At 65.2% G+C, this 221,981-nt stretch carries 215 protein-coding genes and 2 tRNA genes; 97 read left to right on the top strand and 120 right to left on the bottom strand.

Going from position 1 to position 221,981, the window contains the following annotated elements; translation table 11 throughout:
- Positions 1-131: 131 nt before the first annotated feature.
- The 3 genes from ABD654_RS11055 (at position 132) to ABD654_RS11065 (ending at position 3,263) form a co-directional block, all read left to right on the top strand.
- Entirely contained in the window at positions 132-1,037 is a 906-nt protein-coding gene (locus ABD654_RS11055; RefSeq protein WP_344704943.1) for a glycine betaine ABC transporter substrate-binding protein, read from the top strand.
- 86 nt (positions 1,038-1,123) lie between these two features.
- A complete protein-coding gene (locus ABD654_RS11060) occupies positions 1,124-1,564 on the top strand; it encodes a universal stress protein (protein WP_344704944.1) in 441 nt (146 codons plus the stop codon).
- Positions 1,565-1,619: 55 nt separating this feature from the next.
- Positions 1,620-3,263, top strand: a complete 1,644-nt coding sequence (locus ABD654_RS11065) for a BCCT family transporter (protein ID WP_344704945.1) — start codon at positions 1,620-1,622, stop codon at positions 3,261-3,263.
- Between the two features lie 115 nt (positions 3,264-3,378).
- Here ABD654_RS11065 and ABD654_RS11070 read toward each other — a convergent pair whose 3' ends face one another.
- From ABD654_RS11070 to ABD654_RS11080, 3 genes are all read right to left on the bottom strand, one after another.
- Positions 3,379-4,104, bottom strand: coding sequence for a 3'-5' exonuclease (locus ABD654_RS11070; protein WP_344704946.1), 726 nt, complete (start codon positions 4,102-4,104; stop codon positions 3,379-3,381).
- Positions 4,104-6,014: a putative nucleotidyltransferase substrate binding domain-containing protein gene (locus ABD654_RS11075; protein ID WP_344704947.1), complete on the bottom strand. Its 1,911-nt coding sequence runs from the start codon at positions 6,012-6,014 to the stop codon at positions 4,104-4,106. Before ABD654_RS11075 ends, ABD654_RS11070 begins: the two co-directional genes overlap by 1 nt.
- 216 nt (positions 6,015-6,230) lie before the next feature.
- Positions 6,231-6,620, bottom strand: a complete 390-nt coding sequence (locus ABD654_RS11080; protein WP_344704948.1) for a DUF4168 domain-containing protein — start codon at positions 6,618-6,620, stop codon at positions 6,231-6,233.
- A gap of 161 nt (positions 6,621-6,781) precedes the next feature.
- Here ABD654_RS11080 and ABD654_RS11085 point away from each other — a divergent pair, with 161 nt between their 5' ends.
- The gene (locus ABD654_RS11085) at positions 6,782-7,708 is read left to right on the top strand and encodes a DMT family transporter (protein ID WP_344704949.1); all 927 of its coding nucleotides are present in this window, start codon (positions 6,782-6,784) and stop codon (positions 7,706-7,708) included.
- A 47-nt stretch (positions 7,709-7,755) separates the two neighbouring features.
- The gene (locus tag ABD654_RS11090) at positions 7,756-8,520 is read left to right on the top strand and encodes an EAL domain-containing protein (protein WP_344704950.1); all 765 of its coding nucleotides are present in this window, start codon (positions 7,756-7,758) and stop codon (positions 8,518-8,520) included.
- A gap of 18 nt (positions 8,521-8,538) precedes the next feature.
- Here the strand turns inward: ABD654_RS11090 and mtgA are convergent, their stop codons facing one another.
- The 4 genes from mtgA to ABD654_RS11110 all read right to left on the bottom strand — a co-directional run bounded on the left by mtgA (position 8,539) and on the right by ABD654_RS11110 (position 12,901).
- A complete protein-coding gene (mtgA, locus tag ABD654_RS11095; protein ID WP_344705151.1) occupies positions 8,539-9,249 on the bottom strand; it encodes a monofunctional biosynthetic peptidoglycan transglycosylase in 711 nt (236 codons plus the stop codon).
- Positions 9,250-9,364: 115 nt separating this feature from the next.
- Positions 9,365-10,216 (bottom strand): S-formylglutathione hydrolase, encoded by an 852-nt coding sequence (gene fghA, locus ABD654_RS11100; RefSeq protein WP_344704951.1) that lies wholly within the window; start codon positions 10,214-10,216, stop codon positions 9,365-9,367.
- Positions 10,217-10,330: 114 nt separating this feature from the next.
- Positions 10,331-11,440: an S-(hydroxymethyl)glutathione dehydrogenase/class III alcohol dehydrogenase gene (locus tag ABD654_RS11105; protein WP_344704952.1), complete on the bottom strand. Its 1,110-nt coding sequence runs from the start codon at positions 11,438-11,440 to the stop codon at positions 10,331-10,333.
- A gap of 96 nt (positions 11,441-11,536) precedes the next feature.
- A complete protein-coding gene (locus tag ABD654_RS11110) occupies positions 11,537-12,901 on the bottom strand; it encodes an L-serine ammonia-lyase (RefSeq protein ID WP_344704953.1) in 1,365 nt (454 codons plus the stop codon).
- 187 nt (positions 12,902-13,088) lie between these two features.
- Between ABD654_RS11110 and ABD654_RS11115 the strand changes: the two genes are divergently transcribed.
- Entirely contained in the window at positions 13,089-13,748 is a 660-nt protein-coding gene (locus tag ABD654_RS11115; RefSeq protein WP_344704954.1) for a hypothetical protein, read from the top strand.
- 206 nt (positions 13,749-13,954) lie between these two features.
- Here the strand turns inward: ABD654_RS11115 and rpoD are convergent, their stop codons facing one another.
- The 3 genes from rpoD to rpsU form a co-directional block, all read right to left on the bottom strand.
- Complete coding sequence (rpoD, locus tag ABD654_RS11120) at positions 13,955-15,778, bottom strand: RNA polymerase sigma factor RpoD (RefSeq protein ID WP_344704955.1); 1,824 nt, start codon at positions 15,776-15,778, stop codon at positions 13,955-13,957.
- A gap of 234 nt (positions 15,779-16,012) precedes the next feature.
- Positions 16,013-17,842 carry a DNA primase gene (dnaG, locus tag ABD654_RS11125; RefSeq protein ID WP_344704956.1) on the bottom strand — a complete coding sequence of 610 codons (1,830 nt, stop codon included), beginning with the start codon at positions 17,840-17,842 and terminating at the stop codon, positions 16,013-16,015.
- Positions 17,843-18,070: 228 nt separating this feature from the next.
- Positions 18,071-18,286, bottom strand: coding sequence for a 30S ribosomal protein S21 (rpsU, locus tag ABD654_RS11130; RefSeq protein WP_017430978.1), 216 nt, complete (start codon positions 18,284-18,286; stop codon positions 18,071-18,073).
- 224 nt (positions 18,287-18,510) lie between these two features.
- On the opposite strand from rpsU, the gene tsaD reads away from it, so the two are divergent.
- From tsaD to ABD654_RS11145, 3 genes are read left to right on the top strand one after another with little or no spacing between them, the layout of a single operon-like run.
- A complete protein-coding gene (tsaD, locus tag ABD654_RS11135; protein WP_344705153.1) occupies positions 18,511-19,578 on the top strand; it encodes a tRNA (adenosine(37)-N6)-threonylcarbamoyltransferase complex transferase subunit TsaD in 1,068 nt (355 codons plus the stop codon).
- Complete coding sequence (gene folB / locus ABD654_RS11140) at positions 19,578-19,955, top strand: dihydroneopterin aldolase (RefSeq protein ID WP_344704957.1); 378 nt, start codon at positions 19,578-19,580, stop codon at positions 19,953-19,955. The genes tsaD and folB overlap by 1 nt, the downstream gene beginning before the upstream one ends.
- Positions 19,952-20,506 (top strand): 2-amino-4-hydroxy-6-hydroxymethyldihydropteridine diphosphokinase, encoded by a 555-nt coding sequence (locus ABD654_RS11145; RefSeq protein WP_344704958.1) that lies wholly within the window; start codon positions 19,952-19,954, stop codon positions 20,504-20,506. The genes folB and ABD654_RS11145 overlap by 4 nt, the downstream gene beginning before the upstream one ends.
- Here the strand turns inward: ABD654_RS11145 and ABD654_RS11150 are convergent.
- From ABD654_RS11150 to ABD654_RS11180, 7 genes are read right to left on the bottom strand one after another with little or no spacing between them, the layout of a single operon-like run.
- The gene (locus tag ABD654_RS11150; RefSeq protein ID WP_344704959.1) at positions 20,422-21,567 is read right to left on the bottom strand and encodes a tRNA nucleotidyltransferase/poly(A) polymerase-related protein; all 1,146 of its coding nucleotides are present in this window, start codon (positions 21,565-21,567) and stop codon (positions 20,422-20,424) included. The genes ABD654_RS11145 and ABD654_RS11150 overlap by 85 nt on opposite strands.
- Positions 21,564-22,385, bottom strand: a complete 822-nt coding sequence (locus ABD654_RS11155; RefSeq protein ID WP_344704960.1) for a symmetrical bis(5'-nucleosyl)-tetraphosphatase — start codon at positions 22,383-22,385, stop codon at positions 21,564-21,566. Before ABD654_RS11155 ends, ABD654_RS11150 begins: the two co-directional genes overlap by 4 nt.
- A gap of 24 nt (positions 22,386-22,409) precedes the next feature.
- Positions 22,410-22,772 (bottom strand): Co2+/Mg2+ efflux protein ApaG, encoded by a 363-nt coding sequence (apaG, locus tag ABD654_RS11160; RefSeq protein WP_425552771.1) that lies wholly within the window; start codon positions 22,770-22,772, stop codon positions 22,410-22,412.
- A gap of 47 nt (positions 22,773-22,819) precedes the next feature.
- Positions 22,820-23,635 carry a 16S rRNA (adenine(1518)-N(6)/adenine(1519)-N(6))-dimethyltransferase RsmA gene (rsmA, locus tag ABD654_RS11165; RefSeq protein WP_344704962.1) on the bottom strand — a complete coding sequence of 272 codons (816 nt, stop codon included), beginning with the start codon at positions 23,633-23,635 and terminating at the stop codon, positions 22,820-22,822.
- 54 nt (positions 23,636-23,689) lie between these two features.
- Positions 23,690-24,736: a 4-hydroxythreonine-4-phosphate dehydrogenase PdxA gene (gene pdxA / locus ABD654_RS11170; protein WP_344704963.1), complete on the bottom strand. Its 1,047-nt coding sequence runs from the start codon at positions 24,734-24,736 to the stop codon at positions 23,690-23,692.
- A gap of 9 nt (positions 24,737-24,745) precedes the next feature.
- Positions 24,746-25,795, bottom strand: a complete 1,050-nt coding sequence (locus tag ABD654_RS11175; protein WP_344704964.1) for a peptidylprolyl isomerase — start codon at positions 25,793-25,795, stop codon at positions 24,746-24,748.
- Between the two features lie 34 nt (positions 25,796-25,829).
- Positions 25,830-28,277 (bottom strand): LPS-assembly protein LptD, encoded by a 2,448-nt coding sequence (locus ABD654_RS11180; RefSeq protein ID WP_344704965.1) that lies wholly within the window; start codon positions 28,275-28,277, stop codon positions 25,830-25,832.
- A 70-nt stretch (positions 28,278-28,347) separates the two neighbouring features.
- On the opposite strand from ABD654_RS11180, the gene ABD654_RS11185 reads away from it, so the two are divergent.
- The 3 genes from ABD654_RS11185 to ABD654_RS11195 are packed head-to-tail and all read left to right on the top strand — an operon-like array spanning position 28,348 to position 30,508.
- Positions 28,348-29,379: an aminoglycoside phosphotransferase family protein gene (locus tag ABD654_RS11185; RefSeq protein ID WP_344704966.1), complete on the top strand. Its 1,032-nt coding sequence runs from the start codon at positions 28,348-28,350 to the stop codon at positions 29,377-29,379.
- A complete protein-coding gene (gene murU / locus ABD654_RS11190) occupies positions 29,376-30,044 on the top strand; it encodes an N-acetylmuramate alpha-1-phosphate uridylyltransferase MurU (RefSeq protein WP_344704967.1) in 669 nt (222 codons plus the stop codon). The genes ABD654_RS11185 and murU overlap by 4 nt, the downstream gene beginning before the upstream one ends.
- Before the next feature lie 41 nt (positions 30,045-30,085).
- Positions 30,086-30,508, top strand: coding sequence for an OsmC family protein (locus tag ABD654_RS11195; RefSeq protein WP_344704968.1), 423 nt, complete (start codon positions 30,086-30,088; stop codon positions 30,506-30,508).
- A gap of 14 nt (positions 30,509-30,522) precedes the next feature.
- Here ABD654_RS11195 and lpxL read toward each other — a convergent pair whose 3' ends face one another.
- From lpxL to ftsB, 11 genes are all read right to left on the bottom strand, one after another.
- Entirely contained in the window at positions 30,523-31,437 is a 915-nt protein-coding gene (gene lpxL, locus ABD654_RS11200) for an LpxL/LpxP family Kdo(2)-lipid IV(A) lauroyl/palmitoleoyl acyltransferase (RefSeq protein WP_344704969.1), read from the bottom strand.
- A 26-nt stretch (positions 31,438-31,463) separates the two neighbouring features.
- Entirely contained in the window at positions 31,464-32,561 is a 1,098-nt protein-coding gene (gene alr, locus ABD654_RS11205) for an alanine racemase (RefSeq protein ID WP_344704970.1), read from the bottom strand.
- 68 nt (positions 32,562-32,629) lie between these two features.
- Positions 32,630-33,607: an RNA polymerase sigma factor RpoS gene (gene rpoS / locus ABD654_RS11210; protein ID WP_344704971.1), complete on the bottom strand. Its 978-nt coding sequence runs from the start codon at positions 33,605-33,607 to the stop codon at positions 32,630-32,632.
- 123 nt (positions 33,608-33,730) lie between these two features.
- Positions 33,731-34,771 (bottom strand): peptidoglycan DD-metalloendopeptidase family protein, encoded by a 1,041-nt coding sequence (locus ABD654_RS11215; protein WP_344704972.1) that lies wholly within the window; start codon positions 34,769-34,771, stop codon positions 33,731-33,733.
- A 4-nt stretch (positions 34,772-34,775) separates the two neighbouring features.
- Complete coding sequence (locus ABD654_RS11220; protein WP_344704973.1) at positions 34,776-35,762, bottom strand: DUF368 domain-containing protein; 987 nt, start codon at positions 35,760-35,762, stop codon at positions 34,776-34,778.
- Positions 35,759-36,436, bottom strand: a complete 678-nt coding sequence (locus ABD654_RS11225) for a protein-L-isoaspartate(D-aspartate) O-methyltransferase (protein WP_344704974.1) — start codon at positions 36,434-36,436, stop codon at positions 35,759-35,761. The genes ABD654_RS11220 and ABD654_RS11225 overlap by 4 nt, the downstream gene beginning before the upstream one ends.
- Positions 36,423-37,169 carry a 5'/3'-nucleotidase SurE gene (gene surE / locus ABD654_RS11230; protein ID WP_344704975.1) on the bottom strand — a complete coding sequence of 249 codons (747 nt, stop codon included), beginning with the start codon at positions 37,167-37,169 and terminating at the stop codon, positions 36,423-36,425. Before surE ends, ABD654_RS11225 begins: the two co-directional genes overlap by 14 nt.
- 38 nt (positions 37,170-37,207) lie before the next feature.
- Entirely contained in the window at positions 37,208-38,263 is a 1,056-nt protein-coding gene (gene truD / locus ABD654_RS11235; RefSeq protein WP_344704976.1) for a tRNA pseudouridine(13) synthase TruD, read from the bottom strand.
- Positions 38,260-38,742, bottom strand: a complete 483-nt coding sequence (ispF, locus tag ABD654_RS11240) for a 2-C-methyl-D-erythritol 2,4-cyclodiphosphate synthase (RefSeq protein ID WP_344704977.1) — start codon at positions 38,740-38,742, stop codon at positions 38,260-38,262. The genes truD and ispF overlap by 4 nt, the downstream gene beginning before the upstream one ends.
- Before the next feature lie 33 nt (positions 38,743-38,775).
- Positions 38,776-39,468 (bottom strand): 2-C-methyl-D-erythritol 4-phosphate cytidylyltransferase, encoded by a 693-nt coding sequence (ispD, locus tag ABD654_RS11245; protein ID WP_344704978.1) that lies wholly within the window; start codon positions 39,466-39,468, stop codon positions 38,776-38,778.
- On the bottom strand, positions 39,465-39,746 hold the full coding sequence (gene ftsB, locus ABD654_RS11250; protein WP_344705155.1) for a cell division protein FtsB: 282 nt from the start codon (positions 39,744-39,746) through the stop codon (positions 39,465-39,467). Before ftsB ends, ispD begins: the two co-directional genes overlap by 4 nt.
- Positions 39,747-40,047: 301 nt before the next feature.
- Here ftsB and ABD654_RS11255 point away from each other — a divergent pair, with 301 nt between their 5' ends.
- From ABD654_RS11255 to ABD654_RS11275, 4 genes are read left to right on the top strand one after another with little or no spacing between them, the layout of a single operon-like run.
- On the top strand, positions 40,048-40,251 hold the full coding sequence (locus ABD654_RS11255) for a hypothetical protein (protein ID WP_344704979.1): 204 nt from the start codon (positions 40,048-40,050) through the stop codon (positions 40,249-40,251).
- A 54-nt stretch (positions 40,252-40,305) separates the two neighbouring features.
- Complete coding sequence (locus ABD654_RS11265; RefSeq protein WP_425552768.1) at positions 40,306-42,645, top strand: ATP-binding protein; 2,340 nt, start codon at positions 40,306-40,308, stop codon at positions 42,643-42,645.
- A gap of 35 nt (positions 42,646-42,680) precedes the next feature.
- A complete protein-coding gene (locus ABD654_RS11270) occupies positions 42,681-44,423 on the top strand; it encodes a putative bifunctional diguanylate cyclase/phosphodiesterase (protein ID WP_344704980.1) in 1,743 nt (580 codons plus the stop codon).
- A gap of 16 nt (positions 44,424-44,439) precedes the next feature.
- Positions 44,440-45,297, top strand: a complete 858-nt coding sequence (locus ABD654_RS11275; protein WP_344704981.1) for a MurR/RpiR family transcriptional regulator — start codon at positions 44,440-44,442, stop codon at positions 45,295-45,297.
- Between the two features lie 138 nt (positions 45,298-45,435).
- Here ABD654_RS11275 and ABD654_RS11280 read toward each other — a convergent pair.
- Positions 45,436-45,520: transfer RNA gene (locus ABD654_RS11280), tRNA-Leu, on the bottom strand.
- A gap of 133 nt (positions 45,521-45,653) precedes the next feature.
- Between ABD654_RS11280 and queA the strand changes: the two genes are divergently transcribed.
- The 5 genes from queA (at position 45,654) to secF (ending at position 51,253) form a co-directional block, all read left to right on the top strand.
- Positions 45,654-46,694 (top strand): tRNA preQ1(34) S-adenosylmethionine ribosyltransferase-isomerase QueA, encoded by a 1,041-nt coding sequence (gene queA, locus ABD654_RS11285; protein WP_344704982.1) that lies wholly within the window; start codon positions 45,654-45,656, stop codon positions 46,692-46,694.
- A gap of 68 nt (positions 46,695-46,762) precedes the next feature.
- Entirely contained in the window at positions 46,763-47,881 is a 1,119-nt protein-coding gene (tgt, locus tag ABD654_RS11290; protein ID WP_344704983.1) for a tRNA guanosine(34) transglycosylase Tgt, read from the top strand.
- 98 nt (positions 47,882-47,979) lie between these two features.
- Positions 47,980-48,312 (top strand): preprotein translocase subunit YajC, encoded by a 333-nt coding sequence (yajC, locus tag ABD654_RS11295; protein WP_344704984.1) that lies wholly within the window; start codon positions 47,980-47,982, stop codon positions 48,310-48,312.
- Positions 48,313-48,438: 126 nt separating this feature from the next.
- Positions 48,439-50,292, top strand: a complete 1,854-nt coding sequence (gene secD / locus ABD654_RS11300; protein WP_344704985.1) for a protein translocase subunit SecD — start codon at positions 48,439-48,441, stop codon at positions 50,290-50,292.
- A 34-nt stretch (positions 50,293-50,326) separates the two neighbouring features.
- Positions 50,327-51,253, top strand: coding sequence for a protein translocase subunit SecF (gene secF, locus ABD654_RS11305; protein WP_344704986.1), 927 nt, complete (start codon positions 50,327-50,329; stop codon positions 51,251-51,253).
- 106 nt (positions 51,254-51,359) lie between these two features.
- On the opposite strand, the gene ABD654_RS11310 is transcribed toward secF, so the two are convergent.
- On the bottom strand, positions 51,360-52,154 hold the full coding sequence (locus tag ABD654_RS11310; protein ID WP_344704987.1) for an inositol monophosphatase family protein: 795 nt from the start codon (positions 52,152-52,154) through the stop codon (positions 51,360-51,362).
- Between the two features lie 229 nt (positions 52,155-52,383).
- Between ABD654_RS11310 and trmJ the strand changes: the two genes are divergently transcribed.
- The 14 genes from trmJ to der all read left to right on the top strand — a co-directional run bounded on the left by trmJ (position 52,384) and on the right by der (position 65,786).
- Positions 52,384-53,133 carry a tRNA (cytosine(32)/uridine(32)-2'-O)-methyltransferase TrmJ gene (gene trmJ / locus ABD654_RS11315; protein WP_344704988.1) on the top strand — a complete coding sequence of 250 codons (750 nt, stop codon included), beginning with the start codon at positions 52,384-52,386 and terminating at the stop codon, positions 53,131-53,133.
- Between the two features lie 77 nt (positions 53,134-53,210).
- Entirely contained in the window at positions 53,211-54,092 is an 882-nt protein-coding gene (gene cysE / locus ABD654_RS11320; protein ID WP_344704989.1) for a serine O-acetyltransferase, read from the top strand.
- Between the two features lie 91 nt (positions 54,093-54,183).
- Positions 54,184-54,651: an Rrf2 family transcriptional regulator gene (locus ABD654_RS11325; RefSeq protein WP_344704990.1), complete on the top strand. Its 468-nt coding sequence runs from the start codon at positions 54,184-54,186 to the stop codon at positions 54,649-54,651.
- A 38-nt stretch (positions 54,652-54,689) separates the two neighbouring features.
- Positions 54,690-55,853, top strand: coding sequence for an aminotransferase class V-fold PLP-dependent enzyme (locus ABD654_RS11330; protein WP_344704991.1), 1,164 nt, complete (start codon positions 54,690-54,692; stop codon positions 55,851-55,853).
- A gap of 67 nt (positions 55,854-55,920) precedes the next feature.
- Positions 55,921-56,247 (top strand): HesB/IscA family protein, encoded by a 327-nt coding sequence (locus tag ABD654_RS11335; RefSeq protein WP_344704992.1) that lies wholly within the window; start codon positions 55,921-55,923, stop codon positions 56,245-56,247.
- 173 nt (positions 56,248-56,420) lie between these two features.
- Complete coding sequence (gene ndk / locus ABD654_RS11340; protein WP_344704993.1) at positions 56,421-56,846, top strand: nucleoside-diphosphate kinase; 426 nt, start codon at positions 56,421-56,423, stop codon at positions 56,844-56,846.
- Positions 56,847-56,925: 79 nt separating this feature from the next.
- Entirely contained in the window at positions 56,926-58,110 is a 1,185-nt protein-coding gene (gene rlmN, locus ABD654_RS11345) for a dual-specificity RNA methyltransferase RlmN (RefSeq protein ID WP_344704994.1), read from the top strand.
- 108 nt (positions 58,111-58,218) lie between these two features.
- Positions 58,219-58,965, top strand: a complete 747-nt coding sequence (gene pilW / locus ABD654_RS11350) for a type IV pilus biogenesis/stability protein PilW (RefSeq protein WP_344704995.1) — start codon at positions 58,219-58,221, stop codon at positions 58,963-58,965.
- 28 nt (positions 58,966-58,993) lie between these two features.
- Entirely contained in the window at positions 58,994-59,947 is a 954-nt protein-coding gene (locus ABD654_RS11355; RefSeq protein ID WP_344704996.1) for a RodZ domain-containing protein, read from the top strand.
- Between the two features lie 8 nt (positions 59,948-59,955).
- Positions 59,956-61,071: a flavodoxin-dependent (E)-4-hydroxy-3-methylbut-2-enyl-diphosphate synthase gene (gene ispG, locus ABD654_RS11360; protein ID WP_344704997.1), complete on the top strand. Its 1,116-nt coding sequence runs from the start codon at positions 59,956-59,958 to the stop codon at positions 61,069-61,071.
- Between the two features lie 31 nt (positions 61,072-61,102).
- On the top strand, positions 61,103-62,422 hold the full coding sequence (hisS, locus tag ABD654_RS11365) for a histidine--tRNA ligase (protein WP_344704998.1): 1,320 nt from the start codon (positions 61,103-61,105) through the stop codon (positions 62,420-62,422).
- 72 nt (positions 62,423-62,494) lie between these two features.
- The gene (locus tag ABD654_RS11370; RefSeq protein WP_344704999.1) at positions 62,495-63,211 is read left to right on the top strand and encodes a YfgM family protein; all 717 of its coding nucleotides are present in this window, start codon (positions 62,495-62,497) and stop codon (positions 63,209-63,211) included.
- On the top strand, positions 63,208-64,386 hold the full coding sequence (gene bamB, locus ABD654_RS11375; protein ID WP_344705000.1) for an outer membrane protein assembly factor BamB: 1,179 nt from the start codon (positions 63,208-63,210) through the stop codon (positions 64,384-64,386). The genes ABD654_RS11370 and bamB overlap by 4 nt, the downstream gene beginning before the upstream one ends.
- On the top strand, positions 64,383-65,786 hold the full coding sequence (gene der, locus ABD654_RS11380) for a ribosome biogenesis GTPase Der (protein WP_344705001.1): 1,404 nt from the start codon (positions 64,383-64,385) through the stop codon (positions 65,784-65,786). The genes bamB and der overlap by 4 nt, the downstream gene beginning before the upstream one ends.
- On the opposite strand, the gene ABD654_RS11385 is transcribed toward der, so the two are convergent.
- From ABD654_RS11385 to ABD654_RS11395, 3 genes are all read right to left on the bottom strand, one after another.
- A complete protein-coding gene (locus ABD654_RS11385) occupies positions 65,783-66,484 on the bottom strand; it encodes a glutathione S-transferase N-terminal domain-containing protein (protein WP_344705003.1) in 702 nt (233 codons plus the stop codon). The genes der and ABD654_RS11385 overlap by 4 nt on opposite strands.
- A 61-nt stretch (positions 66,485-66,545) precedes the next feature.
- Positions 66,546-66,917 (bottom strand): MliC family protein, encoded by a 372-nt coding sequence (locus tag ABD654_RS11390; RefSeq protein WP_344705004.1) that lies wholly within the window; start codon positions 66,915-66,917, stop codon positions 66,546-66,548.
- A gap of 67 nt (positions 66,918-66,984) precedes the next feature.
- Complete coding sequence (locus ABD654_RS11395; protein WP_344705005.1) at positions 66,985-67,899, bottom strand: LysR family transcriptional regulator; 915 nt, start codon at positions 67,897-67,899, stop codon at positions 66,985-66,987.
- A 173-nt stretch (positions 67,900-68,072) separates the two neighbouring features.
- On the opposite strand from ABD654_RS11395, the gene ABD654_RS11400 reads away from it, so the two are divergent.
- The 5 genes from ABD654_RS11400 to ABD654_RS11420 all read left to right on the top strand — a co-directional run bounded on the left by ABD654_RS11400 (position 68,073) and on the right by ABD654_RS11420 (position 71,515).
- Entirely contained in the window at positions 68,073-68,519 is a 447-nt protein-coding gene (locus tag ABD654_RS11400) for a DoxX family protein (RefSeq protein ID WP_344705006.1), read from the top strand.
- Positions 68,520-68,624: 105 nt separating this feature from the next.
- Entirely contained in the window at positions 68,625-69,224 is a 600-nt protein-coding gene (gene wrbA, locus ABD654_RS11405) for an NAD(P)H:quinone oxidoreductase (protein ID WP_344705007.1), read from the top strand.
- A 126-nt stretch (positions 69,225-69,350) separates the two neighbouring features.
- A complete protein-coding gene (locus tag ABD654_RS11410; protein WP_344705008.1) occupies positions 69,351-70,355 on the top strand; it encodes a glutathione S-transferase family protein in 1,005 nt (334 codons plus the stop codon).
- A gap of 40 nt (positions 70,356-70,395) precedes the next feature.
- Positions 70,396-71,085, top strand: coding sequence for a pirin family protein (locus tag ABD654_RS11415; RefSeq protein ID WP_344705009.1), 690 nt, complete (start codon positions 70,396-70,398; stop codon positions 71,083-71,085).
- A gap of 16 nt (positions 71,086-71,101) precedes the next feature.
- The gene (locus ABD654_RS11420) at positions 71,102-71,515 is read left to right on the top strand and encodes a Rid family hydrolase (protein WP_344705010.1); all 414 of its coding nucleotides are present in this window, start codon (positions 71,102-71,104) and stop codon (positions 71,513-71,515) included.
- 85 nt (positions 71,516-71,600) lie between these two features.
- Here the strand turns inward: ABD654_RS11420 and ABD654_RS11425 are convergent, their stop codons facing one another.
- Complete coding sequence (locus tag ABD654_RS11425; protein WP_344705011.1) at positions 71,601-72,089, bottom strand: hypothetical protein; 489 nt, start codon at positions 72,087-72,089, stop codon at positions 71,601-71,603.
- Positions 72,090-72,359: 270 nt separating this feature from the next.
- Between ABD654_RS11425 and ABD654_RS11430 the strand changes: the two genes are divergently transcribed.
- The gene (locus ABD654_RS11430) at positions 72,360-72,845 is read left to right on the top strand and encodes a cytochrome c (RefSeq protein ID WP_344705012.1); all 486 of its coding nucleotides are present in this window, start codon (positions 72,360-72,362) and stop codon (positions 72,843-72,845) included.
- 21 nt (positions 72,846-72,866) lie between these two features.
- On the opposite strand, the gene ABD654_RS11435 is transcribed toward ABD654_RS11430, so the two are convergent.
- On the bottom strand, positions 72,867-73,739 hold the full coding sequence (locus ABD654_RS11435) for an ATP-binding protein (RefSeq protein ID WP_344705013.1): 873 nt from the start codon (positions 73,737-73,739) through the stop codon (positions 72,867-72,869).
- Between the two features lie 89 nt (positions 73,740-73,828).
- Between ABD654_RS11435 and ABD654_RS11440 the strand changes: the two genes are divergently transcribed.
- A complete protein-coding gene (locus tag ABD654_RS11440; RefSeq protein ID WP_344705014.1) occupies positions 73,829-74,641 on the top strand; it encodes a M48 family metallopeptidase in 813 nt (270 codons plus the stop codon).
- A gap of 34 nt (positions 74,642-74,675) precedes the next feature.
- The gene (locus ABD654_RS11445) at positions 74,676-74,936 is read left to right on the top strand and encodes a hypothetical protein (protein WP_344705015.1); all 261 of its coding nucleotides are present in this window, start codon (positions 74,676-74,678) and stop codon (positions 74,934-74,936) included.
- A 9-nt stretch (positions 74,937-74,945) separates the two neighbouring features.
- Here ABD654_RS11445 and aroE read toward each other — a convergent pair whose 3' ends face one another.
- From aroE to ABD654_RS11470, 5 genes are all read right to left on the bottom strand, one after another.
- Positions 74,946-75,767 carry a shikimate dehydrogenase gene (aroE, locus tag ABD654_RS11450; RefSeq protein WP_344705016.1) on the bottom strand — a complete coding sequence of 274 codons (822 nt, stop codon included), beginning with the start codon at positions 75,765-75,767 and terminating at the stop codon, positions 74,946-74,948.
- A 3-nt stretch (positions 75,768-75,770) separates the two neighbouring features.
- Positions 75,771-76,709 carry an oxygen-dependent coproporphyrinogen oxidase gene (hemF, locus tag ABD654_RS11455; protein ID WP_344705017.1) on the bottom strand — a complete coding sequence of 313 codons (939 nt, stop codon included), beginning with the start codon at positions 76,707-76,709 and terminating at the stop codon, positions 75,771-75,773.
- Positions 76,710-76,759: 50 nt separating this feature from the next.
- Positions 76,760-77,332: an L-threonylcarbamoyladenylate synthase type 1 TsaC gene (tsaC, locus tag ABD654_RS11460; protein WP_344705158.1), complete on the bottom strand. Its 573-nt coding sequence runs from the start codon at positions 77,330-77,332 to the stop codon at positions 76,760-76,762.
- Positions 77,333-77,426: 94 nt separating this feature from the next.
- The gene (gene dprA, locus ABD654_RS11465; RefSeq protein WP_344705018.1) at positions 77,427-78,533 is read right to left on the bottom strand and encodes a DNA-processing protein DprA; all 1,107 of its coding nucleotides are present in this window, start codon (positions 78,531-78,533) and stop codon (positions 77,427-77,429) included.
- 48 nt (positions 78,534-78,581) lie between these two features.
- Positions 78,582-79,658, bottom strand: coding sequence for a LysM peptidoglycan-binding domain-containing protein (locus ABD654_RS11470; protein WP_344705019.1), 1,077 nt, complete (start codon positions 79,656-79,658; stop codon positions 78,582-78,584).
- Between the two features lie 160 nt (positions 79,659-79,818).
- Between ABD654_RS11470 and def the strand changes: the two genes are divergently transcribed.
- The 6 genes from def (at position 79,819) to ABD654_RS11500 (ending at position 87,012) form a co-directional block, all read left to right on the top strand.
- Complete coding sequence (gene def / locus ABD654_RS11475; protein ID WP_344705020.1) at positions 79,819-80,331, top strand: peptide deformylase; 513 nt, start codon at positions 79,819-79,821, stop codon at positions 80,329-80,331.
- Positions 80,332-80,449: 118 nt separating this feature from the next.
- Positions 80,450-81,442: a methionyl-tRNA formyltransferase gene (gene fmt, locus ABD654_RS11480; protein WP_344705021.1), complete on the top strand. Its 993-nt coding sequence runs from the start codon at positions 80,450-80,452 to the stop codon at positions 81,440-81,442.
- Positions 81,443-81,479: 37 nt separating this feature from the next.
- Positions 81,480-82,856 (top strand): 16S rRNA (cytosine(967)-C(5))-methyltransferase RsmB, encoded by a 1,377-nt coding sequence (gene rsmB, locus ABD654_RS11485; RefSeq protein WP_344705022.1) that lies wholly within the window; start codon positions 81,480-81,482, stop codon positions 82,854-82,856.
- A 4-nt stretch (positions 82,857-82,860) separates the two neighbouring features.
- Positions 82,861-84,234: a Trk system potassium transporter TrkA gene (trkA, locus tag ABD654_RS11490; RefSeq protein ID WP_344705023.1), complete on the top strand. Its 1,374-nt coding sequence runs from the start codon at positions 82,861-82,863 to the stop codon at positions 84,232-84,234.
- Between the two features lie 57 nt (positions 84,235-84,291).
- Entirely contained in the window at positions 84,292-85,740 is a 1,449-nt protein-coding gene (locus ABD654_RS11495) for a TrkH family potassium uptake protein (RefSeq protein WP_344705024.1), read from the top strand.
- Positions 85,741-85,776: 36 nt separating this feature from the next.
- The gene (locus ABD654_RS11500) at positions 85,777-87,012 is read left to right on the top strand and encodes a TraB/GumN family protein (protein WP_344705025.1); all 1,236 of its coding nucleotides are present in this window, start codon (positions 85,777-85,779) and stop codon (positions 87,010-87,012) included.
- 15 nt (positions 87,013-87,027) lie between these two features.
- Here ABD654_RS11500 and ABD654_RS11505 read toward each other — a convergent pair whose 3' ends face one another.
- Together ABD654_RS11505 and ABD654_RS11510 are read right to left on the bottom strand one after the other, a co-directional pair.
- The gene (locus tag ABD654_RS11505; protein ID WP_344705026.1) at positions 87,028-87,972 is read right to left on the bottom strand and encodes a bile acid:sodium symporter family protein; all 945 of its coding nucleotides are present in this window, start codon (positions 87,970-87,972) and stop codon (positions 87,028-87,030) included.
- On the bottom strand, positions 87,959-88,714 hold the full coding sequence (locus ABD654_RS11510) for a tRNA-uridine aminocarboxypropyltransferase (RefSeq protein ID WP_344705027.1): 756 nt from the start codon (positions 88,712-88,714) through the stop codon (positions 87,959-87,961). The genes ABD654_RS11505 and ABD654_RS11510 overlap by 14 nt, the downstream gene beginning before the upstream one ends.
- A gap of 154 nt (positions 88,715-88,868) precedes the next feature.
- Here ABD654_RS11510 and bioB point away from each other — a divergent pair, with 154 nt between their 5' ends.
- The 6 genes from bioB to bioA all read left to right on the top strand — a co-directional run bounded on the left by bioB (position 88,869) and on the right by bioA (position 94,685).
- Complete coding sequence (gene bioB / locus ABD654_RS11515; protein WP_344705028.1) at positions 88,869-89,927, top strand: biotin synthase BioB; 1,059 nt, start codon at positions 88,869-88,871, stop codon at positions 89,925-89,927.
- Positions 89,928-90,033: 106 nt separating this feature from the next.
- Positions 90,034-91,116 (top strand): 8-amino-7-oxononanoate synthase, encoded by a 1,083-nt coding sequence (gene bioF, locus ABD654_RS11520; RefSeq protein WP_344705159.1) that lies wholly within the window; start codon positions 90,034-90,036, stop codon positions 91,114-91,116.
- The gene (locus ABD654_RS11525; RefSeq protein ID WP_344705029.1) at positions 91,113-91,865 is read left to right on the top strand and encodes an alpha/beta fold hydrolase; all 753 of its coding nucleotides are present in this window, start codon (positions 91,113-91,115) and stop codon (positions 91,863-91,865) included. Before bioF ends, ABD654_RS11525 begins: the two co-directional genes overlap by 4 nt.
- A complete protein-coding gene (locus ABD654_RS11530) occupies positions 91,862-92,680 on the top strand; it encodes a methyltransferase domain-containing protein (protein ID WP_344705030.1) in 819 nt (272 codons plus the stop codon). Before ABD654_RS11525 ends, ABD654_RS11530 begins: the two co-directional genes overlap by 4 nt.
- The gene (gene bioD / locus ABD654_RS11535) at positions 92,677-93,384 is read left to right on the top strand and encodes a dethiobiotin synthase (RefSeq protein ID WP_344705031.1); all 708 of its coding nucleotides are present in this window, start codon (positions 92,677-92,679) and stop codon (positions 93,382-93,384) included. The genes ABD654_RS11530 and bioD overlap by 4 nt, the downstream gene beginning before the upstream one ends.
- A complete protein-coding gene (gene bioA / locus ABD654_RS11540) occupies positions 93,381-94,685 on the top strand; it encodes an adenosylmethionine--8-amino-7-oxononanoate transaminase (RefSeq protein WP_344705032.1) in 1,305 nt (434 codons plus the stop codon). The genes bioD and bioA overlap by 4 nt, the downstream gene beginning before the upstream one ends.
- Here bioA and ABD654_RS11545 read toward each other — a convergent pair.
- From ABD654_RS11545 to ABD654_RS11555, 3 genes are all read right to left on the bottom strand, one after another.
- Entirely contained in the window at positions 94,627-95,391 is a 765-nt protein-coding gene (locus tag ABD654_RS11545) for an SIR2 family NAD-dependent protein deacylase (protein ID WP_344705033.1), read from the bottom strand. The two genes, bioA and ABD654_RS11545, sit on opposite strands and share 59 nt — an antisense overlap.
- A gap of 40 nt (positions 95,392-95,431) precedes the next feature.
- Positions 95,432-97,177, bottom strand: coding sequence for a bifunctional isocitrate dehydrogenase kinase/phosphatase (gene aceK, locus ABD654_RS11550; RefSeq protein WP_344705034.1), 1,746 nt, complete (start codon positions 97,175-97,177; stop codon positions 95,432-95,434).
- A 90-nt stretch (positions 97,178-97,267) separates the two neighbouring features.
- Positions 97,268-97,801 carry a CIA30 family protein gene (locus ABD654_RS11555; protein WP_344705035.1) on the bottom strand — a complete coding sequence of 178 codons (534 nt, stop codon included), beginning with the start codon at positions 97,799-97,801 and terminating at the stop codon, positions 97,268-97,270.
- A gap of 170 nt (positions 97,802-97,971) precedes the next feature.
- Between ABD654_RS11555 and ABD654_RS11560 the strand changes: the two genes are divergently transcribed.
- Positions 97,972-99,177: a DcaP family trimeric outer membrane transporter gene (locus ABD654_RS11560; RefSeq protein ID WP_344705036.1), complete on the top strand. Its 1,206-nt coding sequence runs from the start codon at positions 97,972-97,974 to the stop codon at positions 99,175-99,177.
- 66 nt (positions 99,178-99,243) lie between these two features.
- Here ABD654_RS11560 and ABD654_RS11565 read toward each other — a convergent pair whose 3' ends face one another.
- Both ABD654_RS11565 and tcdA read right to left on the bottom strand, forming a co-directional pair.
- The gene (locus tag ABD654_RS11565) at positions 99,244-99,459 is read right to left on the bottom strand and encodes a DUF1653 domain-containing protein (protein ID WP_344705037.1); all 216 of its coding nucleotides are present in this window, start codon (positions 99,457-99,459) and stop codon (positions 99,244-99,246) included.
- Complete coding sequence (tcdA, locus tag ABD654_RS11570) at positions 99,456-100,304, bottom strand: tRNA cyclic N6-threonylcarbamoyladenosine(37) synthase TcdA (RefSeq protein WP_344705038.1); 849 nt, start codon at positions 100,302-100,304, stop codon at positions 99,456-99,458. The genes ABD654_RS11565 and tcdA overlap by 4 nt, the downstream gene beginning before the upstream one ends.
- A 246-nt stretch (positions 100,305-100,550) precedes the next feature.
- Between tcdA and sodC the strand changes: the two genes are divergently transcribed.
- On the top strand, positions 100,551-101,084 hold the full coding sequence (gene sodC, locus ABD654_RS11575) for a superoxide dismutase [Cu-Zn] SodC (RefSeq protein ID WP_344705039.1): 534 nt from the start codon (positions 100,551-100,553) through the stop codon (positions 101,082-101,084).
- A gap of 138 nt (positions 101,085-101,222) precedes the next feature.
- Here the strand turns inward: sodC and bfr are convergent, their stop codons facing one another.
- The 5 genes from bfr to lptF all read right to left on the bottom strand — a co-directional run bounded on the left by bfr (position 101,223) and on the right by lptF (position 104,887).
- Positions 101,223-101,708 (bottom strand): bacterioferritin, encoded by a 486-nt coding sequence (gene bfr, locus ABD654_RS11580; protein ID WP_344705040.1) that lies wholly within the window; start codon positions 101,706-101,708, stop codon positions 101,223-101,225.
- A gap of 205 nt (positions 101,709-101,913) precedes the next feature.
- The gene (locus tag ABD654_RS11585; protein WP_344705041.1) at positions 101,914-102,120 is read right to left on the bottom strand and encodes a (2Fe-2S)-binding protein; all 207 of its coding nucleotides are present in this window, start codon (positions 102,118-102,120) and stop codon (positions 101,914-101,916) included.
- Between the two features lie 71 nt (positions 102,121-102,191).
- The gene (locus ABD654_RS11590; RefSeq protein ID WP_344705042.1) at positions 102,192-102,722 is read right to left on the bottom strand and encodes an RDD family protein; all 531 of its coding nucleotides are present in this window, start codon (positions 102,720-102,722) and stop codon (positions 102,192-102,194) included.
- Positions 102,723-102,746: 24 nt separating this feature from the next.
- Positions 102,747-103,811, bottom strand: coding sequence for an LPS export ABC transporter permease LptG (lptG, locus tag ABD654_RS11595; protein ID WP_344705043.1), 1,065 nt, complete (start codon positions 103,809-103,811; stop codon positions 102,747-102,749).
- A complete protein-coding gene (lptF, locus tag ABD654_RS11600; RefSeq protein WP_344705160.1) occupies positions 103,811-104,887 on the bottom strand; it encodes an LPS export ABC transporter permease LptF in 1,077 nt (358 codons plus the stop codon). The genes lptG and lptF overlap by 1 nt, the downstream gene beginning before the upstream one ends.
- 108 nt (positions 104,888-104,995) lie before the next feature.
- Between lptF and ABD654_RS11605 the strand changes: the two genes are divergently transcribed.
- The 11 genes from ABD654_RS11605 to ABD654_RS11655 all read left to right on the top strand — a co-directional run bounded on the left by ABD654_RS11605 (position 104,996) and on the right by ABD654_RS11655 (position 120,064).
- Positions 104,996-106,516, top strand: coding sequence for a leucyl aminopeptidase (locus ABD654_RS11605; RefSeq protein WP_344705044.1), 1,521 nt, complete (start codon positions 104,996-104,998; stop codon positions 106,514-106,516).
- Positions 106,517-106,629: 113 nt separating this feature from the next.
- Entirely contained in the window at positions 106,630-107,781 is a 1,152-nt protein-coding gene (locus ABD654_RS11610; RefSeq protein WP_344705045.1) for a branched-chain amino acid aminotransferase, read from the top strand.
- A gap of 13 nt (positions 107,782-107,794) precedes the next feature.
- Positions 107,795-108,235 (top strand): DNA polymerase III subunit chi, encoded by a 441-nt coding sequence (locus ABD654_RS11615; RefSeq protein ID WP_344705046.1) that lies wholly within the window; start codon positions 107,795-107,797, stop codon positions 108,233-108,235.
- A gap of 72 nt (positions 108,236-108,307) precedes the next feature.
- The gene (locus tag ABD654_RS11620) at positions 108,308-111,166 is read left to right on the top strand and encodes a valine--tRNA ligase (RefSeq protein WP_344705161.1); all 2,859 of its coding nucleotides are present in this window, start codon (positions 108,308-108,310) and stop codon (positions 111,164-111,166) included.
- Between the two features lie 217 nt (positions 111,167-111,383).
- Positions 111,384-112,421, top strand: a complete 1,038-nt coding sequence (locus ABD654_RS11625) for a phosphotransferase (protein WP_344705047.1) — start codon at positions 111,384-111,386, stop codon at positions 112,419-112,421.
- A gap of 27 nt (positions 112,422-112,448) precedes the next feature.
- The gene (locus tag ABD654_RS11630) at positions 112,449-113,693 is read left to right on the top strand and encodes an ABC transporter substrate-binding protein (RefSeq protein WP_425552769.1); all 1,245 of its coding nucleotides are present in this window, start codon (positions 112,449-112,451) and stop codon (positions 113,691-113,693) included.
- 2 nt (positions 113,694-113,695) lie between these two features.
- Positions 113,696-115,372, top strand: a complete 1,677-nt coding sequence (locus ABD654_RS11635; RefSeq protein WP_344705049.1) for an ABC transporter permease — start codon at positions 113,696-113,698, stop codon at positions 115,370-115,372.
- Entirely contained in the window at positions 115,359-116,078 is a 720-nt protein-coding gene (locus tag ABD654_RS11640; RefSeq protein WP_344705051.1) for a TIGR04283 family arsenosugar biosynthesis glycosyltransferase, read from the top strand. Before ABD654_RS11635 ends, ABD654_RS11640 begins: the two co-directional genes overlap by 14 nt.
- Positions 116,068-116,754, top strand: a complete 687-nt coding sequence (locus ABD654_RS11645; RefSeq protein WP_344705052.1) for a TIGR04282 family arsenosugar biosynthesis glycosyltransferase — start codon at positions 116,068-116,070, stop codon at positions 116,752-116,754. Before ABD654_RS11640 ends, ABD654_RS11645 begins: the two co-directional genes overlap by 11 nt.
- Positions 116,754-118,916, top strand: coding sequence for an FAD-dependent oxidoreductase (locus ABD654_RS11650; RefSeq protein WP_344705053.1), 2,163 nt, complete (start codon positions 116,754-116,756; stop codon positions 118,914-118,916). Before ABD654_RS11645 ends, ABD654_RS11650 begins: the two co-directional genes overlap by 1 nt.
- The gene (locus tag ABD654_RS11655) at positions 118,913-120,064 is read left to right on the top strand and encodes an FAD-dependent oxidoreductase (RefSeq protein ID WP_344705054.1); all 1,152 of its coding nucleotides are present in this window, start codon (positions 118,913-118,915) and stop codon (positions 120,062-120,064) included. The genes ABD654_RS11650 and ABD654_RS11655 overlap by 4 nt, the downstream gene beginning before the upstream one ends.
- A 3-nt stretch (positions 120,065-120,067) precedes the next feature.
- Here ABD654_RS11655 and ABD654_RS11660 read toward each other — a convergent pair whose 3' ends face one another.
- The 9 genes from ABD654_RS11660 to rho form a co-directional block, all read right to left on the bottom strand.
- Positions 120,068-120,550, bottom strand: a complete 483-nt coding sequence (locus ABD654_RS11660; RefSeq protein WP_344705055.1) for an META domain-containing protein — start codon at positions 120,548-120,550, stop codon at positions 120,068-120,070.
- 21 nt (positions 120,551-120,571) lie between these two features.
- Positions 120,572-121,012, bottom strand: a complete 441-nt coding sequence (gloA, locus tag ABD654_RS11665; RefSeq protein ID WP_344705056.1) for a lactoylglutathione lyase — start codon at positions 121,010-121,012, stop codon at positions 120,572-120,574.
- 65 nt (positions 121,013-121,077) lie between these two features.
- Positions 121,078-121,827, bottom strand: a complete 750-nt coding sequence (locus ABD654_RS11670; protein ID WP_344705057.1) for an MliC family protein — start codon at positions 121,825-121,827, stop codon at positions 121,078-121,080.
- Positions 121,828-121,933: 106 nt separating this feature from the next.
- Positions 121,934-122,449 (bottom strand): DUF3087 family protein, encoded by a 516-nt coding sequence (locus ABD654_RS11675; RefSeq protein ID WP_344705058.1) that lies wholly within the window; start codon positions 122,447-122,449, stop codon positions 121,934-121,936.
- Positions 122,450-122,536: 87 nt separating this feature from the next.
- The gene (locus ABD654_RS11680; protein WP_344705059.1) at positions 122,537-123,613 is read right to left on the bottom strand and encodes a 3-deoxy-7-phosphoheptulonate synthase; all 1,077 of its coding nucleotides are present in this window, start codon (positions 123,611-123,613) and stop codon (positions 122,537-122,539) included.
- Between the two features lie 515 nt (positions 123,614-124,128).
- Positions 124,129-124,254 (bottom strand): hypothetical protein, encoded by a 126-nt coding sequence (locus tag ABD654_RS11685; RefSeq protein WP_344705060.1) that lies wholly within the window; start codon positions 124,252-124,254, stop codon positions 124,129-124,131.
- Positions 124,255-124,429: 175 nt separating this feature from the next.
- Entirely contained in the window at positions 124,430-125,173 is a 744-nt protein-coding gene (locus ABD654_RS11690; RefSeq protein WP_344705061.1) for an NAD(P)H-flavin reductase, read from the bottom strand.
- A 49-nt stretch (positions 125,174-125,222) separates the two neighbouring features.
- Positions 125,223-126,725: a 4-hydroxy-3-polyprenylbenzoate decarboxylase gene (gene ubiD, locus ABD654_RS11695; RefSeq protein WP_344705062.1), complete on the bottom strand. Its 1,503-nt coding sequence runs from the start codon at positions 126,723-126,725 to the stop codon at positions 125,223-125,225.
- 42 nt (positions 126,726-126,767) lie between these two features.
- The gene (gene rho / locus ABD654_RS11700) at positions 126,768-128,027 is read right to left on the bottom strand and encodes a transcription termination factor Rho (RefSeq protein ID WP_344705063.1); all 1,260 of its coding nucleotides are present in this window, start codon (positions 128,025-128,027) and stop codon (positions 126,768-126,770) included.
- 657 nt (positions 128,028-128,684) lie between these two features.
- Here rho and ABD654_RS11705 point away from each other — a divergent pair.
- Positions 128,685-129,677 carry a Ppx/GppA phosphatase family protein gene (locus ABD654_RS11705; RefSeq protein ID WP_344705064.1) on the top strand — a complete coding sequence of 331 codons (993 nt, stop codon included), beginning with the start codon at positions 128,685-128,687 and terminating at the stop codon, positions 129,675-129,677.
- Here the strand turns inward: ABD654_RS11705 and tilS are convergent.
- From tilS to rpsB, 18 genes are all read right to left on the bottom strand, one after another.
- A complete protein-coding gene (gene tilS / locus ABD654_RS11710; RefSeq protein ID WP_344705065.1) occupies positions 129,650-130,987 on the bottom strand; it encodes a tRNA lysidine(34) synthetase TilS in 1,338 nt (445 codons plus the stop codon). The two genes, ABD654_RS11705 and tilS, sit on opposite strands and share 28 nt — an antisense overlap.
- On the bottom strand, positions 130,968-131,924 hold the full coding sequence (locus ABD654_RS11715) for an acetyl-CoA carboxylase carboxyltransferase subunit alpha (protein WP_344705066.1): 957 nt from the start codon (positions 131,922-131,924) through the stop codon (positions 130,968-130,970). Before ABD654_RS11715 ends, tilS begins: the two co-directional genes overlap by 20 nt.
- A 128-nt stretch (positions 131,925-132,052) precedes the next feature.
- On the bottom strand, positions 132,053-135,553 hold the full coding sequence (gene dnaE / locus ABD654_RS11720; protein WP_344705067.1) for a DNA polymerase III subunit alpha: 3,501 nt from the start codon (positions 135,551-135,553) through the stop codon (positions 132,053-132,055).
- A gap of 57 nt (positions 135,554-135,610) precedes the next feature.
- Positions 135,611-136,216: a ribonuclease HII gene (gene rnhB / locus ABD654_RS11725; protein ID WP_344705068.1), complete on the bottom strand. Its 606-nt coding sequence runs from the start codon at positions 136,214-136,216 to the stop codon at positions 135,611-135,613.
- Positions 136,209-137,399 (bottom strand): lipid-A-disaccharide synthase, encoded by a 1,191-nt coding sequence (gene lpxB, locus ABD654_RS11730; protein WP_344705069.1) that lies wholly within the window; start codon positions 137,397-137,399, stop codon positions 136,209-136,211. Before lpxB ends, rnhB begins: the two co-directional genes overlap by 8 nt.
- Before the next feature lie 39 nt (positions 137,400-137,438).
- Positions 137,439-138,206 carry an acyl-ACP--UDP-N-acetylglucosamine O-acyltransferase gene (gene lpxA / locus ABD654_RS11735; protein ID WP_344705070.1) on the bottom strand — a complete coding sequence of 256 codons (768 nt, stop codon included), beginning with the start codon at positions 138,204-138,206 and terminating at the stop codon, positions 137,439-137,441.
- Positions 138,203-138,646, bottom strand: a complete 444-nt coding sequence (gene fabZ / locus ABD654_RS11740; protein ID WP_344705071.1) for a 3-hydroxyacyl-ACP dehydratase FabZ — start codon at positions 138,644-138,646, stop codon at positions 138,203-138,205. The genes lpxA and fabZ overlap by 4 nt, the downstream gene beginning before the upstream one ends.
- Positions 138,647-138,788: 142 nt before the next feature.
- A complete protein-coding gene (gene lpxD, locus ABD654_RS11745) occupies positions 138,789-139,820 on the bottom strand; it encodes a UDP-3-O-(3-hydroxymyristoyl)glucosamine N-acyltransferase (RefSeq protein ID WP_344705072.1) in 1,032 nt (343 codons plus the stop codon).
- 47 nt (positions 139,821-139,867) lie between these two features.
- Complete coding sequence (locus ABD654_RS11750; protein WP_344705073.1) at positions 139,868-140,365, bottom strand: OmpH/Skp family outer membrane protein; 498 nt, start codon at positions 140,363-140,365, stop codon at positions 139,868-139,870.
- A 54-nt stretch (positions 140,366-140,419) separates the two neighbouring features.
- Positions 140,420-142,768 carry an outer membrane protein assembly factor BamA gene (bamA, locus tag ABD654_RS11755; protein WP_425552770.1) on the bottom strand — a complete coding sequence of 783 codons (2,349 nt, stop codon included), beginning with the start codon at positions 142,766-142,768 and terminating at the stop codon, positions 140,420-140,422.
- Between the two features lie 98 nt (positions 142,769-142,866).
- Positions 142,867-144,225, bottom strand: coding sequence for an RIP metalloprotease RseP (rseP, locus tag ABD654_RS11760; RefSeq protein WP_344705075.1), 1,359 nt, complete (start codon positions 144,223-144,225; stop codon positions 142,867-142,869).
- Positions 144,226-144,257: 32 nt separating this feature from the next.
- Entirely contained in the window at positions 144,258-145,463 is a 1,206-nt protein-coding gene (ispC, locus tag ABD654_RS11765; protein WP_344705076.1) for a 1-deoxy-D-xylulose-5-phosphate reductoisomerase, read from the bottom strand.
- Positions 145,460-146,272 carry a phosphatidate cytidylyltransferase gene (locus tag ABD654_RS11770; RefSeq protein WP_344705077.1) on the bottom strand — a complete coding sequence of 271 codons (813 nt, stop codon included), beginning with the start codon at positions 146,270-146,272 and terminating at the stop codon, positions 145,460-145,462. The genes ispC and ABD654_RS11770 overlap by 4 nt, the downstream gene beginning before the upstream one ends.
- The gene (gene uppS, locus ABD654_RS11775) at positions 146,265-147,059 is read right to left on the bottom strand and encodes a polyprenyl diphosphate synthase (protein WP_344705078.1); all 795 of its coding nucleotides are present in this window, start codon (positions 147,057-147,059) and stop codon (positions 146,265-146,267) included. The genes ABD654_RS11770 and uppS overlap by 8 nt, the downstream gene beginning before the upstream one ends.
- 84 nt (positions 147,060-147,143) lie before the next feature.
- Entirely contained in the window at positions 147,144-147,701 is a 558-nt protein-coding gene (frr, locus tag ABD654_RS11780) for a ribosome recycling factor (RefSeq protein ID WP_344705079.1), read from the bottom strand.
- Between the two features lie 13 nt (positions 147,702-147,714).
- A complete protein-coding gene (gene pyrH, locus ABD654_RS11785; protein WP_344705080.1) occupies positions 147,715-148,500 on the bottom strand; it encodes a UMP kinase in 786 nt (261 codons plus the stop codon).
- Positions 148,501-148,615: 115 nt separating this feature from the next.
- Positions 148,616-149,485 carry a translation elongation factor Ts gene (gene tsf, locus ABD654_RS11790; RefSeq protein WP_344705081.1) on the bottom strand — a complete coding sequence of 290 codons (870 nt, stop codon included), beginning with the start codon at positions 149,483-149,485 and terminating at the stop codon, positions 148,616-148,618.
- A gap of 88 nt (positions 149,486-149,573) precedes the next feature.
- Positions 149,574-150,326, bottom strand: coding sequence for a 30S ribosomal protein S2 (gene rpsB, locus ABD654_RS11795; RefSeq protein WP_344705082.1), 753 nt, complete (start codon positions 150,324-150,326; stop codon positions 149,574-149,576).
- Positions 150,327-150,723: 397 nt separating this feature from the next.
- On the opposite strand from rpsB, the gene map reads away from it, so the two are divergent.
- From map to dapE, 5 genes are all read left to right on the top strand, one after another.
- Positions 150,724-151,515, top strand: a complete 792-nt coding sequence (gene map, locus ABD654_RS11800) for a type I methionyl aminopeptidase (protein WP_344705083.1) — start codon at positions 150,724-150,726, stop codon at positions 151,513-151,515.
- Positions 151,515-154,190: a [protein-PII] uridylyltransferase gene (locus ABD654_RS11805; protein ID WP_344705084.1), complete on the top strand. Its 2,676-nt coding sequence runs from the start codon at positions 151,515-151,517 to the stop codon at positions 154,188-154,190. The genes map and ABD654_RS11805 overlap by 1 nt, the downstream gene beginning before the upstream one ends.
- A 25-nt stretch (positions 154,191-154,215) precedes the next feature.
- Complete coding sequence (locus tag ABD654_RS11810; RefSeq protein ID WP_344705085.1) at positions 154,216-154,584, top strand: ArsC/Spx/MgsR family protein; 369 nt, start codon at positions 154,216-154,218, stop codon at positions 154,582-154,584.
- A gap of 64 nt (positions 154,585-154,648) precedes the next feature.
- Positions 154,649-155,674, top strand: a complete 1,026-nt coding sequence (gene dapD / locus ABD654_RS11815; protein WP_344705086.1) for a 2,3,4,5-tetrahydropyridine-2,6-dicarboxylate N-succinyltransferase — start codon at positions 154,649-154,651, stop codon at positions 155,672-155,674.
- The gene (gene dapE, locus ABD654_RS11820) at positions 155,661-156,818 is read left to right on the top strand and encodes a succinyl-diaminopimelate desuccinylase (RefSeq protein WP_344705087.1); all 1,158 of its coding nucleotides are present in this window, start codon (positions 155,661-155,663) and stop codon (positions 156,816-156,818) included. Before dapD ends, dapE begins: the two co-directional genes overlap by 14 nt.
- Positions 156,819-156,917: 99 nt before the next feature.
- Here the strand turns inward: dapE and ABD654_RS11825 are convergent, their stop codons facing one another.
- Positions 156,918-157,472, bottom strand: a complete 555-nt coding sequence (locus ABD654_RS11825) for a cold-shock protein (RefSeq protein WP_344705088.1) — start codon at positions 157,470-157,472, stop codon at positions 156,918-156,920.
- Positions 157,473-157,555: 83 nt separating this feature from the next.
- On the opposite strand from ABD654_RS11825, the gene ABD654_RS11830 reads away from it, so the two are divergent.
- A complete protein-coding gene (locus tag ABD654_RS11830) occupies positions 157,556-157,801 on the top strand; it encodes a SlyX family protein (protein ID WP_344705089.1) in 246 nt (81 codons plus the stop codon).
- 68 nt (positions 157,802-157,869) lie between these two features.
- Here ABD654_RS11830 and ABD654_RS11835 read toward each other — a convergent pair whose 3' ends face one another.
- The 5 genes from ABD654_RS11835 to radC form a co-directional block, all read right to left on the bottom strand.
- Entirely contained in the window at positions 157,870-159,060 is a 1,191-nt protein-coding gene (locus ABD654_RS11835) for a class I SAM-dependent rRNA methyltransferase (RefSeq protein WP_344705090.1), read from the bottom strand.
- 31 nt (positions 159,061-159,091) lie between these two features.
- Entirely contained in the window at positions 159,092-159,913 is an 822-nt protein-coding gene (gene mutM, locus ABD654_RS11840) for a bifunctional DNA-formamidopyrimidine glycosylase/DNA-(apurinic or apyrimidinic site) lyase (RefSeq protein ID WP_344705091.1), read from the bottom strand.
- Positions 159,914-160,034: 121 nt separating this feature from the next.
- The gene (gene rpmG, locus ABD654_RS11845; RefSeq protein WP_189518268.1) at positions 160,035-160,190 is read right to left on the bottom strand and encodes a 50S ribosomal protein L33; all 156 of its coding nucleotides are present in this window, start codon (positions 160,188-160,190) and stop codon (positions 160,035-160,037) included.
- Between the two features lie 71 nt (positions 160,191-160,261).
- The gene (gene rpmB, locus ABD654_RS11850; RefSeq protein ID WP_344705092.1) at positions 160,262-160,498 is read right to left on the bottom strand and encodes a 50S ribosomal protein L28; all 237 of its coding nucleotides are present in this window, start codon (positions 160,496-160,498) and stop codon (positions 160,262-160,264) included.
- Positions 160,499-160,695: 197 nt separating this feature from the next.
- Positions 160,696-161,370: a RadC family protein gene (gene radC / locus ABD654_RS11855; protein WP_344705093.1), complete on the bottom strand. Its 675-nt coding sequence runs from the start codon at positions 161,368-161,370 to the stop codon at positions 160,696-160,698.
- Between the two features lie 134 nt (positions 161,371-161,504).
- Between radC and coaBC the strand changes: the two genes are divergently transcribed.
- From coaBC to argB, 4 genes are read left to right on the top strand one after another with little or no spacing between them, the layout of a single operon-like run.
- Positions 161,505-162,767, top strand: a complete 1,263-nt coding sequence (gene coaBC / locus ABD654_RS11860; protein ID WP_344705094.1) for a bifunctional phosphopantothenoylcysteine decarboxylase/phosphopantothenate--cysteine ligase CoaBC — start codon at positions 161,505-161,507, stop codon at positions 162,765-162,767.
- Positions 162,764-163,225 carry a dUTP diphosphatase gene (dut, locus tag ABD654_RS11865; protein WP_344705095.1) on the top strand — a complete coding sequence of 154 codons (462 nt, stop codon included), beginning with the start codon at positions 162,764-162,766 and terminating at the stop codon, positions 163,223-163,225. Before coaBC ends, dut begins: the two co-directional genes overlap by 4 nt.
- A 57-nt stretch (positions 163,226-163,282) precedes the next feature.
- Positions 163,283-164,677, top strand: coding sequence for a phosphomannomutase/phosphoglucomutase (locus ABD654_RS11870; protein WP_344705096.1), 1,395 nt, complete (start codon positions 163,283-163,285; stop codon positions 164,675-164,677).
- A 56-nt stretch (positions 164,678-164,733) separates the two neighbouring features.
- Positions 164,734-165,654 (top strand): acetylglutamate kinase, encoded by a 921-nt coding sequence (gene argB, locus ABD654_RS11875; protein WP_344705097.1) that lies wholly within the window; start codon positions 164,734-164,736, stop codon positions 165,652-165,654.
- Here the strand turns inward: argB and rpoH are convergent.
- From rpoH to ftsY, 4 genes are all read right to left on the bottom strand, one after another.
- A complete protein-coding gene (gene rpoH / locus ABD654_RS11880; RefSeq protein ID WP_344705098.1) occupies positions 165,651-166,523 on the bottom strand; it encodes an RNA polymerase sigma factor RpoH in 873 nt (290 codons plus the stop codon). The genes argB and rpoH overlap by 4 nt on opposite strands.
- A 290-nt stretch (positions 166,524-166,813) precedes the next feature.
- Positions 166,814-167,836, bottom strand: coding sequence for a permease-like cell division protein FtsX (ftsX, locus tag ABD654_RS11885; RefSeq protein WP_344705099.1), 1,023 nt, complete (start codon positions 167,834-167,836; stop codon positions 166,814-166,816).
- Complete coding sequence (gene ftsE / locus ABD654_RS11890) at positions 167,833-168,501, bottom strand: cell division ATP-binding protein FtsE (RefSeq protein ID WP_344705100.1); 669 nt, start codon at positions 168,499-168,501, stop codon at positions 167,833-167,835. Before ftsE ends, ftsX begins: the two co-directional genes overlap by 4 nt.
- Positions 168,498-169,718, bottom strand: coding sequence for a signal recognition particle-docking protein FtsY (ftsY, locus tag ABD654_RS11895; RefSeq protein WP_344705101.1), 1,221 nt, complete (start codon positions 169,716-169,718; stop codon positions 168,498-168,500). The genes ftsE and ftsY overlap by 4 nt, the downstream gene beginning before the upstream one ends.
- A 135-nt stretch (positions 169,719-169,853) precedes the next feature.
- Here ftsY and rsmD point away from each other — a divergent pair, with 135 nt between their 5' ends.
- Positions 169,854-170,528 (top strand): 16S rRNA (guanine(966)-N(2))-methyltransferase RsmD, encoded by a 675-nt coding sequence (gene rsmD / locus ABD654_RS11900; protein ID WP_344705102.1) that lies wholly within the window; start codon positions 169,854-169,856, stop codon positions 170,526-170,528.
- Positions 170,529-170,627: 99 nt separating this feature from the next.
- The gene (locus tag ABD654_RS11905) at positions 170,628-170,810 is read left to right on the top strand and encodes a cell division protein ZapB (RefSeq protein WP_344705103.1); all 183 of its coding nucleotides are present in this window, start codon (positions 170,628-170,630) and stop codon (positions 170,808-170,810) included.
- On the opposite strand, the gene ABD654_RS11910 is transcribed toward ABD654_RS11905, so the two are convergent.
- From ABD654_RS11910 to ABD654_RS11945, 8 genes are all read right to left on the bottom strand, one after another.
- Positions 170,807-171,316 carry a GNAT family N-acetyltransferase gene (locus ABD654_RS11910; protein WP_344705104.1) on the bottom strand — a complete coding sequence of 170 codons (510 nt, stop codon included), beginning with the start codon at positions 171,314-171,316 and terminating at the stop codon, positions 170,807-170,809. The two genes, ABD654_RS11905 and ABD654_RS11910, sit on opposite strands and share 4 nt — an antisense overlap.
- Positions 171,309-172,118, bottom strand: a complete 810-nt coding sequence (locus ABD654_RS11915; protein ID WP_344705105.1) for a hypothetical protein — start codon at positions 172,116-172,118, stop codon at positions 171,309-171,311. The genes ABD654_RS11910 and ABD654_RS11915 overlap by 8 nt, the downstream gene beginning before the upstream one ends.
- Positions 172,115-172,423, bottom strand: coding sequence for a BolA family protein (locus ABD654_RS11920; RefSeq protein ID WP_344705106.1), 309 nt, complete (start codon positions 172,421-172,423; stop codon positions 172,115-172,117). The genes ABD654_RS11915 and ABD654_RS11920 overlap by 4 nt, the downstream gene beginning before the upstream one ends.
- A 51-nt stretch (positions 172,424-172,474) precedes the next feature.
- On the bottom strand, positions 172,475-173,875 hold the full coding sequence (locus tag ABD654_RS11925; protein WP_344705107.1) for an MFS transporter: 1,401 nt from the start codon (positions 173,873-173,875) through the stop codon (positions 172,475-172,477).
- 96 nt (positions 173,876-173,971) lie between these two features.
- A complete protein-coding gene (locus ABD654_RS11930; RefSeq protein ID WP_344705108.1) occupies positions 173,972-174,358 on the bottom strand; it encodes a hypothetical protein in 387 nt (128 codons plus the stop codon).
- Positions 174,359-174,460: 102 nt separating this feature from the next.
- Positions 174,461-175,972 (bottom strand): lysine--tRNA ligase, encoded by a 1,512-nt coding sequence (lysS, locus tag ABD654_RS11935; RefSeq protein ID WP_344705109.1) that lies wholly within the window; start codon positions 175,970-175,972, stop codon positions 174,461-174,463.
- A 71-nt stretch (positions 175,973-176,043) separates the two neighbouring features.
- A protein-coding gene (gene prfB, locus ABD654_RS11940; RefSeq protein WP_344705110.1) for a peptide chain release factor 2 occupies positions 176,044-177,142 on the bottom strand; the annotation gives its coding sequence in 2 pieces (ribosomal slippage) (positions 176,044-177,066 and positions 177,068-177,142; 1,098 coding nt in all).
- A 223-nt stretch (positions 177,143-177,365) separates the two neighbouring features.
- Complete coding sequence (locus ABD654_RS11945; protein WP_344705111.1) at positions 177,366-178,739, bottom strand: OmpP1/FadL family transporter; 1,374 nt, start codon at positions 178,737-178,739, stop codon at positions 177,366-177,368.
- A gap of 309 nt (positions 178,740-179,048) precedes the next feature.
- On the opposite strand from ABD654_RS11945, the gene ABD654_RS11950 reads away from it, so the two are divergent.
- On the top strand, positions 179,049-179,462 hold the full coding sequence (locus ABD654_RS11950) for a MerR family transcriptional regulator (protein ID WP_344705112.1): 414 nt from the start codon (positions 179,049-179,051) through the stop codon (positions 179,460-179,462).
- A complete protein-coding gene (locus tag ABD654_RS11955) occupies positions 179,459-182,047 on the top strand; it encodes a heavy metal translocating P-type ATPase (protein ID WP_344705114.1) in 2,589 nt (862 codons plus the stop codon). Before ABD654_RS11950 ends, ABD654_RS11955 begins: the two co-directional genes overlap by 4 nt.
- 82 nt (positions 182,048-182,129) lie before the next feature.
- Here the strand turns inward: ABD654_RS11955 and ABD654_RS11960 are convergent, their stop codons facing one another.
- From ABD654_RS11960 to ffh, 11 genes are all read right to left on the bottom strand, one after another.
- Positions 182,130-183,323, bottom strand: coding sequence for an MFS transporter (locus ABD654_RS11960; RefSeq protein WP_344705115.1), 1,194 nt, complete (start codon positions 183,321-183,323; stop codon positions 182,130-182,132).
- A 45-nt stretch (positions 183,324-183,368) separates the two neighbouring features.
- Positions 183,369-185,165, bottom strand: a complete 1,797-nt coding sequence (locus ABD654_RS11965) for a single-stranded-DNA-specific exonuclease RecJ (protein ID WP_344705116.1) — start codon at positions 185,163-185,165, stop codon at positions 183,369-183,371.
- Positions 185,162-186,553, bottom strand: a complete 1,392-nt coding sequence (gene thrC / locus ABD654_RS11970) for a threonine synthase (RefSeq protein WP_344705118.1) — start codon at positions 186,551-186,553, stop codon at positions 185,162-185,164. Before thrC ends, ABD654_RS11965 begins: the two co-directional genes overlap by 4 nt.
- Positions 186,554-186,557: 4 nt before the next feature.
- The gene (locus ABD654_RS11975) at positions 186,558-187,874 is read right to left on the bottom strand and encodes a homoserine dehydrogenase (protein ID WP_344705119.1); all 1,317 of its coding nucleotides are present in this window, start codon (positions 187,872-187,874) and stop codon (positions 186,558-186,560) included.
- 106 nt (positions 187,875-187,980) lie between these two features.
- Positions 187,981-188,715, bottom strand: a complete 735-nt coding sequence (locus ABD654_RS11980) for a DsbC family protein (protein ID WP_344705120.1) — start codon at positions 188,713-188,715, stop codon at positions 187,981-187,983.
- A 6-nt stretch (positions 188,716-188,721) separates the two neighbouring features.
- Positions 188,722-189,603, bottom strand: a complete 882-nt coding sequence (gene xerD, locus ABD654_RS11985) for a site-specific tyrosine recombinase XerD (protein WP_344705121.1) — start codon at positions 189,601-189,603, stop codon at positions 188,722-188,724.
- Between the two features lie 120 nt (positions 189,604-189,723).
- On the bottom strand, positions 189,724-190,077 hold the full coding sequence (rplS, locus tag ABD654_RS11990; protein ID WP_344705122.1) for a 50S ribosomal protein L19: 354 nt from the start codon (positions 190,075-190,077) through the stop codon (positions 189,724-189,726).
- Between the two features lie 111 nt (positions 190,078-190,188).
- Entirely contained in the window at positions 190,189-191,010 is an 822-nt protein-coding gene (gene trmD, locus ABD654_RS11995; RefSeq protein ID WP_344705163.1) for a tRNA (guanosine(37)-N1)-methyltransferase TrmD, read from the bottom strand.
- Between the two features lie 29 nt (positions 191,011-191,039).
- On the bottom strand, positions 191,040-191,609 hold the full coding sequence (rimM, locus tag ABD654_RS12000) for a ribosome maturation factor RimM (protein ID WP_344705123.1): 570 nt from the start codon (positions 191,607-191,609) through the stop codon (positions 191,040-191,042).
- A gap of 31 nt (positions 191,610-191,640) precedes the next feature.
- Positions 191,641-191,889, bottom strand: a complete 249-nt coding sequence (rpsP, locus tag ABD654_RS12005; protein WP_344705124.1) for a 30S ribosomal protein S16 — start codon at positions 191,887-191,889, stop codon at positions 191,641-191,643.
- A gap of 203 nt (positions 191,890-192,092) precedes the next feature.
- The gene (ffh, locus tag ABD654_RS12010; RefSeq protein ID WP_344705125.1) at positions 192,093-193,493 is read right to left on the bottom strand and encodes a signal recognition particle protein; all 1,401 of its coding nucleotides are present in this window, start codon (positions 193,491-193,493) and stop codon (positions 192,093-192,095) included.
- A gap of 240 nt (positions 193,494-193,733) precedes the next feature.
- Between ffh and ABD654_RS12015 the strand changes: the two genes are divergently transcribed.
- Together ABD654_RS12015 and ABD654_RS12020 are read left to right on the top strand one after the other, a co-directional pair.
- Positions 193,734-194,531 carry a cytochrome C assembly family protein gene (locus ABD654_RS12015; RefSeq protein WP_344705126.1) on the top strand — a complete coding sequence of 266 codons (798 nt, stop codon included), beginning with the start codon at positions 193,734-193,736 and terminating at the stop codon, positions 194,529-194,531.
- A gap of 31 nt (positions 194,532-194,562) precedes the next feature.
- Complete coding sequence (locus ABD654_RS12020) at positions 194,563-195,828, top strand: HlyC/CorC family transporter (protein WP_344705127.1); 1,266 nt, start codon at positions 194,563-194,565, stop codon at positions 195,826-195,828.
- Here the strand turns inward: ABD654_RS12020 and ABD654_RS12025 are convergent.
- Positions 195,825-196,478, bottom strand: coding sequence for a 1-acyl-sn-glycerol-3-phosphate acyltransferase (locus tag ABD654_RS12025; protein ID WP_344705164.1), 654 nt, complete (start codon positions 196,476-196,478; stop codon positions 195,825-195,827). The genes ABD654_RS12020 and ABD654_RS12025 overlap by 4 nt on opposite strands.
- A gap of 17 nt (positions 196,479-196,495) precedes the next feature.
- A complete protein-coding gene (locus ABD654_RS12030) occupies positions 196,496-197,110 on the bottom strand; it encodes a TetR/AcrR family transcriptional regulator (protein WP_344705128.1) in 615 nt (204 codons plus the stop codon).
- A 217-nt stretch (positions 197,111-197,327) separates the two neighbouring features.
- Here ABD654_RS12030 and ABD654_RS12035 point away from each other — a divergent pair, with 217 nt between their 5' ends.
- Positions 197,328-198,002 carry an SOS response-associated peptidase gene (locus ABD654_RS12035; protein ID WP_344705129.1) on the top strand — a complete coding sequence of 225 codons (675 nt, stop codon included), beginning with the start codon at positions 197,328-197,330 and terminating at the stop codon, positions 198,000-198,002.
- Between the two features lie 14 nt (positions 198,003-198,016).
- Positions 198,017-200,878 (top strand): insulinase family protein, encoded by a 2,862-nt coding sequence (locus tag ABD654_RS12040; RefSeq protein WP_344705130.1) that lies wholly within the window; start codon positions 198,017-198,019, stop codon positions 200,876-200,878.
- A 77-nt stretch (positions 200,879-200,955) separates the two neighbouring features.
- On the opposite strand, the gene sbcB is transcribed toward ABD654_RS12040, so the two are convergent.
- The 4 genes from sbcB to minC all read right to left on the bottom strand — a co-directional run bounded on the left by sbcB (position 200,956) and on the right by minC (position 204,407).
- Positions 200,956-202,449: an exodeoxyribonuclease I gene (gene sbcB, locus ABD654_RS12045; protein ID WP_344705131.1), complete on the bottom strand. Its 1,494-nt coding sequence runs from the start codon at positions 202,447-202,449 to the stop codon at positions 200,956-200,958.
- Positions 202,450-202,466: 17 nt separating this feature from the next.
- Entirely contained in the window at positions 202,467-202,718 is a 252-nt protein-coding gene (gene minE, locus ABD654_RS12050; RefSeq protein ID WP_344705132.1) for a cell division topological specificity factor MinE, read from the bottom strand.
- Complete coding sequence (gene minD, locus ABD654_RS12055; protein WP_344705133.1) at positions 202,715-203,533, bottom strand: septum site-determining protein MinD; 819 nt, start codon at positions 203,531-203,533, stop codon at positions 202,715-202,717. Before minD ends, minE begins: the two co-directional genes overlap by 4 nt.
- A gap of 106 nt (positions 203,534-203,639) precedes the next feature.
- Complete coding sequence (gene minC / locus ABD654_RS12060) at positions 203,640-204,407, bottom strand: septum site-determining protein MinC (protein ID WP_344705134.1); 768 nt, start codon at positions 204,405-204,407, stop codon at positions 203,640-203,642.
- A gap of 188 nt (positions 204,408-204,595) precedes the next feature.
- Between minC and ABD654_RS12065 the strand changes: the two genes are divergently transcribed.
- Positions 204,596-207,418, top strand: a complete 2,823-nt coding sequence (locus ABD654_RS12065; protein ID WP_344705135.1) for a DUF349 domain-containing protein — start codon at positions 204,596-204,598, stop codon at positions 207,416-207,418.
- A 38-nt stretch (positions 207,419-207,456) separates the two neighbouring features.
- A tRNA-Met gene (locus ABD654_RS12070) sits at positions 207,457-207,533 on the top strand.
- A 423-nt stretch (positions 207,534-207,956) separates the two neighbouring features.
- Here the strand turns inward: ABD654_RS12070 and ABD654_RS12075 are convergent.
- Genes ABD654_RS12075 through ABD654_RS12085 form a run of 3 tightly spaced genes read right to left on the bottom strand, consistent with a single transcriptional unit; the run spans position 207,957 to position 212,229 of the window.
- The gene (locus tag ABD654_RS12075; protein ID WP_344705136.1) at positions 207,957-209,156 is read right to left on the bottom strand and encodes a vWA domain-containing protein; all 1,200 of its coding nucleotides are present in this window, start codon (positions 209,154-209,156) and stop codon (positions 207,957-207,959) included.
- Positions 209,149-210,342 (bottom strand): ATP-binding protein, encoded by a 1,194-nt coding sequence (locus ABD654_RS12080; RefSeq protein ID WP_344705137.1) that lies wholly within the window; start codon positions 210,340-210,342, stop codon positions 209,149-209,151. The genes ABD654_RS12075 and ABD654_RS12080 overlap by 8 nt, the downstream gene beginning before the upstream one ends.
- A gap of 39 nt (positions 210,343-210,381) precedes the next feature.
- Positions 210,382-212,229: a hypothetical protein gene (locus ABD654_RS12085; RefSeq protein WP_344705138.1), complete on the bottom strand. Its 1,848-nt coding sequence runs from the start codon at positions 212,227-212,229 to the stop codon at positions 210,382-210,384.
- Between the two features lie 147 nt (positions 212,230-212,376).
- Between ABD654_RS12085 and ABD654_RS12090 the strand changes: the two genes are divergently transcribed.
- On the top strand, positions 212,377-212,613 hold the full coding sequence (locus ABD654_RS12090) for a hypothetical protein (protein WP_344705139.1): 237 nt from the start codon (positions 212,377-212,379) through the stop codon (positions 212,611-212,613).
- 4 nt (positions 212,614-212,617) lie between these two features.
- On the opposite strand, the gene ABD654_RS12095 is transcribed toward ABD654_RS12090, so the two are convergent.
- Positions 212,618-213,247 (bottom strand): hypothetical protein, encoded by a 630-nt coding sequence (locus tag ABD654_RS12095; RefSeq protein ID WP_344705140.1) that lies wholly within the window; start codon positions 213,245-213,247, stop codon positions 212,618-212,620.
- A gap of 370 nt (positions 213,248-213,617) precedes the next feature.
- Between ABD654_RS12095 and ABD654_RS12100 the strand changes: the two genes are divergently transcribed.
- The 7 genes from ABD654_RS12100 (at position 213,618) to ABD654_RS12130 (ending at position 219,490) form a co-directional block, all read left to right on the top strand.
- A complete protein-coding gene (locus ABD654_RS12100; RefSeq protein ID WP_344705141.1) occupies positions 213,618-214,262 on the top strand; it encodes a DUF2201 family putative metallopeptidase in 645 nt (214 codons plus the stop codon).
- 103 nt (positions 214,263-214,365) lie between these two features.
- Positions 214,366-215,595: a PcfJ domain-containing protein gene (locus ABD654_RS12105; RefSeq protein ID WP_344705142.1), complete on the top strand. Its 1,230-nt coding sequence runs from the start codon at positions 214,366-214,368 to the stop codon at positions 215,593-215,595.
- Positions 215,596-215,634: 39 nt separating this feature from the next.
- Positions 215,635-216,144: an opioid growth factor receptor-related protein gene (locus ABD654_RS12110; protein WP_344705143.1), complete on the top strand. Its 510-nt coding sequence runs from the start codon at positions 215,635-215,637 to the stop codon at positions 216,142-216,144.
- Between the two features lie 77 nt (positions 216,145-216,221).
- Positions 216,222-217,232 carry a helix-turn-helix transcriptional regulator gene (locus ABD654_RS12115; protein ID WP_344705145.1) on the top strand — a complete coding sequence of 337 codons (1,011 nt, stop codon included), beginning with the start codon at positions 216,222-216,224 and terminating at the stop codon, positions 217,230-217,232.
- A gap of 13 nt (positions 217,233-217,245) precedes the next feature.
- Complete coding sequence (locus ABD654_RS12120) at positions 217,246-218,430, top strand: PDDEXK-like family protein (protein ID WP_344705146.1); 1,185 nt, start codon at positions 217,246-217,248, stop codon at positions 218,428-218,430.
- Positions 218,431-218,872: 442 nt separating this feature from the next.
- Positions 218,873-219,115 (top strand): SHOCT domain-containing protein, encoded by a 243-nt coding sequence (locus ABD654_RS12125; protein ID WP_344705147.1) that lies wholly within the window; start codon positions 218,873-218,875, stop codon positions 219,113-219,115.
- A 39-nt stretch (positions 219,116-219,154) separates the two neighbouring features.
- Positions 219,155-219,490: a cation transporter gene (locus ABD654_RS12130; protein WP_344705148.1), complete on the top strand. Its 336-nt coding sequence runs from the start codon at positions 219,155-219,157 to the stop codon at positions 219,488-219,490.
- Here ABD654_RS12130 and ABD654_RS12135 read toward each other — a convergent pair.
- Positions 219,487-220,878 (bottom strand): NADH-quinone oxidoreductase subunit N, encoded by a 1,392-nt coding sequence (locus ABD654_RS12135; protein WP_344705149.1) that lies wholly within the window; start codon positions 220,876-220,878, stop codon positions 219,487-219,489. The genes ABD654_RS12130 and ABD654_RS12135 overlap by 4 nt on opposite strands.
- Positions 220,878-221,885 (bottom strand): complex I subunit 4 family protein, encoded by a 1,008-nt coding sequence (locus ABD654_RS12140; RefSeq protein ID WP_344705165.1) that lies wholly within the window; start codon positions 221,883-221,885, stop codon positions 220,878-220,880. The genes ABD654_RS12135 and ABD654_RS12140 overlap by 1 nt, the downstream gene beginning before the upstream one ends.
- Between the last annotated feature and the right edge of the window lie 96 nt (positions 221,886-221,981).

A 221,981-nucleotide genomic window follows, 5' to 3' on the forward strand; every position in this document is an offset into this window, starting at 1 on the left:
TTTGAATTCGTCAGAGTACCGACGTCGCGTCTTCTTGGTCATGAACACCTCCAATGCCTCCAGTATGAGGCTTACCGGGGTGTCCGCTCCAATTAGACCAGTTCACATACTGCTTAAAAGGAAAACGCACCATGAAGCATCTGCTTAATCGACACATCCGTTTTGCCAGCATGACCCTTGCCACCGGCGCGGTTCTTCTCGCCGGCACCGCTCAGGCCCTGGGCACCGGCGCTGCCCTCAGCGCCGAATCCGCCTATGCCGAGGACAGGGGAACGATCAATCTCTCCTACGTTGAGTGGGCCTCTACCGTGGCCTCCACCGAGGTGATGAAAGTCGTTCTGGAACAGGCCGGCTATACGGTTGAAACCTCCTCGCTGTCCGCCGCCGCAATGTGGCAGTCCGTTGCCACCGGCGATACCGACGCCTTTCTCGCCGGCTGGCTGCCGGCAACGCACGAAGACTACTACGCCAAGCTCAAGGATGACCTGGTCGACGTCGGTGCCAACCTTGAAGGCGCCAAGCTCGGCATGGTGGTTCCCGAATACAGCGACGTGAACTCCATCGCCGACATGAACGACCATGCCGACAGCTTCAAAGGCAAGATTACCGGCATCGACCCGGGTGCCGGCGTGATGCGCCTGACCGAAAAAACCATCGAAGAATACGACCTGGACTATGATCTGGTCAGCGGCAGCGGTGCCACCATGACCGCCGCACTCAAGTCCGCCATCGACAACAACGAAAACATTGCCGTTACCGGCTGGACTCCGCACTGGATGCTTGCACGCTGGGACCTCAAGTTCCTCGACGACCCCAAGGGAACCTATGGCAGCACCGAGCAGATTCATACCATCGCCCGCCAGGGGCTCGAAGAAGACATGCCCCGCGCCTACGCGATCCTTGAAGCCTTCAAATGGTCATCAGACGACATGAACGAGGTGATGCTGATGCAGGAAGGCAGCGACGATCCCTACGAGGCCGCCAGGACGTGGGTCGAAAACAACCCGGAAACGGTCAGCGAGTGGCTTAAAGGCTAAACCCGGTTCACGCTGTATCAGGCCACGTCTGCCGGCGTGGCCTCTTTTGATACCACAAGCGTATGTGAGCCAACCAAGGAGACATCATGTTCAAGCACATTATGGTGCCGGTAGATCTTGCACACATGAAAACGCTGGAACCGGCACTGCAGGTGGTTGCCGACATGGCACGCCACTACGATGCCAAGATCACCTACGTGGGCGTCACCACCAGCACGCCCAGCAGCATTGCGCGCACGCCTGAAGAATATCAAAAAAAGCTTGACGACTTTGCCCAGCAGCGGCATGCCGTTCACGGCCGCCCCGTCGCCGGCAAGGTCTACCACTCCCCTGACCCGGTCGCCAACCTGAACGACCTGCTGATCGAGGCGGTAGACGACGTCGGTGCCGATCTGGTGATCATGGCGACACACCTGCCCAAGTCTTTGGACGCGATTATTCCAGCCAACGGGGACAGAGTCGCCTCTCGCACGCATACTTCCATCTTTTTGGTACGCACGCCGGAAATAACCGATACCGGCGCCTAAGCAGCCACCGTTGGTCATAAACGTCATCTTTGACACCTGCAAGGGAGATTAGCCTGTGGCTAATAATCACGATAACCCAGAGGCGCACGAACAAACCGCCTCGGAAGGTGTGCCCGCCCCGGAGGGCGCGGCCAACCTGATCGATACCGACTACGTTGTCGGCCAGGATAACATTGCGACCAAGCGGCTCGGGGTTCCCATTGACCTTCACAGCGTCGTGTTTAGCGTATCTTCGCTGATTATACTGCTGTTTGTCGTCGTCACGCTGGCACTTCAGGATCAGGTAGCGCCTTTGTTCAACGGCACCTTCAGCTACCTGACCGGCAACCTGAGCTGGGTATTTCTACTCGGCGGCAACATTTTCGTGCTGGTCGCGCTGGGCCTGGTGCTCTCCCCGCTGGGCAAGGTACGCATCGGCGGCGCCAAGGCCACGCCCGACTTCAGCTACGCCGGCTGGTTTGCCATGCTGTTTGCCGCAGGGATGGGCATCGGGCTGATGTTTTACGGCGTCGCCGAGCCGCTTTCCCACTTCAGCACATCGCTTGGCGGCACCGACGGCGCCCCGCTCGGCGGCGCGGAAGGCAACCCCGAAGCGGCCACGTCGCTGAGCATGGCCGCGTCCATTTACCACTGGGGGCTACACCCCTGGGGCGCCTACGCCATTGTGGGCCTGTCGCTTGCCATCTTTGCCTATAACAAAGGGCTGCCGCTGACCATGCGCTCGATTTTCTACCCCGTTCTCGGGGAGCGCATCTGGGGCTGGCCGGGCCACGTAATTGACATCATGGCCGTGTTTGCCACGCTGTTTGGTCTTGCGACGTCGCTAGGCCTGGGCGCCACTCAGGCCTCTACCGGGCTTAACTACCTGTTCGGGATTCCCAACACCAACACCACCATGGTGGTGCTGATTCTGGGCATCACCGCGGTGGCGCTGTTTTCGGTCGTCGCCGGGGTGGACAAGGGCGTACAGCGCTTGTCGCGGCTCAACATGGCGCTGGCGTTTCTGCTGCTGGCCTTTGTTATTGTCGTAGGCCCCACCATGGCAATCGCTACCGGCTTTTTCACTAACCTTGGCACCTACATCACCAAGCTTCCTGCCCTGGCCAACCCCTTCGCGCGTGAGGATGCCGGCTTCGTACAGGGCTGGACGGCCTTCTACTGGGCCTGGTGGATCTCCTGGTCACCGTTTGTCGGCATGTTTATTGCCCGGGTCAGCCGCGGCCGCAGCGTACGCGAATTCCTGATCGCTGTGCTGGTGGTACCGGTGCTGGTCTCGGTTCTGTGGATGACGGCTTTCGGCGGTACAGCCATTGATCAGGTCGTCGCGCAGGGCATCACCGAGGTGCAAGACGCCACGCTGGATCTCAAGCTGTTTGCCATGCTGGGCCAGCTGCCGCTTTCTTCCATCACCTCTTTTGTGGGCATCGTGCTGGTCATCGTGTTTTTCGTGACCTCGTCGGACTCCGGTTCGCTGGTCATTGACTCGATTACCGCCGGCGGCAAGATCGATGCGCCCAAGCCCCAGCGTATTTTCTGGGCGATCATTGAAGGCGGCATCGCGATTGCCTTGCTGCTGGGCGGCGGGCTGAGCGCGCTACAGGCTGCCTCGGTTTCTACCGGCCTGCCGTTTACGGTCGTGCTGCTATTTGGCTGCTACACGCTGATCAAAGCGCTGATGAGCGAGCCGCGTTCCGTATAACGCCGCTGCAGTAGCGCAGCAAAAAAGCGATTGAAAAAGCAAGCAAAGGGCAGCCCTCGGGCTGCCCTTTTCTATTGCGGCACCGGCGTATATCGGCCGCGCAATCTGCGCTGCCTTAGCACCATAGCGCGCTCAGCGGCGTTTCGGGATGGTAGTGGGTAGCAACCTGCGCCTGCAAAAGCTCGGCGGTCGCCAGCGCATCCACCAGGGCGTGGTGGCCCTGATAGGCAGGCAGGCCGTAGCGCGCGCGGCTGGCGTTGAGCCGAATGGATACCGGCGGGCGCCCCAGCCAGCGGCGAAACCGCGCCCAGCGGCTCTGGCGGTACAGCCGCGCTTCCAGCGACATGGTGTCAATCATGGGAAACACGACGCCTTCCCCGCGGCGTACCCGCACCGCCGCTTCCAGAAAGGGGCGCTCGATATTGCGAAAGTGCACCACCACAACCCGGCCGGCAATGGCCGGCAGCAGCTCATCGATGATGGCCTCGAAGTCCGGCGCCCCGGCAATTTCCGAATGGGTAATGTGATGATAGGCAATAGACGCCCCGGAAAGCGGCCGGGACGGCTTTACCACCCAATAGCGCCGGTGCGCCAGCGGGATGCGCGCCAGCGTAAAGGGCACCACGCCCACGCTTACAATGGCATGGCGGCGCTCGTCCAGCCCGGTGGTCTCCATATCCAGCGCGACCATGGGCACGTCAGCGATGGGGGTTTGCGGTGCCGGCACCGGCGTGGCGAAAAACGCCTTGACGGCATCATTTTGGGCCGCGGCGGCGCGCGAGCGCATATATCCGGCCCAGTCGGCCCGAACGATTTTCTGTCGCGGCCGAACTCCCCACATCAGCGCCGCTCCGTTTGGCTAGAGGGCATGGGATAGCGGAATTTCAGAAACTTCTGGGCGTTGCTCAGCACCTGAAACGCATCCTTCAGGGTATGGCGCTCGCTGCTTTCAACGTTTTCCGGCTCGATGTTGTTATCCGCGTCTCGGCCTTTTTCGATATCAATCGCCTGATGGCGAAGCCGCGACATGCACAAAAATTCAAAGGCATAGCGCAGCTTATCGCTCACGCCCGAGGCCAGTACCCGCGCCCGGTGAATATCGTCCAGGCGCGCGAAGGTGTTTTGGGCGCTGGAGCCACAGGCCAGCGCGTGTATGCGGACCAGATCCACCATAGGGGCCGTGCCGCGGCGCTTGAGGTTGATGGAGTTGTTGTGCTTGCCGTCCTTTTCCATCACAAAGGTGCGGAAAAACCCCAGCGGCGGCGTGCGATTGAGCGCGTTACGCGCCATGGCGGCAAGAAACCGCGGGGAGCGCGGCGCCTGCTCTGCAACCAGGTCCTGGAGCTGCTCGACCAGCCAGGCTTCGCCGTAGGCACTGTCCAGGTCGAAAAAGATGGAGCTGTGCAGCAGCGTTTCTGCGGTCGGCGCGTGGATCCAGTTGTGGAAATAGCGCTTCCACACCGCTAGCGGCTGGCGCCAGCGGGCGTTGGTCGCCATGATGTTGCCCTTGCAGTAGGTGTAGCCGCAGGCGTCCAGCCCGTCGCTGACAAACGCGGCCAGGCGGCGGAAATACGCATCGTGCTGCGCCGGGTCAAAGGTATTGTCAAGCACCAGGGCGTTGTCCTGATCGGTCACAATGCCCTGCTCGTTGCGCGCCATGGAGCCGTTGACCATAAACGCATAGGGCACCGGCGGCGGGCCCAGCGACGCCTCGGCAAGCTCGCAAAGCCGGCGTGTGAAGCTGCGCCCGATGGTGGAAAGCGCGCTGCCGATCACCTCGGAACTGGCGCCTTCCTGCACCATGCGCACAAAAGCGGCGCGCACGTCCGGCGCCAGCCGCGCCAGCCCCTCTACGCTCAGCCGGCTGAAAATGTTGCTGACCAGATAAAGCCCGCTATGGGTTTCGTAGCGGATAATATCGGACAGATGAACAATGCCCAGGGGCCGCTGGCGATGCAGCACCGGCAGGTGGTGGATGTTATAGCGCAGCATGGTCAGCATGGCTTCGTTAATCGACACGTCCGCCTGCACGCTGATGGGCACCTGGGACACCACCTCTCCCACGGAAGTCTGCGCCGACACGCCCTTGGCGACGATGCGAGTGCGAAAGTCGCTGTTGGTCATGATCCCGCAGATCTGGCGCATTTCGCTGCCGTCATAAAAGCAGCGCGACGTATCCTGTGTGCAGGGGCGCGTCACCAGCAGCGCCGACGACTGATCCTCGCTCATTTGCCGGGCGGCATCCTGTACGCTGGTTTCTTCGCTGACCATGACCGGCCCGCGAGACAAAAGGCGACGAACCCGTGTGACCATCATATCGTTGGACTGACGCTGCTCTTCGGCCACGGATTCCAGCCGCGGGCGCTCCAGCTCGACAAAGTCGGCGAAATGCTCGTCTGCGCTGCAGAGCTTTTGAAACACGGCGTCGGGAATAAAGTAGATCAGCGTATCTTCAATGGCCTTGGCCGGAAAACGCACTACGTGATCGCGCAGCAAGTGGAAATGGCCGAAAATATCGCCCTCGCCCAAGCGGTTGTACAGGTCTCCCTGCCGCCGATAGACCTCCACCGCCCCGCTGCGTATGTAGCAAAACTCGTGCACGCTGGCGTTAAGCTGCAGTATAGCGCTGCCTGTTTTGAAGTAGCGCACTTCTACCTGGCCGGCCAGCGTATCCAGCAGCGTCTCGCTGAGCGCATCAAAGGGCGGAAACTGGGTCATGTGCTGGCGAACTTCCATCAGCTCGGCATCCATGCGGCCTCCTGGGCGTTATCGGTTGCGGTGTAGGCCGGTATTCTGGAACGCCTGCCGACACCGGTAAAGCGCAATCCTGTATCGACAAAAAAATCCCGGCGTTTTACGCCGGGATCTGCTGCGCCCTGAGGGGCAGCTTTGGCTGCGTTGCTTTCGCGGTGCGCTCTTTACGCACCGGCAATGGCCGATGCGCGGGGCAACCAAAGCGCCAGGCTGTTACGACTGGCTTGCCATTTTCTGTACGCGCTGCATCATTTCCGGGTTTTGCTGAATGGCCTGGCCAATGGCGTTGAAGGTGTCAACGTCCAGACCGCTATTCTCGACGATCTGGATCATTTTCTCGTTGGCCTCGGCGCGCACTTCCTGCTGGGCCTTTTCGCCTTCAGCGGACTGCAGGCGCTCGGTATACTCTTGGGACACCACGGCGATTTCCTGAGACGCATCGGCGAACTGCTGGAGCTGCTGATCGCTGAAGTCCTGCGCTTGAGACTCGGCGCTGGGTGCCTGACTCTGGGCCGTGTCCGTTGACTGCTGCGCCTGGGCCGTGCCCGCCATCAAACCGGTGGCAAGCAAAGCAGCGGAGAACAATGCAGTAAAACGTGGCATGAAATAAAACCTCACGGGTGCATGATGAATGTCTCTGTGTGACGACCCGCTGGCCAACAGGTTCCTGTTTTAATGTTTCGAAATGTAACAACGACCGGCGTCACCGACGCCTACCCGCACACCCGGCGCTTGACGCCGGCGCGTTTACGGCGAGGCACGCAATGAACACGCAGCCTCTGCGCCAACCCGGCGCGCTCGGCCTGGCAAGCATGCCGGCGGTATTCGTGCTGCTGTGGAGCACCGGCTTTATCGGCGCCAAATTTGGCCTGCCCTACGCAGAGCCGTTTACTTTTTTATGGCTGCGCTGCGCGCTGACCCTGGCCGTTTTGCTACCGCTGGTGCTGGTCATGCGCGCCTCCTGGCCGGCCGGCGCCAGGCTCTGGGGGCATATCGCGGTATCCGGACTGCTGGTGCACGGCGCCTATCTGGCCGGGGTGTTTTACAGCATCGCGCTGGGCATGCCCGCCGGCCTGACCGCGCTGCTGGTAGGCTTGCAGCCGCTGCTTACCGCCGCCTTTGCCGGGCCGCTGCTGGGCGAGCGGCTGGGCAAACGCCAGTGGCTGGGGCTACTATTGGGGCTTATCGGCATCGCGCTGGTGCTGGGCAGCAAGCTCGATTTGAGCGATTCGCTGTTCAAGGGGTTTGGCCCGGGGGCGCTGACAAGCGTTATCATGGCCCTGCTGGGCATCACGCTGGGAACGCTGTACCAGAAACGCTTTTGTACCCGAATGCCGCTTTTGTCGGGGGCGGTGATTCAGTATCTGGCCGCCGGCACGCTATTCACCCTGGGGGCAGGACTTTTTGAAACGCGCCAAATCGTCTGGACACCCACGTTCGTTCTAACCCTTGGCTGGCTGGTGCTGGTTTTGTCCATCGCCGCCATTGTGCTGCTGATGGCCCTGATCAAAAAAGGCGAAGCCTCCCGCGTAGCCAGCCTGTTTTATCTGGTACCGCCGGTCACCGCGCTGCAAGCCTGGTGGCTGTTTGATGAACGCCTGCCCTGGCCGGGCCTGGTCGGTATGGCCATCGCGATCGGCGGCGTGATTCTTGTCGCGCGGGCCTCACCGGCGCCGGTAAACAATAGATAACCATCGACGCCGACGATATTTCGGCGCCTTCACTGCGAGTTTTCCCTATGTCCAACCATCATTGCGCACGCGTCGCCGGCCACTGCAACCGCTGCGATATGCCTTTGCCGTTTACGTTTAGCATGGCGTTTCAGCCCATTGTGGATGTCAACCAGCGTCAAACCGTTTATCACGAAGCGCTGGTCCGCGGCCCCGATGGCGAATCGGCCGGCAGCATACTCGCCCAGGTTACCGATGAGCTGATGTATCGCTTTGACCAGGCTTGCCGTATCCGGGCCATTGAGCTCGCCAGCCGGCTGGGCATACAAGAGCGCCTGTCGATCAACTTCATGCCCAACGCGGTGTACGAACCGCGCGCCTGCATCGAAGCGACGCTTGCCACCGCACAGCAGGTAGGCTGGCCCACCGAGCGGCTCAATTTTGAAATTACCGAAACCGAGTGGATGCAGGATCGCGCGCACATGCGCCGCATTATCGATAGCTACCGCGCCATGGGCTTTTCCACCTCCCTTGATGACTTCGGCAGCGGCTATGCCAATCTTGACCTGCTCACTGAGCTGTGCCCGGACACGCTGAAGATAGACCGCGAGCTGGTCATGGGCTGTGATACGGACATCCGCCGCCAGGCGCTGCTGCGCAGCGTGGCCATGTTGGCCAAGAGCCTGGGCATTGGGCTGGTTGCCGAGGGCGTGGAAACCCGCGATGAATCTCGCTGCCTGGCGGATTTGGGCATGCCGATACAGCAAGGATTCTACTTTGCGCGCCCGGCGTTTGAGGCCATCGCCAACATCGCCGACGACAAGTACGCGTAGTGCCGGGCAGCCCGGCGCTTACTCGTCGGCCAAACCCTTGAGGTAGCGCGCGCCGCCAAGGTTTTGCATCTGCTGGCGAATCCAGCGGCTGCGCTGCTCAACGCGCGGCGCAGGCCTAGCGGCGCTGCGCGTTAGGGGGCTTGGCAAAATCGCCGCCAGCAGGCTTGCCTGACGGCGGTCAAGCCGGCTTGCCGGCACGCCGAAGTAGTGCTGTGCGGCGGCTTCCAGCCCGAACACGCCGCGGTCCCATTCGGCTACGTTAAGATAGACGTCCAGAATGCGCTGCTTGCCCCAGAAAATTTCGATCAGCAGCGTAAACCACGCCTCAAGTCCTTTGCGCAGCCAGCTGCGCCCGCTCCACAAAAAGACATTCTTGGCGGTCTGCTGGCTCAGCGTGCTGGCGCCGCGCAGGCGCCCGCCGCCCAGACGCGCGGCAAGCGCCCGGCGAATTTCAACGAAATCAAAGCCCCCGTGGGTGGGAAATCGCTGGTCTTCCGCGGCGATAACCGCCATGCGTGCCGCATCGCTGAGCGCCTCTGGGCCGCGCCAGCGATAGTCGATATCCAGCGGCTCGCCGGTGATCCAGCTTTGCACTTTGCGCTCGGCCATCACCATAGAGCCCGGCAGCGGCACCGCGCGAAACACCAGCACCAGGGCCAGCGACCCCAGCACAAACGCCAGCGCCAAGCGCCATAGAAGCTGCGCTACCCGCTGCCATAGCCGCGCTATCGCCAGATGCAGACGTGAACGCGGCCGGCAAGGCGTTGCGCCCTGCCGGCCAGCGGAAAAACGGTGCGCGCCGTCGCCCGACGAGCGTCCGGCGCGCCGCAGTGTCGGCTTGGGTTTATTTATACAGCTGCTCGGCGTGATAGCGCAGGTGATCTTCAATGAACGAGGCAATGAAGAAGTAGCTGTGGTCGTAGCCCGGCTGACGGCGCAGCGTCAGCGGATGGTCGTGCTTTTCGCACACCGCTTCCAGGTTTTCAGGCTTGAGCTGCTCTTCAAGAAACGGGTCGGCCTCGCCCTGGTCAATAAAGAGCCGCTGGCGCGATGCGCCGTTGGCCACCAGCTCGCAGGCGTCGTACTGGCGCCAGCGGGAGACATCCTCGCCCAGATAATGGCTGAATGCCTTTTGCCCCCAGGGGCATGCCATGGGGTTGACCACCGGGGCAAACGCCGAGACCGAGCAAAAGCGCCCGGGATGGCGCAGCGCCAGCGTCAGCGCGCCGTGCCCGCCCATGGAATGACCGCTGATGGACTCCCGGCCGTTGACCGGGAACTGCAGGCGCATTACCGACGGCAGCTCTTCCACCAGATAGTCGTACATGCGGTAGTGGGCGTTCCACGGCGCTTGGGTGGCGTTGACGTAAAAGCCCGCGCCCGAGCCAAAATCAAAGCTATCGTGCTCGCCGGGCAGGTTGGTGCCCCGCGGGCTGGTATCCGGGCAGACGATGGCCACGCCAAGCTCTGCTGCGACCCGATGGGCGCCGGCTTTCTCCATGAAGTTCTGGTCGTTGCAGGTCAGCCCCGAAAGCCACCACAAAAGCGGCACCCGGCCGTCTTCGGCCTGGGGCGGCAGGTAGACGGCAAAGATCATGTCGCAATCAAGCGCCCGCGAGTAGTGGCGATAGCGTTTATGCCAGCCACCGAAACTGCGGTTTTCCGACACCAACTCCAGGGTTTCACTCATACTCATGGCAGGCTCCCGTTGATATCTGGCGCCTTGGCGCCCGGTGCGCGGCCTGCAGCCGCGCAATTGAAACTGATACTTGCGCTTGTAGGCAAGCACCGGTGGCTGTAGCCGCTACGCTCAATAGTGCAGCACGGTGCGAATACTTTCACCGGCGTGCAGCAGATCAAACGCTTCGTTGATTTTTTCAAACGCCATATTGTGGGTAATGAAATCGTCGATGTTGATCTCGCCTTTCATGTACTGATCGACGTAGCCGGGCAGCTCGGTGCGGCCCTTGACGCCGCCGAACGCCGAGCCTTTCCAGACCCGACCGGTCACCAGCTGGAACGGCCGCGTGGCGATTTCTTCGCCGGCGCCGGCCACGCCGATAATCACCGACTCGCCCCAGCCTTTATGGCAGCACTCAAGCGCCTGGCGCATGACGTTAACATTGCCGATGCACTCAAACGAATAGTCCACGCCGCCGTCGGTCATATCGACAATGACTTCCTGGATCGAAGCGCTGTAGTCTTTGGGATTGACAAAGTCGGTCGCGCCAAACTGCTCGGCCAGCTTGAACTTCTCCGGATTAACGTCAATGGCGATAATACGGCTGGCCTTGGCCATCAGCGCGCCCTGAATCACCGCCAGACCAATGGCGCCAAGGCCAAATACCGCCACCGTCGCGCCCGGCTCGACCTTGGCGGTGTTCATCACCGCACCGATGCCGGTGGTGACGCCGCAGCCCAGCAGGCAGATCTTGTCCATCGGCGCTTGTTTGGACACCACCGCCAGCGACACCTCCGGCAGCACGGTATATTCGCTGAAGGTGGAGCAGCCCATGTAGTGATGCAGCTTTTTGCCGTCCAGCGAGAAGCGCGACGTGCCGTCAGGCATCACCCCCTTGCCCTGGGTGGCGCGTACGCTGCTGCACAGGTTGGTCTTGCCCGACAGGCAGAACTTGCACTGGCCGCACTCGGCGGTATAAAGCGGGATGACGTGATCGCCGGGCTTGACGCTGCTGACCCCGGGGCCGATGTCTTCCACGATGCCCGCGCCTTCATGGCCCAGCACGGCCGGAAAGTTGCCTTCCGGATCAGCGCCGGACAGCGTGTAGGCGTCGGTGTGGCACACGCTGGTCGCCACCAGACGCACCAGCACCTCACCGTGTTTCGGGCCTTCTACGTCGATCTCGGCAAGCTCCAACGGCTTGCCTGCTTCCAACGCCACCGCAGCACGTGATTTCATCGTTTCACTCCTCTTGCTTATCGACCCGGCGCGGGCGCCGTGGTTTGTCTCCGTGATATCTCGTATATATTACAACATCTTGCAAGGTTTGTAGCCTCAGCACTCAATGGCGTTAACGGCCAGCCCGCCCTTGGACGTTTCTTTGTATTTGTCCTGCATATCGCGGCCGGTATCGCGCATGGTGCGGATGACCTTGTCCAGCGAAACAAAGTGCTCGCCGTCGCCGTGCAGCGCCATGCGCGCGGCGTTGATGGCCTTGACCGAGGCAATGGCATTGCGCTCGATACACGGCACCTGCACCAGCCCGCCGACCGGGTCACAGGTCAGCCCCAGGTTGTGTTCCAGGCCGATTTCCGCGGCGTTTTCCACCTGATCGATATTGCCGCCCAGCACCTCGGCAAGCCCGGCGGCCGCCATGGCGCAGGCCGAGCCTACCTCGCCCTGGCAGCCCACCTCAGCGCCGGAAATCGAAGCGTTTTCCTTGCACAGAATACCGATGGCCCCGGCGGTCAGCAGAAAGTTGACGATGTCATCGTCGCCGGCGTCCGGCTCGAACTTGAGATAGTAGGCCAGCACCGCCGGCACGATGCCCGCCGCGCCGTTGGTGGGCGCGGTGACCATGCGCCGCCCCGCGGCGTTTTCCTCATTGACCGCCAGGGCAAACAGGTTGACCCAGTCCATCAATGAAAAGCTGGAAACGATCAGGCGCTGATCCTGGGGCGCCTGAAGCTGCTCGTGGAGCTGGCGCGCCCTGCGGCGCACGTTAAGCCCGCCGGGTAGATGCCCCCGGGCGGCCAGGCCGTTGTCGATGCTTTCGCGCATGACCGCCCAGATATGCAGCAGCGAGCGGCGAATATCAGCCTCGCCACGCCAGGTGCGCTCGTTGGCCAGCATCAGCTCACTGATGCGCATGCCGTGGCGGCGGCACAGGGCCAGCAGCTCAGCGGCGCTGGCGAAGGCGTAGGGCAGCGCGGTGGTGTCGTCGCCGGCGCCGCCGTGGTCGGCGCCGGCCTGATCGATGTAAAAGCCGCCGCCCAGCGAGTAGTAGGTTTCGCTCGCCACTACGCGAGCGCCGCTCAGGGCAGCAAGCTGCATGGCGTTGGGGTGAAACGCAAGGCAGCGGTCGTCCCAGCCGATATCGTCGCGGCGGGAAAACGCTACGCGCTGACCGTTCGCCAGCACCAGCGGCTCGCCGGCGTCCAGCGCGGCCAGGCGCGCATCGATGCCGTCCGGGTCGATGCCCTCCGGCGTTTCACCGGCCAGCCCCATCACCACGGCGCGATCGGTACCGTGGCCCACCCCGGTGGCGGCCAGCGAGCCGCGCAGCGTTACCCTGATGCGTTCGATATCAAGGTCGCGCAAGGCACAGGCAAAGGCACGCGCAGCGCGCATCGGCCCCACGGTGTGCGAACTCGACGGACCGATCCCCACCCGGAACAGATCAAATACGCTAATCGCCATGACTCCCCCTTTCATCGCCGATGGCTGCGGCGTTGCCCATCGCCCTGCTGGGCACGCGTGGTGCATGCCCGAATACAACGCGATATACTGGCATACATCTTTGCATGTTTAGCCCATGAACCAAAGCTAACCCTATCCATGAACCAAGGCGCGCCGGCTTTTACCGGCGTGCATGTCAGGACGTATGATGCACCACACTTCTTCTGCATGGCCTATCGGTATCGGCGCGCTTTTTCTACGCGCTACGCTTTACCTGCTGATAACCGGCGCGATTGCCCAGGGCGCCTATCTGGAAGCGGCCTACCTGCCGGATCTGCGCTTTTCCGAACTGGCTTTTACCGAGCTCACTCAAACAGGTTTTCTCACCCTTGCCTGCGGCATTTTGCTCTACGTGCGCCAGCGCCTGAACGTCTGGCCCAACGTCACGCTGCTGCTGCTGGCCTTTCTCGGCGCGTCGCTGGTTCGCGAACAGGACGCCTTTCTGGATGCCTACGTGGCCGAACATGCCTGGAAGGTGCTGGTTGCCGCGATCATTTTGCCCAGCATGACGCGGGTCGCCATGAACTGGCGCCGCTTTGCCGTCGAGCTTGGCCAGTACGCCAACAGCTTCTCGCTGGGGCTGTTTACCGCCGGCTTTTTTACCACCTATGCGTTCTCCCGGCTTTACGGTCGCAAGGAAGTCTGGCAGGCCGTCATGCAGGAGCGCTACCTGGGCAGCATCAAAAGCATGGCAGAAGAAGTGGTGGAACTGATGGGCTATGCCCTGATTCTTTTCGCCATGATTGAGCTTTTGCTGCTGGCACGCCGCATCTATCGCGCTCGCCTGCAGGCCACATCCAGCAGCTGACGCAGCCTCGCCGGGCGCGGCAAAGGCACATGGCTTCTGGCGTCCCCCGGGCGCAGGGAGGCGAAACGCGGCGGTGGGAGCGCACTTTCGTGCGCGAAGGGCGCCCACAGGCGCTGTGAATAGAGGGCTTAATAGATAGAGGGCTTCTTGCCGGGAGGCCTAGCCGGGAAAGCTCCCGGCTTTTGTACGTGGCCGGTGGCTTTGCGCTACTCGTCCAAAAAGGAGCGCAGCGGCTCTGAGCGGCTCGGGTGGCGCAGCTTGCGCAGGGCCTTGGCTTCAATCTGGCGAATGCGCTCGCGGGTCACATCGAACTGCTTGCCGACTTCTTCCAGGGTGTGGTCGGTGTTCATATCAATACCGAAACGCATGCGCAGCACCTTGGCCTCCCGCGCCGTCAGCCCGCCGAGCACGTTGCGCGTGGACTCCACCAGCCCCTCGCCGGTGGCCAGATCAATGGGCAGCATCATGGTGCTGTCCTCGATGAAGTCGCCCAGGTGCGAGTCGTCGTCGTCGCCGATGGGCGTCTCCATGGAGATCGGCTCCTTGGCGATCTTGAGCACCTTGCGCACCTTGTCTTCGGGCATTTCCAGGCGCTCGCCCAGCTCTTCCGGCGTGGGCTCGCGGCCCATTTCCTGGAGCATCTGCCGGGACACGCGGTTGAGCTTGTTGATCGTCTCAATCATGTGCACCGGGATGCGGATGGTGCGCGCCTGGTCGGCAATCGAGCGGGTAATCGCCTGGCGAATCCACCAGGTGGCGTAGGTCGAGAACTTGTAGCCGCGGCGGTATTCGAACTTGTCCACCGCCTTCATCAGGCCGATGTTGCCTTCCTGAATCAGGTCGAGAAACTGCAGGCCGCGGTTGGTGTACTTCTTGGCAATCGAGATCACCAGGCGCAGGTTGGCCTCGACCATTTCCTTTTTCGCCCGGCGCGCCTTGGCCTCGCCGATGGAGAGCTTGCGGTTGACTTCCTTGAGCTCGCCGACGCTTAAACGCACCATGTTTTCTTCAAAGGCGATTTTACGCTGCAAGCGGCGAATATCGGCGCGCAGCGGCTCCAGGCGGTCGGCATAGCGCGGTGCGGCCTGCTGAAAGTCGTCCAGCCAGTCCTTGCGCGATTCGTTGCCCGGAAACGCCTTGATGAACGTCTTGCGCGGCACCTTGGCCTTTTTCACACACAGCTGCATGATGGCCTTTTCCTGGGCGCGCACCTGCTCGACGCTGATGCGCACCTGGCCGACCAGCCGCTCAAAGTGCTTGGGCACCAGCTTGATCGGTGAGAACAGCTCGGCCAGCCGTGCCTGCTCAGCCTTGAGCTCGGCGCTGCCGGCACCGTAGCGCTCAAACGCGGCTTCCACCAGGGCGTTGTGCTCGCGGATCTGTTCAAAGCGGGCGCGCGCCTCTTCCGGGTTGGGCCCGCCTTCGTTGGTTTCTTCTTCCTCTTCGGCGTCCGGGTCGTCGCTGACCACAGGCTCGGGCTCTTCGGCTTCGGCGACGTCGGGGATACCGCCGTCAGGGTCGATAAAGCCGGAAAACAGATCCGACAGCCGCCCCGGGGCCTCTTCGTCCTGGGTGGCATCGTAGGCGTCGAGAATCGAGCGTACCGCGCCGGGCAGATACGCCAGCGCCGACATCACCTCGCGGGTGCCTTCTTCGATGCGCTTGGCGATCTCGATTTCGCCTTCCCGGGTGAGAAGCTCGACGGTGCCCATCTCACGCATATACATGCGTACCGGGTCGGTGGTGCGGCCCACGTCGCTTTCCACGGCGGCCAGCGCCGCTACGGCCTCTTCGGCCGCGGATTCGTCTGTGGACTGATCCGACATCATCAGGGTGTCTTCATCCGGCGCGACTTCGACGACGCTGATGCCCATGTCGTTGATCATGCCGATGATGTCTTCCACCTGATCCGGGTCGGCGATGTCCTCGGGTAGATGATCGTTGACCTCGGCATAGGTAAGATAGCCCTGCTCCTTACCCCGCGCGATCAACTCCTTCAGACGTGACTGCTGCTGCGCATTTCCAGCCATAGAAACCCTATCTCGACGAAGAAGAATGAAGCACCTGACGCGCAAACGACGTGCCAAAAGCGCCCGGAAAGCCAGAGAGTATAGCGTTGGCGGCGGGCGCGTTCCAGCGTCGTACGGTTGCGCGGCGGTTCAGGTGTGTTAATTTGTTCGGTTAGACCAGCGTTTGGCGTCTTTGCCTGCTCATATGGTAGCAAAGGCGGGTAAATTCAACCCCGCACCGCGCGGCCACGCTGCTCATCGCGCACCGGCAAGCTCGACCAGCAGGCTTGCCAGGCGCTGTTTCTGTGGTTTGTCCAGCTTCTCACCGGCCCGCTCGCGGGCCAGCAGATCCTCGTACTCCTGCTGCGGCGAGCGCGACTGATGCGTACGCCGCAGGTGCGCCACCAGCCCGTCCAGCTCCGCTTTGCGCGCCTCGCGGGGAATCAACAGCTCCCGGCGCGCCAGCGCAGCGAGCGTGCGCCCCTGGGCGCTGCCCTGAAAGTGCGACAGCACCACCTGTGGGCTGCGATAGCGCCCCGCCCTGAGCAGCGCCACCAGCTCGCCGCACAGCCGGCCTTCCGGGCTTCCCGGCAGCCATTCCAGCGCGTCGGGCAAGGTCTCTACCAGGCGCGGCTCATGCAGCAACAGCTGCAGCACGCGCCCCTCGGGCGAAAGCCCCTCCAGCACCCAGTGCCCGTCGGCATCGGCATCGTCGCCGCTGGCCGGCAGCGCCGGCGAGGCACCGCTCGGCGCGTCGGCAGGCGAAGACGCCGGCGCATCTCGCCGGGCCAGCAGCGCCTCCAGCCGCGCCTGGCGCAGCCCGCTGCGCTCGGCAAGCTCTTCCAGCAGCAGGGATTTGAGCATGCCGTCCGGCATTTGGTTCAACGCCGCCAGCACATCGTTGGCAAAACGCTCGCGGCCTTCCACCGTTTGCAGGTCCTGGCCGTCGGCCGCCTGCTCGAACAAAAACTCCGACAGCGGCACCGCACAGGTCACCCGGTCGGTAAATGCCTGGGCGCCTTCCCGGCGTACCAGGTCATCGGGGTCGTCGCCTTCGGGCAAAAACAGAAAGCGCGCCTCGCGGCCGTCGAGCATCTGCGGCAGCGCGGTGGCCAGCGCTCGGCTGGCGGCCTGGCGCCCGGCACGGTCGCCGTCAAAGCAAAACACCACCCGGCTGACCATACGGAACAGACGCTTCAAGTGCTCTTCGGTGGTGGCCGTACCCAGCGTCGCCACGGCGTTATTAACGCCGAACTGCGCCAGCGCCACCACGTCCATATAGCCCTCAACGATCACCAGCTGGTCGAGCTTCCCCGGCGCCTTGCGCGCCTCGTACAGGCCGTACAGCTCGCGCCCCTTGTGAAATACCGGGGTTTCCGGCGAGTTCAGGTACTTGGGCTTTCCGTCCCCCAGCACGCGGCCGCCGAAGGCCACGGTGCGCCCGCGCAAATCGCGAATGGGAAACATCACCCGGTTGCGAAAGCGGTCATAGGTGCGCCCGGTGTCTTCTCTGTGGATCAGCAGCCCGTACTCGATCTGCACCGCCTCGCTTATGCCGCGCTCGGTGAGATGGCGCTTGAGCGTTTCCCAGCCGTCAGGCGCGTAGCCGATGCCGTAGGCGTCGATCACCTCCGGCGACAGGCCGCGCTCTTCCAGATAGCTTCGCGCGCGGCGGCCTTCGGACATCACACGGCGCTCGCGGTAGAAACTCGCCGCCAGCTCCAGCAGGTTGACGCCCTGCTTGCGCTTTTGTTCGCGCTGGCGGGCGTGCGGGTCGTCGGCGCCTTCGCGCGCCACCTCAAGGCCCAGGCTTGAGGCCAGCTGCTCTACGGCCTCGGGGAAGCTCAGCCGCTCGTACTCCATCACAAAGCGCAGGGCGTTGCCGTGAGCGCCGCAGCCGAAGCAGTGATAAAACTGCTTGTCGGCGCTGACGGTAAACGACGGCGATTTTTCCTCGTGAAACGGACATAGACCGGCGTGATTACGGCCGGCTTTTTTCAGCGGCACGCGCGCGCCGACCACCTCGACCACGTCGACCCGGGCAAGCAGGTCGTCGATAAAATGCTGAGGAATACGGCCCGCCATGGACTCTTGCCTCCAAGCGTTGCGACGCCGGTTTGCGCCATAGCAGCGTGAAAAATAAAAGCAGCCGGGCTGGGGGGATGCCACATGGAACGCCATGGCATCACCGCAGCCCGTCGGCGGGGAATTATGCGTATTACATCTGACGGGTAAATACAAACGGCCGCCGAGCGGCGGCCGTTCGCAGTCCTTCCAGGCAAGAGCGGCCAGAGCGCGCCCTTGCCGTACGGATCAATAGAGCCGTTCGAACCGCTTGCGCTCACGCTGAAGCTTCTTGGCGTGACGCTTGACCGCGGCTGCCGCCTTGCGCTTGCGCTCGGCCGTCGGCTTTTCGTAGCTTTCGCGACGACGGACCTCGGACAAAACGCCGGCTTTTTCGCAGGAACGCTTGAAACGACGCAGGGCGACGTCAAACGGCTCGTTATCGCGTACTTTTACAGAAGGCATTAAGCACTCACCTACCTTAAGGAGTCTTGATTTCGGATAGTCCGTACACGCGCAAGGCGCGTTAGACACCTTTCGTGCACGATCTGGTTTTACAGCGCACCGTATTCTAGTAGTGACACCCGTTTTTTGCAAACGCGCCCGACGTTTTCACTCAACGAAAAGGCATGAAAATGCTAGACTCGCCGCCTTTGCCTTTTGATCTTTACGTCACAGGAAAATCCGCTATGCGCGTACTGGGCATTGAAACGTCCTGCGATGAAACCGGCGTGGCCGTTTACGACACCGCGCTTGACGGCGGCGACGGTCTGCTGGCCGACGCCTTGTATAGCCAGGTCGCCATGCACGCCGAGTACGGCGGCGTGGTGCCGGAGCTGGCCTCCCGCGATCATACGCGCAAGCTTTTGCCGCTGATCGAGCAGGTGCTCGGTGAGGCCGGCATGGCCCGCGGCGATCTTGACGGGGTTGCCTATACCGCCGGCCCCGGGCTTGTGGGCGCGCTGATGGTGGGGGCAGCGACCGCTCACGGCATGGCCCGGGCGCTGGGCATTCCCGCCCTTGGCGTACACCACATGGAAGGCCACCTGCTGGCACCGATGCTTGAGCGAAAGGCCCCGGCCTTTCCCTTTGTGGCGCTGCTGGTCTCCGGCGGGCACACCCAGCTGGTGGAGGTGCGCGGCCTTGGCGAGTACCGCCTGCTGGGCGAGTCCGTGGACGACGCCGCCGGCGAGGCCTTCGACAAGACCGCCAAGATGCTCGACCTGCCCTACCCCGGCGGCCCCCGCGTGGCCGCGCTGGCCGAGCAGGGCGACCCTGCGCGCTTTCGCTTCCCGCGGCCGATGACCGACCGTCCGGGGCTGGACTTCAGCTTCTCGGGGCTGAAGACCCACACCCTCACCGCCATCCGCAAGCTGGACGCCGCCGGCGAGCTGACCGAACAGGGCCGCGCCGACATCGCCCGGGCCTTTGAAGACGCCGTGGCGGATACGCTGACCATCAAGTGCCGCCGGGCGCTGGATCAAACCGGCCTTAAACGGCTGGTGGTCGCCGGCGGCGTCAGCGCCAACGTGCGCCTGCGTCAGGGGCTGGATGACGCCTGCGCCAAACGCCGGGCCACCGCGTTTTATCCGCGCGGGCGCTTTTGCACCGACAACGGCGCGATGATCGCCTACGTCGGCGCCAAGCGCCTGGCCGCCGGCGAACGCGACGAGACCGGGCAGATGCAGGCCACCCCGCGCTGGCCGCTGGAGCAGCTACGCGCCCCGCAGCGCGCCCCCGCCGCGGAGACGCGCTAATGGACCGCATACTGATCGAAGCGCTGGAAGTGGACACCGTGATCGGCGTCTACCATTGGGAGCGCACCATCAAGCAGCGCCTGAGCCTGGATCTGGAGCTGGCCACCGACATCCGCCCCGCCGCGGCCACCGATGATCTGGCGCTGACGCTGGACTACGCCGCGATCAGCGAGCGCATCCAGCGCTTTGCCGCCGAGCACCACTTTGAGCTTGTGGAAACCTTCGCCGAGCGCCTGGTCGCCACCCTGCGCGAAGAGTTCGGCATTGCCGGCATGGCGCTTACCCTGCGCAAGCCTGGCGCGGTGCCGGCGGCGGCCAACGTGGGGCTGAACATAACCCGGGGCCGCTTGGCTCCATCTGAAAGAGACGGCGCGTGAGCGAGCCGCGGCGGGTACTGCTGGGCCTTGGCAGCAACGAGAATGCGCTTGCCAATCTGCGCCGCTGCCTGGACGCCCTGGAGACGCGCTTTGGCAACGTTCGGGCGTCAACGGTGTATCAAAGCGCGGATATCAATAGCGTTGAGGCGAGCTCGCTGCCGGCCTTTCACAGCCCGATCTTCCACAACATGGCCGTAGCGTTTGAAAGCGACGCCGAGCCGGCGGAGATCAAACGCTGGAGCAAGGCCCAGGAGCGCGCCCAGGGGCGGCTACCCCAAAGCGCCGGGGCCGCCACCCATCCCATCGACATTGACCTGCTCGCCGTGGGCGAGCTGTGCGGCGAGTTTGCCGGGCCCGGCGGGCGGGCCATTCCCCTGCCCCACCCGGAAATCACCGCGTACGCCTTTGTGCTGCGCCCGCTGGCGGAGCTTGTGCCCCACGCCCGCCACCCCCGTAGCGGTGAAACCTACGCCGAGCTTTGGGCCAGCGCCCGGGCCACGGCCTCGCCCCGGCTCACGCCGATCTGTTTGCCCAGCGCCGCGCCCTTGTAGCCCTCGGCCATCAGCGCCCGGGGGCTGACCGCGGCGGCCTGCTCAAAGGCCTGCTCAAGCGCTGCGTGGCGCTCGGGTGCCAGCGCCTTGACCAGCGCAAGCTGGGCCCGGGCGCGCTCGGGCCGGCGCCAGCTGTCCTGGCCGTCCAGCCAAGCCATCACGTCCTCTGCCGCCAGCGGGCGGGCCACCAGCCGCGCGGTGGCCGCGCTGTGGCGGGCCAGATCGCTCACCGCCCGGGGCAGCTTCAGCCGCTCGGCCAGGGCTTCGCGCGCGCGTTTTTCAAGCGGGGTGACAAGTCTGGCGTAGCGCCAGTGGGCCAGCGGCACAGCCGGCCAGTCGGGCACGGTTTGCATGGCGCCAAGGCAGGCTTCAAGCCCGGCTGCGGCCAGCTCCGGCCACCAGGCGGCAAGCGCGCCGCAGTCGTTTTGCGCGCGAAAATAGGCTTCAGGGCACGGCTCGCCCAAGGCTTTTTCACTTTCGACCCACACGCGCTCGGCGGCCAGGTGTTCAAGCTCGCCGCTTTGGCTGACGGCTTGCATCAGCGTCTGAGTTTCCGGGGCGATGGCAAAGCCAAGCGGCGCGTAGCGGGCCAGAAAGCGCGCGGTGCGCAGCACGCGCAGCGGGTCTTCGCTGAACGCCGCGGAGACGTGGCGCAACAGCCGCGCGTCGATATCGTCGCGGCCGCCGTAGGGATCGACAAGCGTGCCGTCCGGGGCTTCGGCCATGGCGTTGACGGTGAGATCCCGGCGGATCAGGTCGTCTTCCAGGGTGACATCAGGGCTTGCGTAGACGGTAAAGCCCGAGTAGCCGTGGCCGGCCTTGCGCTCGGTGCGCGCAAGCGCGTACTCCTCGGCGGTGTCCGGATGGAGAAACACCGGAAAGTCCTTGCCCACGGGCGTAAAGCCGCGCCGGCGCATGGCCTGGGGCGTAGCACCTACTACCACCCAGTCGTTATCCCACACCGGGCGGCCCAGCAGCGCGTCGCGCACGGCACCGCCTACCCGGTACACCTCAAGCCCGTCTTCGGGGCGCTTTTGCCGCGCTGAGGGTGATGGCTTCACGGGGTTGTCTCCCGGCGGTGATGGCCGGGCACCGCGGTGCGCCGGCCGGTTTCCAGCTCAAGGGCGGTCAGCGTGCCGCCCCAGGCGCAGCCGGTATCCAGCGCCCGGGCGTCCACCCGCGCCCCCGGCGTTTGGCCTTCCAGTGCGGCCCAGTGGCCGAACAGCAGCGTGGCGTTATCATCCCGGGGAAACTGAAACCACGGCTTATAGCCTGGCGGCGCGCTTTCCAGCCCGCGCTTGCCGGTAAAGTCCAGCTCGCCCCGGGCGCTGATAAAGCGCATGCGCGTGGTGACGTTGACGATACAGCGCAGCCGGTCCATGTCCTCAAGATCTTCATGCCAGCGCCGCGGCTCATCGCCGAACAGCCGCGCGAGAAACGCCCCGGCCTGCTCGCCGGCAAGCGCGGCCTCCACCTCGGCGGCCAGGGCAACGGCCTGATCCAGGCTCCACGCCGGCATAATCCCTGCGTGCACCATCAGGCGGCTGTCTTGGCGCACCGTCAGCGGCTGGGACTGCAGCCAGTCCAGCAGTGCCGCACCGTCGCCGGCGCCGACGATATCGCCAAAGGCGCTGTGCGGCTTGACGTTGCCGCTGCGCGCCGCCACCAGGCAGTGCAGGTCGTGGTTGCCCAGCACGCAGCGCACCGAATCGCCCAGCGCGCTGACTTCGCGCAGGCAGGCAAGCGAGTCCGGCCCGCGGTTGACCAGATCTCCCACCAGCCACAGTTGATCCCGGCGCGGATCAAACGACAGCGCCTCCAGCAGCGCTACAAACGATGCGTGGCAGCCGTGCAGATCGCCGATGACATAGGTACTCACGTAATATCGCTCCTAAGCGCCGGGTTAATGAAGCGCGGCCGGCTGGGCCAGGCGAAACAGCGCCACCGGCGCATCAAAGGGCCGCTGGGTGGTGGTGTCCAGCAGGGTATAGGCGCCTTCCATGGTGCCTACCGGCGTGTCGAGCACCGCGCGGCTGGTATAGCGAAAGCGCTGGCCGGGGCCGATCAGCGGCTGCTGGCCGATAACGCCCTTGCCGCGCACTTCGTGGACCTCGCCGCTGCCCTGGGTGATTTTCCAGTAGCGCGCCAGCAGCTGCACGCTGCGGTCACTTTCGTTGCGCACGGTCACCGTATAGCTGAAGACGTAGCGCGCCTCGGCGGCGCTGGACAGCTGCTCGCGGTAGCGCGGCGTCACGCTAATGCGAATCGACGCGCCGGCCGAAGCCCTGTTCCCTTTGGCTGCGCTGTTGGCGTTCACAGCCGGCCTCCTTGAGCGGCGCTCTGGGCCACGCCGTTGGCCAGCCGCACAAACTCTTCCAGCGTCAACGTCTGGGGGCGGCGGCCGGGATCGATGCCCAGCGCTTCCAGCGTCTCAGCGCTGACCCGGCCTTTGAGGTTGTTGCGCAGCGTCTTGCGCCGCTGGCCGAATGCCTGCTTGACCAGATCAAACAGCAGCGCCGGGTCGTGTGCCGGGTGGGGCAACTCGGCATGGGGGGTAAAGCGCACAATGGCGGAGTCCACCGCCGGGCGCGGCACAAAGGCCTCGGGCGGGACGATGAACAGCTGCTCTACCCGGCAGTAGTACTGCGCCATCACCGAAAGCCGGCCCCAGTTCGGCCCGCCGGGCACGGCCGCCAGCCGCTCGACCACTTCCTTTTGCAGCATAAAATGCATATCCGCAATCGCGCTGCCCGCCCCCAGCAGGTGGATAATCAGCGGCGTGGAGATGTTGTAGGGCAGATTCCCCACCACCCGCAGCGCCGGGCCGTCGCCTTTGAGCTCGGCGAAGTCAACCTTCAAAGCGTCGCCTTCGTGGATGACAAAGCCCGGATAGTTGAAAAACTGCACGCGAAGGCCGGGGATCAGGTCGCGGTCAAGCTCGATCACCTCCAGCTTGCCGGCGGCATCCAGCAGCGGCTGGGTAAGCGCGCCCTGACCGGGGCCGATTTCCACCAGGCGGTCTTCGCCGCGCGGATGAATCGCGCCGACAATGCGCTCGATGACGCCGGTGTCGCGGAGAAAGTTCTGCCCGAAGCGTTTGCGGGCGCGGTGATGCAGCGCTGATGACATGAAGCGAAATTCCCGGGGTAATAAACGATAGCGATAAAAATAAGCGGGCCGGCATCAGCCGGCGCGCTGATCGGCAAGCCGGCGCGCCAGAGCCACGGCCACGCCCAGACTCGACGGCGAGGCCACCCCCTTGCCGGCAAGGTCCAGCGCGGTGCCGTGGTCTACCGAGGTGCGCACCAGCGGCAGGCCCAGGGTAATGTTGGCGGCGTTGCCGAAACCGGCGTACTTGAGCACCGCCAGGCCCTGGTCGTGATACATGGCGAGCACCGCGTCAACGCCGGCCAGATGGCGCGGGGTAAACAGGGTATCCGCCGGATAGGGGCCGCGGATGTCCAGCCCCTCGGCGCGCAGCGCGTCAAGCGCGGGGATCACCACGTCAAGCTCTTCACGGCCCAGATGGCCGCCCTCGCCGGCGTGAGGGTTGAGCCCGCACACCGCGATGCGCGGCGCGGCAATGCCGAACTGATCGCGCAGGTCGTGCGCCAGAATCCGCGCTACGCGCTGAATGCGCTCAGCGGTGACGGCGTCGGCCACCTCGCGCAGCGGCAAGTGGGTGGTGACCAGCGCCACGCGCAAATCGGCCCCGCCGCCGTCGGCGCGGCTGGCGTGCAGAGCGCGATCGGTTGCCAGCAGCATAACGACTTCGTGTACGCCGCAGGCGTCGCGCAGCCATTCGGTATGGCCGGTAAAGCCGCTAAAGCCGCCGTCGATGATCACGCCCTTGTGCAGGGGGGCTGTGGTCATGGCCGCCGCCTGGCCGGCGCGGCAGGCAGCCACCGCGGCCTGCAGCGTGGCGATCACATAGCCGGCGTTGGCCGGGTCGAGCACGCCGGGCGTGCACGGCGCGCGAAGCGCCACCGGCCACACCGGCAGCACGCCCGGGCCTGCGGGCAGCGGCTCGCCCGGGCGGCACACTACCGGCGTTACCTCAAGCCCCAGCGCGGTGGCGCGCTCGGCGAGCATGGCCGGATCACCCACGGCAACGCTTGCCGCCGGCAGTGCGGCGTCAGCGGCGAGCGAAAGCGTCAGCTCCGGGCCGATGCCTGCCGGTTCGCCGGTGGTAATCGCCACCGGCAAGGGCGCATCTGTCGACTCTGCCATGGCGCCCCCCTACAGCCGAATATCGACAAACGCCCGGGAGCGCAGCTCGCGCTTCCAGGTGCTGAGCTCTTCATTGGCGCGGCGCTGAAAGATGGCCTGGCGCGCCTGATCTCGCTGCGCTTGCGGGTCGACGCGCTGGCGCCTTCGGTCTTCGACTTCGATTAGATGAAAGCCGAACTGGGAGCGCACGGGCTGAGAGAGCTCGCCTTTTGCCAGCGAACCCAGGGCATCGTCAAAGGCGGGCACCGTCTGGCCCGGGCGCAGCCAGCCAAGCTCGCCGCCGTTAAGCGCGCTGCCGTCGTCATCGCTGAGCTCGCGGGCCACCGCGGCAAAGCTTTCACCTTGCGCAATGCGCCGGCGCGCTTTGTCGGCCAGCGCTCGGGCGGCGCGCTCGCTGCGCTGGGGCGTCACTTCGATGAGGATATGCCGGGCGCGGACTTCTTCAACGACGCCGCTTTCGCTGCCCTGGCGCTGCAGCGTGCGCTCCACGTCGCGGTTGCTGATCGACACCCGCTGGCCGATCTGGCGCTGCTGCACCTTGCGCATCAGCATCTCCCGGCGCACCTGCTCGCGCACCCGGCCCAGGCTTGAACCTTCCGCCTCCAGCCGATCAGCAAAGCCGTCAAGGGTCAAGCCGTTGGACTCGGCAATGCCGCGCAGCTGGCGGTTGAGCCGGGTATCGTCGACGCTCAGATTGGCATCGACCGCCATCTGCAGCTGGATTTCTTCCAGCACCATACGCTCCAGCACCTGCTGTTTGAGCTCGTCACGCGGCGGCAGCCCGCCGCCCTGAGCCCGGGCCCGCCGGGCCACCTGGGCGAGGCGATCTTCAAGCTCGCTATGCATGATCGCGCCGTCGTTGACCACGGCCACCACGCGGTCCAGCTGCTGGCGCTGGGTGCTGGCCGGGGCGTCGCGCGCTGGCGGCTGGGCGCCGGCGGACTGCGGCACGAGCATGCCGCCGGCGCCCAGGCACAGCGAAAGCGTACCCGCCAGCAAAGCCGGGCGCGTTGTCATACACAAAGCGGCGCGCAGACGCCGGGGCGTTGTCTTGGTCATAGCGTATTTTTCTCTTGGGGCCTGGCCGCCGGGACTAAAGCGCCGGCGGGCGATAGCCCGGAATGGTTCGTTCAAAGTAGCTGTCGGCGTTCTGGCCTGCCCCGCCCAGACCGTGGAGCACAAAGCGCAGAAACAGCCCGCGGTCGTTGAAGTCGTCGCGGATGCGTGCGGTATCGTTGTCGTCCACCCAGCGGCGCCACACAACCTGCAGCCCGTAGCAGCAGCTGTTCCACTGCACGCCGGCCAGCTGTTCAAGGGGGCGGTCGTTGGTCTGATCGTGCAGGTAGCGGCCAATCAAATCAATCGCCGGGCTGGCGTTCCAGGCAAAGGAAAGATCCCACTCTTCACGGTCGTAGTCGTTATAGGCGTCGTCGCCGGGCTCAATGCCGGGATCAAAGCCTTCGATCTCCCAGCGATAGCCCAGGTTGACCACGTGGCCGTCCGGGTGGCGATAGCGCACATCGACGCTTGAGCGCTCGGTGGCGTCGCGATGGTCATCGTAAAGCCACTGGGCACCGGTGCTCCAGCGCCCGTTGATCTGCCAGTCCAGCCGCGAAACCAGCGGCGAGCGGTCGCGCGTGGCCTGATAGTAGTCGCGCTGGGCATTGTCATCGGCATTCTCTACCGGGCGCACCGCGTCGTCGCGGCCGTCAAGCCCGACCCGGCGGTCGGCGAAATACACGCTCTGGCCGATACCGGCGGACAGTTTTTCGCGCCCGCTATCGTCTTCAAGCAGGCGCGTTTGCAGGCCCAGCGACAGGCGATTGAGATCGCCCACGCGGTCCTGGCCGGAAAACCGATGGGGCGACCACAGCTGCCCCCAGGAAAACGCCCGCTCGCGGCTGTCGAACTCGGGCAGGTCGCGCTGGTCGGTGCGCGGCACGAAGGCGTAGTTCAGCCGCGGCTCAAGGGTTTGTCGATAGCCGTTGCCGCCAAGGGTCAGCTCGCGCTCGAAGGTCAGGCCGGCGTCGATGGAGCTGACGGCCACGCTGCGGGTGGGCGAGGTATCGCGGCGGGTCTCGCGCCGGCCGTAGTCCAGCGTATAGGCGGTATTCCAAAGCTCAGTGCGCGGTTCCACATAGCCCCAGGGGCGCTCAAAGCGTGCGCCCAGCGCCGGGGCCAGATGCACCCGGGTGCCGGTGGCGGCTTCGCGCACCGGCACCCGGGTTTCATCCACGTCGCGCCAGAAATAGGTGGCGCTGGAGTGCCACTGGCTATAAAAACCGTGGCCCAGCTGCCAGCGGGCGTCGGCGGTGAGGCTGGGCAAGCGATAAAAGGGCTTGTCGCTGTCGCTTAAGGGATCATCCAGGCGCTGATAGCCCTGGGCTCGGGCGTCAAGCCGCCAGGTGTCGCCGCGGTAGTCGATCTGCGCCAGCCGCTCCATGCCGTAGCGGTCGCTGTCTCCGAATTTGCTGCCGAAGTCGTCAAAGTAGCGCCCGTCGCTGGCCGCGCCGTAGCGCAGCTGATAGCGGCTGCGCGGCGAGACGCGCCCGGCATGGCGGGCTTCAACGTACCAGCGATCTTCGCCTTCGTAGCGGTTGGCATCGCCGCCGGAGCCGCCGCGGTCATCGCTGAGCCAGGCGCCTTCCAGCTTGCCCCGGCTGTTTTCGTTCAGGTAGCGATACTCTCCGCCAAGCAGCAGCCCGCGGTCGCTGATCCAGCGCGGGATGATAGTGGCGTCGCGGCTCGGGGCAATGTTCCAGTAAAACGGCTGGGCAATGTCCAGCTGGTCGCTGGAAAAGCCGATGGTCGGCGTCAACAGGCCGGTCTGGCGGCGATCGTCAAGGGGGAAACGCAGCCACGGCGAATACAGCACCGGCACGTCCTTGATTTCCAGCCGCGCGTGCTTTGCAGTGCCAACGCCGCTTTTCTGATCCAGCCGGATATCGCTGCTCACCAGCTGCCAGGTGTTTTCCCCCGGCGCGCAGGTGGTAAAGCTTGCATCGCGCAGGCGATACTGCTGCTCGCCGATTTGCTCAAGGCGCTCGGCCTGGCCGCGCAGGCGCTCAGCGTAGAGCACGTAGTGGCTGTTTTCTACCCGGCCGCGATCGCTGACAAGCGAGAGGGTGGCTTCGCTGCCGCGCACCAGCGCGCGGCCGTCGCGCAGGGCGAGATTGCCCTCGGCGTCGGCCCGCTCGCGGCTGCCTGGCACGAACACGCGCTCGGCTTCCAGCTGGGTGTCTCCCTGGCGCAGCACCACGTCGCCGCGCAGCAGCGCATCGCCCTCGGCGGAGTAGTCGGACTGGCGGGTTTCGACTGCGATCTCGTCGGGATCGGCCCGTTTTTCCAGCCGGTAGGCCGGCATCACATAGCGCCCGCTGCACACCCGGCCGGCGGCCTGTTCGCCACGCCACGGCTGCCAGTCCAGCGCCTCGGCCGCCAGCGGCTCGCTCTGGGCATGCGCCGTAAGCGCTGCCCCGACCAGTACACTGCCGGCGAGCGTTTGCGTAACTGGCGCTTTGCGCATTAATCGCTTGCCCATGTTCGTTATCCTTGGCGTCGAGAAGGCGTATTATACAGCCCGCATGATGCCCGACCAGCAAGGAGCTTGCATGTCCTCTTCCCGGTTTCCGCTTTCCAGATGGACGCAGCTGACCGCTTGGGTGGCGCGCCATCACGGCGTACCGCCCGCGCAGCTTGACCTGACACCCGCCGGCGGCGACGCCAGCGCTCGGCGCTATTTTCGCCTGACGCTGCCGGACAACACTCGCCAGATCGTTATGGACGCCCCGCCCGCGCAGGAAGACAGCAGCGCGTTTGTGGCCGTGGCCCGGCGCTTTGCCGCCGCGGGCCTTCCGGTGCCGGCTCTGTACGCCGTCAACCTTGACGACGGCTTTTTGCTGCTACAAGACCTGGGCGACACGCCGCTGCAGGCGCTTTTTACCGATCAGACAGCCGTCATGCACCAGCACCGCCGCGCCATTGCGCTGTTGGCCGAGCTGCAAAACCGCGTGGCCCCGACCAGCCTGCCCGCCTTTGACGCCGCGCTGCTGCAGCGCGAAATTGCGCTGTTCCCCGAGTGGTGCCTGGATGGCTGGCTCGGCATCGCGCCGCCGGCCGAGCTCGCGCCGCTGGGCGAGGCGCTGATCGGGCAGGCGCTGGCCCAGCCCACGGTGGCCGTCCACCGCGACTTTGACGCCATGAACCTGATGCCCCACCGCAGCACGCTGTACATGATCGACTTTCAGGACGCCGTGGCCGGGCCTGTCAGCTACGATCTGGTCTCGCTGCTTCGCGGGCGCTACTGGCGCTTTAGCCGCGATGGTTTCAACGCCCTGGCGGCGCACTTTTACCATCGCGCACGCGCCGACGGCCGGCTAAGCGCAGCGCTAAGCGTTGAGGCCTTTATCCATCAGGCCAACGCCATGGCCGCCCAGCGGGCCCTCAAGGTGCTGGGTATTTTCTGCCGGCTGACCCTGCGTGACGGCAAAACCGGCTACCTCGAGCGACTGCCGCACTTTGTTGACCATTTGGCCGATAGCCTTGTTGCCCTGCCCGAGCACGCCGCCTTCGCCCGCTGGGTGGAAAAGACACTGCGCCCGGCGGTAAACGACAAACTCGCCGCAACGGAGCCCGCGCCATGAAAGCGATGATTCTCGCCGCCGGGCTGGGCACGCGCATGCGCCCGCTCACCGACACCTGCCCCAAGCCGCTGCTGCCGGTGGGCGGCCGGCCGCTGATCGAGCACCACCTGGCTCGCATGGCTGACGCCGGCATTGTCGATGTGGTGATCAACGTAAGCTACCGTGCCGAGCAGATCATTGAGGCGCTGGGCGACGGCGAGCGCTTCGGCCTGCGCATCCGCTACAGCCGCGAGGCCGCCCCGCTGGAAACCGGCGGCGGCATTCAAGCTGCCCTGCCGCTGCTCGGCGAGGCGCCTTTTTTACTGATCAACGGCGACGTCTGGTGCAAAGCCCTGCCCGACTTTCGCGCGCTGGGCGAGCCCGATCTCGCACACCTGCTGCTGGTGGACAACCCGGAGCACCACCCCGACGGCGATTTCTGCCTGCGCGACGGCCGCGTACGCCCGGACGGCAAGGCGCGGCTGACGTATTCCGGCCTTGCCGTGATCGACCCGGCGCTGGTGGCCGACGAGCCGCCCGGCGCCTTTGCCCTGGCGCCGCGGTTACAGGCGGCTGCGCGCCAGGGGCGCGTCAGCGGCGAGCACGTCACCGCCCGCTGGGTGGACGTGGGCACGCCGGCGCGCCTGGCAGCGCTGGATCGCTACCTGCGTCAGCACAGAAACTGATACGCTCACAACACCCCTGATGAATCACAACGGAGCAAGACATGAAAGCACAGATAAGATGGACCGAAGGCCGCCAGTTTGTCACCGAATCGGGCAGCGGCCACAGCGTCGTCATCGACGGCGCCCCCGAACACGGCGGACGCAACACCGGCCCGCGCCCCATGGAGATGCTGCTCATGGGCATGGGCGGCTGCAGCGCTTTTGACGTGCTGAACATTCTCGACAAGGCGCGCGCCGAGGCTACCGACTGCGTGGTGAACATCAACGCCGAGCGCGCCGATGCGGTGCCGGCGGTATTCACCGACATTCACCTGCATTTTGTCGTGACCGGCCGCGGGCTCAAGGAGAGCCTGGTCCAGCGGGCGGTATCGCTTTCCGCCGAAAAATACTGCAGCGCCTCGATCATGCTGGCCAACGGCGGCGTCAACGTCAGCCATTCGTTTGAGATCGTCGACGCCGCCTGAGCGATCACCGCGCGTCAGTAAACCCCCGCCTCGCCTTCGGGGCGGGTCTTGAAGCGCCGGTGCAGCCAGAGATACTGCTCCGGATGCCGGCGGATTGCCTGCTCGATAAAGGCATTGATACGCGCCGCATCGGCAACGTCGTCGCCGCTGGGAAAATCCTCAAGCGCCGGCAGCGCCTCCAGGGTATAGGTGGCGTTGTCCGGATTACGGTGAAATATCAGCGGCACCACCGCAGCATCGGTCATCCGCGCCATCTTGGCCGTAAGCTTGATGCTGGCCGCCTGCTGGCCGAAAAACGGCGCAAACACGCTGGCAGCGCGGCCGAAGTCCTGATCCGGCGAATACCACACGGCGTGCCCGGCCTTCAGCCGCCGGACCGCTCCACGCAGATCGTAGCGATCAATCAGCGCATTGAAGATGCGCGTGCGCGAGCGGGTCATGAAACGCGCAAACAGCGGATTGTCGTGGGGCCGGTAGACGGCGTCAGCGTGAAAAAACAGCGAATGCAGCGCACCGCCCATATCCAGGGTGGAAAAATGCACGCCGATGATCAGCACGCCTTTGCCCCGCGCCCGGGCGCGCGCCATATTGTCCTGCCCCAGATAGACCGCGCGATGGCGCAGCGACTCAGGATCGCGGCACCAGGCAGTGGCGGTTTCCACAAGCCCGATGCCGTTGGCGATGAAGGTCTCCTTGACCAGCCGGCGCCGGGCCTCGGCGCTTTTTTCCGGAAAGCACAGGGCAATGTTGGTGGCGGTAATATGCCGCCGGCGCCTGACCACACGCCAGGCCAGCCGGCCGATGCCGCTGCCCACGGCCATTTTCAGCCGCCAGGGCAGCCAGGCAACAAGGTGCATGGCACCGATGGCAAGCCAGGTAAGCCAGTAGCGCGGATGCGCGAAAGAGCGCGGATAGTGCGATTTTGCCATGAAGCAGCGTAGCCCCTGAGATCGTATCAGTGCGACGGATGATAGCGCCGGGGCACCCGGGGCAGCACGCCGGTCAGCAGGGTGTAGCTGATGGTCTGGCAGTGGCGCGCCACCTCGTCTACCGAGAGCACCGCGCCGTTGGCCGCCCGCCCCCAGAGCACCACCTCGCTGCCGATGCGCGCTTCGGGAATATCGCTCACGTCCACGGTGAGCATATCCATGGATACCTTGCCGGCAAGCGTGGCGCGCCGGCCTTCCACCAGCACCGGCGTGCCGTCGGCGGCGTGGCGATCGTAGCCGTCACCGTAGCCCGCCGACACGACCGCAACGCGGGTGGGCGCCCGGGTGCAGAAACGCCCGCCGTAGCCGATCCGCTCGCCGGGGCCGACGGTGCGAAGGGCGATGATTTCCGCGCGCAGGGTCATCACCGGCTCAAGCCCGCGCGAGACGGCGTTGGCCTGCTCCAGCGGATCGCTGCCGTAGAGCATAACGCCCGGGCGATTATAGGCGCCGTGCGCCTCGGCGTGGGCCAGCGTCGCCGGCGAATTGGCCAGGCTTAGCGGCGCGTCCAGCCGGCAGGCCAGGTCTTTCACGCACGCCAGCTGGCGGGCGTAGTGCTCGCTTGCGGCGGCGTCGGCGGTGGCGAAGTGGCTCATCAGGTGCAGCTCGCCCACCTGGGGGGCGTCGCACAATGCCTGCCACACCGCCTCTACTTCATCAGGGGCAAAGCCCAGCCGGTGCATGCCGGAATCCACCTTGACCCAGACCGGGATCGGCGCTTCAGGCGTATAGGCTTGAAGCGCGTCGAGCTGCCAGCGACTGTGCACGGCCATCCACAGCCGCTGGGCGTCCACTTCCGCCAGCTCATCGGCGCTGAAGATGCCTTCCAGCAGCACAATCGGCGTCTCGATTCCGCCACGCCGCAGCACCCGCGCCTCGTCCAGGCTCGCTACGCCAAACGCCGGGGCCTCATCTGCCAGCGCCCGGGCGCAGGCCAGCGCACCATGGCCGTAGCCGTCCGCCTTGATAACGGCGATGGACTGGCTGTACGGCGCACAGCGCCGCGCCAGCCGATAGTTGTGCCGCAGCGCATCAAGGTCAATATGGGCGATCAACGGTCGCATGCATCTCTCGTATTGTCGTATGTCTTTTAGCTTTCAACGCCGTTCGTTTAACGTTCAAAGCCGTTCGTCTAGCTTTCAAAGATGGCATCCAGCGAAAGCCCCTGCTGCTCCAGCAGCCGGCGCAGCTTTTTCAGCGCCTCAACCTGGATCTGGCGCACCCGCTCCCGGGTCAGCCCGATTTCGGCGCCGACGTCTTCCAGCGTGGCGGCTTCGTGGCCGCGCAGGCCGAAACGGCGGGCGACAACCTCGCGCTGCTTGTCGGCCAGCGAGTCAAGCCAGCCATCCACGTGCTGTTTAACGTCGCCGTCCACCAGCGAGGCTTCCGGGCCGATGTCATCGTCGTCGGCCAGCGTATCGATCAGCGGCTTGTCGCTGTCCCCGCCGACGGGATAGTCCACCGACGAGACCCGCTCATTGAGCCCCAGCATTTTCTTGACCGTCGCCACCGGCTTGTCCAGATGGGCGGCAATTTCTTCGGCCGTGGGCTCGTGATCCAGCCGCTGGGTCAGCTCCCGGGCGGCGCGCAGGTAGATATTGAGCTCTTTGACCACGTGAATCGGCAGGCGAATCGTGCGGGTCTGGTTCATCAGCGCCCGTTCGATGGTCTGGCGAATCCACCAGGTGGCATAGGTGGAAAACCGAAAGCCGCGTTCCGGGTCGAATTTTTCCACCGCGCGAATCAGCCCCAGATTGCCCTCTTCGATCAGATCCAGCAGCGTAAGGCCGCGGTTGAGGTAGCGCCGGGCAATCTTGACCACCAGCCGCAGGTTGGATTCGATCATCCGCGAGCGGCCAAGCGGGTCGCCCTGGCGCGCCAGGCGGCCGTAGAACACTTCCTCTTGAGGCGTAAGAAGCGGCGAAAAACCGATTTCGTTGAGATAGATCTGGGTGGCATCCAAACGCTGGCCGTGGGAACGCTCCTGGCGCCCAAGGGCCTTTTCAAACGCCGCCGCTTCCCGGGCGGCCTGCGTGGCGTCCCTTTCTTCCAGCGCCTGCTCTACCGCGCTTAGATCCACTTCCTGGAAATCCTGCTCTACCGTGCTCATCCCTTTACCCCCCAGCACACGCCCGGCGCTTTAGCTGGCCGGAAGCTACCCGGCCTTTATTGTTTTACGGCGGCCCCGGCAGCTTTAGCCGACGCGGCAGCCAAACGGGCGGACCGTCATGGGCTAGCGTGAAGGCAGATAGGTAAGCGGGTCTTGCGGTTCGCCGTCTTTACGCACTTCAAAGTGCAGCCTGACGTTTTCCGCATCGCTATCGCCCATGGTGGCAATGGTTTCCCCCGCCTTGACCACGTCGTTTTCGCTAACGCTTAAGCTATCGTTGTGCGCATACGCCGACAGGAACTGATCGTTGTGCTTGAGCAATACCAGATTACCGTAGCCGCGTACGCCGCTGCCCGCATAGACCACGATGCCCGGGCCGGCCGCTTTGACAGATTGACCCTTTTCCCCGGCGATATCAATGCCCGCCGTGATGCTACCTTCGTCGTCGAATCGCCCGACCACTTCGCCGTTGACCGGCCACTGCCAGGCGATGTTTTTGGCCGGCGTATAACGGCGCTGTTCGCGCTTTTGCTCGGTTGTGGACGCCGCGGCGCCGGCGGTTTTTTCCTGGCTCTGGCCTGCCTTGGCCACCTGGTTTTTGCTCGTCTTCGCCGCTGGCTTCGTCTTCGGCTCGGCGGCGGGCTTGGGCGCGTCGCTTTCGCTTTTGGCAGCTTTTTTGGCAGCTTTGCCCTTGTCGGCTTCGGGCTGATCCGGCGCCGGCTGAGCGTCCCGCCCGGCGTTGCTGACCGGCTTTTCAGGCAGCAGCCAGTCCACCTGCTGCGTCTGGGCACCGCCCGACGCGGCATTGCCCGCTATCGACGGCTCCAGGCCATCGCGTACCGCGCCGCCAGAGGCGTTCGCCGCCGGCGACGCTTGCCCCCGGGCCTGGCCGGCCCTGGCGCTTTCGCGCAGGCGAATGGTCTGCCCCGGGTAGATGTTGTAGGGCGGGGCGATATCGTTGAGCGCGGCGAGGTTGCGATAGTCAAGGTTGTGCTCCCAGGCAATGCCGTAGAGGGTATCGCCTGACTTGACGGTATACTGCGGCGCGGTTTGCGCCGTTTGCCGCACGTCGTCGGTTACATCGCGCACTAAAGGGCGCGACTGCGAGGTGGTGCAGCCGGCAACGGCAAGGGCCAGCACGGACATCACGAAAATCTTGCGCATGCGACTAGGTCTCCTGTTGGTCAGCGCTTGTTCGGTGAGCATCAGGTGCGGCGCCGCTGGCGGGCGCGCCGCGCCTGGCTTGGCGATTCAACAGCACAACCAGCAGCGCGCCGACAAGCATCAGCCCCAGCACGCCAAGGGTTTGCGCTGAAGCGCCGGTAAGGGTGGCGTAGTCGCCGGGCAGCAGATGGCGATGCGCCAGAGGAATCAGCTGCCCGTCCGGCCCTAGCTGATAGCGTACCAGTTCGCGCCACGGCCAGAGAAGCGGCAGCGAACCCAGGATAAACCCCAGCAGCAGCTGCATGGTGGCGGCATGATGGCGCTGTAAAAGCCACGACAGCAGGCGTGAAAACAGCATCAGCCCGATCACACAGCCCCCGCCGAACAGCGCCATGACCGGCACGTCAAGATCGCGCACGGCCTGCATGACGGTGGCGTAAAGCCCCATCGACAGCAGCAGAAAGCTGCCCGACACGCCCGGCAGCAGCATCGCGCTGATGGCGATGCTGCCGGCCAGCACCAGCATCAGCGCATCGCTGTCCACGGCGAGCATCAGCGGCATCAATGACGGCAGCGCACGGGCCAGCATAAGCCCTAGCCCCAGAAGGATCAGATAGCGCCACCTAAAGCGCTCCCCGACCTGGTGGACCACCAGCGCCGAGGCGGCCACCAGGCCGAAAAAAAAGCCGTCCAGCAGCAGCGGGTACGCCGCCATCAGCCACACGGTCAGATGCGCTACGCTGAAGACGGCCAGCGCCACGCCGGCCAGCAGCGGCAGTAAAAACGCCAGATTCAAATGGCGGGCAGCGCCTTTCACACCGCCGCGCCGCCAGGCACCAATCACCCCCGGGCCAAACTGGCGGATGGTGTGAATCAGCTCGGCGTAAAAGCCGCTGATAAAGGCAATGGTGCCGCCGGACACGCCGGGCACTGCATCGGCTGCCCCCATGCCGGCGCCGGTAAAAAATACGCGTAGCGCGGATCGGCTCACTCCACAACTCCTTCCAGCAAGGGAACAAAGCGCACGCTTTCCAGACGGCGCTGCTCAAACAGACGGCCCGTTCGGCGCACCTGAATCAGCGACTGTGCGCCGTCGCCGGTGGCCACCGGGGCAATCAGCACGCCGCCGTCGCTGAGCTGCTCGAGCAGCGCCTGGGGCAGCGTGCGCGCGCAGGCGGTGAGCACAATGGCGTCAAACGGCGCGGCGCCGGCCCAGCCCAGGGTGCCGTCGGCCACCTTGAGCCGGGCCGGGGCCTCAAGCCATGCCAGGCGCTGGGCGGCCCGGCGATGCAGTGCGGCAATGCGCTCGACGGAATACACCTCGGCGACCAGCCTTGAGAGCAAAAGCGTCTGGTAGCCCGAGCCGCTGCCCAGCTCCAGCACCCGGCGGGGCTCGGCCTGCACCGCAAGCTCGGTCATCCGCGCGACGGTAAGCGGCCGGGAAAGCGTCTGGCCAAAGCCGATGGGCAGCGAGCTGTCTTCGTAGGCCCGCTGGGCCAGCGCCTCGTCGACAAAAAGGTGGCGAGGCTCCCGGGCCATCAGCTCAAGCACGCGCGCATCGCCAATGCCCTGGCGCGCCAGCCGCTTGACCATACGGTCGCGGGTGCGCTGAGAGGTCATGCCCCGCCCGCGCCGGCTGAGCGAATCGCATTCAGGCAAATGCATCCAGCCAGCCCTGCACGTCGGCGCGCGCCGGGTGGCGCGTCAGGTCCATCTGCAGCGGGGTAATCGATACCCAGCCGGCCTCAACGGCGGCAAAGTCGGTGTCTTCGCCGTCGTCGGCGTTTGCACCTGCCGGGGCAATCCAGTAGCGCGTGCGCCCGCGCGGATCGCGGGTTTCCACGGGCTTTTCCGCCGGGCCGCGATAGCCCATGCGGGTCACCTTTACGCCCCGGATAGCCTCCCACGGCAGATCCGGCACGTTGACGTTGAGCAGCGTGCGCGGCGGCAATGACAGATTCCCCGCCGCGCCCACAAGCGTGGCCGCCACTCGGGCGGCGCTGTCGAAGTGGCGCCGCCCGCAAAGCGACACCGCAATGGCGGTCATGCCCAGGTTGCGCCCTTCCATGGCCGCCGCCACGGTGCCGGAATACAGCACGTCATCGCCCAGGTTGCCGCCCTGGTTGATGCCTGAAATCACCAGATCGGGCTTTTCGTCCCAGACGCCGTTAACGCCCAGATACACGCAGTCGGCGGGCGTACCGTCGACGCTGTAAAACCCGTTTTCCAGTGCGGTAAGCGCAAGCGGGCGCGCAAGCGTCAGCGAATTGCTGGCACCGCTACGGTCGCGGTCGGGGGCGACCACGCGCACCTTGGCATGGGCAATCAGCCCGTCGTACAGGGCTCGCAGTCCCGGCGCATGAACGCCGTCGTCGTTGGAAAGCAGCAGTCGCCGCATGGTTGGCTCCTTGTCCTGGCCGGCCTCGCTGCCCTGCCCTATACGGCGGGCAGCGGGGCAAAATCCGGATGATCCATCAGCTCGCGCAGCACAGCGGTGGCAAAACTGCCCCGAGGCAGTGAAAACTCAAGCCTCACCCCGCCGTCGTCCAGCGGTGCAAGCGCCGGCGTGCCCAACCGCAGGCGCAGCGCTCGCCGCCCTGTTTTGGCGCCGGCCTGTTCGATGCCCGCGCAAAGCACGGGATAGTCGCGCGCCAGCTGCGCCTCAAAGCGCTGTGCGGGTGTGGCCGCGTCTGCCGCGCCGTCTTCTGTTCCCCACAGCGGCCCTGTGGGATGCACATCAAGCTCGGCGGCGCGCCGTTCGAGTTCGGCATCGACCTGCTCGACGGCGAACACGCTCTGGGTGCCGTCAAGCATCAGCGTATCGCCGGCAAGCGGCGTGGCCCAGCAGTCTGCCTGCAAGCGCGCACTCAGCAGCTCATTGAACAAAAAGCTGCGCGCGCTGGAAAGCAGCATGCCCTGGCGGTCGTCGCGCTTGCGCCAGCCCCGGGCCAGCAGTGCCCGGGCCCGGGCCAGGTTGCGCCCGCCGGCACCGAAGCGCTGGGGGCCGAAGTAGTTGGGCACGCCGCCTGCGCACAGCGCCTGCCAGCGGGCGGCAACGTCGTCCGCGGCCGCAGCCTCGCCGGTCAGGCGCAGGGTAAAACGGTTGCTGCGGTGTACGCCGCGCTTGAGCTTGCGCGGATGGCGGCCGCGCTCAAGCACCCGGGTGCCCAGCGCCGCCAGCCGCTCCTCCAGCGCCTCCGGGGCGTCCCGGCCGGGCAGGTGGACGCTGAGCCATTGGCGGGTGATCGCAAAGCGGTCCTTCATCCCCGAATAGCCCACCTCGCGCGGCGTGACGCCGCACAGCCGGGCAAGCGCTCTGACGACGTCAAGCGTGGTCTGTTCGCGCTTTTCGATGCGCAGCCAAAGGTGTTCGCCGTGGCCTTCCGGGGCAAAATCAAGGGCTTCATCAACGAAAAAGTCTTCCGGTGCGGCGCGGTAGTCGCCGGGGCGCGGCGGGCCCAGCGTGGCGTCCAGGCAGCGCGCCCAGCTCACAGGTCGCCCCGCCGTGCCAGCAGCACCGCCGCCTCGGCGGCAATGCCCTCGCCGCGGCCGGTAAAGCCCAGCCGCTCGGTGGTGGTGGCCTTGACGTTGACCTGCCCCAGCGAGAGCTTGAGGTCATCGGCCACAGCGCGGCGCATGGCGTCGATATGCGGCGCCATTTTCGGCGCCTGGGCCATCAGCGTGGTGTCCACGTTGACCGGGGTGAAGCCTTCCTTTTCCACCAGCTCAAGCACCCGGCGCAGCAGCGCGCGGCTGTCCGCGCCCTGCCAGGCCGGGTCGGTGTCGGGAAAGTGGCGGCCGATGTCGCCCAGCGCACAGGCGCCCAGCAGCGCATCGCACAGCGCGTGGAGCAGCACGTCGCCGTCGGAGTGGGCGACAAACCCCTGGTCAAAGGGCAGCTTCACGCCGCCGATCATCAGATGGTCACCCGGGCCAAAACGGTGAACGTCAAAGCCGTGGCCGATACGCATGGCAATCTCCCGGTAGTCAACGATAAAGAAACATTAAAGCGAGGCGTTCTGCGCTGTCAGAATCGCCCCGGCCAGCGCCAGATCATCCGGATGGGTGACCTTGAGGTTATCCCGCCGCCCGCCGACCAGCCGCGGATGCCGTCCCAGCGCTTCCACCGCCGAGGCCTCGTCGGTCACCGCCAGGCCGCCGGCGGCGGCGCGCTCCAGCGCGCGGCGCAAAAGGCCGTAGCGAAACCCCTGGGGGGTGAGCGCATGCCACAGCCCGGCCCGGGACTCGGTGCGCGCGCAGGCGCCGCCGGGCGTGGCACGTTTCATGGTGTCTGCCACCGGCATGGCCAGCAGCGCGCCGTCGTCGCTGTCTGCGGCACGCGCCAGCGCACGCACGTCGTCGGGGCTGACGCAGGGCCGGGCTACGTCGTGCACCAGCACAATATCGTCGTCATCGGCCGGCACCGCGCGCAGCGCGCCGAGAACGCTGTCCATGCGTTCTGCCCCGCCGGTGACGCGCTGCCAGCAGGTAAACGCCACCCAGGCCGGCTCAAACCAGGCGTCGCCGTCGTCAAGGCACAGCGCCAGCCGGGCGTTAGGCAGCGCCTGATGGAGCCGCTCAAGGGTGTGCGCCATGATCGGCCGGCCGGCCAGCGGCAAATACTGCTTGGGCCGGTCACCGCCCATGCGCCGCCCCTGCCCGGCCGCGGGCACTACCAGCCAGATCGGGCGGCTCACTGGCCGGCTCCGGGTACCCAGAAAAACTGCTCGTCGGCACGCACCATGCCCATGTCGCTGCGGGCGCGCTCTTCCACGGCGGCCAGGCCGGTTTTGAGGTCCTTGACCTCGGCGGCCAGCCGGGCATTGCGCTCGCGCAGGGGGGCGTTGGCCGCTTCCTGAGCGTCGACGCGGCTTTGCACCTGACGCCATTCCTGCACGCCGCCGCGCCCCAGCCACAGTTTATACTGCAGCAGCGCCAGCAGAGCACAAAGCCCCAGCACCAGCCATTGGCGCAGCCGCGCTTTTTGGGGGTCGCTATGCCGGGGCTTGCTATTCGGGGGTTCGCCACTCATAGGGGGTTTGCCACTCATAGGGATTCGCCACTTATAGAGGGATTCGCCACTCACCGCATACGCCTGCCAAGAAAACATGGGCACCGGCCCATACCGGCCTGCAAGCGGCGCATTATGCCATCAACCGTGCGCAAACGGCCACGCCGCCGGCGGATAATTTCGCAGCCGCCGCCGGGCGAGGCTTAAGTTGGCACGCCTTTGGCCGTTATCATGTAACGTCCTCAGCCCATTTTCCGGAACGCCCATGCAAGCGCCTGATATTCCCGCCTATGAAAGCCGACGGCTCAACGCCCTGCATCAGCTTGACATCCTCGATACGCCGGCAGCAGAGGGCTTTGACCGTCTGACCGAGCTTGCCCGGGATATTTTCGACGTGCCCATCGCGCTGATTTCGCTGGTAGACGAAAACCGCCAGTGGTTTAAATCGCACCCGGGGCTTGCGCCTTAAGAGACCGGTCGCGACGTATCGTTCTGCGCCCACGCCGTCGCCGCTGACGACGCTTTGATCGTTCCCGATACCCTGGCCGATCCTCGCTTTGCCGACAATCCGCTGGTGGGCAACCCGCCCTATATCCGCTTTTACGCCGGCCATCCGCTGCGCCCGCTGGACGATTTGCCGCTGGGCACGCTGTGTTTGATCGACCGCCGGCCGCGCACGTTCAGCGATCGCCAGCGCCGTCTGCTGGCCGGCCTTGCCGGCCAGGCCGAGGCGCTGCTGCAGGAAAACCGGCTGCGCCGGAATTTGGCCCACACCGCCCGGCGCTTCGAGGCGCTGTTTTTTACCAGCGCCACCGCCAAGGTGCGCATTGACCGCACCGGCCGGGTCATCGCCATCAACCCCTTTGCGCTGAGTCTGCTGGGCTATGCAAAAGACGAGGTGGTCGGGCACAACGTCGCCATGCTTACCCCGCCGGAAGTCCAGCCCCACCACGACGGCTATATCCAGCGCTATCTCAACGGCCACCCGCCCCGGGTAATCGGCAAGGGCCGCGAGGTAGAGGCCCGGCACAAGGACGGCCGGCGCATTCCCGTGCATCTGGCCGTCGATGCCATTCGCGATGACAGCGGCCATGTGGAAGAGTTTGTGGGCGTGCTTACCGATCTGAGCGACATTCAGGCCGCCAAGCAGCGGGTGCAAAAAGAGCAGCGCCTGCTGAAAGTGCTCCACCAGGGCATCACCGACTACCCGACGCTGATGTCCGGCGAGACCCTGTGGACGTTTTTAATGGAAGCGCTGCGCGAGCTGACCGACAGCCGCTACGCGCTGATCGGCGAGGTGCTTCCCGGCGAGGACGGCAACGCGCTGAAGGTGCACGCCATCACCGATATTTCCTGGAACGTCGCCTCTCATCGGCTGATGGAGCAGATGCGCGACGGCGAGGTAACGCTGCGCCGGCCGGACACCCTGCTCGGGCGCGTCTACGCCCACGGCGAGGTGGTCATGACCGATGATGTCTACCAGCACCCCCGGCGCGGCGGCTTCCCGCCGGGCCATCCGACTATCGATAACTATCTGGGCGTGCCCATTTACAGCGGCAGAGAGCTGATCGGCATGTACGCCATCGCCAACAGCCGCCAGACCCTGGATGCTTCACTGCTGCGCTGGCTCAAGCCGTTTACCGCCACCTGTGCGCTGCTGATTAATCTCTACCGGCAGATGGCCGAGCGCAACCAGGTCATGACCGATCTGGCTCAGGCGCGGGATCTGGCCCAGCGTGCCAACCAGGCCAAAAGCGAGTTTCTCTCGTCGATGAGCCACGAGCTGCGCACGCCGCTCAACGCCATTCTCGGCTTTGCCCAGCTGCTGTCCAACAGCCAGCGTCATCCGCTGAACGAAAGGCAGTCACGCCAGGTCAACCAGATCGAAAAAAGCGGCCAGCACCTGCTGAGCCTGATCAACGAAGTGCTCGATCTTGCCAAGATCGAGGCCGGGCGCATGTCGCTGTCGCTGGAAAACCTGGCTTTAGCCCAGGTCATCGACGACGCCTGCCAGACCCTTGAGCCCAGCGCCGACGCGGCCGGCATCCGCCTTGCGTTTACCCCGCCGCCGGCCGGCTGGCAGGTGCACGCCGACTACACCCGGGTCAAGCAGGTGCTGTTCAACCTGATTTCCAACGCCATCAAATACAACAGCCCCGGCGGCTCGGTCGAGGTGGCCGCATCTTCCGAAAACGACACGCTGTGCATCCGCATCAGCGATAGCGGCCCGGGCATTCCCGAACATCGCCAGCACGAGCTTTTTGAGCCGTTCAACCGGCTGGACGCTGAAAACGGCGCCATTGAAGGCACCGGCATCGGCCTTGCCATCACCCGGGAGCTGATTGAGCGCATGGGCGGGACCATCGGCGTCGACAGCACCCCCGGCAGCGGCTCGACGTTTTGGTTCACGCTGCCCCGCCGCCCGGACCGCAACGCCGACGACCGGGCGCCGGCCGAACGCCACGCAAGCGCTCGGCCGGCCAGCGCGAAAGCGCTGCAAACGCTGGTCTACGTGGAAGACAACCCCGCCAACCAGCGGCTGATGGAAGATATCATCGACGACATGGACGGGGTCGCGCTGCGCACCGCGCCCAGCGCGGAAATGGGCCTGGAGCTTTTGCGCATCACCCCGGCTGCGCTGGTGATGCTGGATATTCACCTGCCCGGGATGAGCGGCTTTGACGCGCTGGCAGCGATTCGCCGGGATCCGGCGCTGCACCACCTGCCGGTGGTAGCGCTTTCTGCCAGCGCCACCCGGCGCGACGCCAACCAGGCGCTGGAGGCCGGATTTGACGCCTATCTCACCAAGCCGTTAGAAATTGCTAAACTTACGGCAACGCTTGAACGCCACCTTACGCTCTGACGCGCTATGCACGCCCAGCTGACAGGACAAACACCATGCCGCTAGCCGCCAAACACCTTCTGGTTGTCGACGACAACCCTGTCAACGTGGAAATGATGCTGGATCTGCTTGAAGATCACGGTTTTGCTCAGGCCCACGGCTTGAGTGACCCCCGCGAGGTGCTGCGCTACTGCCAGACCCAGTGTCCGGATCTGCTGCTGCTTGATCTGCGCATGCCGCATCTGGACGGCTACGGCGTCATCGAGCAGCTGCGCGAACACTTCGGCCAGCACGCCCCGCCGATTATCGTGCTCACCGCCCAGGTAGACGACGCCACCCGCCACCGGGCGCTGGGCATGGGCGTGCGCGACTTTCTCACCAAGCCGTTCAAACACGATGAAGTGCTCCAGCGCATACGCAACATTCTCGACGTAGAAGAGCGCTTCGTCATTCGCGACCAGCAGGCCACCACGCTTGAACAGATGGTTGCCCGGCGAACCCAGGAGCTCAACCGCCAGTCGCGCACCGACCCCATCACCCGGCTGGCCAACCGCCGCGGGCTCACCCAGGCTTTGCGCGATACCGCCACGGATGCTCCCCGTGCCGGCCTTTTGTTTATTGCCGTGGACGGCATCGAAGACGTCATCCGCCTGCACGGCTACGGCGTTGCCGAGCGCCTGCTGCGCCGGCTGGGCACAGCGCTGGGCGAAACCCTGGACGCCACCGCCCGGCTTGGCCTGTGGGGCGGCAGCGAATTTCTGGTCATCGTCCCGGACGCCTCTATTGATGCGCTCTACGACACCGCCCGGGCGCTGCTGGACACCGTCGACCACGACATCGCCGTGGATGACCTGCTGCTCAGCGTCGATGCGCGCATCGGCATCAGCGAGGCCGACGAGCGCTTTGCCCCGGACCGCCAGGTCCAGATGGCCGCCCTCGCTCTTCCCCAAAAACAAGGCGTGCGCATACAGCGCTACACCCAGGCGCTGGAAGACCAGCAGCGCCAGCGCCTGAGCGTACAGCGCGCGCTGCGCGGCGCAGCCGAGCGCGGCGAACTATCGCTGGCCTTTCAGCCCAAGATCGGCGCGCACCACGGCCGCGTCGTCGGCGCTGAGGCGCTGCTGCGCTGGCATCACCCCCAGCTTGGCCGCGTCTCGCCGGGCCTTTTTATTCCGCTGGCCGAAGCCAGCGGCGATATTTTTGCCATCGGCAGCTGGGTCATCGAGCAGGCGCTTTGGCATATTGCCCAATGGCAAGACGCCTTATGGATGACCCCGGAATTCAACATTGCCGTTAACGTCTCCGCGCGCCAGCTAAACCGCCGCGACTTTGCCGATACGCTGCTCGGCCAGATTCAACGCCACGGCGTTGAGCGGGCGCATCTGGGGCTTGAGGTCACCGAGTCGGGCCTGATGAACGACCTTCACAACGCCCGCCAGCAGCTTGATCGCCTTCACGCCGCCGGCATTGCCATCGCCGTGGACGATTTCGGCACCGGGCATTCCTCGCTTGCCTACTTAAAGACCCTGCCGCTGTCCACGCTCAAGATCGACCGCGCCTTTGTCATGGACCTGGAACACAGCGCCGTTGACCGCCAGCTGGCCCATACCATTACCCAGCTGGCCCACGGGGTCGGCTGCAACGTGGTGGCCGAAGGCATCGAAACCTCGGCCCAGGCCGACTACCTGCACCGTATCGGCTGTGAAATCATGCAGGGATATTTCTACTCGTATCCGCTGCCTGCCGGCGACTTTGCCGCGTTTTGTACCCGCCACGCAGGGGCAGCGCGCCCCGCCTGATGCCACGGAGAGCCCAATGGCCCACGATCTGCTTGACCGCCTGCGCCAGCGCCTGGAAGACCTCAACCGCTCCGAGCGCAAGGTTGCCTGCGTGATTCTCGACGATCCGGCCGCCGCCACCAGCCTGAGCATCGCAAGCCTGGCCCAGGCGGCCGGGGTCAGCGAGCCCACGGTCAACCGCTTTTGCCGCAACTTTGACGCCAAGGGGTACCCGGATTTCAAGATCAAGCTCGCACAGAGCCTGGCCGGCGGCACGCCCTACGTCACCCGCACGGTAGAGCCCGGCGACGGCGCCCGCCAATACACCAGCAAGATCTTCGGCGCCACCATCGCCGCGCTGGACGAGGCGCGCCAGGCCATTGACACGGCCGCCGTGGAGCGCATGGTGGACTTTTTGACCCAAGCCAAGCAGATTCATTTTTTCGGGCTGGGGGCCTCAGGCGCGGTGGCCCAGGACGCCCAGCACAAGTTTTTTCGCTTCAATCTGCCGGTGATGGCCTACGTCGACATCCTCATGCAGCGCATGGTCGCCGCCGCCTGCCACACCGGCGATGTGGTCGTGGTCATTTCCTACACCGGGCGCACCCGGGAGCTGGTGGACATTGCCCGGGTCGCCCGGGAAGCCGGCGCCGTGGTGCTGGGCATCACCGCGCCGGGCTCACCGCTGACGCACGAATGCAGCGCCGTGCTGGAAGTCGACACCCCCGAAGACACCGACCACTACATGCCCATGACCTCGCGGATGATCCAGCTGGCGCTGGTGGATACCCTGGCCACCGGCGTCACCCTGCGCCGGGGCGAGGTGTTTTTGCCCCATCTGAAAAAAATCAAGGACAGCCTGCGCGACACCCGCTTTCCGGTGGAAAAGCGCTAGGCAAATAGCGCAAGGATCGCCGCGCCAGGCAAACGCCGAACGCAAAAAGGGCCTGACGCGTGCGTCAGGCCCTTTTTGCAACAGTATTTGCAACAACAACAGGTGCGGTGTTGACCGCGATGTTCCGTCTTGCATGGCTGGTGCCGGTGGCCGGACTCGAACCGGCACGCCCGAAGGCGGCGGATTTTGAATCCACTGCGTCTACCCATTCCGCCACACCGGCAACAGGCGATGATTATACGCCGTCCGCTTTCTGCGTCAATCGTAACGCCTGACTTTATTGGCGTGACACGCTATCCTGTGCGCCCGATTTTATCCCGTCCCGGGCGTTACCCGGACTCTACACGAGCCTTGCCATGCAGCGTGCCGACTTTACCTACGAGCTCCCCGACGAGCTGATTGCCCGCTACCCGTCAGAACAGCGCAGCGACTGCCGCCTGCTGTGCGCCGATGATCGCGGCGCGCTTGCCCATCGTCGCTTCCCCGAGCTGCTGGAGCTTTTGGAGCCGGGCGATTTGCTGGTGTTCAACGACACCCGGGTAATCCCCGCCCGGCTGCACGGCCGCAAGGCCAGCGGCGGGCGGGTGGAAATGCTGCTGGAGCGCCCGCTGGACGCCCACCGCGGGCTTGCCCACCTGCGTTCGAGCAAGTCGCCCAAGCCCGGCACCGAGCTTATTTTTGAAGGCGACGTGCGCGCCGTGGTGGAGGGCCGCCAGGACGCGCTGTTTGAGCTGCGCTTTGTGGGTGAAACGCCGATGATCGAGCTGCTTGAGCGCCACGGCCACATGCCGCTGCCGCCTTACATCACCCGGGACGACGAGCTTACCGACCGCGAGCGCTACCAGACCGTCTACGCCCGCCGGGACGGCGCGGTGGCCGCCCCCACCGCCGGGCTGCACTTTGACCGCCCGCTGCTCGACGCGCTGGCCGCGAAAGGCGTGGACAGCGCCTTTGTCACCCTGCACGTGGGCGCCGGCACCTTCCAGCCGGTGCGCGCCGACGACATCCGCGACCACCACATGCACAGCGAGTGGCTTGAAGTGGACGAGACGGCCTGCGACAAGGTGCGCGCCGCCCGCGCCGCCGGCCGGCGCGTGATTGCCGTGGGCACCACGGCGGTGCGCTGCCTGGAAACCGCCAGCCGCCAGGCCCCCGCCGGTGAAGTTGCCCCCTACCGCGGCGATACCGATATCTTCATCTACCCGGGCTACGAGTGGCGCTGCGTGGACGCGCTGATTACCAACTTTCACCTGCCGGAGTCCACGCTTCTGATGCTGGTCTCGGCGTTTATCGGCCACGACAACACCCTGGCCGCCTACCGCACGGCGGTGGCCGAGCGCTACGCCTTTTTCAGCTACGGCGACGCCATGCTCCTGACCCGCCACGCCGCCCGGTAGCGCCCTTTCGTCCGTTTTTCTGCGAGCTTTCTGACATGCAAAACCCCAACAAGCGAAGCGAATGTTTCATGCGTTTCGAGCGTCTGTCCGAAGACGGCCGCGCCCGCCGCGGCCGGCTGCATTTTCCCCGCGGCACGGTGGAGACCCCGGCGTTCATGCCGGTGGGCACCTACGGCACGGTCAAGGGCATGACGCCGGAATCGGTCAAAGAGATCGGCGCTGAGATTATTTTAGGCAACACCTTCCACCTGTGGCTGCGCCCGGGGGTTGAGGTGATCGAAGCCCACGGCGATCTGCACGACTTCGCCCAGTGGGACAGGCCGATTCTCACCGACTCCGGCGGCTTTCAGGTGTTTTCCCTGGGCAAGATGCGCAAGATCACCGAAGAAGGCGTACATTTCCGCTCGCCGGTCGACGGCGCCAAGGTGTTCATGGGGCCGGAAGAGTCCATGGCCGTACAGCGCTCGCTGGGCTCTGACGTGGTGATGATCTTTGACGAATGCACGCCCTACCCCGCCACCCACGCCGAGGCCGAGCGCTCCATGGAGCGCTCCCTGCGCTGGGCCCAGCGCTCCCGGGACGCCCACGGCGATTCGCCCTCGGCGCTTTTTGGCATCATCCAGGGCGGCATGTATGACGATTTGCGCAAGCGCTCGCTCCAGGGGCTTTTGGACATCGGCTTTGACGGCCTGGCCATTGGCGGGCTGTCCGTGGGCGAGCCCAAAGACGAGATGCTCAAGGTGCTCGACTACCTGCCCGAATGGATGCCCGACGACACGCCGCGCTATTTGATGGGCGTGGGCAAGCCCGAGGACCTGGTGGAAGGCGTGCGCCGGGGCGTGGACATGTTCGACTGCGTGATGCCCACGCGCAACGCGCGCAACGGCCATCTGTTTGCCGCCGAGGGCACCGTCAAGATCCGCAACGCCGTGCACCGCTTTGATACCGGGCCGCTGGAAGACGGCTGCGACTGCTATACCTGCCGGCACTTCACCCGGGCCTATCTGCACCATCTTTATCGCTGCAACGAAATGCTCGGCTCGATGCTCAATACCATCCACAATTTGCGCCATTATCAGCGCCTGATGGCGGATTTGCGCGCGGCAATTGAAGCGGGTACATTGACGCCCTTCGTGGAGACATTCTATGCCAGGCGTGGCCTGCCCGTGCCGCCTGCGCCGCAATAGCCGCTGCCAGGCCCACGCGTCGGTTTTGCATCATGGTTCCATCTGCCTGTTTCAGGCCCACTAGACGCTTATTTCTCGTCAACCCAGGAGTGCTTTGAATGCTCGATCTTCTCATTTCTCAAGCCCACGCCCAGGAGGCCGGCGGCGCTGCCGGCGGCGGCATCGCCCAGATCGTCATGCTGGTCGGCTTTGTGGTCATTTTCTACTTTCTGCTGTGGCGCCCCCAGGCCAAGCGCGCCAAGCAGCACAAACAGCTGATCGCCAACCTGGAAAAAGGGGACGAAATCGTCATCGGCGGCGGTTTGGTCGGGCGCATCACCAAGGTCAGCGACGAGTTTTTGAGCATGGACATTGCCGACGGCACCACGGTCAACGTACAGAAAAGCGCCGTTGCCGCGGTACTGCCCAAGGGCACCATCAAGTCCATCTGATCTGACACAGCCCTGCCGGACGCCGCCGCTACACCGGCAGGGATGCCACGGTGAACGATGGCACGCCTTGCTGCGCACTGCCCGGCAGTGCGCAGCGTTCCGTTCGATATTCAAGGCAGGGCTTACATGCTCAACCGTTACCCGCTGTGGAAGTATCTGCTCATTGTGGCCGTTTTGCTGGCCGGGCTGATTTACTCGCTTCCCAACCTGTTTCCTCAAGATCCCGCCGTTCAGATCAGCACGCAAGGCGATCGCCCGCTCAGCGAGCGCCAGCTTGAGCGCGTCACCGACGTCCTGCAAAACAACGATATCGCCGTCAAGCGCACCGAACGGCAAAACGGCCAGTGGCTGCTGCGGCTGAACCACGCCGACGACCAGCTGCGCGCCAAAGAGCTCATCGGCGACACCCTGGATGACGAGGTCACCGTCGCGCTCAATCTGGCCGAGGCCACGCCGGGCTGGCTCAAGGCGTTCAACGCCTCGCCGATGACGCTGGGTCTTGACCTGCGCGGAGGCGTTCACTTTCTGCTCGAAGTCGACATGGACGCCGCACTTTCCCAGCGGCTCGAAGTCAACGCCAGCGCCATGCGTGAGCTGTTGCGCGACGAGCGTATCCGCTATCGCAACACCGAAATCAGCGGCCGCTCGCTGTCGCTTGAGTTTGCCAGCGCCGAAGACCGCGACGACGCCCGCCGGCTGATCCGCCGGGAATTTCCCGACTTTGACTACCAAAGCGAAGGCGACGGCCGCGGCGCGACCCTTGCCATGACGCTCACCGACGCCAAGGTCAACGAGATCCAGGACTACGCCATCAACCAGAACCTCACGACGCTGCGCAACCGCGTCAACGAGCTGGGCGTGGCCGAACCCAAGGTGCAGCGCCAGGGCCCCAACCGCATCGTGGTGGAGCTGCCCGGCGTACAGGACACAACCGAAGCCAAGCGCATTGTCGGCGCCACGGCCAACCTGGAGTTTCGCCTGGAAGCGCGGCCGGATACCCCGGACCGCGAGACCGAGACCATCGCCTTTCGCAACTCGCCCGGGCGCGATGCCACGGTGCTGCGCGATGTGATCATCACCGGCGACAGCGTCTCCAGCGCCAGCCAGAGCTTCGATGAAAACGGCGGCCCCCAGGTCAGCATCAACCTCGACGGCACCGGCGGCACGCTGATGAACCGTGCCACCCGGTCCAACATCGGCCGCAACATGGCGGTGGTGTATATCGAGCACAAAAGCGCAGACCGCGAAGTCACCGATCCGGAAACCGGGGAGACCAAAACGGTTCGCGACCCCTACGTCGAGCGCGGCATCATCAGCCTGGCAACGATCCAGAGCGCCTTTGGCAACAGCTTTCGCATTACCGGGCTGGACTCTTCCTCGGAGGCATCCGAGCTTGCCCTGCTGCTGCGCTCGGGCTCGCTGGCCGCGCCTATCTATTTCGCTCAGGAGCGCACCATCGGCCCCAGCCTGGGGCAGAAAAACGTCGAGCGCGGACTGCTCTCGGTACAGATCGGCCTGTTGCTGGTGGTGGCCTTCATGCTGCTGCGCTACAAGCTGTTTGGCCTTTTTGCCAACATCGCCCTGGCGTTCAACCTGACGCTTTTGGTGGCGGTCATGTCGCTTCTGGGGGCCACGCTTACGCTGCCGGGCATTGCCGGTATCGTGCTCACGCTGGGCATGGCGGTCGATGCCAACGTGCTGATATTCGAGCGCATCCGCGAAGAGCTGCACCATGGGCTGTCCGCCCAGCAGGCGATCCACGCCGGCTACGAACGGGCCTTCACCTCCATCGTCGATGCCAACATCACCACGCTGCTGGTGGCGGTGATTCTGTTCTCCATCGGCACCGGGCCGGTCAAGGGCTTTGCCGTGACGCTGTCCATCGGCATTTTGAGCTCCATGTTCACCGCGCTGCTGGTATCGCGCGCCATGGTCAACCTGACCTATGGCGGCAAGCCGGTGAAAAAGCTCTGGATCTAATCTCGGCGTACGGCACAGACTTCAAGAGGTAGCAATGAAATCCCTGACAAACCGGCAAATCGACTTCATGGGACGGCGCCGCTGGGCGTTTCTCTTCTCCGGCATTTTGCTGCTGGTGTCGATTGGCGCGCTGTTCGTCCAGCAGCTCAACCTGGGGCTGGACTTTACCGGCGGCACGCTGATCGAGGTGCGCTATCAAAGCGCCCCGGCGCTCGATGCCATTCGCCAGATACTCGAACAAAGCGGTTTCCAGGACGTCGCCGTGCAGACCTTCGGCGCCTCCACCGAGGTGCTGATTCGGCTGCAGCAGGCCTTCGATGCCGACGTGGGTAACGAGGTCGTCACGCTGCTGCGCGACAGCGGCGCCAGCGTCGACCTGGTGCGTGCGGAGTTCGTCGGCGCCCAGGTGGGCGATCAGCTGCGCGACCAGAGCGGCCTTGGCATGCTGGTAGCGCTGGGCGTGGTGATGCTCTACGTGGCGTTTCGCTTTCAGTACAAGTTTGCCCTGGGCGCGCTGTTTGCCCTGCTGCACGATGTCATCATCGTGGTGGGGATCTTTGCGCTGTTCGGCCTGGAGTTCGATCTTACCGTACTGGCGGCCATTCTTGCGGTGATCGGCTATTCGCTAAACGACACCATCGTGGTCTACGACCGCATTCGCGAGACCATCCGCACCTCGCAAATCACCGACATGGCGCAGATCTTCAACGAAGCGATCAACGCGACGCTGTCGCGGACGCTGGCCACCTCGGGCACCACGCTGCTGGTGCTGCTGGCGCTGCTGTTTCTGGGCGGCGACATGATCGAAAACTTCGCCGTTGCGCTGTTAATCGGCATCGTGGTGGGCACGTTCTCCTCGATCTACATTTCCGGCGCGCTGCTGATTCCGCTCAAGCTCAGCCGCGAGGATCTGATTGCGCCGCAAAAACCCCAAAACGAAGAGGAAGAAGAGCTGCCCTAGGCCGCTGCAAACGTCCCCATGCAAAAGCCCCTGCCGAGAGATTCGACAGGGGCTTTTTTGCGGGGCGACGCAACGTGGCGAGCGCCTAGACAGAGGCGGCCAGCGTCTAGAAGTGCGGCGTGAGCTGCTTGACCAGCGCCTTGTAAAGCCGCGGGCCGGCGGCCATCAGCAGGCCTTCGGGCTTAATCGCCGGCTGGCCGTCCGGGGTGCCGATAAGCGCGCCGGCTTCTTTCAGCAGCAGCGTGCCGGCATACATATCCTGTTCTTCCAGCCCCATCACAAAGGCGCTATCCACTCGACCGGTCGCCACTTCGCAAATATCCAAAAGGCCGCTGGCCGAGGCCGTCAGCGCCTCAACGCCCGGACCCAGCTGCTGGGTAACGGTCAAGTAGGCGGGCAGATGGCGGCGGCGCAGCCAGGACGGCGGCAGGCTCAGCGCCATGCGCGTACCGGCCACCGCGCTGGCCCGGCTTACTCGCATGCGCTTGCCGTTGTGCTGGGCGCCGCCGCCGCGGGTGGCGAGGTATTCATCGTCGGCAAAGGGGCAGACGATCACGGCATGCTCCGGGCGGCCCTTCACCCGGCATACCGCCGAGATGGCGAAGTCCGCACCGGCAACCGCAAGGCTTGAGTAGCCGTGCATCGGCTCGATGTGCCAGACAACGTCTTGCCCTTCCCCTTCACCGGCGCGGTGCGAGGTAAAGCGCCCGGCTACGCCGTGCTGCGGATAGCCGCGCGCCAGCTGCTGGACAATAATGGCCTCGGCCTTGGCGGCCGTGTCAGCCAGCAGCAGTTCGAGGTTGGTTTCATCGTGGGCGTTTTCAATGCGCTCGCGGATGCGTAAAAATTGATCAGCGGCTTTGCGCGTGGCGCGCAGCGTGAACTGAACCATCGGATTCATGGGCAAACCTTGTGACGAAAAGGTGAAGAACAGAACTGTTAAAGAACGGGGTCGGCAGCGGCGTGAAAAGTACGGCGGCCCGGCGCGCAGGCCGTATCGCTGCCAGGAGCGCGTCGCGGCAGGCGATGCCGCGCTGGGCGGCGATTCTAGCAGAGCCCGTGCCCGGGTACCACGCAGGCGTGCTAGAATAGCGCCCCTTTGTTATATGACCCAACCGTTGAGTCCTGCTATGCTCACGCGCCTTCGCACCGTCCTTATCGGCACCAGCCACGCCGGCAACATCGGCGGCGTGGCCCGCGCCATGCACAACATGGGGCTTGATGATCTAGCGCTGGTCGCCCCGCGCAGCAGCGTCATCCACCAGGACAGCATCTCCCGGGCCTCCGGCGCCGATCATCTGCTGCACAGCGCCCGGATAAGCCCGACGCTGGACGACGCCGTGGCCGACTGCACCTTTGTCGTCGGCGCCAGCGCCCGCAGCCGCACCCTGCCCTGGCCCATGCTCTCGCCGCGAGCGCTGGCCGCGCGCCTGCCCGAGGAAACCCGGCAGCCAAACGCCCGGGTAGCACTGGTCTTTGGCCGCGAAGACAGCGGGCTGACCAACGACGAGCTGCAGCGCTGCCATGCCCACGTGCACATCCCCACCAACCCCGACTTCAGCTCGCTGAACCTCGCCGCGGCGGTGCAGGTGGTGGCCTACGAGTGCCGCACGGCCTGGCTGGAACGGCAGGCCACGCCGGCGGATGACGGCAGTGCCGATGATGCGGGGCTTGCCACCCACGCCGATCTGGAGCGCTATTTTGCTCATCTGGAGCAGACGCTGACGGCCGTTGGCTTTCACGATCCCGACAAGCCGCGCCAGCTCATGGCGCGCCTGCGCCGGCTCTATCTGCGCGCCCGCCTCGAACCGCTGGAAATCAACATCCTGCGCGGCATCCTGACGGCCACCGACAAGGCCAGCCGGCCGCCGCGCTCTTGAATCCGGCCGCCGGCGCCGCCAGTGTTAGCCCTTCGGCGCGCGTCGCCGGATGCCCCACCCACTGAAGGAAAGGCCGCATGTTTAAACGCCTGCGCGAAGACATTAACAGCGTGTTTACCCGCGATCCGGCCGCACGCAATTTTTTTGAAGTGCTGACCAACTACCCCGGCCTGCACGCCCTGCTGATGCACCGCTTTCACCACTGGCTGTGGAACCGCGGTGCCAAGTGGCTGGCGCGCACGCTGTCGACGTTCGCCCGCTTTCTCACCGGCATCGAGATTCATCCCGGCGCCACCATCGGCCGGCGCTTTTTCATCGATCACGGCATGGGCGTGGTGATCGGCGAGACCGCGCTGATCGGCGACGACGTGACCCTGTATCACGGCGTCACCCTGGGCGGCACCAGCTGGCACAAGGGCAAGCGCCACCCGACGCTTGGCAACGGCGTCATCGTCGGCGCCGGGGCCAAGATACTCGGCCCGCTCACCCTTGAGGCCGGCGTCAAGGTCGGCTCCAACGCCGTGGTCACCAAAGACGTTCCCGAAGGCGCCACCGTGGTGGGCATTCCCGGCAAGATCGTCAAGCGCGCCGAGCCCGACACAGAGCAGTCCCTGGACATCGACCCCGATCGGCGCGAAGCCATACGCCAGAAATTCGGCTTTGACGCCTACGGCGTCAGCCAGGACATGCCCGACCCGGTGGCGCGCTCCATGCAGGCCATGCTGGACCACATGCACGCAGTGGACGAGCGCATCGAAAAAATGTGCGCAACGCTTACCCGGCTGGACGCCAGCTACCGCAAAGGCGAGCTGCCTGAGCTGCGCGATGAAGACTTCGCCGACGTGCTGGGCGAAGCCGCTGGAGACTGCGCCCGCCACGCCGCCGGCCGGGACGATTCACCCCGCGCGCCGAAGACGCCGGACGACGCGGCGGCCGAGGGCGGCTCGGAGAAAGGTTGACCGCCGCGCTCAGGCTTTCCCATAATGGGCGCACCTTTGCATCAACGCGCTCAGCCGAGCGCCGGGGGCTTGCCATGCGTTTGACCACCCTATGCGCTTAACCACCAAGGGGCGCTATGCCGTCACCGCCATGCTGGATCTGGCGATCAACGCCGACGCCACGCCGGTCAACCTTGGCGACATTGCCCGGCGCCAGAGCATTTCGCTGTCCTATCTGGAGCAGCTTTTTGCCCGGCTGCGCCGCGCGGGGCTGGTAAAAAGCGTACGCGGCCCCGGCGGCGGCTATCTGCTGGCACGGGCGCCGGCGGCCATCAGCGTCTCCACCATTGTCGATGCGGTAGACGAAACCGTCGACGCCAGGCGTTGCCAGGGGCTTTCCGACTGCCAGCAGGGCCAGACGTGTTTGACTCACCACCTGTGGTGCGAGCTGTCCGGGCAGATACGCCACTTTCTCGACGCCGTCACGCTTGAACAGCTGCGCCAGCGCCCCGATGTACAGCGGGTTGCCGTGCGCCAGCAGGGCCGCCCGGACGCCGACATCCTGGCCTCTTCGCCCTAGCGCTCTCCTTTTACGCTGCCTGATTTGATACCAACGCCATGACGCATACCACACCCGCGCTGCCCGTTTACCTTGACTACGCTGCCACCACCCCGGTGGACGATCGCGTGGCCGCCGTCATGCAGCGCTACCTGACGGCTGATCAGCTCTACGCCAACCCCGCCTCGCGCAGCCATATGCTGGGCTGGCAGGCCGAACAGGCCGTGGAGCAGGCGCGCCGCCAGGTGGCCGACGCCATACACGCCGACCCGCGCGAAATCGTCTGGACCAGCGGTGCCACCGAGGCCGACAACCTCGCGCTGACCGGCTTTATGCGCGCCAACCGCGCGCGCGGCATGCACCTGGTGACCTCGATCATCGAGCACAAGGCCGTGGTAGACACCGCCGCCGCGCTGGAAAGCGAAGGCTTTGCAGTGACCTGGCTGACCCCCGGCGCGGACGGGCGCATCACCCCCGAACAGCTGCGCGGCGCCATGCGCGACGACACCGCGCTGGTATCGCTGATGGCGGTGAACAACGAGCTTGGCAGCGTCAACGACATCGCCGCGCTGGCCGACGTCGCCCACGCGTTCGGCGCGGCCTTTCATACCGACGCCGCCCAGGCCATCGGCCGCGTACCGCTGGACGTGGCCGCCCAGGGCATTGATTTGATGTCGCTTTCCGCGCACAAGGCCTACGGCCCCAAGGGCGTGGGCGCGCTCTACGTCAAGCGCCATCCGGACATCCGCGTGGAGGCGCTGATTCACGGCGGCGGTCACGAGCGCGGCATGCGCTCAGGCACGCTGCCCACCCATCAGATTGCCGGCATGGGCGAGGCCTTTGCCCTGACGCACCGGGAAGGCGAGGCCGATCAGGCCCACATTACCGCGCTGGCCGAACGTTTTCTCGGCGGGCTTGCCCAACTGGGGGACGTTCATCGCAATGCGCCGAGCGAGGCGAGCCTGCCCAACATCATCAACGTCGCCTTTGGCGGCGTGGACGGCGAATCGCTGCTGATGGCGCTGCGCGACGTGGCGGTCTCCACCGGCTCGGCGTGCAACTCAGCAAGCGTCGACCCGTCCTACGTGCTGCTGGGCGTGGGCGTGCCGCGCCGGCTGGCGCTGGCTTCGCTGCGCTTTAGCTTCGGCCGCTTTACCACCGAGGCCGAAGTCGACCACGCCGTGGGCGTATTGCAGCACGCCATTACCGGCCTGCGGAGGTAGCCTTTCACCGCCGCCACGCAGGCCCTAACGCACTTTACAGACGACGGCTTCAAACAGGAGGTCCGCCATGGCCACGCTTAGCATCACCCCCGCCGCCGCCGAGCAGATTCAGCACGTGCTTGCCGAGCGCGGCGCAGGTCTTGGCCTGCGCGTATCGGTCAAGCCTTCGGGATGCTCCGGCTACAGCTACGTGCTCAACTTTGCCGACGAAGCCGCCCCGGACGACGCCCACTTCGAGGATCACGGCGCCCAGGTGTTCGTCGCCCCGGAGGCGCTGGACATGCTTGACGGCAGCGAAGTGGACTACGTCAACGAAGGGCTCAACCGCTACTTTCGCTTCAACAACCCCAACGTCGCCGACGAGTGCGGCTGCGGCGAAAGCTTTACCGTATAGCGGGCAGTATTCACAGCCGGGATGAAGCGCTATAATCGCGCCACCCCGCCGCCGGCCCGGCATTGCCGTACCGGCGGCGGTGCTTTTTCCCTGCCGCTTTGCGCGGCATCGTGTTGAAACACTAGCTTGGCGGACACCCCGGCGTGTCACGCCCTATCAGGAGATTTGTCGACATGGCGAACGAACGCACGCTGTCCATCATCAAGCCCGACGCTGTTGCCAAAAATGCCATCGGTGAGATCATTTCGCGCTTTGAAAAAGCCGGCCTCAAGGTCGTCGCCGCCAAAATGATCCGGCTTTCTGAAGAAAACGCCGGCGGCTTTTACGCCGAGCACAAAGAGCGCCCCTTCTTTGGTGCCCTGGTGGATTTCATGACCTCCGGCCCGGTGGTCGTCCAGGTGCTGGAAGGCGAAGACGCCATCGCCAAAAACCGTGATCTGATGGGCGCGACCAACCCCAAGGATGCCGAAGCCGGCACCATCCGCGCCGACTTCGCCGAAACCATCGACGCTAACGCCGTTCACGGCTCCGACTCCGTCGAGTCCGCCGAGCGTGAAATCGCCTACTTCTTTGGCAACGACGAAATCTGCCCGCGCTAAACGCGGCCGGGCCGCCCTATCCGTTGCCGGTCCTTTTCGCGGGAGCTACGCTCCCGCCTTTTTTCCGACGCTGACCGCCATGACCACTGCCGCTTCGCAAAACGCTTGTTCCATTCCTGCTACCCACGCGACGTCTGCCGCCCCGGGCCAGTCGCCCGAACGGATCAACCTGCTGGGCATGCCTCGCGCGCAGCTGGAGGCGTTTTTTCTCTCCATCGGCGAAAAGAAGTTTCGCGCCGCCCAGCTGATGAAGTGGATGCACCACGAAGGCTGCGACGACTTCGACGCGATGACCAACCTGTCCCGTGCGCTGCGCGAAAAACTTGCACGCCTGGCCGAAGTGCGCGGCCCGTCGGTGGTCTACGAAGGCACCTCCCAGGACGGCACGCGCAAGTGGGTGCTGGAAGTCGAAGACGGCAGCTACGTGGAAACCGTGCTGATTCCCGCGGACAACGGCAAGCGGCGCACGCTTTGCGTATCCTCACAGGTGGGCTGCTCGCTGGACTGCAGCTTTTGCTCCACCGGCAAGCAGGGCTTTCAGCGCAACCTCACCGCCGCCGAGATCATCGGCCAGGTGTGGGTCGCTTCGCATAGCGAGGCCCCGCAGCGCGACAGCCGCCAGCGCCCGGTGACCAACGTGGTCATGATGGGCATGGGCGAGCCGCTGCTCAACTACGACAACGTCGTCCCGGCCATGCAGCTGATGCTTGAAGACAACGGCTACGGGCTGTCCAAGCGCCGGGTGACGCTTTCCACCTCGGGCGTGGTGCCCAAGATTGACAGGCTCAGCGACGACATCGACGTAAGCCTTGCGATCTCGCTGCACGCCGCCAACGACGAGCTGCGCAACGAGCTGGTGCCGCTCAACCGCAAGTACAACATCGCCACGCTGCTCGACGCCTGCCGGCGCTATCTGGACAAGAGCCCGGAAAACCGCCAGATCACCGTCGAATATACCCTGATCGCCGGCGTCAACGACCAGCAGCACCACGCCCGCGAGCTGGCCGCCGTGCTTGAAGGCCTGCCGTGCAAGATCAACCTGATTCCGTTCAACCCGTTTCCCCATTCAGGCTACGAGACGCCCTCGCGCAACCAGTGCATGCGCTTTCAGCGCTGGCTCGACGAGCTGGGCTACACCGCGCCGATGCGCATGGCGCGCGGCGACGACATCGACGCCGCCTGCGGCCAGCTGGTGGGCCGGGTCAAGGACCGCACCAAGCGCCAGGCCCGCTATATTCAGTCCATACAGCTTGATGCCCACTAGCGTCGTCTTGACTTGTGCCGGCCACAGCGCTTTGATGAATGCGCTTTCAAGCGCCGCCCGTCGCCGGGTGTCATCACGCCGCTGCACATCACTTTCATGAGGATAGCGATGTTTTGCCGCCGTCAGCTGCCCTGTCTTTGCCATGCCCCTGCGGTGCTCGTTTTTTGCACCGCGCTATGGCTGACCGGATGCGCGACGTCTTCTTCGCTTTCCTCTTCCAAGCGCCCGGATGCCGGCAGCGCCTATACCCGGCTAGGCCTTGCCTACCTGGAGCAAAACAATCTGCAGCGGGCGCTTAACGCCCTGGATCGCGCCGAACAGCTCAATCCTGACAGCCCCGAAACGCTGCAGGCGCTGGCGCTGGTCTACCAGCGCCAGGGCGAGGACGATCTGGCCGCCCGGCAGTTCCAGCAGGCCCTTGAGGCCGACGCCGACTTTACCCGGGCACGCAACAACTACGCTGCCTTTCTTTATCAGCAAGGGCAGTATCAGCGCGCCTGCGAGCAGCTGAAAATCGCCGCCCAGGACACCAAATACGCACACCGGGCCCGGCTTTTTACCAACCTCGGGCAGTGCTATGCCGCCCTGGATCAGATACAGCGCGCACGAGACAGCTTCATACGCGCCGGCGAGATCAACCCGCGTCAGGCGCGCAGCCACTGGCTGCTGGCCCGGCTGGAATTCAGCCAGGGCCATCACGACCGCGCATGGTCGGCGCTGCAGCGCTTTTTGCAGCTCGGCCGGCCAACGCAAAAAGCGCTGGAAATGGCCGTCGAGCTGGCCCGGGAGCGCGGCGACACCCGGCTTGCCGAGCGCTATCGCCGCCGGCTGGACGGCACCGGCGAGGCGCCCTGATCACCGCTTTGATGAAGGATGCTCAGCCATGAGCGACACACATAACGCCGAATACGCTGACGACCAGCCCGGCACCTCTCCCGGCCAGCTGCTGCGCTGTGAGCGCCAGCGCCAGGCGCTTTCCCTTGAGGAGGCCGCCAACGCCCTGCACCTGCGCCCGGCCGTGGTTTCAGGGCTGGAGCAGGATGACTACGCTGAAATTCCCATCGCCACCTATCGCCGCGGCTATCTGCGCACCTACGCCCGCTATCTGGGCATGGACGAAACGCCCGTGCTGGACGCCTACCGCGCCCGTCACGGCACCCCCGACAGCGAACGCGTGATCAAGCCGGTATCGGTCACGCGGCCGCCTTCAAAGCTGGGCGGGCTTTTGTTCAAGCTGGTCACGCTTTTGGTCATTGCCGGGCTGATCGGCGTCACCGTGACCTGGTGGCAAAGCCGCGGCGGCAGCGCCCCGCCGGCGCTGGAAGACAGTGCCACAAGCCCGGCCAATGCCCCAACGACGACCGATACGCCACCGACGACCGACGCTGCAGGCGAGCTGCCTGATCCTTTGCCCGACGACACGCCGGATCCCGGCGCAAAGGCCGCCACTGACAGCGCCTCAGCGGCCGCCGACGCACCGGAGCGCACCGCCGTGGCCGCGCCGGCCGCCCCAACAGACGCCGCGCTGACCGCCGCGGCCCGCGTTGCAGACGCCGCAGCGTCTGCAACGCGCGAAGCCGAAAGCGCCGCCGACGCCAACACCCTGGCACTGACGTTTAACCAGCAATCGTGGACGGAAATTTTCGATGCCCGCGATCAGCGCGTATTTGTCGGTTTGCAACAGCCCGGCACCGAGGCGCGCGTTGAAGGTCAGCCGCCGTTTCGTTTAACCATCGGCAACGCCACCGGCGTCGAGCTGCGCTATCAGGGCAAGGTCGTTGACCTTGCCGCGCAGGCCGGCGCCAACAACGTTGCCCGCTTCACCCTGGGAGAGTGACCCGCCGTATGCACGCCCCGTCCCCTATTCAGCGCCGCGTTTCGCGCCAGATTCACGTAGGCCATGTGCCGGTCGGCGGCAACGCGCCGATTTCCGTGCAGAGCATGACCAATACCGACACGCTCGACGTCGAGGCCACCGTGGGCCAGGTGCGCCAGCTGGAAACCGCCGGCGCCGACATCGTGCGCGTCTCGGTGCCCAGCATGGACGCCGCCGAGGCCTTCGGCCGCATCCGCCAGGCGGTCAACGTGCCGCTGGTGGCCGACATCCATTTCGACCATAAAATCGCGCTGCGCGTCGCCGAGCTGGGGGTTGACTGCTTGCGCATCAACCCCGGCAACATCGGCCGCGAAGACCGCGTGCGCGCGGTGGTCAGTGCCGCCCGTGATCGCGGCATTCCCATGCGCATCGGCGTCAACGCCGGCTCGCTGGAAAAGTCCCTGCAGCGCAAGTACGGCGAGCCCACGCCGGAGGCGCTGGTGGAATCCGCCCTGCGCCACATCGACCATCTTGACCGGCTCGACTTTCAGGAATTCAAGGTCAGCGTCAAGGCCAGCGACGTGTTCATGGCCGTGGCCGCCTACCGCGATCTGGCCGCACGCATCGAGCAGCCGCTGCACCTGGGCATTACCGAAGCCGGCGGGCTGCGCTCGGGCACGGTCAAATCCTCCATCGGGCTTGGCATGCTGCTGATGGACGGCATCGGCGACACCGTTCGCGTGTCGCTGGCCGCCGATCCGGTGGAAGAGGTCAAGGTCGGCTTTGACATGCTCAAAAGCCTCAAGCTGCGCTCCAAGGGCATCAATTTTGTTGCCTGCCCCAGCTGCTCGCGGCAGAATTTCGACGTGATCGACACCATGAACCAGCTCGAAGAGCGCCTTGACGACGTGATGACGCCGCTGGACGTGTCGATTATCGGCTGCATCGTCAACGGCCCCGGGGAAGCCAAGGAAAGCGATCTGGGGCTGACCGGCGGCAGCCCTGCCAACCTGCTGTATATCGACGGCAAGCCGGCGCAAAAGCTGCGCAACGACCATCTGGTCGACGATCTGGAGCGGCTGATCCGCGACAAGGTGCGCGAAAAACAAAAGCGCGAAAAAGATACCATCGCCCGCAGCGTGTAAGCCGGCGTGCGCGATACACAAGGAGTTTTCATTGAGCCAGTCTGCAGCCCCCAGCGCTAAAAAGATCCAGGCGATTCGCGGCATGAACGATTTGCTGCCCGCAGAAAGCCCCTGCTGGCAGTTTTTTGAAGCCAAGGTGCGCAGCCTCATGGCGCGCTACGGCTTTGCCGAAATTCGCACGCCCATCGTCGAGCAGACCGCGCTGTTTGCCCGCTCCATCGGCGAGGTCACCGACATCGTCGAAAAGGAAATGTACACCTTCGACGACCGCAACGGCGACAGCCTCACCCTGCGCCCGGAAGGCACCGCCAGCTGCGTGCGCGCAGCCATGCAGCACGGCCTTTTGCACAACCAGACCCAGCGGCTGTGGTACCAGGGGCCGATGTTTCGCCACGAGCGCCCGCAAAAGGGCCGCTACCGCCAGTTCCATCAGGTGGGCGTGGAAACCTACGGCTTTGACGGCCCGGACATCGACGCCGAGGTGATTTTGCTCTCGGCCCGGCTGTGGCAGGAGCTGGGACTTGCCGAGCACGTCACCCTGGAGCTCAACTCGCTGGGCTCAAGCGAGGCCCGCGCGGCCTACCGCGATACTCTGGTGGCCTACTTCGAGCAGCACGCCGAGGTCCTGGACGACGACGCCAAACGCCGCCTGACGACCAACCCGCTGCGCATTCTGGATTCCAAGAATCCGGCCATGGCAGAGGTCATTGCCGGCGCGCCGCAGCTGATTGATCATCTCGACGACGCCTCGCGTGAGCACTTTGCGCGTTTGCAAGCCTTGCTCGACGCGGCAGGGATCCACTACGTCATCAATCCGTGGCTGGTACGCGGGCTGGATTACTATTCGCGCACGGTGTTTGAATGGACCACCGAGGCGCTGGGCAGCCAGGGCACGGTATGTGCCGGCGGGCGCTACGACGGCCTGGTCGAGCAGCTGGGCGGCAAGCCCACCCCGGCGGTAGGCTTTGCCATGGGCATTGAGCGGCTGATTTTGCTGCTGGAAACCCTTGATTTGATTCCCGCCGAGGCGCGTTTCGGCGCTGAGGTGTACCTGTTGCCGCTGGACGACAGCGCCACACCCCAGGCGCTGGCGCTGGCCGAGCAGCTGCGCGACGCCCTGCCCGAGCTTTCGCTGACGCTGCACTGCGGCGGCGGCAGCTTTAAAAGCCGAATGAAAAAGGCCGACAAAAGCGGCGCGGCGCTGGCTTTGCTGCTGGGCGAGGACGAATGCGCCGACCAGGCAGCGACGCTTAAATTTCTGCGCGACGACCGCGAGCAGCAGCGTCTGCCCCAGCATGAGCTGGCCGACGCCCTTGCCGCGCTGCTGGGACACGCCCGGCATACGCGCTAACCCACTGCCCTGATCGGCCGAGTGCTGTCCGGCACTGCGTGACCGGCACCAACCGTTTCAAGGAGGCCGCCCGTGGCGGAGCTGAAAACCGAAGAAGAACAGATTGCAGCGATCAAGCGCTGGTGGAAAGAAAACGGCACCTCGCTGATCGCAGGCCTGGTACTGGCCGGGGCCGGCGTATTCGGCTTTCAGGCCTGGCAGAACTATCAAAACGGCCAGGCCGAAGCCGCGTCCCTGCGCTATCAGCAGCTGGTCGCGGAGACCGCCACCCAAGCCGGCGCCGACTCGGCCGACGAGCAGGCGCTGGCCGGCGCCCGCAGCACCGCCGCTGCGCTTGTCGACAGCCACGGCGGCTCGCTCTACGCCGAGCTTGCCCTGCTGATCGACGCCCGCCTGGCGGTGCAGCAGGGCGATCTGGAAGGCGCGCGCGCCTCGCTGGAGCAGGCGCAGGAAAACTCCCCGCGGCGCTACGTGCAAAGCCTCGCCCGGCTGCGCCTGGCACGCCTGGACGTTGCCTCCGGCGAGGCGCAACAGGCGCTTGACCGGCTGGACGACAGCGTCGTCGACCCGCTCGCCGCACAGCGCCATAACGTGCGCGGCGATGCCTGGTTCAAGCTCGGCCGTGAGGACAACGCCCGCAGCGCCTGGCAGCAGGCACAGGCGCTGACCGACGAACAGGACCGCCCGCTTTACGGACTGGCGCTAAAGCTCGACGACCTGGGCACCGACGATCTCGCCGCCAGCGTCCGCACGCCTGCTCCTTCGGGCCAACGTGAGGCCACGCCATGATCGCGACTTCTTCTCCCCGCCGGCGGTTTTCTGCCCGGCGCCTGGGCCTTGGCGCCGCTGCCGTCGCCCTGCTGGCCGGCTGCGCAAGCCAGGGCGAGCCGCTGTATACGCCGCAGGCGCTCACCGACATCGACGCCACCACCCGCCTCGACACCCGCTGGGACACCGGCATCGGCGACGGCCTGGGGCGGGCGCGCTATCCGCTGACCCCGGCCCGGGACGGCAAGCAGCTGTTCGCCGCCGACGCCGAAGGGCTGGTGGTCGCGCTGAACGCCGACTCCGGCGAGCGCGTCTGGGAAGTCACGCTGGAAAGCGCCGTTTCCAGCGGGCTTTCCGCCGTGGACGGCCGCGTGTATCTGGGCAGCAAAAACGGTGACGTCATCGCGCTGGACCAAAGCGACGGCAGCGAGCAGTGGCGCGCCCGGGTGTCCAGCGAAGTGCTGGCCGCCCCCCAGGCCAACCGCGACCTGCTGATCGTACAAAGCACCGACGGCCGGATTACCGCGCTGGACCGCGATAGCGGCGACACCCGCTGGACCTATGAAAGCAATCTGCCGTCGCTGACCCTGCGCGGCACCGCCACCCCCCGGGCGATTAACCCGGTCACCTTTGCCGGCTTTGCCAACGGCCGGCTGGTCACCCTGGACAACCGCTCGGGCCAGCCGCTGTGGCAGCAGCAGGTGGCCATTCCCCGGGGCCGCACCGAGGTGGACCGGCTGGTGGATCTCACCGGCCAGCCGCTTTTGACGCCGGACGGCCGGCTCTACGTCACCAGCTACAACGGGCGCCTGATGGCGCTTGAGGCCACCCGCGGCAAACTGATGTGGGAACGCCGGCTTTCCAGCCGGCACGCCCCGCTGCTGGTAGGGGATTATCTGTTCGTGGTCACCGACGACAGCCGCGTGCTCGCCCTTGATGCCCAAAACGGCGATACCCGCTGGGAAAACAAGGCGCTGAAAGGCCGCTGGCTGACCGCACCGGCCTTTGCCGACGGGCGTCTGGTCGTGGGCGATTTTGAAGGCTATCTGCATCTGCTCGACGCGCCCCGGGGCGAACTGGTCGGGCGCACCCGCGTTGACCGCTCCGGCATCACCGTCACTCCCGTCACCGAGGGCAGCACCGTTCACGTGCTCGCCAACGACGGCACCCTGGAAACTCTGGACGTTTCACCATGACACCGGTTATTGCGCTAGTCGGCCGCCCCAACGTCGGCAAATCCACCCTGTTCAACCGCCTGACCCGCAGCCGCGATGCGCTGGTGGCCGACTTTCCCGGGCTCACCCGGGATCGCAAGTACGGCAACGGCATGCTCGGCGATAAAGCCTACACGATCATCGACACCGGCGGCATCAGCGGTGACGAGCACGGCATCGACGCGGCCATGGCCGAGCAGTCGCTGGCCGCCATCGACGAGGCGGACATTGTGCTGTTCATGGTGGACGGCCGCGCCGGGCTCAACGTTGCCGACGAGGCCATCGCCAACCATCTGCGGGTCAACCAGAAAAAGACCTGGCTTGTGGTCAACAAAACCGACGGCCTGGAAGAGCACTCGGCCATGGCCGACTTCTGGACGCTGGGCCTTGGCGATCCGCATCCGATTGCCGCCGCCCACGGGCGTAACGTATCAACGCTTATCGACCATGTGCTGGAGCCGTTTCCCGAGCGCGACGACTCCATTCCCGCCGATACCGGCACCAAGGGCATTCGCATCGGCGTGATCGGCCGGCCCAACGTGGGCAAGTCGACCCTGGTCAACCGCCTTTTGGGCGAAGACCGCGTGGTGGTATTTGACGAGGCCGGCACCACCCGGGACGCCATCGAGATTCCCTTTGAGCGGCGCGGCAAGCCCTATGTGCTGGTGGATACCGCCGGCGTGCGCCGGCGCAAGAACGTGCGCGAAACCGCCGAGAAGTTTTCGATCATCAAAACCCTCGATGCCATCAAGGAATGCCACGTCGCGGTGATGGTGCTCGACGCCCGCACCGGCCTTGTCGAGCAGGACCTGCACCTGCTCGACTACGTGCTCACCACCGGCCGCGCGCTGGTGCTGGCGGTGAACAAGTGGGACGGGCTGGAAAGCGAGGCCAAAGACAAGATGCGCGCCGAAATCAAGCGCCGGCTGGGCTTTGCCGACTACGCCGAGCTGCACTTTATTTCCGCGCTGCACGGCACCGCCGTGGGGGATCTGTATCCCTCCATCGAGCGCGCCTTTGAAGCGGCCAACGCCCACTGGTCGACCAAGCGGCTGACCACGCTTTTGCAGGATGCGGTCAGCCAGCACGCCCCGCCCATGGTGCACGGCCGGCGCATCAAACTGCGCATGGCCCACCAGGGCGGAGCCAACCCGCCGATCATCGTGGTCCACGGCAACCAGACCGGCGCGCTGCCCGAGGCCTACCGCCGCTACCTGACCAACACTTTCCGCAAGGTATTGAAAGTGCGCGGCACGCCCATGCGCTTTGAGTTCCGCTCAGGCGATAACCCCTACGATCCGCTGGCCGGCTCAAGCGACAAGCACAAGGCCAAAAAGCGCGAGCTCAACCGCAGCAAAGAGGCGCGCAAAAGCCGCCGCTAAACGGCCCCGACATCGCGGATACGCCGTGCGTTGCGCCCCAGCCCGCCGTGCAGGTCCAGCATGCGCGCATGCCAATCGTGGACCGGGTCGCTCTCTGCGAGCAGGTCAGCGTTTGAAGCGCAGCGCGCCCACATAAAGTGGCCAAACAGCAGATAGTCGGCACCGGCAGGGGCCTGCCCGTCGAGAAAAGGCGAGGTCTTTAGCTGGCCTCGGAGGGGCTCCAGCGCGGCATTCAGCTGGTCAAGCCCCTGGGCCGGGGCGTGAAACGCTTCCAGCGTGCAGCCAAGGCGCTTTTCCCGATTCCTGCGGAAGTAGGCGCGGTCAGCGGGATGGATCGCACAGAGCAGGTCTTTCATGATGATGCGCAGAATGGCCGGGGCCAGGGTACGCTCCGCGTAGTGGTTGAAAAAACGCGCCCGCGTCTCGGCCATGCCCTCCCCCAGCAGCGGCGCTTCGGGGTAGTGATGATCCAGATAGCGCATGATGTTGTAGCTATCGGTGACGACTTCATCGCCGTCAACCAGCACCGGCACCTTGTCGTGGCGGGCAAAGGCCAGCGCCTCTTTTTCGGTAAAGCGCCAGGGCCGCGTCTCGGCCTCAAGCCCCTTGTGCGCCAGCGCATAGCGAATTCGCCAGCAAAAAGGCGAAAAACGCAGCGCGTCTTCGATACCGCAGAGTTCATAGAGTAGCCGGGCCATACGGCCTCCTGTGGTTCGGTCTGTACGCGGCAGGGCGTGCACGCCCCGCTTTCCTATCGGCTCAAGAAGCCGTGCAGCGCTCTATACGCTCGCCGGTGGTGCCGTCCGCCTTGTGCTGGAAGAGAAGACCCTCAGACCCTGCGCCGGCCCCTTTTGTCCACCATTCCAGCTCGTCGCCGACGTAGCGCGCGCCGCTGCCGGACACCGCAATTTGCAGGTCGTAGCGGCGGTTTTCGTATTCAACGCGGGCGGTATCCGCGGTGGGATAGCTTGCGCTAATCGTGGCGCCGCTTTCGCAGCGGTACTGCTGGGCGGATACCGCGGTGGACTCAGGCGCCGGGGCATCGGCGTTATCCTGCGGTGTGCCGGCGCAGGCTGACACAAGCAGGGCACAGGCAAGCGCGACAGAGGCCGGGCGGATGATAGCGGACATGGGAAACTCCAATTCAGGGGTACGTAAAATAGCGCCATAGCGCGGGTGGAAAATATCAGCTCAGCGTTCAGCGTACCATGGCCTGTTGCCACTGCTTTGCGGCCGCTTGCAGCGTTGCCGCCAGCGCCTGGGTCGCCGGGCCTGCGGCATTGCGGTCGGCGTGCACTAAAAAAAGCGTCTCTTGGCGCTGGCCGCCTTCTACCAGCGGAAGTGGCTTGAGACGACCCGCCTCGAGCTCCCGGCGAATATGCTCATACGGCAGCCAGGCAAACCCCAGCCCGTCGGTGGCAAACTGAATTGAGGTGCTCAGCTGGGACACAGTCCAGCGCTGCTCGGCGTCAAGCCAGCCCGCATCCTGGCGCCGCTTGAGCCCTGAGTCCCGCACCACAAACTGGCGATGCGCGCGCAGATCGTGATGGGTCAGCTCGCGTTCAAGCTGATGCAGCGGATGTTCAGGATGTGCAACGGCCAGAAACAGCACGTCAAGCAGCGGCTGGCCCAGAAAACCGGGGGGTGCGCGGTGGGTTATCGCCAGATCGGCCTCTTTATTGAGCAACGCTTCCTGAGTGCCGGACAGCACCGACTCGATAAGCAGCACCCTGGACGCCCGGCTTTCGGGCACAAAGGCGGCCAGCGCCTGGCTTAGCAAAGCGGTGGGAAAGATGGCTTCTACGGCCAGGCGAATTTCGGTTTCCCAGCCTTCAGCCAGGTTGCTCGCCAGATACTCAAGGCTCAAGGCGTCGTCGACCAGAACACGGGCCTGTCGCAGCAGGGCTTCACCCGCCGGCGACAGCGTTGCCTTGCGCCCCTGCATGGTCAGCACCTCCACCGGCAGCTGCTCTTGCATGCCTTTGAGCGCATAGCTGATCGATGACGGACTGCGGCTGAGCGCCTCGGCGGCTCTGGCGTAGCTGCCTTCATCGATCACCGCTTGCAATACGGCCCACTGCTCCAGGCTGATGCGGGGAATTTTCTGCGCCATCTTATCGCTCACCCATTGCTGTATCGGGCCGACTATACCGCCGGGCACGGCAAAAATATACGCAACACATCGAATTATTCGTTCTTTATGCGCAAAATAATGCCATTTTTTAACGCAATAAAAGGGCTATGCTAGGGACATTACATCAACCGACTCAGCGTCAGGGCCTTAATATGACAACTTCATGGTTTCACAAGGTGATTTCAACCCGGGCCGGCATCGCGCCTTTGGCGCTGCGCATTCCGGCCGGCACTATCTTTATGGCCCACGGCGCACAGAAGCTGTTTGGCTGGTTTGGCGGCGGTGGCCTTGCCGGTACCGCCCAGTGGATGGCGTCCATGGGCCTTGAGCCGAGCTACCTGATGGCGCTGCTGGCGGGTGGCACCGAGTTCTTTGGCGGCCTCGCCCTGGTGCTCGGGCTGCTGATCCGCCCGGCCGCGCTGGGGCTGGCCGTCACCATGCTGATAGCCATTTTCAGCGTTCACATCGCCAACGGCCTGTTTATGAGCAACAACGGCTATGAGTTCGCTCTTTCCCTGCTGGCCATCGTCGTCTCGCTGGCCGGCAGCGGAGCGGGTCGCGTCTCGCTTGATCACTATCTGGCTTGCAAGACGCGGTAAGCCTCATCACCCACCAGGAGAGCATCTATGGCTTGGCTGACCGAGGCAATCAAGCAGTGGTTTTCTACATCAAACAACGGGAATACTTCCCAGGAGGCAGCAACAATGACCAAGGTACTCGTGCTTTATCATTCCATGTACGGCCACATCGAAACCATGGCGAATACCGTCGCGGAAGGCGCGCGTCAGGTAGACGGCGTTGAAGTCACGGTCAAGCGCGTTGCCGAAACCATGCCGGCCGACGTCTTTGAGTCAGCCGGCGGCAAGACCGACCAGCAGGCCCCGGTGGCCTCACCGGCAGAGCTTGTCGAGTACGACGCGATCATCTTCGGCACGCCGACACGCTTTGGCAACATGTCCGGTCAGATGCGTACCTTCCTTGACCAGACCGGCGGCCTGTGGGCCAGCGGCGGCCTGGTGGGCAAGGTGGCCAGCGTATTTACCTCCACCGGTACCGGCGGCGGTGAAGAAACCACCATCGCCTCTACCTGGACCACCCTGGCCCACCACGGCATGGTGATTGTGCCCATCGGCTACGCGGCTTCCGAGCTTTTCGATATCTCCCAGGTGGGCGGGGGCACGCCCTACGGCGCCTCGACCATTGCCGGCGGCGACGGCTCGCGCCAGCCCGACGAGCGCGAGCTGGCCATCGCACGCTTCCAGGGCGAGCACGTAGCCAAGGTAGCGGCAAAGCTCAGCCGCTAAGCACGGCCGGCACGTACGGCTGCTACATACAGCCGCTACCCCGGCGGCAAAGGGAGGGCCGCGCCCTCCCTTCCTGGTTTCTGGCCTGCTCTCAGGCGCAGGCAACGGACATACGGAGAAAACACCATGGGTCTTTTGATCAACGGCGAATGGCACGACCAGTGGTACAACACTCAAAAGCACGGCGGCGAGTTTGTGCGCGAATCCGCCCAGCTGCGCGACTGGGTGACCCCCGACGGCACGCCCACGCAGGACGGCCACCCGGGCGTGGCCGCTGAAGCAGGCCGCTTTCACCTGTACGTATCGCTTGCCTGCCCCTGGGCGCACCGGGTGCTGATCATGCGCAAGCTGAAAGGGCTGGAAGAGCAGATCGGCGTCTCCCACGTAAGCCCGGTGATGCGAGAAAACGGCTGGACGTACAACGTCGCGGAAGGCTCCAGCGGCGATCCGATCAACGGCGTGACCTACCATCACCAGCTCTACACCCTGACCAACCCGGAGTACACCGGGCGGGTGACGGTGCCGGCGCTTTGGGACAAGCGCGACGGGCGTATCGTCAACAACGAGTCGGCAGAGCTTGTGCGCATGTTCAACGCCTCGTTTGACGAGCTCACCGGCAACCGGCTGGATTTCTACCCGCAGGACCTGCGCGAGACCATCGATGCGGTCAACGCCGACGTTTACGATCACATCAACAACGGCGTGTACAAGGCCGGCTTCGCCACCGATCAGGGCGTGTATGAAGATCACGTCGTAGCGCTTTTTGAAGCGCTGGATCGCATGGAGGCAAGGCTTGGCCAGCACCGTTATCTTGCCGGCGAGTGGCTGACCGAGGCGGATATCCGCCTGTTTACCACCCTGGTGCGCTTTGACGCCGTCTACCACGGCCACTTCAAGTGCAACCTGCGCCGCATTGAAGACTACCCGAATCTTTCGAACTACCTGCGCGAGCTCTACCAGTGGCCGGGGGTCAAGGAAACGGTCAGCCTTGACCATATCCAGCGCCACTATTACATGAGCCACGACACCATCAATCCCAACGGCATCGTGCCCAAGGGGCCGCTTCTTGACCTTGAGCGCCCCCACGACCGCGAGCGCCTGACAGGCCACGGCGTGCGTGAAAAAGCATGACAGCCCATCGCCAGGCCAGCAGCCAAGAGAGGAGCACCCCATGCTGATCCGCGCCGGCCATGAACGCGGCTACGCCGATCACGGCTGGCTGCGCTCGCGCCATACGTTCTCATTTGCCGACTACTTCGACCCTGCACACATGGGCTTTCGTGCGCTACGGGTGATCAACGAAGACCGCGTGCAGGGCGGCCGTGGGTTTGGCGCCCACGGCCACGAAGAAATGGAAATCATCTCGTATGTGCTTGACGGCGAGATGGCCCACAAAGACAGCATGGGCAACGGCGCGGTGATGCGCCCGGGGGATGTCCAGCGCATGTCAGCGGGCACCGGCGTTTTGCACAGCGAGTTCAATCACTCAAGCGAGCAGGAACTCCACTTTCTGCAGATCTGGATCATGCCGCAGCGCCGCGGCATTGCGCCCAACTACGAGCAGAAAGCCTTTCCGCCCCGGCAGCGGCAGGGCCAGTGGCGGCTGGCGGTCTCCCCGGACGGGCGCGACGACTCTGTTAGCATCAACCAGGACGTCCACCTCTATCTGGGCCGCTTTGCAGCCGGTGAACAGGCCGAGCTGCCCCCGGTGCGCCATGCCTGGCTGCATGTGGCCAGAGGTGAGGCACTCATCAACGGCGAGGTGCTTGCCGCCGGCGATGCGGCGGCCTTTCGTCCCGGCGAGCCGATTGCGGTGGCCGGCCGGCAAGATGCCGAGCTTTTATTGTTTGATCTGGCGTGAATAAACGGAGTCTGCCATGTCCCAACGGCTTGAAAAACAGTTCCATCCCCCGGCTCCCTGGGCACGGGAAATACTCTCCGAGGCGGTGACGGTCAAAGGGCCCGGCACCACGGTGCACCTGTCCGGCATCGGGGCCGAGGGGCCGGGTGAAAAGCTTGAGATCCAGCATCCGGGCGATGTGTACGCCCAAACGAAACTGGCCTATGAAAAAGCCGCGCGTGCTTTGTCCAAGCACGATGCCGGCCTGGCGGATGTGGTGAAAATCACGGCCTACCTGCTCGATCCCGGCGCCGTTCCCGAATATCTGCGCGCACGCAAGGAAGCCTTCGGAGATCTCCCCGCGCCTGCGCATACGCTGCTTATCATTCTGGGGCTGGCGCATCCGGACATGCAGGTTGAAATCGACGTAACGGCGGTGACGGATGCTTGATGCGGCCTTCGCGGCGCGCTTTCATGGAACAGCCAAGGCGCCCCGGTGATCGCCATCGCCGGGGCGCCAGCCAGAGAGTGGACGGCTATTCGCTATCGTTTTGCATGCCCTGCTGGGCCCGCATGTGCTCCATCATCTGCTGCTGCATGCCCTGCATCATATCCATGCGCTGCTGCATCATTTTCTGGCGCTGTTCGGGGTCCATGTTTTGCATGTTCTGCCCCATGCCGCCCATGGACTGATGCATTTGGCGCATCTCTTGCATGTGCTGCTGCATCAGCTGCCGGCGCTGCTGCGGGTCCTGGGTTTTGTGAAGCCGCTGCATTGTGCCGTGCATGCCCTGCATGTGCCGCTGCATGTCCCCCCGGTGCATCATTTTTCCGCCTTGGCCCATGCCTTGGCCCTGGCCCATTCCCTGATGCATTCCCTGGCCGCCCTGGTTCATTCCTTGCCCCATTCCCTGGCCCATCCGCCTGTCAGCGTCCTGCTGACCGGAAGGTGTACCCTGCTGGGCATAGGCCAGAGGCAAGGTCAACAAGGCAGCCGCGACACCGGCGAAGATATACTTTTTCATCACATTCTCCTTGGCATTGACCGACTTATCGTCAGACATATTGAGTATATACAATATATATGTCTATAAGATGAAAATGCTGGTCAAACATTCGACACCTGTCAACCTGACTCCCCGGCTGGCAGGCGTTGTTTTGCCTGGCCGCAGACCGCTGACATCAACGCCTGCTGCGCCCCTGCCCGAGCCCGGGCGCGCTCTTTGACAACGGCAAACAAGCCTAATAGCTTTGCCCCCAGCGATATCTTTGGGTGTGCCAAAAAGGATAAAAAAATGAGAACGACGCTATTAGCCGCTGCCTTTGCGCAGCTGGGGCTGAGCCCTTTTGCCGCCGTTGCGGCCGAAGAGACCGCCGCCGGCGCCGAAGAAGCGGGCAAAATGAACGTAGGTGAGCAGCTGCCGCCAAAGGTGCGAGGGCTGCTGATCGAAGAAATGCAGGGAATTCTTGGCGCCAGCCAAGAGATTCAGGCCGCTATTGTCCAGGGCGATCACGAAACCGTAGCGCAGCAGGCTCAGGCGATTCACGACAGCTTCATCATGAAGCAGGAAATGACCCAAGAAGATGAGCAAGCGCTGCTCGCCGCCGTACCGGATGCATTTCTCAAGCAGGACAAAGCGCTTCATCAGCTCAGCGAGGCGCTGGCCGAAGCCGGCCGCAGCCAGAATACCGCACTTCAGCGCCGGCAGTTTAATGAAATGATCAAAGGCTGCGTGCGCTGCCACCGCGACTACGCATCTGCGCGTTTTCCCAAACTATAAACGCCGTAGCCGCCCGCCGCGTCACCGCTGTGCTGCGTGCAAACGCCGGCTGCCAACCCAGTGGTTGGCAAACTGCCAGGCCACGCGCCCGCTGCGCCCGCCGCGCAGGGTGGCGTAGCGTACGGCTTCGGCCCGGGCAGCGGCGTTCCAGTCCTCCGCGGTGCCAAGCCTTGCCACCCACTGGGCACAGGCCTGCAGGTACATATCCTGATTGAACGAATGCAGCCCCAGCCACAGCCCGAAGCGGTCAGACAGCGAAATACGCTCCTCCACGGCGTCGCCGTGATGCAGCTCATCGCCTACCAGATGCGAATCACGGTTGTCCTCCATGGACTCCGGCAACAGGTGGCGGCGGTTGGACGTGGCATACAGCAGCACGTTTTTCGGCGGGCCGGTGAGCGCGCCGTCGAGCACGCTTTTCAGCGCCTTATAGGCATCGTCATGGCCTTCAAACGACAGGTCATCGCAGTACACCACAAAACGCTGCGGCAGATGGCGCAGCTGCTCCACCAGCGCCGGCAGGCGGCCGAGATCGTGGCGGTCCACCTGAATCATGCGCAACCCTTCAGGCGCCAGACTATTGAGCAGCGCTCGTATCAGCGACGACTTGCCGCTGCCGCGCGCACCCCATACCAGCGCGTGGTTGGCCGGCAAACCCTGTAAAAACGCCCGGGTATTGTCCACAAGCGCCAGCTTCTGGCGCTCGATGCCCAAAAGATCATCCAGCATCACGCCGTCGCGCACCGGCACCGGTACCAGCCGCCCGCCCAGCGGATGGCGCTGCCACAGGGCGGCGACGTGGGTGGCCCAGTCAACCTGTTCCGGCGCCGGCGGCAGCCAGTGCTCCACGCGATCGAGTAGCTGCGTCAGACGACGCGTCAGCTCGGCATCCATCGAATTTCCCCCGTTGTCGACTATGCTAGTTACGCTTGCTGCCTGCTATCCTGCGAGCCTAACGCTCACTCATGGATAAGGAAACGTTTATGCGCTGGTTTCGCCCGCTTGCCGCCGCCACCCTGTGCACCACGCTGCTGGCAGCGCTTGCCGCCTGCACCACCTCGCCCACCGGGCGTTCACAGCTTTTGCTGATGTCCGACGACCAGCTCGATCAGATGGGCGCCCAGGCGTTTGATCAGTACCGGCAGGAACTGCCCGCCGCCGACGGCCAAAGCCAGCGCTACGTGCAGTGCATAGCCCGGGCCATTGTGGCCGAGCTGCCCGCCGAGCAGCGCCGCCAGAACTGGGAGGTGGAAGTGTTCCGCGCCGACGAGCCCAACGCCTTTGCCCTGCCGGGTGGGTACATGGGCGTCAACAGCGGCATGCTCAACGTTGCCCGCAGCCAGGCACAGCTGGCCACGGTGCTGGGCCACGAGGTGGGCCACGTGCTGGCCAACCACGCCAACGAGCGCGCTTCTACCGAAAGCGCTACCCAGCTGGGCCTGTCGGTGCTGTCGAACTCGGCAGGCCTTAACGGCCCGGGCGGCGAACAGCTCATGGGGCTTTTGGGCATGGGCGCGCAGTACGGTATCCTGCTGCCCTTCTCCCGGCGTCACGAAAGCGAAGCCGACACCATCGGCCTGCGCCTGATGGCCAACGCCGGCTTTGACCCGCGGGAAAGCGTGACGCTGTGGCAGAACATGCAGCGCGCCGGGGGCAATGCCCCGCCGGCGTGGATGTCGACCCACCCAAGCCAGGGCCAACGCATCAGCGGGCTTGAAGCGTCCATGCCCCGGGCGCTTGACGCCTACCAAAGCGCCCGCAGCGCCGGGCGCACGCCGGACTGCCCGCGCCCCTGACGCAACGCCCACCCACTTTTAGCCGAGGAACATCATGATACGTCTGGGATTACTGCTGCTGATTTTGCCGCCGCTTTTGATGCTCGGCCTGTATTTCTGGGAGCTTGGCGACGTGCGCGCCTGCCAGCTCGACGGCGGCCACTGGGACTACGCGGCCGGCGTCTGCCGCGACTCGGCCCAGGCGTTCACGCCCTGGGTCGAGCGCGCGCCGCTCATCGTCAACGGCGGCATGCTGGCCTCCGTCGCCGGCCTGATTGTCTGCATGATCGGGCTGGCTCGGCGGCGCCAGGGATAACGCCGCGCTTTAGCCGTCGGCCAGCGTTCGGCGCAGCATGGCGCGTACGGCCTCGGTCTCCGGGCGCACGCTGCGCCACAGGAAAAACGCTTCCGCCGCCTGCTCGACCAGCATCCCCAGCCCGTCAACGGCGTGCGCGCCTCGGGCCTGGGCCCAGCGGAGAAATACCGTCGGTTCGGCGCCGTACATCATGTCGTAAGCCGTAGCGTTTTCGGCAAACAGGCCGTCCGGCAGCGGTGGCATATCGCCTGACAGGCTGGCACTGGAGCCGTTGATCACCACGTCAAACGCGCCGCGGATAGCCTCGAAGCCGCCGCCGCTGATGCGCCCCGCCGCACCAAACGCCTCGGCCAGCGCATCGGCCTTGGCGGCCGTGCGGTTGGCGATGACGATCTCCCGGGGCGCCTCGCCCAGCAGCGGCGCCAGCACCCCGCGCACCGCGCCCCCGGCGCCGATCACCAGCACTCGCTTACCCTTGAGGCCGACGCCGTGGTAGGCCAGATCCCGCGCCAGCCCGATGCCGTCGGTGTTGTCGCCGTAGAGGCGCCCGTTGCCGCCGACGATCAGCGTGTTCACCGCACGCGCCTGGCGCGCGCGGTGGCTCACCGTCTCACTCAGGGCATAGGCCTCGCCCTTGAACGGCACGGTGACGTTGGCGCCGCGCCCGCCGCCGGCCGCAAAGCGCTGCCATGCGCCGGCGAAATCGTCCGCGGGCGCCTCAATGGCGGTATAGGTCAGCGCCTGGCCGGTCTGTTCGGCAAAGGCGGCATGAATCAGCGGCGACTTGGAGTGCGCCACCGGATGGCCGAATACGGCGTAGCGGTCTGTCATGGTCTAGTCCTGATCCAAAGAAGCGTCGGGCGTTTCGGCGAGCCAGTCGCGCGGGGTCAAAAACGCCGCCAGCTCGGCCTCGGCGCTGGCCTGTTCGGGGGCGTAGGCATACTCCCAGCGGGCCAGCGGCGGCATCGACATCAGAATCGACTCGGTGCGCCCGCCGCTTTGCAGGCCAAACAGGGTGCCGCGATCCCACACCAGGTTGAACTCCACGTAGCGCCCCCGGCGGTACAGCTGAAAATCCCGCTCGCGCTGGCCGTAGGGCGTATCCCGGCGGCGTTCAACGATTGGCAGGTAGGCATCCAGAAAGCTGTCGCCCACCGCGCGCAGAAAGGCAAAGCACTCGTCAAAGCCGCCCTGGTTAAGGTCGTCGAAGAACAGCCCGCCCACGCCCCGGGTTTCGTCGCGGTGCTTGAGATAGAAGTAGTCGTCGCACCAGGCCTTGTAGCGCGGGTAGACATCCTCGCCGAAAGGGTCGCAGGCGGCCTTGGCGACGCGGTGCCAGTGGCGCACGTCCTCCAGCACCGGGTAAAACGGCGTCAGGTCAAAGCCGCCGCCGAACCACCACACCGGCGCCTCGCCGGCTTTCTCGGCGATAATAAAGCGCACGTTGCCGTGGCTGGTGGGCACGTGGGGGTTTTGCGGGTGCAGCACCCAGGATACCCCCACGGCATGAAAGCTGCGCCCGGCAAGCTCGGGCCGAGCGGCGGTGGCCGAAGGCGGCAGGGTGTCGCCGTAGACGTGGGAATAGTTGACCCCGCCCTTTTCAAACACCTCGCCGTTTTCCATCACTCGGGAACGGCCGCCACCGCCGGCGTCGCGCTTCCAGCTGTCTTCCTTGAAGGCGGCGGCGCCGTCGGCGCCGGCAATGCCGTCGCACAGGCGCTGCTGCAGGTCGAGAAGATAGCGTTTTACGTCGTCGAGGTGTTCATGCGCCACGGTGGGCTCCAGGGCTAAAACAAAAAAATCGGGTGGCAAACAAGCAGGCGTCAGCGGCGCAGCACGCGACCGCTGGCCAGATCGCGGATCTGGCTGGGGCGCGGGTATTCGCCGAGCTCGCCGGGCACCACTGCCCCCAGCGCCTCGCCGAACAGCGCCCGGGCGTCGGCGGCGCTCATCGCCGGCGGCTCGCCGGCGCGGTTGGCCGAGGTGGACACCAATGGGCCGCCGAAGGCCTCGCACAGCGCCTGCATGCCCGGGTGGTCGGTTACCCGCAGGGCGACGCTTGTGTGATCACCGCGCACCAGCGCCGGGGCGAAGCCGTTGTCCGGCACCAGCCAGGTGACCGGGCCCGGCCAGCTGGCACGCAGCGGCGCATACAGGGCGTAGTCCAGCCCGTCCAGCCAAGGGGCCAGCTGGTCCATGCAAGCGGCCACCACGATCAGCCCTTTGGCCGGGTCCCGGGCTTTCAGGCGCAGCAGCCGGGCAACGGCGGCGTCGCTGTGCGGGTCGCAGCTGATCCCCCACACGGCTTCCGTGGGGCAGGCAATCACCTGGCCGTCGCGCAGGGCGCGAACGGCGTCTGCCAGCGCGGCGCTATCGGGGGAAACGCAGCGGCGCATGGGCTCTCCTTGCATGGGCTCTCCTTGCATGGGCTCTCCTTGCGGCGTCAATCGGGCAGGCGCATCGTATCATAGCTGTGCCCGTCGTCGCGGCTTAGCCACGCACCCAGCCGCCGGGCTGCTGGGCGGCCCGGCCGTCAAGCTCAAGCATCAAAAGGCGCTGCTGGCACTCGCCCACCGTCAGCCCGGTCTGCTCTACCAGCACGTCAACGGGTACGGGCACCGCCGCCAGCGCGGCCAGCAGCGGGTCGGCCGGCGCCTTTGCCGTGTTCGATGCCGGCGGCGATGAGCACGGCTCGGTATCCGCCCGGCAGGCGGCGTAGTGTGTTCCCCAGTGGGCAAGCTCGGCGACGATGTCATCGACCTCGCACGCCAGGCTGGCCCCGCAGCGCAGCAGCGCAAGCGAGCCTCTGGCCTGCACGTTGCTCAGCGAGGCCGGCAGGGCAAACAGCTCGCGGCCCTGCTCCAGCGTCAGCCTGGCGCTGACCAGCGAGCCGCTTTTTTCCGCCGCCTCCACCACCAGCGTACCCAGCGCAAGCCCGGTCACAATGCGGTTGCGCCGGGGGAAAAACGCCGGATGGGCGCGCGTTCCCGGCGGGTGCTCGGCCAACAGCAGCCCGCCGGGCGTGGCGGCCAGCCGCTGGTACAGATCGCGGTGGCGGGCGGGATAGATCACATCAATGCCGGTCGCCAGCACGGCAATGCTGGCACCGCCGGCATCCAGCGCGGCGCGCTGGGCGCAGGCGTCGATGCCCAGCGCCATACCGCTGATAACGCAGAAATCGCGCCGGGCAAGCTCGCCGGCGAAGGTGCGGGCGTTGGCTGCCCCCTCCGCTGTGGGCCGGCGGCTGCCCACCACGGCAAGCCCCGCCCGGCGCAGCGCGGTGAGGTCCCCCTGGGCCCAGAGCACCGCCGGCGGATCGGCAATTTCGCCCAAAAGCGGCGGAAAGTCGGGATGGTCGCGGTGCAAAATCGCCCGCCCGGGCGCTGCACGCTCCCAGTCAAGACTGGCCTCAACGGCGGGGGCCAGCGGACTTTTCGCCGGATGATCAAGCCACAAACGCAGCGCAGCGGCCGCTTGGCGCGGCAGCAGCCCAAGCCAGCCCTCCGGCCACTGCGGCGCCTGAGCCAGCAAACTCGCCAGGCGCTGCGGCCCCAGCCCCGGCAGAAAGAACACGACAAGCCAGTCCCTGGTCGTCATTGACCCGCTCCTTGCGGGCGCTGCCCGCGGGTTGTCAAAGCCGCTCGATCAGCGCGGCGAACGCACGCTATCTCCCACGGACAGCGTGCCGGTAGCGGCCATGACGATGGCATAGCTCACTCGATCATAAGGGCGAAATACAACCAGCGAGCCGGCGACCTCGCCGGGCAGCCGCACTCGCTCGCCTGTGCGCGGGTCCGCCACGCGCTCGCCCTGCTGTGCAATGCGCAGTACGTGCCCCGGCTGCAGGCCGTCTTCGGTGCCCAGATCAATCGCCACCACCTGCAAACGGCCGATAAAACGCACCCCGCCGGGCACGCCGACGATGCGGCCGTTCATGGCCCTGCGCGGCGCACGAGGGGTGATGTCATCCGTCGGCAGCCCAGGATCAAGCGGCAGCACGACATCGCCGCGGCGCACTTCCCGGGCGGCCTGGTGCACGTGCAGCCGGGCGATATCATCGCTGTGGCTTACCAGCACACCCTCGCCGATGCTGCTCAGCTCTTGCCCCAAAGGCTCGCCGGCGGCGCTTTGATAGGTTTCCCCCGGGCGAAAGATGCCCAGCCGCTGGCCCGTTTCACGCCCGGCCAGGCGAGACGATGCGGCGGCGCGAACGAAAACCTGATCTCCCGCCCCGCTGATCAAACGCCGGTCTTCACCGCCGATAACGTAGGCCAGCTCGTCCAGCGGTGCCGAGGCGTTGACCACGCGATGATCGCGCAGAAAGGCATCCAGCACGCGCATGGGCAGCGGCGGCACCACTTGCCGGCGGGGCAGCGTGCGCATTTGCGGCGATAGCTTGACCACGCGCCGGCCGCGCTCCAGGCCCAGACACGGCGCGCCGTCGCAGTCGCGCAGATACAATACATCGCCCGGGTAGATCAGGCCGGGGTTATCAACCTGAGGATTGCGGCGCCAGACCCTGGGCCACTGCCAGGGGGCGGACAAAAAGCGCTCGGCAATATCCCACAGGGTATCGCCGTTTTGTACCGTGTAGCGCGCAGGCGCGTCCTCTTGCCAGCGCACCGTGTCTGCGCTGGCCGCAGCTCCCCAGAGCAGTACTGCCAGCGCGGCCGCCACGCCTTTCGCCGCCCGCCTGCCAAGCCGTCTGTCATGTACTACCATGTCCCTGTTCTCCCTGTAGCGGCGCGCGGCGTCCGCTGTCGGCATGCCCATAAGGGCGTGATATAATCACCGCCAGCAAAGTGCCCGGTCGGCGTTTGCCAAGCAGCGGCGCATCGCCCCGGACGCCTGACAGAATCAGCATAACGGTACACATAACGCTATGGCTAAACTACCTATATTGACCTATCCCGACGATCGGCTGCGCCTCAAGGCCGCGCCGATCGAAACCGTGGACGACGACGTGCGCCGCCTGGTCGACAACATGCTGGAGACCATGTACGACGCTCGCGGCATCGGCCTGGCCGCCACCCAGGTGGACGATCACCGCCGGGTGATCGTCATGGACGTAAGCGAGTCGGGCAACGAGCCTTTGGTGCTCATCAACCCGACCTACGAACCCCTGGGCGACGAGCAGGCGCCGCTGTCTGAAGGCTGCCTGTCGATTCCCGAATACTACGCCGAGGTGCCCCGCCACCTGCGCGTCAAGCTCCAGGCCACCGACCGCGCAGGCGAGCCCTACGAGCTTGAGGCCGACGACCTGCTGGCCCACTGCATTCAGCACGAATGCGATCATCTGGAAGGCGTGCTGTTCGTTGACTACCTGTCACCGCTCAAGCGCGACCGCGTGCTCAAGAAAATGCAAAAACGCCACAAACAGCTGCAGGACGCCTAGGCCGCACCGCACTTGCCAGGGCCGGATCACCTCGCTTGCCGCAGGTTTTCCGGCCTTTCGCCGTCAGGCCGGGCCGACGCCGGGCTGCGCCATTTTTTCTCGCTTCAGGGGCTTTTCCATGTCATCACTGCGCGTTGTTTTTGCCGGCACCCCAGACTTTGCCGCCTCAAGCCTTCGGGCGCTGCAGCAAAGCCGCCACGAGGTCGTCGGCGTGTATACCCAGCCTGACCGCCCCGCCGGCCGCGGTCGCAAACTAACGCCCAGCCCGGTCAAGGCGCTGGCTCTGGAATATGGCCTGCCCGTCTATCAGCCCGCCACGCTCAACGATGCCCAGGCCCAGACCACCCTTGCCGCGTTTGACGCCGACGTCATGGTGGTGGTGGCCTACGGCCTTTTGCTGCCGCGCGCCGTGCTGGATATTCCGCGGCTGGGCTGTGTGAACGTACACGCCTCGCTTTTGCCGCGCTGGCGCGGCGCCGCGCCGATCCAGCGCGCCATTGAAGCCGGAGACGCCGAATCCGGCGTGTCGATCATGCAGATGGACGCCGGGCTGGATACCGGCGACGTGCTCGCGGAAGCGCGCACCCCGATCACCGCGACCACCACCGGCGGCGAGCTGCACACGACCCTGGCCGATCTCGGCGCTGAAACCCTGGCAACCACCCTTGACGCCATGGCGCAAGGCCGCACCTGCGCCACCCCCCAGCCGGAACAGGGCGTTACCTACGCGCACAAGCTTTCCAAGGCCGAAGCCGAGCTGGACTTTAACCGCCCGGCAGCCGAGCTCGCCGCCAAAATACGCGCCTTCAACCCCTGGCCGGTGGCCTGGTGTGCGCTTGACGATGACGACGCTCGCCTGCGGCTTTTAATGGCCAGCGCCGAGGCAGACGCCGCTACGGCCCAGCCCCCGGGCACCCTGCTGGCCCCGGACGCCGATGCGCTGCGCCTGGCCTGCGGCGCGCGCGGCAATCAGGTGCTGCGCGTGACCCGCGCCCAGCTGCCCGGCGGGCGTGCGCTTGCGGTACGCGAACTGCTCAACGCCCAGCCCCCGCGCCTGACCGAAGGCACCCGCCTTGGCCGCCACAGCGAAGCGCCCGGTCAACCACGCTAGCTCAGCACCCCCGCCAGGCCAGCACAAAGGAGCCACCATGACCCCACCACGCGATACGCCCGCCGGCGACACCGGCCTTCAGGTTCGCGCCGCTGCGGCCCGAGCGCTGGCACCCGTTCTCAAAGATCAGGGCTCCCTTGCCGGCCTCAGCGAGTCAAGCGTTGCCCCGCGCGACCGCGCGCTGCTCAAGGAGCTGTGCTTTGGCAGCTGCCGCTATTTGCCGCGCCTGGAAGCCCTTGCCGCCGAGCTTTTGCGCCAGCCGCTGAAAAAGCGCGATCAGGACGTTCAGGCACTTTTGCTGCTGGGTATTTATCAGCTTTTGTACATGCGCATCCCCGCCCACGCCGCCGTGGGCGAAACCGCCGGCGCGGCAAGGCTTCTGGGCAAGGCCTGGGCCACCCGGGTGCTCAACGGCTGTTTGCGCCGCCTGCAGCGCGAATCCGCCGCGCTTCAGACCCGGGTTGACCGCGCTGCGAACGTAGCACTGGCGCATCCGCAGTGGCTGCTGGAAGCGTTTTCCCGGGCCTGGCCTGAACAGTGGCGCGCGCTGGCCGAGGCCAACAACCGGCCGGGCCCGATGACGCTGCGCATCAACGCCCGCCACGGCCACCGCGAAGCCTACCAGGCCAAGCTTGCCGATCTGGGCATGACCGCACGGCCCTGCGCCCACGCCCCGGACGGCCTCACGCTGGACACCCCCTGCGAGGTCACCGCCCTGCCCGGCTTCGCCGCAGGCCAGGCAAGCGTACAGGACGAAGCCGCCCAGCTCAGCGCGGTACTGCTGGGCCCGGCGCTGGCGCCGCGCCCGGGCGCTCGGGTGCTGGACGCCTGCAGCGCCCCCGGCGGCAAGACCGCGCATCTGCTTGAGCAGTTCGACATCACCCTGACTGCGCTTGACAGCGACGCCGAGCGCCTCGGGCGCGTGGAACAAACCCTGGATCGGCTGGGCCTTCACGCCGAGCTGCACCACGCCGATGCCGGCCAGCGCGGCGACTGGAGCCGTGCCGAATTCGACGCCATTTTGCTCGACGCGCCCTGCACAGGCACCGGCGTGATACGCCGCCACCCGGACATCAAGCGCCTGCGCCGGCCGTCGGACATCGCCAAGCTGGCCCGGCTGCAGGCCCGCCTGCTGGACAACCTCTGGCCGCTGCTGGTGCCCGGCGGCACGCTGCTCTACGCCACCTGCTCGGTGCTGCCGGAAGAAAACGCCGAGCAGATTGAGGCGTTTGTCCAGCGCACGCCCAGCGCCCGGATCACCACGCCCGACGACGTTACTTGGGGCCAGCCAAGCGGGCCGGGCCGGCAGCTTTTGCCCCAGCCTGACGGCCACGACGGCTTTTTCTACGCGCGGCTGGAAAAAACGCGACAGGCAGATGAAAACGCCCCGCGGGCCGCGACGGAGTCGGACTAGCCTTATGAAGATCATCATTCTCGGCGCCGGCCAGGTGGGCGGTACCCTGGCCGAGCATCTGGCCCGCGAAGAAAACGACATCACCGTGGTGGATACCAACGCCGACAAGCTGCGTGAGCTGCACACCCGGCTGGATATCCGCACCGTGGTCGGGGCCGGCTCCTACCCTACCACCCTGCGCGAGGCCGGCGGCGAAGACGCCGATATGCTGATTGCGGTGACCAACACCGACGAGATCAACATGATTGCCTGTCAGGTAGCGCACACGCTGTTTCGCACCCCGACCAAAATCGCCCGGGTGCGCACCACCGCTTATCTGACGCGCAAGGGGCTTTTTGCCCACGAAGCGATTCCCATTGACGTGCTGATCAGCCCCGAGCAGGTGGTCACCGACCACGTGCGCCGGCTGATCGAACACCCCGGCGCGCTGCAGGTGCTGGAGTTTGCCGGCGGGCTTTTGCAGCTGGTGGCGGTCAAGGCGTTTTACGGCGGCCCGCTGGTGGGCCAGAACCTGGGCTTTCTGCGCCGCCACATGCCCAACGTCGATACCCGCGTTGCCGCCATCTACCGGCGCAACCGGCCCATTATCCCCCGAGGCGACACCGTCATCGAAGCCGACGACGAGGTCTTCTTTCTCGCCGCCCGGCGCGATATCCGCGCGGTGATGAGCGAGCTGCGCCGCCTCGACCGCACCTTTCGCCGGGTGGTCATTGCCGGCGGCGGCAACATCGGCGAGCGCCTGGCCGAACACCTGGAGCACAACCACCAGGTCAAGATCATCGAACACAGCCTCAAGCGCTGCACCCAGCTTTCCGAGCGGCTCGACCGCACCGTGGTGCTCCACGGCGGGGCCACCAGCAAGCGCCTGCTGGAAGAGGAAAACATCGAAGACTGCGATATCTTCTGCGCGCTGACCAACGACGACGAAGTCAACATCATGTCGTCGCTTCTGGCCAAGCGCCTGGGGGCCAAGAAAGTGCTCACCCTGATCAACAACGCCGCCTACGTTGATCTGGTGCAGGGCGGCGAGATCGACATCGCCATTTCTCCCCAGCAGGCCACCATCGGCAGTTTGCTCACCCACGTGCGCCGGGGCGATATCGTCAACGTCCACTCCCTGCGCCGGGGCGCGGCCGAGGCCATCGAGGCCATCGCCCACGGCGATGCCAACTCCTCCCGGGTGGTGGGCAGCAGCATCGGCGAGATCGACCTGCCCGAAGGCACCACCATCGGCGCGGTGGTGCGCGGGCGCAAAGTGCTCATTGCCCGGCGCGACGTGGTGATAGAATCCGGCGATCACGTCATTTTGTTTGTCATCGACAAGCGCCGCATCCGCGACGTCGAGCGGCTGTTCCAGGTCGGGCTGAGCTTTTTCTAACGTGCTGCCCGCTCGCCGCCCTTTGCCCCTTCACCGTCACAAGGAGCTACGCCGACCATGAGCCTGCGGGTGATTTTGCGTATTCTGGGGCTTTTGCTGATGCTTTTCAGCCTCACCATGCTGCCGCCGATACTGGTGTCGCTGTGGTTTCGCGACGGCGTGTGGGATGCTTTCAGCTTAGGGGTGGGCATCACCGCCGCCACCGGCCTTGTCCTCTACCTGCCCAACCGCGACGAGCGCAAGGAGCTGCGCATTCGCGACGGTTTTTTAATCGCGGCGATGTTCTGGACGGTGCTGGCGCTGTTCGGCTCTTTGCCGCTGATGCTGTTCGGCGAAGGCGCGCTGACGCTGACCGACGCGGTGTTCGAATCGTTTTCCGGGCTGACCACCACCGGGGCCACGGTGGTCACCGGCATTGATTTTCTCCCCGAATCCATCCGCTACTATCGCCAGCAGCTGCAGTGGCTGGGCGGCATGGGAATCGTGGTGCTGGCGGTGGCCATTCTGCCCACCCTGGGGGTCGGCGGCATGGCGCTTTATCGCACCGAGATTCCCGGCCCGCTGAAAGACTCCAAGCTCACCCCGCGCATCACCGAAACCGCCAAGGCGCTGTGGTACATCTACGTCACCCTGACCGTTGCCTGCATGCTGGCCTACATGGCCGCGGGCATGGACTGGTTTGATGCGCTGGGCCACAGCTTTTCCACCGTGGCCATCGGCGGGTTTTCCACCCACGACGCCAGCATCGGCTTTTTCGACAGCGCCGCTGTGGAGCTGATCTGCGTGGGCTTTATGCTGATCTCGGCGTTCAGCTTCAGCCTGCACTTCATCGCCTGGCGGGAAAAGCGCCTGCTGCACTACTTTGTCGACCCTGAAGCGCGGTTTTTGATGCTGTTTCTGGCCGGGCTGGCCACCGTCGCCTTTGTCACTCTGTGGCTGACCCATACCTATCAAAGCCCGCTGGGGCTGCGCCATGCGCTGTTTGAGGTGGTTTCCGTGGCCACCACTACCGGCTTTGGCGTCGCCGATTTTTCGACCTGGCCGGGCGCGCTGCCGTTTTTGCTCTTTGTCGCCGCCTTTGTCGGCGGCTGCTCGGGCTCCACCGCCGGGGGGATGAAGGTCATCCGCATCATCTTGATTTTAAAGCAGGGCATGCGCGAAATCATGCGGCTGATCCACCCCAACGCGGTCATCGCCGTCAAGGTGGGCAAGGTCAGCGTGCCCGACAGCGTGGCCCAGGCCGTGTGGGGCTTTTTTTCGGTCTATGTGATGCTGTTTTTTCTGATGATGGTGGGCGTTATGGCCACCGGCGTCGATCAGGTCACCGCCTGGTCGACGGTGGGCTCGGCGCTTAACAACCTGGGCCCGGCGCTGGGCGAGGCCAGCACCCACTACGGCAACCTGCCGGATTTTGCCAAGTGGGTGCTGGTTCTTGCCATGCTGCTGGGCCGTCTGGAAATTTTTACCGTCCTTGTTCTATTTACCCCGGCTTTCTGGCGCCGCTAGCGGCGCCTTCCATTTGTCGACGATTGAGACGCTTGCATGAGTGAACAACCGGTTGTGTCACCCGCCTGCGAGGCGCTGCCCGCCACCAGCGGGCCGTTAACGACGATCACCGTGGGCGACACGCGCTACACGCTGCTGGGCACCGCCCACGTCTCCCGGGAAAGCGCCGACGACGTGGCCGCCCTGCTGGCCACCGATACGTTTGACGCCGTAGCCGTCGAGCTGTGCGACGCCCGTCACCACAGCATGACCCAGCCTGACGCCATGGGCGAGCAGGATCTGTTTCAGGTATTTCAGCAGGGCAAGGCCGGCATGGTGGCCGCCACCCTGGCGCTGGGCGCGTTTCAGCAGCGCATTGCCGATCAGTCCGGCATCCAGCCCGGCGCGGAAATGCGCGCCGCGGTGGAGCAGGCCGAAAAGCGTGCGCTGCCGCTTTTGCTCATCGACCGCGACGTGGGCACCACGCTCAAGCGGGTCTATCACAACGTGCCCTGGTGGCAGCGCTTCGGTTTGCTCTCCGGGCTTTTGGGCAGCGTGATGTCGCGCCAGAAGATTTCCGGCGAAGACATCGAAAAGCTCAAGGAAAGCGACGTTTTGGAGGCCACCTTCAGCGAGTTTGCCGCCGAGTCCGAAACGCTGTACACCCCGCTGATCCGCGAGCGCGACCGCTACATGGCCCTGCGCCTGGCCGAAACCGCCCCGCCCGGGCGCTATAAAAACGTGCTGGCGGTGCTTGGCGCCGGCCACCTGCAGGGCACCGGCGAGCATCTGGAAGGCCCGCTGCCGGACACCCCGGCCGCCGAGCGCGAAACCCTGGAAGCCACGCCGCCGCCGTCCAAAATCTGGAAAGCGCTGCCCTGGCTGATCTCCGCGCTGGTCATTGCCGGCTTTGCGCTGGGCTTTTCGCGCAACGCCGAGCTTGGCTGGCAGCTGGTCGGCGAGTGGTTTTTGATCAACGGCGTACTCTCCGCCGGCGCCACCGTTGCCGCCCTTGCCCACCCTGTGACGATCATCGCCACCTTCTTTGCCGCCCCGCTGACCTCGCTCAACCCCACCATCGGCGCGGGCTTTGTCGCCGCCGGGGTTGAGCTTTACATGCGCCGGCCCAAGGTGCGCGATTTTGCCACCCTGCGCCATGACGTCACTCGGCTGAAAGGCTGGTGGAAAAACCGCGTCTCGCGCACGCTGCTGGTGTTTTTATTCGCCACCCTGGGCTCCGCCGCCGGCACCTGGATCGCCGGTTTCCGCATCGCCGAGGCGCTGTTCGGCTAGGGTTGACGGCCGGCACTACTCCGCCGCATCGGCGCTCCGGGCATGGCGCACGCTGCGGCGCTTCCACCAGCCGGCAAGCACCGAGCCCGACACGTTGTGCCAGATGGAGAAAATCGCCCCCGGCAGCGCCGCTCCCGGCGTAAAGAACTGGCTGGCCAGGCTCACCGCCAGGCCCGAGTTTTGCAACCCAACCTCGAAGGCGATGGTGCGCGCGGTGCGTTCGTCAAAGTGCGCCGCTTTGGCCATGCCGTAACCGCCGGCCAGCCCCACGCCGTTGTGCAGCACCACGGCCAGCGCCACCATGGGCCCAAGCGTCAGCAGGCGGTCGGCGTTCAGCGCCACCACGATGGCGATGATCAGCACAATGGACAGCATCGCCAGCGTCGCAAGACCGGGTTCCACCGGCTTGATTCGCTCGCCCAGAAAATGATGCACGACTACCCCGACGGCCACCGGCACCACCACCAGCTGGGCAATGCTGGCGAGCATGCCCAGGGTCGGCACGTCCACGCTCTGCCCCACCAGCAGCAGCGTCAGCAGCGGCGTGGCGACGACCGACACCAGCGTCGACACCATGGTCATCGATACCGACAGCGCTACGTGCCCGCCGGCCAGCCAGGTCATGACGTTGGACGAGGTGCCGCCGGCCGTCGCGCCCACCAGCACCATGCCCAGCATCAGCTCCGGAGACAGCGAAAGCGCCATCGAGATCAACAGCGCGGCCAACGGCATGATCAGAAACTGCAGCGCTACGCCCACCAGAATCGGCGCCGGGGATTTTACCACCCGGGCAAAGTCGCGCCCGGACAGCGTCAGCCCCATGGAGAACATGATCACCGTCAGCAGCAGCTGTATCTGATCGGCCAGCCCGGTAAACCAGCCCGGCACCACGGCTGCCACAGCGGCCAAAAGCACGGCCCATACGGGAAAAAGCCGGTTAAAGCGCTCAAAATACTGCATTTTCGCTGTCATCCTCTGCTTGATATTGCCTCGCCAGCAGCCGCTGCATGGCGGGGCTGGGCGCCTCGATTTTACGATGGCCGCGGCTGGCGGCGTAGCTTTGGTTGAACGCCTCGAAGTAGTCGTCGAGTGTGTCAGCCGCGTCGATATCGCCGTTCTGGCGCAAAAGCTCGGCGGCGACTTCGGCGGTGCTTAAATGCTCCGTTGATGCCGACTTGCGCAGCCGGTAGCGGCTGTGCCGCGCGGTGCGCAGCGGCAGCACCGGCAAGGCGTCCAGATAGGGACTTTTACGAAAGATCCGCCGGGCCTGGCGCCAGGTGCCGTCAAGCAGGATATACACCGGCACGCGGCCGTCTTCAAGTGCCCGGGCCACCGCCTCGTTGCCCACCACCCGGCCGTGGTCGTAGTCCGGCTGGTCGTCGGGAAACACCACAAAGGGCGCGTAGCGCTCGTCTTGCAAAAGCGCCAACAGCTCGGCGTCGGGCTCGGTGCGGTGCCAGGTAAACACCCGGGTCTCGCCTAACACGTCGCCGATCAGCCGGCCGGTGTTGGTGGGCTTGTAGTGCTCCATGCGGTGGGTAATCAGCCACACCCGTGCGCGGCTTTGGGCGCTCACCCGGTAGGGGCACAGGCAGTTGAGCGCGGGCAGGTTGCAGCCCTCACAGCGCACCACAAAGCTCCCCCGCGCCTTGAACTCCCGCCGGGGCGGGTTCTCTTCCCACGTCGCATCGGCGTCTGACATGGCGTTCTCCAGGCGATTAAAGCGCCGCAGTATAAAGCAGATGCCGACCTTCGGCCTCTCCTTGCCAAGTAAACCAGCGAATCATTTCAGGTTGACAAAAAAGCCGACACATCGCTAAAGTTCCGTCAACTTTAAATACGCACAAGGTTTACTCATGCCCGCCGCCGCCTCCCAGCGCCACGACTGGTCGATTGACGAGATCAACGCGCTGTTCGCCCTGCCGTTCAACGACCTGCTGCTGCGCGCCCAGCAGACCCACCGCGCCCACTTCGAGCCCAACGCGGTGCAGGTCTCCACGCTGCTCTCGATCAAGACCGGGGCCTGCCCCGAGGATTGCAAGTACTGCCCCCAGTCCGGCCACTACAACACCGAGCTGGAAAAGGAAAAGCTGATGGAGGTGGAGAAGGTCGTCAGCCAGGCCCGGGAAGCCCGTGACGCCGGGGCCAGCCGATTCTGCATGGGGGCGGCGTGGAAAAGCCCGCGCGAGCGCGATATGCCGGCGGTGGAAGAAATGGTCCGCCAGGTGAAGGCGCTGGGGCTTGAGACCTGCATGACGCTGGGCAGCGTAAGCGATGAGCAGGCCGGGCGGCTCGCCGAGGCGGGGCTCGACTACTACAACCACAACCTCGACACCTCGCCGGAATACTACGGCGAGATCATCACCACCCGCACCTTCGGCGAGCGGTTGGAAACCCTCGACCACGTGCGCAGCGCCGGGATGAAGGTCTGCACCGGCGGGATTCTGGGCATGGGCGAAAGCGAGCGCGACAGAAGCGCCCTGCTCCAGCAGCTGGCAAGCCTCAACCCGCACCCGGAATCCGTGCCCATCAACATGCTGGTCAAGGTGCCGGGCACGCCGCTGGAAAACGTCGACGACCTCGACCCGTTAGCGTTCATCCGTGCCATCGCCGTCGCCCGCATCATGATGCCCCAAAGCCACGTGCGCCTTTCCGCCGGTCGCGAAAACATGAGCGAATCCACCCAGGCGCTGGCGTTTATGGCCGGAGCCAACTCGATCTTTTACGGCGACAAGCTGCTGACCACCGACAACCCCGAGGCCAGCCGCGACCGCAGGCTGTTCCAAAAGCTCGGCCTGCACCCGGAAACCCGCGACGCCGACTGCCGCAGCGGAAGCGACGACGAGGCCGCCCGTCTGGCCCGGCAGCTGCATCTGGCCCGTGCCAACGCGCTGGCGGTGGACGCCAGTGCCTGAGCCCGTCGCAGAACGCCCCGCTCGCGCCCCGCAGCCGTGGCACGACTACCTCGCCGCCGCTAAACAGACGCGCAAAGCCGCCGGCCGCTGGCGCACCCGCCGAGTGATGCCTGATGCCGCGCTGGACTTTGCCGGCAACGACTACCTGGGGCTCGCCCGGGAACCGAAAGTGCGCGAAGCCGCCGCCGAGGGAGCCCGCCGCTTCGGTGCGGGGGCTGCCGCCTCGCATCTGGTCAGCGGGCATCTGGCCGTTCATGAGGTGCTGGAGCAGGAGCTTGCCGAGTGGCTGGGCCGCGAGCGGGCGCTTGTGTTTTCCACCGGCTACATGGCCAACCTGGGGGTGATTCAGGCGCTGGCCGGCCGCGACACGGCGGTTTTTCAGGACCGGCTCAACCACGCCTCCCTGATCGACGGCGCGGCCCTTGCCGGCGCGCGCTCACGGCGCTTTCATCACCGCGACGGCGAAGACCTTGAGCGGCTGCTGTCTCGCAGCGAGGCCATTCGCGATGCCTCTCACGACGCCCCGCGCAAGCTGATCATCAGCGACGGCGTGTTCAGCATGGACGGCGACGTGGCCAAGGTATCCGAGCTTGCCGCCGCCGCCAAGCGACACTCGGCCTTGCTGATGATCGACGACGCCCACGGCGTCGGCGTGCTGGGGGAAACCGGCGTTGGCTGCACGGCGGGCATGAGCGCTGAAGACGTGCCCGTGCTGGTGGGCACCTTCGGCAAGGCGCTGGGCACCGGCGGGGCCTTTGTCGCCGGCGACGCCTCGCTGATCGAGCATATTACCCAGTTCGCCCGCAGCTACGTGTACACCACCGCCCAGCCGCCCGCGGTCACCGCCGCCACCCTTGAGGCGCTGAATATCGTGCGCGGCGAGCCCGAGCTTAGAGCGCGCCTTGACGATAACGTCGCGCTCTTCCGTCGCGAGGCCGCGCGCTTGAATTTGCCGATGGCAGCGTCTACCACGCCCATTCAGCCGCTGACGCTGGGCGATGAGGCGCGCACCCTGCGCTGGGCGGCAACTCTGGACGCCTGCGGCATTGCGGTCGGCGCGATTCGCCCGCCCACGGTGCCAAAGGGCCAGGCGCGGCTGCGCATTACCCTGAGCGCCCGGCACACGGAGGCCGACATCGAGCGGCTGCTGGACGGCCTTGAGCGCTGCCGGCGAGAGGATGCCCCATGAGCCACGATGTAAACCTCACCCTGCTCCACGGCTGGGGCGTGGATTCACGCATCTGGCAGCCTTTGCAGCCCCACTGGCCCGAGGGCGTGCGCATTACTGCGCCCAGCTGGCCGGGCTATTTCGACAGTTCTTGTGCCGACAGCGCTGCGACGTCTGATCCTTCAAGCCTTGCGGCCACGGCCGGCGCCATGGCCGCGAGCCTTCCCCAGGACAGCGTGTGGGTGGGCTGGTCGCTGGGCGGGCTTTTGGCCGTGGCCATGGCCGAGCACCTGCCGCCGCCCCGGGGGATTATTCTGCTGAGCGCCGGCGCGCGGTTCTGCTGGCCTAACGGCGTTACCCCAAAAGCCCTTGCCGAGTTTACCTTCGCTTTTGAACGCAGCCCCGCTGTCGCCTGGCGGCACTTTCTGCGCTGGCAAAGCAGCGGCGAGCCCGAGCCCCGAGAAGCGCTGAAGCGGTTGCACGCGCTTTTGGGCAAAACCCCGCCGGCGGATACCCCAACCCTTGCCGCCGGGCTTGGCTTTCTGAAAACGCTGGATAACCGCGAGCGGCTAAACGCGCTGCCCTGCCCCGTGGCGATGTTATCAGGGGAAAACGACCCCTTTATCAGCAGGCCGCCCGCTGGTGAGGCGGCATTAAACGAGCGGCTGGCACACGCCGGCCACTGCCCCATGGTGTCCCGTCCCGCTGCGCTGGCGGAGGCGCTTGTGCGCATCGCCTCCGATATAACCCGGCCGGCGGAGGTGGTATGAGGTCCCTTGCGCTAAGCGATGTCGATAACCACATCCGCGACGATACCTGCCGTAACGAGCAAAGCGACTGGCAGGCCCGGGTGGCCCGGGCGTTTTCCCGGGCCGCTGCCCACTACGACCGCCGCGCCGGCGCCCAGCGCCATATCGGCGAGGCGCTGTGGCAGCGGCTGCCTGAAAAGGCGGCAAGCGTGGTGGACGTGGGCTGCGCCACCGGCGACTGGACGCGCAAGCTGGCCGAGCGCTACTCCGAGGCCAGCATAATGGGCGTGGACATCGCCCCGGGCATGCTGATGGAGGCGCAAAAGCGCGGCGGGCGGGTGAGATGGCGCGAAGGCTCCGCCGAGGCGCTGCCGGCGGGCGACCGGAGCGTGGATCTGATCTTTTCCAATCTGGCGCTGCAGTGGTGCCGGAACATAAGCGCGGTCATGGCCGAGTTCGCTCGGGTGCTGGCCCCCGGCGGGCGGGCGGTATTCACCACCCTGCTGGCCGGCACCCTTGAAGAAATCGGCGCGGCCTTTCAGCGCCCCGAGGCGCTGCTGACCTACTCAAGCCGGGCCGACCACCGCCGCGCCGCCGACGCCGCAGGGCTCAGAGTGACCGGCGAGCGCACTCACCTTGAGCGCTTTTACTACCCCGACATGGCCGCGGTGATGGCCTCGATCAAGGGCGTGGGCGCGCAAATCGCCCGCCCGCAAGGCGTGGGGCTGACCCGCCGCGATCTCAAGGCGGCCGCCCAACGCATGGAGCAGCGGCGCACGCCTGACGGGCTGCCCGTGAGCTACCGCTGTTTAACGCTGACCCTGGAGCGCCCGTGAACGCCTACTTTGTGACCGGCACCCACACCGACGCCGGCAAAACGCTGGTAACTAGCGCCCTGCTGTACGCCGCCCGCCGGCAAGGCTTGAGCACGCTGGGGCTCAAGCCCGTGGCCTCGGGCAGCGACGCCACCCCGAGCGGGCTGCGCAACGCCGACGCGCTGGCCCTACAGGCTCAAAGCGTGCCTGGAGTGAGCTACGACACCGTCAACCCCCACGCCTTCACCCCGGCCATCGCTCCGCATCTGGCGGCGTTTGAAGCCGGATGCACGTTAAGCGCCGGCGGCCTCGCCAACGGCATACACGCCACCCTTGATCGCTACCCGCGAGATCTCTGCCTGATCGAAGGTGCGGGCGGCTGGCGGGTGCCGCTCAACGAGGCCGAGGACTTTGCCGACCTGGCCGCGCGGCTGGAGATTCCGGTGATCCTCACCGTGGGGCTGACGCTTGGCTGCCTGAACCACGCACGGCTTACCGCCGAGGCCATCGCCGCCGACGGCCTGCGCCTTGCCGGCTGGGTAGGCAGCGTGGTGGACGCCGACTTTGCCGCCGACACCCCGCGCTTTCGCGCCAACCTTGAGCTTTTGGAAGCCAAGCTCGGCGCGCCCTGTCTCGGCGTGATTCCACACCTTGACGCCCCCGGCGCCGAGGCCGCGTCTCACTACCTCAGCCTTTCTCGTCTGTCCCTGAAGGAGCCCGCATGACCTCCCCCGTCTGGCATCCCTACCAGCGCCTGAACCCGCGCGCCGAGCAGGACCCCGCCGTGCCCAAGGTCATCGGCGGCGACGGCGTTTATTTTGAGCTCGACGGCGGTGAGCGGCTGCTGGACGCCTGCTGCTCCTGGTGGTGCATGATCCACGGCTACCGCCACCCGCGCCTGGTGCGCGCCATCGCCGAGCAGGCCGATACGTTAAGCCACGTGATGCTCGCAGGGCTGACCCACGCCCCCGCCGAACGGCTTGCCCGGGCGCTGGTGCGCGTCACGCCCGAAGGGCTCAACCACGTGTTTTTTATCGACAGCGGCTCGGTGGGCATGGAAGTGGCGATGAAAATGGCGCTGCAGTACCACATCCTCACCGGCAGCCCCGAGAAAACCCGCATGCTCGCGCTCAAGCGCGGCTACCACGGCGATACCGGCGGTTGCATGGCGGTGTGCGACCCGGACAACGGCATGCACAGGCTGTTCAGCCCACTTTTGCCCCAGCACCACTTTGCCCCGGCGCCCACGGCCCCCTTTGACGCCGCCCCCGAAGACGTCGAGAGCGACCTGGCCGCGCTGCGCGAGGTGCTTGAGCGCCATCACCACGAGATCGCTGCGCTACTGATGGAGCCCTTATTGCAGGCCGCCGGCGGGCTCAACATGACCTCACCCCACTACCTGCGCGGCGCGCGCAAGCTGTGCGACGCGTTCAACGTGCTGCTGGTGTTTGACGAGGTGGCCACGGGCTTTGGCCGCACCGGCAAGATGTTTGCCGCCGACCACGCCGAGGTGACGCCGGATATCATGGTGCTGTCCAAGGGGCTCACCGGCGGCTATCTCGGCCACGCCGCAACCCTTGCCACCGACCGGGTCCACGACGCCTTCAAGGGCGAAAGCGACCTCCACGCCTTTATGCACGGGCCGACCTTCATGGGCAACCCGCTGGCCTGCCGGGTGGCGCTGGAGAGCCTGGCGGTGTTTGAAGAAGAGAACTATCTGGAAAAGATCGCCCGGCTCAGCCGGGTGCTGACCCGAGAGCTGTGCGAGGACGCCGAGCTTGCCGCCCACCCCGCGGTGGCGGGCGTGCGCGTGCTGGGCGCGGCCGCGGTAATCGAAGTCCACAACGCCGCCGATCTCGACGGCCTGCGCGACTTCGCCCGGGCTCGGGGCGTGTGGCTGCGGGCGTTTAACCGCTACCTCTACACCATGCCCGCCTACATCACCGCCGAGGCCGAAATGGTCATCATCACTGACGTGATGAAGGCGTGGTTTTTAGAAAAGCGCCGGATGGAAGATCACCGCTGAACGGCAAAAGCTCGCCGGCCTTGCGCCACTGCTCGGCAAGCGCCGGCACGCCCTCCCCGGCGGGGGCGCTGATCGGCTGCACGCCGGGCGGGCACAGCGCGGCGGCGTTGGGGTCCACCAGCGCGCAGGCGGCATCCGTGGGCAGATAGTGCAAAAGCGTCGCTGCCGGCACCACCGCCAGCGACGTACCCACCACCAGCAGAAAATCGGCCGCTTCCACCAGCGCGCAGGCCTCGCCGAACAGCGGCACGGCCTCGCCGAACCACACCACGTCCGGGCGCAGCTGGCTGCCCTTGTCGCACAGATCTCCCAGGGCAATACCGCCCTTGGCGAGCGGGTAGCGCATGCGCTCGTCCACGCTGGAGCGGGCGTTAATCAGCTCGCCGTGCAGGTGCAACACGCTTTTAGAGCCGGCGCGCTCGTGCAAATCGTCAATGTTTTGGGTAATCACGCTGACGCGAAAGCCTGCCGTTTCCAGCTCGGCAATCGCCCGGTGGGCGGCGTTGGGCCGAGCGGCGCGCATTTGCTCCCGGCGGCGGTTGTAAAACGCAAGCACCGTCTCCGGGTCTCGGGCAAACGCTTCCGGCGTTGCCACGTCTTCCACGGCGTGGTTTTCCCACAGGCCGTCGCTTGCGCGAAAGGTCTCGATGCCGCTTTCCACGCTGATGCCGGACCCGCTCAATACCACCAGATGCGGCGCTGTCATAGGCTGCCTCTGCTTGCGTCAGTGTCAGTGTCAATAAACGTCAGTGTACCAGCGCGTCGCGGCCGCCGTTAAACCGCTGCTTGTTGCGATACGGATACACATCGATCACCCGGCCGTTGCGGATGTCCTGCTGCAGGCCCTGCCAGTAGTCCGGATCAAACAGCTCAGGGTGCTGGCGGGTAAACAGCGCCCGGCGCTCGGGGTTGGCGATCATGAAAGGACCAAACTCCTCGGGGAAGATATCGTTCGGCCCGATGGACAGCGCCGAGACGTCGGCCCGCCGGCCGTCAGCGGTGCGCGGCAGCGCGCGAAAGCAGCAGTGGGTCAGGTAGCTGATTTCATCGTAGTCATAAAAGATGACCCGGCCGTGGCGCGTTACGCCGAAGTTTTTCAGCAGCATGTCGCCGGGGAAAATATTGGCCGCCGCCAGCTGTTTGATGGCGTTGCCGTAGTCGTTGAGCACGGTCGCCACTTCCTCTTCGCTGCAGTGCTCCACGTAGAGGTTGAGCGGGGTCATCATGCGCTCGGTATAGCAGTGGCGGATCAGCACCTTATCGCCTTTCATCGACACCGTGGAAGGCGCGGTTTCCAAAAGGTGCGCCAGGCAATCCGGGTCGAAATGGTCCTTGCGGGCAATAAAGTTGGAGAACTCCTGGGTATCGGCCATGCGCCCGACCCGGTCGTGGCGCTTGACCAGCTGGTATTTCTCGCGCACTTCCCGGTGGGTGATGTCCTTGGCCGGATCGAAGCGGTCGCGGATGATCTTGAACACCGTGCGGTGCGAGGGCAGCACAAACACCGCCATCACCATGCCGGGCACGCCCGGGGCAAGAATGAAGCGATCCTCGCGCTTGGCCACCTGGCGGTTCAGCGCGCGAAAAAACTCGGTCTTGCCGTGCTTGAAAAAGCCGATGGAAGCGTACAGCTCGTCTATCGGTTTATTCGGCATCAGCCCCTGCAGATAGGCCACGCATTCGCCGGGTACCGGCACGTCTACCTGAAAATACGCCCGGGTAAAGGAGAACAGAATCGAGACCTCATCGGGCTCGATGAGCACGGTATCCAAGCGCAGGCAGGCCGCGGCGTTGCCATCGTCGTGCAACACCGGCAGCACCAGCGGGACCTGTTCGCCGCCGCCGCGAATCCGCCCGACCAGATAGGCGCCCTTGTTGCGATAAAAAACGCTGTGCAAAAGCTCCAGCTCGGCGTTGTCGGCATGCAAAACGGCCGGCGGCAAGGCTTCTCGCAGAAACGCCGCGCCCCGGGCGGAATCCCGTGCGGCATCGGTGAAGGGAAGCGCCAGCGGGGCCTCCACCAGCGCACGGCTCAAAGCACTTTGCCAGTCGCCGTTCACCGCATAGCGCCGGCACAGCTCAATGCCCGAACGGTGCGGGGCGCCATCGCGTGAGCTGTACACAAACGCCCGGTCGTTGCGAATGTGGCGGTGATGAAACACCGTGCAGAAAAGCGAGTTGAAAAACGTCTCGGCCAGCTCAAAATCCAGCCGCTGGCTGATCAGCTGCGCGTAGCAGCCGCGCGCTTCGCACCAGTATTCGCAGTTGGTCAGCACTTCTTCGCTGAACGTGCGCTCCAGCCGCGTGCGCGTGGCGTCGACTTTTTCTTTATACAGGTTGATGCGCTCGGCGCTGGCCCGCTGGGCCTGCTGCCAGTCGGCATCGCGAAAGCGCTGGCTGGCCTCTCGGGTCATGGCCTGAAAGCGCGCGCGGTATTCGTCAAAGCCGTGAAGCACGGTGGCGGCCAGACGATAGGCTGCGGATAGGGACAAGGGCGTCTCCTGAGAGGTCAGCGTTTGCCGTCAAGCTTCGCGCAGATACCGGCCCGGTGGGGAGACGACCTTGGTGGCAGCCGCAGCAGCTTATGGCACCGCATCGATGCGCGCCAGGCGCAGGCAGAAATCACCGCCCCGGCGGTCGGCGATCAAAAGGCCCAGCTGGTAGATGTCACCAGCGGCAAGCGCCGGCGCGCCAACCAGATGCCGGCCCCGGCATACCGCCTCGAACTCGTGCCAGGCAAAGCGCCACGTCTGCCACTCATCCTTGGCCGGGGTGAAGGCCACGCGGTAGGCGCAGCCCTCGTCAATCGCCCGGCTTTTTATCCGCAGCTGATACGTGCGCCCGTCGCCGCACACCCGCAGGGCAATACCGCCGGCACGGGTCAGCGCACGCTCGAAGGCACCGGGCTCTCGGCGCACCGAGGCAAATCCGCCGCCGTTTTCAAGCGAGATGTCGCCGACAAAGCGCCCCTCTCCTTGCCCCGCGTGAAGGCCTTCGGTCACGTGAAAGGCACTTTTGGATACCCCGCCCATGACACCGTCGTTCACCGCATACCAGCGCCGGGCTTCTTCACGGGCGGCCTCGTCTACGAGCGTGGTAAAAGACAGTTCAGACATCTGCGCGCCTCCTTTGGCCGAACGTGCAGCACGGCGGTCCCGAGTGCTGCCGTTGACGATATAAAAAGATAACCTTTGAAACATACGGTAACTACGGTAGGCTATCCGCCCTATAAACAAAGACAATAAAAAATTCAACAACACAATAGCTACCCAAGGGAACAACCATCGTGCCGACTAAAAACACGCTCAAACTCGCCGTTCAGGCCGCCACCGCCGCTACCGTACTGGGCGTCGCCGGCCAGGCCAGCGCCGTTGATCTCAGCGTCACCGAAGACGTTGAAGCCAGCCTCTACGGCTATGCACGCCTGAACATGAGCTACGACTTTGACGGCGATAACGCGCTGTCAACGCGTTCCGGCTCCTTTGCGCTTGAAGACACCGGCAAGACGCACTTTGGCGCCGATGCCTACCAAAGCCGCCTGGGCGTCAAGGTCAAGCACGCCTCCGGCATGGAAGTCACCGTTGAGGGTGACTTCCGCGGCGGCGGCGGCGGCGATCTGCGCCTGCGCCATGCCTACGGCGAATACAAGAACTTCCTGGCCGGGCGCACCTGGTCCAACTACAACAGCTTTGTGGGCTACACCCCGACGCTGGACTTTGACAGCCTGGCAGGGCTTGCCGGCCTGCAGGATCGCACCGAGCAGGTTCGCTACACCACCGGCGCGCTATCCTTCTCCGTGGAAGACGCCGTTCGCGGGCCGGATATTGCCGATGCATCAGGCCCCAACCTCGATACTCGCGAGTCGGCTCCGGTGCTCACGGCACGCTTTGAAGACTCCGCCGGTGCTGTATCGTACTCCGCCGCCGGTCTCGTTAAACGCATTAGCGCCGAAGGCAGGTCTGCGTCTTCAGATGTCGTCGTAGGCCCAAACGGCGCTCCCGCTGTTTCTCAAGTCGCCGCTAGCGATGTCGACGACAGCGCCATGGGCTACGGCGTGTTCGGTGCCATGACGATCGAACTTACCGAGATGCTCTCGGTTCAGGGCGCGGTGAACTACACCGACGGCGCCAACAGCTACCTGTACCGCTCGGGCAACGACTTCTACGGCACCAGCGCCTACGTTGACGGCAGCGATATTGAAACCATCCAGGGCTACGGCGGCTCGCTGGGCACCAGCCTGGACCTGGGCAACGGGCGCAGCATCAACCTGGGCTACGGCATGACCAAGCTGGACCTGGACGACGCCGTCGCAGACGGTGCCATGACCAGCGCCGCTGCCGAAACCAACCAGAACGCCATGCTCAACTACCAGTGGACGCCGGTTGACAAGGTCATGATGGGCGTCGAGTACGGCTACTTCAGCCAGGAAACCAAAGGCGGCGACACAAAAGAAGCAAGCCGCATGATTTTCGCAGCCCAGTACAGCTTTTAACCCCGCGTCCGGCCGGCGTACGCCGGGCCAAGCGCCCATGCCCCGCTTACGGCGGGGCATTTTTGTCTAAAAGGCCTTGTGTAGCGCAAAGCGCGGCTGTGGCCGGCCATCCTTGTGCACCGTTTCGTTGAACATGGCAAGCGGGCGCACCCAAAGGCCGTATTCGCCGTAAAGCGCGCGATAGACCACCAGCGCCTCTTCGGTTTCGCTGTGCCGGGCGCCGCCCAGCACCTCATACAGCGCACCTTTGTAGTGACGATAAATGCCGGGAACAGGTGTCATGGCGCAACCTCGCTGGCAGGGGCACTGGCGGCTTTTTTCGCCAGCCGGGCAAGTACCCGAGAGGCGGCAACAAAGCCAAACGTGCCGGTGAGAAACGTGGCCGCACCAAAGCCGCTTTCGCAGTCCAGGCGAGCCGATTCGCCGTCGCCGGGTTTTTGATGACACACCTCGCCGTCTGCGCCCGGGTACACCAGCTGCTCGTCGGAGTAGACGCACTCCACCGAGAAGCGGCGTTTGGGATTGCGCGAAAAGCCGTAGTCCCGACGCAGGCGCGAACGCACCCGGGCCAGCAGCGAGTCGTGCACGGTGCGCGTCAGGTCCACCACCCGAATGCGCGTCGGGTCGGTCTGGCCACCCGCCGCACCGGTCACGGTGAGGGCTATCTTGCGCCGCTTGCAAAAGGCGATCAGCGCCGCCTTGGCCACTACGCTGTCAATGGCGTCAACCACGTGATCGGCATCTTCAGGGATGCGCTGCTCAAGGTTGGTGGGCGTGGCAAAGGCCGTGTCCGCCACCACCTCGATTTCCGGGGCAATCAGCCGGCAGCGCTCGGCCAGCACTTCGACCTTGGCCCGGCCCACGGTGCCGTCCAGGGCGTGAAGCTGACGGTTGACGTTGGACACGCACACATCGTCCAGATCGATCAGCGTCAGTTTGCCGATGCCCGAACGGGCCAGCGCCTCGACGGCCCAGCTACCGACCCCGCCAACGCCTACAACCACCACGTGTGCCCGGCGAAAAGCCGCAGCCGCCCGGCCCCCGTACAGTCGGCGGATGCCGCCAAAACGCAGGCGATAGTCGTCAAAGGGCGCGGCGGGCGCCGGTGAGGTATCAAATGGAGCCATCGAGGGCCTCGCTATGCATCGGGATGAAACGTCAGGCACGCCGCTACCGGCGCGGCCGGCAAGCGGGTGGCTATTGTCACGGCCCGACGGCCAAATGTCATCACGCGCGGTGCAATACGCGCCTGGCTCGGGCGTTCGCATCCGGGCGGCATTGGGTCACCGGGCCAAACTTTGCTAGGCTCGAAGGTGTTTTCTCGCTCAAACGCTGCCCCTTGGGGCAGCCGTTACGTAGAAGGAGAGTTTCGCATGCGCTATACCGCACCGTTTTCCGCTCTGGCCGCATCGCTTTTGATGGCCGCCTCGGCCCAGGCCGCCGATACGCTTGACGTTGACGTACACCGCATCAGCGCCGACGGCGTCGGCGATTCGCTGGGCACCGTCACCCTTGAGCAGAGCGATCACGGCCTGCTGCTGACGCCGTCTCTGGACGGACTCGAGGCCGGCATCCACGGCTTTCACGTCCACCAGAATGCCAGCTGCGAGCCCGGCAACAACGACGACGGCGAAAGCGTTGCCGGGCTATCGGCCGGCGGCCACTACGACCCTGAAGCAACCGGCACCCACCAGGGCCCCTACGGCGAGGGCCACCTGGGGGATCTGCCGGCGCTCAGCGTTGATAGCAGCGGCAAGGCCACCCTGGCCATTCTGGCACCGCGGCTGAGCCTTGACGACCTGGACGGCCGCAGTCTGATGATCCACGCCGGCGGCGACAACTACTCCGACGAGCCCCACCTGGGCGGCGGCGGTGCCCGCGTCGCCTGCGGCGTAGTAGGACAGTAAAGTGGAACAGTAAAAAAGTGGAACAGTAAAACCGTCGCGCACGCCGTCATCGCCGGCCCACCGGCGCTGTACGACGCAAAACGGGCAGGCCGCTGACGGCCTGCCCGTTTTTTGTTCCGGCGCTTTGCAGCGAAGAGGTTAGTCTTCGTCGCCGGCCATCTGCATCTGGCGCTGCAGGTAGTTTTGAATCCCCACCTGCTCGATCAGGTGCAGCTCGGTTTCGATATGGTCGATGTGGTCTTCTTCTTCGGCCAGCAGATCACGCAGCAGGTCGCGGCTGACGTAGTCCTTGACGCTTTCAGCGTAGGTAATCGCTTCAATGTAGTCGTTGCGGCCGTCGTGCTCGATCTTGAGATCGCTTTCGAGCATTTCCTTGACGTTCTCGCCGATGTAGAGCTTGCCCAGATCCTGCAGGTTGGGAATGCCTTCAAGAAACAAAATGCGCTCAATGAGCCTGTCGGCGTGCTGCATCTCTTCGATGGATTCGTCGTATTCCCACTTGGCCAGCGCCTTCAGCCCCCAGTCCTTGTACATCTTGGCGTGCAGGAAGTATTGATTGATGGCTACCAGCTCGTTGCCCAGGGCAATGTTCAAATGCTTGATAACTTGCGGATCGCCTTTCATATCACCACCTTTGGTCCGGGCATTGCAGGGTACAACGCCGTCAAATGACGCCTGACAGATGCAACGCCGCCAGGCTTTTGCGTTCGACCGGACAGGCACGCGCGAAGGCTATGCGCCCGGAATGTCCGGAAGTATAGGCGATGCGCTTAACAACTCAAACACATCATCACGTTGCCAAAAGCAAACGCAACAAGAAAGATTCGCGTCAGATAGCGTAGGCCAGCCCCATGTCGGCCTGGGCGCGCGCTTTTTGAACCGCCTCGCGGGTGATGGTCTTGGCCATGCAGGCGCACTTGCCGCACTGTGTTGCACAGCCGGTCGCCTCGCGCACGTCGCGAAAGCTGCGGGCACCGCTGTCAACTTCCCGGCGGATCTGGTGGTCGGTCACTCCCTTGCACATACAGACATACATGGCGACACCTCGCTGGACACATGTCGCCAATGTAAATGATTCCTATAAAGAATCGCAAGCAGTGAGCGCGTTTATTTTTGGCGCTTTGCCGCCTTCGCGCGATCCGCCTGTTTTTTTTCTGCGCCTTGCAAGGCCTTGGGCAGCACGACCGTTTGCGTACCGGAGGCGATATCCGGCCAGCTGCGCTTTTGCGGATCAAACAGCACCCACCAGTAGCCGATACCCAGCGCAGCAAGGGACACCCAGGCCGCCGTGCAGCGGATCAGACTCTGGACAAGGCTGATAGGCGCGCCCTCGGGCGTTTGCACGCGCAGCCGCCAGGCCTGCATGCCCAGCGTCATGCCGCCCCGGCGCCAGCAGTAGGTAAAAAACGCCGCCGCTGAGCACACCAGCAGCAGCCGCAGCGTGGCAACGGCAAGGCTTTCGGTACCGATGCTCTCCGCGCTGCGGCCGAGCACAAAGCGTAAAAACGCCAGGTGCGCCACCGTTACCAAAAGCCAGATCGCCATCACCAGAAAACCGTCGTAAAGCATCGCCCCCAGCCGCCGGGCCAGGCCGGCCGGCGCTACGCTATCGAGCTGGGTAAAACGTCGTTGCGTCATTGAAATCTCTTTAATAAAAGCAAGCTAGCCGTTACGGCGTAAAAGCAAAAGCCCCGCCGCCGCGCAGGCAAGCGTAGGCACCAGCACCGCCCACACCGGTGAAAAGCCGAAAATCGTCGACGCCGGCGCCAGCAAGTCCTGGGTATATTTGAACGTAAGCCCGGTAATCACCCCGTAAAATACCCGGGTGCCGGCGGCCACGGTGCGCAGCGGGCCGAACACAAACGAAGCGGCGATCAGCACCAGCGAGCCCATGGTCAGCGGCAGCAGCATTTTTTGCCAGAAATACAAAAGGGGCTGCTCGGCGCTGCGCCCTTGGGACTGCAAAAACTGCGCGTAGGCGTACAGCTCGCTGGGCGACTGGGTTTCGGTATCGCGCAAAAGCCGCTCCAGCTGGGTAGGCGTAAGCGCGGTATCCCAGGCCTCGGTGGCGCGACGCGTCACTTCGGTACGCCGGGGGAAAAACCGCGTAGTGGCCACGTTGCTCAGCCGCCATTGATCGTTTTCCCAGTAGGCGCGCTCGGCATAGGACGCTTCAACCAGCCGGCGATCGTCAAAGCGGTAGCGCAGAAGATCCAGCACCACGTCGTCGGCGCGGATGGCGCCGAAACGGTAGACGCTGTCGCCTTCAATCTGCCAGGCGCTGCGGCTGGTGAGCACCGCGCCTTCGCCCAGGCGCTGTTCGAGCTGCCAGGCCTCGGCAAACTGCTCGGTGCGCGGGCTGACAAACTCCGCGATTAAAAGCACCGCGGCCACCACCAGCAGCACCGGCTTCATCACCCCCCAGACAATGCGCGAAAGCGAGCGCCCGGCGGCGCGCATCACGGTCAGCTCGTTGCTCGACGCCATGCTGCCAAGACCGATCAGCGCGCCGATCAGCACCGCCACCGGCGCATACTGATAAAACCGCCAGGGCAGGCGCATGCCTAGATACAAAAGCACGTCAAGGCTTGAATAGGCGCCTTGAACGTCGTCCAGGTCATCAATGTAGGCGATGATCAAATCAAGCCCCAGCAGCACCAGCTGAACCACCAGAATGGCGGCCAGCACGTTGCGCGCAATGTAGCGGTCCAAACGATCGGTGAGCATTAGCGCATCCCCTTACGCTGCAGGCGCCAGACAAGGGCCAGCCCCAGCGCGAAAAACGCGGCGTGAACCGGCCATACGCCAATCGCCGCCGGCAGCGAGCCGCTGCCCACGGCGTCCACGGCGGCCAGCAACAAACTCAGGTAGGCAACATAGAGAAACACCGCCGGCAGCAGCTTGGCAAAGCGCCCCTGGCGCGGGTTGACCCGAGACAGCGGCTGAGCAATCAGTGCTAGCACAAACACCATCAGCGGCACGCCCATGCGCCACTGCCACTGAGCCTTGGCGCCGGGCGCCTCGCTTCGCCACAGCGCTTTTGTGGGCTGAAACTCGGCCTCGTCCGAGGCGCTGAGGGTTTTGCTTTCTCCCAGGCGGATGGTGTAGCGCTCAAAGGCCAGATGCTCGGCCTGAAGATCTCCCGGCACCACGCTGAAACGGTCACCGTCTTCGAGCACCAGAAAACGGCTGCCGGTTTCGTCGCGTACCTGCTGATAGCCCTGCTCGGCCCGGGTCACGTAGTTGGGCAGATCATCGCCGCGGCTGCCCAGCTCATGGACAAACACGTTTTGCATCTGCCGGCCGTCGTCGGAAAAGCCGGTGATATAGGCGGTACGGCCCGCGCCAAAGTCCTGAAAGCGGCCCGGCGTCAACACCGAGGCATCCAGCCGGCTGCGCTGCTCCTGAATAATGCCTTCCGTTGCCATGCTGCCCCAGGGCGCCAGCCATAGGCTGCAGATGCCCACCAGCACGGCCACCACGGCACAGGGCAGCAAAGTGATTTGCAAAAGCCGCATCGGACTTATGCCGCAGGCCACCATGACGGTAATTTCACTGTTCATGTAGAGCTGGCCGTAGGCCAGCAAAATGCCCAGAAAAAACGCCAGCGGCAGCACCAGCTCCATAAAACCGGGCAGATGAAACAGCATCAGATTGCCCAGCACCGTGACGGGAAACTCCCCCTCGGCCACATCGGCAAAGTAGCGGATAAAACGCCCGCCCATGATCACCAGCAGCAAAACGCCGGCCACCGCCGACATGGTAAGCAGCACTTCGCGGGTGAGGTAGCGAAATAAAATCAACGCGATCTCCGGCCAGTCTTGCAGGATGCCATGCAATGCGCCCATGGCTTGGGTACACTGACGGGTATTATCCTGATTCTCTCAATGCTTGTCTTGTTTGGAGACGCCATGCAATTTTCCGTGCAGACTGCCAACCCCGCCAAAGCCGAAACCGACTGCGTGGTCGTTCCCGTGTTTCAAAGCGGCGCGCTGCTGCCGGCGGCGGCCCGGCTGGACGACGCCAGCGAGCGGCTGATCGGTCAGCTGATGGAACGCGGCGACTTCGATGCCGCGCTGGGCAACGTGCTGACGGTGCCCTTTGCCCCGGGCCTTTGCACCGAGCGGCTGATGCTGGTGGGGCTGGGCGAGCCGTCGCGCTGCGGGGAAGCGGCGTTTATCAAAGCACTCGACGCCGCCGGCCAGGCACTGATCAAGCTGCCCGCCGACAGCGCCGTGATCGCCTTTAGCGACGTGCCGCTGGAGGGTCGCGACAGCGCCTGGAAGGCGCAGAAAACGCTGGAGGCCATTGTCGGCGCCGGCTACCGCTTTGATCAATTCAAGACCACCCATGCCAAACCCTCGGCGCTGGCACATATTACGCTGTGCGCCCGGGACAGCGACGACGCCGCCCTTGTTCAGCAGGGCGCCGACATCGGCCGGGCCGTTGGCGAGGGCATCAACCATACTCGCACGCTGGCAAATCTGCCCGGCAACGTCTGCACGCCGCGCTATCTGGCCGGCGCAGCCGAGGCGCTGGCCGCTGAATCCGGCGGCGCGCTCACCGCCGAGATTCTCGACGAAGACGCCCTTGAAGCCCTCGGCGCGGGCTCGCTGCTGTCGGTAGGCCGCGGCAGCGCCGAGCCCACCCGGCTGATCGTGATGCACTACCAGGGCGCGGACAATCCCGACGACGCGCCCCACGTGCTGGTGGGCAAGGGCATCACCTTCGATTCCGGCGGCATCTCGCTCAAGCCCGGCGCGGGCATGGACGAAATGAAGTTCGACATGGGCGGGGCGGCCAGCGTCTTCGGCACCGCCAAATCGGTGCTGGGTATCCGGCCCAGGCTCAACCTGGTGTTTATCGTCGCCGCGGCGGAAAACATGCCCGGCAGTGCGGCCACCAAGCCCGGCGACATTGTCACCACGCTCAAAGGGCTCACCGTTGAGGTGCTCAACACCGACGCCGAGGGCCGGCTGGCGCTGTGCGATGCGCTGACCTACGCCGAGCGCTTCAAACCGGCAAGCGTGGTGGACATCGCCACCCTCACCGGGGCGGTGATTGTCGGCCTGGGCCACCACGCCAGCGGGCTTTTAGCCAACGATGACGACGTGGCCCTGGACGTGCTCGACGCCGGGGAAACCGCCTGGGACCGCGCCTGGCACCTGCCGCTTTGGGACGACTACCAGCAGCAGCTGGACTCCAACTTCGCCGATCTGGCCAACATCGGCGGCAAGCCGGCCGGCACCATTACCGCCGGCTGCTTTTTGTCGCGCTTCACCGAGGCCTACCCCTGGGCACATCTGGACATCGCCGGCACCGCCTGGCACTCCGGCGACAACAAAGGCGCCACCGGCCGCCCGGTGGGGCTTTTGACCCAGTACCTGCTGGACCGGCAAAACGAGGCTGACGCGATAGGCGCCGAGCGCTAACATGAACGTCCCGGGCCCGGCTGCATTGCCGCCAGGCCCGCGCCGGCCTTTTGCAAAGGCCTTGTACGCCCTTTTTTTACCCGCCAGCCCCGCGCTGGTTTTCAGCGGAGAACATGCTCGTGCCTTCAGACGCCTTTCCTGACGACGCCTTTCTTGCCGACGCCTTTCTTGCCGACGCCTTTCAGCTGGTGCCGTCCAACCAGCCGACGGCCGATCACGTCCGCGACAGCATTCTTCAGGCGCCCGGGTTCGGCACGCACTTCAGCGACCACATGGCGTATATTCGCTGGACGCTGAGGCGCGGCTGGCACGCCCACGGCGTACGCCCCTACGGCCCGCTGACCCTCGACCCGGCCGCCGCCGTGCTGCACTACGGCCAGGAAATCTTCGAAGGCATCAAAGCCTACCGCCACGCCGACGGCTCGGTGTGGACGTTTCGCCCGGAGAAAAACGCCGAGCGCTTTCGCAAAAGTGCGCGCCGCCTGGCCCTGCCGGAGCTCTCCGATGACGACTTCATCGGCGCGCTCAAGGCCCTGCTGGCCCAGGACCACGCCTGGGTGCCCACCCCGGTTGACGAATCCGACGAGTGCAGCCTTTATCTGCGCCCGTTCATGATCGCAAGCGAGGCGTTTCTCGGCGTGCGCCCCTCCCACGAGGTGGATTTCTACGTCATCGCCTCGCCGGCGGCGGCCTATTTCAAGGGCGGCGTGGAGCCGGTCTCGATCTGGCTTTCCCGCCACTACCAGCGCGCCGCCCCCGGCGGCACCGGCTTTGCCAAGTGCGGCGGCAACTACGCCGCCTCCCTTGCCGCGCAAAAGCAGGCCGAAGAACAGGGCTGCAGCCAGGTGGCGTTTCTCGACGCGGCGGAACACCGCTGGATCGAAGAGCTTGGCGGCATGAATCTGTTTTTCGTTTTCAGCGACGGCCGGCTGGTCACCCCGCGGCTGACCGATACCATCCTCGAAGGCGTCACCCGCGACTCGGTACTCACCCTTGCCAGAGAGGACGGCCTCACCCCGCAAGAGCGGCCCATCAGCCTGGACGAATGGCGCGAAGGGGCGGCCTCCGGCGACATTACCGAGGTGTTTGCCTGCGGCACCGCCGCGGTGATTACCCCGGTAAGCGAGCTGGTGACCGAAGACGAGCGCATCCGTCTGTCCGCCGGCGGTGACAACGCCGTGGCCAAGCGCCTGCGCAAAAAGCTGCTGGACCTGCAGTACGGCCGCTGCGAAGACACTCGCGGCTGGCTGACCCGGCTGGTCTAGCCCCGAGGGCCGTATGGCGCGCATCGATTTCTACATCTTGGCCGATACCACCCTTGAGGCGCGCCTGGCCTTTGCCTGCAAGCTGGCCGATACCATCTGGCGCCGCGGCTACCGGCTGCACCTGCACTGCGAGGATCAGGCCCTTGCCGAGCAGGCCGACGCCGCGCTGTGGGACTTTCGACCGGACGCCTATCTGCCCCACGCCCTTCTCGAAAGCGAGATGGCCCCAAGCGTGCCGGTGACGCTTGGCACCGGCGAGCTGCCCGCCCCCCGGGGCGAGACGGCGCTTTTGAACCTGCACCCGGACATTCCCGCAGGCTTTGAGCGCTACGCCCGGGTGGCCGAAATCATCAACCAGCACCAGGCCGTGCTGATGGCCAAACGCGCGTGCTGGCAGCGCTACAGGGCGCAGGGCCATGAGGTGGTGCCGCACAAGCTGGGCTCAAGCGCCTGACGCTACACGCCACACCCAACGACATGAATTCAATGCCTCGCCCCGGCGCGGCATTTCGCTGTGAGTGATTCCATGGACAAGACCTACCAACCCGAAAGCATCGAAACCCGCTGGTACCAGCGCTGGGAAGCCGACAACCGCTTTGCCCCCTCCGGGGCCGGCACGCCGTTTGCCATGATGATTCCGCCGCCCAACGTCACCGGCAGTTTGCACATGGGGCATGCGTTTCAGGACACCATCATGGACACCCTGGCCCGCTACAAGCGCATGCAGGGCAACAACACCCTGTGGCAGATCGGCACCGACCACGCCGGCATCGCCACGCAAATGCTGGTGGAGCGCAAGCTCGCCGCCGAACAGGGCAAGACCCGCCACGATCTGGGCCGCGACGCCTTTCTCGACAAGGTGTGGGAATGGAAGGAAGAGTCCGGCGGCCACATCACCCGCCAGCTGCGCCGCATGGGCGCCAGCGTCGACTGGTCGCGGGAACGCTTCACCATGGACGACGGCTTCTATAAAGCCGTGCAGGAAGTGTTTGTCCGCCTGCACGAAGACGACCTGATCTACCGCGGCAAGCGGCTGGTCAACTGGGACCCTACCCTGCACACCGCGATTTCCGATCTGGAAGTGGAAAACCGCGACCGGCAGGGCAGCTTCTGGCACTTCCGCTATCCGCTGGCCGACGGCGTTAAAACCGACGACGGCCGCGACTATCTGGTGGTCGCCACCACCCGCCCGGAAACCCTGCTGGGCGATACCGGCGTGGCGGTCAACCCGGAAGACCCGCGCTACGCCTCGCTGGTGGGTAAGTTCATCGAACTTCCGCTGGTGGGCCGGCGCATCCCCATCGTCGCCGACGAGCACGCCGACATGGACAAGGGCTCGGGCTGCGTGAAAATCACCCCGGCCCACGACTTCAACGACTACGAAGTCGGCAAGCGCCAGAACCACCTGCTGATCAACGTCTTCTCCCAGGACGCCACGGTGCTCGAGCGCGCCGAGATCTACAACCTCAAGGGCCAGCCCCAGCCCGACGAAGACGCCCGCCTGCCGGCCAAGTACGCCGGGCTTGACCGCTTTGAAGCGCGCAAGCTGATCGTCGACGATATGGACGCCGCCGGCCTTTTGCAGGAAGTTGAGGCCGTCAACAACACCCTGCCCTTTGGGGACCGCTCGGGCGATATCATCGAGCCGCTGCTCACCGACCAGTGGTTTGTCGCCGTGGAAGAGCTGGCCCGCCCGGCGATCAAGGCGGTGGAAGACGGCGATATCGAGTTTGTGCCCAAAAACTACGAGAACATGTACTTCTCGTGGATGCGCGATCTGCAGGACTGGTGTATCTCGCGCCAGCTATGGTGGGGCCACCGCATTCCCGCCTGGTACGACGAAAGCGGCAACGTCTACGTTGCCCGTACCGAAGCCGAGGCGCGCGAGAAACACAACATCGCCGCTGACGTCACTCTGACCCAGGACGACGACGTGCTCGATACCTGGTTCAGCTCCGCGCTGTGGACGTTCGCCACCCTGGGCTGGCCCGAGCAGACCGAGGAGCTTGCCACCTTCCACCCCACCAACGTACTGGTCACGGGCTTTGACATCATCTTCTTCTGGGTCGCCCGGATGATCATGATGACGCTCAAGTTCACCGGCGAGGTGCCGTTCAAGACGGTGTACGTCCACGGGCTGGTACGCGACGCCCAGGGCAACAAGATGTCCAAGTCCAAGGGCAACGTGCTCGACCCCATCGATCTCATTGACGGCATCAGCCTCGATGAGCTGGTGGAAAAGCGCACCGGCAACATGATGCAGCCCCAGAAGGCCAAGGCCATCGCCAAGGCGACCCGGGCCGAGTTCAAGGACGGCATCGAGCCCCACGGCACCGACGCGCTGCGCTTTACCTTTCTCTCCCAGGCCACCACCGGGCGCGACATCAAGTTCGACATGAGCCGGCTGGACGGCTACCGCAACTTCTGCAACAAGCTGTGGAACGCCTCGCGCTACGTGCTGATGAACGCCGACGGCGAAGACTGCGGCGCGGACGGAGGCGAGGTCACCCTGTCGCTGGCCGACCGCTGGATTCTCTCGGCGCTGCAAAAAACGATCGCGCAGCTCACCCGCCACATCGACAACTACCGCTTCGATCACGCCTCTCAGGCGCTGTACGACTTTGTCTGGAACGAATACTGCGACTGGTATCTGGAGCTGTCCAAGCCTGTTTTATGGGATGAAGCCGCCAGCGAGTCCGCCAAGCGCGGCACCCGCCAAACGCTTGTGCGCGTGCTCGAAGCCGTGCTGCGTCTGGCCCATCCGATGATGCCGTTTATCAGCGAAGAAATCTGGCAGCGCGTGGCCCCGCTTGCCGGCACGCTTTCCGATGCCCAGGCAGGCGAAGGCAGCTCGATCATGGCCCAGCCCTGGCCCGAGGCCGACGAGGGCCTGATCGATGACGCCGCCGCACGGGATATCGACTGGCTCAAGGGCGTGATCGTCGCGGTGCGCAACGTCCGCGCCGAGATGAACATCGCCCCGGGCAAACAGATTGACGCGCTGCTGACCAAGGGCGGCGCCGAAGACGCCGCGCGGCTTGAACAAAACCGCCCGTTTTTGATGAAGCTGGCCAAGCTTTCAAGCGCCACCTGGCTGGACAACCCCGACGACGCCCCGCTTTCGGCCACCCAGCTGGTGGGCAACATGGAAGTGCTGGTGCCCATGGCCGGGCTGATCGACAAAGACGCCGAGCTTGCCCGGCTGGACAAGGAAATCGCCAAGCAGGACAAGCAGATCGAAGGCATCGAGAAAAAGCTCGGCAACGAGAATTTTACCGCCAAGGCCCCGGCCGCGGTGGTCGAAAAAGAGCGCAGCAAGCTCGCCGAAGTGCGCGCCGCCCGCGCCCTGCTGGAAGAGCAGCGCCAGAAAATGGCCACGCTGTAGCCATCGCGCCTGAAGGGTTACCCGGTGCAACGCCCGCTTCACGCGGGCGTTTTGCCGTCTTGCCGGCTAAGCCATACGCAGCGCGCGTTTTGCCAACGTTGAAACCTCGCCGTTTAACCCGGCCCGTCCCTGCGTGTACTATGTCCAACTTTTGTACCACAATGGTTTCACCGTTAAAGCCCTGCCCGACACGTCCACCCCTACGCCGGGAGCGCCTATGCCCCTCGCCATCAAGCCGCTTGCAGCGGCACTGGAACACGCCGGCATCAGCTTTCGCGATCTTGAGCCCATGGCGGATACCGGGCTGGCCCACGACCACGTCTGGCTGCACCGCGGCGGCGACGACCGAGTGGCCAGACTGCCCAAGCAAAGCCAGATGAAGCTCGCCCCCGAGGCCAACCTGGCCTACCAGGCGGCATGTTTTCAGCGAGCGGCTCAAAGCGGGCACACGCCGCGCCTGCACGCCGTGCTGCCCGCGGATAGCCACCTGCCGCGAGGCGGACTGGTGGTGGAGGCCATTCACGGCCGGCCGGCGCAGCTGCCCGACGATCTGGCAAAAATCAGCCGGGCGCTGGCCAGCATTCACGGCCTGCCCGTGCCGCCGGCCCATCAGCGCGCGCCGCTTTTCGCCCCGGCCAACCCGTGGCACGCCATGCGCCGCGAAATTGCCGAACAGGCCGACTTCGTCGACACCGCCCTGCTGCCCGACGCCGTTCGCCGGCGCATTCACGCCGCGCTTGGCAGCATGCCTGCGCAGCTCGATGACAGCGCCGCCGGCCTGATCAGCTTTGACGCCCACCCGGGCAACTTTCTCATCGACGATCAAGGCCGCGCGGTGCTGGTGGATCTGGAAAAATGCCGCTACGGGCTGGCCGGGTTCGATCTGGCCCACGCCAGCCTGTACACCTCGACCACCTGGGACGTAAACAGCCGCGCGGTGCTCAAGCCGCAGCAGGTGGCCGACTTCTACCGCCACTGGCAGCATGCCATGGGCGATACGACAAACGGCGACGCGGCCGCGCTGCTCGCCTGCCGCCGGGCCATGTGGCTGTGGTCGCTGACCTGGTGTGCCAAATGGCGCACCCAACATCTGCAGGCCCACGACGCCATGCGCCGGGGCGAGGACTGGTCCGCCGAGCTCAGCGACCCGGCGCTGATTGCCCACGTCCGCGAGCGCGTGGACCACTACCTGTCGCTGCCCGCCATCGACTTCGTGGAAGACGAACTGGACTATCTCGACGACGTTCTGGGCTAGCCCGCCCCGACCAAAGGAACCCTGCCCATGCACACCGCTGCTTCTCTCTTGCGCCATGGCCCGCGGCTGGCCGCACTCGCCTGCGCGATGCTGTCCGCCACGGCGCTGGCAGCCCCCGACCCCGACGACTGGAAAACGGTGATTGAACAGGCCGAAGGCCAGACCGTGTACTGGAACGCCTGGGGCGGCGACTCGCGCACCAACCGCTACATCGACTGGGTGGCCGGGCAGATGCAGCAGCGCTTTGGCGTCGAGGTCGAGCACGTCAAGCTTGAAGACACCGGCAGCGTTGTATCCCGCGTGCTGGCAGAAAAGCAGGCGGGCAACGACGACGGCGGCAGCGTGGATGCCGTCTGGATCAACGGTGAAAACTTCGCCGCCATGCGCGAACATGACCTGCTGTTCGGCCCCTTTGCCGAGTCGCTGCCCCACTTCGGGCTGACAAACCCGGCGGACAACCCTGAAGTGGTTACCGACTTCACCCTGCCCGTTGATGGCTTCGAGTCGCCCTGGGGGCGGGCGCAAATCACCTTTTACTACGACAGCGACGCGGCCAGCTTCACCGGCGACGGCGCACCGCCGAAGAGCATGGCCGAGCTGCTCGACTGGGCCCGGGAAAACCCCGGACGCTTTACCTACCCGCGCATCCCCGACTTTACCGGCAGCACCTTTTTGAAGCAGGCGCTGATCGAGCTCACCGATCAGGACGAAGCGCTCTACCGGCCGGTGTCCGAAAGCGACTTCGCCGCCGTTACCGCGCCGCTGTGGGACTATCTCGACAAGCTGCATCCGCACCTATGGCGCGAAGGCCAAAGCTTCCCCGCCTCGGGGCCCAGACTGCGCACCCTGATGAGCGACGGCGAGCTGGACCTGGCGTTCTCGTTCTACCCCACCGACGCCGCCGTGGCGGTGAAGGAATACCAGCTGCCGAAAAGCGTGCGCAGCTACGTGCTCGACGGCGGCACCCTGGGCAACGTGCACTTTGTCGCCATTCCCTACAATTCACCGCACAAGGCCGGCGCCATGGCGCTGGCCAACTTCCTGCTCTCGCCGAGTGCCCAGGCGCAAAAGCAGTCGCTGGACTACTGGGGCGATCGCACCGTGCTGGACATAAACCGGCTAAGCAAAGCGCAGCGGCCCCTGTTTGAGGCGCAGAACAACAACCCCGCGCTGCCCCCGGCAGACGCCTTCGAGAAAACCCTGGCCGAGCCCCACTCCGGCTGGATGGACGCGCTGCAGAAGGCCTGGCTTGAGCGCTACGGAGCGCAATAAGCGTGCTACGGCTGGCCCCCATACTGGTGATCGCCCTGCTGACGCTGCCGGTGGCGGCGGGGCTTGCCATGATTGCGCTGCCGGCGTTTGATTATCTGCCGGTGCTCGGCGGCGAGGCGTTCAGCCTTGAGCCCTGGCGGGCGCTTTTCAGCCAGCCGGGGCTTTGGCGCGCCGCCGCACTGAGCCTGGCAAGCGGGCTTGTCACTCCCATTGTGGCGCTGACCGCGGTGGTACTGTTTCTCGCCGCCGGGCAACGCGGCCGGCTGGCAGGCGCGGCTCGCCGGCTGATTTCGCCGCTTTTGGCCGTGCCCCACGCCGCGCTGGGCTTTGGGCTGGCGTTTTTGATCGCGCCGTCGGGGCTCGCCATGCGCGTGATCTCGCCCTGGCTGACCGGGGCCGAGCAGCCGCCGGATACGCTGATCGTCAACGACCCGCTGGGGCTTTCGCTGATGGCGGGGCTGATTCTCAAGGAAATCCCCTTTCTGCTGCTGATGAGCCTGGCCGCGCTCAACCAGCTCCGCCCGGAAAAGCACGTGGAAATCGCCCGGTCGCTGGGTTACGCGCCGACACTTGGCTGGCTGAAAACCGTGCTGCCCGGGCTGTACCCGCTGATTCGGCTGCCGCTCTACGCCGTCATCGCCTACGCCAGCGCCAACGTGGATATGGCGCTGATTTTAGGCCCGGCGCTTCCGCCGACGCTTGCGGTATCCATCCTTGAGTGGTTCAACGACCCCGACCTCAGCCGGCGCTTTATGGCCTCGGCGGCGGCGGTGCTGCAGCTGGGCGTGACCCTGACCGCGCTTGGGCTCTGGTGGCTGGGCGAGCGGCTTGTCGCGCGGCTGTGCCGCGGCTGGCTCTGGGCCGGAAGCCGCCGGCGGGGCGAGGCCACGCTGCGCCTGCTCGGCCGCACCCTGCTGCCCGGCGCGGGGCTTGTCGCGCTTGCTGCGCTTGCCGGGCTTGCCATGTTTTCCGTGGCCGGCTTCTGGCGCTTTCCGGACGCCCTGCCCCAGAGCGTTACCTGGGCTCACTGGCAGCGCGCAGCGCCGATGCTCGGCGAGGCGCTTGTCAGCACCGCCGTGATTGCGCTGGCGGCCACGCTGATCGCCACGCTTTTGGTGCTCGCGGTGCTGGAAAACGAACACCGCCGGCAGCTGCGCCCGGCACGTTCGCTGTGGCTTTTGTACCTGCCGCTGATCGTGCCGCAGATTGCCTTTGTCTTCGGCCTGGTGGTGGCCGCCGAAAGCGTAGGCATCGGCCCGCAGATCGGGCTGGTGATTGCCGGGCACCTATTGTTTGTGCTGCCCTACGTGTATCTGTCGCTTTCCGAGGCCTACCGCCGGCTGGACCCGCGCTGGCTGGAAATCGCCCGCACCCTGGGCGTGTCGCGCAACGCCGCGTTCTGGCGGGTGCGCCTGGCGCTTTTGGCCGCGCCGCTGGCCACCGCCTTCGCCGTGGGCCTTGCCATCAGCATCGGCCAGTACCTGCCCACAAGGCTTCTCGGCGCGGGCCGGGTCGAGACCGTAACCACCGAGGCGGTGGCGCTGGCCTCGGGCGGCAATCGGCGGCTGATCAGCGTCTGGGCGCTGGTGCAGGCGCTGCTGCCGCTTTTGGGCTTTATGCTGGCCGCCGCCCTGCCACGTTTGCTTATCCGTCGGGAGAACCGCCATGGCCGACACTGACCGTCAGGACCTCGCCGGCATCAGCATGGTAATGCCGGTGCTTAACGAAGCCGCCACCCTCGCCGCCGCCCTTGAGGCGCTCGCCCCTTTCCGCCGGCGCGGCGCGGAGCTGGTGGTGGTCGACGGCGAAAGCACCGACGCCAGCGCCTCCATCGCCCTGCCGCTGGCCGACAGCGTGCTCACCGGCCCCGCCGGTCGCGGCACGCAGCTGAACCTCGGCGCCAGCGCCGCCGCCGGCGATACGCTGGTATTTCTCCACGCCGATACGCGCCTGCCCAACGACGCCCCGGAGCAGATTCAGCGGGCGCTTGCCGCCCGCCGCTGGGGCCGCTTTGACGTCACGCTTACCGGCCACAGCCGCTGGCTTGGCGTGATTGCCGCGCTGATGAACGCCCGTTCCCGGCTCACTGGCATCGCCACCGGCGACCAGGCGATGTTTATGACCCGCGCGGCCTTTGCCGCCGCCGGCGGCTTTCCCGAACAGCCCCTGATGGAAGACATCGCGCTGTCCGGGCGGCTGAAGCGCATCGGGCGTCCGGCCTGCCTGAAACGCCGGGTGCGCGTCTCCGGCCGGCGCTGGGAGCGCCACGGCGTGTGGCCCACGGTGTGGCTGATGTGGCGGCTGCGCCTGCGCTACCGGCTTGGCGCCAGCCCGGAAAAGCTGGCCCGCGAATACACCCGGCAAGAGCACGCCAATGCACAATAACCCTTCTGCCGAATGCGGCCCGGTGGCGCTGCACCTGCTGGCCAAGGCCCCCGTGCCCGGCCGCGCCAAAACCCGGCTGATGCCGCGCCTGGGTGCCCACGGCGCGGCCAGCGCCCACGCCGAGATGGTCAGGCGCTGCGTGGCCCACGCCTGCCGAGCGCTGCCGGCAGCGCAGGTTACGCTGTGGACCGCGCTTGACCACGGCCACCCGCTGTTTGCTGAGCTCAAGCAGCGTTTGGGCATCCATCTGGCCGCCCAGCCCGAGGGCCATCTGGGCGTGCGCATTCGCCACGCGCTGGCAGGCTCGGCGGGGCCTTCCATGATCATGGGCAGCGACTGCCCCTCGATTACCCCCGAGCTCATCCAGGCCTGCGCCGACAGCCTTGCCACGCACCCGGTAGTGATTCTTCCCGCCGAGGACGGCGGCTACGGGCTGATCGGCACCCGCGGGCTTACCCCCGCCGACGCCCGGGCGCTGTTTCATGACATTCCCTGGGGCGGCGACGAGGTGCTCGCCGTCACCCGGGCGCGCCTTGCCGCGCGGGGGCTTGAGGCGGCTTTCCCCGCTACCGTGTGGGACGTGGACCGCCCCGAAGACTGGCAGCGCTATCGCCGCCTGTACCCTCGCGCGCCGTCCCTTGCCTCCCCTTTTCTTTCCCCCGGTTGGAGCCGCTGATGACCCAAAAGACGCCCGTGAACCGCAAACGCCTGCTGCTTTTTGCCCTGCTAGCGGTGGCCGTCGCCGCCTTTTTTGCCACCGGCGCCCACGAGTGGTTCAGCCTGGACACGCTCAAGGCCTATCAGGGCGAGTTTCAGGCCGCCTTTGACCGCCACCCCTGGCAGATCGCCGGGGCGTTTTTTGCCGCCTACGTGGTCATCACCGCGCTGTCGCTGCCCGGCGCGGCCATCATGACCCTGCTGGGCGGGGCACTGTTCGGCCTGGGGATTGGCCTGCTGCTGGTCTCCTTTGCCAGCGCCATCGGCGCGACGCTGGCCTTTCTGATCTCGCGCTACCTGCTGCGCGGGCCCATCGAGCGGCGCTTTCCCCGCCGGCTGGCGGCGATCAACCGCGGCGTAGACCGCGACGGCGCGTTTTATCTTTTCAGCCTGCGGCTGGTGCCGGCGTTTCCGTTTTTCGTCATCAACCTGGTCATGGGACTGACGCGCATCAAGGCGCAGACGTTTTACTGGGTCAGCCAGGCCGGCATGCTTCCCGGCACCGCGGTGTTCGTCAACGCCGGCGGCCAGCTAGGCGAGATCGAGCGGCTGGGCGATGTGCTATCAGCAGAGCTTCTCACCTCCTTTGCGCTGCTGGCGATATTCCCCTGGATCGCGCGGAAAATCATGCGCCTGGTTCAGCGCCGCCGAGTCTACCGGGGCTTTGAGCGCCCCAAACGCTTCGACTACGACATGCTGGTGATCGGCGCAGGCTCCGCGGGGTTAGTGAGCGCCTACATCGGCCGCGCGGTGAAGGCCAAAGTGGCGCTGGTGGAAGCCGGCAACATGGGCGGCGACTGCCTGAATACCGGCTGCGTGCCCTCCAAGGCGCTGATTCGCGCGGCCCGGGCCGCCCACGAGGTGCGCCACGCCGAGCGCTTTGGCATTCATACCGGCCCGGGCGCAAGCGAGCCGACGGTCGACTTTTCTCGGGTGATGAGCCACGTACACAGCGCCATTGCCGACGTCGCCCCCCACGACAGCGTCGAGCGCTATACCAAGCTCGGCGTGGACGTACACAAGGCACGCGCCGCCCTTGTCACCCCCTGGGAAGTCGACGTGGGCGGCAAGCGCGTAAGCGCCCGGCACATCGTTATTGCCACCGGCGCGCGCCCGGCCATCCCGGCGCTCCCCGGCATCGACGAGGCCCGGGTGCTCACCTCGGAAAATCTTTGGCAGCTTGACGAGCTGCCCGGGCGGCTGGCGGTGCTCGGCGGCGGGGCCATCGGCTGCGAGCTGGGCCAGAGCTTTGCCAGGCTTGGCAGCCGCGTCACGCTGATCGAAGGCGGCGAGCGGCTTTTGGGCCGCGAGGACGCCGAGGTGGGCGAGCACGTGGCCCAAACCCTTGAGCAGGAAGGTGTGACCGTGCTGACCCATACCCGCGCCGAGCGCATCAGCCACGACGGCGGCCAGCGCCTGCACCTGACGAGCGCCGCAGGCGAGCAGAGCGTGGCGTTCGACTACCTGCTGGTATGCGTGGGCCGCCGGGCCAACGTTGAAGGGCTGGGCCTTGAGGCGCTGGGCATCGCCATTGATACCGGCACCCTGGCGCTCAATCGCCAGCTGCAGACCCGGCTGCCCAACGTCTGGGCCTGCGGCGACGTTGCCGGCCCCTATCAGCTGACCCACGCCGCCGCCCACCAGGCCTGGCACGCCGCGGTCAATGCCCTGTTCGGCGAGGTCAAGCGCTTCAACGTGGACTACCGCTTTATGCCCGCGGTGGTCTACACCCAGCCGGAAATCGCCCGGGTGGGGCTCAACGAGCGCGAGGCTAAAGAGCAAGGCATCGCCTTTGAACTGACCCGCTACGCCATGAGTGAGAGCGACCGCGCCATTGCCGAGGGTGCCACCGCGGGCTTTATCAAGGTGCTCACCGTGCCCGGCCGGGACAAGATTCTGGGGGCGACCATCGTGGCCGAAAACGCCGGCGAGTGGCTCGGCGAGTTCAGCCTGGCGATGAAGCACAATCTGGGAATGAACAAGCTGTTGGGCACCGTTCATCCCTACCCCACGCTCGGCGAGGCGGCCAAGGCCACCGCCGGCGCGTGGAAAAATGCCCATAAACCTGAGCGCGTGCTTACCCTGCTGGAGCGCTACTTTACCTGGAGGCGCGGCGCATGAGTGCGAAAACGCAGCAAAAAGAGCTGGTGCTGATCGGCGGCGGCCACGCCCACGCCCTGGTGCTTGAAGCCTTGGCCCGCCGCCCGGAACCCGGCGTACGCCTGACCGTGGTCAGCGAAAGCCCGCTTGCGGCCTATTCCGGGCGCATACCGGCCTGGCTTGCCGGCGAGTGCACCCTTGCCGAGACGCAGATCGACATCGCCGCGCTGTGCCGCCGGGCCGGCGCGCGGCTTATTGCCCAGCGCGCCACGGCGTTCAGCGCTGAAAAGCGCGAAGTGACGCTGGCAGGCAATGAGCGGCTACGCTTCGACGTGGCTTCCATCAACGTCGGGGCTACCGTTGCCGCCCCTGACGCGGCGCAGAAAGCCGCACCGACGCTGCTTGCCATGCGCCCGCTGGCCGCACTGCCCGAGCGCTGGCAGGCGCTGTGCGCGCGCGTGGACGCCCTGCCCGCCGGCAGCCGGCAAAGCGTGGTGAGCGTAGGCGGCGGCGGCGCCGGGTGCGAAACGCTGCTTGCGGTGCTGGCCGCGCTGCGGGCTCGCCGTCCGGACGTGCGCTTTGACGCTGCGCTGTTAAGCGCGGGCGAAACGCTTCTACCCGGGGCCGGCCGGCGGCCCCGGGCGCTGCTCACGCGAGCGCTGAAAAAAGCCGGCGTAACCCGGCGCACCGGCGTGCGGGCCGTCGGACTGGAAAACGGCGCTATCGCGCTTGCCGAAGGTGCCCCGGTGCCGGCGGATATCGCGCTCTGGGCCACCGGTGCGGTGGGCCACGGCTGGCTTGAACACAGCGATCTTGCGCTTAACCGGCGCGGGTTTATCGAGGTGGGCAAAAGCCTGGAGGCCAGGGGCGCGCCCGGGGTGTTTGCCGCCGGCGACTGCGCGGCGTTTCCGGCCGCGCTGCCCAAGGCCGGGGTGTACGCCGTGCGCGCCGGGCCACATTTGGCCGAGAATCTGCGCCGGGCCTGCCGGGGCAAGCCGCTCAAGAACTGGTACCCGCCGAAGCGGGTGCTGGCGCTGATCAATACCGGCGACGGCCGCGCGGTGGCCGTCTACGGCCCGCTGGGCGCGGCGGGTAGATGGGCGTGGCGCTTAAAAGCGCGCCTTGACGGGCGCTTTATCGCCCGGTTTAGCCCCGGCAAGCATCGCTGACGGCTAGTCCGCCCGGCGCCAGCCGCCGATCACTCGGCTGTCCGGGCCGAACAGCACCAGCCGGTCATGGTCGATCAGGTAGCGATAGGCGTTTTCCAGCATATCGGTGACGCGCTGCGCGTCGTCAAGCGCCGGGCAGGCCTTGCGCGTGGTGGCAAGCTCCTCGACGTTGATGCGCTGCTTGTCGCCAAGTGAGGCCTTGCCGGTAAAGCGGTTGCAGCCGTCGCTGCCGCTGATGCGGCCGTCCGGCGCGATGCGAAAATACGCCGGCTCGGGCAGCGTCAGACGCTCATGGGTGCCCAGCAGCAGCAGGTTCCAGCGCTTGCCTACCGCCTCGCCGCTGAGCGGTTTGGCGCTGCCCGGCTGCTCGGGCGCCGGGGCCGGCGGAGCGCTGGAACAGGCGGCCAGCAGCGTGACGGCCGCCGCCAGACCGGCGCCCGGCCAGCGGCGAGCCAAAACGGAGGGTTTCGAAACGGGGGGCATCATGGGCTTTCCTCGGTGCGCCACCTACCAGCTGCCGGTGTTTTCCATGGAAGCCCAGGGCTCGGCAGGGGCCAGCGGCTCACCCTTTTGCAAAAGCTCCACCGAGATGCCGTCCGGAGAGCGCACAAAGGCCATGCGGCCGTCCCGGGGCGGGCGATTGATGGTCACGCCGTTATCCTGCAGGTGCTGGCACAGGCCGTAAACGTCGTCCACCTCATAGGCCAAGTGGCCGAAGTTGCGCCCGCCGTCGTAGGTTTCCGGGTCCCAGTTATGGGTCAGCTCGATTTCCGGCGCCTGCTCTTGCGCCGAGCGGGTTTCGTCTTCGGGTGCGGCCAGAAATACCAGGGTAAAGCGGCCCTTGTCGTTGTCTTTGCGGCGCACTTCTTTAAGGCCCAGCAGGTTGCAGTAAAAATGCAGCGCAGCGTCCAGGTCGCTGACCCGAACCATGGTGTGCAGATAGCGCATAAATCACCTCAACGATAAAAACATGACCGGCCCGAGGCTAACGCTGCTGCCGGCGCTTAACAAGCTCAAGGCGCGATGCCTTCGCCGCAGCCGCTGTACTGCTCGCCGTCGATGGACAGCGTAACGCGTGCCGGGTACGGCTTGGCGCTCATGTCGTCAAAGCAGGCGGCCGCTTCAACGCGCACGCGGAAAAACCGCCCGGCGTCGGCGTTTCTCAGCACCACGCGCCCGGCGTCGTTGTCCATCACGCTGACCATATAGGGCAGCGTCTCGACGGTGTCGCCGTAGTCGGTGGCAAGCTCAAGCTCGGGCGTTTGGTTATCCAGCGCGACGGTCCAGCCCGGCTCGTTGCCGTGGGCAAAAAACATCACGCCGGGATGCTCGTCCCGGGTGCGCGCGTCGCGCCTGTGCGCCAGCCGGCATGTGAGCTGGCCGCGCGGGGTTTCCACCTGGGCCTTGTCACCGCGGTTCCAGAAGCTGATCTCGCCGTTTTGATAGCGCGCACCGCTGGCCACCACCGCCTGGGGCAGCTGCCAAGCGCCGTGCAGCGACCACAGCTTGAGCGTTTCGTCACCAAAGGCGGTGACCAGGTGCTGGTTGGCCGGCGCGCAGCGCCAGGCTTCAAAGCGCTGGGCCTGTCCGGGAAACAGCGCCGACGGCAAAAGCGGCGCGGTGGACACAGCCTCTGACGGGCGGCTTTCTGGGCGATCCGCCATCAATGCAGAATCCGCCGGCGCCACGCCCGACGACGCGCAGCCGCTAAGCCATAGGGCACAGGCCAGGGCCACCGGCCAGCGATAGTGATAGATTCCCATGCAGTCTCCCTGTCTTTTTGTGCTGACATCCTCCTCTTTCTGCGCGCTTCGCGTCTTAGAAAGAGGTTTGACGCGCTATTGAATCAACGCCGATTGCCGCACCCCTTCAGGCCTGCTTATAGCGCTTCAGGTCGTCGGGGTTGAAGCTTTCCACCTCGGCGGGCAGCGCAAGGGCTTCGCGCTTGAGCTTGACCTGCATTTTTTCCGCCAGCCGTTCGGCGTCGTCATCGGTGGTGCGCCCGTTAAGCTCGGCCAGCTGCGCCATGCCCTGGTGGTAAAAAGTAAGCACGTCCAGCGCCGTGCGATCATCGTGCTCAACGGCGCGTCGCAGCGGGGACAAATAGCCGCTGATCTGGCCCAGATGGTGCTTGAGCTGCCAGGCATAGCGCACTTCATTCATCCAGGGGCGGTCCTTGAGCACGGCAAACATCGCACTGGTGGCCAAAAGCCCCAGCGCCACGCCCAGGGCGTTAAGCATAAGGCTTGAGCCAAAGGCGGAGGTCAGTATCAGCGCAAACAGCACCCCCAGCACGGCGAACTGCCCGGCCATCAGCAGGGTGATAATACGCGATTTGCGCCGAAAGGCGTGGGGGTCTTGCTGCTTGAGGGTAAAACGCGCCATGAGCGGCCTCTTGAGTGTGAGCGTGTCGCCGGGCACCCATGATACGGCGCCCGGCCGCACAAACAAACCGCCGGCCGCTTGCCGGTGTCAGGCCAGCCGCTCGGCGGCCGTTTTCAGCAGCCGCTCGGTGGTGTCCCAGCCGATGCAGCCGTCGGTAATCGAAACGCCGTGGCGCAGCGCGCCGGGCACCAGCGGCTGCTTGCCTTCGTGCAAAAAGCTTTCCAGCATCAGCGCGGCCAGGTTCAGGTTGCCCGCCTCGCGCTGGGCGAGCACATCAAGCATGACCTCGCTTTGGCGGCGGTGGTCCTTGCACGCGTTGGCGTGGCTGCAGTCGACCATCAGCCGCGGGTTCTGCCCGGCGCTTTCCAGCGCCGCCGCCGCCGCCTGCACGTGCTCCGCCCGGTAGTTGGGCGCACCGCTGCCGCCGCGCAGCACCAGGTGGGTATGCGGGTTGCCCGACGTTTGCGCCATCACCGGGCGGCCGGCGGCGTCCATGGCGAAGTGCCGGTGCGGATGCGCCGCCGCGCCCATGGCGTCAACGGCGACCTGAACGCCGCCGCTGGTTGCGTTTTTAAACCCCACCGCGGCGTCAAGGCCGCTGGCAAGCTCGCGGTGCAGCTGGGATTCGGTCGTCCGCGCGCCGATGGCCACCCAGCTGAGCAGATCTTCCAGATACGGCGCCAGCATGGGCTGCAAAAGCTCGGTGGCCACGGGCAGGCCGCACTCGGCTACGTCGCGCATCAATGCACGAGACAACGCAAGCCCCCGGGCAATATCGCCGCTGCCGTCAAGGTCCGGGTCGTAGGCAAGGCCTTTCCAGCCCACGGTGGTGCGGGGCTTTTCTACGTAGACGCGCATCACCGGCACGATCTGCCCGGCGAGCTCATCACTGAGCCGCGCCAGGCGCTCGGCGTACTCCATCACCGCACGCGGGTCGTGGGCCGAGCATGGCCCCACCGCGACCAGCAGGCGGGGGTCGTCGCCGGACAGAATGCGCTTGACCGAGGCGCGCCGGGCGTTGATCTGTGCGGCCAGCGCCGGGCTTAGCGGGTACTCGGCGTGAAGCGTGGCCGGGGCGGGCAGCGGCTGCGGGCCGGCGGGGTCGGCGTCGGGCGCCGTTTGCGGGGCAGTCGCGGTCTTGAGCATCGTGGCAGTGGCATTCATCGGTTATCGCTCCGTCGGAAAGGGACATCGTGGGCTCTTGCCACCGTCATGAACGCGGCCGGAGGTGGCAGCTGCTGCCGGCCGCGCGGGGCTAAATCGCCAGCCGTGGCCATACGCCGGGTACCCGTTGTCGACAAAAAAGGCGATGTAGGCCGGTGCGCGGTCGGTCATGACGAAGCTCCTGATGAAAAATATCCGATGAAGAAAAAACGTATCGCGGTGCTGCTGCCTAAACGCAAAAACCCCGGCGGGCGGCCCACCGGGGTTTTACATGGCGGGCCACCCGTTGGGGGTGCCCGTTGGCGCGGCTCAGTCGCCGGCCACGGCCACCCCCTGGCTAAACCAGTAGCTTTCGCCGTACGCATAGACAGACGCGGTGCGCGGCACCGATACATCGCCTGGCAGGTTGAAAAAAGCAGCGGTATGCATGGGGGTTGTCCGTTGAGTCAAGCAGCCGGAATAAAACGTGGTCAGCCCAGCGTAGCCCGAAGGCCGGCTGGCTGGCAAGCGCTTGTTTAGCCGGTGAACGTTAAAATCCAGCCGATGGTGGCCGGCAGGCAAGCCATGCCGACCAGCACAACCAGCCCCATCACGATGGCAAAAAAGCCGCTGTTATCATAAGAATGTTCGTTGTGGGCCATACCCGCCTCCTTGTTTCACTCACTTGATGCGCCGCGTATCCGGCCGGCGTTTCCCGATTTTTTGCGCCGGCGACACTCGCTGCGCGGCGTCGCTACGCGGCCAGTCTAGCAAATTCCGGGGCGGCGTTTCAGGCTTTCTGCCGGCCGCACTGCTGTCTTGTCAGGCCTTACGGCTCTAAGCCTGGCGGCGCGGCGCGTAGCTGAACACGTCGGAAAACACCCGGGTCTGATCGATGCCCTTCTCTGCCAGAATGTCCAGGCAGGCATACACCATCCCCGGCGAGCCGGACAGATAGACATCGCAGCCGGCCGGGGTTAGCGGGGCGTCTTCGAGCACCTCATCGATGCGCCCCTGGTGATGCATAATACGCTCGCCGTCGGCCAGCGGCTCCAGCAGCGCAAGCTCGGTCACCGCATGAAAGGTAAAATGCGGATACGTCTGCGCCCAGCGCGTGGCAAGCGGCTCCAGGTAGAGCTCGCGATGCTCGCGAACGGCCCACCAAAGCTGGATGTCGCGCTCGGGGTTTTGCGCAAGCGCGGCTTCTATCAGCGCTTTCATCTGGGCAAAACCGGTGCCGGCGGCAACCAGCAACAGCGGGCGCGTGCTGGACATATCCAGCACGCAGTCGCCGCCGGGCAGGCGTACGGTGAGCTTTTGCGCTACCTGCAACAGCTCGCGCAGGCGTGCGGAGTTGCTGCGCTCGGGCCAGTGCTGCACGTGAAGCTCCAGCCGACCGTCGTCGCGGTCGCCGCTGGCAATGGAGAACGGCACCCAGGTACTCTCATCCAGCTCAAGCTCCAGATACTGCCCCGGCGCATGGGTGAGCGCCTCGGCACGCCCTTCCAGGGTTACGCCAAACACATCAGAGTTGAGATCTTCCACTTCGCTGACCCGGCAGGTCATCGTCCTAGCACTCATGCAAACCTCTTGTTCAGCGCCTTATCCAGGCGATGCGACGAAATGTGTGTCAATGATCACCGCCGCTGCGCGCAGGCGGTAGCGGAATGCCGATGCCAAGCGATGCCCAGCGCTTGTCTACCCGCGCCTTGACCGCGCTGTCCATGGCGATGGGCTCGCCCCACTCGCGCTGGGTTTCGCCGGGCCATTTGTTGGTGGCATCAAAGCCCATCTTCGAGCCAAGCCCTGATACCGGCGAGGCAAAGTCCAGGTAGTCGATCGGCGTGTTTTCCACAATGGTGGTGTCTCGGGCCGGGTCCATGCGCGTGGTCATCGCCCAGATCACGTCTTCCCAGCGCCGGGCGTCAACGTCGTCGTCGAGCACCACCACAAACTTGGTGTACATGAACTGGCGCAGAAAGCTCCACACGCCCATCATCACGCGTTTGGCGTGGCCGGGATACTGCTTTTTCATGGTCACCACCGCCATGCGGTAGGAGCAGCCCTCCGGCGGCAGGTAGAAATCCACGATTTCGGGGAACTGCTTGCGCAGAATGGGCACAAACACTTCGTTGAGCGCCACGCCCAGAATCGCCGGCTCGTCCGGCGGGCGGCCGGTGTAGGTGGAGTGATATATCGCGTCCCGGCGCCGGGTCAGGCGCGTCACGGTGAAAACCGGGAACGTGTCCACCTCGTTGTAGTAGCCGGTGTGATCACCGAAGGGGCCTTCCGGGGCCATGTCGTCGGGGTAGATAAAGCCTTCGAGGATAATCTCGCTTGATGCCGGCACCTCAAGCTCGGCGTGGCCGCATTTGACAAGCTCGGTGCGCGAGCCGCGCAAAAGCCCGGCAAAGGCGTATTCCGACAGCGTATCCGGCACCGGGGTGACCGCGCCGAGAATGGTGGCCGGGTCCGCGCCCAGCGCCACCGCCACGGGGAACGGCTCGCCGGGGTGGGCCTTTTGAAACTCCTTGAAGTCCAGCGCCCCGCCGCGGTGGGACAGCCAGCGCATGATCAAACGATTCTTGCCGATTTTTTGCTGGCGGTAGATGCCCAGGTTCTGGCGCTCTTTATGCGGGCCTTTGGTGACCACCAGCGACCAGGTCACCAGCGGGGCGGCGTCGCCCGGCCAGCAGTGCTGAATCGGCAGGCGGTCCAGGTCGACGGCGTCGCCCTCTTCCACGACCTCCTGCACCGGGGCGCGCTTGACCGTTTTCGGCCCCATGCTCAGCGCCTGGCGGAAAATCGGCAGCTTCTGCCAGGCGTCTTTCAGGCCCTTGGGCGGGTCAGGCTCTTTTAAAAACGCCAGCAGCTTGCCGATCTCGCCAAGTGCGGCGACCGAGTCTTCGCCCATGCCCATGGCCACCCGCTCGGGCGTGCCGAACAGGTTGCCCAAAAGCGGCATATCGTGGCCTTTGACGTTTTCAAACAAAAGCGCCGGCCCGCCGGCGCGCAGGGTGCGGTCGCAGATTTCGGTGACTTCAAGATAGGGATCGACCTGGGCGGAGACGCGAACCAGCTCGCCTCGGGTTTCCAGCGTCTGGATAAACTCGCGCAAATCGCGGTATTTCACGGCGGGCCCTCTTCTCCTTGGCGCTCGTTGGCAGTTAGCGCCCTAGCGGCGCTTCATGGCCTCGAAGAACTCCAGGTTGGTCTTGGTGTCCTTGAGACGATCGATGAGAAACTCGGTAGCGCCGATATCATCCATCGGATGCAGCAGCTTGCGCAAAATCCACATGCGCTGCATTTCGTCTTCCGAGGCGATCAGGTCCTCCCGGCGCGTGCCGCTGCGGCGAATGTTGAACGCGGGGAAAACGCGCTTTTCGGCCAGCTTGCGGTCCAGATGGGCTTCCATGTTGCCGGTACCCTTGAACTCTTCGAAGATGACCTCGTCCATTTTCGAGCCGGTATCGACAAGCGCGGTGGCAAGAATGGTCAGGCTGCCGCCCTCTTCGATGTTGCGCGCGGCCCCGAAAAAGCGCTTGGGCTTTTCCAGCGCGTGGGCGTCCACGCCGCCGGTGAGCACCTTGCCCGAGCTTGGCACCACGGTGTTGTAGGCCCGGGCCAGGCGGGTGATGGAGTCGAGCAAAATCACCACGTCCTTTTTGTGCTCGACCAGGCGCTTGGCCTTTTCGATCACCATTTCGGCGACCTGCACATGGCGCGCCGGCGGCTCGTCAAAGGTCGAGGCCACCACTTCGCCGCGCACGGTGCGCGACATCTCGGTGACCTCTTCCGGGCGCTCGTCGATGAGCAAAACGATCAGGTGGCACTCGGGGTTGTTGCGCGTAATCGAGGTGGCGATGTTTTGCAGCATCAGCGTCTTGCCCGCCTTGGGCGGCGACACCAAAAGCCCCCGCTGGCCCTTGCCGATGGGGGCGGTGAGATCGAGGATTCGCGCGGTCAGGTCCTCTTTCGAGCCGTTGCCCATTTCCATGCGCATGCGCTCGTCGGGAAACAGCGGCGTAAGATTCTCAAAGAGAATCTTGTGCTTGGCGTTTTCCGGCCGATCAAAGTTGATCTGGCTGACCTTGAGCAGGGCAAAGTAGCGCTCGCCGTCCTTGGGCGGGCGGATCTTGCCGGCGATGGAGTCGCCCTTGCGCAGGTTGAAGCGTCGAATCTGCGACGGCGAGACGTAGATATCGTCCGGGCCGGCCAGATACGAGCTGTCGGCGCTGCGCAGAAAGCCGAAACCGTCTTGGAGAATTTCCAGCACACCGTCGCCGTAGATGTCCTCGCCGCTTTTGGCGTGCTTTTTGAGGATGGCGAAAATGATGTCCTGTTTGCGCGAGCGTGCCAGATTGTCGATGCCCATCTGACGGGCGATATCGAGCAGCTCGGGAACGGATTTTTGCTTGAGTTCGGTAAGATTCATCGGTGTGTTAGAACGTTGCTCATGAAAGCGAGGCGCCGGGCGCCGCAGAGAAGAAAGGAGGCGTGGCAGTGATGCGCCGTATGATGCGTTCAGATCCCGACAGGACACGCGCTCGATATGCAAAAAGCCTGACTGACCCGAACGCATCGGATTCAGCTCAACCATTCACTCCTGATTTCCAGGCCGGCGCTGGGCGGGCCGGACTCACGGGCTATCTGACGACTTGGACAGCTGGCCGGCTTTACCCTTGTGCAGCACCGCTGCTGCGCCGATCCGCCGTGAATCTGCGTTGAAAGGCGTAAACGTCAAGCGCCCTAGCGCTTTAAAAACGAGAAAACGCCCGGCTCGGCGTCAATGGGGTTGGGTAAAGCCTGAAATGATTGACGTAACGCCTGCTGCGCTGATGCCGGTATGCAAGAGACTGGCCGGAACTCATGGGGCTGGTCGCACGGGATAATCCGTTGCCGGACATCTCTGGCGCTTTGGCCCTGTTGCCATGAGCAACCGCCGGTGGCCTGCGCTACCGGGCTGTGCGTTATTTCTACTCAAACCAGTAGGCGGATGGTAGTCAAGCCCTGCGGCAAACGCAAGCCTTGGCCAATTGACAATCCGGCGGGGGCCACGCAACCTTGCCCGGACCCACCGGAAGGACAGCCCATGCCCAAGGATACGCCTCTTGCCACCGCTGCCGGCCGCACCGAATCGCTTTGCCAGCCGCGCGCCGGCCGGCACATTGCCGCCATCGACCTTGGCTCCAACAGTTTTCACCTGCTGATCGCCCGTGTTAACGGCGCCCGGCCGCGCATCGTCACCCGGCGCGGGGTCAAGGTGCAGCTGGCCGCCGGGCTGGATGCCAACGGCAACCTTGACGATGCCGCCCAGAAGCGCGGCCTTGCATGCCTTGAACAGTTTGCCGCCATGCTGGAGCGCGCCGCCTGCTCGCAGCTGCGCATCGTCGGCACCAGCGCGCTGCGCGAGGCCGGCAACCGCCATGTCTTTCTCGAGCGTGCCGCCGCGCTGCTGGGCGATTCTGTAGAGGTGATCAGCGGGCGCGAAGAGGCGCGGCTGATCTATCTTGGCGCCGGCCACGCGCGCCCGTGCCGCGGGCGGCGCCTGCTGGTGGATATCGGCGGCGGCTCAAGCGAATGCGTGATCGGCCACGCCATGACCCCGCAGCTGCTGGAAAGCCTGCCTATGGGCTGTGTGACCTTTTCCCGGCGCTTTTTCCCCGACGGCGCGCTGAGCAAGGCGGCCATGGCCGCCGCCGAACAGGCCGCGCTTGAACGGCTTGCAACCGTCCAGGCGCGCTATTGCCGTGCCGGCTGGGACGAGGCCGTCGGCACCAGCGGCACGCTCAAGGCGGTGGCGCGCGTGATGCACGCGTACGGCGACAGCCGCGAAAAAGGCCTGATCACCCGTCCCGGGCTTGAGCGGCTGCGCGCCCGGGTGCTGCGCTCTTCTCGGATCGATACGCTGGCGCTCAGAGGGCTCAAGGCCAACCGCGCGAGTATTTTTCCCGCCGGCGTTGCCCTGGTCAGCGCGATCTTCACCGCCTTTGACCTGCAGCGGCTGCGCTTTGTCGACGGCGCCCTGCGCGAGGGCCTGCTGTTGGACATGCTCCATCAGCACCGCGGGCCGTGCGATCGCTGAGCACCGGCGGTAAAATGCCAGCCAGCGGCCTGATACAGGCGCCTATTGGGCGCGCTGAGCGCAGCCACGCAGGTATCACCCGCCCACAGCACGATCACCGCCTGCCGCTCCCAGGGCGGCAGGCCGGCCTCGGCCAGCAGCCGTTTCAGGTCGCGCCGGCCGCGCCCGGCCAGCTCAATAACCTCGCCGCCGCGGCGCCAGCAAGCGGTTAGCGGCCGTGTCGCTTGTGCCGGCGCTGCCACCAGGGCGACATCCAGATCCCCCAGCGGCGTAGCAAGCGGCGCACGGCCGTCCCAGCTTGTGCGCCAGCTCGGCGCTTTTGCCCTGTGCGCTTCAGCCAAAAGATACAGCCGGCCGCGCCACAGCCGCGCACAGGCGCCGGGCCAGGCAACGTACACCTGCGCGTCCGGCGCCGCGCACAGCTGCGCCAGCAGCGTTTCCAGCCGGCGCCTGGGCGGCGTGGCAAGCCCCCGCCGGCGGCAGAAAGTACGCACCAGCAGCCGCTGGCGGGGCCTGTCTCGCGCGGCAAGTGCGGCGGCGTCAAGCTGCTCGTCGCCGATCTGCAGCGCGGCGAGCTCTTCGGCGGCGTAGGCTTCCAGCAGCGCGTCGGCGTCCTGCATATGCTCGGCGGCGGCAACAAGCGAGCGCTCGGCGTGGGGCCAGCGCGCCTTTAAAACGGGTAGAACCCGGTGGCGCAGGTAGTTGCGCTCAAAACGGGTATCGGCGTTGGTTGGGTCATCGCACCAGTCGAGCCGGCCTTCATCTGCCAGCGCCTGCGCCGCCGCGGCAAGCTCTGCCTGTGGGGTACCAAGCCAGGGGCGGGCCAGGGTCACTCCGCGGTATTGGCGCTGAGCGGGCATGGCCGCCAGCCCGCGCACGCCGCTGCCGCGCAGCGCGGCCAGCAGCCAGGTTTCGGCCTGATCGTCGCGGTGCTGGGCAAGCCACAGCGTATCGCCGGCCGGCACCTGTTCGGCAAAGGCGGCGTAGCGGGCCTGGCGGGCTGCACCTTCCACGCCCTTGCCGCAGGCGTTGACCTGTGCGTACACCACCGTCAAGGGCACGCCAAGCCGCCGGCAAAGGGCGCGGCAGTGGCGCTCGAAATCGTCAGCGGCGGCCTGCAGGCCGTGATGGACGTGCAGCGCATGCAGCGCAGTGCTCCCCGCGCGGCAGACCTCGGCGGCAAGGGTCAGCAAAAGCGTCGAATCCATGCCGCCGGAAAGCGCTACCCAAACGCCACGCCCCGGCGAAACCTCCGCCAGGGCGCGTTCAAGCAAAGCTTGCGGAGAGCGCTTATGCGGCGGGCGCGCCATAGCTCATCAAGCGTGCGTAGCGGCGCTCCAGCAGCGTGTCCGTGTCCAGCGCCTCCAGCCGCTCCAAGCTCTGCTCCAGGGCGTTTTTTACGCGCTCGGCGGTTTGTTCGTGATAGCAGTGGGCGCCGCCCAGCGGCTCTTCAATCAGCGTGTCGACAAAGCCCAGCTCCTTGAGGCGCGTGGCGGTAATGCCCATGGCCTGAGCGGCGTCGGAAGCCTTTTCCGCGCTCTTCCACAGAATCGAGGCGCAGCCTTCCGGCGAGATCACCGCGTACGTGGAGTGCTCCAGCATGGCCAGCTCATCGCACACGCCGATGGCCAGCGCCCCGCCGGAGCCGCCCTCGCCCACCACGGTGGATACGATCGGGGTTTTCAGCCGCGACATGACCGCCAGATTGTGGGCAATGGCCTCGGACTGGCCGCGCTCTTCGGCGTCGATGCCCGGATAGGCGCCGGGGGTGTCGATAAAAGTCAGCACCGGCATCTTGAAGCGCTCGGCCATTTCCATCAGCCGGCAGGCCTTGCGATAGCCTTCCGGGCGCGGCATGCCGAAGTTGCGCCGCACCTTCTCCTTGACGTCGCGGCCTTTCTGGTGGCCGATGACCATGACCGGCCGGTCGTTGAGCCGCGCCACCCCGCCGACCAGTGCGGCGTCGTCGGCAAAACGGCGATCGCCGTGGAGCTCGTCGAAATCGGTGAAGACGTGCTCCAGATAGTCCAGCAGGTACGGGCGCTTGGGGTGGCGCGACAGCTGGGAGACCTGCCAGGGGGTGAGATCCTTGAAGATAGACTCGGTCAGCTTGCGCCGCTTGGCCTCCAGGCGTTCGATTTCATCGGCCAGATTGACCTGGCTGTCGGAGCTGACCAGCCGCAGCTCTTCTATTTTTGCCTGCAGCTCGGCAATCGGCTGTTCAAAATCGAGGTAGTTGGGATTCATGGACGTCGCCTGTAAAAAACCTGTAGAAAAAGCCAGAGAAAAAGCAAACCGTATCGATCGAGCGTTTCAGCTCGGCATTATCGCAGCTTGAATCAACCACGCAAGACAGCCGGCCTGCCGGCGCCGGCTCAGTCGTAGCGCAGCTTGACGCCCACTTGGCCCTCAACGTCGCCAAGCGCCAGCAGCAGTTCATCGTTGGGGGCTACGCGCCAGCTGTCATCCAGGGCCAGCCAGGCCGTGGCGTCCGGGTGGCGATACTGCAAACGCACCGGCAGCCCGCCGGTATCGCGGTACGGCGTCAGACTATCACGCAGGCTGTCCACCAGACGACCGTTGACCCGGCTGGCATCCAGTGCCAGATCCACGGATTTGCCGAAACGCACCCGCGCCGCCGTCATCGGCGTAACGTCCTTGCCGCGCAGCTTGACCCCGCCGGAGTAGTCGTCGGTGGCCACCTCGCCTTCGACGATGATGACCTGATCGGTTTCGATCTGGCCGCGCACAGCGTCGTACAGCTCGCCGAACAGGGAAGCCTCAACGCGCCCGGTGCGGTCGTCCAGGGTAATAAAGGCCACGGTGTCGCCGCGCTTGGATTTCATGGTGCGCATACCCACCACCAGCCCGGCCACGCGCTGGGGCTCCCGGGACGGGGTAAGATCGCGAATGCGAGTGGCGACAAAGCGCGCCAGTTCGCGCTCGTATTCGTCGATGGGGTGGCCGGTGAGATAAAGCCCCAGCGTGTCTTTCTCGCCGGCGAGCCGCTGGCGATCGCGCCACGCACGCACGCCGCGATAGTCGGCGTAGACGTCCAGGTCTGCCGCCGGGGCGAAGGCCTCGCCGAACATATCCACCATGCCTGCGCTCTGATTGGTGTGATTCTGGGCGGCGGCCTTGAGGGCATCTTCCGTGGCGGCGGCCAGCACCGCCCGATGCGGCCCCAGGTTATCCAGCGCGCCGGCGCGGATCAGCGCCTCCAGGGTGCGCTTGTTGATACGCTTGGGATCAAGCCGGCGGCAGAAATCGAACAGGTCGCTGAAAGCGCCGCCCTTTTCTCGGGCCTCGACAATGGCGCCGATGGGGCCTTCGCCTACCCCGCGAATCGCGCCCAGGCCGTACACTACGCGGCCGTCTTCATCCACGCTGAACTTGTAGGTGCCGACGTTGACGTCCGGCGGCGTCACCGTAAGCCCCAGGTGGCGGCACTCTTCGATCAGCGGTACGACTTTATCAAGGTTGTCCATTTCGGTGGACATCACCGCCGCCATGAACGGCCCCGGGTAGTGCGCCTTGAGCCACGCCGTCTGGTAGGACACCAGCGCGTAGGCCGCCGAGTGCGACTTGTTAAAGCCGTAGCCGGCGAATTTCTCCACCAGATCAAAGATGTTGCCGGCCAGGTCTTTGTCGATGCCGTTTGCCGCGCAGCCTTCCATGAAGCCGGCGCGCTGCTTGGCCATCTCTTCGGGCTTTTTCTTGCCCATGGCCCGGCGCAGCATGTCGGCCTGGCCCAGCGTGTAGCCGGCCAGCACCTGGGCGATCTGCATCACCTGTTCCTGATACAGGATGATGCCGTAGGTCGGCGCGAGCACGGGTTTCAACAGCTCGTGCTGGTAGTCCGGGTGGGGGTAGGACACCTCGGCGCGGCCGTGCTTGCGGTTGATAAAGTCGTCCACCATGCCCGACTGCAAAGGCCCCGGGCGGAACAGCGCCACCAGCGCGATCATGTCGTCCAGCGAGTCCGGCTGCAGGCGCTTGATCAGCTCTTTCATGCCCCGGGATTCAAGCTGGAACACCGCGGTGGTTTCGGCCTTTTTGAGCATCTCGAAGGTGGGCTTGTCGTCCAGCGGGATGGCGTCGATGTCCAGCGCCGCCTGGCCGTTTACGGCGCGCACCTTGTCGACCATTTCCAGCGCCCAGTCGATGATGGTCAGGGTGCGCAGGCCGAGAAAGTCGAACTTCACCAGGCCCGCGTCTTCGATGTCGTTTTTGTCGAACTGCACCATCAGCCCGGAGCCGTCTTCGTCGCACAGAAGCGGCGAAAAGTCGGTGAGCTTGGTCGGTGCGATCACCACCCCGCCGGCGTGCTTGCCGGTACCCCGGGTGATGCCCTCGAGCTTGAGCGCCATCTCCCAGATTTCTTCGGCCTCGTCGTCGGCCTCGATGAATTCCTTGAGCGCGGGCTCGGCCTCGATGGCCTTGGCAAGGGTCATGCCCACGTCAAAGGGAATCAGCTTGGAGAGCTTGTCGCCCAGCGAATACGGCTTGCCCTGGGCCCGGGCCACGTCGCGCACCACGGCCTTGGCCGCCATGGTGCCGAAGGTGACGATTTGCGACACCGCATCGCGCCCGTAGCGCTCGGCGACGTAGTCGATCACCCGGTCGCGCTTTTCCATGCAGAAGTCGACGTCAAAGTCGGGCATGGAGACACGCTCGGGGTTCAAGAAACGCTCGAACAGCAGATCGTACTTGAGCGGGTCAAGGTCGGTGATCTTCTGGGCGTAGGCCACCAGTGAGCCGGCGCCGGAGCCGCGCCCCGGCCCTACCGGCACGTCGTTGTCCTTGGCCCACTGGATAAAGTCCATCACGATCAGAAAATAGCCGGGAAAGCCCATCTGCAGGATGATATCCAGCTCGAAATCCAGCCGCTCGCGGTAGCGCGCGTCGATCTCGCGCCAGGCGTCGCTGTCGCGCGGATGCTCGGCCGGCGGGTAGAGGAAATCCAGCCGCTCGGTGAGCCCGTCGTGGGAGACCTTGCGGAAATACTCGTCCTGAGTCATGCCCTCGGGAATGGCGAATTCGGGCAGAAAAATCTCGCCCAGGCGCACGTCAACGCTGCAGCGCCTGGCAATCATCACGCTGTTTTCCAGCGCCTGGGGAATATCGGCAAAAAGCTCCGCCATTTCTTCCGGCGTCTTGAGGTACTGCTCTTCGCTGTAGCGCTGCTCCCGGCGCGGATCGGCAAGCGCCTTGCCCTCGCCGATGGCCACCCGGGTTTCGTGGGCCCAGAAGTCGTCGCGGTCGATAAAGCGCACGTCGTTGGTGGCCACCACCGGCGCGCCCGTGGCAAGCGCCAGCTCAACGCTTGCGTGCACGCAGTCTTCCTCCAGCGCCCGGCCGGTGCGGGTCAGCTCCAGATAGAAGCGCCCGGGAAACGCCGCCTGCCACTGCTCCAGCTGTTTGCGGGCGTCGCGCTCGTGGCCGGCCAGCAGGTGGCGGCCAACGTCGCCTTCGCGGCCGCCGGACAGCGCAATCAGCCCGCCGCTTTGCTCAAGCACCCAGCTTTTTTGCACCAGCGCCCGGCCCTGGTGTTGGCCTTCGACCCAGCCCCGGGAAATCAGCTTGGTTAAGTTGCGATAGCCCGTTTCGTTCATCGCCAAAAGCGTCAGGCGATACGGGTGGGCCTCGTCGTGGGGGTTGGCCAGCCACAGATCCGCGCCGATGATGGGCTTGAGCCCGGCCCCCTGGGCGGCGGTATAAAACTTGACCAGCCCGAACAGGTTGGCCTCGTCGGTAAGCGCTACCGCCGGCACATCGCGCTCGGCGGTAGCGCTTACCAGCGATTTCAGCTTGACCAGACCGTCCACCAGAGAAAACTCGCTGTGAACGCGCAGATGAACAAAGGGCACTGTCATGGGAGTCTCGCTAAAACGCAGAAAATGAAAATCGCCGGCAACCGTCCAACGCCCTGCCTAAAGCAGCGCCAGCTGCCGGGCCACCGGGGCAAAGCTGCGCCGATGCTCGGGGAGCGGGCCGAGCCGTTCAAGGGCCGCCAGGTGGACCTTTGTCGGGTAGCCCTTGTGCCGGGCAAAGCCGTACTCGGGGTGGCGGGCGTCAAGCGCGATCATCTGGGCGTCCCGGGCCACCTTGGCGAGTATCGAGGCGGCGGCAATGGCGTCGTGGCGGGCATCGCCCTGGACCACGGCCTGGCCCGGCAGCGTGTGCCCCGGCAGGCGGTTACCGTCCACCAGCAGATATTCCGCTGCGGGCGCCAGCGCGTCGATGGCCCGGCGCATGGCCAGGTGGGTGGCGTGATAGATATTCAGCGCATCGACCTCAGCGGCGCTGGCCTCCGCCACGGCAAAGGCCAGCGCGCGCTCGCGGATCAGCGCGTCCAGCGCCTCCCGCCGGCGCGGGGTGAGCTTCTTGGAATCCGTGAGTCCTTCAATCGGCCGGGTCGGATCGAGCATCACCGCGGCGGCCACCACGCTGCCCGCAAGCGGCCCGCGGCCCACTTCGTCGACGCCGGCCAGCCGTTCGCCGTGATAGTTCACCGTCAGCGGGGGTAACTCAGCCATGGCTGGCCTCCTCAATGCCGCGCCCTGCGGCGAGCGCTTCGATGGCGTCCGCCGCACGGGCGCTGGCGCCGCGCTGGAGCCCTTCGTGCATGCGGGCAAAGCGCGCTTCCAGAGCGGCGCGCGCGCCGGCGTCGGCAAGCATCGCCCCCAGCGCGTCAGCGATGGCCTCGGGCGTGGCGGCGTGCTGAATCAGCTCCGGCACCAGCGTTTCCCGGGCGATGAGATTGGGCAGCGAGATCCACGGCGTCTTGACCAGCCGCTTGGCCAGCCAGTGGGTGGCCGGGGCCATTTTATACGCCACCAGCATGGCCCGGTGGCAGAGCATGGCTTCCAGCGCGGCGGTGCCCGAGGTCAGCAGTACCGCATCAGCGGCCACCATAGCCTCCCGGGACTGCCCGTCAATCAGCGTGATCCGGCCCCGGGCCGGCGAAGACGCCGGCAGCGTTTCCAGCAGGCTTTCCAGCTCGTCGCGCCTTGCCGGCGTGGCCGCGGGCATCACGACTGTGAGCGTGGCAAAGCGCCGGCAGAGAAGCGCGACGGCGGCAAGAAAGGTCGCGCCCATAAAGCGGATTTCGCTGGCGCGCGAGCCCGGCAGCACGGCAAGCGTCAGCGCCTCGGGGGCAAGCGCAAGCGCTCGGCGGGCGGCGGCGCGGTTGTTTTCCAGCGGCATTTCATCGGCCAGCGGATGGCCGACAAAGGCCACCGGCACCCGATGTTCGCGGTGCTTGCGGTAAAAATCAGCCTCGAACGGCAGCAGCGTAAGCATGGCATCCACCGCGCGGGCAATGCCCTTGACCCGCCCTTGGCGCCAGGCCCACACCGAGGGGCTGACGTAGTGGGCGGTGGTAATGCCGGCCTCGCGCAGGCGCCGCTCAAGCCCCAGATTGAAGTCCGGGGCGTCGATGCCCAGCATCACATCGGGCGTAAAGGCCAGCGCATCGTTGACCAGCGCCCGGCGCACGCGCAGCAGTTCGGGCAGGTGCTTGACCACCTCGACCAGCCCCATCACCGATAGCGTCTCCAGCGCAAAGCAGCCGTGCATGCCCTCGGCCAGCATGCGCGGCCCGCCGATGCCGCGAAATTCGACGCCCGGATGGCGGCGTTTAAGCTCGCGCATCAGCCCTGCGCCGAGAATATCGCCGGAAAGCTCCCCGGCCACGATGTAAACTCGCCGAAGCGCCATCACAGGCCTCGCTGGAAAGATCGGTTCGTTCAAGGCGCCCTAGCGGACAATGCCCCGGGTGGAGCGCTCGATGGAGGCGGCAAAGCGCTCCACGGCGTCGAGGGTGTAGCGCTGGCGCATGGTGACAAGCGCCTGTTCCACGGTCAGCCCCTGGCGGTAGACCAGCTTGTAGGCGTCAGACAGGCCCTTGAGCGCTTCGCGCTCGAAACCGCGACGCTTGAGCCCCACGGCGTTCAGCCCGTGGGCCTGGGCGGGGCTGCCGTTGATCATGATAAAGGCCGGCGTGTCTTTGGTGATGATCGAGCCGCCGCCGGCCATGGCGTGTTCGCCGAAGTGGCAGAACTGGTGCACCGCGGAAAGCCCGCCGATGATGGCAAAATCGCCCAGCGTCACATGGCCGGCAAGGGTTACCTGGTTGGCCAGCACACAGTCGTTGCCGATCACGCAGTCATGGCCCACGTGGACGTAGGCCATAAACAGATTGCGCGAGCCGATGGTGGTTTCGCCGCGATCCTGCACCGTGCCCCGGTGCAGGGTTACGCCTTCGCGGATGACGTTGTCGTCGCCGAGCACCAGCCGGGTGGGTTCGCCGGCGTATTTCTTGTCCTGGCAGTCTTCACCGACCGAGGCAAACTGAAAAATACGCGTGCGCGCCCCGAGCGTCGTCGGCCCCTTGATCACCACGTGGGGGCCAACAACAGAGCCCGCGCCGATGGTGACGTTGGGGCCGATCACGCAGAACGGACCGACCTCAACGTCTTCGGCAAGGCGCGCCGAGGCGTCAACCAGAGCAGTTGGATGAATCAAGCCACCTTCCTCTCGGCGCAGGTGATCTCGGCTTCACAGGCGACTTCGCCGTCTACGGTCGCCTGGCAGGCAAACTTCCAGATGCCACGCTTGCCGCGGATCACGTTGGCTTCCAGCACCAGCTTGTCACCGGGCATGACCGGGCGCTTGAAACGCACTTTGTCGCTTGCTACCAGGTAATACACGTAGCCGTCGGCGGGGCGCTTTTTCACCGTCTTGAAGCCGAGAATGCCGCAGGCCTGAGCCAGCGCTTCAATGACCAGCACGCCGGGCATGATCGGGTGGTGCGGAAAGTGCCCGTTGAAAAACGGCTCGTTGATGCTGACGTTTTTGTACGCCACGATGGTTTCGCCTTCCACCAGCTGCGTTACCCGATCCACCAGCAAAAACGGGTAGCGGTGGGGCAAGTATTCGCGAATTTCGTTGACATCCATAACCATCGAAGCGACCTCTGTATGACAAGCCATCCGGCGCATGATGCGGATAGCCCCAGCGCTCTGGCCGGTAAAAAAAAGCAGTGGATTATACCGCGCTGCCCGCGGGCCTCAAGCGCGCCACCGTACAAATTATGCCGGCCGTCGCTTAGTCGCGGTGTTTTTCCAGCCGCGACAGTCGCTTGGCCATGTCGTCCAGCTGCTTGAAACGCACGGCACTTTTGCGCCACTGGTGATTGGCCATGGCCCCGGTGCCCGAAGAGTATACCCCGGGCTCGTGGATGGAGTTGGTCACCAGGCTCATCCCCGTTACCTGAACCCCGTCGCACAGGGTGAGATGGCCCGAAAGGCCCACCCCGCCGCCGAGCATGCAGTGCTTGCCCACCCGGGTAGAGCCGGCAATGCCCACGCAGCCGGCCAGCGCGCTGTGATCGCCAATCTGTACGTTGTGCGCAATCTGGACCTGGCTGTCGATTTTGACGTCGCGGCCGATCCGCGTATCGCCAAGCGCCCCGCGATCAATGCTTGAACAGCTGCCGACTTCCACGTCGTCACCCAGCACCACGCCGCCGAGCTGGGCGATCTTGTGCCAGCCGGCGCCGTCGTGGGCAAAGCCGAAGCCGTCGCCGCCGATCACGCAGCCGCTTTGCAAAATAACCCGCTTGCCCACCACAACGCCGTGACCGACCGTGACGTTGGCGTGCAGGCGGGTATCATCGCCAAGCTCGCTGTCGGCGCCGACCACGCTCCCCGGCCCGACCACCACGCGCTTGCCCAGCACCGCACCGGGCTCAATCACGGCGTTGGCCGCCACGCACACGCCCTCGCCCAGCCGCGCGCTGTCGGCGACCGTCGCGGCCGGATGAATGCCCGGGCGGTCCCGGGCCGGCACGGGGTCAAACAGCTGGGAAAGCAGCGCATAGCCCAGATAGGGATTGTCCAGCTCCAGGCGCGCCGCCGGGCAGCTCTCGCCGTGGTCGGGATGTAGCAGCACCGCCCCGGCGCGCGTGGCCGCCAGGTCCTTGAGATAGGCGCGGTTGGCGAGAAACGCGATCTGGTCGGGGCCGGCGTCTTTGAGTGTGGCCAGGCCGCGCACGGCGGTCTGGCCGTTGCCGACCAGCGTCGCGTCGAGATGGCGGGCAATGTCGGCAAGGGTCAAAAAGTGAGAAGCATGCGTCATAAGCGCCCAGAGATGCTAGCGGTACGGCGATCCCATACCGGATGAAGTTAATTCAGTGCGTTGAATTCCTGCGTAACCTCGTCGGTGAGGTTGGGCAGGTCCATGGATGAGTGCAGCACGCCCTGAGGCTCGACTAAAACGTCAATGCCGTGGCGCTCGATGACGCGATCAACGGCCTTTTCCAGCGTCGGCTCGGCCCGCTCAAGAAACTGCTGCTCCGAGCGCTGCTGGGCCGTCAGCACCTCGCGGCGCAGAGTCTCAAAGCGGCTGCCCTTCTGCTGCAGCTCGCCGATCAGCTCTTGGCGCTGGGCATCCGAGAGCACATCGCCTTCGCTTTGCAGGCGCTGCTGGAGGCGCTTAAGCTCGCCGCCCAGCTGCTTGGCCTGGCGCTGCTGCGTGCCCACTTCGTTTTGCAGCCGGCTCAGGGAAGACTGGGCGGAATCGGTATTCATCAGCGCCGCACGCCAGTCCAGCACGGCCACCTGGGCTGCGTACACAGGCGCTGTCACGATCAACAACGCCGCCACCGCTATCCGTTTGCGCATGCTTGTGTCTCCTCGTTGGTACGGCCCGGGTCAGGGCAGCCAGGGCCGGGTCCGCTAGAACGACTGCCCCAGAGAGAACTGGAAAAACTCGGTGTCATCGTCGCTCTCGTCGTTGAGCGGCCGCGCCACGCTGAAGGTCAAAGGGCCTACCGGCGTCAGCCAGGAAAGCCCGATCCCCGCGCTGTAGCGCAGCTCCCCCAGGTCCACGCCGGAGCTGCAGTTCTGCCGCGCGGCATCGTCATCGAGCACGTCGTAGCAGGACGTCAAAAAGGTATTGCCGCCGTCCACAAACAGCGAAGACTGCATGGAATCCTGGTCTTCGACAAACGGCATGGGAAACAGCACCTCAGCGCTGCCTTCCACCAGCACGTTGCCGCCCAGGGTGCGGTCGCGCCCGCCTTCGCGCTTGGGCGTGGTGCGCTGGCCCAGCGTGTTGGAAGTAAAGCCGCGCACCGAGCCAAGCCCGCCGGCGTAGAAGTTTTCGTAAAAGGGAAACGGGTCGCTGCCGCCGAAGGTATCGGCGTAGCCCAGATTGCCGGAGAACTTCAGCGACCATAGATCATCGTCGTCCAGGGCAAACAGCTGCTGCGCCCGGGCGCGCAGCTTGAAGTAGCTGGTATCGCTGCCGGGCGCGGCGGTTTCCACCGACAGCCGCTGGTAGCTGCCGTCGGTGGGCATGATGCCGCGGTTGAGGTTGTTGCGCGTCCAGCTGCCCGTAAGCTTCACCGCCTTGGCGCTGTCGCCTTCGTCATCGACGTAGCGCTCGATTTCCGAGGCGGTGTCGTAGTAGGTCTTGACCTTGAGATCTTCAGCGCTGGCGCCGAAGTTCAGCCGGGAAAGCTCGCTGATGGGGTAGCCGAAACTGATGCCCGCGCCGTAGGAGTCGGTGGAGTAGGTGGAGATATCCGAATCTTCATAGTCGGTTTCCCGATAGAAGACGTTATACCCCCGGGACACGCCGTTGAGGGTCCAGTAGGGGTCGGTGAAGCCGAAGTTCACGCTGGTGAAGGTGTCACTGCGCTGGGCGCCGAGGTTGACGCGGTTGCCCGTGCCCAGAAAGTTTTTCTGCGAAAGCGAAGCGCCGTAGATGACCCCGGCGCTCTGGGAAAAGCCGATGCTGGCCGATACCGATCCCGACGGCTGCTCTTCCACTTCATAGGTCACGTCAAGCTTGTTGGGTTCGCCGGGAACGCGCCGGGTATTCACTTCGACCTGCTTAAAAAAGCCAAGGCGGTTGAGGCGCTGACGCGACTGGGTAATATCGTCGGTAGAGGCCGGCGCGCCTTCCATCTGAATCATTTCCCGGCGCAGCACTTCGTCCTGGGTGGTGGTATTGCCCTCGAACTCGATGCGCCGCACGTAGGTGCGCTCGCCGGGGTCGACGTTGAGCACCAGATCCACCGTGCTGTCGGCCTTCATCGTCGGGACGGCGTTCACCTCGGCAAAGGCAAAGCCTTTAGCGCCCAGCCTTTTGCGCAGCGCCTCGGTGGAGGCGTTGAGCTTGCTGCGCGAGAACTGCTGGCCGCGATCCACCGCCAGCAGCGACCGGGCTTCGCTTTCATCGAGTATCAGCCTGCCGGTAAAGCCAATATCACCAATGCGATACTGCTCGCCCTCGTGTACGTTCAGGGTAATGTAGATATCGGTTTTTTCCGGCCCGATAGAGACCTGCGTTGAGGCCACTTCAAAGTTGGCATAGCCGCGGTCCAGATAGTAGGTGCGCAGCCGTTCGATGTCGCCGGCCAGCGCCTGGCGAGAATATTCATCGCTTGAAAACCAGCCGAAAAACATGCCCGGCCTATCCTCAAGCTCGAACAGATCGCGCAGGGTGTCGTCGTCAAAGGCGCGGTTACCCACGATGTTAATCTGGCGGATGCGTGCCACGTCGCCTTCGTTGATGTCGATATTGACCTTCACGCGGCCGTTGTCGATGGTTTCCACGCCGGCATCGATGCGCGCGCTGTAGCGCCCCTGGGACTGATACACGCTTTCCAGCTCGCGCTGGATTTCTTCCAGGGTGGAAAGCGCCAGCACCTGCCCCTCTGACAGACCGGCCTCGCGCAGCCCCTCGCGCAGGTCCTTTTCCGCGATCTGATCGTTGCCGCTGATGTTCAACTGCGCGATGGTGGGCCGCTCGACGACCTGGATCACCAGCACGCTGCCTTCCCGGGCCAGGGAGACATCGTCAAACAAACCGGTTGCAAACAGCTCCCGGGCGGCGGCGGCCAGCTCACGTTCGCTGACGGTATCGCTTGCGGTTACCGGAAAAGCATTAAAGACCGAGGCGGCGGAGACCCGCTTGAGTCCTTCTACACGAATGTCAGAAACGTCAAAGGGCTGTGCCTGGGCGCTGCCGGCTGCCGCCAGCAGAAATGCCGCCATTCCTAGGGTCTTTATTTTCATGCAGTCAGTTCGCTCGCGTTGGTCTGCCCACCGAATAGACAGGCACCTTATACATTTGTGCGGGCAGATGACAAGGCACGCTGCCACGGCACACGTTGTTACCACAGGCGCATCAGATCAAAGTACAGCGCCATCAGCATCAGCGTTCCCACCATCGCCAGGCCGATACGCAGCCCCAGGGCCTGGGTTTTGTCGGAGACCGGACGCCCACGCACCAGCTCAACGACGTAATACAGCAGATGACCGCCGTCGAGCACCGGAATCGGCAGCAGGTTGAGCACCCCCAAACTGATGGAAAGATACGCCAGAAAGCCGACGAAGGCGTCCAGCCCGGCGCGCGCCGAATCGCCGGAAATCCGGGCGATGGTGATCGGCCCGGACAGGTTGGACGGCGAGATCAGCCCGGTCAGCATCTTGCCGATGGAATCCAGGGTTAACAGCGTCATTTCGCCGGTGCGCGACACCGCCTTGCCTACCGCTTCAACCGCGCCAAAGCGCACTTCGCGGCGCATCTCGTCGGGCCACTGGGCAGCGGCCACGCCGGCCCCGATATAGCCGATCTGCGTGTCATCCGAAAGCGTCTGGCGGCTCGGTGTGAGGGTCGTTTCCCGGCTGTCACCGTCGCGCTTGAAACGCAGCGTCAGCGCCTCGCCGGGGCGCTGGCGGACGCGCTGGACCAGGCCCATCCAGTCGCTTATCCGCTCACCGTTGACCGCAACAATACGATCCCCGGGCTTGAGCCCGGCACGCGCTGCCGCCTCACCGTCCACCACCTGGCCCAGCACCGGGGGAAACGCCGGCTGCCAGGGCGTAATACCCAGGGTCTTGAGCGGCCGCGGGGGGTCCTGGCGCACCAGATAGTCCTCTACCGGCAGCGTGTAGCGCCGAGCAGCGCTTGCGCCTTCCGGGCGCGCCTGTAGCGCCAGCGCGCCGTCGTGGCCAATCAGCCCCACCAGCGCCAGGTTGACGTCTTCCCAGGAGCGCACGGGCTCGCCCTGGATACCGGTCAGCTCGTCGCCCTGGCGCAGCCCGGCTTCAAAAGCCGGCGACGCCGGCGCCACCGCGCCGACCTTGGGCACCACCACGCTGGTGCCGGCCACAAACAGCGCCCAGTAGGCCACAATCGCCAGCAGAAAGTTGGCCGCCGGCCCCGCTGCCACAACGGCGATGCGCTGCCAGACGCTTTTGCGGTTAAAGGCGCGGTGCTGCTCTTCCGGGGCCACCGGCGCTTCACGCTCGTCGAGCATTTTGACATAGCCGCCCAGCGGAATGGCGGCCACGGCAAACTCGGTGCCGTGGCGGTCTACCCGGGACCACAGCGGTTTGCCAAAGCCCACGCTAAAGCGCAGCACCTTGACCCCGCAGCGGCGCGCCACCCAGAAGTGGCCGAACTCGTGGAAGGTCACCAAAAGGCCCAGCACCACGATCACCGCTAGAATATTCTGTACCAGACCCATTGGCTGTTTCTCCTGCGCGCCGGATGCGCGGGTTAGGCGCGCATCTCAGCGTAGTGTGCCAGCCGCCGAACAGCGGCGTCGCGTGCGCGCCGGTCGGCGTCAATAATTGCCTCAAGGCGCTTGGCACCGCCCGGCGGCTGGCCTTCCAGCACGTCTTCCACCACTCGGGCAATGGATGCAAACCCCAGGCGACGATCAAGAAAGGCATCAACGGCCACTTCGTTGGCGGCGTTGAGCACGGCGGGAGCGGTGCCGCCGGCCAGCATGGCCTCCCGGGCCAGGCGCAGACAGGGAAAGCGCGCCTCGTCGGGCGGCTCGAAATCCAGCCGGGCGACCTGAAACAGATCCAGCGTGGCCACTCCCGCATCAATACGCTCCGGCCAGGCCAGGCCGTAGGCAATGGGCGTGCGCATGTCGGGATTACCCATCTGAGCGATCACCGAGCCGTCGTCGTAGGCCGCCATGGAATGCACCACGCTTTGCGGGTGAACCACGACCTGCACCTGGCTTGGGTGGGCATCGAACAGCCAGCAGGCCTCGATCAGCTCAAGGCCTTTGTTCATCAAAGTGGCGCTGTCGACGGAAATCTTGCGCCCCATGGACCAGTTGGGATGGGCGCAGGCCTGCTCGGGGGTAACCCGTTCAAGGGCCTCGGCGTTGAGATGGCGAAACGGCCCGCCCGAGGCGGTCAGCAGCAGCTGTGATACGCCGTGGCGAGAAAGGCCGCCGCGATGCTCGGCGGGTAGACACTGATAGATGGCATTGTGTTCCGAATCAATGGGCAGCAGTGTCGCCCCGGACGCGGCGATGGCGTCCATAAACAGCGCCCCGCTCATCACCAGCGCCTCTTTGTTGGCCAACAGCACGCGCTTGCCGGCCCGCGCCGCGGCCAGCGCAGGCAACAGCCCGGCGCCGCCGACAATAGCCGCCATAACGGTATCGGCGGCGCTATCGCGGGCCACATCACACAGCGCCTCGGCGCCGGCCGCCACGCGGGTGGCTATGCCTGCCGCGGCAAGCTCGCGGCGCAGCCAGGCCGCGTCGGCCTCACCGTCAAGCACCGCCACCGCCGGGCGGTGCTCAATACACTGGGCCAGCAGCGCCTTTTTTGACGTGTGCGCCGTCAGCGCATACACCGAGTAGCGCTCTGGGTGGCGGGCGATCACGTCCAGGGTATTTTTGCCGATGGAGCCTGTGGCCCCCAGCACGGTAATTCGGCGAACGGCGGCGTCCATCATAGGGCCAGCACCTGCAGGTAGAAAAGCGCGAACACCGGCACCGCCGCGGTCAGGCTGTCAATGCGATCCAGCACGCCGCCGTGGCCGGGCAGCAGGTTGCTGGAATCCTTGATCCCACAGTGGCGCTTGAGCATGCTTTCCAGAAGATCCCCCAGCACCGATACCAGGGTCACCCCGGCGGTGGCCGCCAGCAGCAAGGCAGCCGCCGCCGCGCCCAGCGACTGCCAGGCCGCGAAAACCAGCGCCAGCAGCGCTGTGGCAACCATGCCGCCCATTACTCCTTCCCACGACTTGCCCGGGCTGACCGCCGGGGCAAGCTTGCGCCGGCCAAAGGCGCGTCCGGTAAAGTAGGCGCCGATATCCGCCGCCCACGTCAGCAGCAGCACAAACAGCAGCCACACGCCGCCCGGCTCGCTGGCGCGCAGCACGTTAAAGCCGACCCAGCACGGCACCAGCACACAAAAGCCCATGACAAGCCGCCGACTCGTTGTCTGCCACTGGGTCACGGCGGCCGGATAGCGCGATACCCAATACAGGTTCAGCGCCCAGCCCAGCGCCCCCAGCACCAGCGGCCAGCTGGCCCGGGCCGCACCGCCGAACCACAGCGCCAGCAGCACACCGGCCAGGCCGGCCAGCGTAAGCCCGCGTCCCAGCGACGTTGTGACACCGGCCAGATGGGCCCACTCTCGGCCGGCCAGCAGCACAATGGCGCCGGCAAACAGCGCAAAGGCGCCGCCGTCAAGCCCGAACAGCCCGGCCAGCGCCAGCGGCGCCAGCCAGGCGGCGGTAAGTATGCGCTGTTTAAGCACCCTGGACCTCTGTTTGCTCGTCGTTCATGCCGAAGCGACGCTTGCGCCCGGCGAAATCGTCAAGGGCGGCGTCCAGCGCATCAGCGCCGAAGTCCGGCCATAACAGCGGAGAAAAATGCAGCTCGGCGTAGGCCAGCTGCCACAGCATAAAGTTCGAAAGCCGCTGCTCGCCGCTGGTGCGCACGCACAGGTCAACCGGCGGCACGCCGGAATGCGCCATGGCCTGATCGAGCCGGTCAGCATCAATGTCGGCGGCGTCAAGCGTGCCGGCCGCTACCTGCTCGGCCAGCTGCCGCGCTGCACAGGCGATATCCCACTTGCCGCCGTAGTTGGCGGCAATCACCAAATGCATGCCGGCATTGTTTCGGGTCAGCGCTTCGGCGCGCGCGATACGCTGCTGAATGGCATGGGAAAAGCCCTGCCGATCCCCCAGGATGGACAGGCGGATTCCGCGTTCGTGGAGCTTTTTGACTTCGCGCTTGAGCGCCATCAGAAAAAGCTCCATCAGCGCGTTGACCTCGCTTGCCGGTCGCCTCCAGTTTTCACTGGAAAAGGCAAACAGGCTAAGCGTGCCCACGCCGCGTTCACCGGCGCGCTGGATCACCGCGCGTACCGACTCGACGCCGGCCCGATGGCCGCGCACGCCGGAAAGGCCGCGCCTTTTCGCCCAGCGGTTGTTGCCGTCCATGATAACGGCTACGTGGGCGGGCAGCGCCGGCGTTTGCACGTTGCCACAGACGTTGTCAGCGCGGGCCGGGCGTGTATCAGTAGGCGACGGTGGCGTCATGGCATCTCGGCTCTGAAATCAGACATGGAAAGCAACGCGAGGTCGAAAACGGCGGCATCGGGCGGCGATAGCGCACCGTGCACGCTACACCTTCATCAGATCGTCTTCTTTGGAAGACAGCGCTTTATCAATCTCGGCGATATGCTTGTCGGTCAGCTTCTGGATCTCTTCTTCGCCCAGGCGCTGGTCGTCTTCGCTGATGTCTTTGTCCTTGAGCCGCGTTTTGAGGCTGGCGTTGGCGTCGCGGCGCACGTTGCGTACCGCCACCCGCGCGGTTTCCGCTTCGCTGCGCGCCTGCTTGATGTAGCCCTTGCGGGTTTCCTCGGTGAGCATGGGCATGGGAACGCGAATGACGTTGCCGGCGCTTGACGGGTTGAGACCCAGATCCGACATCATGATGGCCTTTTCGATCTTGGGCACCATGTTGCCCTCCCAGGGGCTTACCGTCAGCGTGCGCGCGTCTTCCACGTTGATCGACGCGACCTGGTTGAGCGGAACCTCGCCGCCGTAATAGTCAACGGTGACCGCATCGAGAATACTCGGATGGGCACGGCCGGTACGAATCTTGTTGAAGTTGGCATGCAGCATCTCGACGCTTTTTTTCATGCGGGTTGCGGCATCTTTCTTGATGTCTTCCATCACTTACCCTCGCGTATTAGCCTTGGTTGATCAGCGTGCCTTCCCGGCCTCCCACGACCAGGTTCAGCAGCGCGCCCGGCTTGTTCATGTCGAATACCCGCACCGGCATATTATGGTCACGCACCAGACAGATAGCGGTCAAATCCATGACGCCGAGCTTTTGCTCCAGCGCATCATCGTAGCTGAGCTGCTCGTATTTCACCGCATCCGGATGCTTTTCCGGGTCCTTGTCGTAGACGCCGTCGACCTTGGTCGCCTTGATCACCACGTCCACGTCGACCTCGATGCCGCGCAGGCAGGCGGCGGAGTCGGTGGTAAAAAACGGGTTGCCGGTGCCGGCGGAAAACAGCACCACATCGCCCGATGTCAGATAGCGAATCGCCGACCGGCGGTCGTAGTGTTCCACCACGCCGCTCATCTGAATGGCCGACATGACCCGGGAGCGAATGTTGGAGCGCTCCAGCGCATCGCGCATGGCCAGCGCGTTCATCACCGTGGCCAGCATCCCCATGTGATCCCCGGTGACGCGGTCCATGCCCGCCTCGTTGAGCGCGGCCCCGCGAAACAGGTTGCCGCCGCCGATGACAATGCCGACCTGCACGCCGATGCCGACCAGCTGGCCGATTTCCAGCGCCATGCGGTCAAGCACCTTCGGGTCAATGCCAAAGTCGTGCTCGCCCATCAGCGCCTCGCCCGAGAGCTTGAGCAAAATACGCTTGTAGTTTGACTTGGAGCTGCTCGACTGCGGGCTTTCAGCCTTGTGGGCGGCGGGGGACAGCGGTTCGTTTGTCTGGTGGGGCATGGCAACTCTCCTGCAGCAGGCGTGAGCGGATAAATGGCGGTGGCTCCCGGAAGCGGGAAGCAGATACACAAAGGCGTGCGCCGGGACGCACGCCTCATGGACAGAAACGCAGGCCTTAGGCGCGGCCAGCCTGTTCCATGACTTCCTTGGCAAAATCGACTTCTTCGACCTCGATGCCTTCACCCACTTCAAAACGGGTAAAGCCGACCACTTCGCCGCCCGCTGCCTTGACGTATTCAGCCACGCTCTGGTCAGGGTTTTTGACGAAGGGCTGCTCGGTCAGGCTGTTTTCCGCCAGGTATTTCTTCAGGCGGCCCTGGACCATTTTTTCGGCAATGTTTTCCGGCTTGCCGGCCATGTCCGGCTGGGCCAGGATAACCGCTTTTTCAGCGTCCAGCTGCTCCTGGGGCATGTCGTCGGGACGGGCAACGCTTGGGTTGATCGCCGCGACGTGCATGGCAACGTCCTTGGCGGCCTCAGCGGTGCCGCCCTTGAGCACGGTCAAAACGCCGATGCGGCCGCCGTGAACGTAGGCGCCCACGGTGTTGCCCTCGCCGGCGTCCACCACCACGGCGCGACGCACGCTGATGTTCTCGCCGATCTTTTGCACCAGCTCTTCGCGGGTCTTTTCCAGATCGCCTTGCATCACCGCGGCGACGTCGTCGTTTTTGGCGGCGAAAAACGCATCCACAATCGTATCGGCAAACGCGGTGAAGTTGTCGTCGCGGGCGACAAAGTCGGTCTCGGAGTTGATCTCGACCATAACGCCGTAGCTGCCGTCGTCGGCTACCCGGGTAACGACGGCGCCTTCAGCGGCGGTGCGTTCGGCTTTCTTGGCGGCCTTGAGGCCGGAGTTTTTGCGCAGATTTTCAATCGCGACGTCGATATCGCCGTCGGTTTCGGTGAGTGCTTTTTTGCACTCCATCATGCCAAGGCCGGTGCGCTCGCGCAGTTCCTTGACCTGAGAGGCGCTGATAGCTGCCATGGGAATTCACCTCTGATAAGTCTAACGAAATGATGAAACGCCATGGCCAGGGGGCGCACCCCCTGGCCGGTACCACAAGCGAGCCGGCTTACTCGGCGGCAGCGCTTTGATCGGCGGCCGGGGCCTCGTCGTCGGTAACTTCGACAAACTCGTCCGGATCCCCTTCCTTGGCGCTGGCGCAGGCGTCAGCGATGGCCTTGACGTAGATCTGAATGGCGCGGATGGAGTCATCGTTGCCCGGAATCACGTAGTCAACGCCGTCAGGGTTGGAGTTGGTATCCACCACGCCGATGACCGGGATGCCCAGCTTGTTGGCCTCGTTGATGGCCAGGCGCTCGTGGTCTACGTCGACCACAAACAGCGCGTCCGGCAGGCCGTTCATGTGCTTGATACCGCCGATGGAACGCTCAAGCTTGTCTTGCTCGCGGGTGGTCATCAGCACTTCTTTTTTGACCAGCTTTTCGAAGGTGCCGTCTTCGTGCATCGCTTCCAGGTCGTGCAGGCGCTTGATGGACTGACGGATGGTCTTGAAGTTGGTCAGCATGCCGCCGAGCCAGCGGTGATTGACAAACGGCTGGCCGACGCGGTTGGCTTCTTCCTTGATGATCTTGCTGGCACTGCGCTTGGTGCCGACAAACAGGATCTTGTTGTTGGCCGCGGCCATCTTGGCGACAACGTCGATCGCTTCGTTCAGCGCCGGCAGCGTGTACTCAAGGTTGATGATGTGGATCTTGTTGCGCGCGCCGAAGATGTACTGGCTCATCTTCGGGTTCCAGTACTTGGTCTGGTGGCCGAAGTGAGCACCTGCCTTGAGCAGGTCACGCATATTGACATGTGCCATGGTAGAACTCCTGAAACTCGGGTTAGGCCTCCACGCACCCCATGGATCCGACCGGCGACGCCGCGTGGCGTTCATCGGCACCCGGGACCATGTGCCGGTGCATGTGTGTTTTCAAGGCTTGCGGTTACTAATATAAGTAGCGGCTGCCGCGCCGCGGGGCACGGTAGCGACACGCTTCGTTGCAACGCCGGGGCGAGCCCTTATCGGCTCCGGCCGAGGCCGGGGTGCATAGCGCTGCCCGGATACGACGCACGATTGCAGGAAAGCGCGCGGCTTTATACCATAGTTCCCCGTCAAGATGAAGTCGCCGCGCCTTTTACCGGCTTATCCGCGGGCCGGATCTTATCCGCTGGCTTCACCGCCTTATGGCTTTCACCTTCTATATCAACGAGTATCCATGAACGTCCCGATTAAAACGTCCGCCGAAATCGACAAGATGCGCGTGGCCGGCCGCCAGGCGGCCAGCGTGTTTGAAATGATCATCCCCCACGTCAAGGCGGGCATCAGCACCGGGGAAATTGACCGCCTGTGCCATGACTATATCGTCAACGAGCTGGGCTCGACCCCGGCGCCGCTGAACTATCACGGCTTTCCCAAGGCGACGTGCACCTCGATCAACCATGTGGTCTGCCACGGCATCCCTGATGACGCCAAAAAGCTTAAAAAAGGCGATATCCTGAACCTCGACATCACCGTCAGAACCGCTGACGGCTATCACGGCGACTCCAGCATGATGTTCATCGTCGGCGAGTCCATTCAGGGCGAGCGCTTAAGCCGGGTGACCCAGGAATGCCTGTATAAAAGCATGGCCGCCATCAAGCCCGGCGTGCGTTTGTCCGAGCTTGCCCGGGTCATCCAGCACCACGCCGAGGCCAGCGGCTATTCGGTGGTGCGCGACTTTTGCGGCCACGGTATCGGCGCCGACTTCCACGAAGAGCCGCAGTTTCTGCACTACGACGGCTACGCCCCGGAAGCCGACATCGCGCTTGCCCCCGGCATGTGCTTCACCATCGAACCCATGATCAACGTCGGCAGCTACAAAACCAAGGTGCTGCGCGACGGCTGGACGGCGGTGACCCGGGACCGCAGCCTTTCCGCCCAGTGGGAGCACACTCTGCTGGTCACCGACACCGGCGTGGAAGTGCTCACCGCCCGGCGCGACGAAGACCTGAGCTTTCTCGAGGGCTAATGCTGCTTCATCACTACCGCTTCGTGCCGGATACCACCCTGCTCGATCTCGACGCTTTTCGCGCCGAGCTCGCCGGCTCGCGCTCGCCGGTCGCGCCGTTCAAAGCGGCGCTGGCGTCGCTTCAGCAGCAGCTGGACGCGCGCTTTCGCCAGGGTGCCGACATTCGCGATCTGGTGCGCGGGCGCGCCTGGCACCTCGACCGGCTGCTGGCCGTTGCCTGGGCGCAGCACGCCTGGCCCGACGACGGCATTGCCCTGCTCGCCGTGGGCGGCTTTGGCCGCGGCGAGCTGCACCCGCATTCCGATATCGACCTGATGGTGCTGCTCGAAGGCGATGACGACCGCGCCTACCGCGAGCCGCTCACCGCCTTTATCACTTTTCTCTGGGATATCGGTCTGGAAATCGGCCACAGCGTACGCTCGCTTAACGACTGCGAGCGCGAAGCCCGGGACGATGTCACGGTGATGACCAACCTGCTGGAAACCCGGCTGATAAAAGGCCCTGAGCGCCTGCGCGACGCCCTGCGCGAACGTCTGGATACCCGCCGGCTGTGGCCTGCCGATCGTTTTTTTGCCGCCAAGCGCGACGAGCAGCTCGCCCGCCACCAGCGCTACAGCAACTCCGAATATCACCTGGAGCCCAACATCAAAAGCTCCCCCGGGGGGCTTCGCGATATTCAGATGATCGGCTGGGTGGCCAAGCGCCATTTCGGCACCGAGCACTACGCCGATATCGTCGCCAACGGCTTTATGAACGACGCCGAGCTGCGCATTTTAAGCCAGGGACAGGCGTTTTTGTGGCAGGTGCGCTACGCCCTGCACATGCTGGCCGGGCGCGCCGAAGACCGCCTGCTGTTTGACCACCAGCGCCGCATCGCTGAGCTGTTCGGCTTCAAGGACAGCGCCGAGCGTTTGGCCGTCGAGCAGTTCATGAAGCGCTACTACCGCCACGTCACCGCCCTTGCCGGGCTCAACGACATGCTGTTGCAGCACTTCGACGAGGTCATTTTGCGCGGCGGCGAGGCGCTGGCAACCATTGAGCTCAACGAGCGCTTCGAGACCCGCGGCGGCTATATTCAGGCGCGTTCGCGCTCGCTGTTTCGCGAGCATCCCGAAGCGCTTTTGGAGCTTTTTCTGCTCATGGCCAACCACCCCGAGATCGAAGGGGTGCGCGCCGACACCATCCGCCTGATCCGCGATCACCGCCACCTGATCGACGATCACTACCGCGAAGATCCGGCGCACCAGCGGCTGTTTCTGGCGCTTCTGCGCTCGCCGGGCAACGTGGCGCGCCAGCTCAGGCGGATGAACCGCTACGGCATTCTGGGCAAGTACCTGCCCGAGTTCGGCCAGGCCGTGGGGCTGATGCAGCACGACCTGTTTCACCTCTACACCGTGGATGCCCACACCTTAAAGCTGCTCAAGCTTTTGCACCGCTTTCGCAAGCCCGAAGCGCGGACGGACTACGCCGTGGCCGCCGAGCTGATGCCCAAACTGCCAAGGCTGGACGTGCTGTGGATCGTCGGGCTGTTTCACGATATCGGCAAGGGCCGCGGCGGCGATCACTCCATCATCGGCGCGCGGGACGTAGAAGCGTTTTGCCACAGCCACCGGCTTTCCGCCCACGATACGCGCCTGGCCAGCTGGCTGGTGGAGCATCACCTATTGATGTCGATGACTGCGCAAAAGCGCGATATCACCGATCCTGAAGTCATCCGCGATTTCGCCCTGACCGTGCACAACGAAACCCGGCTGGACTACCTGTACGTGCTCACCGTGGCCGACATCAACGCCACCAACCCGTCGCTGTGGAACGGCTGGCGAGCCACGCTTTTGCGCCAGCTCCACGCCGAAACCCGCCGCGCGCTGCGCCGCGGGCTGGACAACCCGCCGGACCGCGACGACTGGGTGCGCGAAACCCGCGACGAGGCGCGCTCACTGCTCCACGATGCCGGCATCGACGACGCTCGCATCGACCCGCTGTGGGATTCGCTGGGCGAAGACTACTTTTTGCAGTACGCCCCCGGCGAAATCGTCTGGCAGACCCGGGGCATTCTCGCCCACCGCGACCCGCAGCTGCCGCTGGTGCTGATCAGCGCACCCGCCGACGGCATGGAAACGGGCGGCACCCAGGTGTTTATCCATACCCGCTCGGTGGACGATCTGTTTGCCGCCACCGCCGCGGCCATGGAACAGCTGGGGCTTTCCATTCACGACGCGCGCATCGCCACCTCGCACAACGACTGGACGCTGAACACCTTTATCGTGCTGGACAACCAGCACCAGGCCATCCGCGATAGCGAACGCATAGAAGAGATGCGCCGCCATCTGGTCGAGGAGCTGGACGACCCGGACGACTATCCGCGCATTGTCACCCGCCACACCCCGCGCAAGCTCAAGCACTTCAAGGTGGCCACCCACGTCAGCATCGAGCAGGACCCGGCCAACGAGCGCACGCTGCTGGAGCTCACCGCCCCGGATCGCCCCGGGCTTCTGGCCCGGGTGGGGCGCATTTTCATGGAGCAGGACATCGCTCTTTCCGCCGCCAAGATCGCCACGCTCGGCGAGCGCGTGGAAGACGTGTTTTTCATCACCACCAAGGCCGGCGAGCCGCTCACCGATCCCGACCGTCAGGCCCGGCTGCGCGAGCGTCTGATCGACGTGCTGAGCGTATAACGACGAAGGATCACCCGAGGACACCATGCTCACCCTTTACACGATTACCACCTGCGACACCTGCCGCAAGGCCCGCCGGGCGCTTGATGCACAGGGCACGGAGTACCGCCTGCACGACCTGCGCCGAGACGGCGTGCCACAGGCGCTGATCGACACGCTGCTGGCCGAGCGCGGTGCGGCGGGCGCGGCCAACAAACGCAGCAAGACCTGGCGCGAGCTGGATGACGCCGACAAACGCGCCTTCGCCGCCGACGCCCCGGACACGGCCCGGGCCCGGGCGCTTCTGGCCGAGCACCCTACCCTGCTCAAGCGCCCGCTGCTCACCGCCGCTGACGGCATCCTGCTTGCCACCGGCTACCGGGACGGCGACTACGCCGATCTTGGCACGCTCTGACGCCTGAGGCGCGGCGGGCCGCCGCGCCCATTCCGCAGCATCTTCTGCATTCAAGGAGCGACGCATGCTCAGCTTTGCACTCGGCATCGGCACCCAGAACACCCAGGGCGACTGGCTGGACATCTACTACCCGGCCCCGCTTTTTCAGCCGGACGCCAGCCTGACCGACGCCGCCCAAAAGGCGCTGGACGCCCCGGACGGCAACGCCGCCGTGAGCTTTCTGCCCGAAGACTGCCCGACCCTCGCCCGGGCGCTGGCTGACGCCGGCCACGCCGAACAGGCCGAGCTTGCCGAGGCGCTGGGGGCAAGCCGGCGCCCGCTGGTGGCCATGTTTATCGACCGCGACCGGCCGCCGCAAACCGCGCCCGAGGTCTATCTCAAGCTGCATCTGCTGTCCCATCGCCTGGTCAAGCCCCACGGCGTGGACCTCACCGGCATGTTCGGCCTGCTGCGCAACATCGCCTGGACCGATGAAGGCCCCGTTGACATCGAAGAGCTGCCCGCCCGCCGGCTCAAGGCGCGCCTGGCCGGGCGCACCTTGCGCGTGGACTGCGTGGACAAGTTTCCCAAAATGGCCGACTACGTCGTCCCCCGTGGCGTACGCATCGGCGACACCTCCCGGGTGCGGCTGGGCGCCTACCTCGGCGAAGGCACCACGGTGATGCACGAAGGCTTTGTCAACTTCAACGCCGGCAGCGACGGCCCGGGGATGATTGAAGGGCGCGTCTCCGCCGGCGTCACCGTGGGCAAGGGCTCGGACCTGGGCGGCGGCTGCTCCACCATGGGCACGCTGTCCGGCGGCGGCAACATCGTCATCAAGATCGGCGAAGGCTGCCTGATCGGCGCCAACGCCGGCATCGGCATTCCGCTGGGCGACCGCTGCACCGTGGAGGCCGGGCTCTACGTGACCGCCGGGGCCAAGGTCACCCTGATCGACGCCGAGGGCAGCGAGGCCGGCGTGGTCGCCGCCCGGGCGCTGGCCGGCCAGAGCGATCTGTTGCTGCGGCGCAGCTCGCAAAACGGGCGCATCGAATGCTTGACCAACAAGAGTGCTGTGGCACTGAACGAGGCGCTGCATGCCCACAACTGAGTCTGCCACGCTCCAACTGGCCTGCGAGCTGATGCGCCGGCCCTCGGTCACCCCGGACGACGAAGGCTGCCAGGCGCTGCTCATCGCGCGGCTTGAGGCGCTGGATTTTCATATCGAGCGCCTGCCCTTCGGCGAGGTCGACAACCTCTGGGCGGTGCGCGGCCACCACGGCCCGGTGCTGGCCTTTGCCGGCCATACCGACGTAGTACCCAGCGGCCCGGAAAGCGCCTGGCAGTATCCGCCCTTTGAGCCGTGCATCGACGCGGACGGCATGCTCTGCGGGCGCGGCGCGGCGGATATGAAAGGCAGCCTGGCCGCCATGATCACCGCCGTGGAAGCTTTCGTTGCCCGCCACCCGGATCACGACGGGCGCATCGCCTTTTTGCTCACCTCCGATGAGGAAGGCCCCGCCAGGGATGGCACCCGGGCGGTGGTCGAGCACCTTCGCGAGCGCCACGAACGGCTGGACTACTGCATTGTCGGCGAGCCTTCGTCCACCGCGCGGCTGGGGGACGTGATCAAAAACGGCCGGCGCGGCTCGCTGGGCGCCGTGCTGCGGGTACAGGGGATTCAGGGCCACGTGGCCTATCCGCATCTGGCGCGCAATCCGGTCCACCAGGCCATGGCAGCGCTGGATGCGCTGATCCAAGAGCGCTGGGACGCAGGCAACGCCTTCTTTCCCGCCACCAGCTTCCAGATTTCCAACCTGCGCGCCGGCACCGGGGCCACCAACGTCATTCCCGGCGAGCTGGAAGTGATCTTCAACTTTCGTTTTTCCACCGAGGTCACCGCCGACGCGCTCAAAACGCGCACCGAAGCGCTGCTGGACGCCTATGGCCTGGCCTACGAGCTGGACTGGAACCTCAGCGGCGAGCCGTTTTTAACCGCCGCCGGCGCGCTGATCGACGCCGCCACACAGGGCGTGCAGGCCGTGACCGGCAAGCGGCCTGAACTATCCACCTCCGGCGGCACCTCGGACGGGCGCTTTATCGCCACGCTGGGGGCCCAGGTGGTGGAGCTGGGCCCGCTCAACGCCACCATCCACAAGGCCAACGAGCGCGTTCGCGCCGCGGATCTGGACGACCTGAGCCGCATCTATACCGCCATTGTTGAGGCGCTGTTCGGCCCGGCCGCCAGCGCGTAAGCGCGTCACAAAAGCCGCGCGTATTACGCAAAAAAACCCCGCCGCGGCGGGGTTTGGATAAAGCGAAGGCGCCTGGCTTATGCCAGCAAAACGCCTGGCCTATTCAAGAATGCTGACGTCGTCGGCCTGCAGGCCGCGTTCGTTGCGAATCACCTGATAGCGCACCACCTGCCCTTCGTGCAGCATCCGCGGGCCGCGCCCGCGAATGGCGCGAAAATGGACGAAAACGTCTTCGCCGCTGTCCCGGGTAATAAAGCCGTAGCCCTTGTTGGTATTGAACCACTTGACGTCGCCTTCTTCGCGCCCGTCGTCGGGGTCAATCACGTTATCTTCGTGATCCCGCTCCTCTTGTTCATACGCCACCGGCGCCTCATCCGCCGGTGGCGCAGCGGCGGCTACCGGGGCACTGGGTGCCTGCACGACCATGGGCGGCGCCAGCGCCGCGGCGGCCAGCGTGCCCACGCACAGCAGCACAAAGCAGCCAAGCGCTGCGGCAAAATACGCGCCGACGCCGCCGATCATGGCAAACTCGGCGATCCACTCATTGATAAGCGGGGTGCTGACCAGCTGAAAAATGCCCGTCAGCAAAAAAGGCGCCGGCGCGGCCAGCAGCAGACTGATCAGAATACAGCGCAACACAACTTTTGGATTCATGGATAGAAAAAGCTCGCTTGTTGTATCGATGACAAAGGAAGGACAATACGTCGTCCCAAACTCCACAAGACGGCGATGTTACCATGCCCCACAAATTGTCGCCTGCCGCCCTTCAGGCACGACTTGACGATCTGGAAGCCCGCCTGGCCTTTCAGGAAGACTGGCTCGACACCCTTGATCAGGCCGTCATCACCCAGCAGCGCCGGCTGGAGGCGCTGGAAAGCATCAGCGCACTGATGCAAAAGCGGCTTCGCGAACAGCAGATAACGGCCGACACCGCGGCAGCCCAGGCAGGCAACGCCGAAGACGAGGCGCCGCCGCACTATTGAGCGCTTAAGCCAAGACGCGGTATCCAACCGGCCAGGGTAGTCTGTGTCGGACCCCCTGGCCGGCGGCGCTAGTCGCGGAAAACCCGCACGCCCAGCGCCTTGAGGTAGGCGGTTTCGGGAATCGCCGGGTGAACCGGGTGGTCCGCCGCCTGATGGCCCTGAAAGATCACCTGGCCGTGGCGGTCCTGATGGCGCACCGCGCCGCGCACCACGTCCATCAGCCGCTCGGGGGCCAAGTGCATGGAGCACGACGCCGACACCAGCAGCCCGTCCCGGCCCAGCAGGCGCATGGCTTCGCGGTTGAGCCTGGCATAGGCGCGCTCGCCGGCGGGGATATCCTTGCGCTTTTTGATAAACGCCGGCGGATCCAGCACCACCACGTCAAACTGCTCGCCGTCGGCCTTGAGCGCGGCCAGCGCCTCGAAGGCATCGCCTTCGCCGATGGCCACCTGCTCGTGCAGGCCGTTGCGCTCGGCGTTTCCCGCCACCTGCTCAAGGGCCGCGCCCGAGGCGTCCACGCACAGCACCTCGGACGCACCGCTGGCCGCCGCCTGCACGCCCCAGCCGCCCACATAGCTGAACACGTCCAGCACGCGCTTGCCGGCCACGTGGCGGTTGAGCCAGGCGCGGTTGTCGCGGTGGTCGAAAAACCACCCGGTTTTCTGGCCGTCGAGCACCGGCACGGCAAAGCACACGCCGTTTTCTTCCAGCAGCACTTCGTCGGGCAGCGTGCCCTTGACAACCTCGACGTGAGCGTCGAGCCCTTCCTGACGGCGCCCGCCGGTGTCGTTGCGAAACACGATGGCGGCCGGCTTGAGGACCTTTTCCAGCGCGTCGACGATGGCTTCGCTTAGCGCCTGCATGCCGGCGGTATTGAGCTGCACCACGACCACATCGCCGAAACGGTCCACCACCAGCCCCGGCAGCAGATCACCCTCGCCGTGAATCAGCCGGTAGAACGGCCGGGCGTACAGGCGCTCGCGCAGGGCCAGGGCCTGCTTGAAGCGGTGGACAAACAGCGAGCGGTCCACCGCCATTGCCGGGTCCCGGGACATGACCCGCGCGCAGATCAGCGAGCCGGGGTTGACGTAGGCCACGCCCAGCGCGCGGCCGTTGGACGCCTCCACCCGGGCGAGATCGCCGCTTTGAAAGGCTTTCAGCGGCGTGGCGCGGATATCCACTTCGTTGGAATAGATCCACAGGTGCCCCGCCTTCAGGCGGCGGTCGGCGTTTTTCTTGAGTCGCAGAGGTTGGCTCACAGGAGTCTCCCAAAAAGGGGTAATACGAGACTTAGCGCTGGCAGGCCGGGCAGTAGACGCTTGCCCGCTGGCCCAGCACGACGTGTTTGAGCCGCGCACCGCAGCGCCGGCAGGGCTCGCCGCGGCGGCCGTAGACGTTGAGCCGCTGGGCAAAGTAGCCCGGCTCGCCCTGGCCGCTGACGAAATCGCGCAGCGTGGTACCGCCCTGGGTAATCGCGGCGGCCAGCACGTCCCGGGCGGCACCGGCCAGGCGCTGATAGCGCACCCGGCTGATGCGCCCGGCCTCTCGGCGCGGATCAATCCCGGCCATGAACAGCGCCTCGGCGGCGTAGATGTTGCCCACCCCCACCACCACGCGGCTATCCATCAAAAACGGCTTGACCGCCATGCGCCGCCCGCGCGAACGCTGATAAAGCCGCTCGCCGGTGAAGCCTTCGGACAGCGGCTCCGGGCCCAGATGCGCCAGGCGCGAATCGCGACTCTCGTCGCCGTCAAGCCAGTCGACAAAGCCGAAGCGGCGCGGGTCGTGGTAGCGCAGCACGTCGCCGCTTGCAAGCACCAGATCAACGTGGTCGTGCTTTTTCGGTGTATCGCCCACCCGGGCGATACGCAGGCTGCCGGACATGCCCAGATGCCACAGCAGCGTGCCCGGCGCATCCACCAGAGGCAAAAGCAGATACTTGGCCCGGCGCCGGGGCGTATCCAGGCGCGCACCGATCAGCCGCTCGGCCAGATCCGCAGGCACCGGCACCCGCAGGCGGGTATGGCGCACGCGCACCTCGGTTATTTCCTGGCCTTGGATATACGGGGCGATACCGCGGCGCGTGGTTTCAACTTCGGGCAGTTCAGGCATGGCAAAACGGGTCGCTATTCGACTGGGTAACAGCGCAGGCAACGACAGGCACGCAAAAACCCGGCACGAAGCCGGGTTTTTGCGACAGGTCCTCGCCTGCGGAAAAGCCGATCAAGCGCGTTTACTTGATCTTGGCTTCCCGGTAGATCACATGCTTGCGTACCACCGGATCGTACTTTTTGAACTCGAACTTGTCGGGCGTATTCCGCTTGTTCTTGTCGGTGGTATAGAAGTGACCGGTACCGGCGCTGGATACCAGCTTGATTTTATCGCGCATGGTGTAACTCTCCCCAAAAATTCAGCACGTCTGGCCGGGAAGCCCCGGCCCAGCTCTGGCCCGCAGGCGTCTTAGAACGCTTCGCCGCGCTTGCGCAGGTCGGCAAGTACGCTGTCGATGCCCTTTTTGTCGATGATGCGCATGCCCTTGGAGGAAACGCGCAGCTTGACAAAACGGTTTTCCGACTCGACCCAGAAGCGGTGCGAGTGCAGGTTCGGCGCGAAACGACGACGCGTCCTGCGCTGGGAGTGAGAAACGTTGTTACCGTATACCGGGCTTTTGCCGGTAACTTGACATATATTGGACATGAGAGTCTCCAACCGCTTGGCGAGTGGTGCAAAAACCGTTTTCAAAACCGTCGGGCAGACCCGAGCAGGGCGGCAGCCGGCGTTTGATCGCCTTGACTTTCCCAGGCCCGTTATTCAACCCAAGTTCAAAGGTGGCATTTTATACCAGAGACAGCGCGCTACGACAAGAAAAACCGCGTTTTCGCAGCGGTTCCGGGCTACATCCAGCCGCGCTCGGTAAACGAAACCACCTCGCCGTCGCCCACCACGAAATGATCCAGCACGCGAATATCCAAAAGCCCCAGCGCGTCCTGTAGCCGCCGGGTAATGCGCCGGTCGGCATCGCTTGGCTCGGCCACGCCCGACGGATGGTTGTGCGCCAGAATCAGCGCCCCGGCCCCAAGCTCCAGCGCGCGCCGGGCGACTTCCCGGGGGTAGACCGAGGCGCTGTCCAGCGTGCCGCGAAAAAGCGATTCAAAGCGGATGATGCGGTGCTGGGTGTCCAGAAACAGCGCGGCGAACTCCTCGTGGCCCAGGTGGCGCATCTGCGCGGTCAGGTAGTGGCGTACCAGCGCCGGCGAAGTCAGCGCGTTGCCCCGGGCCAGCTGGCTGGCCAGATGGCGGCGCGAAAGCTCAAGCGTTGCCTGCAGCTGGGCATAGGTGGCGCTACCCAGCCCCTTCACCGCGCAGAATGCCGGCTGGTCGGCTTCCAGCAGCGGGCGCAGTCCGCCAAACTCGGCCAGCAAATCCCGCGCCAGATCCACCGCCGAGCGCCCGGGTACGCCCACCCGCAGAAATATCGCCAGCAGCTCAGCGTCCGAAAGCGCCAGCGCCCCCATCTGCAGCAGCTTTTCTCTGGGCCGCTCGCCTTCCGGCCAGTGGTTGATCCCCATACGCTCTCCCTGTCTGTGTCTGTGTCATCCCTGATAAAGCACCGCGAAAGCCTTGTGCGCCCGCGTTCAGCATGCCAAAGCCGCGGCGCGAATGGTATGGTACGCCCCTTGGAAAACAGAGGGACTATTCTGCCATGGCTGCTTTGACCCTGTCGGGCAAGCGGGTGCTGCTGGGCGTCAGCGCCGGCGTTGCCGCGTATAAAAGTGCACTGATCACGCGCCTTCTCAAGCAGGCCGGCGCTGACGTGCGCGTTGTAATGACCGACGGCGCCCAGGCGTTTATCGCCCCGCTCACGCTGCAGGCGCTGTCCGGCGAGGCGGTGCGCACTTCGCTTCTGGACCCGGCGGCCGAAGCCGGCATGGGCCATATCGAGCTGGCCCGCTGGGCCGACGTAATCGTGATCGCCCCGGCCACCGCGGACGTAATGGCGCGGCTGGCCCACGGGCTGGCCGACGACCTGCTGGCTACCCTGTGTTTGGCAAGCGAGGCGCCGGGGCTGATGGCCCCGGCGATGAACCAGGCCATGTGGAAAAGCCCGGCCACCCGGCGCAACGCGGCGCTGCTGGCCGACGACGGCTGGCAGCTGATCGGCCCCGACGCCGGCGATCAGGCCTGCGGTGACAGCGGTTTCGGCCGCATGAGCGAGCCCGAGGCCATCGTCGCCGCCGTAGCCCGGCGGCTAACACCGCCGGCCGCCGGCGGGCACGTGGTGATTACCGCCGGCCCCACCCGCGAGGCCCTTGACCCGGTGCGCTACCTGTCCAAACACGCGCTATCCAACCACAGCTCGGGCAAGATGGGCTTTGCGCTGGCCGCCGCTGCGCTGGAACAAGGCTTTCGCGTCACCCTGATCAGCGGCCCGGTAACGCTTGCCACCCCGGCGGGTGTGACACGTATCGACGTCACCACCGCCGCCGAGATGCACAAGGCCGCCATGCGCCTGGCCCCCGAGAGCGACGTATTTATCGGCTGCGCGGCGGTGTCCGACTACCGCGCCGCCGAGATCGCCGAGCACAAGCGCAAGAAAACCGACGACAACACCTTGACGCTCACTCTGGCCAAAAATCCCGATATCATTGCTGACGTCGCCGGGCTTGACGCCGCGCAGCGCCCGCCGGTGGTGGTCGGCTTTGCCGCCGAGACCCGCCGCGTCGAGCGCTATGCCCAAGACAAGCTCGCCGGCAAGGCGCTGGATATGATCGTGGCCAACGACGTCTCCGCCGCCGGGCTGGGTTTTGGCAGCGACGACAACGCCGCCTGGCTGCTGTGGCGCACCGGCAGCGGCACAGAAAGCGCCCGCCAGCCGCCCCAGCCCAAAACCCGGCTCGCCCGGGCCGTGCTGCAGCGCGCCATTGCTCTGCTTCCTGCTCCACCCGCTACCGAGGACCCTGCATGACGCCCTCTCAACCGCGCCTTGAATGCCGCGTACTCGACGAACGCCTGCGCGACGTTATGCCCGCCTATGCCACCCAGGGCTCGGCGGGTATGGACCTGCGCGCCCTGCTGGACGCGCCGCTGACGCTTTCCCCCGGCGACTGCGAGCTGGTACGCACGGGGCTTGCTATCCACATTGCCGACCCCAATCTGGCCGGCATGATCCTGCCGCGCTCGGGGCTTGGCCACAAGCACGGCATCGTGCTGGGTAACCTGGTGGGGCTGATCGATGCCGACTATCAGGGCGAGCTGATGATCTCGGTGTGGAACCGCGGCCAGCGCCCTTTCACCGTCGAGCCGCTGACGCGGCTGGCCCAGTACGTCGTCGTGCCCGTTGTTCAGGTCGCGCTCGACGTAGTGGACGACTTCACGCCCAGCGAACGCGGCGCCGGCGGCTTTGGCAGCACCGGCGCACGCTAGGCTGCCCGGCCGCGGCCTGCCACCCCGATTCACGCTCCGACTGGAACCCCCTCTCTTATGACGCCCAACGCTTCCATTTTTCGCGCCTACGACATTCGCGGCATCGTTGATCACACCCTGACCGAGCAAGGCGTTGCGCTGATCGGCCACGCCATCGGCAGCGAAGCCGCCGCCCGGGGCGAAACCACCGTGGCCGTCGCCCGGGACGGCCGGCTTTCCGGCGAGCGCATGCAGGCCGCGCTGATTCGCGGGCTCACCGCCGCCGGGCAAAACGTGGTCAACGTCGGCATGGTGCCGACCCCGGTGCTGTACTTTGCCACCCACGTGCTTGATGCCACGACGTCCGGCGTGATGGTCACCGGCAGCCACAACCCGCCGGACTATAACGGCTTCAAGATCGTACTCGGCGGCGAGACGCTCTCCGGCGAGGCCATTACCGCGCTGCATCAGCGCATTGTCGACGGCGATCTGGTTCACGCCGCGCCGGGCGATGAAGGCCGCGTCAGCGACCACGACCTGCGCGAAGCGTATCTTGAGCGCATCACCGGCGATATTCAGGTCAAACGCCCGCTCAAAGCCGTGGTGGACTGCGGCAACGGCGTCGCCGGCGAGCTCGGCCCCGAGCTCATCCGCCGGCTGGGCGTGGAGACAATCCCGCTGTTCGACGACATTGACGGCACCTTTCCCAACCACCACCCGGACCCGGGCAAGCCGGAAAACCTCACCGACCTGATCGCCAAAGTGCAGGATACCGGCGCCGACATCGGGCTTGCCTTTGACGGCGACGGCGATCGGCTGGGCGTGGTGACGCCCGCCGGCAAGCTGATCTACCCCGACCATCTGCTGATGGCCTTCGCCGCCGACATGCTGGCGTGCAATCCCGGGGCAAAAGTCATCTTTGACGTCAAGTGCACCGGCAACCTGACCGAGGTGATCGAGCGCGCCGGCGGCGAGCCGGAAATGTGGCGCACCGGGCACTCGCTGATCAAGGCGCGAATGAAGGCAACCGGTGCGGCCCTTGCCGGCGAGATGAGCGGGCATATTTTCTTCCAGGAGCGCTGGTACGGCTTTGACGACGGCCTTTACGCCGCCGCCCGGCTGGTGGAAATTCTCGCCGGCCAGGGCGACGACGCCGACACCTTCTTTGCCGGCTTCCCGCTGGACGTGGGGACGCCGGAAATCAACATCGAGGTGACCGACGACGACAAGTTCTCTCTGGTCGACAAGCTTGCCCGGGAGGGGGACTTCGGCGAAGGTATCAAGACCACGCTCGACGGCATCCGCGTGGACTACGCCGACGGCTGGGGGCTTTGCCGCGCTTCCAACACCACACCGATGCTGGTGCTGCGCTTTGAAGGCAAGACCGAGGCGGCGCTTGAGCGCATTCGGGGGCAGTTTGCCGCCGCGCTGCGCCAGATTGATGCTGCCCTGAAGCTGCCCGAAAACCGTTAACCGGCCCGCGCTACGCCGTCCTGCAACGCTTCATCACAAATACCCAAGGGATCACCATGAACGCAGCCAGTCGCGACCCCCAGGTCGTTGTGGAGGTGCTGTCCGAGGCACTTCCCTATATTCAGCAGTTTTCCGGTAAAACCGTGGTCGTTAAATACGGCGGCAACGCCATGACCGAAGATCATCTGATCGATTCGTTTGCGCGCAACATCGTGCTGATGAAGGAGGTCGGCATCAACCCGGTGGTCGTCCACGGCGGCGGCCCGCAGATCGGCGAGCTTTTGGGCAAGCTCAACATCGAATCGCGCTTTGTCAACGGCATGCGCGTCACCGATGCCGAAACCATGGACGTGGTGGAAATGGTGCTTGGGGGGCTGGTCAACAAAAGCATCGTCAACCTGATCAACCAGTGCGGCGGCAAGGCCATCGGCGTCACCGGCAAGGACGGCGCACAAATTCGCGCCCGGCAGCTGCACGTCGAGCAGCAAAATCCCGAACATACGGCCTCGGAAATCATCGACATCGGCCACGTCGGCGACGTTGAAGCCATTTCCACCGATCTGATCGAGATGCTCGCCGCCCGGGATTTCATCCCGGTGATCGCCCCTATCGGCGTCGACGGCAGCGGCAAGAGCTACAACATCAACGCCGACCTGGTCGCCGGCAAGGTCGCCGAGGCGCTGGCCGCAGAAAAGCTGATGCTTTTAACCAACGTCGCCGGGCTGATGAACGATAGCGGCGAGGTGCTGACCGGGCTGACCACCGCTCAGGTGGATGCGCTCATCGACAACGGCACCGTCCACGGCGGCATGCTGCCCAAGATTCGCTGCGCGCTGGACGCGGTCAAGGGCGGCGTGCAGAGCGCGCATATTATCGACGGCCGGGTGCCCCATGCGGTGCTGTTGGAAATTTTCACCAACGCAGGGGTTGGCACCCTGATCACCGCCCACCCGGCAGAGCAGCCGCCCGCCTGCTAGGCAAAAAGGGTATCTCCCATCTTGTGGCGCAGTTTTTTCATGGCGTTTTTCTCCAGCTGACGAATGCGCTCGGCGGAGACGCCGTAGACGTCGGCCAAATCGTGCAGCGTGGCCTTGTGCTCGGCCAGCCAGCGGCGCTGGAGAATATCCCGGGAGCGCGCGTCCAGCCCGTGAAGCGCTGACTGCAGCCGCTGCGAGGCGTCCTGCTCGTAGTCGCTGTCTTCGAGCTGGGTGGCCGGGTCGGCCGCCTCGTCGTTGAGAAAGTGCACCGGCGCCCGATAGGCGCTGGCGCTGTCTTCGTCATCGCTCGGCGAGGCGTCAAAGCCGGCATCAAACGACGACAGGCGCCCTTCCATATCGCGCACGACCTCGGGCTTGACGTCGAGATCCTTGGCAATGGCATCGACTTCGTCGTTGTTGAGCCAGGCCAGGCGCTTTTTCGCGCTGCGCAGGTTGAAAAACAGCTTGCGCTGGGCCTTGGTCGTGGCGATTTTGACAATGCGCCAGTTGCGCAGCACGAAATCATGAATTTCCGCCTTGATCCAGTGCACGGCAAACGAGACCAGCCGCACGCCCTGGTTCGGGTCAAAGCGCTTGACGGCCTTCATCAGGCCGACGTTGCCTTCCTGAATCAGATCCGCCTGTGCCAGCCCGTAGCCGGAATAGCTGCGGGCAATGTGGACCACAAAGCGAAGGTGCGAAAGGACCAGGCGGCGCGCCGCCTCCAGGTCCCCCTCGTCGTACAGACGCCAGGCAAGCGAGCGCTCTTCGTCTGCGCTCAGCACCGCAATGCGGCTGATCGCGTTGATGTAGCCGCCCAGATCGTTGCCCGGCGATAGCTGGCCTACCGGTAGAAGACTGTTGCTCATATGCAGGTGGCCTCCCTGAAATACCCCTAATATGCGTGACGCTGACTGTAAAAACGGACGCGGCTTTTCTGCGACACCGTTACGGTACGGCCGCACGATGTACGCTGGTGTGACGCTTGGCTTTTACGCTTTGATGTGACGCGCTATCTTGCATGACGGCTTATCTTGCACGAACGCTTGCCCTGAATGACAGCGGATGTGTGGCATGTGTGCGGTGCTGAATATAGTAGACAACGCCACGCTTGAAAAGTTCCCCGCCGCCTCGCCCAAGACGGCTCCAGCCGGCACCGTCAGCGCGGCCGATTGCCGGCCAGATGCCGACTCACCGCCAGCCATGCGCCCAGCCAGCCGAGCAGTGTACTGCACAGCAGCAGCGCTGTAGACCCCGCAACGCCCAGCGTCGGCAGGGTAAACGTAGCGCCATAGCTTTGCGCCAGCGCCTGTATCGGCAAGGCCAGCCAGCGCCCGCCCAGCGTCAACAGCCCCAGCGCCAGCGCCCCGCCGCCCAGGCCGTACCAGGCGCCGCTGTAGAGAAACGGCCGGCGCACAAAAGCATGCGTCGCCCCGATCAGCGTGACCACTTCGATCTCGCGCCGGCGGCTTTCCACCGCCAGCCGCACGGTGTTGCCCACTACCAGCAGCACCCCCGAACCGAACAGCACGCCCAGCGCCAGGGTCACGCGCCGGCCAAGCTCCGCCAGATGGCGCAGCCGCTCAATCCAGGCCAAATCCAGACGCACCTCGTCTACGCCGGATATTCCGCCCAGCCGGGCGGCCAGCGCCTTCACGGCGGCGGGCGCGGCGCGCTGCGGCGTCACCACAATACTTGCCGGCAGCGGATTGTCGTCAAGCCCGCTTAGCGCATCGTCAAGCCCCAGCGCGCGCTGAAAATCCGCCATGCCCTGCTCGGCGCTGATCAGCCGGGTTTGCGCTACCTGCGCGTCGGCGGCTATTGCCTGCTCCACGCGGCCGGCCTCGCCCGGCGTGACCCGCGGGTGCAGATACACCGTCAGCGTTGCACCGTCGTCGACTTCTGCGTCGAGCAGGCGCGCACCGGACAGCGTCAGCCACAGCGCGGCGGGCAGCACCAGGGCAACGGCGATGGCCAGCATGGTCAAAAGGCTGCCGATCGGATAGCGCAGCAGCCGGCGCACGCTGTCCAGCGCCATGGCGCGATGATGACGCAGCCAGGCACGCAGCCGGCTGGCCGCTCCCGGCCCCGCGTTCACCGGATGCGCCGCCCGGGCCGGCGAGGCGGACTTTTGCGGGCGCTGTCGGCGGGCTGTGACGGCGGGGCGGCGCGGCTCGTTCATCGCGCCCCCTCGTCGGCGATCAGCCGCCCGTCGGCCAGGCGCAGCATGCGGTGGCGCAGCCGGGTGATCAGCGCCAGGTCGTGGCTGGCGATCATCACCGTGGTACCGATGCGATTGAAGTCTTCAAACAGCGTCATGATGTCGGCGGAAAGCTCAGGATCCAGGTTGCCGGTGGGCTCGTCGGCGAGCAGCAGGGCCGGCTTGTTGACCACCGCCCGGGCAATGCCCACGCGCTGCTGTTCGCCGCCGGAAAGCTCCACGGGCAGCGCGCGCTCGCGGTGCAAAAGGCCGACTTTATCCAGTGCGGCGCGCACCCGGCGGGCCGCCTCTCTGGGCGGCGCGCCCTGAATCTCCAGCGGCAGCGCCACGTTGTGAAAAATCGAACGGTCAAACAGCAGCTGGTGATCCTGAAACACCACGCCGATCTGGCGGCGATAAAACGGCACCTGGCTTGGGTGAAGCCGGGCAATGTCGTGGCCGGCTACCACCACGCGCCCGCGGGTGGGGCGCTCAAGGCGCATGATCAGGCGCAAAAGCGAGCTTTTGCCCGCCCCGGAGTGGCCGGTGAGAAACGCCATCTCGCCCCGGCCGACGCCAAAATTGATGTGCGAAAGCGCCTCAAAGCGCCCGCCGTAACGTTTGCCCACGTGCTCGAAAGCGATCATTCGCCGGCGTCGTCGCCTTGGCGGTCAAACAGCGCGTCGACAAACTCCCGGGCGACGAAGGGGCGCAGATCGTCCAGCCCTTCACCCACGCCGATAAAGCGAATCGGCGTTTTCAGCTGGCTGGCGAGCGCAAAGATCACCCCGCCCTTGGCGGTGCCGTCGAGCTTGGTCAGGGTAATGCCGGTGACCGGCACCGCTTCGTTGAACGTGGTCGCCTGGCTGATGGCGTTCTGGCCGGTGCCGGCGTCGAGCACCAGCATCACCTCGTGGGGCGCGGCGGCGTCGAGCTTTTGCACCACGCGGTGGACTTTTTTCAGCTCCTCCATCAGGTGGCCCTTGTTGTGCAAACGGCCGGCGGTGTCGGCGATGATCACGTCCACCCCCCGGGATTTGGCCGCGGCCACGGCGTCATACACCACCGAGGCGCTGTCGGCCCCGGTGTGCTGGGCAATCACCGGCACGCCGTTGCGCTCGCCCCACACCTTGAGCTGTTCCACCGCGGCAGCGCGGAACGTATCCCCGGCGGCGAGCATCACGCTTTTGCCTTCGCGCTGAAAGCGCTGGGTGAGCTTGCCGATGGTGGTGGTCTTGCCCACGCCGTTGACCCCTGCCACGAGCATCACAAAGGGCCCGTCGCCGGCCGCCTCAACGTCCAGCGGCGTGGTCACCGGCTCCAGCATCGCCGTCAGCTCGTCTTGCAGCGCGTGATACAGCGCCTGCGGGTCGCTGATTTCCTTGCGCGACACCCGCGCCTCAAGCCGCTCGATGATGGTAGTGCTAGCCTCAATGCCTACGTCGGCCATCAGCAGCTGGGTTTCCAACTCTTCAAGCAGCTCGTCGTCGATCTGCTTTTTGCCCAGAAACAGATCCGCCACGCCGTCGGTGAAGCTGGCCCGGGTCTTGCCCAGCCCCGCTTTGATGCGCGCAAACCAGCCCTTTTTCTCCGGGCGCGAGGCAGGCTGCGGCTGGGGCGCCGGGGCCGGCGCAACGCCGGGCTCAGGCTCGGCGGGCGGCTCGGGCCGGGGTTCGGCCTCGGGCGCAGCATCCGGTGCAGGCTCAGCCTCGTCGGCGGGCGGTGGCGGCGCGGCGGTGCCGTCGTCTGCCGTGGCATCGGCGGTTTCTTCTGCCGCCGGCTCTTGAGACGGCGTGCCGTCGTCTTCTGCCGCCGGATCGTGGGTATCATCGTGTTTTTTCTTGCGCTTTAAAAAACCAAACATGGCACTCGTCCGCACAGATTATGGTGAAAAAAAAGCAAAAAGGCTGTCGCCGGCGGGATACGGGCAATCAGGATGGGAACATCCTACCACCGCCCATCAAGACTTTGGACACGCAGAGCGCTACAATCCCCGCCCATGACACGAAAACGCTCTTCTCGTTCGGCCCGCCCGGGTGCGCGCCGCGCCGCAAGCCGCCAGAGCGGCAAGCTCCGAGTGATCGGCGGCGAGTTCCGCCGCCGCCAGCTTCCCGTTGCCGACCGGCCGGGGCTACGCCCGACGCCGGACCGCGTGCGCGAGACGCTGTTCAACTGGCTGGGCCAAACGCTTGACGGCAAACGGGTGCTGGACAGCTTTGCCGGCACCGGCGCGCTGGGCATCGAGGCGCTGTCGCGCGGGGCCGCACAGGTGACGTTCATCGAGCAGGACAGCCTCGCCGCCGATCAGCTAAGGCGCAATCTTGCCGCCCTGGGCGCCTCCCGCGCGCACGTTATCTGCCAAGACGCCCGGGCGTTTCTCAGCGCGCCGGCGTGCGTTGACCAGCCTTCCTTTGGCCAGCCCCCCTTTGATCTGGTGCTGCTTGATCCGCCTTTTTATCAGGGACTGGTGGATGCCTGCGCCGAGGCGCTGGAAGCCGGCGGCTGGCTGGCGCCCGACGCGCTGATCTACGTAGAGGCGGAGTCGACGCATACGCCGACGCTGCCCGCCTGCTGGCAGCCTTATCGCCAAACCCAGGCCGGCGACACCACCGCCCGGCTGTATTGCCGCATCGCACGCCAAGCCACGCTTGCCGCCGCGCCGCCCGGGCGTTAGGCTCAGGCGCGACCCGCCGGCCCGGCCGGTATTACCCCTTTAGGTATTACCCCTTGGCCGGTATTACCTCTTTATTGAATTGATTCTCCGGAGAGATGCATGAGTCAGGAACTGTTCAACCAGCTCGAACAAAAAGTCACCGCCACGGTAGAAGCCCTGGAGCTTGCCAAGCTGGAAAACGACGAGCTGCGCGAAGAAAATCAGACGCTCAAACAAGAGCGCGAAGAGTGGGAACGCCGGCTCAACGGCCTGCTGCAAAAGTTTGACGAAAGCGACGCTTAAACACCGACGGCCCGCGACATCAGCAGCGCATCTTCCCGCTCGCTGCCGCCGGCCAGGGGCGGATAGTAGCCCCGGCGGCGTCCGTCCACGCCAAAGCCGTGGCGCCGGTATAGCGCCATAGCCGCAGCGTTGCCCGCGCGCACCTCCAGCAGTACGCGCTCGCTGTGCCAGCGCCGCGCCGCCTCATCGGCGGCGCGCATCAGCGCATCGCCGACGCCGCGGCCGCGGTATTGCGGCGCCACGCCCAGCGCCTGAATTTCGGCATCGAACGCCAGCCGCGCCAGCCACAGATAGCCGGCAAGCTCGGGCGCCTGCCCCGCACTACCGCCGGCCATGACGCCAAGCACCTGCCCGTCTTTTGTTTCCAGAGCATCGCACAGCGCACCGGCCATAGTGCCGCTTCCGGCAATGCTGCCCCCGGCCATGACCCGGCCGGCGTGGCGCGAACCGAGCGCCTCCACCTGCCACCGCGCGCTCGCGCTTGTTTGCGTTTTGTTTTCAGCCATCGGCCGCCTCCGCGCGCCACTGCTCGCCAAGCGCGGCCAGCGCCGGCCACAGATCGCGCTTGGCGGCGCCGTCGGCCAGCAGCGTATCCAGCGCGGGCCCCTGCCACAGCGGCAGTGCCAGCGTGCGCGAAACGGCGCCGGCGCCTTTGTGCTCCACGTCCAGCACCCGAGCCAACGGCGAGGCCTCATGCCCGCCCCACCACAGCGCGCGGGTCGGCGCCCAGCCGTTGCGGCTGGCCGCACCGTTGAGAAAGGCGCTGACCCCTTCCCGGGCCTCTGCCAGCGGCTCATCCGCTTCGGGGCCGTCAGCCAGCGGCGGCCAGCTCAGGGTGTGCCAGGCCGACAGCGCCGAGGCGTCGACACCCGCCGCGCGGTAGATGTTGGCCAGCAGCCGGCGCGCGGGCGCGGCAGGCTCGCCTTCGTGCAGGCTCAGCCAGCGCCCGCCCAGACACAGACACGACAGCGTAAAACGCAGCGGCGCCGGCGCATCCGCTTCCGGGGACGGCGCATTTTCCGGCTGCGCCAACGCCGCCTCAGCGGCGGGCGCTGTATTCAGCAGCGCCTTGAGCGAGGCGGGATTGGACGTGGGTTCAGCAGGCGCTGCGGTGCGGCGGCTGGCCTCTGCCTGCTGGGCATCGTCCAGCAGGGCGTGCAGCCGCTTGCCCGGTGATTCGCGCTCGGGGGAGGCGTCGTCCCACTCGCAGGCCGGCGTCGGCCGCGCGTTGGGCAGGCAGTAGCGCGACGCGAAGGCGGTAATGCCCATGGCGTCGAGGTACTGCCGGCGAGCGACTTCCGCGTTCACTTGCCGGCGCCGCGACAGTCCGGCGAATCCGGGCGCTCGCCGCCGCGGGCCTGCCATTCCGCCGGGGTATAAAGATGCAGCGCCAGGGCGTGCACCGGCCCTGAGACTTCATCGGCCAGCAGTTTATACACCTGCTGGTGGCGCTTGACCGGCAGCAGGCCGTCAAACGCATCGCTTACCAGCGTGACCTTGAAGTGGGTTTCCGAGTTGGGCGGCACGCTATGGCGATGGCTTTCGTTTTCCACGGCCAGCACCGCAGGTGCCAGCGCTTCCAACTTGTGCTCGATCTGTGCTTTAAGCGTCACGGCGATTCTCCTGGAAGAAATATCACTGAGAGAACGGTCCATTGTACGCGCTTATGCGCGACGCGACGATGCGCGCTGCTGCATCGCGCGGTGTGCCAGGGGAATGCGCGCAGCGCTGGCGGCAAGCGAGAGCAGCGCACTCGCCGCCCCCAGCCACAGCGTCACCTGCACCGCAAGCCCCAGCGCCAGCACCGCACCGACAAGCGCCACCCCCAGCGACTGGCCCACGGTGCGCGTGGTGCTCATCACCCCCGAGGCGTTGGCGCTGCGCGCCGCCGGCAGGCTGGCCATCATTTCGCGGTTGTTGGGCGGCTGGAAAAGCCCAAAGCCGATCCCGCACAGCGCCACTCGCCACAGGCTGCCGGCAATGCCGGTGCTTTCATCCACCAGCGCCAGGGCGATAAATCCGACCGCCAAAACCCCCAGGCCGACCGTTGAAAGTACGCTGGGGTTGATTCTGTCCGCCAGCCGCCCGGCCAGCGGCCCGACCACCATCAGCGCCAGCGGCCAGGGGGTAAAAAGCCAGGCGGTGAGCAGCGGGCTCAAGCCCATTTTTTCCTGATACAAAAAAGACAGTGCGACAAACGCCAGCCCCTGGCCGATAAACGCAAGCCCCGAGGCCGACACCGCCAGGGTAAAGCGCTTCTCCCGAAACAGATGCAGCGGCAGCAGCGGATACGGCGCGCGGCGCTGGCGGCGAATAAACGCCGCCCCGGCCGCCAGCATGCCCGCGCCAAAGCCCACGCTTTGCCATGCCGGCGCGCTGTGGCCAACGGCGTTCATGGTCAAAAAAAGCCCGGCCAGCATCAGCATGGACAAAAGCGCGCCGGGTACATCAAAGCTGCCCTGGCGCGGGGTTTCTCTGGGCAGGGCGCGCAGGCCCAGCAGCAAAGCGCAAAGCCCGAGCGGCACGTTCAGCGCAAACAGCCAGGGCCAGTGGGTAAACGACAGCACCAGCCCGCTCAGCGTAGGGCCGGCCGCGTAGCCGCCGCCCACCACCAGCGCCGACAGGCCCAGCGCGCTGCCCAGCAGGCGAGAAGGGAAAATCAGCCGGTAGAGCGAGGGGCCAATGGAAAGCGTAGCCGCCGCGCCCAGCCCCTGCAGGGCGCGAAACACCAGCAGGGTTTCCAGACTGCGCGAAAGCGCCGCGCCCAGGGCTGCCAGCACAAAGGTGCTTAGCCCGAACAGGTAGATGCGCCGGCGCGTGGCAAGCTCGCTCAAGCCCGCAAACACCAGCAAAAAGGCCGCGCTGACCACTTGGAACATGTTGGTGACCCACACCACCTGAGCCGGCAACACGTCAAGGTCGGCGGCAATCGAGGGCAGCGCCAGGTTGATCATGGTGGTATCGACCACGGCCATCAGCGTGCCGCTGACCAGCGCCAGCACGGCAAGAAAGCGCTCGGGGCCGGGCAGGCCGTCATCGCCGTCGCGCGTTTCAAACAGTCGCATGGGCTACTATTCCTGGGGAAAAATACCTTGGAGACACACAAAAACCGGCCGCAGCCGGTTTTGCACGAAGCGGGCGCGGCCGGCAGGCCGCCGGGCCTATTGGGGGTCGTTGTCGAGCAGCAGCGCGTCGTCGACTTCCGAAATTTCCAGCGCCGTCTCGTCGTCAAGATCCACCGCCAGAAAGCTGTGCTCAATGCGCACAAAGTCTTCAAACAGCGCCCAGTCGAGCACGGCGGGCCACTGGCGCTCGTCTTCTTCCCAGGCGCGCAGCTCGGTTTCCAGAATTTCCACGTAGCGCTCGCGCACGTAGGCGCCAAGCGCTTCGGGGGTGTCCATCTCGGGGATCAGGTAGACGGTGCTTTCGCGTTCAACGTCGTCAAGCGTGAGGTCATCGTCTCCCATGGTGGGCTCAAGCGCATTGATCCAGTCCACGAATTCCTGGGTCGGCCGGACGCTCAGGGCAGAGCGGTTAAGCAGTTTCATGGGATTCTCCTCAGACAACGATGCCTCACGGAACGATCACTGGCGTTCAGACGCCGTCATTATGGGCGTTTGCGCGCCGACTTGCCAACGCCCGAGCACCGCCTAGGCGTCCGCTTCCGGGCGCATGGCCGGAAACAGCAGCACATCGCGAATGGAGGGGCTGTCGGTAAACAGCATCACCAGCCGGTCAATGCCGATGCCCTCGCCGGCGGTGGGCGGCAGGCCGTATTCCAGCGCGCGCACGTAGTCGGCATCAAAGTACATGGCTTCCAGATCGCCGGCGTCTTTCTCGGCCACCTGCTCTTTAAAGCGCTGGGCCTGGTCTTCGGCGTCGTTGAGCTCGGAGAAGCCGTTGGCGATTTCGCGCCCGCCGACGAAGAACTCGAAGCGGTCGGTAACAAACGGATTGGCGTCGTTGCGCCGGGCCAGCGGGCTGACCTCGGCCGGGTATTCGGTGATAAACGTCGGCTGGTCGAGCCGGTGCTCGGCGACTTCCTCGAAGATTTCGGTTTGCAGCTTGCCAAGCCCCCAGCTGTCTTTCACCGCGATGCCGAGCTTTTCGGCAAGTGCGACGGCCGCCTCGCGGGTGTCCAGATCGGCCGCGGCAATGCCGTCGCCGTGGGTGAGGATGGCGTCGCGCAGGGTCATCCGCGCAAACGGCTTGCCGAAGTCGTACTCGGCGCCCTGATACGTCACCGTGGTGCTGCCCAGCACCTTTTCTGCGGTGGTGCGCAGCATGGCCTCGGTCAAATCCAGCAGCTGGCGGTAGTCGGCGTAGGCCCAGTAGAACTCCACCATGGTGAACTCGGGGTTGTGCCGGGTGGAGAGCCCTTCGTTGCGGAAGTTGCGGTTGATCTCGAAAACCTTCTCAAAGCCGCCCACCACCAGGCGCTTGAGGTAGAGCTCCGGGGCCACGCGCAGGTACATGTCCATGTCCAGCGCGTTGTGGTGGGTAATGAACGGCCGCGCCGTGGCCCCGCCGGGGATCTGCTGGAGCATCGGGGTCTCGACTTCCATGAAGCCGCGATCCTCGAAAAACCGCCGCATAGCGCTGATGATCGCCGCTCGGGTTTCGAACACCCGGCGCGAATCCGGGTTCATGATCAGGTCCACGTAGCGCTGGCGGTAGCGCGCTTCCTGGTCGGTCAGGCCGTGGAACTTGTCCGGCAGCGGGCGCAGGCTTTTGGTCAAAAGCGTGGCGTCTGCCATCTTGACGTAGAGATCGCCCTTGCCGGATTTGTGCACCGGCCCGCGCCCGGCCACAACGTCGCCGATGTCCCAGCTTTTCACGTCTTCCAGCACGTCTTCGGCCAGGCCCTTTTTGTCCACGTACAGCTGGATCTGCCCGGCCGCATCCTGAATCACGATAAACGGGCCGCGCTTGCGCATGATGCGCCCGGCCACCGCGGCGTGGTGATCCAGCGCTTCAAGCGCGGCCTTGTCCTTGTCGCCCAGCGCCTTTTCCAGCTCGGCGCTGAGGCTGTCCCGGCGAAAGTCGTTGGGAAAGGCGCTGACGCCCTGGGCCTTGGCCTTTTCACGACGCTTGGCCAGCTTGGCGCGGCGCTCGGCAATCAAGTGGTTTTCGTTGTCAAAAGACGCGTCATGGTTGGCCATTCGGGCACCCTTGAATAATAAACCGGAAAAAAAGTCAGCCAGGCGCTGCCGCCAAGGCAGCGCCCGCGGGACTAGAGACCCTGCTTGAGGCTGGCGACGATGAACGGATCCAGATCGCCGTCGAGCACCTTGTCACAGCTGCTGGACTGCACGCCGGTGCGCAGATCCTTGATGCGCTGATCGTCCAGCACGTAGGAGCGGATCTGGCTGCCCCAGCCGATATCGGCCTTGGCGTCTTCAGCCGCCTGCTTGGCCTCGTTGCGCTTGTCCATTTCGTGCTCCCAGAGCCGGGCCCGGAGCTGCTTCATGGCGAAATCGCGGTTGGCGTGCTGGCTGCGCTGGCTCTGGCAGGCCACCACGATGCCCGTGGGCTCGTGGGTGATGCGCACCGCCGAATCGGTGGTGTTAACGTGCTGGCCGCCGGCGCCGCTGGAGCGGTAGGTGTCGGTGCGCAGATCGGACGGGTTGATGTCGACCTCGAAGCTGTCGTCCACCTCCGGCGAGACAAATACCGAGGTAAACGAGGTGTGCCGCCGGCCGCCGGAGTCGAACGGGCTTTTGCGCACCAGCCGGTGAACGCCGGTTTCGGTGCGCAGCCAGCCGAAGGCGTAGTCGCCCTGCACGTGAATCGTCGCCGACTTGATGCCCGCCACGTCACCTGCCGACACTTCCAGCAGGTCTGCCTTGAAGCCGTGGTGCTCGGCCCAGCGCAGGTACATGCGCAGCAGCATGTTGGCCCAGTCCTGGGCTTCGGTGCCGCCAGAGCCGGACTGGATATCCAGATAGGCGTTGTTTTCGTCCATCTCGCCGGAAAACATGCGTCGAAACTCCAGCGTCTCCAGGCGCGACTGCAGCCCTTCAAGCTCGCGGCAGACCTCGTCTACCGTGGCCGCATCGTCTTCCACCTCGGCCAGCTCCAGCAGATCTTCGCTGTCGCCCAGGCTTTGTTCAAGCGTATCAATGGTGGAGACAATGGTATCCAGCGACGCGCGCTCCTTGCCCAGCTTCTGGGCGCGCTCCGGGTCGCTCCAGACGTCGGGATCTTCAAGCTCGCGGGTAACTTCTTCTAGCCGATCTTTACGCTCAGCATAGTCAAAGATACCCCCTAAGAATCTCTGTCCGCGCCGACAGATCCTTGATTTGCTGATGGATCGGGTTGGTTTCCAGCATGAATGCGCCCCAATATGTTGGTGCCAGTGAATAATGCGTTGATGCCAGTGAATGAATCGCCTGGACAAAGGCGCTATTGTAACGAAACCCGGCGCACCCCGCACCCATCCCCGCCTTATCCGCAGAAAACACCCGCTCGACAAAAACCCGGCCGTAGCCGGGTTGCGGTGATATTCAAGCCTCATCCAAGGCGTTAAAAGGGCCGAACTTAAAAGCGCCGAACTTAAAAACGATAGGTCAGCTGCGCGCCAAAGCCGTGGGCCTCGTTTTTGTAGTCGGCGTTATAGCGGGAGGTGACCGGCGGCGTTGGCCGGCCGGCCACGGTAAAGCCGTCGGTTTTGGTCTGGCTGACCTCGGTGCCGCGTTCGGTGAGATAGGAATACGCCAGATCAACGGTCACATCGTCGACCGGCGTCCAGCCCGCCCCCAGCGAGAAAATCCGCCGGTCGTCGGAGGGAATGCGCACGCTGCGATGCGCATCGCTGGTGGGCGTATTGTCCAGGCTCAGCCCGGCGCGCAGCGCCCATTCGGGATTGAGCTGATACTCGCCGCCCACGGCAAAGGCCCAGGCGTTGGCATAGCTCTGCCTTTCATTGGTGATCTCGCCCCGGGTCTCTCCCTCGACCAGAATTTTTTCAAACCGGCTCCAGCGCGTCCAGGAAGCGCCGAACATCAGCTTGAGCTTTTCACTCATCTGCTGGGTAATCGAGAAATTGACGGTTTCCGGCGTGGTCAAATCCAGCGAGGCATCGTCGGTCACGGTACCAATACCCAGCTGATCAAGCGCCGGCGACGAGGCGGTAAAGTCGCCTTCCAGCTCATAGTCCACCCGGGAGCGATAGGTCAGCCCCAGGGTGGTTTCCGCCACCGGCCGGTAGATTACCCCGAGGTTATAGCCCCAGGCCTCGTCGTCGCCGTCAACCCGGGAGTCCACTTCTGTCCGTCCCAGCGGCGTTACCGCCGGCACTTGGCGATGCAGCTCGCCTTCTACCCGGTTATAGGTAACCCCGGCGCCCACCGACCACTGATCGTTAAAGCGATAGGACACCGTGGGCTGGGCGGTTTTGACTTCTACCTTGGTGTAGTTGCCCTGATTGCGCCCCTGAAAGCCGTCTTCATAGTCGGTTTCAGAGCCAAACGGCGCGTACACGCCAAAGCCAAAGGCCAGCCGGTCGGTGACCGGATGGGCGTAGAAGACAAAAGGAATCACCCTGGCGTCTACGATGTCGCCGTCGTTGGACCCGGCCACCGGCAGCGTATCCGTCGCGCCGCCGGTGGCCGGCAAAAAGGCCGGGCTGGTTTGCGACGCCCGGGCATTGCTGATGTCGTTGTTGATATCCAGATAGGTGCCGCCCACGGACACCTGCGCGCGGTCGAGAAACGACATCCCCGCCGGGTTGCCAAAGACGATGGTGGCATCGTGGACGTTGGAGCTGCGCCCGGCATGGCCGTAGCCCTGGCCGCTCACGCTCTGCTCGTTGAGCTGAAACCCGCCGGCCGGGGCCTGCGCGGCAAGCGCGGCGGCCGCGACCCCTGCGGTCAAGGCGAGCGTTTTGGTGCGATGGTTGGCAATGACACTTTTATTGATATTGTTCATGTCGCTTCCTTCTTCCCCGATGAGCATACGGGCGGTGCCGTACGTAGCGTACGCTGACCGTTCGGCGGCCAGGGCCGCCCGGCATGCGCCAAGCCGAAAACCCCTGCGACTCATACGCACGTTTAACGTAGTGCCTTTTTCTCGCACCCGCCGCCGGGGTTCAAGGCCGGGGCGGGGTTTTCCGGCGTTTTCGGTTTATCCATTGGTCGCACAGCGCATCGCGGCGTCAGGCGCCGGTCTTTGACCTTTGTGTTACACACAGGTTTTATACTGCGCCTACACATGACACAGGCTCAAAGGGGGCTGCCAGTGAAAGTCAGCGAACTTGCCCGCCGGGCCGGCGTTACCGCCGAAACCGTGCGCCACTACGTACGCGAAAACCTGCTTACGCCCGAACGCCATCCGCACAACGGCTACCAGCTGTTTACCACGCACGACCTGGAACGGCTGGGGTTCATTCAGCGGGCACGCAAACTGGGCTTTAGCGTGGCGGAAATTCGCGAAATTCTCGCCCAGGCCGACAAGGGCGACTCCCCCTGCCCGCTGGTGCGCGACATGCTCGCCGCCCGCCTGCCACAGATCCGCGCACGCATCGCCGAGCTTGAGGCGCTGGCCTCGCGCATGGAAACCGCCCTTGCCAGCTGGCAAAACATGCCCGACGGCACGCCGGACGGCCACAGCCTGTGCCGTTTGATTGAAAGCTTTCCTGAGGAGACGCCATGAAATCGCAAACACTGACGCGCTACGTACCCGGCATGAACTGCCAGGGCTGCGTCAAGCGCATGCGCGAAGCCGTTGTCGCGGTGGACAAGCGCGCCGACGTTGTCGGCACGCCGGACGAAAAGCGCCTCGACGTCAGCATTGATGCCGACAGCAGCCCGCTGGACGACGACGCGCTGGACCGCGCGCTTGAAAACGCCGGCTACCCGCCCGGCGACCCCAACGCCGAGCCGGCCAGCGACGCCGACAGCGCCGAAGCGCCGGCCGATGACGCCGCCGGTACCGCTGAAAGCCGCGAAAAACCTGCCGGCGGTGCGCAAACCCGCCTGGCGGTCAGCGGCATGACCTGCGCCAGCTGTGTGAAAACCGTGCAGCAGGCGCTCGAACGTACCCCGGGTGTGACCTCGGCGGCGGTGAACTTCGGCACCCACACCGCCGAGGTGACGGGCAGCGCCGAAGAAAGCGCGCTGATCGGCGCGGTGCAGAGCGTCGGCTACGACGCCGAGCGGATCGTGGACGTGCGCGACGCCGAACTTACCCGGGCCGAGCAGGAAGCCCGGGACTACAAAAAGCGCCTTAAAGGCAGCTTTGCCGCGCTCGCACTTGCCGTACCGCTGATGGCGAGCATGTTTGTCTTTCACCCCGACCCGGTGGGCGCCGGGCGGCTTTACTGGCTGGTGATCGGCGCGCTGACCCTAGCCATCATGGCCTTTCCCGGCCGGCACTTTTTTACCGGCGCGTGGAAAAACGCCAAGCACCACCAGGCCAACATGGACACCCTGGTGGCCATGGGCACCGGCACGGCCTGGGTGTATTCCATGGCCGTGGTGCTGTTCGGCCCCTGGCTGCCCGAAGCCGCCCGGGGCATCTACTTTGAAGCCTCGGCCATGGTCATCGGGCTGATTTTGCTGGGCAACGCCATGGAGCTCAAGGCCCGGGGGCGCACCAGCGACGCGCTCAAGCGGCTTTTGGATCTGCAGACCCGCACCGCCCGGGTGATTCGCAACGGCGAGGAGCAAGAGGTCGACATTGACGCTGTGCGCCAGGGCGATCACGTTCGCGTGCGCCCCGGCGAGCGCCTGCCGGTGGACGGCGAGGTCACCGAAGGCCAGAGCCACATCGACGAGTCGATGCTTACCGGCGAGCCGGAGCCGATCGCCAAGCAGACCGGCGACGAGGTCAGTGCCGGCACGGTCAACGGCCGCGGCGGGCTGGTCTACCGCGCCACCCGGGTGGGCAACAACACCCGCCTGGGCCAAATCACCGAACAGGTGGCCAGCGCCCAGGGCTCGCGCCCGCCCATCGGCGATCTGGCCGATAAGGTCTCCAGCGTCTTTGTGCCCTCGGTGATGATCATCGCCGTGCTCACCGCGCTTGCGTGGTTCAACTTCGGCGTTGAGGCGCGGGTGATTCACATGCTGGTCGCGGCCACCTCGGTGCTGATTATCGCCTGCCCCTGCGCGCTGGGCCTGGCCACGCCGATTTCCACCATGATCGGCGTGGGCAAGGCCGCCGAGCACGGCGTGCTGGTGCGAAACGGCGAGGCGCTGCAAACCGCCAGCAAGCTCACCGCGCTGGTGGTGGATAAAACCGGCACCCTGACCGAGGGCAACCCCCGGGTCACCGAGGCGGAAGTCTTCGACGCAGGCGCCCTTTCCGGCAACCAGGCCGCCGCGCTGGGCTACGTCGCCGCGCTGGAGCGCGGCTCCGAGCACCCGCTGGCCACCGCGTTAACCGCCTACTGCGAACAGGCAGCAAACACGGAGCCGGCCGAGATTCGCGACTTCGACAGCATCACCGGCGGCGGCGTCAAGGCGCAAAGCAGCGACGGCGAGCTGCTGCTGGGCAACGCCGCCCTGCTGGAAGATGCAGGCGTTGACCTTGCCATCGGCAGCGAAAGCGCCCGAGCCCTTGAGAGCAAGGCCCGCACCATCGTATACCTCGCCGTGGGCGGCAGGCTCGCCGCGCTGTTCGGCGTCAGCGATCCGGTGCGCGAGGACGCCAAAAGCGCCATTGCCCGGCTCAAGGCCGACGGCCTTCACGTGATCATGCTCACCGGCGACAACCGCCACACCGCCCGCGCCGTGGGCGATGAAGTGGGCATAGAAGACTATCGCGCCGAGCTCAAGCCCGAAGACAAGCACGAAGAAATCGAACGGCTGCAAAAGGCAGGCCACATCGTCGGCATGGTCGGCGACGGCATCAACGACGCCCCGGCGCTGGCCCGGGCCAACGTCGGCTTTGCCATCGGCCAGGGCACCGATGTCGCCATCGAAAGCGCGGGTATCACGCTGATGCGCGACTCGCTGCACGGCGTTGCCACGGCCATCGAGATCAGCCAGGCCACGCTTACCAACATCAAGCAGAACCTGGCCGGGGCCTTTGGCTACAACGCGCTGTGCATCCCCATTGCCGCCGGGGTGTTCTACCCGCTTACCGGCGCGCTGCTCTCGCCGATGATTGCCGGGGCGGCGATGTCGCTTTCGTCAATCACCGTGGTCAGCAACGCCAACCGCCTGCGGCTGTTTAGCCCGCACGGCACGGCCGGCTCACACACCGACACGCGCACAGAGGAGAAAGCGGCATGAGCGTACTTGTTAATCTGGCAGGGCTTGGGCTGATCGGTCTGATCGTTTACTGGTTCTGGCTGCGCTAGCCGGCCACCGGCGGCTAACGCAGCCGCCCGGCAATGCGCAGCACCAGCGCAAGCGCCACCGCGCACAGCAGCGCGGCCAGCCCGGCAAAGCCGGTCCCCGTTGCCACCAGCCCCAGCCGGCTGGTGGCAACACCGATGCCCACCACCGGAATCGACAGCGCCACGTAGGCCACCACAAAAAACGTGGAGGTCACCGCCCCTCGCTGGTCCTGCGGGCAGGCCGCGGCCACCGCGCCCATGCCGGCACGAAAGCCGATACCCTGGCCGGTGCCCGCCAGCAGTGCCCCGCAGAAAAACGCCGCCGTGCTCGCGGTCAAGATTCCCGCGCCGATGGAAAGCGCCCCTGCCAGTAGCGTCACACAGCCCAGCGGCAGCCGTCGCCGGGGCGCTACCCGCCCCTGCAGGGTCTGCCCCACCGTTGAGGCAATAAAGACCAGGCACACCACCAGCCCGATCACCGCCAGATTCTGCTCGCCCAGCACCTGCTGCATAAAGGCCGGCGCCATTGAGTTGAAAAAACCAAGCACCGCAAAGCCGGCAAAGCCCACCAGCGCGGCCGGCACAAACACCCCGCGCACTTCCCGGGGCAGGCTCAGCCGCTGAACGCGCAGGTTCGGCCTGGCCGCGCGGGTGACGGTTTCCGGCGCGCGCCACACAAACCACGCCGCCAGCGCCAGCATCGCCAGATGCAGCGCGTAGGAAAACGAAAGCGGTGCCGGCAGCCAGGTCACCAGCACGCCCGCCACCAGCGGGCCCAGCCCCAGCCCGCCCATGTTGACCGCGGTGGCGGCAAGCGTGGCGCGCGCCTTGTACGCCGGCGGGGCCAGCTCGATCACCGCCACCGTCGCGGTGCCGGTAAAAATCCCCGCCGATATGCCTGAGATCACCCGCCCGACCATCAACATCGCCAGGCCGTCGCCGGCGAGAAACACCGCATCGCTGAGCGCAGCAAAGGCGATGCCGGCCAACAGCAGCGGGCGGCGCCCCAGCTGGTCGGACCAGCGCGCGGTCACCACCAGCGCGGCAATCACGCCGGTGGCGTAGACGGCAAAAATCAGCGTAATCACCAGCTGGGAAAAGCCGTATTCGGCCTGATAGATCGGATATAGCGGCGTGGGCAGCGTGGTGCCCAGCATGACCGCCAGAAAGGCAAACGCCGGGCCCAGAAAGGCCAGCGGCGCCGGGCCGCCGGAAGACGGTGCAGGCATGGTCGCTCCTTGCATCAGAACATGGCGCGCGGCGGGAGGGTCGGGTCACAGCGGCTCGGCGTGCTCGACCATCAGCTGCAGGCTTTCACGGCCGCGGTAGCGGTTGCGGTTGAGCTTGTAGGCGCAGCGCAGGGTATCGCCCATGGCAAAAGCCGGAAGCTCGCCGGGGGTCAGCGCGCGAAACCAGATGGCCTTGAGCACGCGGGGCCCTGCCGACAGCTCCATCATCAGATGACTGCCGTCCGCACCCACCGGGCGCAGCGATTCGACGATAAACTCGCCTTCAAACAGCGGCGGGTCAAACTCCCGCCCAAAGGGGCCAAGGGCTTCCAGCTCGTCAAGCGTCGCCAGATCGAGCTGGCCCGGCGAAAGCGCGCCGTCGGTCCACAGCCTGGGGTAGAGCGGCGTATCGCCCAGCTGCTCTTCCACGGCGCGCAAAAACGCCGCCTTGAACTCGACCAGCCGCGCCTCGTGCAGGGTAATGCCGGCCGCACCGCTGTGCCCGCCAAAGCGCGACAGCACCTCGGGGGCGAGCTCAAGGGTGCGCTGCAGCGCGTCGCGCAGGTGCAAACCCTCAATGGAGCGCCCGGAGCCGGTAAGCATGCCCGGCGCAGCCGCCCGGGTGAGCACCAGCGCCGGGCGGCCGTAGGCCTGCACCAGCCGCGAGCCGACAATGCCCTGCACGCCGGGGTGGCCGTCTTCAACAAACACCACCAGCGCTTTGGCCTCGGCGGCAAGCTCGGGCGCGGCAAGCGTTCGGGCCTCGGCGGCCATTTCCGCCTCGATGGCCTTGCGCGACTGGTTGTCGTCTTCGAGGATGGCAAGCTTTCTTGCCGCCACGGCGTCGCTTTCGGCGAGCATGAAGTCCAGCGCGGCGTAGGGGTCGTCGAGGCGCGAGCGGGCGTTGATTCTTGGGCCCATCTGAAACGCCAGGGTTTCGGCGTTGAACGGTACGCTGTCCGGCCCCAGCCGCTCGGCCATGGCGCGAAAGCACGGCGCGTCCATGCGGTTGATCAGCTTGAGCCCCTGAATCACCACCGCGCGGTTGGCCGGGCTTGCCCCCAGCGACACGCAGTCGGCCACGGTGCCCAGCGCCACGTACGAAAGCCACGGCGAGAGCTTGGGGGTGGCCTGGGGCACCGCGCCCCACTCGATCAGCACGCCGCGGGCCAGCGACATCACAAGCCAGGCCACCATGCAGCCGGCGATGGTGGCGTCCGGGTAGGCGCAGTCGCTGCGGGTGGGGTTCACGCAGGCGTAGGCCGAGGCCGGCGGGCCTTCTTCAGGCAGGGCGTGGTGATCGCTGACCACCACGTCGATGCCCTCGGCGGCAAGGCTCGCGATGCGCGGCTCATCCGAGCTGCCGCAGTCGGCGGTGATCACCAGCGTCGGTTTGGGCTTGAGGCCCAGCGTTCGCTCCACCAGCGGCAGGCTGATGCCGTAGCCGTCGTGGATGCGATGGCCGATCAGGCTGTGCAGCCGCGCCTCCGGCACGCCGAAAAGCTCCACCAGGGTGCGCCGGATGACCACGTGCGAGGTGATGCCGTCCACGTCGTAGTCGGTGAGAATCCCGATGTGCTCGCCGTCCACCACCGCCTGGGCGATGCGCTCGGCGGCGCGGCGCCCGTCCGCCAGCTTTTCCGGGTGCGCCAGATAGCGCAAACTCGGCGTTACCAGCGGGGTCAGCGGCTCGCTATAGCCCGGCAGGCGTGCGGCCAAAAGCCGAGCTTGAAGCTCGGTGAGCCCTTCGGCGCGCGCCCGGGCGTAGATGGCCGGGTCCTGGGGCCGCGGCTCCAGGCGCGGCCCGGTCAAGCTCTGGGGCAGCTCTTGCATCATGCTCATCCGCGGCGGTTTTCCGCCACAAACCGCTGCACGGCGGCCAGTTCCGCGGGCAGCACGGTGTAGCGCTCTTCGCGTTCGAGCAGATCGCTCATGTGCGCCGGCAGCGCCACGCCGGGGAAGCCGGCCTCGATCACGGCATCGGCAAACTTGGCCGGGTGTGCGGTGGCAAGGGTGATCATGGGCGTTGTGGCATCAACACGGGCGCGCTCGGCGGCGCGGTAGCCGGTGGCGGTGTGCGGGTCGAGCACTTCGCCGGTGCGCCGGTGGGCCTCGCGGATGACCTCGAGGATGGTGGCGTCGTCCACGCTGTGGCTGGAAAACTTCTCGCGCAGCTTCGAAAGCGGCGCCTCGGCCAGGGCCGCGGGCTCGTGCTGGAAGCGCTCTAAAAGCTCGGCCACGGCCTTGCCGTCGCGGTCGTAGGCGTCAAACAGCAGGCGCTCGAAGTTGGACGACACCACGATATCCATGGACGGCGCCAGCGTCGCTTCAAGCTCGCGCTTGGAGAAGTCGTTGTCGGCAAGGGTGCGGTGCAGAATGTCGTTGGCGTTGGTGGCAACGATGAACTGCTTGACCGGCAGCCCCATCTTGTAGGCCATGTAGCCGGCAAAGACGTTGCCGAAGTTGGCCGAGGGCACGCAGAAGCTGACCTCCCGGTGCGGCGCGCCCAGCGCCACGCCGGCGGCGACGTAGTAGACCGTCTGGGCCATGATGCGCGCCCAGTTGATCGAGTTGACCGCCACCAGCCGGGTGCCGTTGAGAAAGTCCTGGTCGGCGAAGCTTGCCTTGACCATGGCCTGGGCGTCGTCGAAGTTGCCCTCGATGGCCACGTTGAAGACGTTGTCCGCCAGCACCGATGTCATCTGGCGGCGCTGCACCTCGGACACCCGGTTGTGCGGGTGCAGGATGAAAATATCCAGGTTGTCGCAGTGGCGGCAGCCCTCGATGGCCGCCGAGCCGGTGTCGCCGGAGGTCGCGCCCATGATCACCGCGCGTTCGCCGCGCTTTTTGAGAAAGTGGTCAAGGATGCGGCCCAAAAGCTGCAGGGCCACGTCCTTGAACGCCAGGGTCGGCCCGTGGAACTGCTCCAGCAAAAAGTGGTTGGCGTCGAGCTGCTTGAGCGGCAGCACCGCGTCGTGGCTGAAGGTGGAATAGGCCTCCACCACCAGCGCGTGAAACGTGGCGTCGTCGATCTCGCCGTTGACGAACGGCTTCATCACCCGAAAGGCGATGTCGGCGTAGGAAAGACCTGCCATGTCGGCCAGGTCCTCGGCGGTAAACGACGGCAGCGTCTCGGGGACGTAAAGGCCGCCGTCGCTTGCCATGCCGGTCAACACCACCTCTTCAAAAGAGAGCGCCGGGGCCTGGCCCCGAGTGCTGATATAGCGCATGGCGTTATTCTCCTTCGTCCAGGCTCTCGACCCGGATGCGGGTAACCGCGCCGGCGACGTCGGCCATGGATTCGATCTCGCGGATGGCGTCGTTCATCTGCCGCTCGCGGGTACGGTGGGTCATCAAAATGATGGGCACCATCTCACCTTCGGTGATGTCTTTTTGAATCAGCGCTTCGATGGAAATGCCGTGCTCGGCAAGAATCGTCGCCACTCGGGCCAGCACGCCGGGGCGATCCACCGCCAAAAGACGCAGGTAGTAGGCCGTGATGATGTCGTCCATGGGCATGATGGCCGGGGCGTCCATGTCTTCATTGACGCCGCTGAAGGCCAAGTACGGCACGCGATACGGGTGCTCGGTGTTGATGTCGCGCGCCACGTCGAGAATGTCCGCAATCACCGCAGACGCGGTGGGCTCAGCGCCGGCGCCGGGGCCGTAGTACAGCGTGGGGCCGACGGCGTCGCCCATCACCGCAACGGCGTTTTTCACGCCGCTGACGTTGGCCAGCAGGCGGTCCTTGGGCACAAGCGTGGGGTGGACGCGCAGCTCAAGGCCGTGCTCGGTGCGCTTGGCGATGCCCAGATGCTTGATCATGTAGCCCAGGTTGTTCGCCTGGTCGACGTCCTCGGCGGTAATACGCGCAATGCCTTCGGTGTAGGCCTTGTCAAACTGCAGCGGCACGCCGTAGGCAATGGAGGCCATGATGGTGAGCTTGTGGGCGGCGTCGATGCCTTCCACGTCAAAGGTAGGGTCGGCCTCGGCGTAGCCCAGCGCCTGGGCTTCGGCGAGCACGTCTTCAAAGGCCCGGCCTTCGTCGCGCATGTGGGTCAGAATGTAGTTGCCGGTGCCGTTGATGATGCCCGCTACCCATTCGATGCGGTTGGCGCCCAGGCCTTCGCGCAGCGCCTTGATCACCGGAATGCCGCCGGCCACCGCGGCTTCAAAGGCGACGATCACGCCTTTTTCGTGGGCGGCCTGAAAAATCTCGTTGCCGTGTACCGCAATCAGCGCCTTGTTGGCGGTGACCACGTGCTTGCCGTTTTCAATGGCCTTAAGCACCAGCTCCCGGGCGGTTTCGTAGCCGCCGATCAGCTCAACGATCACGTCAACGTCAGGGTTGGCCGCCACTTCAAAGACATCGCCGGTGGCCTTGATGCCGGTAACATCGCAGTCCGGATGAACGCTGCGATGCCCTACCTGCTCGATCACGATCGGCCGGCCCGCCCGGCGGGCAATTTCCTCGGCGTTGCGCGTGAGCACGTTAAAGGTGCCGCCGCCGACGGTGCCCAGACCACAGATGCCTACTCTCACCGGTTTCACAATAAATCCCCTTGTTTGTTGCGCACCGGTGTCGGATCAGCCATCGACCGGTGCAGTCAGCATAATGTCAGGTTGCGTTTGGTTTGCGCTGTTGCGCAGGGCTGAACTAGCCGTCGAGCCCCAGCATGGCCGCCAGCCGCTCGGGCGGCACAAAGCCCGGCACCATGGTGCCGTCGGGCAGAATAATGGCCGGGGTGCCCTGCACGCCCAGTTCAAGCCCTAGCCGGTGCTGCTCGGCCACCGGGTTATCGCAGCCGGCGCCGGCGTCGAGGGTTTCATCGGCAAACGCCCGGCTGAGCGCCTCACCGGGGTTGTCGCTGCACCAGGCCTTTTGCATCACCCGGGCCGCTCGGCTTTGCATGCCGCCGCGCGGAAAGGCCAGATAGTGCACCGCGATGCCGCGCTCGTTGAGCTCGGGGATGCTTTCGTGCAGCCGCGTGCAGTACGGGCAGCTGGTATCGGTAAAGACGGTAACGGTGGCGCGGGGCTCGTCCACGCCGCGATAGACCACGCGGTCGCTTTCCTCAACGGCCGAGAGCGCGGCCACGCGCTGGCGATTTTTCGCCTGCTCAGAAAGGTTGACCAGCTCGTCGCCCTGATTGCGGTACAGATCCCCCACCACGAAGTAGCTGCCGTCGGCGTTGGCGTAAAACGATTCGCCGCCTTTCAGCGCAACGTGGTAGATGCCGTCCAGCGGCGTTTCACCGACGCTTTCCACCGGCACCTTCTGGCCGTTGATGCGCAGCGAATCGGTCAGCGCCTCGGGCGCCGGCTGCGCCCAGGCCACAGCGGGCAGCAGCGCGGCGGCCAGCGCCAGGCGGGAAATACTCTGTCGAGCCATTGTCGTTCAACCTCGTGGATGATGGTCGGTGTGCAGCTGTTCAAGACGCGCCTGGGCCACGTGGGTATAAATCTGCGTGGTGGACAGGTCGCTGTGCCCCAGCAGCAGCTGTACGACGCGCAGATTGGCGCCATGATTCAATAAGTGGGTCGCAAACGCATGGCGCAGCGTGTGCGGCGACAGCGGCGTGGTGATCCCCGCGGCACGCGCATGGGCCTTGATGCGATGCCAGAACGTCTGGCGCGTCATGCTTTGATCACCGCGCCCGGGAAACAGCGCCGGGCGCGTCACATCCCCCATCAGCGCCGGGCGCGCAGCGTCGATATAGCGTTCCAGCCAGTGCGCGGCCTCCGCCCCCAGCGGCACCAGCCGATCCTTGTCGCCCTTGCCGCGCACCCGCACCACGCCCTGGCGCAGGTTGACCGCGTCCACGCTCAAGCCTACAAGTTCGGAGACGCGCAGGCCACAGGCATACAGCAGCTCCAGCATGGTGCGATCGCGCAGCCCCAGCGGCAGGGCAATGTCCGGTGCGGCCAGCAGCCGCTCGACCTCGGCTTCGTCAATGACGTTGGGCAGGCCCGGACGCACCGGCGGCAGGCGAACCCCTGCCAGCGGGTCATCAGAAACGTGCCCGGCAAGCCGCGCCCAGCGGTAAAAGCCGCGCAGACTGGACAGCAGCCGGGCATTGCTGCGCAGCTTGTATCCGGCTTCGCGGCGCGCCTCAAACCACGCCACGAGCACCTCCGGCGGCGGCGCGGCAAGCGTAGCGCCGGCGTCGTCCAGCGCCCGGCACCAGGCCATCAGATCGCGCCGGTAAGCCGCCAGGGTGTGCTCGCTGGCGCCGCGCTCCAGCCACTGGGCATCGAGAAAGGCATCAAGAAGGTCCATAAGCGCGGGCTCTGTGGTGCGTGCCGTGCGGTGACGGGGTGGCAGACAAACAAAACCCCGCCCCGCAAAGCGGTGACGGGGTGTGTCAGCATCGCGGCATGCGCTGCCGGGCGTGCTGTCTTAGGCCAGCTTTTCCTTGATGCGTGCGGATTTGCCGCTGCGCTCGCGGAGGTAGTAGAGCTTGGCCTGGCGAACGTCACCGCGACGCTTGACGTGGATGGAGTCCACCAGCGGGCTGTAGGTCTGGAAGGTGCGCTCAACGCCAACGCCGTGAGAAATCTTGCGCACGGTGAAAGCGGAGTTCAGACCGCGATTGCGCTTGCCGATCACCACGCCTTCAAACGCCTGCAAACGCTCGCGGGCGCCTTCCTTTACCTTGACCTGCACAGAGATGGTATCGCCCGGGGCGAACGGGGGGATCTCTTTTTCCATCTGCTCGGCTTCAAGCGCCTGGATCACCTTGTTTTTGCTCATTGTCTTGCTCCTGATAGGTCGTCGTGGCCTGCCGCCTGCCGGCGGACAAACCGTGATCCCGGCGCTCGATGCGAGTGCGCGGGAGTCGTTGTGGGTGACGCAGGTGCGCGGCTAACGGCCTCGCCCTGCACCGCTGTCCTGCCCCTCCGGCCGGCTGTGTGGCCGGCTTTCCGACCGGTGAGGCAAGGCGTTTTCTTCGATGAACTCATCGAGCAGCCGGCGCTGCGTTTTGTCCAGGGCCTGACGGTCGATCAGCTCCGGGCGCCGCCGCCAGGTACGCCCGAGCGACTGTTTCAGCCGCCAGTGCCTGATGGCCTGATGGTCACCGCTCAACAGCACCTCAGGCACCCGCGCGCCGTCGATCACTTCCGGGCGCGTATAGTGCGGGCAGTCCAGCAGGCCCTCGTTGAATGAGTCCTCGACGGCGGAATCCTGATGCCCGAGCACGCCGGGAACCAGCCTTGCCGCCGCGTCGATCAGCACCATCGCCGGCAGCTCGCCGCCGCTTAGCACATAGTCGCCGATCGACCATTCTTCGTCGATGTCATGCTCGACCACACGTTCGTCGATGCCTTCGTAGCGCCCGGCCACTACCACCAGCGGGCTCTCGGCGGCGAGCGCCTGTACGCCCGGCTGGTCGAGTTTTTTCCCCTGGGGGGACAGATAGATCACCCTGGGCGTCTTGCCCGTCGCCGCCGCCGCCCGGGTGCGGGCGTCGGCAATCGCTGCGCGCAGGGTATCCACCTTCATCAGCATGCCCGGGCCGCCGCCGTAGGGGCGGTCGTCAACGCTGCGGTGGCGGTCGGTGGCGTAGTCGCGCGGGTTCCAGTATTCAAGCGTCAGCTGGCCTTTTTCCACGGCCCGGCCGGTGACGCCGTGCTCGGTGAGCGCGGCGAACATCTCGGGAAAAAGCGACACCACGCCGACCCACAGCGAGGCGTTTTCTCGGGCCTGCGACGCGCTCAAAAGTCCGGATCCCAGTCTACGTGCATTTCGCCGGCGTCCAGATCCACCGCGATGATCACATCGCCCGGCAGGTACGGCAAAAGCCGCTCGCGCCGGTCAATGGCGTCGCGGTCGCCGCGCACCATCATGACATCGTTGGCGCCGGTCTCGAACAGGCCGGCCACCCGTCCCAGCCGTTCGCCGGCCCGGGTAAAAACCGCCAGGCCTTCAAGCTCGTGCCAGTAGTACTCGTCGTCGGCAAGCGCGGGGAGTGCGTCCTTGGGCATGACGATCTCCGCTTTTGCCAGCGCTTCAGCGGCGCTGCGGTCATTGATACCGTCCAGCTCAACGACCAGCCCCTTGCCTTGGCGACGCCCCTGAACGACGCGATAGCACGCAAGGCGTTCGCCCTGGCGCAGCCACCATTCGGGGTAGTCAAAGATGCTGTCAGCGGGGCTTGTGTAGGCATATACCTTAAGCCACCCCTTGACGCCGTGGGGGCTTGTCAGCTTGCCCAGCACGACATACTCTTCCGGCGCGGCACGCTGGGTGCCGGTCGAAGGCGTATTGCGCACGGGATCAGACATCAGCACCTCACCTAGCGACGTCGCAGCGCCTTCAGGCCTGCTTGCCGGCTTCCTTGACCAGCTCGGCCACGCGGTTGGAAAGCTGTGCGCCGTTGCTCTGCCAGTGGGCAATGCGGTCGAGATCGATGCGCAAACGCTCTTCCTGGCCACGCGCGACCGGGTTGAAAAAGCCCACGCGTTCGATGAAACGGCCGTCGCGCGCCTTGCGCGAATCGGTCACGGACAGATGATAAAACGGACGCTTTTTGGCGCCGCTGCGTGCCAGACGAATGGTAACCATACGATCAATATCCTTCGGTTGAGGTAACAAAAGCGCCGCCGCGGGGCATGTTCACCCTTGGATAACGGTGCGCTTTGTCGGGATACAAATGCTTGCTCAAACCTTCACGGGCAACGCTGAACGCATCACCCACGCATGAAGAGGCCGCATTCTACGCAACCACGCGGGGTTTGGAAAGTCTGCGCGGGGAAAAGCCGGCAGCGTCAGCGCCGGGGCAAACCGCCCGGCCCACCCATGCCACCGGGCCCACCCATGCCGCCCGGGCCACCCATACCGCCCATGCCGCGCATCATTTTCTCCATGCCGCCTTTCTTGCCCGCCTTTTTCATCATCTTCTGCATCTGCTTGTGCTGTTTGAGCAGGCGATTGAGGTCCGGCACCTGAAGGCCCGCACCGGCGGCAATACGCCGCTTGCGCGAGCCGTTGATGATCTCGGGCTTTTGGCGCTCTTTGGGCGTCATCGAATCGATCAGCGTTTCCAGCTTGCCAAGCTCTTTTTCCGGTCCCGGGCCCTGGGCCATTTCCGCCATCTGCCCCATGCCCGGCAGCTTGCTCATCAGCCCGCCCATGCCGCCCATTTTCTTGAGCTGCTGGAGCTGCTCGCGGAAGTCTTCCAGATCAAAGCCGCTGCCCTTTTTGACCTTTTTGGCAAGCCTGTTCGCCTTGTCCTTGTCAACAGTGCGCTCGGCCTGTTCGATCAGCGAGAGCATATCGCCCATGCCCAGAATCCGCGAGGCCACGCGGTCAGGGTGGAACGGCTCCAAAGCGTCGACTTTTTCGCCCATGCCCATGAACTTGATCGGCTTGCCGGTCACATGGCGCACGGACAGCGCCGCCCCGCCCCGGGCATCGCCGTCGGCCTTGGTCAGAATCACCCCGGACAGCGGCAGCGCCTCGTGGAAGGCCTTGGCGGTATTGACCGCGTCCTGGCCGGTCATGGCGTCGACGACAAACAGGGTTTCATCCGGGCTTACCGCTTTATGCAGCGCCTGGATTTCTTCCATCATCGCCTCGTCGACGGCCAGCCGGCCGGCGGTGTCGATGAGCACCACGTCGTGGAACTGGATCTTGGCGTGATGCATCGCCGCGCGGGCGATATCCACCGGCTTTTGCCCGGAATCCGAGGGGAAAAACTCCACCTCGACTTCCTTTGCCAGGGTTTCCAGCTGGTCAATCGCGGCGGGCCGGTAGACGTCGGCCGATACCACCAGCACCTTTTTCTTTTCACGCTCGCGCAGAAAACGCGCCAGCTTCGCCACCGAGGTGGTCTTGCCCGCGCCCTGCAGGCCGGCCATCAACACCGCGGCGGGCTGGCTTTTGAGCGCAAGGCCTTCGTTGGCCTCGCCCATGATCGCTTCAAGCTCTTGCTGGACGATCTTGACGAACTGCTGGCCCGGCGAGAGGCTTTTCGATACTTCCTGGCCTACCGCCCGCTCGCGCACGCGGTCGACGAACGCCTTGACCACCGGCAGGGCGACGTCGGCCTCCAGCAGCGCGCGGCGGACTTCGCGCAGGGTGTCCTTGATGTTGTCGTCGGTCAGGCGCGCCTGACCCTTGATCGACTTCAGCGTCTGGGACAGACGCTCACTGAGATTGTCAAACATGGGGCGTTAGTCTCCCTTGTGGTCACCAGACGCATGTGCCCTGGACAAGATGGCCGCGATTATACGCGCTGGCGCCGCGAGTCTCCATCCGTCACCGCTGTGCGAGGCTGCAAGGATTCGTTATAGTAGAAGGCCAGCCAGCGTAAGTCAGCGGCACGCCTGATCTTCAGCGCGATGCGCGGGCTTTCACTGTTTTTGTTACCACTCATTGACTGCGCCGCCGGGCGCACGGACGGCATCATGCAGGCGCTGCCTTTCGCCACGATCGCTCTTGTTTTCTATCTTGCCGCTGCCATCTGGCAGGGTATGACGCTTTTGCGCCGGGTGCCGCCGCGCCAGGGCATCGTGCGCCTGCTGGCCACGCTCGCTTTGCTGCTGCACATCCCGGTGATTGTTGACCTGCTGGGCCGCACATCGGGCTTTTTCCCCGGCTTTACCACCAGCGTGGCGCTGTTCATGGCGGTGGCGGCCAACCTGGTGCTGGTGGCCAGCCTGTTCAAGCCGGTGCTCAACGCCGGCATCGCGCTGTTCCCGCTTGCCGGCGTGGCGCTGATGCTGGCTACGGGGCTGCCCAGCCACGGCATTCAGGGCGGTATGACGCCGGGCATTTTGCTGCATATTGTCACCTCGACGCTGGCGTTTGCCCTGCTCGCCATTGCCGCGGTCCAGGCGGTGCTGGTGGGCCTGCAAAACCAGGCGCTACGCCACCATCACATCCGCGGCATCGTCCAGTCTCTGCCGCCGCTGACCACCATGGAGCGGGTGCTGTTTGAGCTGATCTGGGCCGGCATGGTGCTGCTCAGCATCGCCATCGTCAGCGGCCTGATTTTTATCGACAACATGTTCGCCCAGCACCTGGTGCACAAAACCGTACTGTCGTTTGTCGCCTGGGGCGTGCTTGCGGTGCTGCTTATCGGCCGCTATCGCTTCGGCTGGCGAGGCATGCGCGCGGTCAAGTGGACGCTTGCCGGCTGCGGCTTTTTGCTGCTGGCCTACTTTGGCAGCAAGTTCGTCCTGGAAATTCTGCTGACGCCCTGAGCGGGGGCGTTTCACCAAAGGATTGCACAACTTGAACGACGACTTCCCGCTGGGGTTACTGTTCGGCCTGCTGGCTTTGCTGATTTTGCTGTCAGCGTTTTTCTCAAGCTCGGAAACCGGCATGATGTCGATCAACCGCTATCGTCTGAGCCATCATGCCAGCGCCGGCGATCGCCGCGCACGGCGGGTCATGCGCCTGCTGGGACGCCCCGACCGGCTGATCGGCATGATTCTGATCGGCAACAATTTCATCAACAATCTGGCAGCGTCGATTGCCACCATCATCGCCATTCATTTCTTTGGCGAAGTCTCGGGGCCGGCCATCGCCACGGCGCTTCTCACCGTAGCCATTCTGATTTTTTCCGAAGTCACGCCCAAGACCTACGCGGCAATCAGGCCTGAGCGTATTGCCTACCCGGCGTCGTACGTGCTTGAGCCGCTGCTCAAGCTGCTCTACCCGCTGGTGTGGCTGGTCAACATGATCTCCAACGGCCTTTTGCGCCTGGTTGGCGTCAAGCGCGTGGACGGCAGCGGCGACGGCCTGACCCGCGACGAGCTGCGCACCGTGGTTCACGAAGCGGGCACGCTGATTCCCTACCGCCACCAGGCCATGCTGCTGTCGATTCTCGATCTGGAAAACGTCACCGTCAACGACATCATGGTGCCCCGCCATGAGGTGATCGGCATCGATCTGGATCACAGCCTTGAAGATATTCTCACCCAGATTCGTACCAGCCAGCATACCCGGCTGCCGCTCTACAAAGGCGATATCAACAGCATCATTGGCATGCTGCACCTGCGCAACGCCGCGCGCTTTCTTTCGCGTTCGGAAGTCACCAAGGCGGCCATTGTGCAAGAGGCCCGGGAGCCCTACTTCATTCCCGAGTCCACGCCGCTGCATACCCAGATGCTCAACTTCCAGCAGCAAAAGCGCCGCATCGGCATCGTCGTCGACGAATACGGCGACGTGAAAGGGCTTGCGACCCTTGAAGATATTCTCGAAGAGATCGTCGGGGAGTTTACCACCGACGTGTCCGAAGCCCGGGAAATCTACCCCCAGGACGACGGCAGCCACATCATCGAAGGCACCGCCAACATCCGCGAAGTCAACAAAGCGCTGGGCTGGAGCCTGCCTACCGGCGGCCCCAAAACGCTCAACGGGCTGATTCTTGAGCACCTGGAGTCGTTTCCTCAGGGGCCGGCCAGCCTGCAGATCGGCAGCGTTCGGCTGGAAATTCTCGACATCCGCGACAACCTGATTACCGCGGCGCGCTGCTGGCAGCCGATACGGCGCTAGCCTCGGTCGCGGCGGCAAATATCGTCGTCGGCGCCGGCCTTGAGCACGCGCACCCGGGCTTCCAGATAGTGGCGCAGGGCATCGCCCGGCACCGCCGCGGGGTCAATCGGCTCGCCAAAGTGCAGGCTCACCCGGGCGCGAAAGCGCGCCGGGCGCTTGCCAAGCGCCGGCCCGTTGCAGTGCGAGGTCCAGGAGCCCCACAGCCCGGCAAGCCCTGCCGGCACCACCGGCACCGTATCGCGCGCCAGTATCGTCTCCAGCCCGCGACGAAACGCCCGCACCTCGCCGTCGGTGGTCAACCGGCCTTCGGGAAACACCATCACCACCTCGCCGTTGGCCAGTGCCGCGCTGATGTCGTCCAGCGCCCGGCGCAGCGCCCCGGGATCGCGCCGCTCGGACTCGATGGGAATGGCCCCCACCAGCAAAAACAGCCACTTCAGCCAGGGCGAGTCGTAGATCGGCTGATCCATCACAAAGCGCAGCGGCCGCGGAAAGGCGCCGCCCAGCACCAGCGCATCCACGTAGCTTACGTGGTTGCACACCACCAGCGCGGCCCCGCGGCGAGGAATATGCGCATGGCCGCGCACCTTGAGCCGATAGCAAAGCCGCACCAGCGCCAAAATCACATAGCGGGCCACGCGATGGCCCATCCCGGCCAGCAGCCGGGTCACGCCGTCGGCCCCCGGTGGCGCAGCCCGGCCAGCACCGTGGTCAGCAGCCGGTCGAGGAGCTGGTCGACCTGCAGCTGCTCGCCCTGCCAGTAGCCCAGCCGCTCGTTCAGCCCCAGCTGCACCAGCCCGTGAACGCTGCCCCACAGCATGCGCCCCAGCTCGCGGGCTTCCAGCTCGCCAAGCGCCGGCTGAAACTCGCGCAGGCAGGTTTCCACCTCGACAAACAGCGCCTCGATCAGCCCGCTCTGGCGCTGGTCGAGCTCGCCGCCGTCGGCCAGAGGATAGTCAAACAGCAGCTGCCAGCGGTAGCAGTCCTGCTCGGAAAACTGCCAGTAGGCGTGCACCAGCGAGCGCAGCCAGGGCTCCGGCGCGGCGGTTTTCAGGCTGCTGATGGTATACTGCAGCCGCGCCAGCGTCTCGACGTTGACGTACTGCAGCAGGTTGTGAAAACTGCCGTAAAGCTTGAGCAGGGTACTTGGCGCACAGCCTACCTCCCGCGCGATCGCGCGCAGCGACAGGTCATGAACCGGCCGGGTGGTTAACCAGCGATCGCAGACCGCCATCACCTGCGTATGGAGCGTATCGGGCGCATGCTGTCTGGGACGGGCCATGGCATTCTCTTCGGGTTGGCCTCAAGGGCTGTGATGAAAAAAACGGAGCGACTCGGCAAGGCGCAGCGCACGACAGCGCAGCGCACGACGCGTACGCTTTGACACCGGCGGCCGAGCGCTTAGGATACCCCAGATCGAACAGCGTTTTCGAGCTGTATTCCTGCCTTGCCGGCACTGTCAACCACATCAACACCACCCACGACGCACCGAGGCGCACATGACCGGACGCCTTTACGTTCCGCCGCTTGATCTGCCCCGGCTGCTTCCCGAGCTGGCCGGCGCTGACACGCTGAGCACCTCGCCCAATCTGGCCCCGCGCCGGGCGGTGTCGGCGGTGCGCCAGGCCCGGGGCGAACACCGCCTGTCACCGCTTTTCTGGGGGCTGACGCCGCCCTGGCTTGAAGTGCTCGACCACGCCCCCCACTGCGCCCGGGCCGAATCGCTCAACGCCCGTGCGATGTTTCGCGACGCCTTTTACGCCCGGCGCTGCCTGGTACCGGCCGGGGGCTTTTACGTGTGGAAACCCGGAACGCGAGGCAAACAGCCCTACCTGGTCACGCACGTTCAGCGTGCCCCGCTGCTGCTGGCCGGGCTTTGGTGTCGCTATTACACCACGCGCACCGCGTTCAACGACTCAGCGGCTTTAATCACCGTACCGGCCAGCGCCTGGCTTGCCCCGCTCAGCGAGCGCCTGCCGGCGATCATTGATTCGGCCAATGCCCGGCGCTGGCTGGACCCGGATACCCCGCTGGACCAGGCACAGCGGCTGCTGATGCCCGCCCCGCAGGAACTATTGGGCGCTTTTCCGGTATCAAAACAGGTTAACAACCCGGCCAACCAGTCTCCGGCCTGCGCCCATCCTGTGGGCCCGATGCTGACCGGCCATCCCTGATTACAGGAGCCCCCATGCTGTCACGCCTACGCCCTTTTTCGCCGCTATCGCGCCGCGCGCCGCTGACGCTGGCCACAGCGCTTGCGCTCGGCATCGCCGGGATGCCCGCTCAAGCCGCGTCAACGGTAGCTGATGATGCACGCATTGCGACCAGCCAAGCGCCGATCACCAGCCCCTTTGACAGCCGCGACTACCGCGTGCTGACCCTGGAAAACGGCCTGACGGCGCTGCTGGTCAGCGACGCCCAGGCCGATAAAGCCGCCGCTTCGATGAACGTTCGCGTCGGCAGCGCCCAGGACCCTGACGACCTGCTGGGCCTGGCCCACCTGCTGGAACACATGCTGTTTCTGGGCACCGAGCCCTACCCCGAGCCGAGCGCCTATCAGGATTACATCACGCGCCACGCCGGTTCACACAACGCCTTTACCGCCGCGCGCGATACCAACTATTTCTTCGACATCGAGCCCTCGGCGCTGCCCGGGGCGCTGGACCGTTTCAGCGCATTTTTTCTCTCGCCGCTGTTCAACGACGGCAAGCTGGAAAGCGAGCGCCGCGTAGTCGACTCCGAATACCAGGCGCGGCGGCGCAGCGAAAGCCGCCGGGAAAACGACGTGCTCAACCAAGTGCTCAACCCCGATCACCCCGGCACGCGCTTTTCAGTGGGCAGCCTTGAAACCCTTGCCGACCGCCCGGCGGATGCGCCGTCGCTGCGCCAGCGGGTCATCGATTTTTATCACGCCCGCTACGGGGCCAACGTCATGCAGCTGGCGGTTGTGGCCCCCCAGCCGCTTGATCAGCTGGAGAAGATGGTTACCGAACGCTTCGCCGCAGTGCCTGACCGTCGCCTTGAACCCCCCACCGTTGATGCCCCGCTGGTGACAGACGACGCGCTGCCCGTCTACCTGGAGCGCCAGACACTCAAGGACAGCCGCCAGGTGCGCTTTTTGTTTCCGGTGCCCGACCCCCAGGAAGACTACGCCCACAAGCCCACCCAGCTGCTGGCCCATCTGCTGGGCGATGAAAGCGAAGGCAGCGTGCTGGCGGTACTGCGCGATGCCGGCCTTGCCGAAGGCCTTTCGGCAGGCGTTGGCCGCCGCGACGGCGAACACGCGCTGCTAAGCGTCAGCGTCCGCCTGACCCCCGCCGGCGCCGAGCGGCTCGACGACATCCAGGCCACGCTGTTTGCCGCCGTTGACAACATCGCCGCCAACGGGCTGGAGGCGTGGCGCTATGACGAACAGGCCGCGCTCAAACAGCAGGCGTTTCGCTTTCAGCAGCACGGCGCGCCCCAACACGAAGCCACCGAGCTTGCCATGCGCCTGTCGCGCTATCCGGTCAAAGACGTGCAGTACGCCCCCTACCGCATGGACGGCTTTGACCTTGAACGCACCCGCGCCTATCTCGCGGCCTTGACGCCGGACAACATGATTCGCGTGTATTCCGGCCCCGAGGTCACAAGCGAGCGCGTCTCGCCCTGGTTTGATACCCAGTGGCAGCAAACCGCGCCCGACAACGCCGGCGGCACCGCTCTGCAGGGCCTGTCGCTGCCCGGGCCCAACCCCTTTATTGCCGATGACCTGACCCTGCAGGACGGCCAGGACGACAAGCCAACCATGCTGATCGACGACGCTCACTTCGCCGCCTGGCACATGGCCGTGGACCGCTTTGATACGCCCAAGGTGGAGTGGCGAGTCAGCCTGCAGCATCCCAGCGTGCGCCGCTCGGCCGAAGAAGCCGTGCTGGATCGCATGCTCGCCGGCTGGCTCAACGACAGCCTCAACGAGGCGCTGTACCCCGCGCGGCTGGCCGGCCAATCGTTTAACGCCTACGCCCACGCCCGGGGCATGACGCTGGCCTTCTCCGGCTGGCGCGACGGCCAGGCACCGCTGATCGAACGGGTAATCACACAGCTGCAAAGCGGCGACATTCATCCGGGCAGCTTTAAGCGCGTACAGCGCCGGCTGCAGCGCCAGTGGCGCAATGCGCCGGATGCCTCGCTGATCGGCCAGGCACGGCGCACGCTGGATCAAGCGCTGCTCACGCCGCGCTGGTCCAGCCAAGAGCTGCTGGCCGCCAGCCAGCGCCTTGAGCGCCACCACCTGGAAGATTTCCGCCGGCGCTTTGTTGACCGGCTCTACGTCGACGCCATGGCCGTGGGCAATGTGACCGCCGAGCAGGCCACCGCGCAGGCCCGGTCCGTCAAGCAAACCCTGCGCCCGCGGCTGACCCGGGACGCCATTCCCAGCCTTGAGCCGCTCGCCGTCAGCGCCGAGCCTGCCGTGCTGCGCCCGGACAGCACCCGGGATGAATCGCTGGTGCTGCGCTATCTGCAGGGCAGCGATGACACCCCGCGCCAGCAGGCCGCCGTCAGCGTGCTGGCCCAGTGGCTGCAAACGCCGTTTTACCAGCAGCTGCGCACCGAAGAGCAGCTGGGCTATATCGTCAACGCCGGCTACTACCCGCTGCTGGACGCCCCGGGCCTGGCGCTGGTGGTGCAGTCTCCCAACACCGACAGCGCCGCTGTGGCCGCGCGTATTGATGCCTTTATGGTCGCCACCGAAGCGCGCCTTGACGCGCTGGACGAGGCCACGCTTGCGCCCTACCGTCAGGCGGTACACAGCCGGCTCACCGAGCGCGCCACCGGCCTTGGCCGGCTTACCGGCCGCTACTGGCAGGCCACCGCCCGGGAAGATGTGCGCTTTGATCGTCGCCTGCGCCAGGCACAAAAAGCGCTGAACGTAAGCCCCGATGCGCTGCGCGAGCTGTGGTCAACGCTGAAAAAGCGCTCGCTGGATCTGCGCTTTGACCCGGGCGACAAGCCCAGCGACGTGGGCGCCTATCGCAGCGGGCTGAGCGCGTTTACAGCCGAGAACTAGCCTTGCACTCCTGTAGAAACGCCAAAGGCCGCTACCCGAAGGTAGCGGCCTTTTTTATCACCATGGACGGCCGATTTTTATCCGTCAAACGCCTGGGCGGGGAGCATGGCTTCCACGTACATCACCAGCTCTTCGAGTATCCGGCGCGAATGGTCGTCCAGCGACTGCTGATTGTACTGTTCAATCTCGCGGGCGAAGTCCTTGAGGGTGAACCCCGATAGGGCCGGATTGTTCAGCCGCTCCCAGCGAAACGCCTCCCACCGGGCCCGCTCTTCGCCTTCCAGGGTTTCCGGATAGCTGCGCGCCCGGTAGCGAAACAGCATCTCCTCAAGCCTTGGGTCCTGAAAGGCAAAGCGCTGGCCCACCAGGTCCCAGGCCGGCGTCCGGCGCACCTGCTCCATCTGCTGGCGATCGGCGCGGGAGAAAAAGCCGCCGGCGTATAGCATCAAATCCGGATCGGCCACCTCTTCCCGGGGCGGGGCGGCAAACACCTCGGCGGCCTTGGCCGCGATGCCCGGTGTTGCATGCAGCGCTTTCCAGTGGGTGCGGCAGGCCGGCAGATCAATTCCCAGCCGTGCCACCAGGTCACCGTATTCGCCCCGGTGCGGGCCATCCACGTCCTTGAGAAAGCTGGCCGGGAACAGCACCGGGCAGCGGTTGATGTGAATGACCTTGAGCGGGATGCGCGCCTCGCCCTCGCTCAAGTCGGCCTGGCTGACAAACACCCGCTCGCGGACCTGCTCGGCGGAAAGCGCCAGCAGGTCATCCGGCGCTACGCTCAGATCGTACACGATCACCCCGTTGGGGTTGGTCGGGTGCTCGGCCAGCGGCATGACCAGCGCACTGCAGGCCCGGCTGGCCGGGTAGCGCCGGGAAATATGCAGCATCGGCTTGGCCTCGGGCAGGTTTAACTGCCGGGCCACGGCGCGCTTGCCGCGCCTTTTTAGCAGGTAGTCAAAAAGTCCGGCGTTTTTTTCACGCAGTAGCCGCGCCAGGGCGATGGTGGCGCGCACGTCGGCCAAAGCGTCGTGGGCGCCGGCGTGCTCAATGCCGTTGGCCGCGGTCAGGTCTTCGAGCTTGAAGCTGGGCGCGCCGTCGTCGCGCAGCGGCCATTCAATGCCCGCCGGGCGCAGCGCGTAGAACGCGCGAACCACATCGATTAAATCCCAGCGCGAATTGCCGTTTTGCCATTCCCGAGCGTACGGGTCGATCAGGTTACGATAAAAAAGCTGGCGTGTGACTTCGTCGTCGAAGCGCAGGCTGTTGTAGCCCACCACGCAGGTGCCGGGCTCGCTCATGCAGTCAAGCACCCGGCCGGCAAACTCGGCTTCCGGCAGGCCCCGGCGCTGCGCCTTTTGCGGCGTAATGCCGGTGATCAGACAGGCCATCGGGTGGGGCAGGTCGTCGTCGGCGGGCTTGCAGTACAGCGTGACCGGCTCGCCGATTTCGTTGAGCGCGGCATCCGTGCGTATGGCCGCAAACTGGGCCGGCCGATCCCGGCGCGTATCGGCACCGAAAGTCTCATAGTCGTGCCAGAGAAAGCTGGCCGGTGCGGCGTTGGGTGGCGCCATGGAAAAGCGGTCTCCTCTCAGGTTTTCGGCAAAGTCACGTTAAGCTCCAGCACCGAACAGTTATCTTCGCTGTCCATGGATATCTGCACGGCATCGTCGTCGATATCCACATAGCGGCGAATCACCTCAACCAGCTCGCGCTCCAGCGTGGGCATGTAGTCGGGCTGGCCGCGCTGGCTGCGCTGATGCGCCACGATAATCTGCAAACGCTCCTTGGCAACCGGCGCTGACTTTTTACGCTCGCGCTTTAAAAACTCCAGAAGTTTCACCGGCGACCTCCTCCGAACATGCGGGTTAACAGGCCTTTTTTCTGGGCTTGATGAAAGCGTAACGGTATGTCTTCACCGATAAGGCGCGATACGGTGTCAGCGTAGGCCTGACCGGCATCGCTTGCCTCATCGTGGGTGACCGGCACGCCCTGGTTCGACGCGCGCAGCACCGCCTCGGATTCGGGAATCAGCCCCAGCAGATCGATCGCCAGTATCTCGCGAATGTCGTCCAGGGTCAGCATATCACCGCTGGTCACCCGGTCCGGGTTATAGCGGCTGATCAGCAAATGCTCCTTGACCGGATCCTCGCCTTTTTCGGCGCGCTGCGTCTTGGCTGCCAGAAGCCCCAGAATACGGTCGGAGTCGCGCACCGACGAGACCTCGGGGTTGGTCACCACAATCGCCTCGTCGGCATAGTACATCGCCAGCTGCGCACCGCTTTCGATGCCCGCCGGCGAATCGCAGATGACAAAATCAAAGTCTTCCTTGAGCTTTTCCAGCACCTCGGCGATGCCTTCCTGGGTCAGCGCGTCTTTGTCTCGGGTTTGCGAAGCCGGCAGGATAAACAAATTCTCCACGCGCTTGTCGCGGATCAGCGCCTGATTCAGCCCCGCCTCGCCTTGAATGACGTTGACCAGGTCATAGACCACGCGCCGCTCACAGCCCATGACCAGATCCAGGTTGCGCAGCCCCACGTCAAAGTCGATGACCACGGTTTTTTTGCCGCGCAGGGCAAGCCCGGTGGAAATAGCCGCTGCAGTGGTGGTTTTGCCAACCCCTCCCTTGCCTGACGTTACTACAATAATTTTGGCCAAGGTTACGTTCCTTTCGGTAGCGCCAATCGCATCTGCAAGTGGCAATAGAGTCCGCCGCGCACGGGGCGCGGCAAGTGGCGCACGGCTCTGCTGTGCCCGGGCCTGCCTATGCGAGAGGCTTGATCTCAAGTTGCTGATGATGAAAACGCACCTCTGCAGGTGCGTTCAGAAGGCGCGAGTCGATATCTTCCAGGCGTTTGTAGTTGCCGGCCACGGACAGCAGTTCGGCTTTGAGTTCGCGACAAAAAATCGCCGCTTCCCAATCACCGTGGATGCCCGCCAGCGCTCGCCCGCGCAGCGCGCCGTACACGTGAATATTGCCGGCGGCCAGCACCTCTGCCCCGGCATTGACCGCCCCTACCACGACCAGGTCGCCGTCGGCGGCGCTCACCTGCTGGCCGGAGCGCACCGTGCCGCGATACAGGCGGGCGCCCACGACCGCTGCGGCCTCGGGCGGGGCCTGCTCTGCCGGGGCCGCCTCGGGCGGGGCCGTCTTTGAACGCGCTTGCGGCGCTTTTTCCACGCTTGTCAGGCGCCGAGCAAGCGGCTCTTCTGCCGGCGCAAACCAGCCCAGCCCCAGCGCCCAGGCCGACTGGCGCACCGGATCTGTACCGCCACGCACGGCAACCGGCAGCAGTTTGTGATCGCGACAGGCCGCGCAGATGCGCTCCAGCGACAGGTGCGGCGCATCGAGCTTTTCCACACTCAGCACGACCGGTGTATGCTGAAAGAACGCCGGCGACTGGGTACGCTTGCTTTGCAGCTGCTGGCGAATGCGCTCCGGATCGGCACACCCCAGCTCCATTACAGTCATGGGCAGCATGCCGCCTTTAAACGTAAAGGCCTCTTCGGCATCATCCACATTGAGGCTCATGGCCGAAACTCCATGTCTGGATCGGTAAGATAGGCTGGCGCACCGGTGTGCGCCGAGCAGCAGGATAACACTCCCCGCAACGCCGACCATGCTTTTGCCAAAGCTAAGCGACAGCGTGGGCAACTGCAACCACCAACGGCCGATCGCCCTTTTTTTTCACGTTCGGCCCTTTTTATGCAGGATAAGACATGCAAGGACTGTTACGTCGCCTGTTCGCTCCCCGCTGGCAGCACGCGCGTGCCGACGTTCGCCGCCGGGCGCTTGAGCAGCTCGACCCCGCCCGGCCCGAGGATCGCCGCGGGCTGCAGGCGCTGGCCCAGGACCGCCAGGCCGATATTCGCCTCGCCGCCCTGTGCCTGCTCGATGATCTGGCAGGGCTGGCGCACGCCTTCAACGAGCAGCCCCAGGACAGCCGCTGGCGAGAGGCGCTGATCGCGCGGCTGAGCGGCCGCGACGGCCACAGCGCGCTGCCCGTGCGCCAGCGCCTGCTCGCAACGCTTGACGATGCCGAGCTGCTGCGCCGCGTCGCCTTTGAAGGGGACAATCTTGATCTGCGCCTGGCGGCCCTGGCCCGCCTGGACGACGAAAACGACCTGATCGAGCAGGCCTGCCACAACCGCATCGCCGCTGTGCGCCACCGGGCAGCGCAGCGCGTGACCAGCGAGGCGGGACTCAAGCGGCTGAGCAAAGAATCGCGCCGTGACCGGCACGTCGCCCGGCAGGCACGCGAGCACCTTAGTCGCCTGAAAGCCGATGCTCAATGGGTTCACAGCCAACAGCAGCGCCGCCACACCCTGCTGGAACAGCTGGAGCGTCTTGCCCGTTCGGTGTGGGAGCCGTCTTATCCGGCGCGCCTGCACCATTTGCAAAACGAGTGGGAAGCCCTTGGCCACCCGCCGGATAGCGACCTTGAGGCGCGCTACCAGCATGCCGTCACCCGCTGCGAAAAAACGCTGCACGATCACACCGCCGCCGAACATGCCCGTGAACGCCACCGCCTTCACCGCCTGGCAGCGGAAGACGAGCGCCAGACGCTGCTCGAAACGTTTGAAAACGGCCTGGCCGAGCTCGGCACCGGCCGAGCCCCCAGCGCCCAGGACATCGCCAGCCTGCGCGCCGGGCGCCAGCTGGCCGGCCAGCAGTGGCAGGCGCTTTCCGATACGCACCCGCCTGAAGAGGCCACCCGCCAGCGCTACGCGCAGGCCATGCAGCGCTACGAACGCTACACTGCCGCCTGGCAGCGCTATCTTGACGCCGCCGAGGCGCTGCAGGCCGCCCTTGCCAGCGCCGACACCCGCGCCCTCGCCGAGCAGATCGAGGCCTGCCGGTGGCCCGACGAGCTGGCGCTACCGCCTTTGCTCGATCAGGCGCAACGCCGGCTGCAAAGCCGGGAAGCGCCGCCGGCCGATACCGCCCCGGACCCGGACGGCCTGCACCAAGCGCTCGATACGCTGGAGCAGCACCTGGAACGCGGCGAGTTCCGCGCGGCCAGCCGCCTGCACCAGCAGCTAAAACCTCAGCTTTCCCAGCCGCACAGCCCCGACGCCCACACGCTCAAGGCACGCTTTAAGCGCCTTGGCGCGCAGCTTGCCGAACTGCGCGACTGGCGCGGCTTTGTTGCCGGCCCCAAGCGTGAGCAGCTGTGCGCCGGCATCGAAACTCTGGCCGAAGACACCGAGCTTAGCGACACCGCGCTGGACCGCCGCCACCGCCAGCTGGTCAAGGAATGGAAAGCGCTGGGAGACGCCGCTGCCACCCGGGAGCTTGCGCGTCGTTTTCGCACCGCCTCGGACCGCATTCACCGGCGGCTGGCACCCTGGCGCGAAAGCCGTCAACAGCTGCGCCGCGCCAACCTGGCGGCCCGCGAAGCCCTGTGCGAACAGCTGGAAATGCTGTTGGAACAGCCCGCCGACGATGCCGACCCCGACGCCCTGCGCCAGATTCGCGACCGTTCGCGCCAGCAATGGCAGCACTACTCGCCGGTGCCTCGCCAGCAGGCCGAAGCCGTAGGACGCCGCTTTGGCCGCGCCCGCCACCGCTTGCAGGCCTTGATTGATCAGCGCGCCCAGGACATCGCCGCACAGAAGCGAACGCTGGTTACCCAGGCCCAGGCGCTGGAACAAGGCCGCGAGCCGCTTGACCGGCGCATCGCCCAGGCCAAAAAGCTACAGCAGCAGTGGCGCCGGCTGGGCCGCGCGCCCAAAGGCGAAGAAAAAGCCCTGTGGCGCGCCTTTCGCCAAGCCAGCGAACGCCTTTTTGCCGCGCGCGAGGCGCAGCAAAGCGAACGCGCCGAACGCCAGCAGCAACGCCTTGACGCCATGCAGGCACTGCTTGAACGCATGGACGCCTGGCAGCCGCAAAGCGCCGCGGACGCATCGACGCTGGACGACTTTGTGCAGCAGGCAGAAAGCCTTGAACCTCTGCCCCGGGGCCGGCGCAGCCAAGGCATGCGCAAACGCCTCAACGGCATTGTGCGCGCCCGGCGCGAGCGGCTTGACCAGCTGGCAGCCGATACCGTGATATCGCACTGGCAGCAAAGCCTTGCGCTGCTCAACGCCCATCTGGACGCCGATCAGGCCATGCTGGACGGCGCACCCGCCGCAGACGTGGACGCACAGCAAGTCCTTGACGCACCGCTGCAGGCGCCGTTCATTGATGCCCATCATCAGCGTAACGCCAGCCGCCGCCGGGCCGACGCGCTCGACGCGGCCACCCAAAGCGGCCAGCGCCTCGCCCGTCTGCGCGTGCACCTGTCACTGCTGGCCACCGGCCAGGTACGCCAAAGCGACGAGCCGCTGCGCCTGGCCATACAGGTAGAGCGGCTGAAGCGCGGCCTCGGCCAGACGCGCAGCACCGCCGACGAACTGCGCGACATCCTCGCTGAGCTGCTCGCGCTGGGCCCCATGCCGCGGGCAACCTGGAACGCAAGCGTGGGCGATCTTGACGCGCTGGTACGCCAGATTTCCGGCGGGCAGGGCAACGAGCCGGCCAGCGCCCACAAAAAGGTTTGACACTGGCGAAAAAATTGGTAGTATACGCCCCACGTTGATGCGGGGTGGAGCAGTCTGGTAGCTCGTCGGGCTCATAACCCGAAGGTCATCGGTTCAAATCCGGTCCCCGCTACCAATATTTCGAGAGGCAGATCAGTAACTTACTGGTCTGCCTTTTTTGTTGTCTGCCTGTCTAAATTCTTCTGTGACACCGGTGTGACAGCCCATACCCATTTTGCTTGGCAAAGGCGTCACATGCTGTTCAGGATGGCGTTTGGCTACTGCACATGCCTTTTGTCGACACAGGCTACCATCATGCGAGGAGACCGGCCGACTGTCCCTGGCTTTTTTCTATCAAGGGTTATGCTGCCGCGAACAAACAGCTCGCATAAGGCGATATCAGTAAGGCTGATCCTGCCCCACAATGTAGCGCCGTGAAGTCTGTGATCATTGGGATCGCCGCGCTGGAGCGTGCCGTAAACAGCCACGCAGGGGCACTGCATGATGTCGCGCTGCAGATGATCCATCTCGGGCATTCCTAAGTTAGCATACCGGCATATCAATCAACGCAAGATTCAGCGAGGCCGACCATACCGCCCCATGCTGTAGGCTTTTGCCCTGTTTGGGTCAAACACCACAGCACCGGATAGCCGGGGGCGTTTTGCGGCACGTCTATATGGCCGTCGGTAAAGGCCACCAGCACGTCCGGCGGCGTGGCTTCCAGCGCGGTAAACACCGGGCGGATATCGCTGCCGCCGCCGCCGTGGCATTCCCACTGGTTCAGCCGGTACAGCTCGCTTTCATCCAGCGTGGTGCGCCGGGCCACCCGAGTGTCGAACTCCAGCACGTCAAGCTGTACGCGGTCGCAGGCGCCTAGAATCCCCGCCAGCTCGCTTAAAAAGTGTGGCAAATCGCGCTGGCAGCTGCCGCTGGTGTCCAGCGCAACCGCAAGCGAGAGCGTTTGGCTGCGCAGGCTGGGCAGGTACAGGCCCTGGTATACGTGCCGGCGCGACGGCGGTAGCCACCGGCGATTGCCGCCCAGCGTATTTTGTATAAACGCGGCCAGCACCTGCTGCCAGGGCACTTCCGGCCGGCGCAGGCCCTCCACCAGGGTGCGAATATGGGCCGGCAGGCTGCCTTTTCCGTCCTGGCGCTCTACCTGCTGGGCGGTGGCCACCAGCCGCTGCTGCCAGCGCCGAGCGTTATCAGCACTCACCGGGCGCGGGGTAAAATCGGGGTCGTTGACCTCGCCCTCGTTGCCCAGCAACCCGCCAACATCGTGCACGTCCAGCGTTTGACCGCGGAGCGGCCGCGAGCCTGTGCTCAGCCGCGCATAGATCTGCTCGGCGGATTGGCCAGCAAAGCCGGCGTGATACAGCGCATCGTCCGGGCAGTGGCCCAGCAGGCTGCTAAGCAGCGCGTTGATTTCGTAGTCGCAGGCGTGGTTCCAGCGCTCGGCCTCGCGGCCAAGCTCGCGCCGGTGATGCCCCAGCGCGCAGTGCCAGACTTCGTGCGCCAGCACAAAGCGCCGGTCGGCGTCGCTGCGCGCGGCCATAAACGCGGCGTTGACGAATACCGCCTCGCCGTCGGTGCCCGCAGTGGGCAGGCGGTCGTCGACCACCGCGATCAGGTTCAGCTGCATCATCAGCCGCGCGGTAAACGGCTGGCGCGTCATCAGCCAGGCGCGATCCTTTTCGCAGGTCTGCTGCACGCGGCACTTTAGCTGCTGCTCGTCGGCGTTGGGCGCGCGCTTAGCCATTCAGCCCGTCCTCCTGCGCCTGTGCTTCTTGATGCTCGGGCGACGTGGCGTCCTCGCCGACGGCCCCCATCCGGGCGCTGAAGTGCTGATAGAACACCTCGCCGTGCTGCTCGCTCCAGGCGGTAAAGTCCGGGTGGCTCAAAAGCGCCAGCGTCCGCCGCTGGGTGGCGGCTTCGTCCGGCCCCTGCAGCGCATCCAGCAGGCAGAGCGTGGCAAAGTCGGCGGTAAGCTCGCGGCTGATGGCAAAAAAGCGCCCCAGCCGCTTTTGCGTCGCGGCACTGTCCGTTACCACGTCATCCACGCCTTGCCATAGCGTATGGGCCAGCCCCGCGCAGAAGGCGTAGCGCTGGTCGGCGCGCTCGGGGATAACAATGGGCGCCTGACCTGCGAGCATGGCCGGAATATCCGGCAGCTTTTGCGCCCACTGGCGAAACGCCAGAAACTCGGTGCCGGCGCCCTCGCCGACCAGCCCGTGAACGGTAAGCGCCTGTACCTCGTCGGGCAGCTGCGAGCCGTAAGTCAGCGACTGGGCCACCCGCGCCCAGCTGCGCGGGCTGGGCCAGCCCTGTTCGACCGCGCCTTCCATGTCGAAAAAGCACTCGGGGCGAAAGCGCAAAAAGGCAATCACGTCCGGGTGCAGCCCCTGGCCGCGTGCCCAGCGCACCCATACGTCCAGATCCGGCGCCAGGTTAAGATGGCAAAAGCGGTTGGCCAGCGCGCTGGAAAACGTCTGCGCCACGGCGCGGTCGGTCTGGCGGTTGCCCGCCGCCACCACCAGCCAGCCCGGCGGCAGGCGGTACAGATCTCCCAGCCGGCGATCCAGAATCAGCTCGTAGGCGGCCACCTGCAGGCTGCGATCGGCGGCGGTCAGCTCGTCAAACAGCAGTATGCCGCGGCTCTTTGGGTCCCGGGGCCATTCGCCGGCCAGCAGCCAGTCCACCACGCCGCGCTCGCGGTCCGGCACCGGCAGGCCGCGCAGATCCACCGGCTCACGCTGGGCCAAGCGAATGTCGATAAAGCCGACGCCTTCGCCCTCGGCGACCTCCCGCACAATCGCGCTCTTGCCCACCCCGGGCGCGCCCCAGAGCATCACCGGCGGCAGTTCGGCGGCAAGCTCGGGATGTTCGTGAAGCTGGCGCAGCTGGTGGGTCAAAAGCGTCTGGGCGTTATCCGGCGTGGCGTACATGGGCAGTTCTCCTGACAGGCATTGCGGTTAGCGGTTGGCTCAAGCGTGGGAGGCGTGTTCCGCGGGCGGCGGCATCAGCGCCAGCTGCACCAGCGTCTGGCGGACTCCCTGAATTCGTTTGACCGTCTCCGGGTTCACCCGCCGAGAGAAGAACAGGGGCAGCACCAGCTCCCCATCTTCTTCCGTCAGGTAGCGCTGTAGCCACGCGTCCGGCTGACGGGAAAGCGTCATCAGCAGCGCACGGGTTTGCCCCGGTGCCAGGCGCAGCAGCTGCCCGGCGCGCTGGGCCAAATCCTCACCTGTGGTCATTTCCAGCGTGGCGCAAAGCACGGCCTGACGCTGGGCCGCGCTGATATCCGGCACGTTCAGCAGCCGCGGCAGATAGCCGGCGATGCCGTCATGCTCACGCTTCAGATTGACCTCCGGCCAAGTGTCCTTGCCGTATAGCTTTGTCAGTATCTCAAGCGCCAGCCCGGCAATCGCCGGTCGCGCCGCTTCAGCGGTGGCCAGGCGCAGCACCTGCACCAGTTTCTCCTGATCCAAATAGCCCTTTTTGGCGTACACCGCTTTGCGCAGGGTGACGCCGTAGCGGCGGGCATCCTCGCTGTGGGGCACGCATAGCGCCCACAGCTGCAGATCGTCACGCTGGCCTTCATCCTGCCGGTCGTCGGGGAGTTTCCAGTGCCAACGGGCATCGGCGTGCTGGTAGTGCGCTAATGACAGCGCCGGCTGGCGACGCTTGCGCGAGCTGCGGCACTGGCGGGCGCTCAGGGTGCGGCGGCACTCCCAGAGGCGCGCCGGGTCAACGCCCTTTTCGGCCAGCCGACGCAGCGAGGTTAAGCTGTGAAACACCGCGTGGGGCGTTTCGCTGCGGGCCATGACTTCCAGCAGCCCCTCCAGCAGATCCTCTTCGCCGTCTTCCACACGGGTCAGGGTTTGGCTGAGCGTGGCCTCGTCGATGACAAAGCGCGCGCGGTCCAGCAGCGGCGCCGGCACGCTGCCGTAGCAGTCCACCTCCTGATCATCCGGCAGCGACACCTCTTCAAGATCGCGGCAGTGATACAGCGACAGCCGCTGTGCCTGCTCAAGCGTCAATCGCGCAAGTGCCGGCGCATGCAGCTGCACGCTGCCCCAGCGTCCGGCAAGCGCAAGCACCGGCGTGTTGCCATGCAGTACCAGCCGGCCGCCGGCATTTTCATGTTCGTCTTCTGCCGCTTGCGCCGTCTCGGCGGGAACCGCCCCGGCCTGTGCCAGCATTCCGGCGCGGCGCACCTCTACCGTACCGTGGCCATTCAGCACCAGCGCTTCCAGCCGGGTGGCGTTGTCCAGCCGCACCCGAGGGGAGCCTTCCACCGTGCACTGCGTCACTCGCTCGGCATGGGCGATCAGCCACTCCGTTTGACCTGAAAGCGTCAGCCCACCGGGCAGCACGGCCGGGTTCATAACGACGGCCAAGTCACCTTCAGCCTCCGCGCCGGGCGCCAGATCATCAGGCAGCGCGTCCTGCCCCAGCAGCCGCACGCCGCGCCAAACGCCAGCGTCTTTGCCGGCACGCACGCTGAACGTGCCGGCCTGCCAATCGGCGTCAATCTCGGTCACGGCGCCGTGAATCACAAGCGTCGGCGGCAGCGTTAACGCAAACAGATGCACCACAGCGCCTTCGCCCCCGGCCGGCAGGTAGACGCGGCGCAGTAACGGCAGCTCGCTGAGCTGCAAATGCAGGCAAGCATCGGCAGAGCAGCCGCTGAGGTCAATCGCCTCCAGCTGCCGGTCACCGTGTATGTCCAGCGCCCGCAGATGCGGATTATCAAGCATCAGCCGTCGCCCGCCGTCGGCATTGCCGACCGCGCCAACCAGTGCTGCCCCACCGCTGCTGTCCAGAGTCAAAGTGTCTATACCGCCTCCCGTTACTGATACCCTTTCCACTTGGGTTGCCTCAAGCGCTTACCCAGTCAGTGTATCGAACGCGTGCGACATAATGCGTCGCATAGAGGGGTAGCACGACAGGTAAAAGCAACAATAAAGGCCCGCTGAATGCGCAACGAAAACGCTCGACTCATCCCCTTTTACCAGGGGCAAGGCAGCCAGCGTCGCTCGGTTAACGTCATGCTTGAGTTTTTGGGCCTGACTCGCGGGGAAGACAACGCGATCACTCAGCCGACGTTAGCAACGGCGCTACAACAGGCGGTAATAAGGCTGGGCACCCGTTACGGCTGCGTATCGGCCGAGTCGGTGGCGTATTGGCATGGGCTAATGCAAATTAGCTTTTGACCGCTTATCCCTTGATTTCAAGGACGACAATTTGAAAGGCACGGCCGGCTACGAGTTCATGGTTACTATCGAGTGATGGCCCCAGCGGCTGCGAGTAAACCAGGTTGATATCCGTATCCCCCAAACCGTCCGCCTCAAGCGCAGTGTTCAGGCGCTCAAGCAAGCGGTCTGTCGTATCTTTTTCGGCTGGGCAGCGGCGCGTTAACACCAGGTAGTTGGTCTTGAGGCTATGACGCTCGGCCTGAGCCGAGACCTTGGCCAAACGCCTGATATCGGTGATCAAGCCGCGCATGGCATCGCCGCGCTTGAATTCAATAATATGCGCCGTTCTCCCTTTTTTGCCGGTATGAAGCACCAGGTCAAAACGCCCGTCAGAACGCAAGTCGGGATCTTGCAGCAGCTCCTCAATATCATCAGCGCGCATTTCGGAAGCTTCCAGAGTGCGCTTTACCGATGACTCAAGGCGGTAACCAAAATTGATGAAGTGCTCGGCAAAATAATCGGCCACCCGAACGGCCATAAAAAATTCGGGCATACGATTCAGAGAAGAAAGCGACAGGTTTTGCGCATCGTCATGAGCTGCCAGCAGAGCATCAATAATGGCGTTTATTCGATTGTTGGGTGATGACTTCATCTTGTTATCCTTAGAGTGGGCGAGCATAGGCGCTGAGTGTAACTTGCTCATTACTATGCATTCGTTACATCTTACACACACGCCCTCGAATCATCGCCCCAAACTTGTTCTTGTGCATGTGGCGATCGATAGTCGCCACCGCATTTTGCCGATGCGCGGCGGCTGTTGGATGAGCTTGCCAGTAATGGGCTGAGCTGCTGGGCACAAAAGGTCCGTGCGATTTCCTACGGGTTGTGACTGCCACCCTGAATCTGGAATATTCAGTGCAAAGATCGCTACGCCAGCCAAGCACCCGCCTCGCCTTACGACATGCTGTGTCGCATCAGCCCCGCATAATGTAGCCATCCACACTTCTGGAGGCTGCCGTTCTATGGCTCATATCGTTTCTTCGCCGCAAAAGTCCTCTACTGCTGAATCATCTCTATCGGAACGGGCCCAACAGGAACTATCCAAATGGCGCGAGGATCGCACGCATTGGCACGAGTGTTTTCCAGTCATAACAAAGCTTGCCGAGTGCCTGACGCTTACGCCGCTGGAAGGCATTCAGAACTTTACCGCAAGCACAGACGGACGCCGTCTGTTCTTTTGCCCTGCCCATAGCGCCACGCTAACCGACAAAGCGCGTCAATTTCTGCAGATGCATCTGCTTTGGCACTGCCTGGCCGGGCACCTAACCGCGCCGCTGGTGAATAGTCCCCACTGCTGGCACCTGGCCTGCGATCATGAGATCAACGCCCTGCTGCTGGCGCTTGACGTTGAACTGCCGTTAAGCGCAGTGCTGTTTCCCATCTGCTATGGCCAAAGCGCCTACCAGGTCTATCACTGGCTGGCCAATCATCCGGCGCCGCACACCGAGATTGCTCAAGATATACATCCAGCAGCGCTGTGGGCTTATCAAACTGCCCAACATACCTCGCCGGCACTGGCGACCCTGTGGCAGCGCCGAGCGCACTTGCTTGCTCGGGAAACAGCCACCCTGCCATCTGCAGTGGCTGGCTTTTGCGCGTCGCGCTAGCAAAATGCGACACACAATGCCGCACCTCGGTGATAGCCTAAGGGGTGCCGCAGCGCGCGACGCTGTTAACTCCACGGGGAACGGGGCGAGGCCGACAACCACAATGCTGACGATAACAAGGCTGGTCCCGGCATGGCTGACTCAGCGGCGCACGGTTCCCAAGCGCCAGCGGCAAACGCCGCGCATGCAAACGCTGGATGTTTCCCGGGCCGTGGGCTACCCGCTCACGCTGCACGTCGCCGCCTGGCGCTCAAAAACGCCTTTTGCCTGGCACAGCCTGCACGACGGCGAACCGCTGGCCCGGGGTGACTTTTTGTCTTCGCCCGGCATAGCGTGGGAGATGCTACAGACGCTGCAGGGCGATGAGCTGCTGGCCGGCGTACCGGCCGCCGTGCGCGCCGTGATGGACTGGGCGCCTTTTTTGGGCATCGAGCTGGCTCAGGCGTGCGGCCGGCTTGGCGCCGCGCGGGAACTGGCGGAAAGCTCGCCGCTGCTGCTGATTTTGCTGGTCGAACTCGGCACCCGGGAAGGCTGGACGCCGGAGAGGATGGCGCAGCAGTTGGCGCAAAAGCAGCCCGATCTGTGCCGCACGGCCGGGCTTCGTGGCACCAAATCCTGCGCCCGGCTTGTCAGACGCTGCCGGCTGCGCCCGTTGACCCGCGGCGAGCTGCCGGCTATACAACGCACCTTAAGCCATAACGGCAAACTGGCCGCGCTGCGCCACTATCCCTCCCTGCGCGTTGACCACCTGCTGTTTCTGGCCGATCTCGACGTCGCTCGCTGGCCGGGCCTGCCTGCCATGCTGGATGAGCTGCTGGCCTATCACGCTGACGGCCAGCGTCCGCCCGCGGGCAGCACCACACGGCTGACGCAGACCCTTCACGACGTGGAGCGAATGCTCGGCCCGAACGACCCGAGGCCCCGGCGCATTGATTCGCTGGCCGCGCTGAATCGTCTTCACAACCGGCTGGTCGCCCGCTTTAACAGGCCCCACCGCGGTATGGCGCAAGCGCCACACCCTATTACGCTGCTGCAGCAATACGGCCATTACCCGGCTCCGCCGCTGGCAGGCAGTGAGGACATTACCCCCATCCGCAGCTGGCACGAACTGCTGCAGGAAGGCCAAACCATGCAGCACTGTGTGGGGGCCTATCACGCTGCCGTGGCCGCGGAACAGGTGGCGATTTATCATCTGCGCGCCCCTGAGCCGGTCACCGTGGCGCTACGCCCCCAGGGCAGCGGCTGGGCGCTCAGCGAAGCCAGCGGCACGGCTAACGCAAGCCCCTCACCTGCTGCCATGGCTAAGCTTCAAGCCTGGCTTGCTCGAGCATAACGCCGGCCAATGCTTTCCACACACTGAGCAGGAGCCCGCATGGGACACGCACTTTCTTCTGTCACCGCCTTTTACCGCGGCGAGACCGGCGATCACCAGGGCCGCATGATCCAGGATATCTGGGCGCTTTCGCCGTTCTGGCTGGAACACACCCACGACTACGTGCAGTGGCTTTTTCCGCTGCCCGAGGCCAGCCGCTTCAATACGTTCGCCCCGCTGTTAAGCGCCGCCGACCGCCGCGCCTTCGCCGAAGACCCAACGCTGCGCGAGCGCCAGCGACGCTCACTGGATGTCATGCTGGCCTTTTTCGGGCTTTATCGCCGAGAGCAGCACATCGACGCACGGTCAGAGCTCAATATGCGAGAACATATCTGGCTCAAGCGCGGCGGCCACAACCATCTGCGGATTTCACGCATCATCCGCAGCCTGCACCTGTGCCACCAGCCCGAGCTGGCTGCTTCCTTTCAACAAGCAGTTATCAGGCTGGGCACCACGCAGGGCGTCGTCTCCGAACAGTCGCTGGCCTACTGGCGTCAGGCCAACCGTTAAACGCCGGCAGGCAGTCGATGCGCATTGCATCGCGGGATATACTGCGGCCCACTTTTTTGACGCATACCGGGACTTTCATGTCAGACCTTCGCGATACCCTGTTTCGTTACCTGACACTGCTGCAGCTGATTCCTCGCTACCCGGGGCGGGCGTCGACGCCGGTGCTGAAGGAAAAGCTGGCCGAGCGCGGTTTCAACATCGACACTCGTTCGCTGCAGCGCGACCTGCGCGATCGCCTGTCAATGCATTTTCCACTGACCTGCGACGACAGCCAAAAGCCCTACCGCTGGTACTTTGACCGGGAGTTTCAGTGCCACCTGCCGGCGCTGGACGTGCCCAGCGCACTGACGCTGGTATTGGCGGAAGAATACCTCAAGGGATTGCTGCCGCCGGTGGTGATCGGCCAGCTGGCTCCACAGTTTACCGATGCCCGGCGGCTTCTGGATGAGCTGCCGTCCAACGGGCTGAGCCGCTGGGCACAGAAGGTACGCGCCATTCCCAACGGCAAGGCGCTGATCCCGGCGGAGCTTGACGAGGCCGTCTGGCAAATCGTGACCGAGGCGCTGCTGACGCAAAAGGCCATCGACGTCACCTACCTCTCGCGCTCAAGCGAAAGCCAAAAGGCGCTCACCCTGCACCCGCAAGGGCTGGTCAGCCGCCACAGCGTGACCTACCTGCTGGCCACGGTGAACGACTACGCGGATATCCGTCAGTTTGCCCTGCACCGCATCAAGCACGCGGCCCTGAGCGACACGTCGTGGAACGCCCAGCCGCAGTTTGATATTGACGGCTATATTCAAGGCGGCGCATTTGGCTACCGGCAAGGGGAGCAAGAGGTCATCCTTCAGGCCGATATTGCCCGGCCGGTCGCCTGGCTGCTGCAGGAAACGCCGCTGGCCGAAGAGCAAAGCATCAAGCCACTGCCCAACACCGACTGGCAGCGGCTGACCGCCCGCGTGCCCGACGACCAGCAGACTCTATGGTGGCTGATGGGTATGGGGGCCAACGTCAAGGTGCTCGAACCCGCTGCCTGGCGCGAACAGCTGAAAGCCACCGCCGAGCAGGTGCTGGCACAGTATGCCGATTAACAAGGAAAGCTCCGTGTCATCTCACACCACTTTGCTGCACCTGGCGTCTCTTCTACGCCAGCGCTATGCACGCCGGCCGGATTTCAATCTGTTTACCACACTGCGAGGCGCAAGCGATGAAGTTCGCCTGCACTCGCGCTTTATCGCCGCCATGCTTGATCCACAGGCGCATGATTTGGGCCATGCCCCATTGCAGGAGCTGCTCAGCCACTGCGGTATCAGCGACTTTTCGCTGGAAGGAGTCAGGGTGGAATGCGAGCGCTGGAACATCGATATTCTGGTGACCAACACCCGCCGCCAGGCACTCTTCATCGAAAATAAAATCAACGCTGGCGACCAGCCCGAACAGCTGGTGCGCTACCACCAGCAGCTACAAACAAGCGGCTACCAGGAAATTCACGCCTGCTACTTGAGCCTTGACGGCGGCGATCCCAGCGCAAATAGCCTTGGCGATCTTCGTGAGCGTTCCTACGCAAGCTACACCGCGCTTGGCTACTACGCCGACATGGTTCCCTGGCTGAACAATCTACTGGGCCGTGCCGCCCTTGATCCGCCGCTGCGCGAAAGCCTCGCTCAGTATTGCCAGCTCATTTTGCAACTAACCGGACACGACATGAACAACGATCACCTGACGGCCCTGACAGAGACGCTGCTTCAGGGCGATAACCTTCAAAGCGCCCACGATATTCGCCTGGCTTACGATGAAGCGTTGGTCAACCTGCATGCCCGACTCTGGCGGCACCTGAAAACACGGATTGAGCAGCAGCATCCGGCCATGGCCGAGCAGCTTCACGCAGATTCCTGGAAAAATACAGCGCTGGACGGTTATTGCCGCGACTACGCCGAAAGACGCCGCGACAGCAAATACTTCGGCCTTTACTACCGCATACCGGGCTACGGCGAGGAAGCGTGCATCGGTATCGAGATAGAGGACGCGATTTACTGGGGCGTCTACTGCTGCAAGGACAGCGACCCCAAAAGCTATCATGCCATTTGCAAGCAGCTGGACGAGCATGGCCATGCCGGCAGCCGCAATGTCTACTGGCCCAGCTACCGCTATGGCCAACAGCCCATGACGTTTCGGACACCCAACGCCGACATGCTGGCCGTTTTATCGGACCCCGAACGCTTTGACGCACTGATCGCCACCATGGCGGATGAGTCAGCCCAGCTGTGGAACATTTGCCGACCACTTTGATATCGACAGCGTTGCTAACGGCCAGCCTTGTATGACTTCCCTCTCAGCTCTGCAGTCGCGTGCCCGATTCCCCCGTCCACGAGGCTGAGCCACAAAGCGCAGGGAATCGGCCAATTTTACCAAACGCGTCGACGATAGCTTCACGATTGCGTTAAACCACATGCCCCTGGCGGCGCGCGCAACGATGGCCTGTGACCAGCGCCGTGAAATGGCGCGTCATGCCAATGACGACACAGCGCTCGCTGCCTCAAGGTCAAAAAATGCCGTAAAAATCGTTTATCATTCTGTGACACCTTTAACGGCGTCATTTTGCGTAGCACCTCCCGCCTTCATGTTCAGCCCCATTTCACCTTGACCCGTGGGCCGCCCATGGATTTTACCCTTGAGCCGGAATCCATCGCCATACAGCCGATATCGAGGAGGTAACGCCATGTGGGGCAACATGATGACGCATATGGGAGGCCATAGCTGGGGGCACATGCTCCTGGGCGGCGCCATGATGGTGCTGTTCTGGGGCGGTGTTATTACGCTGGTGATTTTTCTTGTGCGCGGGCTGACGTCACGCCGCCGCCATACGGCTTCCCGGCCATCGTCCTCTGCCCTTGAGCTGCTGGAGCAGCGCTATGCCCGGGGTGAAATCGACAGGCAGGAGTACGAGGCGCGCCGCCGCGATCTCGAATCGTGACGGCCAGACACTACCGGCACAAAACGACAGGAGGCACTCATGTCTCGCAAACACCGTCTCGGCGTCAACGAGGCAACGCTGGTCACGCGGAAGCTACGGCTCACGCCCGGTCGTTTTCCCGACGTGCAAAAGGCCATCGCAGACATCGACCGGCTATACGGCCTGGACGGCGTGTCGTTTAACCGCCGCCGACAAACGCTGCGCCTGGCCTACGATGCCTCGCGCATCGGTATTGAGCGCGTCGAGGAAATACTTGCCAAGCACGACATGCACGTCAGCCGCGGGTGGTGGAACCGCACCCGGGCAAACCACTACCGCTTTGTGGATCAAAACATCAAGGACAACGCCGCCACGGAGCCCTGGAGCTGCCATTAGGGTGACAGCACTCCCAGCACCCACTCAAAGCCCAGGCTTGCCCCGAGCAAAACCGCCAGGGTGAGATAAAGCACCGCCCCGGACCCGCGGCCCAGCACGTGCACCTCGCCCCGGGGCTCCTTGAACACGGTCACGGCGATCACGCGCAGGTAGTAGTACAAAGACACCAGCGTGTTCAGGGCCGCCGCTGCGGCAAGCCAGGTATACCCCGCCGCGATGGTCACCTCGAACAGCAAAAACTTGCCGAAAAAGCCCACCAGCGGCGGAATGCCCACCAGCGACAGCAGCGCCACCGCCAGCGCGGCGGTGACCAGCGGCCGACGGTAGGCCAGGCCGTGGTAGTCCTCGATGGCCGTGCGCCCCCGCAGGTAGGTGACCACGGCAAACGCCAGCAGGTTGGCCAGCGCATAGGCCGCGAGGAACGCCAGCAAGGCCGCCTGGCCCCCCACGCCGCTTTGAATCACCACAATGGCCATCAGCATATAGCCGGACTGGGACACGCTCGACCAGCCCAAAAGCCGCCTTACGTCCGTCTGGGCAAGGGCTGCCAGGTTACCCAGCGTCATGGTAGCGACGGAAATCAGCGCAATCACCCCGGGCCACATCAGGGTGTCAGGCAACAGCGTGACAAAGCGGGCCAGCGCCACCGCCGCGCCGATCTTGGGAATCACGGTCAAAAACGCCGCCACCGGCGCCGGGGCCGCCTGGGCCACATCGGGCATCCAGGCGTGGGCCGGGGCCGCCCCGAGCTTGTAGGTTAACCCCGTGATGATGCAGACCACCGCAATGCTGAGCGCGAGGGTGTCGGTGCCGGCGTGAAAGACCTCGGCGGCCCGGGCGTAGTCGGTATCGCCCACCAGGCCGAATACAATCACCACGCCAATGGTCAGTAGCGCATTGGCCAGCGCGCCGATAAGAAAGTACTTCATCGCCGCTTCCAGCGCCGGGGTGAAGCCGCGATGGTAGGCCGCCAGCGGATAGCCGGCGGCGGAAGACAGCAGCACCCCGACCACCAGCTCCATGGCGTCGTGGGCGGACGCCATCATGATCGCGCCCAGCAGCGAAAACAGGCACAGCGCGTAATACTCGCCGTGGCGCGGATCGCTGCGCATCCAGTCCGGGGACAGCGCGACCGCCACCGCGGCGCTGAGAAGCATCAACAGCTTGGCGGCAACGGCCATGTCATCTATGACCCAGACGCCGGAAAACACCGGCCCCGCAGGCGCCTGCCACTGGGCGAATGTCCCGGCACCCGCCGCCAGCAGCGTGATAAGCGCCACCGCGGCGGCCCACGCCTGACGCTTACGCGGAACAAACGCGGCCAGCAGCACAATCGCCACTGCGCCCAGCAGCAGCGTGATTTCGGGGAGCAAATGACCCAGGGGCATCAGCGACCTCCGATCAGCAGCACGCCGGCGTTATCGATCACCTGCAGGAGAAAACCGGGATACACCCCGACAATCACCACTCCCAGGCCCAGCACGCTGAGCACCGTAAGCTCCGCGCGGTTGAGGTCCTTGAACTCGATTAACGCATCCGGCAGCTTGCCGAAAAACAGCCGGCGCAGCATATCCAGAAACAGCGCGGCGGTGACCAGAATCCCCACCACCGCCAGCACCGCAAGCCACGGGTAGACGGCAAAGGTGCCGGCAAAAATCTGAAACTCCGCGACAAAGCCCGCCAGCCCCGGCATGCCCAGGCTGGCAAACGCCAGCAGTACGGTCAGCCCGGCAAGCCTGGGCGCTCTGGACGCCAGGCCGCCGTAACCGTTCAGGTCGTAGCTGCCGGTGCGGTACCAGAAGCTGCCGCAGATCAGAAACAGCGCGCCGGTAATCAGCCCGTGGGCGACCATTTCCACCGTCGCCCCGGTAAGCGCCAGCTGCCTGGCCGCCAGGTTATCGCTGACGCTAGCGGCAATGGCGATGCCCAGCACCGTATAGCCCATGTGGTTGATGGAGGTATAGGCAATACGCCGCTTGAGATTCCCCTGACCCAGCGCCACCAGCGCCCCGTAAATAATCGCCACCAGCGCGATCGCCCCGACGACTAACGCATGGCGGGCAAACGTCTCCGGCAGCATCGCCAGCGGCAGGCGAATCATGCCGTAGGTGCCCATCTTCAGCAGCACGCCGGCCAGAATCGCCGAGGCCGGCCCCGGTGCGTCCACGTGGGCCTGGGGCAGCCAGGTATGCAGCGGTACCAGCGGCGTCTTTATCGCAAGCCCCAGCATCAGGCCAAAAAACACAAGCCCCGCATAGAGCCCGCCGCCGGCCAGCGGCTGCTGCTGGATAATCAGGCGCATATCAAAGCTGGGCGTCTCCAGCGAGAGATACAGGCCGATAATCCCCAGCAGCAGCGCCAGCGAGCCGGCAAAGGTAAACAGGAAGGTAACTATTTAGCTCATGCTGCCTGATCCAGCTCGTCCTCTCGCATGAAGGCAGGCACCTCACCGGCAAACAGTTGCTCCAGCGCCGTGTGCGCCGCCAGGCCC

Origin of the sequence: Halomonas cibimaris (genome assembly GCF_039537045.1) — a bacterium.
GTDB classification, from domain to species: Bacteria; Pseudomonadota; Gammaproteobacteria; order Pseudomonadales; family Halomonadaceae; genus Vreelandella; species Vreelandella cibimaris.

What these genes read in the sequence shown, in the direction of transcription:
- bioF (WP_344705159.1), top strand. Translation starts at nt 90,034, where the DNA reads ATGCCTGATGCCGCGCTGGACTTTGCCGGCAACGACTACCTGGGGCTC.
- ffh (WP_344705125.1), bottom strand. Translation starts at nt 193,493, where the DNA reads ATGTTTGACAATCTCAGTGAGCGTCTGTCCCAGACGCTGAAGTCGATC.
- ABD654_RS11805 (WP_344705084.1), top strand. Translation starts at nt 151,515, where the DNA reads ATGCTGCTTCATCACTACCGCTTCGTGCCGGATACCACCCTGCTCGAT.
- ABD654_RS11625 (WP_344705047.1), top strand. Translation starts at nt 111,384, where the DNA reads ATGCCCCTCGCCATCAAGCCGCTTGCAGCGGCACTGGAACACGCCGGC.
- ABD654_RS11565 (WP_344705037.1), bottom strand. Translation starts at nt 99,459, where the DNA reads ATGACACCTGTTCCCGGCATTTATCGTCACTACAAAGGTGCGCTGTAT.
- dapE (WP_344705087.1), top strand. Translation starts at nt 155,661, where the DNA reads ATGCCCACAACTGAGTCTGCCACGCTCCAACTGGCCTGCGAGCTGATG.
- sodC (WP_344705039.1), top strand. Translation starts at nt 100,551, where the DNA reads ATGCGCTATACCGCACCGTTTTCCGCTCTGGCCGCATCGCTTTTGATG.
- ABD654_RS11605 (WP_344705044.1), top strand. Translation starts at nt 104,996, where the DNA reads ATGCAATTTTCCGTGCAGACTGCCAACCCCGCCAAAGCCGAAACCGAC.
- ABD654_RS11610 (WP_344705045.1), top strand. Translation starts at nt 106,630, where the DNA reads ATGCTCGTGCCTTCAGACGCCTTTCCTGACGACGCCTTTCTTGCCGAC.
- dapD (WP_344705086.1), top strand. Translation starts at nt 154,649, where the DNA reads ATGCTCAGCTTTGCACTCGGCATCGGCACCCAGAACACCCAGGGCGAC.
- ABD654_RS11910 (WP_344705104.1), bottom strand. Translation starts at nt 171,316, where the DNA reads ATGGCTGAAAACAAAACGCAAACAAGCGCGAGCGCGCGGTGGCAGGTG.
- ABD654_RS11470 (WP_344705019.1), bottom strand. Translation starts at nt 79,658, where the DNA reads ATGGTAGTACATGACAGACGGCTTGGCAGGCGGGCGGCGAAAGGCGTG.
- ABD654_RS11585 (WP_344705041.1), bottom strand. Translation starts at nt 102,120, where the DNA reads ATGTATGTCTGTATGTGCAAGGGAGTGACCGACCACCAGATCCGCCGG.
- surE (WP_344704975.1), bottom strand. Translation starts at nt 37,169, where the DNA reads ATGCGGCGACTGCTGCTTTCCAACGACGACGGCGTTCATGCGCCGGGA.
- secD (WP_344704985.1), top strand. Translation starts at nt 48,439, where the DNA reads ATGCTCAACCGTTACCCGCTGTGGAAGTATCTGCTCATTGTGGCCGTT.
- mutM (WP_344705091.1), bottom strand. Translation starts at nt 159,913, where the DNA reads ATGCCTGAACTGCCCGAAGTTGAAACCACGCGCCGCGGTATCGCCCCG.
- ABD654_RS11930 (WP_344705108.1), bottom strand. Translation starts at nt 174,358, where the DNA reads ATGAAACTGCTTAACCGCTCTGCCCTGAGCGTCCGGCCGACCCAGGAA.
- ABD654_RS11505 (WP_344705026.1), bottom strand. Translation starts at nt 87,972, where the DNA reads ATGCAGTATTTTGAGCGCTTTAACCGGCTTTTTCCCGTATGGGCCGTG.
- bamA (WP_425552770.1), bottom strand. Translation starts at nt 142,768, where the DNA reads ATGAAAATAAAGACCCTAGGAATGGCGGCATTTCTGCTGGCGGCAGCC.
- ABD654_RS12135 (WP_344705149.1), bottom strand. Translation starts at nt 220,878, where the DNA reads ATGCCCCTGGGTCATTTGCTCCCCGAAATCACGCTGCTGCTGGGCGCA.
- bioA (WP_344705032.1), top strand. Translation starts at nt 93,381, where the DNA reads ATGACCTCCCCCGTCTGGCATCCCTACCAGCGCCTGAACCCGCGCGCC.
- ABD654_RS11330 (WP_344704991.1), top strand. Translation starts at nt 54,690, where the DNA reads ATGACGCATACCACACCCGCGCTGCCCGTTTACCTTGACTACGCTGCC.
- ndk (WP_344704993.1), top strand. Translation starts at nt 56,421, where the DNA reads ATGGCGAACGAACGCACGCTGTCCATCATCAAGCCCGACGCTGTTGCC.
- ABD654_RS12030 (WP_344705128.1), bottom strand. Translation starts at nt 197,110, where the DNA reads ATGGCCCGTCCCAGACAGCATGCGCCCGATACGCTCCATACGCAGGTG.
- ABD654_RS11955 (WP_344705114.1), top strand. Translation starts at nt 179,459, where the DNA reads ATGAAATCGCAAACACTGACGCGCTACGTACCCGGCATGAACTGCCAG.
- pyrH (WP_344705080.1), bottom strand. Translation starts at nt 148,500, where the DNA reads ATGCCCCACCAGACAAACGAACCGCTGTCCCCCGCCGCCCACAAGGCT.
- rsmD (WP_344705102.1), top strand. Translation starts at nt 169,854, where the DNA reads ATGACACGAAAACGCTCTTCTCGTTCGGCCCGCCCGGGTGCGCGCCGC.
- dnaG (WP_344704956.1), bottom strand. Translation starts at nt 17,842, where the DNA reads ATGGCGGGCCGTATTCCTCAGCATTTTATCGACGACCTGCTTGCCCGG.
- ABD654_RS12040 (WP_344705130.1), top strand. Translation starts at nt 198,017, where the DNA reads ATGCTGTCACGCCTACGCCCTTTTTCGCCGCTATCGCGCCGCGCGCCG.
- ABD654_RS12090 (WP_344705139.1), top strand. Translation starts at nt 212,377, where the DNA reads ATGCGCAACGAAAACGCTCGACTCATCCCCTTTTACCAGGGGCAAGGC.
- map (WP_344705083.1), top strand. Translation starts at nt 150,724, where the DNA reads ATGAACGTCCCGATTAAAACGTCCGCCGAAATCGACAAGATGCGCGTG.
- tsf (WP_344705081.1), bottom strand. Translation starts at nt 149,485, where the DNA reads ATGGCAGCTATCAGCGCCTCTCAGGTCAAGGAACTGCGCGAGCGCACC.
- ABD654_RS11650 (WP_344705053.1), top strand. Translation starts at nt 116,754, where the DNA reads ATGACCCAAAAGACGCCCGTGAACCGCAAACGCCTGCTGCTTTTTGCC.
- dprA (WP_344705018.1), bottom strand. Translation starts at nt 78,533, where the DNA reads ATGACGACCAGGGACTGGCTTGTCGTGTTCTTTCTGCCGGGGCTGGGG.
- ABD654_RS11655 (WP_344705054.1), top strand. Translation starts at nt 118,913, where the DNA reads ATGAGTGCGAAAACGCAGCAAAAAGAGCTGGTGCTGATCGGCGGCGGC.
- ABD654_RS11615 (WP_344705046.1), top strand. Translation starts at nt 107,795, where the DNA reads ATGGCGCGCATCGATTTCTACATCTTGGCCGATACCACCCTTGAGGCG.
- ABD654_RS12115 (WP_344705145.1), top strand. Translation starts at nt 216,222, where the DNA reads ATGTCAGACCTTCGCGATACCCTGTTTCGTTACCTGACACTGCTGCAG.
- bamB (WP_344705000.1), top strand. Translation starts at nt 63,208, where the DNA reads ATGATCGCGACTTCTTCTCCCCGCCGGCGGTTTTCTGCCCGGCGCCTG.
- cysE (WP_344704989.1), top strand. Translation starts at nt 53,211, where the DNA reads ATGTTTAAACGCCTGCGCGAAGACATTAACAGCGTGTTTACCCGCGAT.
- sbcB (WP_344705131.1), bottom strand. Translation starts at nt 202,449, where the DNA reads ATGGCGCCACCCAACGCCGCACCGGCCAGCTTTCTCTGGCACGACTAT.
- ABD654_RS12095 (WP_344705140.1), bottom strand. Translation starts at nt 213,247, where the DNA reads ATGAAGTCATCACCCAACAATCGAATAAACGCCATTATTGATGCTCTG.
- gloA (WP_344705056.1), bottom strand. Translation starts at nt 121,012, where the DNA reads ATGCGCTATCTGCACACCATGGTTCGGGTCAGCGACCTGGACGCTGCG.
- ABD654_RS11945 (WP_344705111.1), bottom strand. Translation starts at nt 178,739, where the DNA reads ATGAACAATATCAATAAAAGTGTCATTGCCAACCATCGCACCAAAACG.
- ABD654_RS11870 (WP_344705096.1), top strand. Translation starts at nt 163,283, where the DNA reads ATGACGCCCAACGCTTCCATTTTTCGCGCCTACGACATTCGCGGCATC.
- tcdA (WP_344705038.1), bottom strand. Translation starts at nt 100,304, where the DNA reads ATGGCTCCATTTGATACCTCACCGGCGCCCGCCGCGCCCTTTGACGAC.
- ABD654_RS11435 (WP_344705013.1), bottom strand. Translation starts at nt 73,739, where the DNA reads ATGGATGCCGAGCTGACGCGTCGTCTGACGCAGCTACTCGATCGCGTG.
- dut (WP_344705095.1), top strand. Translation starts at nt 162,764, where the DNA reads ATGACGCCCTCTCAACCGCGCCTTGAATGCCGCGTACTCGACGAACGC.
- ABD654_RS12065 (WP_344705135.1), top strand. Translation starts at nt 204,596, where the DNA reads ATGCAAGGACTGTTACGTCGCCTGTTCGCTCCCCGCTGGCAGCACGCG.
- rlmN (WP_344704994.1), top strand. Translation starts at nt 56,926, where the DNA reads ATGACCACTGCCGCTTCGCAAAACGCTTGTTCCATTCCTGCTACCCAC.
- ABD654_RS11660 (WP_344705055.1), bottom strand. Translation starts at nt 120,550, where the DNA reads ATGATGCCCCCCGTTTCGAAACCCTCCGTTTTGGCTCGCCGCTGGCCG.
- ABD654_RS11425 (WP_344705011.1), bottom strand. Translation starts at nt 72,089, where the DNA reads ATGAAAAAGTATATCTTCGCCGGTGTCGCGGCTGCCTTGTTGACCTTG.
- ABD654_RS11705 (WP_344705064.1), top strand. Translation starts at nt 128,685, where the DNA reads ATGCCCAAGGATACGCCTCTTGCCACCGCTGCCGGCCGCACCGAATCG.
- ABD654_RS11905 (WP_344705103.1), top strand. Translation starts at nt 170,628, where the DNA reads ATGAGTCAGGAACTGTTCAACCAGCTCGAACAAAAAGTCACCGCCACG.
- ABD654_RS11270 (WP_344704980.1), top strand. Translation starts at nt 42,681, where the DNA reads ATGCCGCTAGCCGCCAAACACCTTCTGGTTGTCGACGACAACCCTGTC.
- alr (WP_344704970.1), bottom strand. Translation starts at nt 32,561, where the DNA reads ATGCGACCGTTGATCGCCCATATTGACCTTGATGCGCTGCGGCACAAC.
- ABD654_RS11525 (WP_344705029.1), top strand. Translation starts at nt 91,113, where the DNA reads ATGAGCCACGATGTAAACCTCACCCTGCTCCACGGCTGGGGCGTGGAT.
- ABD654_RS11495 (WP_344705024.1), top strand. Translation starts at nt 84,292, where the DNA reads ATGAGCCTGCGGGTGATTTTGCGTATTCTGGGGCTTTTGCTGATGCTT.
- pilW (WP_344704995.1), top strand. Translation starts at nt 58,219, where the DNA reads ATGTTTTGCCGCCGTCAGCTGCCCTGTCTTTGCCATGCCCCTGCGGTG.
- ABD654_RS11925 (WP_344705107.1), bottom strand. Translation starts at nt 173,875, where the DNA reads ATGCGACTGTTTGAAACGCGCGACGGCGATGACGGCCTGCCCGGCCCC.
- rnhB (WP_344705068.1), bottom strand. Translation starts at nt 136,216, where the DNA reads ATGGCTGAGTTACCCCCGCTGACGGTGAACTATCACGGCGAACGGCTG.
- ABD654_RS11335 (WP_344704992.1), top strand. Translation starts at nt 55,921, where the DNA reads ATGGCCACGCTTAGCATCACCCCCGCCGCCGCCGAGCAGATTCAGCAC.
- trkA (WP_344705023.1), top strand. Translation starts at nt 82,861, where the DNA reads ATGAAGATCATCATTCTCGGCGCCGGCCAGGTGGGCGGTACCCTGGCC.
- rseP (WP_344705075.1), bottom strand. Translation starts at nt 144,225, where the DNA reads ATGGGTCTGGTACAGAATATTCTAGCGGTGATCGTGGTGCTGGGCCTT.
- ABD654_RS11395 (WP_344705005.1), bottom strand. Translation starts at nt 67,899, where the DNA reads ATGGCGCAGAAAATTCCCCGCATCAGCCTGGAGCAGTGGGCCGTATTG.
- ABD654_RS12100 (WP_344705141.1), top strand. Translation starts at nt 213,618, where the DNA reads ATGGCTCATATCGTTTCTTCGCCGCAAAAGTCCTCTACTGCTGAATCA.
- ABD654_RS11825 (WP_344705088.1), bottom strand. Translation starts at nt 157,472, where the DNA reads ATGAATCCAAAAGTTGTGTTGCGCTGTATTCTGATCAGTCTGCTGCTG.
- ABD654_RS11255 (WP_344704979.1), top strand. Translation starts at nt 40,048, where the DNA reads ATGCAAGCGCCTGATATTCCCGCCTATGAAAGCCGACGGCTCAACGCC.
- ABD654_RS11310 (WP_344704987.1), bottom strand. Translation starts at nt 52,154, where the DNA reads ATGAATCCGATGGTTCAGTTCACGCTGCGCGCCACGCGCAAAGCCGCT.
- coaBC (WP_344705094.1), top strand. Translation starts at nt 161,505, where the DNA reads ATGGCTGCTTTGACCCTGTCGGGCAAGCGGGTGCTGCTGGGCGTCAGC.
- ABD654_RS11225 (WP_344704974.1), bottom strand. Translation starts at nt 36,436, where the DNA reads ATGCATTTGCCTGAATGCGATTCGCTCAGCCGGCGCGGGCGGGGCATG.
- bfr (WP_344705040.1), bottom strand. Translation starts at nt 101,708, where the DNA reads ATGAAAGGCGATCCGCAAGTTATCAAGCATTTGAACATTGCCCTGGGC.
- ftsY (WP_344705101.1), bottom strand. Translation starts at nt 169,718, where the DNA reads ATGTTTGGTTTTTTAAAGCGCAAGAAAAAACACGATGATACCCACGAT.
- ABD654_RS11445 (WP_344705015.1), top strand. Translation starts at nt 74,676, where the DNA reads ATGATACGTCTGGGATTACTGCTGCTGATTTTGCCGCCGCTTTTGATG.
- ABD654_RS11175 (WP_344704964.1), bottom strand. Translation starts at nt 25,795, where the DNA reads ATGACCAAGACAACGCCCCGGCGTCTGCGCGCCGCTTTGTGTATGACA.
- murU (WP_344704967.1), top strand. Translation starts at nt 29,376, where the DNA reads ATGAAAGCGATGATTCTCGCCGCCGGGCTGGGCACGCGCATGCGCCCG.
- ABD654_RS11960 (WP_344705115.1), bottom strand. Translation starts at nt 183,323, where the DNA reads ATGCCTGCACCGTCTTCCGGCGGCCCGGCGCCGCTGGCCTTTCTGGGC.
- tsaD (WP_344705153.1), top strand. Translation starts at nt 18,511, where the DNA reads ATGCGCGTACTGGGCATTGAAACGTCCTGCGATGAAACCGGCGTGGCC.
- fmt (WP_344705021.1), top strand. Translation starts at nt 80,450, where the DNA reads ATGTCATCACTGCGCGTTGTTTTTGCCGGCACCCCAGACTTTGCCGCC.
- ABD654_RS12125 (WP_344705147.1), top strand. Translation starts at nt 218,873, where the DNA reads ATGATGACGCATATGGGAGGCCATAGCTGGGGGCACATGCTCCTGGGC.
- ABD654_RS11670 (WP_344705057.1), bottom strand. Translation starts at nt 121,827, where the DNA reads ATGGGAATCTATCACTATCGCTGGCCGGTGGCCCTGGCCTGTGCCCTA.
- der (WP_344705001.1), top strand. Translation starts at nt 64,383, where the DNA reads ATGACACCGGTTATTGCGCTAGTCGGCCGCCCCAACGTCGGCAAATCC.
- ABD654_RS11105 (WP_344704952.1), bottom strand. Translation starts at nt 11,440, where the DNA reads ATGAAATCACGTGCTGCGGTGGCGTTGGAAGCAGGCAAGCCGTTGGAG.
- lpxD (WP_344705072.1), bottom strand. Translation starts at nt 139,820, where the DNA reads ATGACGCATGCTTCTCACTTTTTGACCCTTGCCGACATTGCCCGCCAT.
- fghA (WP_344704951.1), bottom strand. Translation starts at nt 10,216, where the DNA reads ATGAGTATGAGTGAAACCCTGGAGTTGGTGTCGGAAAACCGCAGTTTC.
- rho (WP_344705063.1), bottom strand. Translation starts at nt 128,027, where the DNA reads ATGAATCTTACCGAACTCAAGCAAAAATCCGTTCCCGAGCTGCTCGAT.
- ABD654_RS11355 (WP_344704996.1), top strand. Translation starts at nt 58,994, where the DNA reads ATGAGCGACACACATAACGCCGAATACGCTGACGACCAGCCCGGCACC.
- rpmG (WP_189518268.1), bottom strand. Translation starts at nt 160,190, where the DNA reads ATGCGCGATAAAATCAAGCTGGTATCCAGCGCCGGTACCGGTCACTTC.
- lpxB (WP_344705069.1), bottom strand. Translation starts at nt 137,399, where the DNA reads ATGGCGCTTCGGCGAGTTTACATCGTGGCCGGGGAGCTTTCCGGCGAT.
- ABD654_RS11980 (WP_344705120.1), bottom strand. Translation starts at nt 188,715, where the DNA reads ATGGCTCGACAGAGTATTTCCCGCCTGGCGCTGGCCGCCGCGCTGCTG.
- def (WP_344705020.1), top strand. Translation starts at nt 79,819, where the DNA reads ATGGCTAAACTACCTATATTGACCTATCCCGACGATCGGCTGCGCCTC.
- ABD654_RS11080 (WP_344704948.1), bottom strand. Translation starts at nt 6,620, where the DNA reads ATGCCACGTTTTACTGCATTGTTCTCCGCTGCTTTGCTTGCCACCGGT.
- secF (WP_344704986.1), top strand. Translation starts at nt 50,327, where the DNA reads ATGAAATCCCTGACAAACCGGCAAATCGACTTCATGGGACGGCGCCGC.
- ABD654_RS12080 (WP_344705137.1), bottom strand. Translation starts at nt 210,342, where the DNA reads ATGTACGCCACGCCGGATAACGCCCAGACGCTTTTGACCCACCAGCTG.
- tilS (WP_344705065.1), bottom strand. Translation starts at nt 130,987, where the DNA reads ATGGCGCGCCCGCCGCATAAGCGCTCTCCGCAAGCTTTGCTTGAACGC.
- ABD654_RS11090 (WP_344704950.1), top strand. Translation starts at nt 7,756, where the DNA reads ATGTCCAACCATCATTGCGCACGCGTCGCCGGCCACTGCAACCGCTGC.
- ABD654_RS12035 (WP_344705129.1), top strand. Translation starts at nt 197,328, where the DNA reads ATGACCGGACGCCTTTACGTTCCGCCGCTTGATCTGCCCCGGCTGCTT.
- ABD654_RS11510 (WP_344705027.1), bottom strand. Translation starts at nt 88,714, where the DNA reads ATGTCAGACGCCGATGCGACGTGGGAAGAGAACCCGCCCCGGCGGGAG.
- thrC (WP_344705118.1), bottom strand. Translation starts at nt 186,553, where the DNA reads ATGCGCTATATCAGCACTCGGGGCCAGGCCCCGGCGCTCTCTTTTGAA.
- ABD654_RS11325 (WP_344704990.1), top strand. Translation starts at nt 54,184, where the DNA reads ATGCGCTTAACCACCAAGGGGCGCTATGCCGTCACCGCCATGCTGGAT.
- ABD654_RS11055 (WP_344704943.1), top strand. Translation starts at nt 132, where the DNA reads ATGAAGCATCTGCTTAATCGACACATCCGTTTTGCCAGCATGACCCTT.
- ABD654_RS11810 (WP_344705085.1), top strand. Translation starts at nt 154,216, where the DNA reads ATGCTCACCCTTTACACGATTACCACCTGCGACACCTGCCGCAAGGCC.
- ispF (WP_344704977.1), bottom strand. Translation starts at nt 38,742, where the DNA reads ATGCGTATCGGCCACGGCTTTGACGTTCACCGTTTTGGCCCGGGTGAC.
- rpsU (WP_017430978.1), bottom strand. Translation starts at nt 18,286, where the DNA reads ATGCCTTCTGTAAAAGTACGCGATAACGAGCCGTTTGACGTCGCCCTG.
- ABD654_RS11115 (WP_344704954.1), top strand. Translation starts at nt 13,089, where the DNA reads ATGCACCACACTTCTTCTGCATGGCCTATCGGTATCGGCGCGCTTTTT.
- ABD654_RS11715 (WP_344705066.1), bottom strand. Translation starts at nt 131,924, where the DNA reads ATGAATCCCAACTACCTCGATTTTGAACAGCCGATTGCCGAGCTGCAG.
- ispG (WP_344704997.1), top strand. Translation starts at nt 59,956, where the DNA reads ATGCACGCCCCGTCCCCTATTCAGCGCCGCGTTTCGCGCCAGATTCAC.
- ABD654_RS11275 (WP_344704981.1), top strand. Translation starts at nt 44,440, where the DNA reads ATGGCCCACGATCTGCTTGACCGCCTGCGCCAGCGCCTGGAAGACCTC.
- ABD654_RS11070 (WP_344704946.1), bottom strand. Translation starts at nt 4,104, where the DNA reads ATGTGGGGAGTTCGGCCGCGACAGAAAATCGTTCGGGCCGACTGGGCC.
- rsmA (WP_344704962.1), bottom strand. Translation starts at nt 23,635, where the DNA reads ATGTCATCAGCGCTGCATCACCGCGCCCGCAAACGCTTCGGGCAGAAC.
- ABD654_RS12130 (WP_344705148.1), top strand. Translation starts at nt 219,155, where the DNA reads ATGTCTCGCAAACACCGTCTCGGCGTCAACGAGGCAACGCTGGTCACG.
- ABD654_RS11215 (WP_344704972.1), bottom strand. Translation starts at nt 34,771, where the DNA reads ATGCGCAAGATTTTCGTGATGTCCGTGCTGGCCCTTGCCGTTGCCGGC.
- queA (WP_344704982.1), top strand. Translation starts at nt 45,654, where the DNA reads ATGCAGCGTGCCGACTTTACCTACGAGCTCCCCGACGAGCTGATTGCC.
- rpsP (WP_344705124.1), bottom strand. Translation starts at nt 191,889, where the DNA reads ATGGTTACCATTCGTCTGGCACGCAGCGGCGCCAAAAAGCGTCCGTTT.
- rsmB (WP_344705022.1), top strand. Translation starts at nt 81,480, where the DNA reads ATGACCCCACCACGCGATACGCCCGCCGGCGACACCGGCCTTCAGGTT.
- ABD654_RS11180 (WP_344704965.1), bottom strand. Translation starts at nt 28,277, where the DNA reads ATGGGCAAGCGATTAATGCGCAAAGCGCCAGTTACGCAAACGCTCGCC.
- rpoH (WP_344705098.1), bottom strand. Translation starts at nt 166,523, where the DNA reads ATGAGCAACAGTCTTCTACCGGTAGGCCAGCTATCGCCGGGCAACGAT.
- ABD654_RS11685 (WP_344705060.1), bottom strand. Translation starts at nt 124,254, where the DNA reads ATGGCCCACAACGAACATTCTTATGATAACAGCGGCTTTTTTGCCATC.
- lysS (WP_344705109.1), bottom strand. Translation starts at nt 175,972, where the DNA reads ATGGCCAACCATGACGCGTCTTTTGACAACGAAAACCACTTGATTGCC.
- rpoS (WP_344704971.1), bottom strand. Translation starts at nt 33,607, where the DNA reads ATGAGCACGGTAGAGCAGGATTTCCAGGAAGTGGATCTAAGCGCGGTA.
- ABD654_RS11085 (WP_344704949.1), top strand. Translation starts at nt 6,782, where the DNA reads ATGAACACGCAGCCTCTGCGCCAACCCGGCGCGCTCGGCCTGGCAAGC.
- ABD654_RS11750 (WP_344705073.1), bottom strand. Translation starts at nt 140,365, where the DNA reads ATGCGCAAACGGATAGCGGTGGCGGCGTTGTTGATCGTGACAGCGCCT.
- wrbA (WP_344705007.1), top strand. Translation starts at nt 68,625, where the DNA reads ATGACCAAGGTACTCGTGCTTTATCATTCCATGTACGGCCACATCGAA.
- rplS (WP_344705122.1), bottom strand. Translation starts at nt 190,077, where the DNA reads ATGAGCAAAAACAAGGTGATCCAGGCGCTTGAAGCCGAGCAGATGGAA.
- ABD654_RS11965 (WP_344705116.1), bottom strand. Translation starts at nt 185,165, where the DNA reads ATGAGCATGATGCAAGAGCTGCCCCAGAGCTTGACCGGGCCGCGCCTG.
- dnaE (WP_344705067.1), bottom strand. Translation starts at nt 135,553, where the DNA reads ATGACAGTGCCCTTTGTTCATCTGCGCGTTCACAGCGAGTTTTCTCTG.
- rpoD (WP_344704955.1), bottom strand. Translation starts at nt 15,778, where the DNA reads ATGGCTGGAAATGCGCAGCAGCAGTCACGTCTGAAGGAGTTGATCGCG.
- rpsB (WP_344705082.1), bottom strand. Translation starts at nt 150,326, where the DNA reads ATGGCACATGTCAATATGCGTGACCTGCTCAAGGCAGGTGCTCACTTC.
- ABD654_RS11675 (WP_344705058.1), bottom strand. Translation starts at nt 122,449, where the DNA reads ATGGCGCGTTTTACCCTCAAGCAGCAAGACCCCCACGCCTTTCGGCGC.
- ABD654_RS11645 (WP_344705052.1), top strand. Translation starts at nt 116,068, where the DNA reads ATGCACAATAACCCTTCTGCCGAATGCGGCCCGGTGGCGCTGCACCTG.
- ABD654_RS12105 (WP_344705142.1), top strand. Translation starts at nt 214,366, where the DNA reads ATGCTGACGATAACAAGGCTGGTCCCGGCATGGCTGACTCAGCGGCGC.
- ftsE (WP_344705100.1), bottom strand. Translation starts at nt 168,501, where the DNA reads ATGATCGCTTTCGAGCACGTGGGCAAACGTTACGGCGGGCGCTTTGAG.
- ABD654_RS11075 (WP_344704947.1), bottom strand. Translation starts at nt 6,014, where the DNA reads ATGGATGCCGAGCTGATGGAAGTTCGCCAGCACATGACCCAGTTTCCG.
- ABD654_RS12025 (WP_344705164.1), bottom strand. Translation starts at nt 196,478, where the DNA reads ATGGGCCATCGCGTGGCCCGCTATGTGATTTTGGCGCTGGTGCGGCTT.
- xerD (WP_344705121.1), bottom strand. Translation starts at nt 189,603, where the DNA reads ATGGACCTTCTTGATGCCTTTCTCGATGCCCAGTGGCTGGAGCGCGGC.
- ABD654_RS11390 (WP_344705004.1), bottom strand. Translation starts at nt 66,917, where the DNA reads ATGTCCGCTATCATCCGCCCGGCCTCTGTCGCGCTTGCCTGTGCCCTG.
- fabZ (WP_344705071.1), bottom strand. Translation starts at nt 138,646, where the DNA reads ATGGTTATGGATGTCAACGAAATTCGCGAATACTTGCCCCACCGCTAC.
- ABD654_RS11440 (WP_344705014.1), top strand. Translation starts at nt 73,829, where the DNA reads ATGCGCTGGTTTCGCCCGCTTGCCGCCGCCACCCTGTGCACCACGCTG.
- ABD654_RS12110 (WP_344705143.1), top strand. Translation starts at nt 215,635, where the DNA reads ATGGGACACGCACTTTCTTCTGTCACCGCCTTTTACCGCGGCGAGACC.
- ABD654_RS11415 (WP_344705009.1), top strand. Translation starts at nt 70,396, where the DNA reads ATGCTGATCCGCGCCGGCCATGAACGCGGCTACGCCGATCACGGCTGG.
- ABD654_RS11060 (WP_344704944.1), top strand. Translation starts at nt 1,124, where the DNA reads ATGTTCAAGCACATTATGGTGCCGGTAGATCTTGCACACATGAAAACG.
- ABD654_RS11630 (WP_425552769.1), top strand. Translation starts at nt 112,449, where the DNA reads ATGCACACCGCTGCTTCTCTCTTGCGCCATGGCCCGCGGCTGGCCGCA.
- ABD654_RS11185 (WP_344704966.1), top strand. Translation starts at nt 28,348, where the DNA reads ATGTCCTCTTCCCGGTTTCCGCTTTCCAGATGGACGCAGCTGACCGCT.
- ABD654_RS11680 (WP_344705059.1), bottom strand. Translation starts at nt 123,613, where the DNA reads ATGAATGCCACTGCCACGATGCTCAAGACCGCGACTGCCCCGCAAACG.
- argB (WP_344705097.1), top strand. Translation starts at nt 164,734, where the DNA reads ATGAACGCAGCCAGTCGCGACCCCCAGGTCGTTGTGGAGGTGCTGTCC.
- aroE (WP_344705016.1), bottom strand. Translation starts at nt 75,767, where the DNA reads ATGACAGACCGCTACGCCGTATTCGGCCATCCGGTGGCGCACTCCAAG.
- ABD654_RS12075 (WP_344705136.1), bottom strand. Translation starts at nt 209,156, where the DNA reads ATGGCTAAGCGCGCGCCCAACGCCGACGAGCAGCAGCTAAAGTGCCGC.
- ABD654_RS11420 (WP_344705010.1), top strand. Translation starts at nt 71,102, where the DNA reads ATGTCCCAACGGCTTGAAAAACAGTTCCATCCCCCGGCTCCCTGGGCA.
- ABD654_RS11195 (WP_344704968.1), top strand. Translation starts at nt 30,086, where the DNA reads ATGAAAGCACAGATAAGATGGACCGAAGGCCGCCAGTTTGTCACCGAA.
- ABD654_RS11640 (WP_344705051.1), top strand. Translation starts at nt 115,359, where the DNA reads ATGGCCGACACTGACCGTCAGGACCTCGCCGGCATCAGCATGGTAATG.
- lptG (WP_344705043.1), bottom strand. Translation starts at nt 103,811, where the DNA reads ATGCTCACCGATCGTTTGGACCGCTACATTGCGCGCAACGTGCTGGCC.
- ABD654_RS11530 (WP_344705030.1), top strand. Translation starts at nt 91,862, where the DNA reads ATGAGGTCCCTTGCGCTAAGCGATGTCGATAACCACATCCGCGACGAT.
- ABD654_RS11620 (WP_344705161.1), top strand. Translation starts at nt 108,308, where the DNA reads ATGGACAAGACCTACCAACCCGAAAGCATCGAAACCCGCTGGTACCAG.
- yajC (WP_344704984.1), top strand. Translation starts at nt 47,980, where the DNA reads ATGCTCGATCTTCTCATTTCTCAAGCCCACGCCCAGGAGGCCGGCGGC.
- ABD654_RS11385 (WP_344705003.1), bottom strand. Translation starts at nt 66,484, where the DNA reads ATGGCCCGGCTACTCTATGAACTCTGCGGTATCGAAGACGCGCTGCGT.
- tgt (WP_344704983.1), top strand. Translation starts at nt 46,763, where the DNA reads ATGCGTTTCGAGCGTCTGTCCGAAGACGGCCGCGCCCGCCGCGGCCGG.
- rpmB (WP_344705092.1), bottom strand. Translation starts at nt 160,498, where the DNA reads ATGTCCAATATATGTCAAGTTACCGGCAAAAGCCCGGTATACGGTAAC.
- pdxA (WP_344704963.1), bottom strand. Translation starts at nt 24,736, where the DNA reads ATGGCAGAGTCGACAGATGCGCCCTTGCCGGTGGCGATTACCACCGGC.
- ABD654_RS11430 (WP_344705012.1), top strand. Translation starts at nt 72,360, where the DNA reads ATGAGAACGACGCTATTAGCCGCTGCCTTTGCGCAGCTGGGGCTGAGC.
- ABD654_RS11400 (WP_344705006.1), top strand. Translation starts at nt 68,073, where the DNA reads ATGACAACTTCATGGTTTCACAAGGTGATTTCAACCCGGGCCGGCATC.
- bioB (WP_344705028.1), top strand. Translation starts at nt 88,869, where the DNA reads ATGCCCGCCGCCGCCTCCCAGCGCCACGACTGGTCGATTGACGAGATC.
- ABD654_RS11500 (WP_344705025.1), top strand. Translation starts at nt 85,777, where the DNA reads ATGAGTGAACAACCGGTTGTGTCACCCGCCTGCGAGGCGCTGCCCGCC.
- ftsX (WP_344705099.1), bottom strand. Translation starts at nt 167,836, where the DNA reads ATGAACGAGCCGCGCCGCCCCGCCGTCACAGCCCGCCGACAGCGCCCG.
- radC (WP_344705093.1), bottom strand. Translation starts at nt 161,370, where the DNA reads ATGGGGATCAACCACTGGCCGGAAGGCGAGCGGCCCAGAGAAAAGCTG.
- ABD654_RS11830 (WP_344705089.1), top strand. Translation starts at nt 157,556, where the DNA reads ATGCCCCACAAATTGTCGCCTGCCGCCCTTCAGGCACGACTTGACGAT.
- ABD654_RS11545 (WP_344705033.1), bottom strand. Translation starts at nt 95,391, where the DNA reads ATGACAGCGCCGCATCTGGTGGTATTGAGCGGGTCCGGCATCAGCGTG.
- folB (WP_344704957.1), top strand. Translation starts at nt 19,578, where the DNA reads ATGGACCGCATACTGATCGAAGCGCTGGAAGTGGACACCGTGATCGGC.
- uppS (WP_344705078.1), bottom strand. Translation starts at nt 147,059, where the DNA reads ATGACGCCACCGTCGCCTACTGATACACGCCCGGCCCGCGCTGACAAC.
- rimM (WP_344705123.1), bottom strand. Translation starts at nt 191,609, where the DNA reads ATGTCTGATCCCGTGCGCAATACGCCTTCGACCGGCACCCAGCGTGCC.
- lpxL (WP_344704969.1), bottom strand. Translation starts at nt 31,437, where the DNA reads ATGGCAAAATCGCACTATCCGCGCTCTTTCGCGCATCCGCGCTACTGG.
- ispC (WP_344705076.1), bottom strand. Translation starts at nt 145,463, where the DNA reads ATGATGGACGCCGCCGTTCGCCGAATTACCGTGCTGGGGGCCACAGGC.
- ABD654_RS11410 (WP_344705008.1), top strand. Translation starts at nt 69,351, where the DNA reads ATGGGTCTTTTGATCAACGGCGAATGGCACGACCAGTGGTACAACACT.
- ABD654_RS11690 (WP_344705061.1), bottom strand. Translation starts at nt 125,173, where the DNA reads ATGAGTGCTAGGACGATGACCTGCCGGGTCAGCGAAGTGGAAGATCTC.
- tsaC (WP_344705158.1), bottom strand. Translation starts at nt 77,332, where the DNA reads ATGCGCCGCTGCGTTTCCCCCGATAGCGCCGCGCTGGCAGACGCCGTT.
- ABD654_RS11590 (WP_344705042.1), bottom strand. Translation starts at nt 102,722, where the DNA reads ATGACGCAACGACGTTTTACCCAGCTCGATAGCGTAGCGCCGGCCGGC.
- ABD654_RS11110 (WP_344704953.1), bottom strand. Translation starts at nt 12,901, where the DNA reads ATGGCGATTAGCGTATTTGATCTGTTCCGGGTGGGGATCGGTCCGTCG.
- trmJ (WP_344704988.1), top strand. Translation starts at nt 52,384, where the DNA reads ATGCTCACGCGCCTTCGCACCGTCCTTATCGGCACCAGCCACGCCGGC.
- minC (WP_344705134.1), bottom strand. Translation starts at nt 204,407, where the DNA reads ATGAGCCTCAATGTGGATGATGCCGAAGAGGCCTTTACGTTTAAAGGC.
- ABD654_RS12015 (WP_344705126.1), top strand. Translation starts at nt 193,734, where the DNA reads ATGCAGGCGCTGCCTTTCGCCACGATCGCTCTTGTTTTCTATCTTGCC.
- ABD654_RS11555 (WP_344705035.1), bottom strand. Translation starts at nt 97,801, where the DNA reads ATGTCTGAACTGTCTTTTACCACGCTCGTAGACGAGGCCGCCCGTGAA.